Below are 230,686 nucleotides of genomic sequence, written 5' to 3' on the forward strand. Positions count from 1 at the left end.
TCCCGCTGGACACCGCCTCGCCCGAGCTGCCGCGAACCCGGTGAGGCTGTCCCGAAAATTGGGAGGAAGAATCCGAAATGGACACACACGAACTGCGCGCGCTGCTGACCGACGGACCGTTCGTCTCGGTGCACTTCGACGAATCGCACGACACCGAGGACGCGGCGAAGCAATTGCGGTTGCGGCTCAAGGAGATCGAGGCCGCGCTCGAGGACCAGGGCGCCGACCGGCCGAGCGTCGATGCCGTCCTGCGCGCCGTTGAAGAAAGCTCGCCGCCGGTCGGCCGGGCCGGGCGCACGCTCGTCGCCGCGCACGGCAACGTCCTGCTCGACCGGCGGCTCGCGGCTCCGCCGCCGACGCAGGTGGCGCGGTTCTCCGCGCTGCCGTACTTCCTGCCGACCGTGAGCCATCTGGAAGAAGCGCCCGCGCATCTGGTGGTGCTCGTCGACCGGACCGGCGCGGACATCGAGGTGCACCGGCCGGACGGCAGTGTCGAAACCGAGACCGTGCACGGGCAGGAGCACCCGGTGCACAAGGTTCGCGGCGGCGGTCCCGCGCACCGCGACATCCAGTCGCATGCGGAGCAGACCGCGCACAACAACCTTTCGGAGGTCGCCGATCACCTCGCGAAGACCGCCGAACGCGTGCGGCCGCGAGCGATCGTGCTGGCCGGCGAGGTCCAAGCCCGCACCGAACTGCACGAGCGCCTGCCCGAACCGGCCCGTTCGCTCGCCGCGGAGGTCGACGCGGGCAGCCGAGCCTCCGGCGCCGGCCGGGCCGAACTGGACCGGGCCGTGCACGAAGTGCTTACCGGGCAACGATTGCGCGAGCTGGACGATCTTGCCGAACGCTTCCGTGCCGACGCCGCTCGCGAATCGGCCCTGGCGGTCACGGGATTGTCCGCCGTCACCGCGGCGCTGGCGGAGGCGAATGTCGAGACGCTGCTGGTCGGCGACTCCGGCGAGGCCAGTGTGTACACCGGTTCGGAACCGACGCAGGTCGGCGTCGCCCAATCCCGTTTGGACGCACTCGGTGTGGCCGACCCAGCCCGTCGACGCGCGGACGAAGCCCTGCCCTACGCAGCGGTGGCAGTCGGCGCGGACGTCGTGGTGATCGACGAACGGCTCGACCTGGCGGACGGATTCGGGGCGCTGCTGCGACACCCGTGACATACAGCTGGGCCCGGGTGCCTCGACACCCGGGCCCAGCTTCCTCGATCCGCTACCGCAACGCAGGCAACAACTCCCGCTCCGCGAACTTCATGAACTCTGGCTGATGCTCCGGCCCACCAACGCTAGATCCGTGAACCCGGCCTGCACGACGAGCACCTCGACCTGACCGACGGATTCGGGGCGCTGCTGCGACACCCGTGACCCACAGCTGGGCCCGGGCGCCTCGACACCCGGGCCCAGCTCCCTCGATCCGCTACCGCAACGCAGGCAACAACTCCCGCTCCGCAAACTTCATGAACTCCGGCTGATACTCCGGCCCACCAACCTGCACCAACGCCAGATCCGTAAACCCGGCCTGCGCGAACTGCTTCGCCGCGTCCACAATGGGCCCGGCATCCGGACCGCACGGAATCCCCGCCGCCACGTCGTCCTCGCGCACGTACTGGGTCGCCGCGTCGAAGGCCTGCGTTCCCGGCAGTTCCGTGTTCACCGGCCAGCCCGAGCCGAACCACCGGAACTGCTCGTGCGCCCGCCGGATCGCCGCCCCGCGGTCCGGGTCCCAGCAGACCGGCAGCTGCCCGATCTTGCGCGTCGGCGGTCCGAGCCGCTCGTGGTCCCATTCCGTGCACAGCTCGGCTTTCGGCTCGACCGCGACCATCGCGTCGGCCACCGGCGCGAACCGCTTCACCGACTTCGGGCCGGACACCGCGATCGCGATCGGCACCCGGGTCGGCGACAGGTCCCACAGCTTCGCCCCGTCGGCCCGGTAATGCTTTCCGGTGTAGGTGAACGTTCCGCCGTCGAACAGGCCGCCGATGATCTGGACGGCCTCGGCGAGCCGGTCGTGCCGGACCGACACCGACGGCCAGCCCATGCCGACGACGTGCTCGTTCAGGTTCTCCCCCGAGCCGAGCCCGAGGGTGAAGCGGCCGTCGGACAGCAACTGCACCGTCGCGGCCTTCTGCGCGACCACCACCGGGTGGTACCGCATGGTCGGGCAGGTCACGAGCGTCATGAGTTCGAGCTGTTCGGTCGCCTGGGCCACCGCGCCGAGCACGCTCCACGCGTACGGTGCGTGCCCCTGTTCGGCCAGCCACGGCGAATAGTGGTCGCTGCAGGCCGCGAAGTCGAATCCGGCCTGCTCAGCGGCGGTCGCGCAGCCGACCAGCTCGCGCGGCCCGGTCTGTTCAGTCATCAAGGTGTAGCCGATGCGCATGTTCTCCCCCGTTCGACGGGCTTTCTGCTCGCGGCGCCAGCGCTTGCGGCTGCCCCGGAACCTCTCCGCCGCCCGGTTACCCGGTGCGCGGCGAGTTCACCCGTGCTGTCTGTCCGAAGGAGACTTCCCAGGTCAGGACCCGGCCAGCGCCGCGTCGACGGTCGAGTACAGCGGCAGGGTCTGCTCCAGCCCGGTGAGCTGGATGGGCCGCATCGTCGCCCGGCCGGACGCGACGATCCGCAGGCTGGCTCCGGACGCCCGGTGCTGGGTGATGGTCACCAGCGCGGTCAGCCCGGCGGAGGCCAGGAATTCCACCGCGGCGAGGTCCAGCACCAGCATCGGCGGGGCCCCGGCGAGCGCCTCGTCGACCGCGGCGGTCAGCAGCGGCGCGGTGACCATGTCGACCTCGCCGTACACCGCCAGCACCGCGACCGGGGGCCGGTCCGCTCGCTCGACGCGGAAGTCGCGCGCCGGGTCGGCACTGGGGTCGGTCGGCTCGTCCATCGTCACGGTCCCGTCCTCGGTCGTTCCTGCCGGGCAGGCGGCCCGGCCACCACCCCATGATGCCCGTCCGGGCGCGCCGACGCAGGCGAGCGGGGAATCAGCCGCTTCGTCCGGTTTCCCGGCGGCCCCGGCGCCGGCGCGCTCCCTTACGCCATTTGCCTGAATTCCTGCCGTCGAACCGATCAACGCGGTGACAAATTCACGGTGCGTGTCCGGGAATGCCCGCGGACCGCATTCTCCGCCGAAGTCATGTTTCACTCGAGCGAGTGAGGGTATCCGGGAGTGAGCACGCCACATTCCCCACCGAGAGAAGAAAGACGAGGTTCTCCCCGTGATTGTTCTCGGCGTCATTCTGCTCGTGATCGGGTTCATCACCTCGATCCAGATTTTGTGGAGCATCGGGATCGCCCTCGTAGTGATCGGCGCGATCCTGGCGGTGCTCGGCGGGACCGGACGCCGTATCGGCGGCCGCGCGCATTGGTACTGACCTCACGGAAAAGGAAATGCACGCCAAGGCTCCCAGAGCCTTGGCGTGCTCTTCGTTCAGGCGAGCGCCGCCAGTTCCCGGGCGGCCCGCACTGTCGTCCACTCCCGTTCCCGGGCAAGCGCCAGTACTGAATTCGTCGTGTCGCCGATAGCGTCGATCTTCGCGTTCACCGCCGCCTCGTCCATTCCGAGTTCTTCGCGGCCGACGGCGTGAATGATCCCGCCCGCACTCGCGACGACATCCGGAATCCATGTGACTCCCCGGTCGCGCAGCACCGTCGCTACCTCCTCGGCGGCGATCTGGTTGTTCGCCGGTCCCACGATCAGCGACGCACCGCACGCGGCCGCCGACTCGACCGTCAGCAAGCCGCCCGTCGCCGCAGGCACGAGCACGTCCAACTGCTCCCGTACCAGGTCAGCCGTGGTCCAAGCGGCACCGTGCCGTTCCGCGACCGGCCGCAGCCCCTCGTCGACGTCGGTGACCACCACCTTCGCGCCGCGCTCGATCAGCGCTTCGCAGATCAACCGCCCGACACTGCCGAATCCGAGCACGCCGATCCGCAACCCGTCGACTGAGCCCGGCGCGACCCCGGCTTCAAGCGCCGCCAAGACTCCCCTCGCCGTCGCCACGCTCGACGTCCCGCTGCCGCCCTGGCTCTCCGGACGGCAGAACGCCCAGCCGTGCGCGAGCCGGTGGATCTCCGCCATGTCCTCGGACGTCGACCCGATGTCCGGCCCCGTGCGGTACCGCCCGCCCAGCGCGGCGATCGCCTCGGCGATGTCGGCGATCAGGTCCGGCCGCCGCGCCGGGTCCATCCCTTCCGCGGGCAGCGCCGCCACGGTTTTGCCACCCCCGTAGGGAAGACCGGCCAGTGCGCACTTCGTGGTCATTGCCGCCGACAGCCGCAGCGCGTCGTCCGCCCCGTCCCGCCACGACGGGTACGCCTTGATCCGGCACCCGCCGATCGCCGGACCGCGCGCCGTCGAATGGATCGCGACGGCGATCGCGACCCCCGACCTAGACCCGCGGACGACCTGCAGTGCTTCCCCGGCGAAACTCTCTGTTCGGTTCACGGACGCAACACTGCCCCTTCCACCGCCTGGTCGGAGCAACGACGGTGATATGTTCGGCAGATGAGCGAATCTCCGAACCTGGATCGGATTGACAGCCTCATCGTCCGCGAACTCCAGCAGGACGCCCGGATCCCGATGCGCGACCTGGCCGAGCGCGTCGGCGTCGCGGCGTCGACCTGTTCCGACCGGATCGGCAGGCTGCAGGCGCGCCAGGTGCTGACCGGATTCCACGCCGAGGTCGACCTGCCCGCGCTGGGCCGGTCGGTGCAGGCCATGGTGTTCGCCCAGATCCGCCCGCTCAGCCAGCCGATCATCGACCGCTTCCGCCGCGACGCGCTCGCCATGCCCGAGGTGATGGCCGTCTTCGTGCTCGCCGGCGGCGACGATTTCCTGCTGCACGTCGCGGTCCCGGACGTCTCCCGGCTGCACACGTTCCTCGTCGAGGATCTCAGCAGCCGCAAGGAAGTCGTGCAGTTCCGCAGTTCGATCGTGTTCGACCACAGCCGGAAGCGGGCGATCGAGAACCTCGCCGGGGAGCAGTGACCCCTCGGCGATCGGCCGGGACGGCTCGCCCTCAGCCCAGGTCGGCCTCCGGACGGATCTCGATCACCGTCCCCGGATGATGCATTTCCAGCACCACCAGGTCGTTCTTCCCCTTCCGCCACAACGACTTCGGCGCGTACAGCGCCTTCTGCGGCCCGATCTTCCAGTACCGGCCGAGGTTGAACCCGTTCAGCCACACCACGCCCTTCTCCCAGCCGGGCAGGGCGACGAACCCGTCCGCGGGCTCGGCGACCGCGACGGTCGCGCGGTGGAAGGCCGGGCCGGTGCCCGGCGGAGCGGACGAGAACCGCAGCCGGGACAGGTCGTCCAGGGGCAGCGGGCGGATCTCCCAGCCGAACAGCTTCTGCTGCGTGTTCATCGCGACCCAGCCGTCGATGCCCTTGCGATCGGCCAGGTACGGGCCGTAGTTCACCCGGCCCATCGGGTCGACCAGGATGTCCAGGCGGGTCCGCGGTTTCTCCAGCTTCAGGTCCAGCGTCGCGTCCGGACGGTTGCGGTCCAGGATCCCCAGCTGCACCCCGTCGGCGAACACCAGCGCGCGGTCCGCCAGGCCGTGGATGCTCAGCGGGCCGGAATGCGGGCCTTGCACGGTCGTGCGGTAGTGGATCAGGCCGGTCGACTGTCCCAGTCGTTCCATGGAGACCGGCTGGGCCGAGCGGACCACTGTGGACAGAGCGGGCAGCGAGTCCAGAAGGGACACTGAGCCGGACGGAGTGACCGACTGCGCGGGCTGGCGCGGCGAGCGAGCGGGCGGCGGGACGACTGGTTGCTTGGTGTACTTGGTGATCACCGACTGCAACGCGGTGAACTTCGCGCCGACGTCGCCTGCCTCGCCGACCGGGGAATCGTAGTCGTAGCTGGTCACGGTGGGCTGATATTGCAGCCCGGAGGTGTTGGCGCCAGCAGTGAAACTGTAGTTGGTGCCGCCGCAGGCCATGTACAGGTTTACCGACGCACCCGTCGCCAGCAGCTGATCGATGTGAGCAGCGGTTTGCTGCGCATCGGTGGTGTGGTGCGCCTCGCCCCAGTGGTCGAACCAGCCGTCCCAGTACTCGGCCATCATGACCGGTGCTCCGGGACGGAAGGCTTTCAGCGCAGCAATGCTCGGCGCTGGGTCGCCGTCGCCGGTGCCGACCTCCAGCGTTCCCGGCAGCTCGCCGAAGCGCATGAAGAATTCGGAAGCACCGTCAGCGACGAACAGGAGGCTGGTCATTCCGCGTGCGCGCAGGCTGTCCCGCAGGTGTGCGAGATAGCTCGTGTCGTTGCCGTAGCTGCCGTATTCGTTCTCGATCTGCACGGCCACGACCGGGCCGCCGTGTTGCGCTTCCAGCGGGGCCAGCTGCGGGATCAGCTGGTCGTACCACGCGTCGACGGCCTTGAGGTAAGCCGGATCGGCGCAGCGCAGCTCCATGTCGCGGTCGGCGAGCAGCCAGGCGGGCAGGCCGCCGAATTCCCATTCCGCGCAGATGTACGGGCTCGGGCGGACGATGACTTGGAAACCGAGGTCGCCGGCGATCCGGATGAATCCCGCGAGATCGCGGTCGCCGCGGAAATTCGCTCGGCCGGGCGCCGGCTGATGGAAATTCCACGCCACATAGGTTTCGACGGTGTTGAGGCCCAGCGCTTTGAGCCGCGACAGCCGGTCGTGCCACTGGTCCGGGCGCAGCCGGAAGTAATGGATCGCGCCGGAAACGATCTGGAACGGCTTGCCGTCCAGCAAGAACCGGTCGCCGGACACGCTCAGCCCGCGCCGGCCGGCCGCACCCGCCGGGCCGGCGAACACGGTGCTCGCGGCGACCGCGGCCGCGCCGCCGAGGAAGCTCCTCCTGCTCACGTCCATCCCTCCCCCGCTCATCCGGCCGTCACCGCGCGGACCTGGACGAGGAACGCGTCGAGCACCCCGTCGCCCACGAGGGCCTGCCGCACGCCCCACCGGTTGCTGTTGCCGGTCTTCACCGCTTCCGCCCGCTTGACCAGCGTGTCCGCGGCCGCGGTCAGGCGCTGGGCCGTGGCGTCGTCGCCTCGGGTCGCCGCAGCGAGGGCGTCGAGCCGGGTCACCATCGCGTCGCCCCAGAGCGCGGTCGCGTCCAGCCACGGGCCCGCCTCGCTGACGAACGCGCTCTGCACCTGCCCGCCCCGGATCACGGCGGGAGCGTTGCGGATCTGTTCGGCGTACGAGCGCAGTTTGTCCAGCGCGCGGTGGTCGCCGGCATTCCAGTGCTGCCAGAACTCGGCGACCCGGGCAGCGAGAACCGGCGCTTGCGGCTGCCACGGCGTCGGCCCGAAGACGGGTGCCAGGTGTTCGAGGTCCGCGAACACCTTCAGCGCCGCGGTCGCGCGTTGGTCGCCGCCCGCGAGCCGGGCCAGCGCCTGCGGCCATGAGCGCTCCGGCGAGTAGCCCGCGTCGTTCCAGGAGAAGTCGGCGACCCCGAACTCGGCGACCTCGCTGGCCGCCTCCTGGTTCATCGGGTTCGAGACGATCCCGTTGAGATATTTCGACAGCCCCGCTTCGCGATGCGCGTACGGCGCGAGCAGCAACCGTCCGGCAGACTGCTCGTAATCGTTGACCGGGTAGTTGTCCCAGAGGAACACTTTTCGCCCGTACACAGTGGACACCTGCTGCGCTTCGTCGTTCGTCACGCTCGGCGGCACCACTGCGGTGCCGGTCCACTGCACGACTACGGACGGGTCGAGGTTCTCCCGCAGTTGCGTCTTGTACGGCGAGTCCTTGAGGTCGCTGTACTCCGTCGGCACAGTCTGCAAAGGACGGGCGCCGTCGTGCGTCTTCACGAAGTTCTTGGTGATCTCGTTGAGCAACGAAACCTGCGCCTTGCCCGCGGCGGCCTGACCGGGCGCGCCGAACGCCGCCTGGTCGCCAGCGCAATTCCACTTGGTGTACGAGATGTCGTCGAACGGCAAGGAGAACGAGCGCACGCCGAGGTCGTACACCGCCTGGAATTTCGCCTTCACCGCGGCGACGTCCTGCGGCGACGAGAAGCAGATCGAGACCCCGGGCGACAACGCGTAGGTGAAGTCGACGTGGTTCGCGTTCGCTGTGCGGACAAGCTGGCCGAGCGCGGCCAACTCCTGCTGCGGATACGGATCCCGCCACTGTGCCCGCAGATACGCGTCGTCCTTCGCGCTGTAGATGTAGGTGTTCGCCTTGGTTTCGCCGAGGAACTTGATCTGCCGCACCCGGTCGTCGTTCGTCCACGGTGGACCGTAGAAGCCTTCGATCGACCCGCGCAGCGCCATGTTCGGCCAGTCTCGTACCGCGACACCGCTCAATGCCCAGCTGTGTCCACTTCGGACGAACAGCTGCCGCAACGTCTGCACGCCGTAGTATTGCCCGGCACCATCCCTGCCCTTGATCGTCACGCCGTCGCGGCGCACAGCAAGCGAATAGCCCTCCGCCTGCGTTGGCGCGTCTCCGCCATTGCTGAGCCGGATGACGAACCCGCGCTGCGATCCCGTGCTGATCTTCTTGACTCCGTGCTGTTTCAACAGGTCGAGCAAGAGATCTTTGGCCGGGCCGTCAGTCGTGCTGTCGGTGACCAGTCCCACCGAGGACGGCAGCGACACGTCGCCAGCCTCGCGGTCGATCTGTTGCGGCGTCGGGGAAACCACCGGTACCGGACCCGGCTTGGCCGAGGCCGGTTGGACGATGGTCAGAGCACTCGTCGCGACGGCAGCGGCGAGCCAAACTCTGCGGCGTAGAGTCATGACTTCCTCTCAGGCGGCGGGGACAGTGCGGTACAACGCGAAGGTAGCCAGGTACGGTGTCGCCCGCGACTGCGTGACGACCACGCGCAGGTGGCGGGCGGTGACCGGCGACGGAAGAGTGACGAGACGGTTGGCACCGATCGTGGTGACAGTCGCGATCGTGCGCCAGGAACCGTCCACTTCGGCCTGTACGGTCGCGCCTTCGACGTGCTGACCGCGGGTGATGTCTTCCCCCAGTCGGACCTGGTCGAAGGTGGCCGCCTTCGGCAACACCACGTCCATCGTCCCGGCGAGCGCACCGCGCGGCGGCGACCACGACGTGGTCAGCGAGGAATCCGTGACCGCGTCCAACCCTCGCGCGCCAGCGGCGAGGTTCACGGACTGTGTCCTGGCGATGGTTTGCCCGAAGGATGCCAACGCGGCGGCATCGGCCGGAGCGACGCGACCGTCCGGGCCAGGCGGAACGTTCAGCAGCAACGAGGCATTGCGTCCCACCGAGGCGCGGTAAAGATCGACGAGTTGCGCGGGCGTTTTCGGTTGTTCGTCCGGGTGGTAGAACCAGCCCGGCCGGATTGATACGTCAGCTTCGGCCGGTGCCCATTCCAGGTACCGCACGGACGGGTCGGCGAGCACCTGCCGCGACCCGAGATCGGCGCCCTCCGCGCCGCCGACGAACAACTCCTCGTTGTGCGCGGTGTTCGGATCGCCCGTGGTCGGCAACGCGCTCCACTCGGTCTCCCGAGCTTGGCCCCGCTCGTTGCCGACCCAGCGCACGCCCGCCGGTCCGGCGAACGTGACGGTGTCCGGCGACAGCGCGTGAATCATCCGGAACCAGGTCGTGAAATCGTAGGTTTCGCTGATTCCGTTGCCGCGCCAGGGATTCGCCCCGTCCAGCCACAGCTCGTCAATGGGCCCGTACTGCGTGAACAGTTCGTAGATCTGGTTCAGGTAATAGGTGTTGTAATCGTCCTCGGTCACGGTGAATTTCGGCAGTTTCCCGGCGGCGAGGGCCGCGGCGCGGTCGTCGTTCGGGACCAGCGACGGAATGGTGCGGACCTTCGCCGCGCTGCCCGTGCCGTACCGCCCCTGACCAGCAGGCGTGTTCGCGCGGTCGTCGTAAGTCGCCTGCTCCTCGATGCTCAACGGCTGCCCCGCGGCGACCTTCGCCTCGACCCGTTTCACCTGGTCCGCGAAGAACTCCTTGGGCAACTCGGCGCCGTCCGCCGGCGACAGGTACACGCCGACCTTCAGCCCGGCTTTCCGCGCGGAATCGACGTAATCGCGCAGGATGTCGCCCCGCGGATTGGTGCACCCGGCTGCGCGGACCTGCCAGTACGCGGACGGATCCTGCGCCCGCCCGTTCTGCGCCGCCGCACGGGCCTTCGTCACCGCGTCGTCGGCACATCCAGGCGTGACCCACCACGGACTCGCGACGACGGAGTGATTCGTGTAGCGCGTCGGATAGAGGACGAACCCGTCGTGGTGCTTCGCGGTCAGCATCACCTGCGTCACGCCGGCCGCCTTCATCGACCGCATCCACTGGTCGGTGTCGACCGCGGCGGGCGCGAACGTCGACTCCTTTTCCGCGCCGGAACCCCATTCCCGGTCGGTGAAGGTGTTCATGCCGAAGTGCGTGAACGCGGTGACCGGCCGCTGCTGCCAGGCAATCTGCCCGGATCGCGGCACGGTCGCGGCGGCCTTGGCGAGAATCCGGTCCATGCCGTCGCACGACTGCACTGCCTGAATCGCGGCCGGCCGGATCGGCCCATGGCAGGCGGTTGTTTCCGCGGCGGCGGGAACGGCGGTCCCCCCGGCCGCCAGTACCGCGGCAAGCGCCAGGCTCGCGGGTATCGACACGGCGGTCCTCCTGTCGGATCCGTGACCGAACGGTGACGGCGGGGAGCGTAAGTCGGGTATCCATCGGATGTCTAGACCTAATCGGCGGAGGAAGTCCCGCTTTCACCCAGCCGCCGAGGCTTGGATCAGCGCTGTTCCAAGCCTTCTGCTCGCGGCTCCGCGGCGGACCTGGCGGAGGCCCAGTGATCTGATGGATCACGCCGATCGTGCGCACGACGTCGAGATCGCCCGGTGACCGCGTGTTCTGCCGTTCGGAGGTATCGCCACCGGAAGCCCCGCTGGATACTGCGATACGGGGAGTCGCTAGTCAGCGACCAGGAGTGATACCTCATGAACAGGAATTGTCTCCGCACGGTTCTCGCGATCGCAGTCGTCGCCCTCGGCGCCGGCCCGCCGGCGCCGGCATCGGCGACCGCCGGTCATGCCCGGCAGCAGCTCGCCGCGGGCGATTGGCCGACCTATCACCACGACAACGCCCGCACCGGCGAAGCCGCGGATCTCGCTCCGCTGGGCACTCTCGGCACCGCCTGGCAGGCCACTTTGGACGGTGCGGTGTACGGACAGCCGCTCGTGGTCGGCGGTCAAATCCTTGCTGCCACGGAGAATGACACCGTTTACGCGCTCGACCCGGCCACCGGCGCGGTCCGCTGGTCGGCGCACATCGGCGAACCGGCGAGAAGAGCCGAGCTGCCGTGCGGGAACATCGACCCGCTCGGCATCACCGGCACCATGGCCTACGACCAGGCCACGTCCCGGGTTTTCGCGCTGGCCGAGCTCACCGGCGGGCAGCACGTGCTGGTCGGCGTGAACGTCACCACCGGCGCGGTGGAGGTGCGCACCGAACTGGAACCGCCTAAGGGCGACCGGCCGGCGCACCAGCAGCGAGCGGCGCTGACCGTGCTCGGCGACCGCGTGTACGTGGCGTACGGCGGGCTGGCCGGGGACTGCGCGAACTACATCGGTTCCGTGGTGTCGGCGACCACCAGCGGGGCCGACCCGATCAGTTACAGCGTGCCGACCACCAGGGAAGCCGGGATCTGGGCGCCAGGCGGCGGCGTGGTCGACGGGCAACGGCTGCTCTACGCAGTGGGCAACGGCGAATCCACCACGGGCTACGACGACAGCGATTCCGTGCTGGCGTTGTCGCCCACGCTGCAGCGGGTGGACCTGTTCGCCCCGGACACCTGGGCCGACGACAACGCGCAAGACCTCGATCTCGGGTCGTCCAGCCCGACCCTACTCGGCGATCACGTCATCGCGGTCGGCAAACGCGGCACCGGATACGTGCTGCACCACGACAATCTCGGCGGAATCGGCGGGCAGCAGGCCAAGGCGGAGATCTGCCGGTCCTTCGGCGGCAGCTCGACCAAGGGCGACACCGCGTACCTGCCGTGCAACGACGGCCCCCGCGCGGTCCGCATCGCAGCGGACGGCACCCCCACCGTGGCGTGGCACGCCGACGGGACCGCGAACGGCTCGCCGACCGTGGGCGGCGGCGCGGTATGGGTGACGGACTGGAACGACGGTGTGCTGTACGCGCTGTCACCGGCTGACGGAACCGTACTGGCTCAGCTGGATGTCGGCGCTCTTCCGCACTTCGCCTCGCCCACTTTGTCCGGCGACCACGCCTACGTGGGCACGATGACCGGTGTGGTGGCGGTGTCCGGCGCCTGACTGAACCGCTCCGGACGAGCTCGCCCCGATCCCCGGACTGCCGCGTCCGGGGATCGGGGCTGGTTCCGCGAGCGTCAGCCGTTCAGGAAGCGCTCCAACTGCCCCGCGACGAACTGCGGATTCTCTTCGACCAGCCAATGCCCGGCATGCGGCACGTCCGCCGCCTGGACGATGTCAGTCAGCCGCGGAGCCACCGTGGCCCGGATCGCGTCGAGCTGGCCCTGAGCCGTCAGCAGCAACGTCGGCACCTTCACCGGCGCTGCCGCCACGGTGTCGCGGACATCCTTGTCCAGCGCCCGATAAAGCTCGAACCCGCCGGACAAAACGGTGGGACGGCTGTAGGTCCGGGCATACTCGTTGACCTCCGCCTCACTGAACGGCGACCGCTCCGAATTCCCGCCGAAAGCCGTCCCGCCAAAGGAAACCTGCGGATAGAACAGCGCGAGGTATTCCCGCACATCGTCGCCGACCACCGCTTCGGGAACGCGACGTTGGGAGTGGAAAGCGATGTGCCAGCTCAACGTCCGGTATACGGTGGCATTGATCGCGGGCCCGGGAAGCGGCAAATCGAAATAGCCGAGACGCGCGGTGTCGCCGGGGAATTGGCTCGCGTACTGGAATGCCACCGCAGCACCGAAATCATGTCCGATGACCGCGGCGTTCCGGATCTTGAGCCGCGAAGCCACCAGGGTGTGCACGTAACGCGCCAGTGTGGCTTTGTCGTATCCGCTCGGCGAACCGGTGCTGTCGCCCAAACCGGGAAGGTCGATCGCGTAGACGGTGTGGTGTTTCGCGAGCTCCGGCATCACCGGCCACCAGCCGTACCAGGTTTGCGGCCACCCGTGAATCAGGACGACCGGGCTGCCGCTGCCGCCAGTGACGTAGTGCATGCGGACACCGTCGACGTCGGCGAATTCGTGCCGGAAGGTGCTTTGGAACGCGGGATCGTTCTGGGTGGCGGCGGCGTAAGGCTCGGCAGGCGGCGCGGAACAGGCCACGCTGCCGACCGTGAGCAGAAGGGACAGCGCCAGCGCCGCGACGGAGCGGGGCACCAGCCGGGATGCGGTGATCATGCGGTCAGTTTCGCCAGCCCGGACCGGCAATGGCACGGAAACTTGCCGTTCCGGCAAGGGGTTGCGTCCGGTGCCCGTTCGATCAATTCCGTTGAGCCGAACAGGCAAGAACTGCTTCGCCACGCCCAGACGAGGGTAGCGATGGTGAAGAGGCGGTCGGCGCGACCGCCGGAACGGGAGGGATTCGCCTATGCGGAAATTCGTGGTCACAGCTGCCGTTTGCCTCGCTACGACCGGCGCTGCGCTGGTGCTGAGCGGCACCGCGTTCGCCAGCCATCTCGAGTACAAAGGACCTTACGAAACCCCGGACGCCTGTGTCCGCGCACTGCGCGCCCTGCCGCCGGACCCCACGGCCGACGGTGCCGTGTGCATTCCCATGAACGGCAAGCATTACCTCGAAATCTCGCATCCGAACTGAGGGGCCGCCCCGCCGATGTCGTGCATCGCCACAGCAACGCCGCACCCGCGCCGCTGAGAAACCCCCATCGCATCCGGAGGGTTTCCCTTTGCCCGTCAGCCGCGCTCGCGCCCCAGCCCGCGCAGATGCCGCCCGCTCTCCATGTGCTCCATCAGCAACGCTTCCACGGCATCCACATCCCGCCGCGCGATCGCGTCGTGCAGCTCCCGGTGCTCCCCCGCCACCCGCTCCAGATCCTCGTGCTGGCCGAGCAGCCACCGCATGCGGCTGCGCAGCGTCAGTTCCAGCTCGTTGAGCAGCTCGTTCCCCGCCATCGCCGTCACGGCCTCGTGGAAATCCGCCGCCGCGCGGTGAGCGGTTACCGCGTCACCGGCAGCGGCGGCGGCCGTTTCCTCGTCCAACGCAGCCCGCAGCTGGTCCAGCCCGGCGCGGGAATGGCGGGTCGCCGCGAGCTTGAACGTCAGAACTTCCAGCGCCGCGCGCACTTCCTGCAGGTCGGCGATGTCGCTCGCGGTGAACTCGCGCACCACCGCCCACGTCCGGGGGCGCGGCGTGACCAGGCCTTCGGCGACCAGCGCTTTCAGTGCGTCCCGCACCGGGACCCGGCTCACTCCGAGATCCGCGGCGAGGTCCCGTTCGACGAGCTTGCTGCCCGGTGTGCGCACCCCGTCCAGGATCTCGTCCCGGAGCTGCCGGACGACCCGTTCGGTCTCGGATTCGCCGCCCTGTTCCGCTGCCATCCGGCCATTCTCGCACCACCGCCCGGACCGTCCACTGTGGCCGATGTCAGCGCGGGTTCGTCTTCCGCCACGCCGCGTAATCCGCCACCGCCGCCCGCACGTCGAACTCCGGCGCGAAGCCCGTTTCCTCCTTGAGCCGCGAAATATCCAGATACGGTCCGGTCGCCCCGCCAGGCTGCAGCTGATCCGGCACACCCGGCGCGATCTGCGCGAGCGCCTCGGCGAACTCCCGGTTCGTGACCGGCTGCCCGCTCGACACGTTGTACGTGTCGTGCTTCAACGACGGTGCCGTGGTCAGCAACGCGATCGCGCGGCCGGCGTCCGGTGCGTAACAGCAGTCGAACCCCTCGTCCGCGACGAGCGGAGGCGGCGTGTCACCGCGCAGCCCGGCGTTGAGGTAGGACGGGATCGGGAAGAACGGCGATTCCGGGTCGACCAGCGGACCCCACACCGTCCCGATCCGCAGCACTACCGGTTCGACACCGCTCCCCCGCAGGCTGTGCGTCGTCAGCGGTTCGACGGCTTTCTTGAACGCCACGATCAGATGCGGCAGATCCGCGGTCGGCAGCGGCAGCTCCTCGTGCCAGCTCGGCTCGTCGCGGCCGACGTACACGCCGAGGCTGCTCGCGACCGCGAACCGCCGCACCCGCCACGTCCGGGCCGCGTCGAGGGCGTTGGCCAGGCCGGTCAGGTCCGTCCGGAAGAACGCGACCGGGTCGTCGCCGGGGATGCTGCCCGCCAGGTGGACGATCGCGCTGATGTCGTACCGGTCGCCGAGCGCGAGGAACGCGTCCCGGTCGGTGACGTCGAGCGTTTCCACTGAGACCCGGCGCGCCAGGAACGACGGGACGTCCGTCCGCCGGTGCCCGGTGACCAGGACGTCCTGCCCCAGATCCGCCAGCGCCCGGGCCGTGTGCGCGCCGATCATGCCGAGGCCGCCGGTCACGAGGATCATCGCCGCACCCCGCATCGGGTGGTCGAAAACTTTGTCATGCGGCGACGCTACGACCCCGCTCGCGGCTAGTTCTTGAACAAATCGCGCATCAGAAGTGCGTGCCGCCGTCGATGCGGACCTCGGTGCCGGTGACGAACGCGGCGTCCTCGCTGGCGAGCATCGCGACGACCGACGCGACCGTCTCCGGACCGGCGAAGCCCTGGCCCAGCGCCGGAAGCAGCTTGCCGAGCAGGGTGAAGTCGGCGTCCTCGGGGAAGCCGGGGCCGACGCTCTGCTTGCTCTTGCCGCTGCCGTCGGTCATGCCCGAGGAGATCGAACCGGGCTGCACGGCGGTGAACCGGATACCGTCCTTCGCGTATTCGGACGCCAGCGCGTGCGTCATCGACTGGATGCCGCCCTTGCTCGCCGCGTACGCCGCCATGTACGGGTGCGCGAACATCGCCGACGTCGAGCTGAAGTTCACCACCGCCGGGCCGCTGCCCTCGCGCAGCGCCGGGATCGACTCGCGGATCACCAGGAACGTGCCGACCAGGTTGACGCGCAGCACCTGCTCGAACGCCTCGAGCGGCATCTCGTGGGTGTGCGCCGACCGCAGGATGCCCGCGGCGTTGACGAGCGCGTCCAGCCCGCCGAGCTGCTCGACCGCTTCCGCGACCCCAGCCTTCACCGACGCCTCGTCAGCGACATTCACGACCACAGTGCTCAGCCGGTCCGCCGCGTCGCCCGCCTTCTCGACGGTGTCCGCCAGGCCCGCTTCACTCACGTCCGCGGCGACGACGCGCCCGCCCTCGGCCAGCATCCGCAGCACCGTCGCCTGCCCGATGCCCGAGCCCGCTCCGGTGACCAGCACCCGGCGTCCTTCGTAACGGTTCATGGTCCGCTCCTTTCATCTTCCGCCACCTTACGCCTACCTGGCACACTGTGCCACTTTGACGAGATCTGCATGCTTGACAGTGATCGGGTAGCGTGGTCGCGGTGAGCGGAAAGACCCCGACCCTGACCGAACGGCGCAAAGCGGCGACACAACTCGACATCGCCCGCGCCGCCGCACGCCTGTTCACCGAGCATGGCGCACAGGGAACGACCGCGGAAGCGATCGCCGCCGCGGCGGGCGTCGCGCCGCGCACCTTCTACCGCTACTTCCGCACGAAAGAGGACGCGGTCGCCCCGCTGCTGGTCGTGGGCGCCGATTCGTGGCGGGACCACCTCGCATCGACGCCCGAAGGAACGCCGCTGCTGAAGGCGGTCGAGGACGCGATCCACAAGACGATCTCCGCCGCGGACGCGACCCAGGAATTCAGCTGGACGCGCGGCTTGCTGCGCGCCGCCAGCGGGGACGACTCGGCGCTGGCGGCCGTGTGGCACCGGGTGAACGGCGAGTCCGAGACCCGGCTGCGACCGGTACTGGCGCGGCTGGCTCCGGAGACGGACGAGGTGACGGTGCATTTGGTGGCGGCCGCGGCGACGGATGCCATTCGGATCTCGCTGGAGCTGTGGGCAGGGACTGAGGAGAAGGCCGCGCCGGTGGAGTTGGCGGTGCGGTGTTTCCGCGGGTTGTCGAGCGGGCTCGACGTCTCGCGAGACCACTGACCTTTCCGCGCCGAGGACAGCTGCCTATGCGTCTGATCGGCGCGCCCCGCGATCGGACACCCTCCGCCTGCCTGCACCGCTCGCCCTGGCGGCCCCCGTCGTCGACTGGCCAGGGATGTTGCGCGGCAACGGATCCTCGGTCACCCGATACCAGGCCCTGAGGTTCGCCGGTTCGGTCCATCCCCGCACCGCCTCGGCGACCTGCCGATGGACAAAGCTCGCGTGGCCGCACGTCTCGTGCCAGGAACTCCGGCGCTGCTCCGCGGTGAGCGGCCGCCGGAACAACTCGTCCCGCAGCGCCAGCTGACGGTCGAGGTCGTGCCGGACCGCCGAAGACCGGTCGAGACCGACGGGGGTCCGGTCCTCGCAGACCGGGCACGGGCAAGTCCACAGCTGCTCGATCTCCGGAGTCCGGCCGAATACCTTCGCGCAGGTCTCGATCCGGTGGTAGCTGAGCAAGCGAGGCACGAACACCGAAGGCCCGCCCGGGCGGCCGCCGGAGGCCGGATACAGGTGCCGCAACGAGCTTCTCGTGCCCACCGCCGCAGCGTGCGCACCGTGACAGAGAAGGCCTGCGGCCGAAATGTCGCAGCGCAACACCAGCACCGGAACCGCGCAGTCGGCCAGGAACCGCAGAAATGCGCGCAGCAGCTTCTGAACCCCGAACGGATCAGTCCGGTGCTCGAGAACGACCGCGACCGGTACCCCGTACCGGTTGACCTCCCTCGCCAGCGCGGCGGCGATCGATCCGTGGTCGAACCACCAAGGAGCGAGAGGCAGCGTCGCAACGGCCGCGGGCTTCCTCGCGGCGGCCAGCAGGATGCCGCGCAAACCCGTCCAGTCGCGCGCCGCGAGATAGCCGGAATCCGTCAGCGGCAGCAACCCGAGTTCCCGCTGCTTCCGGCACCACGCCGGATGCGTTCCGGCTCCGGCGAGTACCCGCCGCTTGCCTGCGTAACGCTCGGCGTCGCACAGGAGCGGCCCGTCGAACCCCTTCTCGCGCAGGCTCTTGACGGCATCCGGCGCCGACCTCCCGGTCAGGACGAGCCCGGTGTCGTGCGCCGTACAGACGCCGAGCAGTTCCTCGGACTGCGCGGGCCGGCACTGGATCAGGAGCCGCCCGGAAAGCCCTGCCAGTGCCGCATCCATCTGTCCACGGTGACGCAGGCCAGCCCGTGCGGTCACTCACCGTCGCCTAGGTGCCGACGTCAACCACCCCGGAGGCGGATCGCCGCCCTCACCCAGCGCAGACCCGTGCGGCCCTGTGAGTGACCCGCTTCAGGCACTGCTCAGCGGAACTCGTGCACGACCTCGATCTCCCCAACCAAGTGCGCGTTGAACTCGTCCAGTTCCTCAGCAGGAACCCACAACTCCAGAATCGTCTCGCCACCCGCCTGCCGCACCGGATAGCGGTCGAGGAACGCCGTTTCCACCCGGAACCGGGTCACGTAACCGGCGCCGTCGAACCGGACGTTCCAGTCTCGGGCGATCTTCACCGCGTAGTCCTCGTTCAGCACCGGGTAGAAGATCGGCTGGTCCGGCAGCCGCGGCGGCCACGCGCGCCAGCCGGACCGGCGCACCAGCTCCAGCTCGGCCGGGCCCGTCGGGCGCCACAGCTCCGTCGTCGGCTTGTCCATCTCGTCCCCCTTCTCGAGGGCACAAGCTAGCTGCCGAAAGGATCCGCCAGCGACCGGTTTTACCTCGGCTCAGCACCCATGATCCGGTCTACCAAAGCACAGCCGGGCGGCCCGGCGTCCAAAGCGGACAAATCGCGGCACCCGGCCGGACACCCGGGTCGCGAGCCCGCATCGTTCCCGTCCGCGCCCTTGACAACCCGCCACCGGCCGCGCTTATGGTATACCAAACAACGAAGGGTGTGCGCGATGAAGCGTTCCGCAGTGGTGGCCGCGGTGGCCTTCACCCCTTACGTGGCGATGATCGCCGGCCTGCCCTGGTTCAGCGGCGACGGCCGGATCTGGTTCCTGCCCGAGATCGGGTTCTGGATCCTCCTCTGGGTGGCCCTCACGCCCGTGTTCCTCGGCGTCGCCGACCGCATCCGGCGCCCCGGCGCCGCCGAAACCGAGCAGGAGCAGCGATGAACGCGGGCGCAGTCGTCGCGCTGGCCGTGGTGGCGCTGGCGGTGGTCATCGGCCTCGCCGCGCGCGGCCGGAAGCAGATGAACCTCGAACAGTGGACGGTCGCCGGCCGGTCCTACGGGACACTGCTGTTCTGGGTCCTCGCCGCGGGCGAGACCTACTCGACCTTCACCTACCTCGGCGCCTCGGGATTCGCCTACGCCAACGGCGGCGCGGCGTTCTACATCGCCGGCTACGGCACGTGCGCGTTCGTCCTGTCCTACTTCTTCCTCCCTCCATTGTGGAGGTACGCGAAGAAGCACAACCTCGTCACCCAGGCGGATTTCTTCACCCACCGCTTCCGCAGCCCGTGGTTCGGCGCGCTGACCGCGATCGTCGGCGTGGCGTTCATGATCCCCTACATCGAGGCGCAGCTGCTCGGCCTCGGCCAGATCGTCGAGACGACGACCGGCATCAACCGGGTCACCAGCATGGTGCTCGCGGTCGTGCTGATCGCGGTGTTCGTCTACGCGTCCGGCATGAAGGCCGCCGCGTGGGTGTCGGTGCTCAAGGACATCCTGCTGATCGGCACCGTGCTGGTCGTCGGCATCGCGATCCCGGTGCACTACTTCGGCGGGTTCGGGCATCTCATCGACACCGTCCAGGCCCAGCACCCCGGCTTCCTCGGCGTCCCGGCACCGGGCAGCCCGCTCGGCGTGCCGTGGATGATGTCGACCCTGCTCGTCACGAGCGCGGCGTTCTTCATGTTCCCGCACGCGCTCGCCGCGATGTACACCGCGAAGTCCGAGCAGACGATCCGGCGCAACGCGATTTACCTTCCGCTGTACCAGATCCTGATCGCGCTGACGCTGTTCGTCGGCTTCGCCGCGGTGCTCGTCGTGCCCGGGCTGAAGGGCAGCGGCACCAACGGCGCGCTGCTTTCGCTGACGCTGAAGACCATGCCGTCGTGGGTGGTCGGCCTCGTCGGCGGGGCAGGCGCGCTGGCCGCGATCGTGCCGATCAGCCTGCTGCTCCTGCAATCCGCGACGCTGCTGGCCCGCAACGTCTACCAGGGCGTCCTGCGGCCGAAGACCAGCGAACTGGGCGTCTTCCGGCTGTCGCGCGCCCTCGTCGTCGTGGTGACCGCGGTGGCGCTGGTGTTCGCGATCTTCCAGCCCGCACTGCTGGTGAACCTGCTGCTCACCGGACAGAACGGCGTCTCCCAGTTCTTCCCGGCGATCGTGCTGGGGCTCGTGTGGCGGCGGCTGACCAAGGCGGGCGCGGCGACCGGGCTCGTGGTCGGCGTGACGATCGTCGCGTGGACGGTCCTGGCTTCGAAGAACACGTTGTGGGGCCTCAATCCCGGGCTTCTCGCGATCGCCGTCAACGTCGTGCTCACCGTCGGCGTCAGCCTCGCCACCTCCGAGCGGCGCGAGCCGACCGTCCGGGCCGAGGCCGTGGAGGGAGTCGCGTGAACCTGTTGCTGCGCAACGTCCGGCCCGGCGGCGGCGATCCGACGGACGTGCTGGTGCGCGACGGCCGGATCGCCGGGTTCGGGCCCACCGAAGCGGACGTTCCGGTCGAGGACGGCGGCGGCGCGCTGCTGCTGCCCGGCCTCGTCGACGCGCACTGCCACCTCGACAAAACCCTGTGGGGCCTCCCCTGGGTGCCGAACACCTCGGGTTCGGTGCTCGCCGACCGGATCTCCAACGAACAGCGCCGCCGCAAGGAATTCGGGCTCCCCTCGCCCGAACCCGCGGCCGCGCTGCTAGACACGATGATCGCGAACGGCACCTCCTTCGTCCGCGCGCACACCGATGTCGACCCCGAACTGGGGCTGTCCGGCATCGAGGCGGTGCGGGAGGCGGCGGCGCGGCATCGCGGCCGGGTCACCGTCGAGCAGGTCGCCTTCCCCCAGGGCGGCCTGCTCACCCGGCCCGGCACGCTGGAACTGCTGGAGCGGGCCGTGGCGTCCGGCGTGGAGAACGTCGGCGGCATCGACCCGGCGGGCTACGACCGCGATCCGCGCGGGCACCTCGACGCGATCTTCGACATCGCCGCCCGGCACGGCTGCGGCGTCGATCTGCACCTGCACGACGAAGGCCCGCTCGGCGCCTGGGAAATCGAGCTCGTCATCGAGCGGACGAAGGCGCTCGGGCTCGCCGGGAAGGTCGCGATCGGCCACGCCTTCGGCATCTGCGGCATCCCGGACGCGCAGCAGGACCGGCTGCTCGAAGGCCTCGCGGAGCAGCAGATCACGCTGACCACCGCGGCGGTGTACGACCGGCCGGTGCCGCCGCTGGCCAAGATGCGGGCAGCGGGCGCGAACGCCGCGTGCGGCAACGACGGCATCCGCGATCTGTGGGGCCCTTACGGCGACGGGGACATGCTGACGCGCACCATGCACCTGGCGTACCGCAGCTCGTTCCGGACCGACCCGGAGATCGAACTCGCGCTGCACGCGGCGACATACGGCGGCGCGAAAGCGTTGCGGCTCAAGGACTACGGCCTGCGGATCGGCGACCGCGCTGATTTCTTCCTCGTAGCCGCGGAGTACCCGGCCGAAGCCGTCGTGTCCCATCCTCCGCGGCAGCTCGTGGTGAAGGGCGGGGCTGTCGTCTCGCGGCGATAGCCCCGCCGCGCCGCTACGCCTGGAACGCCGGGAAGGTCGGAGGGAACAACTCCCCCGCCTCCCGGCGTTCGACGTCCCGCTCCGCATACGCGGCGCGCATCTTCTCGAACAACGCCTGCGCGCGGCGGCGAAGGTCCGCTTCGTCGATCCCGGGAAGGCGCCCGTCCACCAGCACCGGCTGGCCCGCGACGACGGAATGCGTTGCCTGGCGAGCGGTTCCGGAGAGCAAGAAGGTGCGGATCGGATCGTCCTGCACACCGTCGCGCAGGTCGCCGACGTGGAACGCGACGAGGTCCGCCTGCGCGCCCGGGGCCAGCTTGCCGAGGTCGTCGCGGCGGAGTGCACGGGCGCCGCCGAGCGTCGCCGCTTCGACGTACCACTCCGCCGGGGCCGCGTCGGCGCGGTCGCCCATCACCTTCGCCAGATGCACGCCGACGTCCATGCCGCGGATCAGGTCCGGCGGGAAGGAATCCGTTCCCAGGCACAGGTTCAGGCCCGCTTCGCGGTAGTCGCGGAACGAGCGCAGGGCGTGGCCGTAGCGGAAGGACGTGAGCGGGCAGTGGATCACCGACGCGCCCGCCGCGGCCAAGGTCGCGACGTCGCCTCGGTCTTCGCCGTGGACGGCGGGATGGCGGTCGAGGACCTGGGCGTGCGGGATCAGCAACCGGTCGCCGAGCAGGCCGGTGCGTTTCAGCATTTCCAGCGGTGTCACGCCGTAACGGTCGAGGATCAGTTCACGCTCGAGCACGCCTTGCAGGCAGTGCAGCCGTACCAGGACGTCGCGCTCGCGCGATGCGACGGCGGTGGCGCGCATGAGGTCTTCGGTGAGAGTCTCGATGCGGCACGGCAGCAGGACGCCGTTGACGAGTGGGTCGTCGAGTTCCTTTGCGTGGTCGAGGAACCGCAGTGCGTCGGCCAGCCCCTCCTCGCCGCGGGGCTCGTCAAAGGCGACCGTGCGGGTACCGTCCACAGTGGCCACGTTGACGCCGGATCGGTATGCCGGGCCCAGATATCCGCGCAGGCCGAGGTTCCGTGAGAAGTCCGCCATCGCGACGAGTTCCACGTACGGCTCGGCCCACGACGAGTGGACTTCCGACGCGATCGGCATGAACGTCGTGATTCCGTGCAGCGCCAGCTGGACGAGCGCGTACTCGCGAATGGTCTGCCGTTCTTCCGGGGTGAAGACGTCACGGCGACGGTGCGCGAAGTAGTCCTCGGACCACTGCAATCCGGCCGCGCGGTCTGCTGTGGCCCAAGAATCGAGGCCGAGATGGTCCACGTCGGTCAGCGCGTCGAGGTCGATCAGGCCCGGCAGGACGAGCGATTCGCCGAGGTCGACGTCCAGGTCGGTCGTTCCGGCATACCGCGGGCCGACGTAGGCGACGACGTCGTCCTCCCAGACGACCTCGCCGTTTTCCAGCAGGGCGTGCCGCCCGTTCTGATGGGCCAGCACATGGCGGGCACGCCAGCGAGTGCGCATCGGGTTCCTTCCGTTCGGGACATTTAGGTATACCAAACGGCGGAATCTGGGGGCCAGACCTTGCCGGGGGCGGGTTTTTCCGGGAACCTGGGAGAAGGTTCGCCGATACTGTCGGTGACGGCGGCGGGAGGGGATCGGATGGAGCCGGGTTTCGCGTCGGAGTCCGAGCGCGTCACGGAACGGCTGCGCAACGAGATCCTCGACGGCACCCGGGCTCCGGGCAGCAAGCTGGTCGAACGGGATCTGGCCGCGGAGATGGGCGTGAGCCGGGTGCCGGTGCGGGACGCGTTGCGCGCGCTGGGAAACGAGGGACTGGTGACGCCGCGGCCGCGGTCGTGGTCGGTGGTGCGGGAGTTCACCGCGTCGGATGTCGCGGACCTCAACGAGGTGCGCACGGCGTTCGAGGGCCTCACTTTCCGGCTCGCCGCGCAGCGCCGCACCCGCGAGGGCCTGGCGCGGCTGCGGGAGGTGCTGGACACGGAACTGCGCGCCGCCCGCGCCGGCGACGCGGTGTCCGCGCGCCGGGCAGCCGCGGATTTCCACGAGGTCGTCACGTCCCTGTCGGCGAACGAACTGCTCGGCGAACTGGAGCGGACGCTGCGCAGCCGGATGCGATGGCTGCTCGGCCAGCACGACGACCTGGAAGCCATGGCGGCGGAACACGAACTCCTGTACGAGGCGATCGTGGACCGGGACGTCGAACGGGTGGAACGGCTGGTGCTGGCCCATCTCGCGACCGGAGCCAGCGAGGCGGTGCGGCGGCATCCTGCGGAGGCGGGCTGACCTTGGTTCGGCCGTTGCCGCGAGATTCCGGCCGCGGCAATGCTCGCTGCGCTGGACTGACGCCGATCGGCCTTCGCGAGGTCCTGGCAATGCCGAGATCGCCGCGTCGGGCTGCGCCCTCGACCTTCGCGAAACCTCAACTCTGGCAACGCTGAGCTCGCCGCGGCACTGGCTTCTCAACTTTCGGATCACCTGGCACCGCCCCTCTTCGCGAGACCCCGCCGATGCTGAAACAGCCGTACGCACCTCAGGCCCAGCGCCCCTCAGCCCCGTCAGAGGTCGACGACCGCGAGCCCGTCCGCCACCACGACGCCGTCGTGCAGCACCGTCCGGTCCTTGCCGCGGTCCATCACCGCGCTGGTCGGCGTCTCGCCGTCCACCAGCACCAGATCCGCGCGGTCGCCGACCGCCACGCCGGGCCGGTCGGCGATCCCCGCCAGCCGGGGCACGTCGTGGCTCATGATCGACGCGCCGCCCATCGTCGCGACCGCCAGCGCCATTTCGATCAGCTCGTCGCGCCGGAACCCGTGCGTGAAGGCCAGCTGCCACGTGCGGTCGAGGAGATCGCAGTTGCCGTACGGGCTCCAGTAGTCCCGCTGCCCGTCCTCCCCCAGCCCGACGCGCACGCCCGCGGTCGTCAGGTCCGCCAGCGACAACTGCCGGTCGACGGACGGCGCGACGGTCGCCATCGCGATGTCCAGCTCCGCGAACGTGTCGATCAGCCGGCGGCTCACGGCTTCCGAAACCGAGCCCAGCTCGTACGCGTGCGACATGGTCACCTTGCCGCGCATGTCCAGCGCGCGGACGCGTTCGATCACCAGGTCCGTCGAAAAGACCCCGAGATGCCCCGGCTCGTGCAGATGGATGTCGACCTCGACGCCGTACTTCTCGGCCAGCCCGAACACGACGTCCAAGTGCCCCTTGGGATCCTTGTCGAGCGAACACGGATCGATCCCGCCGACCACCGACGCACCCGAACGCAGCGCGGCCTCCAGCACGTCGACGGTTCCGGGCTCGCGCAGGATCCCTGCCTGCGGAAACGCCATCACCTCGACGTCCGCGTGCGCGGCGAAGCGCTCCTTGGCGGCGAGCACCGCGTCGAGCTTCTCGAGCTGGCAGTCGACGTCGACCTGCGCGTAGGTGCGCACGCGAGTGGTCCCGTTCGCGATCATCCGCTCCAACGTGCCCGCGACGCGTTCCGGCAGCGGCACCTCGGCGTTCCGCCAGTTCTCGCGGTCGTTCAGCATCATCGCCCAGACGCCCGGCGCCCCCGTGTGCGGCCGGAACGGCAGTCCGATGCGCGTCGAGTCGAGGTGCACATGGACGTCGCTGAAGGACGGGAACAACAGCCGCCCGCGCCCCTCGACCACGTCGACCACCTCGCCGCCGGACCCCGCCGGGTCATGCGGACGAACCGCGGCGATCCGGCCGCCGGCCACCTCGACGTCGCTGCGCTGACCGCCCCAGGGACGGACGTCACGGATCAACACGGAGAGCACCTTTCTCGACGGGACGCTTTGGTATACCAAGAGTACCCGGTCCCGCCGAGCCGTCCGCACCTGTGCGACGAAGAGATGCCGCTGCGGGTCTTCAGCCAGCCAGCAAACGCAGAAGCCGAGCAGTCTCCGAAGCCACCGCGCTCCTCCCCAGCCGCACGTACTTTCGGGGATCCACCGCTTCCGGCTGTTCCTCCAGGAACTGCCGGACCGACCGCGTGAACAGACCATTCAGGTGCGTTGAGATATTAACCTTCGCCATCCCGCTCACCACGGCCCCGCGCAGTTCCTCGTCCGACAGGCCTGACGAGCCGTGCAATACCAGCGGGACCGGTACCGCATCTCGCAATCGGGCGACCAGTGCGCGGTCTACCTGGGCCGTTCGTTCCACCATCGCGTGGGACGTTCCTACGGCCACCGCGAGTGCGTCCACGCCGGTTGCGGTCACGAAGTCCGCCGCTTCGGCTGGGTCGGTGCGGGCGCCGGGCGCGTGGACCCCGTCCTTGCCGCCGACTTCGCCCAGTTCCGCTTCCACCGCCACACCCGCGTCGTGACAGCGCGAGGCGATTTCCCGGGTCATGCGCAGGTTTTCCTCGTATGGCAGATGCGATCCGTCGTACATCACGCTGTCCACGCCCAGTGCGATGCCCTCGCGGATCAGCTCCGGGTCTTCGATGTGGTCTAGATGCACCAGCACGTCGACCGACGCGCGGCGGGCGATTTCCCGGGACGCCACGGTGATCGGGGCCAGTCCGCCGTGGTAGCGGACGCAGTTTTCGCTGATCTGCAGCACCACCGGCAATCCGGCCTGTTCCGCGCCTTCGGCGATGGCCTCGGCGTGTTCCAGCAGGATCACGTTGAACGCGCCCACGGCGGAACCGCGCTCGCGGGCGGCGGTCAGCAGCGTTGGCAGGTCGGGGCGGGTGATCATGCGGGGGCTCCGTTCAGGAATCGGCGGTACGCGGCGAGATCGACTTCTCCGGCAACCGGGCGGAGGACGGCCGCGGCACCCAGGGCGGCGGCGTTGTGCAGGGCTTCGATCAGGGGGCAGCCGGCGGCGAGGGCGACGGCCAGCCCGGCCGTCGCGGCGTCCCCGGCGCCGGTGGGGTTGCCCTGCACATCAGGGATGGCGGGGACGGCGAAGACGCCACCGGAGGTGTAGGCGGCGATGCCGTCTGCCCCGCGTGAGACGACGACCAGTTGTGCGCCCAGCCGGAGCAGGGCCGCGGCACCGGCAGCCTCGTCCGCGGCAGAGGTCGCGGCGAGGAGTTCGGCCTGGTTCGGCTTCACTGCCGCACCGGCTCGGGCGGCGGCCAGCAGTGCCGGGCCGGAGGCGTCGACCAGCGTCCGAACCCCGGCTTCCCGGGCGATGCGGACCCAATCTGCGACCAGGTCCGGCGAGGTGCCCCGGGGCAGAGATCCGGAGACAACCAGCAGGTCAGCCGCAGACAGGCAGTTCGACAGGTGCGAACCGAAAGCTGTCCATTCCTCTTCGGACACTTCCGGGCCAGGTTCCGTGTAGACCGTCGGATGGCCGTCGCCGGTCACCGTCACGGTGGTCCGGGTTTCGCCGGAGATCGGGACGGCCTCGAACGGAACCTCCAGCGCTCCCCCGAGCCACCGGCCCGCGTCGCCGCCCAGCGGGAGAAGCGTCCGGACCGGGACGTCCACCGCGGCGAGCACCCGGGCCACGTTCACGCCCTTGCCGCCCGGCCGTCGCTGCACCTCCAGCACCCGGTTCGTGTCGCCGGGCGTGTGGGTGCCGACCCGGTAGGTGACGTCGATGGCCGGGTTCGGCGTCAGCGTGAGGATCATCAGACGAGGATCACCGAGCGCGTCAGCGAGCGCGGACGGTCGGGATCCAGGCCGCGCCGGGCCGCCAGTGCGACGGCGAAGCGTTGCGCCACCACGAGTGCGGCGAGCGGGTCCAGGTCGTGGTGGACGAAACGCGCGCCGGTGCGGGCGACGTCGTCCGCGAGTCCCGCGGGGGCCTCGCCCAGCGACCACACGAGACGGCCCGGCTGAGCGATCGCGATCGGGCCGTGGCGGTAGTCCATGGCGGGGTACGACTCGGCCCAGAACTGTGCGGCTTCACGGGTTTTCAGTGCGGCTTCGCAAGCCAGGCCCACGGCAGCGCCACGGCCGATGAAGGTGACCTGTTCGGCGTCGAGGAGGTCGTCGATCGGTTCGGTCAGCGCGTCCGCACAGGACGTGGCGAGCTGGTCGATGTCGTCGCCCAGACCGGCGCGCAACAGGGCGAGCGTGGTGGTGGCGAAGCGGGTCTGCACCACGGATTGTTCGTCGGCGAAGGAGAGTTCGACGACCTCGTCCGCGACCGCGGCAGCGGGACTGTCGCCGACCGCGGTGATCAGCACGGTGCGCTGCGCGGGCATCGCGGTGAGCAGGTCGATGATCTCGGTCGTGGTGCCGGAGCGGGAAATCGCCACGACGCGGTCGTACTCGCGCGAGGCCGGGTATTCGGAGCCGGCGAAGGCGTCGGTGACCCCGTGGCCGCGTTGTTCGCGGGCGACGGCGTAGCTCATCGCGATGAACCAGCTGGTGCCGCAGCCGACGACGGCCACTCGTTCGCCCGGCTGAGGCAGCGCGGCGGACGGGGCCAGCGCGGCCGCCGCGCGCCACATTTCGGGCTGGGAAGCCAGTTCGGCGGCCACGAAGGAGCCGGGAGCATCCGGAAGGGAGGACACGGGATGGAGGCCTTTCGATCCAGGGCGGGAGACGTGACCGACTCCGGCACTCTGCTTGAGTGTTTTTGCTTGCTACTTGCGTTATAGCGCAGATTCAATCACAAAGTCGAGTCCGTGCGGCCTCTAGGATGAGCACCGGACCGCCTCCGACCAGGAACGAGAGACCCGGCATGACGCCCCGGCAACACCCGAACGTCCTGCTCGAATGAGCGAGCCAACGGGGCAGCGGCGCGTTCGCGGAGATCAGCGACGCGCTCGGGACCGCGCGGCGGGATCCTCGACCCTCGCCGACCAGCGGCCGATCACCCGCCTGCGCCGCACGGCACCGCCGGGGACGAACTGCCACTGCAATACAAGACCGCCATCCGCGCCGTGGAGGACGCCGGGGACGACCTGCCGCCGCAGCACAAGACCGCCATCCGCGCCGCACCGGGCGCCGCGTACGACCTGCCGCCGCAGCACAAAGCTGCCGCCCGCGCCGCAGACCTGCCGCCGCAGCACAAGACTGCCGCCCGCGCCGCAGACCTGCCGCCGCAGCACAAGACTGCCGTCCATGCCGCAGACCTGCCGCGACCAGGCGAAACGGCGGAGCCCAACGGGGTCGCCCGCGCGCTGGACAACAGCGTGCAGGTCCGGCAAGCCCAGTCCGACCGTCCTCGCCAACGCCTGCGAGCCGTCGGTCCATGCGCAGGTCAAGATCGTCGCGACCTGCGAACCGGCCGACTCGGCATCCGCGGGCGGCACCGCACCACCGTCCATAAGGGAGAGCCCGCCGACCTCGCCGCGACCTCCCCGGAGCGGTCATCGCCCCATGAGCGGACCCGCACCATTGCGCATTTATGATTGTTTTGCCATCATGCAGATCAATATCACGCAGAGGTGAGGTGGCAGGGTGGTGAACCCCGGGGTGCTGCGGGTCGGTGTGGTCGGCGTCGGCCTGCGGGCCGGGATCGCCCGGCACGTGGCGGAATCCGGCGTCGCGGCGGAACTGGCGGCGGCTTCGGATCCCGACGAGCGCGGCCGGGCGCGAGCGCGCGAAATGTTCGGCGGCATCGAGATCGTGCCGGGACACCGGGAACTCGCGAATCTGGTCGACGCCGCGATCGTGACCTCGCCGGACTGGACGCACGCCGAGATCGCCGTCGACCTGCTCCGCGCCGGAGTGGCGGTGTACCTCGAAAAGCCGCTGGCCACAACGCTTCCCGACGCGGACGCGGTCCTCGCCGCCGCACAGGAGACCGGCACTCCGCTCTACATTGGACACAACTTCCGGCACTCCGCCGTCGTCCGCACGCTCCGCGACGTCGTGACGCGCGGCGAGATCGGCGAAGTGAAAGCCGTCTGGTGTCGTCACTTCGTCGGCAACGGCGGCGACTATTACTTCAAGGACTGGCACGCCGACCGCAGCCGCGTAAACTCCTTGCTGCTGCAGAAAGCCAGCCACGACCTCGACGTCATCCACTACCTCGCCGGAGGCTTCACCCGCCGCGTCACCGCGATGGGCGACCTGACCGTCTACGGTGGCATCACCGACCGCAGCGGCCAGGGCGACCACCTCGCCGACGACTGGTTTTCCTTCGACAACTGGCCTCCCGCCGCACAAACCGGCCTCAACCCGGTCGTCGACGTCGAAGACCTCTCGATGGTCCACATGCGACTCGACAACGGTGTCCTCGCCAGCTACGAACAATGCCATTTCACGCCCGACTACTGGCGCAACTACACCGTAATCGGCACCGAAGGCCGCGCGGAGAACTTCGGCGACACCGGCGGCGGCGTGGTGAAGGTGTGGAACCGCCGTCGCGGATGGGCGCTGGACGGAGACCGCGAGTACCCGATCGACGGTGTCGCATCAGGACACCAGGACGCGGATCTCCTGACCATGACCGAATTCCTGCGTTACGTAGTGCACGGCGACCCGCCGGCACTGTCCCCGATCGCCGCCCGCGAAGCCGTGGCGGCGGGCGCGCTCGCCACGCAGTCCCTGCGTTCCGGCTCCGTGCCGGTCGACGTCCCTCCCCTGCCCGAACAACTGGCCGCCCATTTCTCCCCGCCGGAAGGAAATCGCAGATGACCCCGCCCTCCCGCCGTCCCCTCCGCTAGCGCAAGGGAAGGAAAACACTCCCATGCGCGTGCGAACCCTGACCCGGCGCGGTTTTCTCCGCGGCGCGGCGGCGATGGCGCTGGTGCCCGCCGCCGCGGCGTGCGCCGAGGCCCCCGCCGCCACCTCCGGACCGGTCACCGTCGAAATGTGGCACGGCCAGAGCGACACCGGTCTCAAAGTCCTCAAGCAGCTCGTCGCCGCGTTCCAGCGCGAGCACCCCGACATCCGGATCGACCTCGGCGGCGGCGTGCTGGCCGACGCCATGCTGCAAAAGGTGACCGCGGCGCTCGCGTCCGGTTCCTACCCGGACATCGCGTACATCTTCGGCTCCGACCTCGCCAGCATCGCCCGCAGCCCGCGCGTGGCCGACATGGGCGACGTCGTCAACGACGGCACTCAGTTCTGGAAACCCGCGCTCGAAGCGGTCACCGTGAATGAGCGCGTCCGCGCGGTGCCCGCGATGCTCGACTCGCTGGCCGTCGCCTGCAACAAGAAGCTGTTCCAGCAGCACGGCGTCCCGCTGCCGGACGAATCCTGGCGCTGGCCGGATTTCGTGGCCACCGCGAAGAAACTGACCAACCGCGACCAGGGCCAGTTCGGCACCGCCTGGCCCGGCGCGGGCGACGAGGACACCGTCTGGCGGCTGTGGCCGATGATCTGGGACCTCGGCGGCACCATCGTCGGCCAGGACGGCCGCAGCATCGGCTTCGCCGACAGCGGCGTGCGGGCGCTCGAGGTGATCCGGAACCTGGCTGTCGACCGCAGTGTCTACATCGACCCGAAACCCGGCTCCGAGCAGATGTACCAGGCCTTCGCCTCGGGCCGGATCGCGATGGTGCCGACCGGTCCGTGGCAGCTGCCCGACATCGCCGACGCGGGAATCGACTACCAGATCGTCCCGCTGCCGACGTTCACCGGAAAGCCGATCACCATCTCCGGCCCCGACACCTGGACGGTCTTCGACAACGGCGACCGGCGGCTCACCGCAGCCAAGACGTTCCTGCGGTGGCTGACCGCGCCCAAGCAGGACGTCGTCTGGGACGTCGGCGCCGGCAGCCTCCCGCTGAGCGCCGGATCGCAGCGGCTTCCGGAGTGGCAGCAGAAAACCCAGGACACCGCCGGGCTTTCCGTGTTCGTCAAGTCGCTCGACAACTCGCACGTCCGCGCGAACCACCCCGCCTACCCGCAGGTTTCGCAGGCCGTCGCCGCGGCGATCGTCTCGGTGCTGCTCGGGCGCGCGACCCCCGCCGATGCCATGCGCGACTGCGCTTCCGCGGCCAACGCCGCCCTCATCATCCCCCGATAGGACCCCGCCCATGTCCGTACATCCCGGCCCGATCACAGTCGCTCCGGCCGCCAAGACCCGCCGCCGCCGCGAAACCGCCGCCGCCTGGGCCTACCTGAGCCCCTCGGTCGTCGTCATCATCGGCCTCGGCCTGGTGCCCGTGGTGTGGTCGCTGATCCTGTCGTTCCAGGCCGACGACCTCGTCACCCCGTCCCGCTTCGTCGGCGTCGACAACTACGCGGCGCTCGCGCAGGACCCGCACTTCGGCCAAGCGGTCGGCAACACGCTGCTGTACACGGCGTTATACGTTCCGCTGAGCATCGTGCTCGGCCTCGCGCTGGCGCTCGCGCTGAACCGGCGCGTGCGCTTCATCGGCGCGTACCGGACGTTGATGTTCGTTCCGTTCGTGCTGTCGGCCACCGCGCAGGGCGTGCTGTTCTCGTTCATCCTCGACCCGGAGTTCGGTGTCGCCAACTCGCTGCTGCACCGGATCGGCCTGAGCCCGCAAGGGTTTCTGACCGACCCGTCGCAGGCGTTGCTGGTCCTCGTGGCCATCACGCTGTGGAGCGGCACCGGGTTCTGCATGGTGGTCTTCCTGGCCGCGCTCCAGGACGTCCCGCCGTCGCTGATCGAAGCCGCGCGGCTGGACGGCGCCGGTCCGTTCCGGATCCTCCGGCACGTCACCCTGCCCGCCGTGCTGCCGGTGACCACGTTCCTGACGCTGTGGCAGCTGATCCAATCGCTCCAGGTGTTCGACCTGACGTACGTCACCACCAAGGGCGGACCGCTCGGCTCGACCACGGTGATCGTCTACTTCATCTGGCAGCAGGCCTTCCAGAACTTCACCGCCGGATACGGCGCCGCCGCGGCCTACGTGCTCGCCGTCGTGCTGCTGGCGCTCGGGCTGGGCGTCCGGTTGCTGCGCCGCGACAAGGAGATCCGATGACCACGCGCGCCCATGTTGCCCCGGTTTCGGCATCTCAACTGCCCGGCGTGATCCGTCAGCCCAGGCGCTGGCGGCTGCCATTCAGCCCGTGGCACCTCTTGCTGGCCCCGCTGGCGCTGGTGTTCGCCGCCCCGCTGGTGTGGCTGCTGCTCAGCTCGGTGATGAGCAACGCGGAGATCAACCGGTTCCCGCCGTCGCTGTGGCCGTCCGGGATCGACTTCTCCGGCTACCGCTACGTGCTGGAGAACGCGCTGTTCCTGCGCTGGTTCACCAACTCGCTCATCGTGTCGGTGGTGACCGTGGCGGCCAACCTCGTCTTCGGCTCGCTCGGCGGCTACGCGTTCGCCCGCATGCGGTTCCGCGGTTCGAAGGTGATGCTCGGGCTGATGATGGCGACCATGGCGGTGCCGTTCCAGCTGACCATGATCCCGACGTTCCTGGTGATGAAGAAGCTCGGCCTCATCGACTCGCTCGGCGCGCTGATCGTCCCGTCGCTGGTCACGCCGTTCGCGGTGTTCCTGCTGCGGCAGTTCTTCCTGTCGCTGCCGCGCGAACTGGAGGAGGCGGCCTGGATCGACGGCTGCTCGCGGCTGCGGGTGCTGATCCGGATCGTGCTCCCGCTGTCCCGGCCCGCGCTGAGCACCGTCGCCGTGCTGACCTTCCTCAGCACCTGGAACGACCTGACCTGGCCGTTGATCGCGATCAACCACGACACCCAGTACACGCTCCAGCTCGGCCTGACCACCTTCCAGGGACAGCACCACACCAACTGGGCGGCGGTGATGGCCGGGAACGTCATCACCGTGCTGCCGGTGCTGCTGGCCTTCCTCGGCGCGCAGAAAACCTTCATCCAGTCCATCACCTCCAGCGGCCTCAAAGGCTGAACCGCACTCCTCCAGAGGAACCACGCATGCCGCACCGCTTCGACCTGCTCGTGTTCGGCGACGTCAACCCCGACGTCGTCCTCGGGCCGCTGACCGGGGACCTCGACTTCCGGCAACGGGAGAACCTCGTCGGCCACGGCTCGCTCACGCTCGGCGGGTCCGCCGCGATCACCGCCGCCGGGGCCGCCCGGCTGGGGCTGAAAACCGCCTTCGCCGGGCGGATCGGCGACGACGCCGCCGGTCGCTTCGTCCGGGACATCCTCGACGAGCGCGGCGTCGACACCCAGGCCCTCACCGTGGATCCGGCGTTGCCGACCCCGCTCACCGCGATCCTGACCCGCGACGACAGCCGGGCGATCGTCACCAGCTCCGGGGTGCTGGACGCGGTGTCGGCGGCGGACGTCCCCGCTGAGCTGCTCGCGAGCGCGCAGCACGTCCACGCCTCATCGTACTTCCTGATGCCCAAGCTGGCCGCCGGGCTGCCGGAGCTGTTCCGCACCGCGCGGGCGCACGGCGCGACCACGTCGCTGGACACCAACGACGACCCGGCGCGGCAGTGGGATCCCAGCGGCATCGCGCTGGTACTTCAGGAGACCGACTTCCTCCTGCCCAACGCCGCCGAAGCACTCGAGCTGTCCGGAAAATCCAGCCTGCTCGACGCCGTGGCGCACCTCGCCGCACAAGGGCCGACGGTCGTCGTCAAGAACGGCGCCGACGGCGCGATCGCCCGCCACCGCGGCGAAACCGTCACGGTTCCCGCGTCCCCGATCAGCCCGCTCGACACCGTCGGGGCCGGCGACAGCTTCAACGCCGCGTTCCTCGCCGCGATGCTGCGCGGGCTGCCGCTGTCCGACGCGCTCCGGGTCGGGGTGACCGGCGGCGGCCGTTCGACGCTCGCGCGCGGCGGGATCGACGGCCAACCGACTTGGAACGAGCTCCACCTCACCGAAAACACTGAAACGGAAAGTGCATGACCACCAAGATCACGTTCATCGGCGCCGGCAGCGTCGTGTTCACCCAGGGCCTGCTCGCGGACCTGTTCGCCTATCCCGAACTGGCCGAGGTGCACGTCGCGCTGCACGACATCGACCCGGAACGCCTGCGCGTCGCGCACGCGGCCGCCGGTCACATCGCCGAAGCCCGCGGCGCCAAGCCCGTCCTCACCGCGCACCTCGACCGTCGCGAAGCCCTGGAGGGCGCGGACTTCGTCGTCAACATGGTCCAAATCGGAATGGGCGAAGCCACCCGCGTCGACTTCGACATTCCGGCGCGCTTCGGCGTGAAGCAGACCATCGGCGATACGCTCGGCGTCGGCGGGATCTTCCGGGCCCTGCGCACTTTCCCGTTCCTGCGCGAACTCGGCGAGGACATCGCGCAGGTGTGCCCGCGGGCGTGGCTGCTGAACTACACGAACCCGATGGCGATGAACGTGCAGTACCTCTCCGAAACGCTCGGCCCGGACCGCGTGGTCGGCCTGTGCCATTCGGTGTACTGGACCGTGCACGACCTGGCCAAGCTGCTGGAGGTGCCGCTTTCCGAGGTCACTTACCACGCCGCGGGCATCAACCACCAGGCCTGGATCCTGCGTCTGGAGCATCAGGGCAACGATCTGTACCCGCGGCTCGCCGAACTCGCCGAAGACCCGCAGCTGCGGCGGCGCGTGCGGTTCGACATGTTCCGGCGGCTCGGCTACTACCCCACCGAAACCAGCGAGCACTCGTCCGAATACGTGCCCTGGTATCTGGGCCACGCCAGCGAAATCGAACGGCTGCGGCTGCCGATCGGCGCGTATCTGGACGTCGTGGCGGAGAACGAAGCCGAATACGAACACACTCGTCAAGCCATCGAACGCGACGAACCGCTCACCGTCGAGGGCACCAACGAATACGCGCCGCAAATCATCCACAGTGTCGTCACCGGGACGCCGCGGACCGTTTACGGCAATGTGCTCAACCGCGGGCTGATCCCGAATCTCCCCGCGACCGGAGCCGTCGAAGTGCCGTGTCTCGCCGACGCGACCGGCATCCGCCCCACCCGCGTGGACGCGCTTCCGCCGCAGCTGGCGGCGCTCAACCGCACCTATCTGAGCACGACCGAACTCGTGGTGCGCGCCGCGGTCGAGGACGATCCCCGGCACATCCGCCACGCCGCGATGGCCGATCCCGCGACGGCGGCCGCGCTTCCGGTCGAACGGATCTGGGAACTGTGCGACGAAATGGTGCTCGCGCACGGCGAGGCGCTCCAGCCCGGATTGCGGAAAACCCTGGGCAGCTAACGAGTCTTGACGGCGCGGCGCGGTGATCCGCTAAACTTCTGGTGCCTGCCGGACGGGCAGGCGCCAGAAGTACGCCCAGCCGGTAATGCGGAATGCCCCGCGAGCCCGGACCCAGTCGCCAGGATGTCTTCGAACCCTCCGAGGCGGGGCCGTACTCACCATCGCTGGAGTCACCAGATGCATTCGCTTCCTGGTCGGATTTCTCGGGGAACCGCGGCGGCCGCGCTGCTCGTCGGCAGTTCGGCGTGCGCGCTCGGGGCCGCCGGCCCGGCGGAAAGCGCGCCGCTGCCCGCCCCGCACAGCGTCACGCTGCCCGCTCCGCATGCCGGGTTCGACTATCAGATCGGCGGTCCTTACCAGCCGCCGTCCGGCGTCCAGGCGGTCAGCCGCGACCACAGCGCCCCGGCCGCCGCCGGGGTGTACAACATCTGCTACGTCAACGCTTTCCAGGCCCAGCCCGGCGCCGAGGGCGAATGGGGCGACCTGGTCCTGCGCGACGGCAACGGCGACGTCGTCATGGATCCCGACTGGAACGAGGCGCTGCTCGACCTGCGCACCGCGGACAAGCGGAGCCGGATCGCGGACAAGGTCGGCGGGTGGATCGACGAGTGCGCCGGCAAGGGCTACCAGGCGATCGAGCCGGACAACTACGACAGCTTCACCCGGTCCCAGGGCCTGCTCAGCGCGCGGAACGCGCAAGACCTCGTCAAGCTGCTTTCCTCGCGTGCGCACGGGAAAGGCCTGGCGATCGCCCAGAAGAACACCTCGGAACTGTCCTCGTCGCGGGCGGACAACGGGCTGGACTTCGCCGTCGCCGAGGAATGCGGCGAGCAGGACAATTGCGCGGAATACACCCAGTATTTCGGCGACCACGTGATCGTCATCGAATACACCGAGGACGGTTTGCGCAACGCGTGCGCCACATGGGGCAGCAGCCTGAGCGTCGTCCGGCGCGACCGGGACGTCTCGCCGAAGGGCGAATCCGGCTACGTCCGCGAAACCTGCTGAGACTTCCGTCATCCTGCCAGCGCCGCCGCGCGGATGCTGGCAGGGTGGCGGAATGGCCGACGAGTACCCGTTCGACAACGCGAGCGCCCCGGCGAGCGACCGGATGTCCGCACTGGAAGCCAGCTACGACCGGACGACGTTCGAGCACCTGGGGAAACTCGGCGTCGGCGCGGGATGGTCCTGCTGGGAAATCGGCGCGGGCGGCGGGTCGGTCGCCCGGTGGCTGGCCGGGCAGGCCGGTCCGGACGGGCACGTGCTGGCCACCGACCTCGACACCCGGCTGCTCGCCGACCTTCCCGCGAACGCTTCGGCGGTGCGCCACGACGTCCGCGCGGAGCCGCTCCCGGACCGGAAATTCGACCTGATCCACGCGCGCCTGGTGCTGATCCACTTCCCGGAGCGGGACGAACTGGTCGCGAAACTCGCCGGCGCACTCGCCCCCGGCGGCTGGCTGGTCCTCGAAGAAATCGAACCGCGTGGGCAAACCGTGCTCGCGACGCCGGACGAGGCGAGCGCGACGGTTTTCCGTTCCGTACAAGGCCGGATCCTGGACCTGCTCGAACGAGCGGGCAGCGACGTCGAATGGGCCGGGCGGCTGCCGGAGGTGCTCGCCGGGGCCGGGCTGCGCGAGGTCGGCAGCGCGCGGGTCACGACCCGGTGGCCGGGCGGCGGGCCAGAAATCCGGTTGCTGGCGGCGAATTCGGTGGAGCTGGCCGAAAAGCTGGCCGCGGACGGCGTGCCGCCGGCGGACATCGAGCAGTTCCGCCGGGTGCTCGCCGATCCGCGGTTCACCGTGTCGTCCTATCCCCTCGTATCGGGGTGGGGACGCCGTTAACGACGGCGGGAGATCGCCACGCCGGCCAGGCAGAGCACGCCGCCGACGAGTCCGTACGCGGTCGGGGTTTCGGCGAGCAGCAGCCAGGACAGCAGTACGGCCACCGCGGGCACGGCGTAGGTCACCATCGTCAGCCGACCCGCGTCCGTGCGACGCAGCGCGTACGCCCACGCGGTGAAGCCGACCGCGGTCGGGAAGACTCCCAAGTAGGCGCTGCCGAGCACCGCGCCGGCCGATGCCACCTGCAGTTCGCTGACCAACTGCGGTGCCCACGGCAGCAGAACCACGGTGCCGACGACGCAGCCGAGCCAGATCGCGGTCAGCCCGTCGACGTGGCGCAACGTGATCTTCTGGACCATGACTCCGGCGGCGTAGAGCACGGCGGCCAGCAAGCACAGCAGCACGCCGGCCCAGTCGTTGCTGCCGGTGGCTCCGGTCGCGATCAGCGCGGCCCCGCCCAGCGCGACCAGCGAGCCGATGACGAGCGAGCGCGAGAAGCCTTCGCCGAGGAACTTCCCCGCCGCGACGGCGACCATCAGCGGTGCCAGGTTCACCAGCAGCGCCGCGGTCCCGGCGTCGACGTGCAGCTCCCCCGCGTTGAGGACGACGGTGTACGCGGCCAGCCACAGCACGGCGTAGGCCGCGACCAGCAGGAACGCCTTGCGCGACAGCCGGACGCGAACCGCGCCCTTGGCCACGGCGAACCCGGTCAGGGTGACGGCTGCGACGGCGAGCCGCAGCAACGCCAGCGGGGCCGGGGACAGCGCGTGCCCAACGCTGCGGATAGCGACGAACGACGAAGCCCACAGCACGACGGCGAGCCCGGCGGCGGCCGCGATCTTGCCGAGGTCGGTCTTGCCGGCGGGCGGGACGGTTTCCACGAGATCGGTCACCTGGCCATCGTCGCCTCGGTCGGCTGTACAGCACAAGCGATGAGTTCTGTACCTCCGTTAAGGAGTGCTGTACATTCGCCGCATGCTGGACATTCCCCGGCTCCGCGTGCTGCGCGCAGTCGTCGCGTCAGGATCGATCCGCGCGAGCGCCGCCGCGCTCGGCTACACGCCGTCCGCGGTGAGCCAGCAAATCACCACGCTGCAACGGGAGACCGGGCTGCAGCTGTTCGAACGGTCCGGCCGCGGCATCGAGCCCACCGAGGCCGGGCGCACCCTCGCCGCGGAGGCCGAGACGCTGTTCGAGGCGTTCAGCCGGGTCGAGCAGGTGGTGAGCGAACTGCGCGCCGGACGCGTCGGCCGCCTGTCGATCGGCTACTTCGGCTCGGCAGGCTCGACCTGGCTGGCCCCGACCGTCGCCGCGCTGCGCACCGAATTCCCCGGCCTGCGGCTGGACCTGATGCTGACCGAGTTCACCCCGGGCGACCCGGACATCGACATCTTCGTGGAGGAAACCGGGGCCGAACATCCCGGGTCGGTCGTCGTGCACCGGCTGGCCGAGGACCCGTACCTGGCGGTCGTCCGCAGGGACGACCCGCTCGCCGGACTGCCGGAGGTACCGCTGGCCGCGCTCGCCGAACGGCATTGGGTCGACAACGACCTGCGCGAAGGCCCGTGCCGGCAGGTGCTGCTCAACGCCTGCACGCAAGCCGGGTTCTCGCCGAGTTTCGTCGTCGAGACGCACGACTACCGCACCGCGATGTCTTTCGTGGCAACGGGAATCGGGCTGACGGTGGTGCCGGAGCTCGGCATCGGCGAACTGCCGGACGGGCTCACCACCGTGGCGCTGGCTTCTCCCGCGCCGGTGCGGCATCTCAGCCTGGCGGTGAAGAAGCCGATCGCGGAGCACCCGGCTGCGCGGCGGGCGGTGGAGTTGCTGGAAAGCCTGGTGTGTTCGGGGAAGGCGCTGGCCGGGTAGGGAGCTTGGGCGAGGCGCGGCCGGGAAAGCCATGAGGGTTCCCCTCACGGACGGCCGATCCGCGAGCCCGGGATTGCCGAGGTTCCGCCCGCGCGGCCAGGAACGCGGGCCGGAAACGCCGTGAAGGACTCCTTGAGGGAATCTGATTCCCTCAAGGAGTCCTTCACCGCGCGCTGGGCGGGGCGAGAATCGCGCGGATCCCCCTTCTCCGGTAACGAATGCGGCACATTCCCGACGCGAATGCGCCGCCGCCACCCCGAATGGCCCAATCCGCACCGGGTTCGCGCCGGACGACGGGCGGAAGCCGGGTCACCGGAACGGGTTGATGACCTTCCGCCAATTTCTCCCGCTCTTTCCGCGCCGACCTGGGCGAGTCGCCGGGAAACGTCTTCGTTACACCCCGATCGGGTAGGGATGACTCACGCGCAGTCCCGGTTTTCGCGGCGCGAACCCGCGTCCGTCACCCTGACGAGGAGCCTCGAACCCCCGGGTTGGCGGATTGGCCGGGGCACCCCCCTCGTGCGGGAATGGTGTCACCGTCCGACATCGAAGTCGCCCGGTTTTCCTCAGGAAAAGGGAAGGGCTCGTTTTCATGGACGTCCGGTACGAGGCTTTCTGCTTCGCCGATCCGCTGTTCTTCGACGAACCGCGGGAATCCCCGGGCGCGGCAGGCGACCTGGCCGCGGGACTGCCGTTGCCGGGGCCCGGGTGGACGGACGAGACGCACGGGATCTGGCGGTCGCTGCGCCCGGCCGGGCGGAAACTTCCCGCCCAGGGCTGGAAAATCCACGTCTCCGCCGGTCTGGACAACGCGGCCGGCGTACTGTCCCGGGTGCACCGGTACTGTGTGGAGCATCAGGTCGCGTACAAGCATCTGGGCTCCCGGGCGACCCTGCTCAGCCGCAATTCGAAATACGCGCCCCGCGAAGGAAGCGGCAAGCTGATCACGATTTACCCGCACTCCGAAGACGCGCTCGCGACGATACTATCCGACCTTTCCGCCGATCTGGAAGGCGAGCACGGTGCGTATATTCTGAGCGATCTGCGCTACCGCGAAGGCCCGCTTTACGTCCGATACGGCGGATTCGCCGAACAGTGGAGCGAACACGCCGGAACGAGGGTGCTGGCAATCCGCCGTCCGGATGGCACGCTCGTGCCCGACCGGCGGGAACCGTCCTTTTCCGTGCCGGAATGGGCGCCGATTCCGTCCTGTTTGTCCGACAGCCTGGCCGCGCGCAAGAGCGGAGCCGAATTCCCGTACCGGGTGACCGGTTCCCTGCACTTTTCCAACGGCGGCGGCGTTTATCTGGCCGAACGAGGGGTCGACCGGAAGACCGTCGTGCTGAAGGAGGCCCGGCCGCACGCCGGGCTGGACCGCGACGGCGCCGACGCGGTCGCCCGGCTGAACCACGAGCGCGAGGTGCTCGAAAGGCTGGCGGACGTCCCGGGCGTCCCGCGCGTGTACGAGCAGTTCACCGTGTGGGAGCACCATTACCTGGCGATGGAGCACCTGCCCGGCAGCACGCTGAGCAGCTGGCTCGCCCGGCATTACCCGCTCACCAGCGGCACCCGGGCCGAAGACGGTCTCGAGTCCTTCCGCGATCGCGCGCTGGCGGTGCTCGCCCAGGTCGAACGGATCGTCGCGGACATCCACCGGCACGGGATCGTGTTCGGCGACCTGCACGGCAAGAACATCCTGGTGGACGAGCAGGACCGGGTGTCGCTGATCGACTTCGAACTGGCCGTCGACGCCGATTCCGGCGACCGGCCGGGGCTGGGCGCGCCCGGATTCCGCGCGCCCGCCGACCGGCACGGTTTCGAGATCGACGAGCACGCACTGGCCGCGCTGCGGCTGTGGCTCTTCCTTCCGCTGGTGATGCTGCTGGAACTCGCGCCGGGCAAGCTGCGCGGGCTCGCCGACTTCGCCCAGCAGCGGTTCGACCTGCCGGACGGGTACGCCGACCGCGTGGTTTCCGTGCTCGCCCCGCGCACCGACCGGCCCGCGACCCACACCGCGCTGGACGAGCCGCGGCCGGACTGGGCGCTGGTCCGCAAGCAGATCGCGGAAGCCATCCTCGCGAGTGCCACGCCAGACCGGACCGACCGGCTGTTCCCCGGCGACATCGAGCAGTTCCGCTCCGGCGGCGCGGGGTTCGGCGTCGGCGCCGCGGGCGTGCTGCACTCGCTGCACGTCGCCGGAGCAGGCCGTTTTCCGGAGTACGAACAGTGGCTGCTGGCGGCCGCCCGGCGGCAACCGCCTTCGCGACCCGGATTCTTCGACGGCAGCCACGGCATCGCGTACGTCCTCGAGGAATTCGGCTACTCGGCAGAAGCCGACGAACTGCTCGCCGCGTCGCAGTCGCTGGTCAACCAGACCACCGACCACGGCCTGGAAAGCGGGCTCGCCGGGATCGGCCTCACCCGCCTGCACTTCGCGACGACCCGCGGCGACAACGAATTCGGCCGCCAGGCGCTGGACATCGCCCTCAAGCTCGCGACCGCGTTCGAGACCGCCGACCCGCCCGGCCGCTTCGCCAGGGCCGGACTGCTCAGCGGCTGGTCCGGGCCCGCGCTGCTGTTCCTGCGCCTGTACGAGCACACCGGCGAACCGTCGTGGCTCACGCTTGCCGACCGCGTGCTGGCCCGCGACCTGGAGGAATGCACTGCCGCGTCCGACGGATCGCTGCAGGTCCGCGACGGCACCCTGCGCCTGCTCCCCTACGCCGCGATCGGCAGCGCCGGAATCCTGCTGGTCGCCGAACAGGTCGCCCGGAGCCTGCCGGACTCGGCCGCCGCCCAGAGCCTGCCCGGGCTGCGGGCCGCGTGCCGCGGGGAGTTCGTGATCCACCCGGGCCTGCTCTACGGCCGGTGCGGGCTCGCCGCCGCGCTGTCCTTCGCCGACGAGCCGGACCGCGAAGCCATCGACCTGCACCTGGCGCGGCTGTCGTGGCACGGCGTCCCGTACCACGGCGGGCTGGCCTTCCCCGGCAACCAGCTGCTTCGCCTGTCGACCGACGTCAGCACCGGCAGCGCGGGGGTCCTCCGCACGCTCGCCGCACTAATGGACGGCGCGGAACTGCTGCCCTTCCTGGGCTCCGCACCGTCCCCGCACACCTCCGGCCGATGAGCGCCGGCGGACCCCGAGAGAAGGGAACACCCATGGAACACGTCCTGGAGCTGCAGGCGTTGGAGGCCCCCGAAGCCCTCGAAGGCCAGGGACTGGACCACCACGGCCACAGCCACTACAGCGCATGGTGCGGCGAGAGCACACTCAGCCTGCTTCTCTGCTACTGACCGCGCGGGCAGGGCGGGAACGGCGCAGGACAAGTGCGCCGTTCCCGCCCCGTTCATTCTGCACTGACTGCTTGTCGCGGTCGCGGCGAGGCAGCTGCCGGGGGTCGACGGGCGCGGCGAGGCAGCCTCGGGGAATCGACCAGGTAGCTGCCGGGATCGGCGAGCGCGGCGAGGCAACTGCCGGGAACCGACGGGCGCGGCAAGGGGACCGCCGGGAACCGACGGGCGCGGCGATGCAGCCGCCGGGAAACGGCGGACGCAGCGAGGCAACTGCCCGGAGTCGGCCGGCGCAGCGAGGCTTCCGGTGCGTTCGGTTGTCGTCCAGTCCTCGCCTTCCGCCGACGCCACGCTTGCTGCCGGCACCGACGCCGCCCGCCGATCTCAACTCGCCGACCACCACGCGAAGGGAGCGACATGGCCGGAGCCGCCGATCGCCTCCTGACCTCGGTCGCCCGCCTGGACCGTCCCCGGCTCGCCGCGCTGATCGTCGCGTCGCTGATCTCCGCCGGCGCCGGACTGCTGCTGCCCGGCGCACTCGCCGCCGCCACCGACGCGGTGCTCAGCGGCCGAAGCAGCACCGGCGCGGTGGTGTGGCTGCTCGCCGTAGGCGCCGCGGAGATCGCCGCCGACGCCGTCATCGTGGTCCTTCCCGCCCGCCTGACCAGCAACGCAAGCGCCTGGCTGCGCCGCCGGGTAACCGACCGCGTGCTCGCCTTAGGCACCGGTTCACCGTTCGCCCCGGGCGACGCAGTCAGCCGGGTAAGCGGCGATTGCGCAGCCGCCGGAGGCATCGCCGCAGTCGTGGTGCAGCTGGCCGCGACCGGGCTCATGTCCTCCGGCGCGATAGTCCTGCTCGCCCTTTTGGACTGGCGGCTCGCGCTGGTCTTCCTGGGCAGCCTGCCCTTCGCCTTGCTGCTGGCGCGATCGCACCTGCGCGGAACGGCGAAGGATGTGCTTGCCTACCAACGGGTTTCCGGGGAACTGTCCGCCCGGCTGCTCGACGCCGTCGCCGGCCTGCGGACGATCGCCGCGTCCGGCACCGCCGACGCCGAAGCCGCCCGGGTGCTGCGTCCCCTGCCGCGGCTGAACCTCGCCGGCCAGGGCATGTGGCGCACCCAAGCGCGGATGGTGTGGCGAGCCGGTCTCCTGCTCCCCACGGTGGAAATCGTCACCCTCGCCGCCGCCGGTTTCGGTGTCCTGAACGGACGCTTGAGCGCCGGGGACGTCCTCGCTGCCCTCGGCTACGTCGCGCTCGGACTCGGCCTGGTCACGCAAATCCCTTTGCTCACCACCCTTTCCCGGATCCGCTCGGCCGCGCTCCGGATCACCGAAGTCCTCGACACCGAGCCCCCTGCTCGCGGCTCTCTCGGACTGCTGCCCGGAAACGGCACCCTGGAACTCCGCAGCGCCACCGTGCACGGCGCACTAGCCGACGTAGACCTCACCATCCCGGGTGGCTGTTTCGCCGCGATAGTAGGAAGTTCCGGCTCAGGAAAGTCCACTGTGGTCTCCCTGCTGGCCGGTCTTCGCCGCCCCGACGCCGGACAGGTGCTGCTAGACGGCCGCGACCTCGCCGTACTGCGTCCAGAGGAGCTTCGTGCCGTCGTCGGGTACGCCGCCGCCGAACCCGCGCTGCTCGGCGCCACTGTCGCCGATGCTGTCGCTTATGGCTCGTGGGCGAGCGTCCCGGCGGTCGATGCGGCTTGCCGGACTGCCCGTATCCACGACATCCTCGTGCGCTTGCCGCAAGGTTATGAGACTCCGCTAGCCGAAACTCCACTGTCCGGCGGGGAAAGCGCCCGAGTGGGCCTCGCGCGGGCGCTCGCACGGAACCCGCGGGTGCTCCTGCTCGACGACGCCACCGCCAGCCTGGACACGATCACCGAACGCGCTGTGACGGCGGAGTTGGGCCGCCGGACGAGGGTAGTCGTGACACACCGGGCCGCGATGGCCGCACGGGCAGATGTGGTGGTGTGGCTGGCGGCAGGGCAGGTCCGGGCGGTCGGGCCGCACGCGCGGTTGTGGCAGATGCCGGGGTACCGCGCGGTGTTCACGGAGGAGACGTGAGCGGGATGCGGTGGCGGAAAGCTCTCGCCGGACCGCGCGCCGGGGCGGGTTCGTGCCGTCGCCTCGGGGCGCAGCCGACACAACATGCGCACGGCGCGACCGCGAACGGCGGGCCGCAGCACACCGCTCCCCCAGGATCATCCGCGCCCGCAACGCTGACCGCGTCCACGCCGCTGCATGGCTCTTCAGAAATGAACCCCGCGCAGCCAAGCCACGTTCGCAACCACACCGCGCCGCCGCAGCACACACTCAAAACGAACCCCGCCCGACGGCGCACCGACCTCACTGCGCAACCCACTCACGCACGCCACCACACCACGCCCACGCTGCCGCACCACACACCACAACCAAACCCCGCGCGACCACGCACCGACCTCACCGCCCAGCCACCCCACACACGCCACCGCGCCACACCCACTCCGCCGCACCACACCCCACAACCAACCCCCGCACCACCGCGCACCAACCCCACCTCGCAACCAACCCTCGTGCGCAACCACACCGTCCACATGGAGCGGCCATGAGTGTCGGCCGCCTCTACTGGAGCGCCCTTGCCGGGCAATGGCGCGGCGGGCTGGTTCTCCTGGCCTGCTCTGTCCTCGAAGGACTGCCCGCGTTCTTCTCCGGGCGGCTCGTCGAACTGGCCGTCAACAGCGGGTTCGCGGCGGGCAAGCCCGGGGTCGGCCTCGGGTGGCTCGGGGTGTTCGGGCTCGCCGCGCTCGGGGGCGCGTTCGGGTCGCGGCTGGTGTGGCGGCAGCTGGGCAAGGTTGTCGAGCCGTTGCGGGACGCGCTGGTGACTGCCGTCGTGCGTGGGGTGCTGCATGATCCCGCGCCGCCGCGGAGTGGGCCGGACGCGCGCGGCGTCGCGCGGATCACCCAGCATGTCGAGGTCGTGCGCGACGCTACTGGCGGGCTCCTCGTCCAGGCCCGCGGCATGCTCGTCACCACGGCGGCGGCGGTGGCCGGGCTGGTGACCGTCGCGGGGTCGCTGGCGTTGCCGGTCGTGGTGCCGGTGGTGCTCGCGCTGGCCGGGTTCGCCGCGCTGCTGCCCTCGCTCGCCCGGCGGCAACGCGCGCTCACTCTGGCGGACGAAGGAACGGCAGCCGCCACGGGCTCGATCTTCGCCGGGATGCGCGACGTCGTCGCGTGCGGAGCCGAACCGGTCGCCGCGCTGACGGCCGACGACGCGGTGGACCGGCAAGCCGCGGCTGCGGTACGGGTCGCCAGGTCGGCGGCGCTGCGGTCGGTGATCGTGGCGCTCGGCGGGTTCGTCCCGCTGGTGCTCGCGCTCGCCCTCGCACCGGCGATGGTCGCCCGCGGCGAGCTGACCGCGGGGGCCGCGCTCGGGGCGCTCGTCTACCTCGCCACGACCTTGCAACCCGCGCTGCGCGGGCTCGCCGCCACCGCGTCGACGGTCGTCCTCCGGTTGCTCGTCGCACTGCGCCGGCTCGCCGAAACCACCGCCCCGCCCGAAAGCCGTCCGGCGACCGAAAGCCCCGCCGGGCTCGGACTCGCCGTGCGCGACCTGACGTTCCGCTGGGGCGCGGCGCCGGAACCGGTCGTCCGCGGCCTGAACCTCGACCTGCGCCCCGGCGAACACCTGGCGGTCGTCGGCCCGAGCGGCATCGGGAAATCGACCCTCGCCGCGCTGCTCACCGGCCTGCTGACCCCGCAGCACGGCGAAGTCCGGCTGGGCGGCGTGCGCGCCAGCGAACTCGCCGACCGCCCTCGGCATCTCGTGCTGGTCCCGCAGCAGGCCTACCTTTTCGCCGGAACCCTGCGCGAAAACCTGTCCCTGTTCCACCCCGAAGCCTCCGACCGCCGCCTGATCGCAGCCGCGGAAGCCGTCGGCGCCGCCCCGCTGCTGGCCCGCCTAGGCGGCCTGGACGCCGAACTCGGCCCCGGTGCGGAGGGCATTTCCGCCGGGGAGGCCCAGCTCCTCGGACTGGCGAGGGCCTATGCCGCGCCAGCCGGAGTCGTCGTGCTGGACGAGGCAACGTCCACTTTGGACCCAGCAGCGGAGGTCCACGCGGAACGCGCCTTCGCCGCCCGGGGAGGCACCCTGATCGTGATCGCGCACCGGCTGTCGTCGGCAGTCCGGGCGCATCGAGTGCTGCTGATGGACGGACAGGAAACGGTGCTGGGCCGACACGACGAGCTACTGGCCGCATCGCCGCGGTATGCCGAGATGATGCGGGCTTGGCTGCCGGAGCGATCGCGCCTTGAAGCCAGCTGACCGGCAAGGCCGTGTCGTGCGCAGCCGCCGGACGGGAACGGCTGGAGCAGATTCCCCGGCGATCGGAGCACTCCCGTCACGTCGCCTGCCTGCCCCGGATCCGCGCTGTGGCACCCTGATCTGCCGTCCGCCCGGATCCGAGGCAGCCTTCCGGCGGTGCGGCTCAGACCTTGCGCGGCACCGAGGCGATGAGGATCCTGCTGGTGCCGTGGCCGAGGTAGATGTCCACCTTGCTGAACCCGCCGGACGGCCCGGGTTCGGTCCAGCCGAACTTCCGGTAGTCGTTCAGCGCGGACCGCGTCTGGACGTCCAGCAGCGTGCCCGCCTGACGGAACTCGAAGGTCACCGTGGTGCTCGCGGACCCGGCGTCGTCGCGGACGTAGCCGCTGACGCCGACCGAGCGGTTGTACCAGGTCAGCGTTCCCCCAGCGGCCCCGCCGCTGATGTGGTCGCCGAAGTCGGACGTCGGGTAGTCGGCCGCGCTCGCGGCTCCCGCTCCCCCGAGCACGGCGACCGCGGACACGGCGAGGCTGACGGCGATGCGTTTCATGTTGTTCCCCCGGAGATGGTCGATGCTGGGCGGAATCGTACTGGGCCGCGGCCTGCGAGGCGGGATTATGCGTGAAATCGCGGGCCTAGCCGGGAAGGCGTCGCGGGCGCTCGTTGACAACCGGAGACAGTCTCCATATCTTGGCAAAGTGGAGATTGTCTCCAGTTTCAGGGTTCCCGTGAGGTGCGGCTGTGAAGATCTTGATGTTCGGACGCGGCGTGATCGCGACGATGTACGGCTGGGCCTTGGAACAGGCGGGGCACGACGTCGAGTTCTATGTCCGTCCGGGTCGCGCGGCGGAGTACGGGGAGTCGGTCAGCTTCGATGTTCGGGACTTGCGGGCGCGGAGGCGGCGGGGTGTCCGGACATGGCCGGTGCGGTATCGCGAGGAGCTGGAGCCGGGTCATGAGTTCGATCTGATTGTGGTGAGCGTCCAGCACTATCGGCTCGCGGAGGCGGCGGCCTTTCTGGCGCCGCGGGTCGGGAAGGCGACGGTGCTGGTTTTCGGGAACATCTGGTCCGAGCCGCTGGCCGCGATCGGCGATCTTCCCGTCGAGCAGGTCGCGTGGGGGTTTCCGCAGGGCGGCGGCGGTTTCGGCGAGGACGGGGTGCTGCGCGGGATGCTGTTGCCGCTCGCCGTGTTCGGGACGCTCGGCGAGCCTCCGACCGAACGCGAGCGGGTGGTGCGGCAGGTGTTTCGCGACGCTGGGTTCCGGGTCCGCGAGCGACCTGACTTTCGCGGCTGGCTCTGGGTGCACTTCGTCTCGGACGCGGGTCTGCACTCGCAGGGCGTGCGGGTCGGCTCGTTGAGTTCGCTGGCCGGGTCCCGGGGCGATCTGCGCGAGGCGTTGCTGGCCGGGCGCGAGCTTGTGCCGCTCCTCGAAGCCCGCGGCATCGACGTGCGGCGGCATCGGGGCGCGCTGCTGCTGTTCCGGGCACCGACCTGGCTGACGGTCCCCGTGCTCGGGTGGATGCTGGCCCACTTTCCCCCGGCGCGGCTGAATTTCGAGGCGCACTCCGATCCCGACGCCCGCGAGCCGCGCGAGATCTGCCGCGACGTACTGGCCGACGCCCGACGGCTGGGAGTCACGGTGCCGCGGCTGGAGGCGGCGGAGCCGTACTTCGGTCTGGAAAGGACAGAGTGAGCGCCAGCTTTCTCGAAGCGGTGCCAGAAACCGTTTCGGCGGGATCGGACTCTGGACGCCAGCGGGTGCATCGGCTGATCGCCTCGCCGGGTGTTGACGGTTCGCGCGAGCCCGGGGGTTTGTTGCCTCGGAGCCCCGCCATTCGCGCGAGCATCTCGCCGCAACCACACCGCACGCTCGCGCTGACCCGGTTGTTGCCGGGCCGCGCGGCGAGCGCGCTGCCGAATGCGCACGACGCCTGGCGTTCGGCCGCCGAAACCGCGGGTCGGCCGCCCATTCCGGATGCCCGAGCGCCTCGGGCATCCGGGTGAACAACGCGTCGTTGGCGCAGCTGACGATCAACGAGCCGCCCGAGGCCGCGAACGCGCGGCGCGCCAAGATCCCGACGAACGCGCTGCCACGCAAAGGATTCTCGACCATTCCGGATACCCGAGCACCTCGCACAGCCGGACGAACAACGCGTCGTCGGCACAGCTAACGATCAACGAGCCGCCCGAGGCCGCGAACGCGCGGCGCGCCAAGATCCCGACGAACGCGCTGCCACGCAAAGGATTCTCAACCGCTCCGGATGCCCGAGCGCCTCGGACAGCCGGACGAACAACGCGTCGATGGCGCAGCTGGCGACCAACAAGCCGCCCGAGGCCGCGAACCCGCGGCACGACAGGATCCGACGAACGCGTTACCAGGCGAACGATTCTCGGCCGTTCCGGCATGCGCAAGCGCGAGCCGTCGCCACGATCCGGCGACCTCTCCCCGCCGGTTTTCCCAGGCGGCGGTCGTCCGTTCGGGGAAACAGCGGGCTCAGACCACTCCGGCCGCGATCAGCTGTTCCCAGATCACCCCCTGGTCCACGACCTCGACGCCCAGTTTCTCGGCCTTCGTCAGCTTGCTCGCGCCGACGTCGGCACCGGTGATCAGCAGGTCGGTGCTCGCCGACACTGACGACGCGGTGGTCGCGCCTGCCGTCTCGCACAGGCGTTGGAAGGTGGGGCGGGGCACTTTCTCCCCGGATCGCGGGTCGCTGATCGCGCCGGTGACCACCACGGTCTTGCCTTCCAGCGGCGCGCCCGCGACGACGGCGGGCGGGAGGTCTTCTTCCAGGACGTCCAGGGACACTCCGCGTTCTCGCAGACGCTCCAGCTCGGGGCGCAGCCGGGTGAGGTGTTCCACCAGGGAGGCGGCGACCTTCGGTCCGATGTCCTCTACCTCCACGAGACCGTCGACGCCCGCCTCGAGCACCGCTTCCAGGGAGGCGAATCCGGCGCGGCACAGCCGGGCGGCGGTGCCTTCCGACGCCATCGGGATCGCGAGCCCGATCAGCGCCCGGCGCAGCCCGACCCGGCGGCTGGCGTCGATCGACTCGATCATCCGCGTCGCCGAGACCTCGCCGATGCGGTCGAATTCCAGCAGGCGTTCCTTGGTGAGCCGGTAGAAGTCCGACGGGTGTTCCAGGATCCCGGCCTCGGCCAGCCGTTCGATCCACACGCCGCCGATCGCGTCGATGTCGGCGGCCGCGCGGGACGCCCAGTGGATCAGCCGCCGCACGGTCTGCGCGGGGCAGGAAACGTTGGTGCAGAACAGTTCCCGGCTGTTGCCCTGTTCGGTGAGCGGCTGTTCGCACGACGGGCACGTCGACGGGGGCACGATCTCCCGCTCGGCTCCGGTGCGCTTCGACTCGTCGAGCACGCCGGCGACGAACGGGATCACGTCGCCCGCCCGGCGCACCAGCACGGTGTCGCCGATCTTGATGCCGCGGGCGCGGATGACCTCCTGGTTGGCCAGCGTCGCGCGGGTGACCGTGGTCCCGCCCACGAAGACCGGCTCCAGCCACGCGACCGGGGCGATCTTGCCGGTTTTGCCGACGTCCCAGACCACATCGGACAGCACGGTGGTCTTCTCCTCGGCGGCGAACTTGTACGCCAGCGCCCCGCGCGGCGAACTCGACCGGGTGCCCGCGGCGGCGTACGCGGCCCGGTCGGCGAGCCGCAGGACGGCGCCGTCGATGTCGTAGTCCAGGTCGTTGCGCTGCTGCTCGATCGTGGTGATCACGGCCTGTGCGGAGGCCGCGTCGGCGCAGCGGCGCATGTCCGCCGCGGTGAACCCGAGCGCCAGCAGGCCGCTGCCCAGGTCGGTTTCCGAGCTGCCGGGTTCGGTGTCCAGGTCGAAGGCGAAGAAGCGCAGCCGGCGCTCGGCGACCGCGGCCGGGTCCTTCGCGCGCAGCGTGCCCGCCGCGGCGTTGCGCGGGTTGATCAGCGGTTTGTCCGGGTGCGCGGTGTTGTAGGCGGCGAACGTCGAGCGCAGCATCACCGCCTCGCCGCGCACCTCGACCCGACCCGGGGCGCTGACCTGGTGCGGAACGCCGTCGGTCAGCGCGCGCACCAGCATGGTGACGTCGTCGCCGGTGGTCCCGTCGCCGCGGGTGACCGCTCGGGCCAGCCGGCCGTCCTCGTACACCAGGGCCAGCGACAGGCCGTCCAGCTTGGGCATCACGACCACCGGCTGGCCGGGGAACCGGTCGAAGAACGCCTCGACCTGCTCCGGCTTCGTCGCCTTCTCCAGCGACAGCATCGGCCGCGAATGCCGGATCGGCGCGTGCAGCACCGCGGGCCCGCCCACCTGGTCCAGCGGATTCGGGTCCGGGGCCAGGTCGGGGCTCGCCTCGATCAACCCGCGCAGCTCGTCCTCGATCGCGTCGTACTCCGCGTCCGCCACCACCGGCGAGCCCCGGTAGTACGCGTCGCGCAGCACTACGACCTGATCGGCCAGCTCCTGAATACGTTCCCGAACGTCCACGAACCGGAACGCTACCCGGCCCCACCGACAAAACCGGACAGCGACGCAACCAGAGCAACCACGGCACGAATCTCCGGCAACCGGACGAAGGCCGGAACTCCTTGTACGGCAAGGGTCTGATGCCACGGCAAGCACTCCCCCGGTCGGCTCGGCTGACGCCGCCCGCGAAGACAAGACTGTTCTTTCCCCCAATCGCCGCGCACCCTCGATGCCATCGATCACCCGACAGCGGGGAGTTCTGGGGTGCCGGAGGAAAACCGTGTCGAGCGGGAGCTTGTCCTCGAACAGGAGTACGTGACCAGCCTCTACGGCAGGCTCGACGCGTTGCGCGAGGACGCGGTGAAGGGGCTCGACAGCGCGGATCCGGAGGCGGCGGCGCGCTGGCGGGCGGAGTCGGCTCGGCTGGCGGCGGTCGAGGACGGGCTTTGCTTCGGGCGGCTGGAGACGGACGACGGAATCCGTAGGTACATCGGCCGTTTGGGGCTGTTCGAGGACGGCGCGGACGAGCCGTTGCTGCTCGACTGGCGGGCTCCGGCGGCGCAGCCGTTCTATACCGCGACCATGGCGGAGGCGCACGGGGTCCGGAGGCGGCGGCGGATCACGACCCGGAAGCGGGTGGTCACCGCACTGGACGACGAGTTGCTCGATCCCGCCGCGGCGGACACCGGGGGCCTCGTCGGGGAGGCGGCGTTGATGGCGGCGCTCACAGCGGACCGAACCGGGCGGATGGGCGACATCGTCACGACGTTGCAGGCCGAGCAGGACCGGATCGTCCGCGACGGGTACGCGGGTGTGCTGGTGGTGCAGGGCGGGCCGGGGACCGGGAAGACCGCGGTGGCGCTGCATCGGCTGGCCTACCTGATGTACACGCGGCCCCAGTTGCGTACCCGCGGGGTGCTGGTGATCGGGCCCAGTGACGTCTTTCTCGACTACATCGGGCAGGTGCTGCCCGGGTTGGGCGAGCAGGCGGTGGTGACGGTGACGATTGCCGGGCTGCGGCCGGACGTCGAGGTCAGCCGGGTGGATCCGGTCGGGGTCGCGGAGAGCAAGGGGCGAGCGGAGGCGGCGGGGCGGATCGCGACGGCAGTCTGGAAACGGGTGGGGGCAGTCCGGAATCAGGACAGCGAAGCCGTCGAGGTGACGTTCGAGCAGCAGGTCGTGCGGTTGGAGCCAGCCGAGTGGCGGGGTGCGGTCGAGTTCGCCCTCGGCAAGGGACTGCCATATCAGCAGGCTCGGTTGGTGTTTCAGCAGCGGATGACGGAACTTCTCGCGCAGCGGTTGGCCGATCAGCTGGAGAATGTCGTCTTCACCGAGAGCGGCCAGGCCATCGACGGCGGCAGTGCGGACGGGCGGCTCAGCCCGGCGGATCTGCGGGCGTTGGCGGCGGCGGGAGTGGTGATCGGACCGGAGCAGGACGAGGGGCCCCGGCGGTTGCTGGACGAGGCTGACGTCGCTGACCTGCGTAAAGCGCTGCTGGCCGACGTCGCAGTGTGCGGGGTGCTGGACGAGCTGTGGCCACCGCTGACTGCCGAGGTGGTGGTGGGTGAGGTGTTCGGCGGCGAGGGATGGAGCGCGGCAGACATTCCGTTGCTGGACGAGGCGGCCGCGTTGCTCGGCGAGTCCGTCCCGGCGTTCGGGCATGTGGTGGTCGACGAGGCGCAGGAGTTGTCTGCGATGGCGTGGCGGATGGTGATGCGGCGCTGCCCCGGCACGTCGATGACGGTGGTCGGAGACCTTGCCCAGACGGGCGATCCGGCGGGAGCGGAGTCGTGGGAGCAGGTGCTGCGGCCGCACGTGGCGGACCGGTGGCGGGTGGCGGAGTTGAGTGTCAACTACCGGACGCCGACGGAGATCATGGCGGCTGCGAACGAGTTGCTGGCCGCGGGGCAGCTGCGGCCCCGGTCAGTGCGGGCAGCGGGAGAATCGCCGTGGCGGGTACGGAGCACGCTTGCCGACTTGGCGCGGGTCGTCGACGGGATTGCCGAGGAGCACCTTCGCGGGCAGTTCGCGGTGATCGCTCCGCCGGGGCGGCTGGCATCGTTGCGGGAAAGCGGCACGACGACGCTGCTGACACCCGCGGAAGCGAAAGGGCTGGAGTTCGATTCGGTGCTGATCGTCGACCCGGCCCGGATCCTCGAAGCTCCGCGCGGGCGCAACGACCTCTACGTGGCGATGACCCGCGCGACCCGGCGGCTGGGGATCGTCCATCTTGGACCATTGCCGGACGAGCTGACCCGGCTCGAAGAACGATGAACGGTCAGGATTCGAGTTCCTGCAGCGCGCGGGCCAGTCGTTTGATCATGGACCGTCCCGCGTCGACCTGGAGCCGGGCGAATTCGTAGCCGAGGACGCCTTCGCCCGCGACGCCGATCCGGCCCCGGAGCGCTTGTGCCACGCCGGAGTGCAGTTCGGGTTCCGAGACCCAGGCGAGCTGGTCGAGCGTCCACGACCGCAGCGGCTTGCCCGGGGCGGCCCGGACGATGCCGCCGACGGTGAACAGTGCGACGCGGTGCGAGGTGAGCGAGAAGACGAACCGGCCCGGGGTCGAGATCGGCACTTGAGGGGCTTCGGTCTGCCCGCGACGCGCGGCGAGCGCCATCCCGGCCGCGCCGGCGAGACCCGCGATGCCCGCCGCGCCGGCGACCATCGTCTTGCGCACGCCGCCGGTGCGGAACGCGACCAGCGCGTCCAGCACGCGCTCCCCCGGCGCGAGTTCTCCGGCGAGCCGGCTCTCGACCTTTTCCCGCAGCGTCACGATCCGCAGCCTTTCCCGATTAGCCAACCACGGTCCTCGACCGGGCAGTTCTCGGAGGCTATGCGTGCCGGAAGCCTGCGGGTGACGGGATTTTCTCCGACAGACCTCCGGAAGAAACTCAGCTCTGCCGTGCGGCCTGGGCGCGTTCGCGGGCTTCGAGGATTTCGGGGACGTGGCTTTCGGCCCATACGCGGACCGCGCGCAGCGGCACCAGCAGGGACTGGCCGAGGTCGGTGAGCCCGTACTCCACGCGCGGCGGCTGTTCCGCGTACTCGACGCGGGAGAGCAGGCCGTCTTCCTCCATCGCGCGCAGCGTTTCGGTCAGCACCTTCGGGGTGACACCCTGGATCCGGTCGACCAGCGCGGTGAAGCGCATCGGCCCGTGCTCCAGCGCGTTGACCACGAAGACCGTCCACCGCGCCCCGATCCGGTGCAGCACCACCCGGGACGGGCAGCGGGCGGACATGACGTTGTAGCGCACGGCGATTCCTCCGGTTCCGGTTACGTTGAAGTACCTGGTTACTTTTCCATAGCCTACTTCGGCCACGGCGAACCGACGGAACGGAGAAGGACCATGAACAACCGGCTGGCCGGACAGACAGTGCTGGTGCTGGGCGGACGGCACCTGGGCACGGCGATCGCCGACGCCGCGAGCGCCGAGGGTGCGAAGGTGCACGTCGCGTCCCACCGGCCCGGCGGACTGCACATCGACCTGCGCGACGAGGCGACCATCGCGGCCGCGGCGGACGAACTCGGGCCGGTCGATCATGTCGTCAACACCGCGGCGGCGCCCCACGCGGTGCCGGTCCGCGAACTCGATCGGGACAAGACCGTCGACGCCTTCGCGACCAAGGTCATCGGCCCGTTGCTGCTCGCGAAACACTTCACGATCCAACGGTCGCTGCTCCTGTTCTCCGGGCAGGTCGGCTGGCGTCCGGCGCGCGGAAGCGTCGTGACCGGTGTGACCAACGGGGCGGCCGCCTTCGCCGCGCGGCACCTTGCTGCCGAACTCGCGCCGGTCCGGGTCAACGCGTTGTCGCCGGGGATCATCGACTCCGGCGTCTGGGACGGAAAACCGGATGTCCTCGCCAACGCCGCGAAACGAACCCTCGTCGGGCGCACCGGCACCGTCGCCGACGTGACCGACACGGTCTTGTGGATGCTGCAGGCGGAATTCCTCACCGGCGAAACCATCCACCTCGAAGGCGGACGGCCCTGAAACCGGTGCCGGCAGAAGACAACCCTGCCGGCACCGGCGGTCTCACCGATGCTGCGCGAACGGAGCCAACGGGTTCCACAGGCCGTCGCACCGGTGCTGGCGCGGGATCTCAGTGGTGAGCTGGCTGTCCCCCGCCGCGTTGAGGGACATGACGACCGGGTTGCGTTCGGTGAAGGGGTCCCACTGCGGAGTGCCGTCCACGGTGGGGTTTCCGGTGCGCGCGAAGCCGGTCCACTGCGCCACCAGCTGGTCGGAGAGCACCTTCTGGTTGGGGTTGAGCTGAACTCCGGGCGGCGGCGTCAGCAGCATCCCCTCGGAGACGTGGTACGCGCCGTTCGGTTTGGTGGGATCGAGGAAGAACGCGGGCGGCACGTCGGTGTCGTCCATTTCGTAGGCATACACCGGAATATGCCGCGACAGCCGCTCGTCGTTCAGCAGCGCGGGGCAGACCGAATTGGAGTCGGCCACGATGGTCCGGAAGGCGAGGAACGGCGCGGGATTGGGGAATCGCTTCAGCGGATAGCTTTCGCTGACTTCCTTCGCGTGCTCGCCGTACTGCTGCGCCACCATTTTCCGGTAGTCCTCCGGAGTGGAGGCGGACGGCAGCTGGACCTCGTCGCGGGCCACGCCGTGCATCAGTGCGACCTTGTTGACCCGTCCCTTGGCGAACGCCTCGCCCGGCGACATCGGCAGCGTGGTCCCGTTCACGATCGGCGCGATCGTGCCGCTGTCCGGTTTCATCCCGTTGCCCGCCTGCTTCAGCAAGGTCGCCACGGGCACCTTGCGCAAGCATTCCCCGGCATTCGACTCGCACCCCAGCGCTTTGGCGAACCGCGCGCCTGCCTGCCGGGCCTCCTCCTCGTCGGGAAGATCGGCCTTGCAGTCCTGCGCCTGCCATTGGATATCCGTACCCAGCAACGAGTTGTACTCGCCGTTCTGGGCGATGCCGCGCTGGAACAATCCCGCCGCGGTGGGCGAAACGGTGTGGTCGCAGACGCTCGAACCGCCTGCGGACGCCCCGTAGATCGTGACGTTGTGCGGGTCTCCGCCGAACTTCGCGATGTTGCGCTGCACTCAGCGCAGCGCGGCCTGCTGGTCCTGCAGCCCGTAATCGCCCGCGTGCTCGCCGTACGCCGCGTGCGCCAGGAACCCGAAAATCCCGAGCCGGTAGTTGACCTCGACGCTGATCACGCGGCCCTCGGTCACGAGCCGGCTCGCGTCCTGTGCCTGCAGGATCAGGAATCCGCCGCCGTGGAATTGCACCATGACCGGCAGCTTCTCGTGCCCCGGGTTCGCGGGCACGCGGACATTCAGGTTCAGGCAGTCCTCGGTCTCCGATCCGGGGCCGAGCCCGGCAAGCTGCGGGCACGCGTTGCCGGGCGCGGTCGCGGGGAACGGCTCGGTCCACTTCGCCGGACGCTGCGGCGGTGCCCAGCGCAGATCGCCGACCGGCGGCGCGCCGAACCGGATCCCTTCCCACGACCGGACATCCGGGCCGGCGATCCCGCACACCGGGCCGTCGTCGGTGGTCACCGTCGTGTCCGGCGAGCACGCCGGCGGGGGTGTCGCCGCGGCCCGCTCGCCGGCGATGGACGCCGAACCGGCCAGCGACGCCGCCGCCAGTGCGACGGCCGCCAGCGCAACGCCTGCCTTCCCGTCAAGTCTCATCCGTCCTCCTTCGCTCCCGCCTCGCCGGGAGAGCCGGACGGAAAGGTGCGGGACACGACGAGCGGCATCCACGCACCGATCAGGCGGCCTGCCGGCATGGGCTCGACATCACCGGCGGCCTTTTCCCGGCCGCCGCCGCGAGAACGGCACGGACCGCTCGTTCCCGCCTGACTCCAGTCTGGGCGCGGCGGGAAACGGCACAACCTCCGTTCGGTCGCGGCGGAACTGTCAAATTCCCGGGCAGAATGGTCTTTGTCAGGGATCGGATTCGCTCCGCCGGACCGGCCGCGACGGGTTGGTCGGCGAATGCGGTTCATTCTTCGGCGCAGTGGAACGGAATCCGCGGGAAAACGCGACGGAACACAGCCTTCTCCGGGGAGCAGCGGGGTCAGCAGGATTGCCCGCCTGGCAAGGACGGCAGCGGGTGCCGCGTCGAACTGCCTGGCGGACGAACTCGGGCAGCAATCGGCAGGATCGCCGCGCGAGGATTCGGGAACGAGCGCTTCCCGGCCGCGGCGGGTGACGTTCAGCGCGCGTCGCCGAGAATCCGCTCCGGCCGCAGTTCGCCGCGCACGACCGCCCCGGCCGACGCGCTGAGCCGTTCGTTGCGCGCGCGGCTGTAGGCGCGCAGCCGGTCGAACGCCGTGTCCATTTCCAGCCCGCCGGCATGCGCCAGCACGCCCTTCGCCTGTTCGATGACGACCCGGCTGTTGAGCGCGTGCTGCAACTGCTCGGCGAGCAGTTCCCCGCGCCGGATCGCGCGTTCCTGCAGAATCCCGATGGTCGCGACGTCCGCCAGCGCGCGGGCCACGTTCAGCGCGGGCCCGCTCACCGGGTCCGGGCCGTGTCCGAACAGGTTCAGCGTGCCGATCACCTGCTTGCGCAATCGCAACGGAAGCGCTTGTACGGACCGGAATCCCGCCGCAGTCGCCTGCTCCGCGAAGCGCGGCCATTTCGCGGTCTCCGCGGCGATGTCCTCGACGCGCACCGGTTCGCCGCTGCGGTAGGCGTCCCGGCACGGCCCCGGCTCGGTCCGCAGCAGCTCGCGGATCGGGGCACTCTCGTCCGGCGCGATCGTCTCCAGTCCGCCGCGCTGATCGGCGAGCAGCAGCCCGGCGGCCGAGGCTCCGAGCAGCGTGACGCTGTAGTTCGCGAGCCGGTGCAGCATGTCCGCCGTGTCGTAGTCGTCGGCCAGTGTGTCGGCCATGTCCACGAACGCGCGCAGCAACTCGTGGTCGCCGGAGGACGCGGCCGTGTCGGTCATGTTTTCTCCTTTCTGGGCCGCAGCGGAAACGCGAGCACGCCAACGGCACTGCGCCTTTTCGGACGGCTTCGCCACCCTACTCCCGGCTCGGCCCGCCGTCGCAGCAGCTTCAACCAGTTTCCCCGCCGCACCAAGCGGAGTCCACAATGGACAATCAGGAAATCGGCCCCGCGCTGGAGATTCGCGGGTCCACAGTGGACTATCGAACGTCCAGGGCGCCGGATTTCTCACCAACCTGCCGAGTCGCGCGACGGACGACCAGGTCAGCGCAGCGGAGCCGACCAGTCCAGCCGCACCCCGCCGCCCGAGCTCGTCCCGAGCGTGAACTCCCCGCCCGCCGACTCCGCGCGTTCCCGCAGGTTTCCCAGCCCGCTCGGCGAAACCCCCTCCGGCAGCCCGGTTCCGTCGTCGGTCACCGAAATCCGCACCCTTTCGTCCCGCACCGCGACGGAAACCGACAGCGCCGAAGCCCCCGCGTGCCGGACCGCGTTGCTGACCGCCTCCCGCACCACCGCTTCCACGTGCTCGGCCAGCTGGGCGGGCACCGCGTCGAGCGGGCCTGCCATGCTCACCGCCGGGTGGAGCGGCGCGTCGTCGGTCAGTTCCGCGATCGCGTCGTGCAACCGGTTCCGCAGCCGCGTCTCCCCCGCCGCACCGCCGTGCAGGTCGAAAATCGCCGTCCGGATCTCGCGCACGATCTCGTGCATCTGGTCGATGCTCTCCTGCAATCGCCGCTGCAGCTCCGGCGCTTTCGTCCGCCGCTGCGTGCTCTGCATCGCCAGCCCCACCGCGAACAACCGCTGAATCACATGATCGTGCAGATCCCGGGCGATCCGGTCCCGATCCGACAGCACGTCCCGCTCCCGCGCCGCCCGCTGCTGCGCCGCCAGCTGCAACGCCAGCGCCGCCTGATCCGCGAACGAGGCCAGCACCGGCAGCTGCGCCGTCTCGAACAACGCCGAACCCGGATCCCGCAACGCGATCAACACCCCCGACGTGTGATCGCCCGCCCGCAACGGCACCACCAGCGCGGGACCGCGGCCGCGGTCGGGCAGCAGCGCCAGCTCCGCCATCCGGCGCGGAGTACGGTCCCGGAACACCGCGCCCGGCACCGTCCCGTCGACCGACATCCGCAGCCCCATCAGGTCGGTGGCGTCACCGCCCGCGCACACGGTCACGGTCAGCTCCGCGGGATCGGTGTCCCGTTCCTCGTCGACATCGAGCCGGCCCGTGCCTGGCAACGCGAGCATCGTGACGTCCGAACCGGTCAGCTCCAGCGCACGGCCCGCGATCAGCTCCAGCGCGTCCACCGGATCCGTCCCGCCCAGCAGTTCCGTGGTCACCTCGCTGGTCGCGCCGAGCCACCGCTGCCGCAACCGCGTCTGCTCGTACAGGTGCGCGTTCTCGATCGCGATCCCCGCCGCCGCGGCCAGCGCCTGCACGATCACCTCGTCGTCGTCGGTGAACTCCGCCCCGTCTTTCTTCTCGGTGAGGTAGAGATTCCCGAAGACTTCCTCGCGGACCCGCACCGGAACCCCGAGGAACGAGTGCATCGGCGGATGGTTCGCCGGGAACCCCACCGACGCCGGATGCGCCGAAATCTCCGTCAGCCGCAACGGCTTCGCGTCGTCGATCACCAGCCCCAGCAGGCCGTGCCCCTCCGGAAGATGCCCGATCCGCTGCCGGGTCTCCGCGTCGATGCCCAGGTACACGAACTCGGCCAGCGTGCCGTCGTCGCCCAGCACGCCCAGCGCGCCGTAATGGGCCTCGCCGAGTTCCACCGCGGCCTGCACGATCCGGCGCAGCGTCGCGTCCAGCTCCAGTCCCGACGCGACCGCCAGCACCGCCTCGAGCAGGCCGTCCATTTTGTCCCGGGTGCCGATCAACAGCTCGATCCGCTCCTGCAGATCGCGCAGCGTCTCCCGCAGCCGCAGCTGCGACAGGGTTCCCGACAGCTTCCGGGGCGTTTCCGGCATCAGACCTGCTTTCGGCGCTCGGCGTCCTCAGACAGATGACTTTCGCCCCTGTGCGCCCCCGTCCGGCGGACGCATGCTGAAGCGACTACGCACGACACAGTGTCCCGCGTTTCGCGGTTCCGGGGAGAAGGATGACCCTTCAGGTGGCGCCGTCCGGCCTGCTCAGCGCCGAACAGGTGGCGTCGGTGCTGCTCAGCGCCACCCTCGCGCCGTCGACGCACAACACCCAGCCCTGGCTGTTCAGCGTCCGCCCGACCGGCATCGAGGTGCACGCGGACCCCGACCGCACCCTGCCCGTCGCCGACCCGGACCGGCGCGAGCTGCTGCTCTCCTGCGGAGCCGCGCTGTTCAACCTGCGCGCCGCGATCCACGCGACCGGCGTCCAGCCCGCCACCAGCTACTTCCCCCGGCGCGGCAATCCCGACCTGCTCGCCCTCGTGCGCCCGAGGGCCGTCGCCGCGACCGACCGGAAGCTCGATTCCCTGGCCGAAGCCATCCCGCTCCGGCACACGAACCGCACGCCGTTCACCGCCAAACCCGTTCCGGCCGGAGCGCTGGGCGTCCTGCGGCACGCGGCCGAGGTCGAGCACGCCTGGCTGCCTCGGCTCGACGAGGACCAGCTCGCCGGGCTCAAGGAGCTGATCCGCGAAAGCCACCGGCTCCAGACCGAGGACCCGGCGTTCCGGTCCGAATGGCAGCGCTGGACCGGACGCGGGCGCGACCGGCGCGACGGCGTGCCGTTCGCCGCCGGAGGGGCCGTCACCGCGGACGACACCTGGGTCCTGCGCGATTACGGCGGCGGTTCGCGCGCACCGGGCGCCGCGCCGCTGGTCGTCGTGGTCGGGACGTTCGCCGACCAGGCGATCGACCGGCTCCGCGCCGGGCAAGCCATGCAACGCGTCCTGCTCACCGCCACCGCGCTCGGGATCGACGCCTCGTTCATCTCCCAGCCGGTCGAAGTGCCCGCGATCCGCGCCCGCCTCCGCGACCTGCTCGGCGGCGGGCTCTGGCCGCAGATCGTGCTCCGCCTCGGTTACGGCGCACCCGTCCCGCGAACCCCGCGCCGGGCGCTGGAAGACGTCCTCGTCACTCCCTCGCGGCTCAACGTCTAACCACCCGGCCGATGCGGACGGCCCCGCAACTCCGTCGCCAGCACCGCCGCCTGCGTGCGCCGCTCCATCCCGAGCTTCGTCAGCAACCGCGACACGTAGTTTTTCACCGTTTTCTCCGCCAGGAACATCCGTTCGGAGATCTGCCGGTTCGTCAGCCCCTCCCCGATGAGCGCGAGCAGTGTGCGTTCCTGTTCGGACAGTCGCGACAGCGGCCCCCGCTGTTTTTCCGCGCTGTCGCGCAGTTTCGCCATCAGCGCGGCCGCCGCGTGCGCGTCCAGCAGCGACTTGCCCGCTCCGACGTCCCGGACCGCCGAGATCAGGTCGAGGCCCTTGATGTCCTTGATGACGTACCCGGCGGCACCGGCCAGCACGGCGTCGAGCATCGCCTGCTCGTCGGTGTAGGACGTGAGCATCAGGCATTTGAGGTCCGGCGAGGTCGACCGCAGCTCGCGGGCCAGTTCGATGCCGTTGCCGTCGGGCAGCCGCACGTCGAGCACCGCGACGTCCGGCCGCAGCGCCGGGATCCGGGCCAGGGCCTGCGCGACGTCGCCCGCCTGGCCGACCACGGCGATTTCGGGGTCCTCCTCCAGCAGGTCGGCGACCCCGCGCCGGACCACCTCGTGATCGTCCACCAGGAAAACCCGCAGCATCGGTCCTTCTCCCACATCGGGTCCGTTCGTACGTCGAGAGTACGGTGTGCCGGCGCTACCGAAAGTCCTCAATCACCGGCAGGCGACCGCGTTTTCACCGGCACGGACCAGCTCAGCCGCGAGCCGCCCGCCACGGTCAGGGTCCCGCCGCGACGGCTCGCCCGCTCCGCCAGCGCGGCCAGGCCAGGCGCGGCGGACACCGCGACGTCGCCCGCGCCCTCGTACCGGACGGTCACCGTCGTCCGCGCCGGCTCCGCCTGGATCTCGACCTCCACCGCTTCGGCCGAGGTGTGCTGGGCGATCAGCCGCAGCGCGTCGGACAGCAGCGGCACCACGACGTCCGCGTGCACCGCGTCGAGCTTCCCGGTCAGCTGCGTGGACACCGCCAGCCCCCATTCCTCGCGGGCCCGCGCCAGCACCCGCAGCACCTGGTCGCGGACCGGTTCCGGTGCGGGCGGCAGGACGTCGTCGAGGCGGAACACGGTCTGCTGCACGTGGTTGATCACGTCGTCCAGGTCGGCGATCGTCTCGCGCAGCCGGGTCGCGACCACCGCCGATTTGGCGAGCCCGGCCGTGGTCTGCAGCGACAGCGCGGTGGCGTAGAGCCGGTTCAGGATCTCGCTGTGCAGCCGCGCGGCGATCCGGTCGCGTTCGTCGTGCAGCGCGGCGTCCTCGCGTTCGGCCCGCGCCCGCGCCAGTTCGAGAGCCACCGCCGCCTGGTCAGCGAACCAAGCCGCGATCTCCAGGTCGTCGGAGGTGAACGCCGGGCGGCCGGCCAGCCGGGAGACGGTCAGCACCCCGGCCACCGTCCCGTTCCCGGCGAGCGGCACCAGCATCACCGAATCGAGATTCAAGCTCAGCACGGACGGCGCCGAGAGCTGGGACAGCTCGTCCGGCCACGACGCGATCCTCGGCTCGCCGCGGGCGAACACCGTGCCGGCCACAGTGGACTCGGTGAGCAGCTCCCGTCCGGCCAGCTGCTCCGCTCCCGCCCCGACCGCGCGTTCGACGAAGAGGTAGCCCTCCCGTTCCGCCGGACGGGTCACCGAAACCAGGTCCGCGGACGCGAGCGCCCGCGCGTAATCCACGACGCGGCCCAGCGGATCGCCGAGATCCGCCGACAGCAACTCCCTGGTCACGGCGGCGGACGCGCGCAGCCATTCCTGCTGGTTGCGCGCGGTCTCGTACAGCCGCGCGTTCTCGATCGCACTGCCCGCCGCCGCGGCGAGCGCGAGCGCCAGCTGCTCGTCCTCCTCGGTGAACCGGCCCTGTTCGGAGTCGGCGAGGTAGAGGTCGCCGAAAACCTCGCCGCGCACCCGGACCGGGACGCCGAGGAAGCTCGTCATCGGCGGATGCCCCTCGGGGAACCCGGTCGACCGGGGATCGTCCTGCAGCCGGTCCAGCCGCACCGGGCGCGAGTCCTCGACCACCACGCCGAGCAGGCCCTTGCCCTCGGGCAGCCGGCCGATCCGCGCGACCGACTCGGGATCCATCCCGGTGTGCACGAACTCGGTCAGCCGCCCGTCCGGCCCGATCACGCCCAGCGCCGCGTACCGCGCCCCGACCAGTTCGCACGCGGACTCCACGAGGCGGCGCAGCAGCGCGGGCAGCGCGAGGCTGCCGGTGATGGACTGGGTCGCGCGCAGCAGCCCGCGCAGCCTGCCCTGCGTGCTGATGACCTCCTGGGCGCGTTCCACCAGCTCGCCGAGAAGCTGGTCCAGCTCCATCCTCGGCTGATCGGGGAACGTCAGCCGCTCGTGTTCGGGTGTGTCCCGCTGGTTCACCGCGGCTCCTGCCCGTCCGGCTCCCGCGTCCCGTCCGCGGCGCCACTGGGAATTCAGTCTCGCGGCTCGTGCGACGGGCCGTCAAGCACGCGAAAAGGGCGCCGCCGCGATTTTCGGCGTTGCCCGGGAAAACGGGCGTTCCGGACGGTCTCGCTGCGAGGGAATCGCAACGGAAAAGCGATACTCGCAGGCTTGGTCCGCTTGCCGCCTTCCCTTGGCTGCTCGGCGGAATCGGGTTCCGCGCCGCTAGGCCGAGCGGCACGGGCGGGCGGGCGCGAAGATCAGCGGAATGGTTCTTCCGGCGGAATTCCTGATCATCGGACACGGGATTTCCGGCTGCTCCGGACGGGCGTTTCCGGTCTGTTGTCCTTTCGCCAGATATTCGCGGGAACGGTCAGCGCCGTGCTTCCGGGCACGAGGAGTGGCGGATCAGCGCCCGGCTGGTCGACCCGAGCAGCATCCCGGGCCGCGGGTGCCCACGACCATCGGCTGCGCCCGCTCCGACTCGTCGAGCAGCAGCTGCCGCGGCCGGTCGCGGACCAGCTTCCGGCCGTGCTTCTCCTTCCATCCGTCGAGCAGCCGTTCCCCGACCGGCTGGCGGCGGGCTCCCCATTCCGGCGCCGGGCGCGCAGTGCGTTCGATCGCGTCGCCCCCGACGTCGGCCCAGGCGTGCACCGCGGCCAGCGGAACCTGCCCGGCGCTGTTCCGGCGGCCGGGCCTACCCCGCGGATGCTCTGGCCGGGATGGGCATCGGCCGGACCGGGGTACAACCGTCCATAGAGGACTCGTCAGCGGGCGACCGCGACCGGGCAGGCGGCGTGGGCGAGCAGCCAGTACCCCGTCGAACCGAGCAGACCGCCCGCCAGTGGGCCGCTCGCTCGGGCTCCGGCGACGATCAGCTGTGCCCCGGCGGAAATCCCGGGCAGCGCCCGCGCCGCTGAGCGCACCCGGACGACGTGCATGCGCACCGGCACTACCGGATGTTTGCGAGACCACGCGGCCACCTGTTCCCGCAGCCCGCCTTCCCGGCCGTCGTGCCACGCGTGGACCGCTTCGATTCCGGTGCCGCGCGAAACCGCGGCGTCGAAGGCGAAAGCGAGTGCGCGCTCACCGCCGTCGGAGTCGTCGAGGCCGACCACCACCGGTCCGTCCGCCGCCGCGCTGCCCCGGATGACCACCACCGGACAGCGCGCGGACGCAGCTGCCCGCAGGGCCACCGACCCGATCGCTCCTCCGCGCGCCCCGCCGAGCCCGTGCGCGCCCAGCGCGAGCAGTCCGGCTTCGTCGGACAGCGCGGCCAGCAATCCGGCGGCCGTTCCCAGCCGGACGCACATGCGCACCGGGACCGCGGGCGCGGCCTGGCGAGCGGTTTCCGCCGCCTGCCGCAACAACCGGCGCGCGGGTTCCATCAGCAGTTCGGCGTCGCCGGGCGGTTTGCCGTGCGGCAGCAGGTCCGGGTCGTCGCACAACTCGGCGTGGAACACCACAAGCCCGGTGCCGCGCCGCCCGGCCTCGACCGCCGCCCAGCGGACCGCCGCGAGCGCCGCTGACGACCCGTCGACACCGACGACCACCGGTCGCCTCACCGTCCTGACTCCCAGTTCTCTGTCTCCCGTGTTCGCGGGCAGATCGCGGCACTGTGCTTGCCGCGTCCGGTGGGCGACCGGCGGGCAGCCCCTGGCAACGGGGCCCTCCGCTCCTCCATCACATGCCTCCTCCGTCCGGTTCCTCGCCGCCGACGCTAGGCCGCCGCGCCCCGGCGCCACTGCGGGCGGACGTCCGCGACGCAGGAGACTTTGGTCCCGGCGCGAAAGGCGCTGCGGCCCTCCGCGCGGGTTCGGCACGCTGGCCGCGACTGCGCCGATCAGGCGACCTCGCAGCGAAAGTGCCTGCCTCGAACGGGAACTCTCCGCGCGAGACCCGATCAGCAAAGGCCGGAACGGAAGTGCGCGCGGCACAGCGGGATTGCCGGACTGTTCCGCCTTCTCCGGCAGCAGGCAAGGCAGAGCGGCACCGGAGCGAAATTGCGCCGTTCCCCGCGAAACGTTCCGCCTTCCGGACGTCTCCGACAGCCGGGCTATTCCACCGGACGGCCGGATTTCGCGCTCCGCCAATCAGCCGCCACCGTTTCGCGAAGGATGCGCTGCGCGGTCATCCGGGTCGCCTGCAGCGACGAATGCGCTTCCCGAGAATTGAACACCCGGCGCGGCGCCGCCACGCTCAGCGCGGCGACCGCCGTCCCGGTCACGTTGAACACCGGGACCGCGGCGGCGAGCAGCGCGCCGGGGACGCGCGGGTTGAACGACACCTCGCGCTGCCTGATCTCGCGCAGTTCCGCGCTCAGCCACGCCGGGAGACCGCCGCCGTTCTCGTCCTCGCCGCGGTAGCCCGCGAAGACCGCGAACCGCGCCGCGAGACCCGGGTCGAACGCCATCAGCACGCGTCCCGCCGCGCTTCCGGCGAGCTGCGAATCGTTTTCGATGCGCTCGGCCAGCGAGCAATAGCCGCTGCTGTAGATCAAATGCACGAAATCGACGACATTTCCGCTGGCCACGCCGAGTCCGACCAGGTAGCCGGTGCGCCAGTGGATGTCGATCAGGGACGGGAGAATGCCTCGGCGCAGCCGTTGCAGTTCCTGCGTCGAACCGGGTCTGGCGAGGCGGCACACCGCTTCCCCGTGCCGGTAATGGTATCCCGCCCGCACGACCATTCCGTATCCCTGCATCTCGGCGAGAAGCCGGTGCACCGTGCTTTTCGGCAGCCGCGTCGACCGCGAAATCTCGCTCAGCGTTTCGATCCCTCCCGAATCCCGGATAGCGCCCAGGATCGAAAGCGCCCGGGGAATCGGCCTGCGCGGCACCACGCTCGGGCAAGCCCACCGCCCGTTGTCGTCGCTCATAGTCACGACCGAAACCTCCACCGAATCCGCGAAAATCCCTCTCGTGCCCGCGCGGAGTTTCCTTCCCGCGCGCGCCGGGCGAGGCCGCGCGACCGCCGCCCCGCGCGGTCCTCGCGCCTCCGCCGTTCCCGGGCGGCGCCGCGCCTCGCCGCCGCCCGATTCGTTCGCCACCCACGTCTTTCCCGAGACAGTCCTGCTCTCGCGCCTTCATGCTTGCCCAGTGCCGCGTCCGGCACAACCGGACGCACCCGTTCACTGAAAGAGATCGCCCCAGTGGCGCAGCGCGCTGGCCCGCCCGCCTCGTCGTGCGACAAGTCCGTCCCCGGAACCGGTCGCGGCCGGTCACGCTGCGTCGCCGTCCCGGGTTCCCGCGCCGTCGTGGTCGCACGCCGTGACAATTGCTTCCCACCGCTTTTCGTCCGTCGGAGAACCAGGGCGAAAGATCGCGCGGAAATCCCGGCGAACAATCGGCCAGGGCCGAGAATATTCCCGGCAGTCCCGCGTTTCCGCCGGAGCGCGTCGGCGGACTCCGGGCAGCGCCGCCGTCGCCCGCGACCCGGGAGCCCCCGCGGTCGGCGGGCGGCGCCAGTTCCGGAGCGACGATCGACCGGACCGGCCACGACGGCGAGGGTGGCGCCGTCCGTGCCGGCCGCGGGAGAACCGGCCGATCCCGTTTCCGGCGACCGCCGCTCCTCCGCCGGACGACAATACCAGCACTCAGTAGCCAGTGAGCGACTAAACGTGGACGCAGAGCAATGTTCCAGACCACGGAACAGGGTCTTGACGCACCATCGGGTTTCCGTTCCGGACCGGGAAGTGCGTTCCCCTCACGCAGCCGTCGCCCGGGCGGTCAGCCGCGCGCACACCCGCAGGATCGTCCGCCGGTCAACAACATGCCACGGCCGCCCCGCAGCAAGCCGCCGAAGCTCAGCGTCCGGTTCAAAAGCCAGCGCCTTGCCCACGCACGAAAAGACCTCCGCGTCCGAGGCCGAATTCCCGATCGCCAGGGAGTTCTCCGCGTCAAATCCGGTCGCGTCGGCGAGACAGCGCACGAAGGTGAGTTTGCCGCCAGCCGCACCGGGAGCGGACAGCAGGCGTCCGGTGAACCGGCCGTCGGCTACCTCCACGACGGCACCGTGTCCGCCGGACAAGCCTAGGTCGAAAGCCGCCTCCTGGACCGGGAAATCGTGGTTGCCCGACAACAAATGGATCCGGCAGCCGCTCGCCCGCAGCAGGGAAAGCAGTTCCGGGACAAAGGAAAACAGCATGCCCCGGCGCGCCCGCCAAGTCTTCTCCGCCGCGAACCGGGCCTGTGCGACCGACGCGCCTTTCAACGCGAGCGCGTACAGCCGGTAGATCTCGTCCAGGAGCCCCGGCGGCGCTTTCTCCGCGGCCGCGTACTGCGCGATGGCTTCCAGGCAGGACAAGCCCGCTTGCCGGTCGCAGGCGCCGTCGTCGAGGAGGACCCGCAGGTAATGCCGCGAAGTGTGCCCGGGCAGCAGGGTCCCGTCCAAGTCCAGAATCGCGTATTTCGCCGCGGGGTTCCTGCCGCACCGATTCTTCGCAGCCACGAAAACAGTCCTTCCGTGCGCGCGTTCACCGATTGTCCGGGCTGACGGTACAACGGCGCGCGTCCGGGCAGCGCAGCTTGTTCCACGGCCCGGGACACCCCGGCCCGCGACGAGCGTCAGCTGATCAATCGGCGGGCGATCCCGGCGCGGGTGGTCAGGTCGAGTTTGTTCAGCACCCGCGCCACATGCGCGTCCACGGTGCGCGGGCTCAAGAACAGCTCGGCCGCGATTTCCTTCGTCGTCAACCCGCGCACCACCATTTCCGCCACTTGCCGTTCCCGCCGCGAAAGCGCCCGCCCGCCCGGCGGCGACTCCAGTTTTCGCCGCCCGGCCAATCGTCGCTGCACCTTCGTCGTCTCGCGCAGCAACGCGCTCGCCCCCGCGCTCTGGAACACCTCCCGCGCCTCGCCGATCCGCTGCGTCGCGGCGTCGAAGTTTCCCTGTCGTCCCAGCACTTCCGCGACCAACAGCACTGCCCGACCGCGATGCAGCACCATCGCCGCCCGGCCGAACGCGACGGCCGCTGCGGAAGCGTCCGTCAACGCGGCAGCGAGGTCGTTCTCGGCCGCTGCCACCGTCGCGCGCACCAGCAACGCGAGGCCGAGGTCGCTCTTCAATCCAGTGGCCGCGGCCCGTTCCATTGCCTCAGCTGCTCGTCGGCGCGCCTCCGCAACCGCTCCCTCCGCGAGGGCGACCTGGCAGTCCTGCGCCAATCTGGCTACCAGCAACGGATTCGCTGTCCGCTCCGCCGGCTGCTCGACCGCGCCGGGGAACATGCCGAGTTCGAGACCCGCTTCGGCGAGGATGTGCTCCACCGTCCGCCGCCACCACGCGACCGTCGGCCGCGGCATTTTCTCCACCGTGCGCCATTGTTGCTCGGCCGCCGACCGGTCTCCGGTCGCGAGCAGCACCCGCAGCTGGATCGCGGCGGCTATCGGCACGACGTCGTCATGGCCGAAGCGGGTCGCCGCGGTTTCCGCTTCGGCAGCGGCTTCCGCCGCCTCGGCGAGCCGCCCCAGTTTCCACAGCACGTAACCGCGCACCGAGTACAGGAACGGCAAGCCCTGCCTCAGCCCCGGCGTGCTCAGCTGCAACGCCCGATCTAGCAGAGCGAGCGCGCGCCGGTCGTCGTCGAGGAAGCACGAGGCCCAGCACAGCGCGGGCACGGTGTAGAGGACCGAACGCAGTTCGCTGTCGTCGAGCAGGTCGAACCCGTCGGCGGCGGTCTGCTGGGCATGCCTGGCCTCGGCGGTCCGCCCGGCGCAGGCCAGCCCGATCGCAGCGAGCGCCGCGATCGCGGCCTGCACCGCGGGCCCCGCGCTCGGATCCGCCGCCGTCCGACGGAGCCGCTGCTGCGCGCCGACAGCGTCGCCGTCCAGCAATTCCAGGTGTGCCAGTTCAAGGTGGGCTCGCGCGTCAGCCTGGCCCGACGCGGCGATCGCGGCCTCGGCGATCGACCGCGCGCGACGAGTGCGGCCGAGGGCGTGCTCGCACCGAGAAAGCAGCGCCAGCACCGGGGCCGACTCCGGCAACGCCACCAGCAACGCACGGGCGGCGGCCGGTTGCCCGGACGCCAGCAGCGCTTCGGCCCGCAGGACGGACAGACGGCAGTGCTCGTGCCCGCCGCGCATCCGTTCCGGCAGGTTCGCCACCGCCGCGCCGAGCCAGCGGGCGCACGCCGCCGGATCGGTGCCGAGCACCTCCTCCCCCGCCGACGCCAGCTCGCCGACCGCCACCAGATCGTGGCGGTACAAGGACTTCTCGAGGTGATACGCGCGCAAGGTGAGCGGCGCGTCGAGTTCGCGCAGGTAGGCCGCCGCCCGGTGGTGCGCGCCCGCCGCCCAGCCGCGTCCGGCGAGCCGCGCAGCGGCGGCTCGGACCAACGGGTGCCGGAACCGCAGCCCCGCGGCTCCGCCCGCCAGCACGCCCCGGCACAGCAGCCGTTCGATCGCGTGGCCGACCTCGGCCCGGGGCAGCACAGTCATCGCCTGGACCAGATCCGCGTCTAGGGTCGCACCGCCGCACGCCGCGGCTTGGACGACCAGCCGCTCAGCCTCCGGCAGCGCCGACACCTCGGCGAACAGCACCCGTTCCGCCGGCAGCATCGGCCGGTCTTCGGCCGCCGGGCTGTCGTCGTGGCCCGGCCACTCGTGCGGCGGCAAATCGGCCAGCAGCAACAGGTACAGCGGAATGCGCTCGGCCGCCGCGGCGATCCGCGCCCGTTCGACGTCGTCGTGCCCCGGCAAGAGGCGGGCGACCTCGGCGTCGGTGAACGCGGGCAGCGTCACGTACCTGGCCGGGACGCGCTCGGAATGCAGCAGCCGGGTCAGCGCGGGCTGCCGCTGCCCGTCGCGGACCGACAGCACGAGCCGCCGGTCGTTCCCCGGTCTCGCGACCAGCGACATCAACAGCCGCAGCGACGCTTCGTCGGCCCATTGTGCGTCGTCCACCACCACCAGCGATTCCGGGCCGAGCGCGTGCGCCAGGCGGCGGGAGAACTCCGGCGCTCCCCCGGGCACCGCGCACACCGGATCCGGCGCCCGCCGGGCGACTTCGGCCAGCAGCCGGGTTTTCCCGATCCCCGGCCGTCCTTCCACCACGGTCACCGCGGCCGCGCCGTCCAGGCACGCGGCCAGTTCCGCCGCCCGGCCGACAAACTCCTTCTCGACCATGCTTCTCCCCCTTCGCCCGACCAGCGAATTGCGGTAATTCTACGGATGCTGGCACCCGATATCTTGCGGTTTATTTGAGCCCGGGACAAACCCCGGTAAATCTGCCGGGCAAGCGGGAACAGGTTAGTGCCCGCACCCCGGCCCGGGCTATCGGCCAACAGGGAGAACCTCGGCCGCGCGCCCGGCCGGCGACGAATCTCGCAGGAGGATCGGTGAGCAGCAGCGGACCTGGGCGTTTACCGCGACCGGGACGAAGGCCGGGCGGTCGATCGGACCGCCCCGGCGAAACGTTACCGAAATGGTCCGAACACTTTCCGCAGCCGACCGGACACGCGTTGCCCGCGATTACTCCGGAGTTCTTCCGGATCACCACTGGTGAGCACTCCCGGGGAAGTGCGGGCAATGCTGCTCCGATCGGCCGAATTGCGCGTCCGGTCGCGAATAACCGCTCAACGGAAAAGCGCTCCGAACGGCGACGGCACAATTGCCCTCACGCGGATCGGCGGCGGCCGGAATGAACGCCAAACGGGTTCTGGTGGCCGGGGCCGGGCTGGCCGGTTCGCTCGCCGCGATCCACTTCGCGCAGCTCGGGCACCAGGTGGAGATCCACGAGCGCAGGCCGGATCCGCGCGCGGCGGGCGCGGGCGCGGGCCGGTCGATCAACCTCGGCCTTTCCCAGCGCGGAATCCGGGCGCTGGACCAGGTCGGGCTGCTCGGCCCGGTGCTGGCCGCGGCCGCCCCGATGCGCGGGCGGGTGATCCACCAGCGCGACGGCGAGCTGGATTTCCAGCCTTACGGCAGCCACGAGGACCAGATCCTGCGCTCGGTGCTGCGCGACGACCTCAACCGGATCCTGCTCGCGAAAGCCTTGGAGTACCCGAACGTCCGCGCGCGCTTCGGAGTCACCCTCACCGATCTCGACCGCGGATCGGCGACCGCGGAACCCGTCTGCACTTTCGCCGGCGACAGTGGTCCATACCACGCCGCCGCGGACCTCGTCGTCGGCGCGGACGGCGCGTTCTCCGCCGTGCGCACCCGGCTGCTGCGCGGCCTGCCCGCCGACTTCCGGCAGCGCGTCCTGCCCTGGGGCTACAAGGAGTTCGCGATCGCCGCGGGCCCGTCCGGCGCGGTGCGCAGCAGTCCGGACGCGCTGCACGTCTGGCCGGGCGACGACGGGCTGATCGTCGCCCACCCCAATGTCAACGGTTCACTCACCGCGACCGTGTTCCTCCCGCTGTCCGGCGAGCGGAGCTTCGCCACGCTCACCACCGAGAAATCGGTGCGGGCGCTGTTCGACACCCGCTTCCCCGACGTGCGACGGCTGGTGCCCGACATCGTCGAGCAGTTCCTCTCGCATCCGACCGGACATCTGGTGACCGTCCGGAGTTCGCCGTGGCAGCACGAGGGCCGCGTGGTGCTGATCGGCGACGCCGCCCACGCCGTGTACCCCTTCTACGGCCAGGGCATGAACTCGGCGCTGGAGGACTGCGCGGTGCTGCGCGAATGCCTCGCCGACGACGACTGGGCCGAGGCGCTGCGCACCTTCGAACGCCGCCGCAAACCGCACACCGACGTCCTCGCGGACCTTTCCGAGGAGAACTTCGACGAGCTGCGCTCCCGGGTCGCCTCGCCGCTGTTCCTGGCCCGCAAGAAGGCGGATCTGGTGCTCAGCCGCGTCTTCCCGAAGCGCTGGATGCCGCTCTACACCATGGTTTCGCACACCACGATCCCGTACGCCGACGCCTTGCGCCGCGCCCGGCGCCAGCACGCCGCGCTGGCCTGGGGCACCGGTGCCGCGGCGCTCGCCCTCGCCTTGACCGGCGGCGCCCTCGCCCGCGGGCGGGGCGCCGGACCGCACTCGCCTGGAGACCGAAGCTGATGCTCATCCATCCGACCGATCCCGGCCGCGTCCTGGTGGAGCGGCACGACCTCGACCCGCTCGCGCTGCCCGAACGCCTGCTGCGGTACGAGATCCACCTGCGGGCGATCTTCGACTGGGGCCGCGGCTACCTGTCCGGCCCGCATCCCGACCTCGGCCGCGCCGGCAACGTCTGCCCGTTCGCGCAGCCGTCGCTCGAGCGCGGCCGGTTCTACCTCGCCGTCGAACCGGGCATCCCGGCCGCAGGCCCGCGGCTCACCGAAACCCTGCACCGCTACCGGGACTGGTTCCTCGAACTCGCGCCGCGCGGGCACCCGAGCGCGCAGCTGACCACGATCCTGCTGCTGTTCCCGGACGCGCCGCCGGACGACCGCTCCGGCGTGGTCGACACCGTGCAGCACGCGCTGAAGTCGGAGTACGTCGCCGAGGGCCTGATGATCGGCGAGTTCCACAACGGCCCGCCGGACAAGGGCGGGCTGTGGAATCCCGCGTTCCGCCCGCTGCGCAGCCCGGTGCCGATGCTGGTGGTGCGGCACATGGTGCCGACCGACTACCCGTTCCTGCGCGCCGATCCGGACCAGGCGCGCGCGTACCTGCGGCTGTTCGGCGACCAGGTGCCGGTCCAGCTGCGCGAGCTGGTGGAGCACGACCGGCTGTCCCGCGAACTGGGCGAGACCGAGGCCGACCAGGCCGGAATCGGGGCGCCGTGAACGTCTTCCCGTGCTCGCCCGGCCAGGAGCGGCTGTGGTTCCTCGACCGGCTCGACCCCGGCTCGCCGGTCTACCACGTGCCCACCGTGCTGCGGCTTTCCGGACCGCTCGACGTCGAGGCCCTGCGCCGCGCTTTCGCCGCGATCGCGGAGCGGCACGCCGCGCTGCGGACGGTTTTCCGGGAGAACGACGGTGTTCCGGAGCAGGTCGTCACTGAGAACGGCTTCTCGTTCGAGGTTCGCGCGGTCGGCGAAGACTCGGTCGAACAGGCGGCCTCGGCGGAGATCCGCACCCCGTTCGACCTGACCGCCGGGCCGCTCGCCCGGGTCCTGCTCCTGCGCCAGGCCGAGGACCAGCACGTTCTGGTCATCACCCTGCACCACGCGATCGCCGACGGCTGGTCGGTCTCCCTGCTGCTCGACGAACTGGCGGAGAGCTACCGCGCCGAGCTGACCGGCGCGGAGCCGAACCTGCCGCCGCTGCCGATGCAGTACGCGGATTTCGTGCGATGGCAACGAGAACACCTCGACGGCCCGGAAGGCGTCGAGCTGCTGCAGGAGTGGGCGGACCGGCTCCGCGGCACGCCGGAGCTGATCACCCTGCCGACCGACCGTCCCCGGCCCGCCACCGCCACCTACGAAGGCGGCATCCACGAGTTCCAGTTCCCGCCCGCGCTCACCGAGGCCGTCCGCACGCTCGCGGATAACGCTGGCGCAACCGTTTTCATGACCGTGCTGGCCGCTTACCACGCGCTTCTCGCCCGGTACAGCGGCCAGGACGACGTCGTGGTCGGCACCGTCGTCGGGCAACGCTCGCAGGTCGACACCGAACGGCTGATCGGCTTCTTCGTCAACACCGTCCCGGTCCGGATCTCGACCGCCGACGACCCGACTTTCGCCGAGCTGCTCCTCGACGTTTGCGACGCGTTGGTCGACGCGCTCAGCGGTGCCGAAATCCCGTTCGAGCGCGTGGTCGAGGCCGTCCGTCCGGAACGCAGCCTCGGGCATTCGCCGATCTACCAGGTCGGCTTCAACGGGCACGGCGACGGCGCGCTTCCGCAGCTGACCGGGCTGACCGTCACCGACTTCGCCGGTCCGCACACCGGCACCGCGAAGCTCGACCTGATGCTCGGCGTCCGCGACGAAGGCGACTGCCTGCACGGATACCTCGAATACCGCACCGACCTGTTCGACAAAGCCACCATCGCCCGCTTCGCCGAGCACCTGTGCACCTTCCTCACCTCCGTCACCGCCGACCCCGCGCAGCAGATCGGCGCGGTCTCCCTGCTGGACAACGCACAACGCCGCGCGGCCCTCGACAGCGGCATCACGCGTCCGCTGCCCGCAGCGACCGCGCTGGACCTGATCGCGCCGCACGTCCGGGATCGCGGTTCAGCGGTGGCGATCTCCGGTTCGCTGACCTACCGCGAACTGGACGTCCGGGCGAACCGGCTCGCGCACGCCCTGCGCCGCCGCGGCGTCGGCCCGGACGTCCCGGTGGGGCTCTGCGTCCGCCGTTCCGCCGAGATGGTGGTCGCACTGCTGGCGGTCTGGAAGGCCGGCGGCGCGTACGTCCCGCTCGATCCGGAATGGCCGCTGGAACGGCACGCTTACGTCGTCGAGGAGGCCGGCGTCCGGATCGCCGTCGTGGACAGCGAAAACGCCGGACGGCTGCCCCGCTTCGAGACCGTGTTGGACGTCGACCTGAACTACGCCGAACCGGACACCGCGCCGGACGTGGCGCACGACCCGGCCGACCTGGCGTACCTCATCTACACCTCCGGCTCGACCGGACGGCCCAAGGGCGTCGCCGTGCCGCACCGCGGCGTGGTCAACCTGCTCACCGGCTTCGCCGACCGGCTCGGCGTGACCGAGGACGACGTCTGGGCGTCGGTCACCACGCTGGCGTTCGACATGTCGGTGCGCGAACTGCTGATCCCGCTGATCCGCGGCGGCACAGTCGCGGTGATCAGCACCGAAGACTCCGCCGAACCGGTCGCGCTGGCGCGGCGGCTGGCGGACTGCGGCGCGACGATCCTCCAGGCCACGCCGACGCGCTGGCGGATGCTGCTCGCGTCCGGCGGCGTGCCCGCGAACGTGCGCGAACGGCTGTGCGGCGGGGAGGCGCTCGACCGGGAACTCGTCGACGCGCTGTCCGACGGCCGGGTCTGGAACCTCTACGGCCCCACGGAAGTCACGATGATCGTCGCGGCGGGCACGGTGACCAGCGCCAGCCCGGTCGTGCCGTTGGGCCCGCCGCTGCCGAACACCCGGCTGCACGTGCTGGACGGCGGGCTGAACCCGGTCCCGCCCGGCGTCGCGGGTGAGATTTTCGTCGGCGGCGCGGGGATCAGCCGCGGCTACCGCAGCCGTCCCGGCCTGACCGCGGAACGGTTCGTGCCAGACCCGTTCGCCGCCGACGGAAGCCGCCTCTACGCGACCGGCGACCTCGCGCGGCGGCGCGCCGACGGAACGCTCGAGTTCCTCGGCCGCACCGACCACCAGGTGAAAATCCGCGGCCTGCGCATCGAACTCGGCGAGATCGAAGCCCGGCTGCGGGCCGATCCGCAGGTCTCCGACGCCGTCGTGCTGGCCCGTCCGGCAGGCCCGGACGACGTGCGGCTGGTCGCCTACGTCGTGTCCGACGACGCTGAATGGGCACCGCTGCGCGAACGGCTCTCCGGGCAACTGCCCGCGTACCTGGTGCCGCAGACCGCCGTGTTCCTCCCCGCGCTGCCGCTGACCAAGAACGGCAAGACCGACCGCACCGCGCTGCCGGAACCGGTCTGGGAATCCCGCGAAACGGACCGGGTCGCGCCGCGCGACGCCGTCGAACGGGAATTGGCCGGGCTGTGGCGGGAGGTGCTCGCCGTCGAGGACCTGGGCGTGCACGACGACTTCTTCCACCTCGGCGGCCATTCGCTGCTCGCCGCGCGGCTGCTGGCGAAGGTGCGCGAGCACTTCCAGTCCAGCGTCGGCCTGCGGACGCTGTTCGCCGCGCGCACGATCGCCGCCTTCGCCGCGGCGCTGCGGGCGGCCGAGTCCGGACCCGGGGTCACCGACGAGATCGCGCTCCTGCGGGAACGGATCGCCGCGCTGCCCGACGACGAGGTTCTCGCCCTCCTCCACGCCGATTCCCCTCCAGGAGCGCATCGATGACGCACGACGAGCGAGAGCGGCTGTTCCGGCTGCTGGCCGCGCGCGACGGCCTCGGCGCCGCGACCGGCTCGATCCCCCGCCGGACCGGCGACGCCCCGGTTCCGCTGCTGCCCGCGCAACGGCAGCTGTGGTTCCTCGACCGGCTCGGCGCGAGCGACGGCGTGTACACGATCTCGCAGTCCTGGCGGCTCACCGGCGTGCTCGACATCGAGGCGCTGCGCCGAGCGCTGGCCGCGGTCGTCGACCGGCACGAGGCGCTGCGAGCCGGGTTCGCCGAAGCCGACGGCGAGCCGGTACAGATCCCGGCGCTGCCCGGAACCGCACCGGAACTGTCCTATGTGGACCTCCGCGGGGCGCCGGACGACGCGGATCAGGTGCTCGCCGCCGAACGAGCCCGGCCGTTCGACCTGACCAGCCCACCGCTGGTGCGCGGCCTGCTGGTCGCACTCGCCGACGACGTGCACCTGTTCGTGCTGACGCTGCACCACATCGTCGCCGATGCCGCGTCCGTCGGGATCCTGCTGCGCGAACTGTCCGCGCTCTACCCGGCGAACGCTCCGGCCCTGCCTGCGCCGCCGGTGCGGTACGGCGACTACGCGGCCTGGCAGGCGACCAAACCGCTGGACGCGGGCGAGCAGTACTGGCGCGAACAACTCCACGACGCCCCGGCGCTGCTGGAACTGCCGACCGACCGTCCGCGTCCACCCGCCGAATCCTTCCGCGGCAACGGTCATTCCTTCCGCCTGTCCACCGACCTCACGGCCTTCTGCCACCGGCACGGCGTCACCGTCAACACCGTTCTGCTGACCGCGTACGTGCTGCTGCTCGCCCGGCACGCCGGTCAGGACGACGTGGTGGTCGGCATGCCGATGCGCGACGAGACGGTGCCGGGGATCGAACAGTGCGTCGGGATGTTCGCCAACACCGTCGCCGTCCGGACCCGGCTGACCGGCGATCCGACCGTCGCCGAGGTGCTCGCGCAGGTGCAGGACGCCTGCGTCGGCGCGCTGGAGCACCAGAGCTATCCGTGGGAACGGGTGGCGCAAGACCTGCGGCCGGCCCGCGATCTCAGCCACAACCCGGTGTTCCAGGTGATGTTCGTGCTCAACTCGGCCGGGGCCGGGCTCGAACTGCCCGGCATCCGCGCGGACTGGCTCGACCTCCCGGTGACCACCGCGCGCTTCGACCTGACCCTCGCGCTCGCGACCACTCCCGACGGCATCGAAGGACGGCTCGACTACGCGACCGACCTGTTCGACGCTGCCACCATCGCCCGGTTCGCCGACCAGTACGAACACCTGCTGCGGGCCATGCTCGCCGCCCCGGACGCGCCAGTGTCCACAGTGGACGCCCTGCCCGCCGCGGACCGGACCCGGCTGCGCAACGGCGGTCATCCGGCCCCGCCGGTGGTCTCCGACGGAACCCTGGTCACCACGCGCATCACCCGCCAAGCCACGCTGACCCCGGACGCCGTCGCGGTCGAGGACGACGAGTGCCTGACCTACGCCGAACTGGTCTCCCGCGCCCGCCGCATCGCCGCGGCCTTGCAGGCTTCCGGCGTCCGGCGCGGAGACGTCGTCGCGCTCGCCCTGTCCACGGGCGCGATCACCGGCTTGCTCGGCGTCCTTCTGGCCGGTGCCGCGTACCTGCCGCTCGACCCCGGACATCCGCCCGCACGGCTGGCCGAACTCCTGGCCGACGCCGCTCCAGCCGCCCTGATCACCGACCACGACCTCGCGTTCGACGGCCCGATGCTGCACCCCGACCGGCTGCCCGAAGGTGCCGCGCCGGAACTCTCGCTGGGACCGGACGACCTCGCCTACGTCATCTACACCTCCGGCTCGACCGGAGCCGCGAAATCGGTCGCGGTATGCCATGGCGCGCTCGCCGAACTGGCCGAATCCTTCCGGAAGCTGCACGGATTCGGGCCCGGTGAACGGGTGCTGATGATCCCGCCGCTGACCTTCGACGCCGCCGCGGGCGACATCTTCCCCGCGCTGGTCTCCGGCGCGGCCGTCCTCCCCTGGCGCGACCCGGCGTCGCTCACCGGCCCCGGCCTCGTCCGGCTCTGCCGCGACCGCGGGATCACCATGGTCGACACCGCGTCCGCGCTGTGGCAGAAGTGGGTGGCCGAACTGGTCGCGGAAAACACCGTGTTCGACTGTCCACTGCGGACGATGATGGTCGGCGGGGAAGCCGTCCCGACCACTGTGGTGCAGACGTGGGCAGCGCTCACCGACGGCCGCGTCGAACTGCACAATCACTACGGCCCCACCGAAGCAACCGTTTGCGCGACCAGCTACCTCACCTTCGACGCCGGCGAACTCGACGGCCGGGTGCAGCTGCCGATCGGCGATCCGCTCCCCCACGCCCGCGCCTACGTCGTCGACGACCGGCTGCGTCCGGTGCTGCCCGGTGTCCCCGGCGAACTCTGCGTCGGCGGCGACGCTCCCGCCCGCGGCTACCGGGACCGGCCCGGCGCGACCGCGGAGAAGTTCGTTCCGGACCCGTTCTCCCCGGTGCCCGGCGCACGCATGTATCGCACCGGCGACCTCGCGCGTCTCGACGGCGAAGGACGGCTGGAATTCCTCGGGCGCGTGGACCGACAGCTGAAGGTCCGCGGCCACCGCATCGAACCTGCCGAGGTCGAAGCGGCCTGCCGACGCCACCCCGGAGTCCGAGATGTCCTGGTCACCGCCCGCGCGGACCGGCTGGTCGCCTATCTCGTCGGAGACGTCGATCCGCTGGCCGTCCGCTCCACGCTCCGCGCCGCGCTGCCCGGTTACCTGGTCCCGGACGCCTTCGCGGTGCTCCCGGAGTTGCCGCTCAACGCGCACGGCAAGGTCGACCACCGCGCGCTGCCTGAACCCACCGACGCCACGACGTCCGCGTTCACCGAGCCCGAAGGCGAACTGGAGCAACGGCTCGCCGCGATCTGGGCCGCGGTGCTGGACGTCGAGCGCATCGGCCGCGACGACGACTTCTTCCTGCGCGGCGGGCATTCCCTGCTGGCCGGGACGCTGATGGCGAAGGTCCGCGCGGAACTGGACGTCGAGGTCCCGGTGCGGACCCTCTTCGAAGCCAGCACCCTCACCGCCTTCGCCGACGCCGTCCGTGCCCCCGGCTACCGCGAGGACGACCGCCTCGCCGAGGTGCTCGCGGACGCCGTGCTGCCCGCCGACATCGACGCGCGCCGCACTCCCGCGCAGGCCGAGGCCGCGATCCAGCGCGCGATGGCCCCGCGGATCGCCCTGCTGACCGGAGCGTCCGGGTTCCTGGGCCCGCACCTGCTCGCGGATCTGCTCCGGCACAGCGACGTCGTGGTGCGCTGCCTGGTCCGGGCCGCCGACGCCGACGAAGGCGCTGCCCGGATCGAGCAGGTCCTGCGGGACCACCTGCTGTGGGACGAGCGTTTCCGTCCCCGGATCATCGCGGTCCCCGGCGACCTCGGTTCCCCGCAGTTGGGTTTGTCCTCAGCGGACCTGGACGCGGTCGCCGCGGACCTCGACGTCATCTTCCATTGCGGCGGCGAAGCGAATTTCCTGCGCCCGTATGCGCAATTGCGGCCCGGCAACGTGCTCGGCACCATCGAATTGCTGCGGCTCGCTTGCCGCGGCGGCACCCCGGTGCATCTGGTGTCGTCGCTGGGCGTCTACCCGCTGGACCGCGACGCAGTGATCACCGAAGACCTCCCGCCTGACGACCCCGCCGGGCTGGACCGCGGTTACGAACAGAGCAAATGGGCCGCCGACCGGCTGGCCCGGGCCGCGCGTGAACGCGGTCTGCCGGTGAGCGTCCACCGTCCGGCGCGGGTGACCGGGCACAGCCGGACCGGCATCGGCCCGCTCGGCGACCGCTTCGCGAACCTGCTGCGCTGCCTGGTACTGCTCGGCTCGGCGCCGGCGGAGGACTTCGACATCGAGGAGGACATGGCCCCGGTCGACCACGTCGCCGCCGCCATCGGCCACCTTTCGCGGCGGCGCACCGGGTACGGCTGCGATTTCCACTTCCACAACCAGCGCACGATGCGGTTCGGCGAGGTCGTCGCGGGATTGCGCGAATTCGGCTACCCGATCGAGGCGATCCCGTTCGAGGACTGGCACACCGCGCTGGCCTCGGCCGCCGCGGAGACGGCGGACCCGGCGCTGAGCGCGATCACGGCGATGGTCGAACGGACGTCGCCGCCCCGGCGGACGGTCTTCGACTGCTCGCACACCGAGGTCGTGGTCGCGGCGGGCGGGCTGGTGTGCCCGGCCGCGGATCGCGTTCTGCTGCAACGGTATCTGGCGCATTACGTCCGGATCGGGCACCTTCCCGCCGTCACCCGAAAGGAGCACCGTTGACCACGATGGGAACGCGGGGATTCGTCCTCCTCTGGTCGGCCCAGCTGGTCTCGATCGTCGGCTCCGCGCTGACCGGGTTCGTGCTCGGCGTCTGGACCTACGAGCGGTCCGGTTCGGCCACCCAGTTCGCGCTGATCATGCTGTCCGGCGCGATCCCGGCGCTGCTGATCGCGCCGTTCGCGGGCGCGCTGGCCGACCGGTGGCACCGCCGCCGGATCCTCGTCGCCGCGGACTGCGTCGCGCTCGTTTCGGTCGGCGCGCTGGCGTTGCTGATCGACGCGGACCAACTGCAGACCTGGCACGTGTACGTCGTGACCGCGCTGACCGCGATGTGCGGGACCTTGCAGCAGGTCACCTTCAGCGCGATGATCCCGCTGCTGGTGCCGAAACAGCACCTCAGCCGGGCGAACGGGCTGTCCCAGGTGGTGTTCAGCGCGCAGATCGCCGCACCGGTCGTCGCCGGGACGCTGCTGGCGCTCACCGGCTTGCGCGGGGTGGTGCTGATCGACCTCGTGACGTTCGCCGCGTCGCTGCTGGTCGTCGCACTGGTCCCGCTGCCCGGGGCCGCCGTGCGCACCGCCGCCCCTGAGCCGGGCGGACCGTCGATCTGGCGGCAGGTCCCGGCGGGCTGGGAGGAACTGCGCCGCCGTCCCGGGCTGACCGGCCTGCTCGGCGTGCTGGCCGGGTTCTACTTCTGCTTCGGCATCGCCGGGACGCTCGTGCGGCCGCTGGTGCTGTCCTTCGCCAGCCCCGCCGGACTCGGTTTCCAGGTGTTCGCGGGCGGCTGCGGGCTGTTCGCCGGAAGCCTGGTGATGGGCGTCTGGGGCGGCCCGAAGAAGCGGATGCGCGGGATCGCCGCGTTCATGGCGTTCGGCGGGATCGCGCTGGCCGTCCACGCGCTGGCGCCGTCGCTGGCGCTGGTGATCGCGATCGGGCCGTTCTTCCTGTTCACCCTGCCGGTGATCACCGGCACCGCGCAGACCGTGCTGCAGAGCAAGGTCGACCCGGCGAACCTCGGCAAGGTCATGGCGACCTCGCGGGCGGTGTCGCAGGCCGCGAGCCCGGTCGCGTACCTCGTCGCCGGCCCGCTCGCCGACGACGTGTTCGAACCGCTCATGCGCCCGGACGGAGCACTGGCGGGCTCGGTCGGCCACCTGATCGGCACCGGCCCCGGCCGCGGGATGGCGCTGATGTTCCTGCTCGCCGGACTGCTGCTGGTCGTGCTGGGCTGCCTGGCCGCACGCCCCTCGCTGCGGCGGGTCGAGGACCTGCCGGACCTGCTGGAAGAACCCGTCGCGGTGGCGGCGAGCCGAGAGGAAAGCGGAAAATGACCACCCTCGAACGAACCGTCGCGGTGCGCGTGCTCGCCGCCGACCCGTTCCTGCGCGCCGGCTTGGAAAGCGCGCTGTACGGCCGCGGCGAATTCACCGACGCCGACGGCGGGGTCGCGGTGCTGGCGGTCGATGAGGTCGACGACGCGGCCGTCGAGGCGATCCGGACGGCCAAGGAACACAACGCGACCGTCCTGCTGGTGACCGGCAAAGTCGACGCGCCCCGCGCGGCGCGCGCGATCGAGGCGGGCGCTTGCGGGGTCCTGCGGCGGGAACAGGCTTGCGAACAAACGCTGGTCTCCGCGGTACGCGCGGCGGCGACCGGCCACGGGACGATGCCGCCGGATTTGCTGAGCGACCTGTTCGATGCCCGGCAGGCGGTACCTGCCGCGCCGACTTTGGACGCGCGGGAACGCGATGTCCTGCGGATGGTGGCGGATGGGCACGAGACTGCCGAGATCGCTTCCGCGCTGGCCTATTCAGCACGCACGGTGACGACGATCGTGCACGACATCACCCACCGCCTGCGGCTGCGAAACCGGGCGCATGCGGTGGCGTTCGCGTTGCGGGAGGGGCTGATTTAGGGGTTGTGCTGGGGGCGGCGCTGGTGCTTGGTGGTGGCTGGCCGCCTGGTTTTCCGCTGCCCGCCGCCAGTTGCTTGCTCGGCGGCTCAGCGGCTCAGCGGCTCAGCGGCTCAGCGGCTCAGCGGCTCAGCGGCTCAGCGGCTCAGCGGCTCAGCGGCTCAGCGGCTCAGCGGCTCAGCGGCTCAGCGGCTCAGCGGCTCAGCGGCTCAGCGGCTCAGCGGCTCAGCGGCTCAGCGGCTCAGCGGCTCAGCGGCTCAGCGGCTCAGCGGCTCAGCGGCTCAGCGGCTCGGACGAGCCAATCCCCTCGTCCCCTGCCAGGCAAGCCCGCCCCGCCCGCGCCGCGCCGAGTCGTCCCAGCGCGGTCCTAAATCAGCCCGTTCCGCACCGCGTAAGCCGCCGCGTGGGCGCGGTTTCGTACTCCCAGCCGGGCCATCAGGTCGTACAGCGCGTTCTTCACTGTGTGTTCCGACCAGCCGAGCTCGGCCGCGATCTCGCTGTTGCTGTACCCCTCGGCGACGAGCCGCAGCACCCGCAGCTCGCGTTCGCCGAGCTGCGGCCGGTACGCCGCCTCGCCGTCCACCCGTCCAGTGTAGGAGATCCGCTCATCCCGGCAGCTCCGAACCGCGCGTGCCCGGGGCCGCCGCGACTGTGTGCACGACCTGGACGAACCGGTCGGCCATCGTCTTCGCCGCGTCGTCGGTGAACAGCGCCCGGTCGTAATGCAGCGTCCCGGCCAAGCCGTCGGGATGCTCGCGGACCGTCACCAGCACGTCGAACGGATTCCCGCCCTGTCCGGCCCGCCACGGCTCGGCGCGGATGCCGTCGAGCCGGAGCCGGTCCGCGAGCGAGCCGAGCGACTGGAACGCCACCTGCGCCACCGGATTCCGGCTCAGGTCGCGCGGCGGACGCAGCGCTGCCACGACCTGGTCGAACGGCACGTCCTGATGCCGGAACCCGCCGACCACCGCCTCCCGCACCGCGGCGAGCACCTCCGGATACGCCGGATCGCCGGGAACCCGTACCCGCAAGGCAAGCGTGTTCACGAACAGCCCGATCACGTCTTCCGCCTCGACCGACGGCCGGTTGCCCGCGAAGGTGCCGACGACGAGGTCGTCCCGCCCCGTCACCCGGCGCAAGTCGAGGACGAACGCGGCGAGCAACGCCATGAACCCCGTCGCACCTGCCTCCGTGGCCACGGTTTCGAGCGCGCTGATGATGTGCTGTGGCACGGAAAACTCGACGGTGCCTTCCAGCTGCGCTTGCCGAGCCGGTCGCGGGAGGCTGTCCGGAAGTTCGATCGCCGGCGGCGCACCTGCCAACGCCGACTTCCAGTATTCGAGACCCGTCTGGTCCAGCGCGGCATGAACCGGGCCCAGCTCCGGCAGCGCGGACGCCCGCCCTGCGTAGCATTCGGCGAGGTCGCGCCAGAAGATCTCCATCGAAGTGTCGTCGGCGATGATGTGGTGGATCACCGCGAGCAGCGTGAACCGTCCTTCCTCGCCGCGGACCACCGTGCACCGCAGCAACGGCCCGCGCGCCAGGTCGAACGGCTGGCGAAGCTCCGCGTCGACGACCTCCTCCGCCGAACCGTCCACCACCGTCAACGGAATCTCGCCCTCAGCGGACACCACCAACTCCGGTTCGCCGCGACGGCTCCGGAACGTCGTCCGCAAGGTCTCGTGTCGCTGGACCACTTGCGCCAACGCGCGCCGCAATGCCTCGACGTCCAGCTCTCCAGTGCACCGGTAAGCCTCGTACATAGTGTACATCACGGACGGCCCGGACAGTTGATCCAAAAACCACATCCGTTGCTGCGCCGCCGAAATCTCACTCGGTCCACTATGGACTTCCGCAATGGACGGTGCCCCCGCGACCAATTCCGCCAGCTCCGCGACCGTCGGCGCAGTGAACAGATCCGCGACAGACAACCGCCGCCCCGTGCTGCGCGAGACCCGCGCACAGATCCGGGTAGCAGCCAGCGAACGACCGCCAAGCTCGAGAAACGGATCATGGATACCGACCGGACTCACCCCGAGCACGTCCGCCCAAATCTCGGCAATCGCCGCCTCCGTCTCATTCCGGGGCTCGACATAGACGACCGCCAACGCCGGACGAGTGCCGTCCGGCGCAGGCAGCGCGTTGCGGTCGATCTTGCCGCTCGGCGTGAGCGGGAGCGCGGCCAGCGACGTCCACACCGCCGGAAGCATCGACTCCGGCAGAGTACGAGCCAGATGCGCCCGCAACTCAGACGTCGACGGTGCCGTTCCAGCACGGTAAACGCAATAAGCGACAAGCCGATCCTCGTGCACCGCAGCCACTGCAGCAGCAATCATCGGATGCGCATGCAGCGCAGCCTCGACCTCGCCAAGCTCGATCCGGTTGCCGTGAATCTTGACCTGATGGTCGAACCGGCCCAGATACTCGAACGCCCCGTCCGCCCGCCGCCGCGCGCGGTCGCCGGTGCGGTACAGCCGCTCCCCCGGGGTCTCCGCGAACGGATTGGGCACGAACTTCTCCGCCGTCAACGCCGGACGGTTCAGGTAGCCGCGCGCCAGTTGCACCCCCGCGATGGCCAACTCTCCGTCGAGCAGGTGGACGCGAGTGTTCGCGATCGGGTGACCAATGGTGACCGTCTCGCCCGGCAGGCACCGCGTCGCTGTGACGTCCACTGACGCCTCTGTGGGCCCGTAGAGATTATGCAGCTCTGCGCCGACCAGCCGGTGGAACCGCTCCGCCAGCTCGTCCGGGAGCGCCTCGCCGCTGCACAACACTCGCCGCACCGGCAGTTCCGGGACCGATCCGGCCAGGAACGCGCGCAGCATCGACGGCACGAAGTGTGCTGTGGTGATCCGTTCCGCGACGAGAACGTCCGCGAGATACTCCGGATCGCGGTGCCCTCCCGGACGGGCCATGACGAGCGTCGCGCCGACGGAGAGCGTCCAGAAGAACTCCCACACCGACACGTCGAAACCGAATGGCGTCTTCTGCAGCACACGGTCTTGGGGCGTCAGGCCGTATTCGTCCTGCATCCACCGCAGGCGGTTGACGATCCCGCGATGCTCGATCACCACGCCCTTGGGCTTGCCGGTCGACCCCGATGTGTAGATGACGTACGCCGCGTTCTCCGGCCGGACTACGACCTCCACCGGCTCCCGGGATTCGCCGAGCCCGGTGAGATCACCCGGCTCGACGACGATCTCGGCACCCGAATCCTCGATCATGAACCGCAGCCGGTCCTCGGGATAGTCCGGGTCCAGGGGCAGATAGGCTGCTCCTGCCTTGAGAATGCCGATTAGCGCGACCACCATCTCGACGCTGCGCTCCAGCCGAACCCCGACCACCGACTCCGGCCCCACCCCACGCGCCCGCAGCCAATGCGCCGCCTGATTCGACAGCTCATCCAGCTCCACATAGGACACTTCCCGGCCGTCGGCGACCACCGCGACTTCACCGGCAGCGACACCCTCGGCCACCATGTCCAGCAATGTCTCGCTCATACGTCCTCACTCACCGCCGCACGTGGACGGATCGTCGCCCGAGCCGCCGGTTGCTGAGCGAAGCGCCGACAACCAGCCATCCGCCAGAGCCCGCACCGCCCGTTCATACGTCCTCACTCACCGCCGCACGCGGACGGATCGTCACCCGAGCAGCCGGTTGCTGAGCAAGCCGCGGATAACCGGCCACCGCAGCGGCGAGGGATTCGATAGTCGGATGGTCGAAGAGAGCCCGCACCGGGACGTCGGCGTCCAGGGCCGCGCGCAGCCGGACTGAGATCCGGGTTGCGGCCACGGAATGTCCGCCCAGGTCGAAGAAATCGTCCTGCACGCCGATCCCGTCCGTGCCTAGCACCTCCGACCACACACCGGCGACCAGCTCCTCCACCGGTCCGCGCGGAGCGACGTGCGGGCGTTCGCGCACCGCCGGTTCCGGAGCGGGCAATGCGGCTCGGTCCAGTTTCCCGGCCGGAGTGCGCGGTAGTTCCGGCAGCAGTACGAAGCCGCTGGGCACCAGGTAATCCGGCAGCACGCCGGAGAGTCCTTTTCGGACGTCCGCAATGGACAGTGCGACCTCAGCTACGACGTAGGCGGTCAGTTCCCAGCCATCGGCGGAGGGGGTCGGCTGCACGGCGGCATCGCGGATCCGCGGGTCGGCCCGCAGCACGGCCTCGACCTCGCCCGGTTCGACTCGGTGGCCGCGGACCTTTACCTGGTCGTCGGCGCGGCCGAGGATCTCCACCGATCCGTCCGGCCGTCGACGCGCTAGGTCGCCGGTGCGGTAGAGCCGTCCGCCCGGGTGGAGTCCGTGCGGATCCGGTGCGAACCGTTCCGCGGTCAGGCCGGGGCGACCGGCGTAGCCGCGGGCCAGGCCGTCGCCGCCGATCCACACTTCGCCGACCACTCCGAGCGGCACCGGTTCGAGGTCGTCGCCGAGCAGGTAGACGTCCGTGTTCGCGACGGGTTCCCACGAGACGACGCTGTCCCCGTCCAGTTCGGCGACGGTGGACCAGATCGTCGTTTCGGTCGGGCCGTAGAGATCCCACAGCCGCGCCCCGCCCGCGGTGAGCCGTCGTGCCAGGTCGTCCGGCAGCTTCTCGCCGCCGGCGAACACGGTCAGCTCAGCAGGCGGAGTCCAGCCCGCATCGACCAGCAGCCGCAAGCCCGACGGCGTCGCCTGCACGACCGACGGCGCGGTCCGCTCGATCAACGCGGCCTGCCGCTGCGGATCGATGCACTCCTCGGCGGTCGCGACGATCACCTGCCCGCCGACCAGCAGCGGCAGGTACAGCTCCAGCGCCGAGATGTCGAACGAAACCGTGGTCAACGCGAGCACCGACGCACCCGGCGCGAGACCGGGCCGTTCCCGCATCGACAGCAGGAAGTTCGCCAGCGCGCCGTGCCCGATCTGGACGCCCTTGGGCTGCCCGGTGGAGCCGGACGTGTAGATGACGTAGGCGAGTTCGCTGCCCTCGGGCCGTGGCGCGGGAACATCCGCCGGGCACGCCGGGCACGCCGCGATCGCCGCCGCGTCGCGGTCGAGCAGCACTACCGAACAGCCGGTCCCTTCCAGCAACCCCGTCAGCGACTCTTCGCTGAGCACCACCTCCACTCCTGAATCGGCCAGTACGTAACCAACCCGCTTCGCCGGATAGCGCGGATCGACCGGCAGGTACGCGCCTCCCGCCCGGTGCACGGCGAGCAACGCGACGAGCAGGTCCGGACCCCGGTCGAGCAGCACCCCGACCAGCGCTCCGCGCCGAACTCCTTGTTCCTTCAGATACCGCGCAAGCTTAGCGACCCGCACCGACAATTCTTGATAAGTGAGCGTCACGTCGCCGCACCGCAGCGCCAAAGCATCCGGGTGCGCCACCGCGGTGGCCTCGAACAGCTCCGGCAGCATCCGACCAGCGGGCTCGGTCCGCGATGGATTCCGCAGCAGCGCAGCCCGATCCGCCGCAGGCAGCCCAGACCGGCGTGGCTCGGAGGTCGGCGCAGCAACGATCCGTTCCAGCACATGCCGATAAAGCCGAGCGAGAAACTCCAGATGCGCAACGGCGACCCGGAAAGTGAATGCCTCCAGCACAAACGCACCGGGCACGGTCGAGACGGACAGGCCGAACTCGTTGGGCGTGCTGTCGGCGACCTCGGCCAGATCGACCTGCGCTTCCGTGAGGACGTGCATGTCCGTGTGGTTGAAGAAAACGTCGACCAGCGGCACCTGCCCGCCCCACGCGGCCTGCATCGCGGGCAGCGGGAAGTGCCGGTGCGACCACATCGCGGTCTCTTCCGCGAAGACCGCGCGAGCCAGCTCCGGCCAGTCGCGCGCGTCCGCCGGCACCGCGAACGGCACGGTGTTCAGGAACATCCCGCGAACCTGATCGCCGCCCGCGCGCTCGAGCCTGCTGTTGGTCACCACGCCGGTATGAAACGGCCGGTCGTGCCCGGAAATCGTTCGCAGCACAGTGAGATGCGCGGCCAGCAGCAAGCTCTTCAGCGGCACCCCGGCCGACGAAGCCACCGCACGCAACCGAGGCGTCAGGTCGTCGAACGGCACCCGCACCGTGCGGTAAATCCCGTCGTCCTCGCCCGCCCATCCCGACGGCACAGCGAACCGCTCAGCCGCGCGCACCCGGCCCGCCCAGAATTCGCGGTCCACAGTGGACTCCAGCGACGCCCGCTCTCGGGCGACTGTGTCCGCGAACCGGACCGGCGGCGGTGCGACCGGCTCCGCCGCGCCGGTCCGGTAGTCCTCGAGCAGCTCGGCGACCAGCGAATTCTGGCTCCAGCCGTCGAGAATCGCGTGTACGTAGCTGAATGACAGCCGCCATTCGCGCTCGGCGAGCCAGTGGACGTGCAGACGCAGCAGCGAAGGGCTGAGCAGGTCGAACCCGCGCGCCCGGTACTCCCGTATCCGCGTGGCCTGCTCCTCGGCGGGCAACGCGCGCAAATCGTCGCAGGTCACGTCCAGGACAGCAGTCTCATGCACCCGCTGCAGCGGAGGAACCGCGGCGAAGTCGATCGAGGTACGCAGGATCTCGTGCCGCGCGACGAGCCGGTCCGCTGCCTGTTGCAAGGCGTCTAGGCGGAACTCCTCGTGCACCGGGTACCCGAGCTGGTTCAGGTAGAGCCCGCGGTCGGCCCCGGCGAGCATCTCGTGCACCATGCCCGCCTGTGCGAGCGACAGCGGATAGGCGTCGGTCACGTCGGCGGGCAACGCCTCGCGCTGACCGGCGGCAAGCTGCGCGAACGGCTCGACCACCTCGATCGCGGCCGCTGGACCGCCGAGCCCGGCAGCGAAGTCGGCCACTCGCTGTCGCCGGAAGAGGTCCGCGACGCTCGCGTCGATTCCCTCCGCGTTCAGCAGCCCCACAGCGCGGATCGCCCGCAGAGAATCGCCGCCCAGCGCGAAAAAGCTGTCCTCCGCGCCGACGCGGTCGACGCCAGTCGCCGCCGCGAACGCGCGAGCTACCGCTGCCTCCGCCGGGGTACACGGCGCGATGTAACCGTGGCTCGTGCGCGCTCCGTCCGGCGCTGGCAAGGCGTTGCGATCGATTTTGCCGCTGGCGGTCAGCGGCAACGCGTCCAGCGCCAGCCACACCGACGGCAGCATCGGTTCCGGCAGCGCGCGCGCCAGATAAGCACGCAATTCGGCCAGGTCGGGACTGCGTCCGGGCTCGGCGACGAAGTAGCCGACCAGCCGGTCGTCGTGCACCGCGGCCGCCGCCGCGCGCAGGTCGGGATGGGTCAGCAGGGTCGCCTCGACCTCGCCGAGTTCGATCCGGTTGCCGTGGATCTTGACCTGGTGGTCGAGTCGTCCCCGGTACTCGATCCGGCCGTCAGGCAGCCGTCGGGCGAGGTCGCCGGTGCGGTACAGCCGTTCGCCGGGCTGCCGCGCGAACGGGTCCGGGACGAACTTCTCGGCGGTCAGCGACGGCCGGTTCAGATACCCGCGCGCCAGCTGCACCCCGGCGATGACCAGCTCGCCGGGCAGGCCGACCGGCACCTCGCGCAACTCGGCGTCCACCACGTAGACCCGGGTGTTCGCGATCGCGCGGCCGATCGTGACGGGCTCCCCCGGCAGGCATCGCGTCGCTGTCACGTCGACCGAAGCCTCGGTCGGCCCGTAGAGATTATGCAGCTCGGCGTCGATCAGCTGGTGGAATCGTTCCGCCAGGTCGTCCGGGAGCGCTTCGCCGCTGCACAGCACCCGGCGCAGCGACGGCACCGGTCCGGACAGGAACGCCCGCAGCATCGACGGCACGAAGTGGGCGGTCGTGATCCCTTCACCCATGACCTCGGCGAGATAAGCCGGATCACGGTGACCACCCGGCCGAGCCATCACGAGGGTCGCGCCGACGGAGAGCGTCCAGAAGAACTCCCAGACCGACACGTCGAAACCGAACGGAGTCTTCTGCAGCACCCGGTCTTGTGGAGTCAGGCCGTATTCGTCCTGCATCCACCGCAGTCGGTTGACGATCCCGCGATGCTCGATCACCACACCCTTAGGCTTCCCGGTGGACCCCGAGGTATAGATCACGTACGCCGCGTTTTCCGGCCGCACAATGACATTCACCGGGTGCCGGGGTTTGTCGAGAGCAGTGAGGTCGCCCGGCTCAATGACCACCTCCGCGCCGGAATCCTCGATCATGAACCGCAACCGGTCCTCGGGATAATCCGGATCCAGCGGCAAATACGCCGCCCCGGCCTTGAGAATCCCGACCAGCGCGACCACCATCTCCACGCCGCGCTCCAGCCGAACCCCCACCACCGACTCCGGCCCCACCCCATGCGCCCGAAGCCAATGCGCCGCCTGATTCGACAGCTCATCCAGCTCCACATAGGACACTTCGCGACCATCGGCGACCACCGCGACTTCACCGGCAGCAACACCCTCGGCAATGAGCGACAGCAACGTCCCAGCTGCAAAGGGAACGTCCGTTTCGTTCCACCCACCCAATTCGGCCTTCTCGGCAGCGCTCAGCCAAGGCAGTTCCGCCAACGGCGCACCAGGATTCGCGACGATACCGCGCAGCAATTCGGTGAAATGCCCGGCGATCCGCTCCACAGTGGACCGATCGAACAGCGCGACCGGGTACTCCAGCACGGCGTCCAAGGCACCGTCCGGCCGCTCAGTCACTTCCAGCGTCAGGTCGAATTTCGCGCTGTGCCAGGGAGAGTGGACTTGCTCGCCGAGCAGTCCGGCCGCTTCGAATCCGGCGTCGGCGGTGTTCTGCAACACGAGCATGGCTTGGAAGAGCGGATTGCGGGACAGATCGCGGTCCGGCACCAGCTCGTCGGCGAGCCGCTCAAACGGCGCGTCCTGATGGGAATACGCATCGAGCGTGTCTTGACGAACGCCGTCGAGGAAATCCGCGAACGACACCGAACCGTCCACAGTGGCCCGCAGCACCATGGTATTCAGGAACAGTCCGATCAAATCCTGCGCCTCGGCCCGCGTACGCCCGGCGACCGGCGTGCCGACAGTGACATCTGCCTGTCCCGAATACCGGCTCAGCAGAATCTGATACGCGGCCAGCAGCACCATAAAAGTGGTCGCCCGATGCGCCCGGCCGAGCGCGGTGACGGCAGCCCCGAGTTCGGCGTCCACGGTGAATCGCAGGATAGCCCCGCGCGGATCGTGCACCGGCGGGCGCGGGCGATCCGTCGGAAGAGTCAGCGGCGCAATCCCGTCGAGCCGTCGACGCCAGAACTCGACCTGCTCCGTCACTCGCTCACTGGCCGCCTGCTCCCGTTGCCAGGAAGCGAAATCGGCATACTGGACCGGCAGCTGCGGCAAAGTCTCCCCGCGGTACAGCGTCTCGAGTTCCCGCGCGACGACGGACGTCGACCACCCGTCGTACGCGATGTGGTGCACGACGAGCAGCAGAACGTGCTCAGTCGCGGACTGCCGGAGCACCCGAACCCGCAACGGCCGGTCCCGAGCCAGGTCGAACGGCACCGAGGCCGTTTCCCGGGTGACCGCCTCGACGTCCTCCGCCGGGACGTCCTGCACGGTCAGATCGACCCCGGGTTCCCCCACGACTTGTTCCGGCACACCGTCGCGGTCGACGTAGGTGGTGCGCAGGATTTCGTGGCGCTCCACGATCGTCTGCCAGCACGTCCGCAGCCGCTCGACGTCGAGGGGGCCGCGCAGCCGCCACGCCGCGGTCACCACGTACTCGGTGCCGCCGGGACGGAGCCGGTCCAGCACCCAGACCCGCTGCTGTGCCGGGGAAAGCGGCAGTGGCCGGCTGCGATCAGCTCGGACCGCCGGGGCCGAGTCCGGGTCCGGCAATGAGGCCGCGGCCAGGTAGCGCTCCAGCAGCTCGTCGCGCCGGGACTGTTCGGTGGTCATCGCTCCCCCTGCGGGTCGATCGGCGAGGCTGGTCGGCGAACGAAGACGGCTAGGCTTGGGCGTCCGCCCGCATCCGCTCCCGCAGGCTCTTCGGCCGCATGTCCGTCCACACCTGGTCGATGTGGTCGAGGCACTCCTGCTTGGGCCCGCGCTTCCCCTCGTACCGCCAGCCCGCCGGCAGGTCGCGGCCGACCAGCCAGATCGAGTACTGCTCCTCGTCGTTCAGCACGACGCCGTAGGTGCGTTCGTCCTCGCTCATCCGGGTCCTCCTCGTCCTCGCGCCGGGCACACCCGTCCCGTCGCGAGCCGAGCCTTCCCGCGCGGGCGGCGGGGCGACAGAGAAGAACGCGCAGCAACGAGCGCACCGTCCCGCCTCTGGGCCCGCCGGACGGGAACCGCCACCCTGGCGCCATGACCATGCCCGGCGACCTGCCGCTGTCCTTCTCGCAGGAAAGACTGTGGTTCCTCGACGCGTTGCGGCCCGGCGGGACCGAGTACCTCCTCCCGCTGACGCTGCGAGTCCGCGGCAAGCTGGACGTCGCCGCGCTGAGCTGTTCGCTCGACGCGTTCGTCGCCCGCCACGAGGTGCTGCGGACGCGGTACCGCAGCCGCGAAGGAGTGCCGGTCCAGGTGGTCGGGAAGCCGCAGCCGGTGCCGCTGCCGATCGAGGGCGTCACGGAAAGCGAGCTGGACACCGTGGTCGCGGCTGAGCTGGCGGTGCCCTCCGACCTCGCGACCGACCTGCCGCTGCGGGCCCGGCTGCTTCGCCTCGACGCGCGCGAGCACGTTTTGCTGATCGTCGTGCACCACATCGCCTTCGACGGCGCGTCCTGGGATGTCCTCGCCGCTGAACTTGAGGAGCTTTACCGCGCGTTCCACGCCGGCACCCTGCCCGAGCTGCCCGCGTTGCCCGTCCAGTACGCCGATTTCGCGCTCTGGCAACGGGAAGACGCCGAAACCCGGCTCGCGGGCCAGCTCGCCTACTGGCGCGAACGGCTCGCCGGGCTGACCCCGCTGGAGCTCCCGGCGGACCGTCCGCGCGGACCGGTGTGGGACCCGGCGGGCGCGGCGGTCCGGGTCGAGGTCCCCGCCGCGCTCGCGGAGCGGCTCACCGCGCTCGGCCGGTCCCGCCGGGCGACGCCGTTCATGGTCCTGCTGGCCGCCTACCAGGTCTTTCTCGCCCGGCACACCGGCGGGACGGACATCGCCGTCGGCTGTCCGGTCGCCGGGCGCGCCCCGGCCGAGGTCGAGGGGCTGGCCGGATTCTTCGTCAACACCCTCGTGCTGCGGGCCGATCTCGGCGGCGACCCGGCGTTCACGACGTTCCTCGACCAGGTCGCCGGGACCGCGCTGGATGCCTTCGGCAACCAGGACGTCCCCTTCGACTGGCTCGTCGGCGAGTTCGAACCGGACCGCGACCTGTCCCGCAACCCCCTGGTCCAGGCGTTCTTCGGCCTGCACGAGGTGCCGGAGCACCGGTTCCGGCTGCCCGGGCTGGCCGTCGAGGAGTCCGATGTGGACTGGACGGCCGCGTCGTTCGACCTCGGACTGCAATTCGAGCACCGTCCGGACGGCTCGCTGACCGGCACTCTCACCTACCCGACCGCCCTGTTCGAGCCCGCCACCGCGCACCGGATGGCCGCGCGCTTCCAGTGCCTGTTGGAGAGCATCGCCGACCGTCCGGCACAGCGGCTGAGCGAACTGAACCTGACCCCGGCCGCGGAACTCGCCCTGCTCTCCGACTGGGCCTGGACCCCGGGCTACGCGGTGACACCGGGCTGTTTCCCCGACCTGTTCGCCCAGCGAGCAGCCGAAACCCCGGACCGGCTCGCCGTCCACTGCGCCGGCCAGGAACTCACCTACGCCGAGCTCGACGCCGCGGCCAACCGGCTCGCCCGGCACCTGCGTGCGAACGGGCTCGGCCCGGAATCGACCGTCGGCGTCTGCCTCGAACGGAGCGTCGACGCGGTAGTCGCGCTGGTGGGCGTGCTGAAGTCCGGCGCGGCGTATGTCCCGTTCGATCCGGCCAACCCGCCCGACCGGCTCGCCTATCTCGTCGAGGACGCCCGCACCGCCGCCGTCGTCACCGAGGACCGCTACGCCGGGTTGTTCGCCGACACCGGCTGCCCCGTCGTCTCCCTCGATCAAACCGCGGATTCCTCTTCAGACAGTCCTTATTGGACAGTGGAACCGGACCATCTCGCCTACGTCATCTACACTTCCGGCTCGACCGGACGGCCGAAAGGCGTCCAGATCCAGCACGGCTCCTACGCCGAACACGCCCAGGTCATCGCGCGCGAGTACGGGATCACCGCGGCCGATCGGGTGCTCTCGCTCGCGTCGCTGGCCTTCGACGGTTCGCTGGAGCAGATCGGCGGCCCGCTGCTGGCCGGCGCGTCGGTGGTGCTGAGCGATCCGCTGTTCTGGGAACCGGAGGAACTCGCCGACCAGCTCGGCAGGCACCGGATCACCAGCGTCAACCTCACCCCGGCTTACTACCGCGAACTACTCGGCGTGCTCACGCCGCGCGATCCGCGGGTCGCGTGCCTGAAGATGGTGAACGTCGGCGCGGACGTCGTCACCACCGAAGACGCCCGGCGCTGGCGCGAACTGCAGTTGCCCGGGCGTTTCGTGGCCTGTTACGGCCCGACCGAGGCGACGATCTCGAGCACGCTGCAGTGGGCCGACGACGCCGATCTCGACGCGCCGACCCTGCCGATCGGCCGCCCGGTCGCCGCGACCGGTGCGTACGTGCTCGACCCCGCCGGACGCCCGGCTCCGGTCGGCGTCCCCGGCGAACTGCACCTCGGCGGCCTGCGCGTGGCGCGCGGCTACCTGCGCCGTCCCGCGCTGACCGCGGACAAGTTCGTGCCGGACCCGTACTCGACCGGCGCCCGGCTGTACCGCACCGGCGACCTCGCGCGCTTCCGCTCGGACGGGACCATCGAATTCCTCGGCAGGCTCGACCGGCAGGTGAAGATCCGCGGGTTCCGGATCGAACTCGGCGAGATCGAAGCCGTTCTCGACGCCCATCCCGCGGTGCGCGCGGCGGCTGTCGTGGTGAAAGACCTGCCGGAGCGAACCTTGGTCGCGTACGTCGTCGCGGCTTCCGGCGAGCCGGATTTCGCCGCGCTGCGGGCGAGCCTGCGGTCGCAACTGCCGGACTATCTCGTGCCGACGCAGTGGGTCGCGATGGCCGCGCTGCCGCTGACGCCGAGCAAGAAGGTGGACCGCGCTGCGCTGCCAGACCCGTCGGCCGGCGATGCGGTCCGAGCGGAACCGATCGCCGAGCCGTCCTCCGCGGTCGAACACGCGCTCGCCGACATCTGGCGGGAAGTGCTGCGGGTGGAGGAAATCAGCGTCCACGACGATTTCTTCCGCATCGGCGGGCATTCCCTGCTGGCCACCCGGGTGCTCGCGCGGATCCGGAAGAAGCTCGGCGTCCGCGTCTCGCTGCGAGACCTGTTCGCCGCTCGGACGGTCGCCGAACTGGCTGTGGTCATCGAGCAGGCCTGAAATCCGTTGCTCCGCGGCGGGTGCCGGGGGAAGGTGTACCCGTGGAGACGGAATCGAGACAGGCATGCGTGGCTTCGCTGCTCGCGTTGGCGACCAGTCCGGCCTATCAGGACAGGATCGACGCCGGTTGGGGCCTGGCCCGCTTCGCTGAGGTCCCGGAGGCGCAACCGGCACTGGTGAACCTCGTGCGGGACGACAACGACACCGCCGTCACCTACGCAACCACGGAAGCCTTGCTCCGGCGCTTCGACGCTCTCGGCCTCCGGTTGGTGGCCACAGCCCTCGCGACAGCCAATCTGGACCACACAGACTGGATCTACCCGACGATCAGCGAGGTTTTGGGCATCAACTCCCGCGATCGCGACAAGGCCGCCGAAATGTGCGAACCGCTCACGCACAGCAAGGACGAGGAGGTGCGGCGCGGCGCGGCGCACCTCCTCGAGGAAATCAAGAGCATCAGCCCGGTCCTCATCTCCAGGAGCCATGACCGAGCTCACCCCGGCGCACGCTGAACGTCCACCTCGGACAGAGCCCCACGACGCCGTCGGTGCCTCGAAACCCGTGCGCACCGGCAACCGCTCCCCCAACAACGCAACCACCGCATCGCCAGGATCGCCATGGCACCTCACCCCAGCGCGCGCTGGACCTCCACATCGGACAGAGCCGCCACATACTCCGCCACCGCCTGATGCACCTCAGCCGCCAACAGCTCCACCGTCGACGCCTCGAACACCGTGCGCACCGGCAACTCCACCGGAAACCGCTCCCCCAGCAACGCGACCACCCGCGTCGCCAGCAGCGAATGCCCGCCCAGGTCGGCGAAGAAGTCGTCGTGCACGCCGACCCGTTCGAGGTCCAGCAGCTCCCGCCACACCTCGGCGACGGCTTCCTCGACCGGCGTGCGCGGCGCGACGAACTCCGTTGCCGGCGCAGACGGCTCCGGCAGCGCTGCGCGGTCCACCTTGCCGTTGGGCGTGATCGGCAGCTCGTCGAGCCAGGACCACAACGAGGGCACCAAATGCGCGGGCAACCGGGCGAGCAGGAACTCCCGCAGCTCAGCCGCCGCGGGGCGCGAAGCCACTACGTGCGCCGCCAGGACCCGGTCGCCGTCGCGTTCGTGCGGCACCACCACGGCCGACCGCACTAGCGGATGTGCCGTCAGCGCCGCTTCCACCTCGCCCGGTTCCACCCGGAAACCCCGGATCTTGACCTGCTGGTCCAGCCGTCCGAAGAAGGCGAACGTCCCGTCCGGCCGGAGCGCGACCTCGTCGCCCGTGCGGTAAAGCCGCCCGCCGCCGCCAGTCGGATCGGGCACGAACCGTTCCGCCGTCAGCGCGGGGCGACGGAAATAGCCGCGCGCGACCCCGGGGCCGCCAAGCAGCAACTCGCCGCGCGCGCCGGGCTCGACCGGCACGCCGTCAGGATCGGTGACGTACGCGTGCGTGTTCGCGATCGGCTTGCCGATGGGAATCGGCCCGGCGGTGTCGGCGACGGTCATCCCGCGGTGCGCGCATGCGAAAGTGGTGCACTCGGTCGGTCCGTAGCCGTTGCTCATCTCGGCCCCGAGTTCTTCGATCACCCGCCGCGCCTGCACCGGCGGCACGACGTCGCCGCCCGCGATGACGTGCCGCACCCCGGCGAGCGCGGCGACCCGGTCGTCCACCACGTGCCCGAACAGCCCGGAGCTGAGCCACACCGTGGTGACCCCGAACCGGCGCACCGCCTCCTCGATCGACGCCGCGGTCGGCACGCCCGGCGGCAGCACCGCCAGCGTCGCGCCGGTGGCGAGCGCGCCCCACAGCTCGAACGTCGAGACGTCGAAGCACAATGAGGTGAGCAGCAGGAACACTTCTCCCGCACCGAAATCGGCGAACCCGGAGCCGTGCACCAGCCGGACGACCCCGCGGTGGGTCACCTGGACGCCCTTCGGCAGACCGGTGGAGCCGGAGGTGTACATCTGGTAGATCAGGTTGTCCGGCACGACGTTCGCCTCCGGCGGGGTGTCCGGACAGCCGCTCAGGTCCGCTTCGTCAGCGAGGACGACTGTCGGTGCGGCTTGGACCCGGTCCGCGAGCGCCCGTTCGGTCACCGCGACGGTCGCGCCGGAGTCGCCGAGCATGAACGCGAGCCGCTCGGGCGGATAGCCCGGGTCGAGCGGGACGTAATAGCCGCCCGCCTTGAGGATGCCGAGCATCGCGACCAGCAGCGTCGTCCCGCGCTCCAGGCACAGCGCGACCGGCGTCTCCGGCCCGATTCCCCGCGCCCGCAACAGATGCGCGAACCGGTTGGCTCGCCGGTCCAGCTCGCCGTAGGTGAGCCGCTCGTCGCCGTACACCACGGCCGCGGCCTCCGGCGCCGCTGCGGCGTGCCCGGCGAACAGCTCGTGCACGCACAGGTCGGGCAGCGGCACGTCCTCGCCGCGTTCAGGCTGCAGGGTCATGAAGGCGTCCTCCCGCGTCGAACGGTTCCGACTGGAGCATGACCAGCAGCCGGCGCGCGGGCCAGAGACGAACGCGCAGACATCCCCGCAGGGTCAGCGTTTCAGCGGCCGCCGGACCCCGAGCCACGCGCTCCAGCCGAACAATCCGGCCAGCAGCGCCGCCGACGCCGCCAGCAGCACCAGGTCGACCGGCAACGCGTCCGGGTCGAGCACGTCTGCCCGATGCGGCGCGACGATGCCTGCCCGGTCCTCGATGACGTCGACCTTCTCGCCGGTCTTCATCCGCGACTTCACCGACAGGTCATCGACCAGCAGCGTGCCGTCCGGCCGGTCGACCCGCGCGGTGCAGGCGGTGCCGCCCTTGACGCGATGGCATTCGGAGGACACCGCGATCGCGCGGTACCGGTCGCCGGTCGCCGCGACGTAACCGACCGCCGTCACCCCGACGGACACGAGGTAGAAGCCGGTCAGCAGGAAACCGCCGACGAGGAACCAGCCGCGTCCGGAAAACATGAACACCGCCGACGTCGCGAGCGCGGCGAGCAGGACCCCGAAAAGCAAGCCCGCCGCGGCCGCCACCGAGCTCGAGCTGACGAACCCCACCGCAGCGCCCGCGCCGAGCACCACCACCGCGAGCCAGCACCACCCGGCACGCAGAGCGACGACCCGACCGCTCGCCGCAGCTTTTCCCGGGCCGGAATCCCTTGCCGCAGCGGGCTTTCTCGTGGACACGCGGGAATGATGACACGGCGGACCCGCTGCCGTACGCTGATCGCGGATTACCGGCGCGCGTGCTGTCCCTCGGCCGGAGCCCGGAAGAACGACCGCACCGGCAGCAGCAACCCCGCCAGCGACAGCACCACGAAGACCACCTGGTGCACGTGGTCCGTGCCCGGCGGCAGCCGGAACACCAGATGCGCCAGCCAGAACACCGGGTAGAACCACAACGCGAACCACGCCCACCGTTCTCCGGCGCGGAACGGGAACACCGCGATCAGGCCGCCGAACAACCCGAGCCCGGCGGTGGCGAGCGCGTCGGTGCGGTAGAGCAGCGCGTCCCCGGCGGGCGGCGCGATGGCGACCACGATCCCGAACGCGAGAATCCCCGCGCTCACCACGGCGAGGGCGATCCAGCTGATCCGCATCGGCGAGCCACCGTTCATCCGGCGAATTTACTCCGCTTCCGCCGGTTTCGGCCCGCTCAGCCGTCATCTTCCCGGCGGGCACGAACAGCCCGCCAGAGACGTGGCCGCCCAGACCGAAGCGACCCGGCCGATGCGGGGTTCGCGGTCCGTGAAGGACTCCTTGAGGGAATCTGGTTCCCTCAAGGAGTCCTTCACGGACGTCATGACACGGGCCCCTCCGGCAGCGCACAGGCCAGCCGACGCACCGCCTTCTTCACCGCCGCTACCGACATTCCGCGCTCATGCCGTTGATTCTGGTACAGATCGGGCGCCAGCGGAGCCAGCAGCACGTCCGGCAGCGCCTCGTCCTTCAACCCGGCCTCGCGAACCTGTGCCGCCACGAAAACCCGCCAGAACCCGTACGCCCCGGTCTGATACCGCCGCGCGCCGGTCTCCGCGCCCAGCGCCAGCGGCAAATGCCGCTCCAGCAAATCGATCATCGCGTCGTAAAACGCCACCAGCCGCTCCCGCGGCGCGGCGCCCGGCCCGAGCGGCGGCGGTCCGGACAGCATCGCTTCCTGCAGCCGCCGCTCATGCTCGTCCAGCAACGCGACCGCCACCGCGGCGACGCTGTCGTAGCGCCGGTAGAGCGTCCCGCGTCCGACCCCGGCCGCCGCGGCCAGGTCGCCCATCGTGATGTCCGGGCCTCTCGTGGCGAACAGCTCCTCGGCCGCGGCGAGGATCCGCTGCCGGTTCGCCGCGGCGTCCGCTCGTTCCGTGACTGGCTTGCTGTTCACCCCGTCACTGTATCTGGACAGCGTGTCCGGATCGAGTACAGTCAAAAGTGGACACAGTGTCCACATAACTGATTGGGGGCAGCTTCATGCACTCGCTCACGCTCGCCGGCCGCACCGTGCGCCGGATCGGCTACGGGACCATGCAGCTCGCGGGGCCGAAAGCCATGGGCGAACCGGCCGATCCAGAGCGCGCCAAGGCCGCCATCCGCGCTGCCGTCGACGCGGGGATCCGGCTGATCGACACGTCCGGCTACTACGGGCCCGAAGTCGCGAACCGCCTGCTCGCCGAGGCGCTGCGGCCCTATCCGGAGGACCTGCTCATCGCCACCAAGGTCGGTGCGCGGCGCAGCCCGGACGGCGGGTTCGTCGCCGACGCCGCGCCGGAAGCGGTCAAAGCGGCCGTCCGGGACAACCTCGCGCAGTTGGGCGTCGAGCGGCTTCCGTTGGTGCACGCCAGATTCATGCCCGACAGCACCGTCCCGTGGGCGGACACCGTCGGGGCGCTCGCCGAACTGCGCGACGAAGGACTGCTCGAACACGTCGGCGTCTCGAACGTCACCCTCGATCTGCTGGACCAGGCGCGGGCGGTCACGCCGATCGCGTCTGTCGAGAACGAGTTCCACGTCGGACACCCTGGCGGCCGGGACGTCCTGGACGCGACCACAGCCGCCGGGATCCCGTACCTGGCGTTCCGTCCGCTCGGGAACGGAGCATTGGCCGGAGAGGGCTCGCCGGTGGCCAAGACCGCCCGGCAGCTCGGCGTTTCGGCGGCGACGCTCGCCCTCGCCTGGCTCCTGGACCTCGCGCCCAACGTCGCCGTCATCCCTGGCACGAGCGACCCCGCCCACCTCGCCGACCTCGTCGCCGCGCAGGAACTCGCCCTGCCGTCCGCTGTCCGCGCCGCGCTCGACGAGGCATGACGATGGGCTGGATCGCCGTTTTCGCGGCCGGGCTGCTCGAAATCGCCTGGGCGCACAGCATCCGCCTGACCGACGGCTTCACCAAACTCGTCCCGACGCTCGTCTGCGGGGTGCTCACCGTCCTCGTGCTGTACGTGCTGAACGTCGGCATGAAGACGGTCCCGGTCGGGACGGCGTACGCGGTGTTCGTCGGGATCGGCGCGGTCGGCACCGCGGTCGTCGGCATTTTCTGGCTCCGCGAACCGGTCAGCGCGGCGCGGATCCTCGCGCTCGCCCTGATCGTCGGCGGGGTCGTCCTGCTCCAGTTGACCTCCCGGACCGCGTGACAGCCGGGCCGGTCCCGCACACGACCGGCCCGGCCCCGGAGTTCCGCGGCCCGGAACCGCTTAGGCCCATCGGGCGTCACCCGTCTGCCGGCATCGTCCACAGGCTGTCGCCATCCGTCATCCGCCCGTGTCCGCGGCGGCATCGAACGAGGCCCGGCGACCGGCGTGCGAACACCCCGCAGGAGCGGTTTCCTAGGCCAGAAGAGGCACGCCGGACCGCTCCCGCCAGCCCGCGAGTGAATTCCCGCGAATCGTCTTGTCCGGGGAAAAGAATCCTCGCTAGCCTCGGACGCAGAGGGAGAAAAGCCGAGCGCCTCGCGCCGAGACGAAGCGCGCCGGCACAGTTCGCCGCGTGACGGCCGGAAATTGCGGTCCAAAAGGGAGTACATGATGACGTCTGTTGCCCGTCCGGTTGCCCGCACCGCGTATCAGCAGTCGGTCGCCGACTACTGGAACGCCGAAAAGGATCCGGTCAACCTGCGCCTCGGCGACGTCGACGGGCTTTACCACCACCACTACGGCATCGGCGACTACGATCCGTCCGTCCTGGACGGACGCGGGGAAAAACGGGACAAGGCGATCATCGCCGAGATGCACCGGCTGGAGACCGCGCAGTCGCAGTTTTTGTTGCAGCACCTGGGAGACATCGATCCCACCGCCCGGCTGCTCGACGCCGGCTGCGGCCGCGGCGGCACGAGCGTGCAGGCGCACCAGCGGTTCGGCTGCCGGGTGGACGGCATCTCCATTTCCGAGCAGCAGGTCGATTTCGCCAATGAACAGGCCCGGCTGCGGGAAATCGACGATTCGGTGCGATTCCATCTCCGGAACATGCTCGACACCGGATTCGAAAGCGGCGATTTCGCCGGGATCTGGAACAACGAAAGCACGATGTACGTCGATCTGCACGAGCTGTTCGCCGAACACGCGCGCCAGCTCGCGCCCGGCGGGCGATTCGTGACCATCACCGGGTGCTACAACGACCTGACCGGCGGGCGTTCGCGCGCGGTGAGCCAGATCGACCAGCATTACATCTGCAATATCCACGCGCGCGGCGACTATTTCAAAGCGCTCGCCGCTAACGGGTTCGTCCCGATCAACGTCGTGGACCTGACCGAGGCGACCATCCCGTACTGGGAGCTGCGCGAGCAGTCGTCCGTCGCGACCGGCATCGAGGGGCCGTTCCTGACCGCCTACCGCGAGGGCAGCTTCCACTACCTGCTCATCGCCGCCGACCGCGTCTGAGCGGGCCGACATGTCCGGAATCGCAACGGTCCGGCCCAACCCCGCGCTGGCTGGCCCGGCCGGGCTGGGGACCTCGGCGGCGCGGATCGCGGCGCAGTTCGCGCCGCCGCGCGGGACCGATCCGGCCTACGCGGAGCGGGAATGGGGCGACGGCAGCGCGTCGCCGCTGTACTGCCCGGTCGTGCGCCGCGTCGACGAACCGCTCGCCGAGGAGGTGGACCGGCGGCTCGTCGCGTGGGCGCGGGACTGCGGGTTCGAGGGCGAGGGGCTGGACCAGATCGCGCAGGCCACGTTCGGCAGGCTGGTGATGCTCGCCCACCCGGACACCTCCGACCCCGACCGGCTGCTGATCGCCGCGCAGCTCAACGCGGTGTGGTGGGCGGCCGACGACTACTACGCCGACGACAGCTCCCTCGGCGCCTCGCCGACCGAGCTCCCGCCGCGGCTGGCGCTCGTCATGGCCGCGATGGACCCGGTCGCCCCCGCGGGCGAGTTCTCCGAGCCGCTGGAGGAGGCGCTGCGGGCCGATCCGATCCGGGTCGGGTTCCGCTCCGCGGTCGACCATCTCGGCAGGCACGGTTCGCCGGTGCTGGTCCAGCGGGTCTGCTACTCGACCTTCGCGATGTTCGTCAGCTGGGACGCCTACGCCGCGTGGCGCCACACCGGCCGCTATCCGCCGGCCTGGGAGTACCTGGCGGCCCGCCAGCACGACAGCTTCTACACGTCGATGACGCTCGTCGACGCGGTCGGCGGATACGAACTGCCCGCTCCGTTCTACTACGACCCGCGCGTGCGGGAGGCGATGATGCGCGCGGGCACCGCGACGGTCCTGGTCAACGACCTCCATTCGGTGGCCAAGGACGCGGCCGACGAGAACCCGGTCTGCAACATGGTGCTGCAGATCGCCGCCGACCGGGGCTGCCCGGTCTCCGAGGCGGTCGAGACCACGGTCGCGCTGCACAACCGGATGGTGCGCGAGTTCGAGGAGGGGCACCGCGCCCTGCTCTCGGTCCCGTCGCCGGAACTGCAGCGCTTCCTCGCCGGCGTCCGGGACTGGATGGGCGGCGGCTTCGAATGGCACGCCACGAATCCTCGCTACCGATCCTGACCCGCATCCCTGATCCCAGGCTTCGCAACCCAGACAAGGTGGTTTCGCTGTGACTGTCACCGACCCGGTCGACTCCGCGGACGTGGAGGACCAGGAACCCTTGAGCCTAGGCCGCGCGGCGGCGCGGCAGCTGGCCACGACGACGAAGTCCGTGCCGCAGATGCAGGGCATCAGCACGCGGTGGCTGCTGAAGGTGCTGCCGTGGGTCGAGGTGTCCGCGGGCACGTACCGCGTCAACCGGCGGCTGTCCTACACCGTCGGCGACGGCCGGGTCACGTTCGTGACCAGCGGCTCCGAGGTCCGGGTCATCCCGCCGGAGCTCGGGGAGCTCGCGCCGCTGCGCGGATTCGAGGACGAGGAGGCGCTGGCCGAGCTCGCCGGCCGGTTCGAGCAGCGCGAGTACCAGCCGGGCGACGTGCTGGCCGAATTCGGCAGCCGCGCCGACCAGGTGTTCCTCGTCGCGCACGGCAAGATCACGAAGGCGGGCGTCGGCGCTTACGGCGACCAGACCGTGCTGGGCACGCTCGTGGACGGCGACTACTTCGGCGAGAACGTGCTCACCACGTCGGACGGGATCTGGGAGTACACGGCGAAGGCGGTCACCGCCGCGACCGTGCTGACGTTGTCGCGTCAGGAATTCGAAGGCGTGCTAAACCGCTCGGACCCGCTGCGCGCGCACCTGGACGCCTTCGTCGCGGGCGGCGGCACGGCCCGCAACGAACACGGCGAGGCCGAGATCGCCCTCGCCGCCGGCCACGACGGCGAACCGCAGCTGCCGGGGACGTTCGTCGACTACGACACCTCCCCGCGCGAGTACGAGCTGAGCGTGGCGCAGACCGTGCTGCGGGTCCACAGCCGGGTCGCCGACCTCTACAGCGAACCGATGAACCAGACCGAGCAGCAGTTGCGGCTCACCGTCGAGGCGCTGCGGGAGCGGCAAGAGCACGAACTCGTCAACAACCCCGATTTCGGCCTGCTGAACAACGCCGACTTCGACCAGCGCGTGCCCACCCGCACCGGCCCGCCGACGCCGGACGATTTCGACGAACTGCTGTCGCTGGTGTGGAAGGACCCCGGGTTCTTCCTCGCGCACCCGAAGACGATCGCCGCGTTCGGGCGGGAATGCAGCAAGGCGGGGATCTACCCCGGTTCGGTCGACCTCGGCGGCCACCAGGTGCCCGCGTGGCGCGGCGTGCCGATCCTGCCGTGCAACAAGATCCCGGTCACCGAGACCCGCACCAGCTCGGTGCTGCTGATGCGGACCGGCGAACAGTCCCAGGGCGTCGTCGGGCTGCACCAGACCGGGCTGCCCGACGAGTACCAGCCGGGCCTCAACGTGCGGTTCATGGGCATCAACGAGCAGGCCATCCTGTCCTACCTGGTCTCGGCCTACTATTCCGCCGCCGTCCTCGTGCCCGACGCGCTCGCCGTGCTGGAAGCCGCCGAAATCGGCCGGGAGGGCTGAGCGCGGTGCCCGTCACGGAACAAACGGACCGACAGGAGCAGCTCTCCCTCGGCGTCAAGGCGGCCCGCACCCTCGCCACGACCACCAAGTCGCTGCCGCAGATGCGCTCGATCACCACGCGGTGGCTGCTGTCGCAGCTGCCGTGGGTCGAGGTGCCCGGCGGCAGCTACCGGGTCAACCGGCGGCTCACCTACACCGTCGGCGACGGCAAGGTGAGTTTCTTCCAGACCGGCGCGCAGGTGCAGGTCGTCCCGCTCGAGCTCACCGAGATCGAGCTGCTGCGCGGCTTCGCCGACGAAACCGCCCTCGGGGCGCTGGCCGACGCGTTCGAACAGCGCGAGTACGAGGCGGGCAGCACACTCGTCACCGCCGGGCAGCCGCTGGACCAGCTCGTCCTCGTCGTGCACGGCAAGGTCACCCGGCACGGCGAGGGGCAGTACGGCGCGGAAACCCACCTCGGCACCGCGACCGACGGCGACCACTTCGGCGGCGAACTCCTCTCCGGGGACGACGCCACCTGGGGATTCACCGCCCGCGCCGCCACGAGGGTGGTCGCGCTGGCGCTGCCCGCCGGCTCGTACGCCCGGCTCAACGGCAGGCTCGACTCCCTGCGCGCGCACGTCGCGCAGGCCGTGTCCCAGCCGCGGAAACCGCAGAACCGCAAGGGCGAGGCGAACATCGACCTGTCCGCGGGGCACGACGGCGAACCGGTTCTGGCCGGGACGTACGTCGACTACGAGCCCTCGCCGCGCGAGTACGACCTCGCGGTGGCGCAGACGGTCCTGCGAGTGCACAACCGCGTCACCGATCTGTACAACGACCCGATGAACCAGTTCGAGCAGCAATTGCGGCTCACCGTCGAGGCGCTGCGCGAACGGCAGGAACACGAACTGGTCAACAACCCGGATTTCGGCCTGTTGCACAATGCCGACCTCAAATCCCGGATCACCACGCGCACCGGCCCGCCGACGCCGGGCGATCTGGACGAACTGCTCTGCCGCCGCCGTAAAACGCGCTTGTTCCTCGCACATCCGCGCGCGATCGCGGCGATCGGGCGCGAATGCACGAGGGCGGGCATTTACCCGGAGCCGGTCGTGGTGGACGGGAAACGCGTCACCGCTTGGCGCGGGGTCCCGATTCTGCCGTGCGACAAAATCCCGGTCACCGAGGCAGGCACCACGTCGGTGCTCGCGATGCGCACCGGGGAAGACGACGCGGGCGTCATCGGATTGCGGCCGAAAAACCTCGCCGACGAATACCGGCCGGGGTTGAATGTGCGGTTCATGGGCATCAACGACCGCGCGGTGTCGTCCTATTTGGTCAGTGCGTATCACTCCGTCGCGGTTCTGGTGCCGGACGCGCTGGGGATTCTCGACGACGTCGAGGTGGCGCGCGGCTGAGGTGTGCCGATGCTCGCCGGAAGCGGGGTGCTTCCGGCGAGCATCGGTGTTTCAGCGGTAAATGTGCTTATCTGGCAAGCGGACTCGGGTGTGAAGGTGATCCGTGCTCGTCGCCTGAGCCGCCGCAAACGCGCGCCGGGTCAGCGGTAAATGTGCTTGTCCGGCAACCGAACCGTCGCGAAGCCGTTCGCGAAGTTCGCGTCCACCTGGGCCGACTCCTGGGCGTCGGGCATCGCGTTCTTGCACGTGACCCCCGGGCCGTGGCCGGACATCAGTTCCGAGCAGGGGCCCTCGTAGTGGTCGGGCAGGCCGAGGTTGTGGCCGATTTCGTGGGCGATGATCCTGGTCGGGTCGTTGCCCTCGGCGACCTGCTGGGTGTCGATGTAGATGTCGCCGTTGCCGTGCCCGTCGGTCTGGGTGTAGGAACCGCCGCCGGTGGTTTCGTGCATGATGATGGTCGCGGCGCCGCCGCTGTTGAGGTGCACGTTGTGCACGGAGTTGTTCCAGTTCGCCGCGGCCTGGGTGGCCTCGGCCTGATAGTCGGGCAGACCGCTGGCGTCGTAGTACAGTTCGACCGCGTCCAGCGGCGCGGCCGACGCCGTGCCGGCTCCGGTCAGCGGCAGCACCAAGGCGGCGGCCGCGCCGGCGGCCAGCCGGCCAAAGCGGTGCAGGGTCATGGTTTTTCCTCTCCGCACAAGGGTTTCCTGGACAGGGGTCAGCTTCCGATCTGCTGCTGGATCCACGACATGTACTGGGCGATGCCGGTGTAGAGGGTGCTGGTGGCGCATTCGCCGCCGTTGTCGCCGGGGCCGTGGGTTTCGCCTACGAGCGTCCAGTTCCCGGTCGTGCCGACGATCGCCGGGCCGCCCGAATCGCCGTGGCAGGCCGAATGCGAGTAGTCGCCGGAGATGCAGACGTCGCCCGAACCGCCGCCGCCTTCGGCGCAAGCGCTGCTGTCGAGTACCTGAAGGTCGATCTGCTGCAGGGTTTGCGGCGTCTGGCAGTTGGGCCAGCTCGTGCAGCCCCAGCCGAGCAGCCGCGCGCCCGTGCCCGGCGACGGGTTGCTCTGCGCCATCGCGACCGGTGCGGACTGGGCGGGCTGGCTCAGGTGCATCATCGTCAGATCGGTGCCCGGATTGGTGATCACGTTGTCGATCTGGCCGACTTCGCCGGAGTTGATGTCGGTGGAACCGATCCGCGCCTGCGAGGCCTGGCCGCAGTGGTGCGCGGTGATGATCCACTGGGGCGCGACGAGGCTTCCGCCGCAGCCGTTGTCCAGGGACACCATGAACGAGTAGGTTTCGGTGGCGTCGCTGCCTCCGATGATGGCCGGCTGCGCCGCGACCGCCGGTGCGGCCACTCCGAACAAGAGGGCGGCCGCGCCCATCATCGTCAGCAAAATTTTCCGCATCGCTTTCCCTTCCATAGCAGCCAATCCCGCCGATCGCGGGAGTGGAGTTCGGCCGGGATACGGCCGGGGACGACTTCGCGGGCGCCGGGCCCGCGACGGAAACCACAGAGTCCCAGGGCCGCCGGAGTCCGAACACCGTCGAAAGGAGGGATACGACCGGACCTCGAACCGTGCGCGGTGGCACGAACCTCGATTACCGGCATGAACCGAACGCGGAATAAGCTGTTCCGGTTCGGTGTCCGCGCTGTTCAACGAGCCGCTAATGGTTCGGATGCGGCAAGTTCCGTTGAGCGGACGCCGCGACTCACTGACCAGCAAAGCCGAACGGGATTCGCGACTTTCGTGGGTATAAGAGATTGCCAAGCGTCCCTAAACTGCGAATTGCGCACGCATTCGCTGACCGCAGTGCGCCATCGTCCTATTCGCAAGAAACGGAGATGTGCATGATCCCAGCACTCAGTCAAAGACACGGCGGACGCGGCGGTATCGCCTTCGCCGCGGCGGTTCTGGCCGCTGGATCAGTTTTCGCCGCCTCGGGCGTCGCGACCGCCCAGCCCTCGGCGGCCCCGCTGAACGCGAGAGCCGCGACCGCCATGTCCGCCAGCCTCGCGAAGTCGCTCGGCGACCGCACCGTCGGCTCGTTCTACGACCAGGCCGGTTCGCGGCTGACAGTCACCGTCACCGACCAGGCCGCCGCCGACCAGGTCCGCGCGGCGGGCGCGACGCCGAAGTTCGTGAAATACCGTGCGTCCCAACTGAAAGCCGTCACCGCGGAACTGACCCGCACAGCGAGCGTCCCCGGCACCGCGTGGCGCGTCGACCCGCGCACCGGACAGGTGCTCGTCACCGCCGATTCGACGGTCACCGGAGCCAAGCTCTCCCAGGTGACCAACGCCGTCCACCGCTTCGGCGACAAGGCCCGTTTCGCGCAGACGAAGGGCAAACTGCGCCCGCTGATCAGCGGCGGCGACGCGATCTGGGGCCAGGGCCTGCGCTGCTCGCTCGGCTTCAACGTGCACACCTCGAGCGGCCAGGCCGCCATCCTGACCGCCGGACACTGCGGCGTGGCCACCAACGACTGGTGGGCCGACCAGAGCAACTCGCAGCACATCGCCACGACGTCCGCCGCAAACTTCCCGGGCACCGACTACTCGTACGCCACCTACGACGCCGGCGTGGACGCCCCGAGCGCCGTGAACACCGGCCAGCAAATCACCGCAGCGGGCGACGCGACCGTAGGCGAAACCGTCACCCGAAGCGGCTCGACCACCGGCGTACACGACGGCCAGGTCACGGCGCTCGATGCCACGGTGAACTACCAGTAAGGCAGCGTGAGCGGCCTGATCGACACCACAGTCTGCGCAGAACCCGGCGACAGCGGCGGCTCGCTGTTCGACGGAGCCACCGCACTGGGCCTCACCTCAGGCGGCAGCGGAGACTGCAACTCCGGCGGAGAAACCTTCTTCCAGCCAGTCCCCGCAGCACTGAGCGCCTACGGATTGGTTCTTCCGTAAGGCTAACTCCCCTTTTCAGGTACGTGAGGGGAACCCTGAAGGAATCTGATTCCCTCAGGGTTCCCCTCACGTACTCGCACCGATGCACCCACCGAATCAAGGCACCCACAGCCCCGCAACCCCGATACACAGCCAAAAACACGGCGCGGGGGTGCTTGTCAAGGCATCTTTCTCGCCTTGACAAGCACCCCCGCGCCGTAGTCACAATCAGGCTGAGGGGTGGTGGGCCCCACAGAGGGCGCAATGTCGCCGCCAGGCGACGAGCCGCCCGAAATTACTCAGCCGCCAGCCTCTCCCGAAGAGAACGAGGCCGCATATCCGTCCACACCTCGTCCACATGCCGCATGCACTCCTCTCGGCTCCCCTTCATCCCATCCCTCCGCCACCCAGCCGGAACCTCCTTGTCCGCAGGCCACAACGAATACTGCTCCTCGTCATTGACCAAAACCTGAAACACCGTCTCGTCATCCATCACATCGTCCTTTCCCAAAATTCACTGACCAGAAGTCTCTTCAAGCTCACGAACCCGAGGCGCAGCAGGCAACCCCCGCAAAGTCCGACTGAATGTCGTCACCAAAGTGACCACCGCAATAGACCCAGTACAAGTCAACACAGCAGCCACCGCAGGCAACGCCTCCACCAACCACCCGCCCAACGCAGGCCCGGCAGCAGCAGCCAACCCACCAGTCACCCCGAGAACTCCCCCGAGCCGCCCGCGCAACCCGTCCGGAGTGGACAGCAACTGATAAGTAGCAATAGCAGTATTAGCCGCAGGAGGCAAAAACGCAACAGCCGCGAACAACGCCCCCATCACATATCCATTATGGACGAACACGGCAAGCGGCGTCAGCACCGTCAACGCCCAAAACACCCCAATGACCAACCCGTAAGCACTAACCCACCGATGCAGATAAGGCGCGGCCAACGACCCGAGAATCCCCCCAGCCCCCAACATCGCCGCCATCACGCCAATCTCCCCGGACGGCACCCCCCGCTCATTGGCCAGCACAATAATTACCAAATAATAAGCGGAAAAGAACAGATTCAAACTGACCACGCACAACACCGTCGCCCGCAACGGCGGCCGAGTCCACACCCACCGAAGCCCCTCGATTATCTCCCGCCCCAGATGCCTGGCCGGAGCATCCTCAGCCCGCTCGGGCCCCCGAGGCAACCGGACGAACAACAACGACACAAACGCAAAGACATGCGCGACCACGTCGAAGAGAAACGGCACCGCCCGCCCCACCGCGAAGAGAAAGCCACCAAGCGCAGTCCCGGACAACTGCCCAGCACTAGTCCGCGCAGCATTCATCGCCACCGCCGAAGGAACCTGCTCCTCCGCCACCAGCCGCGGCAAACTGGCTTCCTCCGCCGGCTCGAACAAGGCCCGGCTCAACCCCATCACAACGGCCACCGCGACAAGCATCCACACCTCGGCAACGCCCCAGTACAAGGCGAGCACCAACCCACCCGCCGCGACCGCCTGCGCCGCTTCGCACCCGAGCATGATCCGCTTGCGAGGCCACCGGTCCACCAACGCCCCCGCAGGCAACCCGGCAACCAGCTGACTGACCGCGACCGCCCCGAGCACCAGCCCCGACTGCGCCGCCGACCCGGTGAGCGCGAGCACCAGCAGCGGAAACGCGATGGTGGTCGTGCTGAACCCGGCCTCGGAGACGACCTGGCCGGTCCAGAGAAGCCGATAGTCGCGATTGCCCGCGATCCCGCTCATGCTCCGCCTCCCGAAGCTCCCTGTGGACGAACCGCACTCGCGCCCCCGGCAACGGAGGGCTCCCGCCGCGGCCAGCCGTCTTGCCTGGTTATCCGGCTCATCTCTCGGCCCTCCGACAATCAGCGGGCACGGCAGACCGAGCCTCGCAACAGTCCTCGGGGACAAGCCCGCTCGTGCCCCGGCGATCAGCGCGCACCACACCCACGGAACCGGCTCGGCAAGGGCGCCTGCCTGGAGACCCGCTCACGACCCACCACCCCCGGCAATCCGCCGCAATGGCCTGCAAGACACCCACCGAACCGGACGCCGCGCACCATCCCGCGGAATCGGCGCGGCAACGTCCCCTGCCCGGACACCCGCTCACCCCACACCGCCCCGGCGACCTGCCGCGACAGCCAGCAAAACGCCTGCGGAACCGGCCTGGCAGCTGCCCTTCTCCGGAGAGCCGCCCATGCCGCAAGACCCGGCAATCCGCCGCAGCAACCCGCACCGCATCCGCGGAACCGGCGCGGCAACAGCCCTCGCGGACAAGCCCGCCCATGCCCCGCCGATCAGCGCGCACCGCATCCGCGGAACCGGCCCGGCAACAGCCCTCGCGGACAAGCCCGCTCATGCCCCGCCGATCAGCGCGCACCACACCCACGGGACCAGCTCGGCGACAGCCCTCGTGGGCAAGGCCGTTCAGCTCCCGGCAACCAGTGCGCACGGCACCCGCGAAACCGGCCCGGCGAGAGCCCCTGTCCGGACATCCGCTCGTGCCGCACCACCCCGGCAACCCCGCCGCAACAGCCCGCAACACACCCACGGAATCCACGCGGCAACAATCCCTGCCCGGCAACCCACTCATGCCTCCCCACCCCGGCAATCCGCCGCAACAGCCCGCAACACACCTGCGGAATCCACGCGGCAACAGCCCCTGCCCGGCAACCCGCTCATGCCTCATCGCCCCGGCAATCCGCCGCAATAGCCCGCAACGCCTCCGCGAACCCCGCTGCCACCCCGGTCACCGTCTCGCGCGCATGCTGGTCCGGCTGGTAGTACCAGGAAAACTCCAACTGCCCCTCCCGCACCCCGCCGACGACTTCCAGTGCGTGCGGCGACCGGTTCGCCGGGTCCTGGTCTCGGCCGAGCGGCGGGAGTGAGCGCCGGAACAGCCCGTCGCCCGGGGCGGTGTTCTCGCCTTGGCCCAGGTAGTTGAAGGCGACCCGCGGCGCGCTCCGGCCCAGGTCGGGGAAGCGGAAGCACCGTAAGACCCCATGCCCGAAGCCATTTCCTGGCACCGCGCGCAGTTGGCGCCGGACGGACTTGACCTGGGTTCGCCAGGTCGCGGCTGGGTCGACGGTCAGGGCGACCGGGAACAGGGTCGTGAACCAGCCGACCGTCCGGGTCAGGTCGACGTCGTCCAGGATCTCCTCCCGGCCATGGCCTTCCAGGTCGATCGCTACCGCCGGGTCGCCGGTCCAGCGGGTGAGCGTCCAGGCCAGAGCGGTCAGCAGGACATCGTTGATCCGCGTTCGGTAGGCACCGGGCGCGAGGTGCAACAGGGCATCGGTGTCACGTTCGCCGACGCGGATCGACACCGATTCCTGGGGCTCCGGAGTCGCGCCTACCCGGTCGAAGGGGATCTCGCAGCCGGGCAGATCACGCGCCCAGTGCGGGCGTTCGGCGTCCAGCGCACCGGATTCCGCGAACTCCCGCAGGCGGTGTGCCCAGTCCCGGAAGGACGTCGTCTTCGCGCCCAGATCGGGCTTTTCCCCGGCTTCGATCTGCCGGTAAGCCCGTTCCAGATCCTCCAGCAGGATGCCCCACGAGACCGCGTCGACCACCAGGTGGTGGGCGACCAGGAAGAGGCACGGGTTCTCGGCGGAATCCGACAGGAGAGCACACAGGTGCGGAGGCTGGGCGAGGTCGAAGCTCGCCTGCGCGTCGTCGGCGGCCCGCTCCAGGTCCACAGTGGATACTCGGCGCAGGACGGAGCCGGAGTTGAGGGGGTCGTTGTGCTGGAGCCAGCCCTCGGCGGTTCGCTCGAAGCGCAACCGGAGCGCATCGTGGTGAGCTACCAGCGCATCGACAGCCTGGCGCAGCGCTTCCTCGTCGACCGGACCGTTCAGCTCGATCAGCACGGATTGGTTGAAGTGCGCGGGGTTGACCGGCGAGGCATCCAGGAACCAGCGCTGGATCGGGGTCAGCGGAACGGCCCCGACCACGGCCTCGCGATCGTCCTCGGCCGAATCGGCGGGCTGGACCACTCGTGCCAACTCGGCGACCGTTTGATGCGTGAACAGGTCCTTCGAGCGCATCGCCAGCCCAGCCTGCCGGGCGCGGTGCACGACCTGGATGCTCAGCAGGGAGTCCCCGCCGAGTTCGAAGAAGTTGTCCGCGGTGCCGACCTGCGGAATCCCCAGCACCTCGGCCCACACGTTCGCCAGCAGTTCTTCCGAATCGGTGCTCGGGGCGACGTACTCGGCGGTCTGCAAGGCCGACAGGTCCGGCGCGGGCAGGGCAGCGCGGTCGATTTTCCCGTTGGGGCTCACTGGGACCGAGTCGAGCGGCACGAACATCGAGGGGATCAGGTAGTCCGGCAGCGTCTCGCCCAGGAAGGAGCGCAGTTCAGCGATTTCGCCCACCACATAGGCGACCAAGCGCTTGTGCCCGTGAGCTTCCCGAGCCACGACGACGGCCTCGTGCACCGCCGGGTGCCGGCGCAAGGCGGACTCGATTTCGCCGAGTTCCACCCGGAATCCGCGGATCTTGACCTGGTCGTCCACCCGCCCGGCGAACTCCAGGTCGCCCGACGCGGTCAGCCGGACCACGTCGCCGGTGCGGTACATCCGCGAGCCGGGCGGGCCGTACGGGTCGGCGACGAACCGGTCGGCGGTCAGGCCGGGGCGGGACAGGTAGCCGCGCGCCAGGCCGATGCTGCGGACGTACAGCTCGCCTGCCGACCCAATAGGGACCTCGCGCAAGCCAGCGTCGAGCACATGCACTTCGGTGTTCCGGATCGGTTTGCCGATCGGCAACGTCCCGCCCGGAGACAGCGGTTCGCTCCACGAGGTCACGACGGTGGTCTCGGTCGGCCCGTAGGCGTTGATCATCCGCCGCCCGGGTGCCCAGCGGGAGACCAGCTCGGCGGGGCAGACATCCCCGCCGACGACGATGGTCCGCAGGTCCGGCAGCGCCGCCTCGGGCACGGTCGCCAGCGCGACGGGCGGGAACTGCGCATGCGTGATCCGGTACTCCGCCAGCACCTCGGCCAGTTGCGTGCCGAGCAGCGGGCCCTCCGGCGGTACGACGAGCGCGGCGCCGGCGGGCAGGGTCATGCAGAGTTCCGAGACCGACGCGTCGAAGCTGGGCGAGTTAAACGCCAGCACCCGGTCGCCCGGCCGGATCCGGAAATGCTCGATCTCGGCGGCGGCGAAGGACGCCAGGCCCTTGTTCGGGACAACGACGCCCTTGGGCCGCCCGGTCGATCCCGACGTGTAGATGACATACGCCGGTTGGTCGGGGTCGACGGGGACATCGAGGTTCGTGTCCGCGTACTGCCCGGCGTCGAGTTCGCTGTCCACGACGAAGACCGGGTCGGCGTCGCGCAGCATGAACTCGATGCGTTCGGCGGGATAGCCCGGGTCGACCGGCAGGAACGCGGCCCCGGTCTTCGCCACCGCCAGTTCCGCGAGGATGAGCGCGGTCGAGCGCGGCAGCCGGACGGCGACGATCCGTTCGGGCGCGGCGCCCCGGTCGACTAGCAGCCTCGCCAGCTGGTTCGCCCGCGCGTTCAGCTCGGCGAAGGTGATTTCTCCGGCAGCCGACAGCAAAGCCGGCGCATTGGGCGTCCGCGCGACTTGGGCTTCGAACAGTTGCGCCACCGACGCCGGCGGGACGGCCACGGCGGTGTCGTTCCAGGCCCGCAGCTGGTCCAGCTCGGCTCGCGGCAGCAGCGGCAGGCCGGACATCGGCTGGTCCGGCAGCGCGGCGAGAACGGTCAGCGCGGTCAGCAACCGGTCGGCGAGCCGCTCGATCGTCGTGGCGTCGAACAGGCCGGTGGCGTAGTTGATCGCGGCGTGCAGCGACCCGCCGTCCTCCTCGAATTGCACGAGCAGGTCGAAGGTCGCGGTCGTCGCGGGCAGGGCGACCTCTTCGGCCACCAGCGCGCCGCCGCCCGGCCGGTCGCCGGTGTTCTGCAGCACGACCATCGCCTGGAACAGCGGGGTCCGGCTCGGGTCGCGGACCGGCTGGGCCGCGTCCACCACTCGTTCGAACGGCACGTCCTGGTGGGCGAACGCGTCGAGGACCGTGTCGCGGACGCTGCCGAGGAACTCCCGGAACGACCCGCGCGAGTCCACTGTGGACCGCAGGACCAGCGTGTTGACGAAGAACCCGATCAGCCGTTCGAGTTCGGCCCGCTCGCGTCCGGCGGTCACCGTGCCGACCGCGACGTCCTCCTGTCCGCACCACCGCGCCAGCACGACCTGGAAAGCCGCGACCAGCGTCATGAACAGGGTGCCGTCCTGTGCGCCAGCGAGCTCGCGCAGGTTCGCGGCGACCTCGGCGGGGATGTCGAAGCCGAACCACTCCCCTTCGTTGCTGCGGACCGCGGGGCGCGGCCGGTCGGTGGGCAGTTCGAGCGGGGCGAGCCCGGCGAGGCGGTCGCGCCAGTGGTCCAACTGCTCGTCCAGATCGGGGCTGTCGAGGAAATCTCTTTGCCAGGAAGCGAAATCCGCGTACTGTACCGGCAGCTCGGGCAGCCGCGGCTTCTCACCACGAAGGTAGGCGGAGTAGCAGGTCTCCAGTTCGGCGGCCAGGATTCCGGCAGACCAGCCGTCGGTGACGATGTGGTGCAGCACCAGCAGCAAGACATGGTCGCCGGTCTCCTCGCGGAACAACCGGGTGCGCAGCAGCGGTCCGGTGCGCAGGTCGAACGGCCGGAGTGCTTCGCGCACCAAGGTTTCCTCGGAGAAGTCCGACACCGGGAGGTCGATCGGTGCGGGCTCGTGGACAATCTGCACGGCGTGGCCGTCGATAGCGTCGAAGGTGGTGCGGAGAGATTCGTGCCGGGCGACAACCGTGTTCAGCGCCTTCCGCAAGGCTGCGATGTCGAGTTCGCCGCGCAAGCGCAAAGCGGTGGGAGAAATGTATTCCAGACCGCCGGGTTCGAATTCGTCCAGGAACCACAAGCGTTGCTGAGCGAACGACAACGGCAGCGCACCGTCCCGCGCCACCACCGGGATCGCCTCCGCGGCAGCCTGCTCAACCGGGAGTTCGGCGGCGAACTGGCTGAGCGTCGGCGCGGAGAACAGCATCCGCGGCGACACCTCGACCCCGAACTCCGCACGCACCCGCGACGTGATCCGCATGCTGAGGATCGAATCGCCGCCCAGTTCGAAGAAACTGTCGTCGGCGCCCACGCGGTCGATTCCCAAGACGTCGGCCCAGATCGCGGCGAGCCGCTGCTCCGCGGCAGTGCGCGGCGCGACGTACTCGGCGGTTCCGGTACGGCCGGGGGCGGGCAGCGCACGCCGGTCGAGCTTCCCGTTCCGGTTGAGCGGGAGCGCGTCCAGCGGCACGAACGCCGACGGGACCAGGTGCTCCGGCAGCCGTTCGCGTGTCCATTCGCGCAAGCCCTGCGCTTCGCCCACCACGTACGCGACGAGGCGGCCTTCGCGGGCGATGACGGTGACGTCGGCGATCGCCGGATGCCGTCGCAGGACGGTCTCGATCTCGCCCGGTTCGACGCGGAACCCGCGGATCTTGACCTGGTCGTCGACGCGGCCGAGGTAGTCGAGCGAGCCGTCGGCGGTCCAGCGGACTTGGTCGCCGGTGCGGTACATCCGCTCCCCCGGCGGGCCGAACGGATCCGCGACGAACCGGTCCGCGGTCAGGCCCGGCCGGCCGAGGTAGCCGCGCGCGAGCTGCGGTCCGGCGAGGAACAGCTCGCCGGGCAGGCCGGGCGGCACGGGTTCGCCGGTGTCGCCGAGGACGTACGCGCGGAAGTTGACTAGCGGACGGCCGATCAGCGGCTGGTCGCCGGTCACCGGCGCGTGGATCGAGTCGACGGTCGTTTCCGTGGGCCCGTAGTAGTTGTGCCCGGTGACGTCCGCGGCGGCCAGCTGCCGCCACAGCGTTTCGGTGGCTGCCTCGCCGCCGGTGATCACCGTGCGGGGACGGACCTCGCCGGTCGCCAGCCCGGCGTCCAGCAGCTGCTGGAGGTAGGCCGGGGTGAGGTCGAGCAGGTTGAGCCCGTGCGCGCGGACGGCCCGCACCAGGGCGCGCGGATCGAGCCGGGTGTCGTCGTCCAGCACGTGCAGCTCATGGCCGTCGAACATCGCCAGCAGCGGTTCCCACGACGCGTCGAAGGCCAGCGACGCCGTGAGCGCCACCCGCTCCCGCCCGCGGTCGAGGAAGACTGCGCGGTGCGCGACCAGCAGGTTCACCAGCGCGCGGTGCTCAACGACGACGCCCTTCGGCTTGCCGGTCGAGCCCGAGGTGTAGATGACGTACGCGGCGGTGTCCGCGTCCGGCCGCTTCGAGCGGGGCGCTGGCGGCGCGTAGCTCTCGTCGGGCCGGCCCAGGACGACCACTGGGCGCGCGTCGTCGAGCAGGAAGCGGACGCGTTCCTCCGGCAGGTCCGCGTCGATCGGCAAATACACCGCGCCTGCCTTGAAAATCGCCAGGACCGCGATGACGGCTTCGGCCGACCGCGGCAGCATGACAGCCACCACGCGCTCCGGTCCGGCACCCCGTTCGATCAATTCCTCCGACAGCCGCGTGGCGCGGGCATCGACCTCCGCGTAATCCAGGACGGTGTCGTGGAAGACCAGCGCGGTTTCATGCGGCATCCGGGCGACGGTCGCGTCGAACACGTCCAGGACCGTCTCCGCAGGAAGGTCGGCGATGTCGCCGTGTCCCAGAGCCAGCACCTGGTCGCGCTCGTCGGCGGTGAGCGGTGAGAGCGAGCCGACGCGCCGCTCCGGGTCGGCGGCGATCGCACGCACCAGCTGGGCGAGGTGTCCGGCCAGCCGGTGCGCCGTCGAAGCGTCGAACAGCTTCGGGTCGTAGGAAAGTTCGAGCCCGAGCCGGTCGTGGAGGTAGGCGGTGAGGTTCAGCGGATAGCTCGTGGTGTCCAGCGATTCGACGTCCAGCACGCGGACGCCGTCCTGACCGCTGTCTTCGATCGGGTAGTTCTCGAAGACCACCACACTGTCGAACAACGCCGCGCCCGCCGGCACCCCGGTGAAGGTCTGCAACTGGGAGAGCGCCAGGAAGTCGTACCGGCGCGCGTCCGCCTGCTCGGCCTGGATCGCGCGCAGCCATTCGGCGGCCGACTGTCCATTCCGGACTTCCACCCGCGTCGGGACGGTGTTGATGAACATTCCGATCATCGCTTCGACCCCGGGGAGCTCGGGCGGTCGCCCGGAAACCGTGGTGCCGAACAAGACGTCCGGCTCGCCGCTGTAGAACACGAGCAGCAGCGCCCACGCCCCCTGCACAACCGAGTTGACTGTCAGGGCGGCGGTCTTCGCCATGTCGCGCAACGCTGCCGATTCCGCCGCGGACAGTTCGACCAGCACCGTCGCACCGGATTCCGCTCGGTGCGCCTCGGCGGGACGACGGTCGTACGGAAGCGGCGTCGGCGCGGCGAAACCGTCGAGCACGTCGCGCCAGTGCTCCTCCGCCGCGGCCCGGTCCTGTCCGGCGAGCCAGGCGAGGTAGTCACGGAACGGCCGCCGCGGCGTCAGTTTCGCTGGCGTGCCTTGGACAATTGCCGTGTACTGTTCGCACACCTCGCCGAAGACCTGGGCGGTGCTCCAGCCGTCCAGCAGGACGTGGTGCGAGGTCCAGAGCAACTGCACCTCCTCGTCCGCGACCCGGGCGATCTCCAGGCGCATCAACGGCGGGGTGGTCAGATCCATCCCGGCGGCCAGATCGGCTTCGAGCAGTTTCGCCAGCTCAGCCTGCTGGTCTTCGGCAGCGAGGCCGCGCCAGTCGTGCTGGCCGACCGGCACCCGGACCCCGCGATGGACGCGCTGCACCGGCTCGTCGACGCCGTCCCACACCGTGCTGCTGCGCAGGATCGGCGTCCGATCCACCACGCGCTGCCACGCTTCAGCCAGCGCACGCGGGTCGCGGACACCGTGCAGCCGCAGCCGAAACTGGTCGAAGTACGCGCTCGACCCGGTGTCGACCAGGCTGTGGAAGACCATGCCCGCCTGCAGCGCGGTCAGCGGGTAGATGTCCTCGACCTCGCGGCCGTCCCCGGCCAGCCGGTCCACCGTCGCCTGGTCGAGCCCGGCGAGCGGGAAGTCCGACGGCGTGCGGCCGCCCGCCGCGGCGCAGTGCGCGATGATTTCCCGCAGCGCTTCGACGGTCGCTTCGGCCAGACCGCGGACGGTCGCCTCCTCGTGCATTTCGGCGGAGTATTCCCAGGTCAGGTGCAGTTCGCCGGATTCGACTACGCCGACGACGTCCAGCAGGTACGGGCGGATGCTGTCCGGAGCGGAGTCGTGGCCGAGGCTTTCCCCGCGGCCTCGATAGAGCCCGTCCTCGGCGGTTCCGACGTCCCAGCGGCCGTGGTAGTTGAAGGAGATCTGCGGGGTCGGGTCGTTCCGCAGCGGCGACTCGGTCAGGTAGCGCAGTGCCTCGTAGCCGACGCCCTTGTTCGGTATAGCGCGCAGTTGTTCCTTGACCGACTTGAGGATCGCGTCCCAGCCCTCGCCCGGCACGGTCAGCGCTACCGGGTACTGCGCGGTGAACCAGCCGATCGTCCGGGACAGATCGAGCGGCGCGGCGAGGTCTTCCCTGCCGTGGCCTTCCATCTCGAGCACTACCTGCGACCGGCCGGTCCAGCGCGCCAGCACGCGGGCGAGGGCGCTGAGCAGGACGTCGTTGACCTCGGTCCGGTACGCGCCGGGCACGTCTTGCAGCAGCGCGGAAGTCTCGTCCCGGCCCAGGGAAACGGACACCGAGCGCGCCGACTCCGCGATGTTGCGGCCGGAGCGGTCGACCGGCAGTCCGGTCTCGACGCCGCGCAGCACGCTCCCCCAGTACTCCGCCTCGCCGTCGAGCCCGCCGGTGCGGACGTGGTCGGCGAGCGTCCTCGCCCAGTGGGTGAACGAGCTGCCCGCCGGTTCCAGCGGTTCGCCTTGGTAGGCGTGTTCGAGGTCGCCCAGCAGGACGCGCCAGGACACGCCGTCCATGACGAGATGGTGCGCGGTAAGGAACAGTTGCGGCGAGCGGTCGCGGAAGGTGAACAGGACCGCGCGCCATACCGGGCCGTGGACAAGGTCCAAAGAGGTCTGTGCACGCTCTGCCTCCGCATGCATCGCGGCCTCGACGTCGTCTACTTCGGACAGATCGGCGTGTCGCAGGATGTCTGCTTGTTCTGCGGTAGCTGGCTCTTGCTGCCAGCTTCCGTCCACTTCGGAGAACCGCATCCGCAGTGCGGCATGACGAGCGGTGACTTCAGCGATCGCGGCGGTCAGCCGCGGAACGTCTACTGAGGACAGTACAAGGTGGACGGACATGGTCAGCCGCCATGGCTCGTCCAGATGCGCGAAGAGCCACGACTGGATCGGGCCGAGCGGTGCGGGTCCGGTCTGCTCCGGCGCAGGAGCGACCGGTCCGCCGGTAGTGACGACGCGGCCCAGTTCGGCGATTGTCTGGTGCTGGAAAAGATCCTTCGACGACATCGTCAGCCCGGCCTGGCGAGCGCGCGACACGACCTGGATGCTGAGGATCGAGTCGCCGCCGAGACCGAAGAAGTTGTCCTCGACGCCGACCTGGTCCACCCCGAGCACCGCCGACCAGACCTCGGCGAGCACGGTCTCGATCTCGGTACGCGGGGCCACGTAACGGTTTTCGACCCGCGCCCCAGGAGCGGGCAGCGCGCGGTGGTCGAGCTTCCCGTTCGCGTTGAGCGGCAGTTCGTCCAGCGCGACGAACACCGCCGGGATCATGTGCGCGGGGAGCGACCGGGCGAGGAATTCCCGCAGCACCGTGGTTCCCGGCACGGTCCCGGTCAGGTACGCGACCAGCCGCCGCGCGTCACCGGTCCCGTGCGCGACGGCCACCGCGCCGGTCACGTCCGGATGTGCCGACAGCGCCGCCTCGACCTCGCCCAGTTCGATCCGGAACCCGCGGATCTTGACCTGGTGATCGGCCCGGCCCCGGTAGGCGAGTTCGCCGTCCGGGGTCCAGCACAGCAGGTCGCCGGTGCGGTACATCCGGGTGCCCGGCTCGCCGAACGGGTCGGCGACGAAGCGGGAGGCGGTGAGGCTCGGCCGGTTCAGGTAGCCGCGCGCCAGGCCCGCGCCCGCGACGTACAGCTCGCCGGTGACGCCGGGCGGAACCGGTTCGAGGCAGGCGTCCAAGACGTAAGCGCGCAGGTCCGGAATCGGCACGCCCACGGTCGCGCGGTCGTCGAGCACCCGGTACGTGACGTGCACGGTGGTCTCGGTGATGCCGTACATGTTGACCAGCTGCGGCCCGTCCGGATGCCGCCGTCGCCATTCCTCCAGCCGCACCGGATCCAGGGCCTCGCCGCCGAAAATCACGTACCGCAGGCTCAACGGCGCGGACGGCAGCGAGCCGAGCCGGTAGAACGCCGACGGCGTCTGGTTGAGCACGGTCACCTGCTGTTCGGCCAGCAGCGCCAGGAATTCCTCCGGCGACCGGACCGTCTCGGACGGGACCACCACGAGGCGCCCGCCGTGCAGCAGCGCTCCCCAGAGTTCCCAGACCGAGAAGTCGAAGGCGTAGGAGTGGAAGAGCGTCCAGACGTCCTGGTCGCCGAAGCCGAACCAGTGGTCGGTCGAGGAGAACAGCCGGGTCACGTTCGCGTGCGGGACGAGCACGCCCTTGGGCACGCCGGTAGATCCGGAGGTGTAGATGACGTACGCCGTGTTCTCCGGGCGGACCCGCACGCCGGGATCGGTGTCCGGCTGGTCGTCCGCGGCGACCGTGTCGACGACGCACACCGGCTGCGCGTCGGCGAGCATCGCCTCGATCCGCGCGGACGGGTAGTCCGGGTCGATCGGCAGGTATCCCGCGCCGGACTTCAGCACGGCGAGGACCGCGACGACCAGGTCCGCCGACCGCGGCAGCCGAAGCGCCACCAGGCGTTCCGGTCCGGCTCCCTCGCCGATGAGCCGGTGTGCCAGGCGGTTCGCTCGCCGGTCCAGTTCGCGGTAGGTCAGCTCCACGCCTTCGCAGGTCACCGCCACGGCGTGCGGCGTGCGGGCGGCTTGCGCGGCGAACAGCCGGTGCAGCGTCGGCTCCGGGGGCGCGACAGCGACCGGGTTCCAGTCGCGCAGGACGCGGTCGCGCTCGGCGGCGGTGATCCACGGCAGGCGCCCGAGCGGTTGCGCGGGGGTCGCCTCGATTCCGGCCAGCAGGATCCGCAGCCAGTCGCTCAGCCGCTGGACGGTCGCCGCGTCGAACAGGTCGGTGTTGTAGTTGACGACGGCGTCGAGCCGCCCGGCGGTTTGCTGGAAGTGGATCGCGAGGTCGAAGCCGGCGGTCACGATCGGCGGCGCGACCTCCTCGACGGCGAGCCCGGGCAGCGCGGGCCGGGCGTCCGGGGTGTTGTGCAGCACGACCATGACCTGGCACAACGGGGTGCGGCTGGGGTCGCGTTCGGGCTGGACGTCGTCCACGACGCGGTCGAACGGGACGTCCTGGTGCGCGAAGGCGTCGAGCACGGTGTCGCGGACTTCGCCGAGGAACTCGGCGAAACCGCGGTTCAAGTCCACTGTGGACCGCAGGACGAGGGTGTTGGCGAAGAAGCCGATCAGGCCTTCCAGCTCGGCGCGTTCCCGGCCGGAGACGACGGTGCCGACCGCGATGTCGTCCTGTCCGGACCAGCGCGCGAACAGCAGCTGGCAGGCGGCGAGCAGAGTCATGAAGAGCGTGCTGCCCTGCTGCCGGGACAGCTCGGTGAGCCGCGCGGTGGTGCCGACCGGGACGCTGAACTCGTGCAGCGCGCCGTTCTTCGTGCGGACCGCCGGGCGGGGCCGGTCGGTCGGCAGGTCCAGCGGCTCCAGACCGGCGAGGCGGTGCCGCCAGTAGCTCAGCTGGCCGTCGAAGTCGGTGCGGTTTCGCTGCCAGACCGCGTAATCGGCGTACTGCACGGGCAGCGGTGGCAGCTCGGGCTCGTCGCCGCGGGTGAACGCGGAGTAGAAGGCGGCGAGTTCGCTCAGGAGCACGCCGGAGGACCAGCCGTCGGTGACGATGTGGTGCAGCACCAGGGTCAGGACGTGGTCGTCGGGGCCGAGCCGGGTGAGCGCGGCGCGCAGCAGCGGGCCGGTGTGCAGGTCGACCGGGCCGGTCGCGGCCGCCAGTGCGGTGTCGAGATCGCCGTCGACCGCCTGGAGATCGACCGCGTACGGCGGGTGGACGATCTGCTTGCCCTGGCCGTCGACTGTCGCGAAGGTCGTGCGCAGGGATTCGTGCCGGGCCACCAGCGCGGTGAGCGACTGGTTCAGCGCGGGCACGTCCAGGTCGCCGCGCAGCCGTAGCGCGGTCGGCGAGACGTACTCGGTGCTGCCGGGGTCGAATTCGTCCAGGAACCAGAGTCGTTGCTGGGCAAAGGAAAGCGGGGCTTCGAACGGGCCGTCGCCGCGCGGGATCAGCGGGATCGCTTCCTGCGGCGCGGACGCGGCGGGCAGGTGCGCGGCCAACAGCGCCGGGGTCGGAGCGGTGAAGACCAGCCGGGCGGGCACGTCCGCACCCAGTTCAGCGCGCAGTCGCGCGACCACGCGGATGCCGAGCAACGAGTCGCCGCCGAGGGCGAAGAAGTCGTCTTCGACGCCTACTCGTTCCACGCCGAGCACTTCGGCCCAGACGTCGGTCACCAGCCGCTCACGGTCGTCTCGCGGCGCGATGTACTGCGCGGACGCGGAAATCTCCGGCTCCGGGAGCGCCCGGCGGTCCAGTTTGCCGTGCCGGGTCAGCGGAAGCAGGTCGAGGTGAACGAACGCCGACGGCACCAGGTGCGCGGGCAACGTCTGAGTCAGTGCGGCGCGAAGCTCGGCGGGCTCGGCATCGCCGACGAGGTACGCGACGAGCCTGCCGTCCCGCGCGTCGACGGCGGCATCGAGCACTTTCGGCTGAGCGCGCAGTGCGGTCTCGACTTCGCCGGGCTCGATCCGGAAGCCGCGGACTTTGACCTGGTCGTCGGTCCGGCCGAGGTGCTCGAGCCGACCATCGGCGGTCCAGCGCGCCCGGTCGCCGGTCCGGTAAAGGCGGGTTCCGGGCGCGCCGAAGGGATTCGGCACGAACCGGTCGGCGGTCAGGCCCGGCCGGCCGAGGTAGCCGCGCGCGAGCTGGACGCCGGCGAGGCAGAGTTCGCCCGGAACCCCGGCCGGGACGAGCCGGAGCTGTTCGTCCAGCACGTACGCGCCGACGTTCCCCAGCGGACGGCCGATCGACGGCCGGTCCCCGGTCACCGGCGCCCACGTCGCGTCCACAGTGGACTCGGTCGGGCCGTAGTAGTTCCCGGCGGCCACCCCGGATCCGGCGAGTTCGTGCCACAGGCTCTCGCCGATGGCCTCGCCGCCGACCATCAGGAACCGCGGCCGCTGGTCGCCGTCGAGCAGTCCGGCGGGCAGCAACTGCCGCAGGTATGAGGGGGTCACGTCGAGGAAGCCGATGCGTTCCTCGCGGACGTAGCGGACGAGCGCGGCCGGGTCGAGGCGGGTTTCGTCGCTGATCAGGTGCAGTTCGTGGCCGTCGGCCAGCAGCAGCGGTCCTTCCCACGACGTGTCGAACGACAGCGACGCGGTGAGTGCCACGCGCAATCGTTCGCGGCCGAACGCGGCCCGGTGGTTGGCCAGCAGGTTCGCCAAAGCCGCGTGCTCGACCACGACGCCCTTCGGCGTGCCGGTCGAACCGGACGTGTGGATCACGTAGGCGGCGTCGGCCGGTTTCGGCGCGGCCGGACGCGGGCCGTCGGTGAAGCCGCCGATGCGGTCCAGCACCACCACCGGCCGGGTGTCGGCCAGCAGGGTCTCGATCCGCTCGGCGGGCAGCCCGGGATCGATCGACTGGTGCACCGCCCCGCCTTTGAGCACGGCGAACAGCGCGATGATCGCGTCGGCCGAGCGCGGGAGCAGCACGGCGACCACCTGGTCCGGCCCCGCGCCCCGACCGGCGAGCTCGGCGGCGAGGACGTCGCTGCGGGCGGCAAGTTCGGCGAAGCTCAGCCGGACGTCGCCGCAGACCAGCGCGGTCGCTGTCGGCTGCGTCTTCGCCTGGTGGTCGAGGAGGTCGACGATCGTGCCGTCCGGGACGTCGAGCACCGGGCCGCGCCAGCCGAGCAGCTGAGCCTCTTCGGTCTCGGTGGTCAGCGGCAGGTCGGCGATGCGGCGGCCCGGGTCGGCGGCGATCCCGGCCAGCAGCCGGAGCAGGTGCGCGATCAGCCGGTCGACCGTCCCGACCTCGAACAGTTCGGTGCTGTACTCCACGAGCCCGGCGAGGCGGCCGCCCGACTCCTCGAACTCGACGGTGAGGTCGAAGTTGGCCGAATCCCGCCCGACCCCGGCCGGTTCGGCGGCCAGGTCCGGGAACACCGGCCCGGACCCGTTCGCGGGGTGGAGCAGCACCATCACGTCGAACAACGGGTTGCGGCCGGGGTCCCGTCCCGCGTGCACGGCGTCGACCACTTCCTCGAACGGGACGTCGTCGTGGGCGAAGGCGTCGAGGACGGTCTGCCGTGCCGCGGCCAGGTGGTCGGCAAAGGAAGCCGACCGGTCCACTTCGGACCGCAGCACGACGGTGTTGACGAAGAACCCGACCACCCGCTCCAGCTCCGGGCGGTCCCGGCCGGAAACGACGGTGCCGAGCGCGATGTCCTCCTGGCCGGTGTAGCGCGCGAACAGCGCCTGGCAGGCCGCGAGCAGCACGGTGAACAGCGTGGTTTCCGAGGTACGCGCCAGTTCCGCGAGCCCGCGCGCCACGTCGGCGGGGACGGCGAACTCACGAACCGCACCCGCGGTGCTGCGGGCCGCCGGACGCGGCCGGTCCGTCGGCAGGTCGAGCGGTGTCACGCCGGTCAACCGGCGGGCCCAGTGCTCCAGCCCGGCCGCGCGGGTCGGGCGATTGTGTTGCCACAGCGCGAAATCCGCGTACTGCAACGGCTGCGGCGGCAGGTCCGCGCGCTCGCCGTCGCGGTAGAGGAGACCGAGTTCTTCGGTCAGCACGCCCATCGACGCGCCGTCGGTGGCGATGTGGTGCACGCACACCAGCAGCACGTGCTCCGCCAGCCCAAGCCGCACGAGCACCGCGCGCAGCAACGGCCCGTGCGAGAGATCGAAGGGCCGCGAGTACTCCGCTTTCAGGACAGCGCCGAGGTCTTCCGGCGCGGCATCCACCACGGGCAGCGCCACCTCGTACGGCGGCTGAATGAGCTGCCGGGGTTCGCCTTCGACCTCCTCGAAAGTCGTGCGCAGCGGTTCGTGCCGGGCGACCAGCAGCCGCACCGCCGTCGCCAACGCCTCGACGTCCAGCTCACCGGTCAGACGCAAGGCGAACGCGCTGTTGTACTCGGGATCGTCCGGGCGGAGCTGGCTGAAGAACCACAGCCTGCGTTGCGCGGACGACAGGGGCACCGGGCCGGAACGGTCGGCGGCCGCCGGGATCTCCGGTGCGCGGCCGACCGTTCCGGCCATCCGGCGGCGCAGCGCTTCCTGCAGGTGGGCGGGCAGCGCCGCGATGCGGTCCTCACGGGACGAGGTCATGGGGAGTCCTCACGATTCCAGTTCTGCGGCAAGCCGTTCCAGCTCGCTCAGCACGAGGTCTTCGACGGTTTCGGCCAGCGCCGCGACGGTGCGCGCGGCCATCACGTCGGCCGGGGTGAGCCGGACGTCGAAGAGCGCGCTGGCTTGGGCGGAAATCTGCAGGCTGCGCAGCGAATCCCCGCCGAGGGAGAAGAAATTGTCCTGCGTGCCGACGCGGTCCGCGCCGAGCACCTCGGCCCAGATCCCGGCGAGCGCGCGCTCGGTCTCGGTCGCCGGTTCGACGTGCCCGGCCTCCGCCGCCCGCGGGACGGGCAGCGCACGCCGGTCGAGTTTTCCGTTGGCGCTCACCGGAAGCCGGTCGAGCGCGACGAACACCGACGGCACCAGGTAGTCCGGCAGCGACCGGGCAAGGAACTCCCGGAGCGCTTCTTCTCCGGCCGCCGACACGACGTACGCGACCAGCCGCTTCGCGCCCGGCTGGTCCTCCCGGACGAGCACCGCGGCCTGCGCGACGTCCGGATGCCGGGCCAGCGCGGCCTCGACCTCGCCCGGTTCGGCCCGGAACCCGCGCAGTTTGACCTGGTCGTCGCGGCGGCCGAGGAATTCCAGGGCGCCGTCGGGCCGCCAGCGGACGACGTCGCCGGTGCGGTACATCCGCTCCCCCGGCGGGCCTTCCGGGTCGGCGACGAACCGGTCCGCGGTCAGCCCCGGCCGGTCCCGGTAGCCCCGGGCCAGGCCCGCGCCGGCCAGGCACAGTTCGCCGGGCACGCCGGGCGGCACCGGGCGCAGGTCCGCGTCGAGCACCCGGACGCGGGCGCCGTCGAGCGGACGGCCGATCGGGATCCGGTCCGGCGGCGGCGCGTCCATCGGATAGGCGGTGGCGAACACGGTCGTCTCGGTCGGGCCGTAGCCGTCGACGACCCGCAGCCCGGGACACGCTGCCAGCACCCGCCGCACCGCTTCGGCCGGGACGACGTCGCCGCCGGTCCAGACCTCGCGCAGGCCGGCGAAGCACTCCGGCGTTTCCTGGGCGAGGATCCGGAACAGCCCCGCGGTGACCCAGACCGAGGTCAGGCCGTGCTCGCGGACGAGCCCGCGCAGCAGCGGCGCGTCGAGGGCGGTGTCCGGGCTGGTGACGACCCAGCCGCCGGTGAGCAGCGGCACCCACAGCTCGTAGGTCGAGGCGTCGAACGCGAGCGGCGAATGCAGCAGGACCCGTTCGTGCGCGCCGCCGCGGAACCGGTGGTCGGCGGCCAGCGCCGCGATGTCGCGGTGGCGCACCACCACGCCCTTCGGCACCCCGGAGGAGCCGGACGTGTACATCACGCAGGCCGCCTGATCCGGGTCTGTGCCAAGCTCCGGGTCGCTGTCCGGCTCATCGTCCACAGAGGACAGCAGCACGGTCTGACCGAGCGGATGTTCTTCCGCAGCAACGATGAACCGGACGCCGTCGAGCAGCATCCGTTGCCGCTCGAGCGGAGCGCGCGCGTCGATCGGCAGATAAGCGCCGCCCGCCTTGACCACGGCCAGTTCGGCGATCACCGCGGCCGCGTGGTCCACGGCGAGCCCGACCGGTTCCTCCGGCCGCAGCCCGAGCCCGGCCAGCCGGTTCGCCAGGCGGTTGGCCCGCCGGTTCAGCTCGGCGTACGTGACCGGTTCGCCGTCGAGGACGGCCGCGAGCGCGTTCGGCCGGAGACGGACCTGCTCGGCGAACAAATCCGGCAGCGACCGGGGTTCGGGCGGGCCGCAGGTCGCCGCTCGTTCGGCGAGGAGGTGGGTTTCGGCCGCGGTCATGACCGGGACAGCGCCGAGCGTCCGGGTGCCGTCCACGGTCAGGCCGCTGAGGATTTCCAGCAGCCGCGCCGCCAGGCTGGTCACCGTCGCGGAGTCGAAGAGCGCCGGGTCGTAGCCAACATCCACCGTCAGCTCCGAACCGGGCGAGGCGACGACGGTGATCGGGAAGTTCGTCGTCTCCCGCGCGGAGAGGTCGCGCACGGTCAGGCCGTGGCCCGCCGCCGCACCAGTGATCGGGTAGTTCTCGAACACCACGAGGCTGTCGCACAGGTTCACCCCGCCGGGCAGGCCCGCCCAGCCCTGGACGCGCGCCAGCGGGACGTGCCCGTGCCCGCGTGCTTCCGCCTGCGCTGCCTGCAACTGGGCGAGCCACTCCGCGACGGGACGGCCGCGGTCCACCGCGACCCGCACCGGCAGGGTGTTGATGAAGATGCCCGGAATGTCGTCCACCCCGGACACTTCGGCCGGGCGGCTGGACGCGGTCGCCCCGAACACGACGTCGTTCTGTCCACTGTAGACCGACAGCAGCAGCGCCCACGCTCCCTGCAGCACGACGTTGTGCGTGAGGCCGTGGCGTTTGACGAACGCGTCCAGCCGGGCGGTGGCGGCGCGGTCCAGGTGCACGGGCAGCCACTCGGCCGAGCACGGGGCGTGGCCGGACGGCGGGGTCCGGTCGGTCGGCAGCTGCGTCGGGCCTTCGATCCCGGCGAGCGCGGTGCGCCAGAACTCTTCGGCCGCGGCCTGGTCGTGCTCGCCCAGCCAGGCGAGGTAGTCGCGGAACGGCGGACGGGACGGCAGCGGCTGTCCGGCGTAGGCGGTGCAGACGTCCGAGAGCACTTGGAAGACGCTCCAGCCGTCGAGGAGGACGTGGTGGAACGTCCACAGCACCAGGACTTCTGTGTCGGACAGCCGGGCGAGCGTGATGCGGGCCAGCGGCGCGACGGCCAGGTCCAGGCCCTCCGCGCGGTCTTCGGCGAGCAGCCGTGCCAGCTCCGCGTCGTGGGTGTCCAGCTCGGTCCAGTCGAGGTGCCGGACCGGCAGTTCGGCTTCGCGGTGCACGACCTGGACCGGCTCGTCCACGCCGGTCCAAACGAACGACGTGCGCAGGACCGGCGTGCGGTCGACGACCTGCTGCCACGCCTCGCCGAGCCGCTGCGGATCGGTGACTCCTTCGAGCACGAAGGTCGCCTGCTCGAAGTACATGCCTTGCGCGGTCTGGGACAGTCCGTGGAAGACCATTCCGCCCTGCATCGGCGTCAGCGGATAGATGTCCTCGACCGCCCGTCCCGCGACGAGCCGGTCCACTCCTGCCTGGTCGAGCGCGGCGAGCGGGAAGTCGGACGGGGTGCGTCCGCCCGCGTCCGGCTCGGCGCAGTGCGCGATGATTTCCCGCAGCGCCGACAGCATCTGCTCGGCCAGGGTTTCGACGGTGTCCCCGGCGGTGGCGTGCGACCAGGTCAGTTCCAGCTCGCCTGCTTCGACCCGGCCGACGACGTCGAGCACGTGGGTGCGAGGTGCTTCCGGGTCGACGTCGGCGTCCAGGCTGCCGACGCGGAACAGCCCGCCTTCGGTCGCGCTGAACTGGCCGAGGTAGTTGAAGCTCACCTGCGGGTCGATCGCCGGGGCCGTGCCGGTCAGGTAGCGCAGTGCGCCGTAACCGATGCCTCGCCGCGGGATCGCGCGCAGCTGTTCCTTGACCGACTTCAGCGCGGGGCCCCATTCGTCCGGGACGTCCAGCGCGACCGGGAACATGCTGGTGAACCAGCCGACCGTCCGGGACAGGTCGACCCCCTCGAACAGGTCCTCGCGGCCGTGGCCCTCCAGGTCGATCACCGCGATTTCGCCGGTCCAGTCCCTGAGGACGCGGCCCAGCGCGGTCAGCAGCACGTCGTTGACCTGCGTCCGGTAGACCTCGGGGACGTCCTGCAGCAGCGCCCTGGTTTCCTCGGCGGTGAGGCGCACGGTGACCTCGCGGGTGTCGGCGATGAGGCCCGGGGCACCCGGCGCGACCGGCGGGAGAGACTGCCAGTGGGCGAGTTCGTCGTCGAAACCGCCTGCCTCGGCGTGTTCGGCGAGCCGCCGGGCCCAGGCGAGGAACGACGTCGTCTTCGGTTCCAGCTCTTCGCCTCGATAGGCGGTTTCCAGGTCCTCCAGGAGAATCCGCCACGAGACGCCGTCGATGACCAGGTGGTGCACGGCCAGCAGCAGCCGTCGTCCGTCGAGGACCGCGTTCACCAGCGGGCCGTGTCGGACATCGAAGACGGGCTCGCCGACGAGCAGGTCCGCCGGGCCGGGCGGGTCGCTGTGCTGAGTTTGGCCGAACCGCAGGCGCAGGGCGTCGTGGTGGGCCCAGACCGTGGCGAGCGCCCGGCGCAGCGCGGGCTCGTCGACGTCCTCGGCGAATTCCAGGACGACCCGCTGGTCGAACCGCTCCGGCTGGGTCTCGAAGTACCAGCGCTGGATCGGCGTGAGCGGCGCTTCGCCCACGACCGGTCCTTGCTCGGCCTTCGGCCTGCGGTCCCCGCCGGCGTGCGCGGCGAGCGCGGCCAGCGTCGGATGCCGGAACACCTCGTGCGGCAACAGGATCAGCCCGGCGCGACGGGCCCGGGAGACGACCTGGATGCTGAGAATCGAATCGCCGCCGAGTTCGAAGAAGTTCGTCTCGGCCCCGACGTCCTCGACGCCGAGCACCTCCGACCAGATCCCGGCCAGGACCCGTTCGGCTTCCGTCGCCGGGGCGGTGCGGGTGCCGGTCGCGGCGAAGTCGGGGGCGGGCAGAGCGTTCCGGTCGAGTTTTCCGTTGCGATTCAAGGGCAATCGGTCCAGTCGGACGAACGCAGCCGGGACCATATAGTCCGGCAAGGTCCGGCCGAGGAACGCGGGCAGTTCGTCCGCTTCGCCGAGGTAGTAGGCGACGAGCCGCTTGACGCCGTGATCCTCGCGGGCCAGCACGGCGGCCTGCGAGATGCCGGGGTGCGCGGCGAGCGCGGCCTCGACCTCGCCGGGTTCGATGCGGAAGCCGCGGATCTTGACCTGCTCGTCCACCCGGCCGGCGAAGTCCAGTTCGCCCCGCGCGGTCCAGCGGACGAGGTCGCCGGTGCGGTACATCCGCTCCCCCGGCGGCCCGAACGGGTCGGGCAGGAACCGTTCGGCGGTCAGGCCGGGAGCGCCGTAGTAGCCGCGCGCCAAGCCCGCGCCGGCGAGGTGGAGTTCGCCGAGCGCGCCCGGCGGCACCGGCCGCAGATCCGGGCCGAGGACGTAGGCGCGGGTGTTGTCCAGCGGCTTCCCGATCGGCACCACGTCCGGGACCGGGCCGAGGACCGGATGCGCCAGAGCGAACGTCGTGGTCTCGGTCGGGCCGTAGACGTCCAGGACGGTCGTGTCCGGGCAGGTTTCCCGCACGCGCCGCACGGCAGCCGACGGGACCGCGTCGCCACCGGCCCAGACCTCCTTCAGGCCGCGGAAGATCTCCGGGGCTTCCCGGGCCACGAGCCGGAACAGGCCGGTGGTGAGGAAGGCGGCGTCGACCCGGTGCTCGGCGAACAAGCGGCCGATGGTGTCCAGATCGAGGTCTCCGGGCGGGGCGACGACGACCGTGCCGCCGTTGAGCAGCGGCACCCAGAGTTCGTACGTCGAAGCGTCGAAAGCCTGCGACGCGTGCAGCAACACCCGGCGGTGCCCGGCGAAACGCCGGTCGGCCGTGAGCGCCACGATGTCGCGGCGGGTGGGTGCGACGCCCTTCGGCTTTCCGGTCGACCCCGAGGTGTACATGACGTACGCCAGGTTCGCCGGGTCTGCCTTCGGGAGCTTTACCGCCGCGGTGCGCTCGCCGGGCACGACTGTGGGTCCACTGTGGACCTTAGCTGCGGTATCACGCCATTTGTCGTCGGTGACCAGGATCTTCACGCCGGACAGGAGGGTTTTGAGCCGGGGTTCGGGCGCGCGGGTGTCGAGCGGCAGGTAGGCCGCACCGGCTTTGACGATCGCCAGCTCGGCGACGATCAGCCCGGGCGAACGGTCCATCAGCACGCCGACGAGCGTTTCCGGCCCCGCGCCCAGCGAAACCAGGTAGCGGGCGAGGCGGTCGGATTGCCGGTCCAGCTCCGCGTAGGTCAGGCGGATCCCGTCGCCCGCCACCGCGACCGCTTCCGGTGCTTGCCGGACCTGCTCGGCGAACAATTCGGTCAGGTCGTCGTCCGGGAACGGCTGGGCAGTGTCGTTCCACTCGACCAGCACCCGGTGGCGCTCCGTCGGGGTGAGGAGGTCGATGTCTTCCAGCGGTCCCGGGCCCGCGCTGAAGGCGTCGAGAACGGCGAGGAGCTGACGGGTGATCCGCTCGGCGGTCTCGGGGTCGAACAGGTCGGGGTCGTAGCCGATGTCGAGGGTCAGCTGCTCCCCCGGCGACGCGACGATGCTGATCGGATAGTTCGTCGTCTCGGCCGCGTCGACGTCCCGCAGCCGCAGCCCGGGCGTCGACGCCTGGTCGATGGGGTAGTTCTCGAACACCACGATGCTGTCGAAAAGGCTTCCGCCGCAACCACTCCACGCCTGCAGCTTCGTCAGCGGAAGGTGGCCGTAACGACGGGATTCGACTTGTCCGGCCTGCAACTCAGCCAGCCACTCGGATACGTCGGCCCCGGTCACGGTGGTCCGCACGGGCAGGGTGTTGATGAAGATGCCGGTGATGTCGTCCGCGCCGGGAAGGTCGACCGGACGCCCGGAAACCGTGGTGCCGAAGCAGACGTCGCGCTCGCCGCTGAGCCTCGCCAGCACCAGCGCCCACGCGCCCTGCAGAACGGTATTGAGCGTGAGACCGGCCCGGCGCGCGAAGTCACGCAGCCGTCCCGAGTTTTCGACCGGCACGCGCAGCCATTCCGACGACCGGCTCGTGTGCGCCTGCGCCGGAGCCCGGTCGTACGGCAGCCGGGCGGGAGCGACGAGGCTGCCGAGTTCGCGCCGCCAGTGTTCCTCGGCGGCCGCGTCGTCCTGCCGGTCCAGCCAGGCAACATAGTCGCGGAAGGGCGGGCGCTCGGGCGACTCCGCACCGGAGTACGCGGCGAAGACATCGGACAGCACGCCGAAGACGCTCCAGCCGTCGAGCAGGACGTGATGGAATGTCCACAGCACACGGACCTCGGTGTCCGACAACCGTGCGAAAGCCAGCCGTAGCAACGGCATTTCGGTGAAATCGAGCCCTTGGGCCCGGTCGGCGGCCAGCAGGCCCTGCCACGCCTGGTCGCGTTCGTCCGGGGTGCGGCCCCGCCAGTCGTGCCGGGCGATCGGGACCGGGACCTGCCGCTGGACGACCTGGACCGGTTCGGGCACGCCCTCCCAGGCGATCCGCGTCCGCAGCACCGGCGTCCGGTCGACCACTCGCTGCCACGCCCGTTCCAGCGCGGCCAAGTCCTCGACGCCGTCCAGCACAAACCCGACTTGCTGGAAGTAGACCCGTTCGCCGGGCTGGGACAGCGCGTGGAACACCATCCCGGACTGCATGGGTGTCAGCGGGTAGACGTCCTCGATTTCGCGGCCGTCGCCGACCAGTTCGTCCACAGTGGATTGGTCGAGGGCGGCGAGCGGGAAGTCCGACGGCGTCCGGCCGCCCGCGCCCGGCTCGGCGCAGTGCCGGATGATCTCGCGCAGCGCGCTCGTCATCGCGGCGGCGAGCGTGTCCATAGTGGATTCTTTGTGGATTCCTTCGGCGTAATACCAGGTCAATTCCAGTTGGCCGGATTCGACGCGGCCGACGACATCGAGCAGGTGCGCGCGAGCCGAGCGCGGACTTTCGTCGGATTCGAGACGGCCGGAACCGAACTGGCCGAGATAGTTGAAGCTCACCTGCGGGTCAATTTCCGGCGCGGTCCCGGTCAGGTAGCGCAGTGCGCCGTAACCGATCCCTCGTCGCGGCACTGCGCGCAGTTGTTCCTTGACGGACTTGAGCGCCGTGCCCCAGTCGTCCGGGACGTCCAGCGCCACCGGGAAGACCGTGGTGAACCAGCCGACCGTCCGGGACAAGTCGACGTCGTCGAACAGGTCCTCGCGGCCGTGGCCCTCCAGGTCGACCACCGCGGTCCCGCCGGTCCAGTCGCGCAGGACGCGGCCGAGGGCGGTGAGCAGCACGTCGTTGACCTGCGTGCGATACGCCTTCGGGACGTCTCGCAGCAGCGCCCCGGTCTCCGCCGCCGACAGCCGGACGGTCACGGAGCGCAGGGAAGCGTTGGTCGCGTCGCCTCGGCCGTCGACCGGCACCGTGGTCCGACCGGAAACGCCGCGCCAGTAGCCGAGTTCGTCGTCGAACCCGCCCTCGGCAGCGTGCTCCGAGAGGCGGATCGCCCAGTCGCGGAAGGACGTCGTGCGCGAGCCGAGGTCGATTGGTTTGCCTTCCCGCACCTGGTCGTAGGCGCGCTCGAAGTCCTCGAGGAGCACGCGCCACGAGACGCTGTCGACCACGAGGTGGTGCACGGACAGCCGGTCCTGCTCGAACCGGACCAGCGGTGCCTCGGCGCCGACCGGGCCGTTCTCCTGAAGCCAGTGCGTTTCGCCGCGGGCGAAGCGCATCCGGAGCGCGTCGTGGTGGGTCAGCAGGGCCTCGACGGCCGCGCGCGCCGCGTCCGCATCGAGCGTTCCCAAGTGGACGAACTGATGGAAGTGGTCCGGTTCGGCGGTTTGCGTCGCGAAGAACCAGCGCTGGATCGGCGTGAGCGGCACCGGGCCGTGGACCGGGCCGCGCTCGACCGCCGTCGTCGTGGTGCGGGCCGCCGCGGCGAGCGCGGCCGGGGTCCGGTGGGCGAACAGGTCGCCGGGCTGCAGTTCCAGTCCGGCCCGGCGGGCGCGGGAGACGACCTGCATGCTGAGGATCGAATCGCCGCCGAGCTCGAAGAAATCGTCGGTCGCGCCGACGCGTTCGACGCCGAGCACGTCGGCCCAGATCTCGGCGATGGCGCGTTCGCGCTCGGTCCGCGGCGCGACGTGGTCCCGCGCGCCGAATTCGGGAGTGGGCAGCGCCTGCCGGTCGAGCTTCCCGTTGACGTTCACCGGGAATCGCTCCAGCCGGACGAACGCGGCGGGCACCATATAGTCCGGCAGCGTCCGGCCGAGGAATTCCGCCAGGCCGTCGGTCTCGCCGACGATGTAGGCGACCAGCCGCTTCACGCCGCCGTCCTCGCGGGCCAGCACAGCGGCCTGTTCGACGCCGGGATGCTCGCCGAGCGCGGCCTCGATTTCGCTCGGTTCGACCCGGAACCCGCGGATCTTGACCTGCTCGTCGGCCCGGCCGACGAACTCGAGCGCGCCTTCGTCGTTCCAGCGGACGAGGTCGCCAGTGCGGTACATCCGCTCCCCCGGCGGGCCGAACGGATCCGCGACGAACCGGTCCGCGGTCAGCCCGGACCGCCCGAGGTAACCGCGCGCCAGGCCCGCGCCGGCGATGTGCAGTTCGCCGGGCGCGCCGGGCGGGACGAGCCGGAGGTCGTCGTCGAGGACGTACACGCGGGTGTGGTCGAGCGGACCGCCGATCGGGACGACGTCCGGGACGTCGCCGGGCAGCGGGTGCACGGTCGCGAACGTCGTGGTCTCGGTGGGGCCGTAGACGTCGGCGACCAGGGTGTCCGGGCAGGCCGCCTGGACCCGGCGCAGCGCGGCCGCGGGGACGGCGTCGCCGCCGGTCCAGACTTCGCGCACGCCCGCGAAGACCTCCGGCGATTCCTGCGCGACCAGGCGGAACAGGCCGGTGGTGAGGAACGCGCCGGTCACGCCGTGCGTGGTGAGCGAGCGGCCGAGCGTCTCGACGTCCACGTCTCCCGGCGGGGCCAGCACGACCGTGCCGCCGTTGAGCAGCGGCACCCACAGCTCGTAGGTCGCGGCGTCGAAGGCCTGTTGCGAGTGCAGCAGAATCCGGTCGTGGCGGGCGAAGCGCTGGTCGAGCGTGAGCGCCACGACGTCGCAATGCCGCGCCGAAACGCCCTTCGGACGGCCGGTCGAACCGGACGTGTAGATGACGTAGGCGAGTTGTTCGGGGTCGACCCGGACGTCCGGCGGCGTGTCGGGGGCGCTGCTCTCGCCGGTGAGGATGGTGCCGGTGTGGACGTCTTCGGCGGTCGCCAACCACGCCGCGTCGGCCAGGAGGACGGTTGCCTCGGCCTCGTGCAGGAGCAGGCGCAGCCGGTCGGCCGGGGCGCGCAGGTCCAGCGGCAGGTAAGCCCCACCGGCCTTGACGATCGCGAGTTCCGCGACGACGAGTTCCGGCGAGCGGTTCATCAGGACGGCAACCCGGTCCTCGGCCTGTACTCCGGCGGCGATCAGCCGGTGGGCCAGCCGGTTCGCGCGGACGTCGAGTTCGCGGTAGGTGATCTGCTCGTCGTCCGTCACCAGCGCAACGGCGTCCGGAGTCCGCCGGACCTGGGCCTCGAACAGCTCGGGCACCGCCTTGGCCGGGAGCGGGCGGGCCGTCTCGTTCCGCTCGGCGAGCAGGTGCTTGATCTCGGTCTCGGAGAGCATCGGCACCCGGGACACCGGCTCGTGCGGGGCCGCGACCATGCCCCGGACCAGTGCTTCGAGGTGCGCCGCGAGCCTCGCCGCCGCCGGGCCTCCGATCCGCTCCGGGTCGTGCGTGAGAATGAGCGACAGCTTCCGTCCGGGGTAGGCGACGACGCCCAGCGGGTAACTGGTCCGTTCGGCCGCACGGACGTCGCGCAGTTCGGAGACCTCGTCGATCGGGTAGTTCTCGAAGACGACGATGTTGTCGAACAGGCTCCCGCCGCCGCTCCACGCTTGCAGTTTCGTCAGGCCGACGTGCCCGAAGCGGCGCGATTCCGCTTGCGCCGCTTGGAGATCGCGCAACCAGTCCGTGACCGCGCGGGTGCCGTCGAGCCGGACGCGCACCGGCAGCGTGTTGATGAAGATGCCGGGGATGTCGTCCGCGCCAGGCAATTCCGCTGGACGGCCGGACACCGTCGCGCCGAAGCACACCTCGGTTTCGCCGCTGTAGCGCGCCAGCAACGCGGCCCACGCGCCTTGGACGACGGTGTTGACCGTCAGCCGGTTCCGCCGCGCGAAGGCGTACACGGCGGCGGACGTCTCGTCGTCCAGTTCCACCGGGATCCGGCCGGTCGAACTCGATGTGTGCGTGCGGGCGGCGGGGCGTTCGAGCGGCAACGGAGTCGGTGCGACCCCGGCGAGTTCAGCTCGCCAGTATGCCTCGGCGCGCTCGTCGTCCTGGGCGGCGAGCCAGGCCGCGTAGTCGCGGAAAGGCGGCCGGACGGGCGGTTCTTCGCCGCGCAGCAGGGCGACGACGTCGGAGAGAATGCCGAAGACGCTCCAGCCGTCGAGGAGGACGTGGTGGAAGGTCCAGAGCACCCGCACCCGGGTGGCGGATTCCTTCGCGATCACCAGCCGGGCGAGCGGGGCTCGGGCGAGATCGAATCCCTCCGCAAGGTCCTGTGCCAGAAGCCGCTTCAGCGCTTCCTCGGCATCCACAGTGGACCAGTCCAGATAGGACACTGGCAGTTCGACCTTACGGTGCACGATCTGCAGCGGCTGAGGAACGCCGTCCCACACGATCCGGCTGCGCAGGATCGGGGTCCGCTCGACAATCCGTCGCCAAGCCTCGCCGAGCCGTTGCGGATCGGGCACATCGTCCACAGTGAACGAAACCTGTTCAAAGTAGACGCGGTCGCCGGGCTGGGCGAGGTCGTGGAACACCATCCCCGCCTGCATCGGCGTCAGCGGGTAAATGTCCTCGACGTCCCGGCCGTCGCCGACCAGTGCGTCCACTGTGGATTGCTCGATTGCCACCAGCGGGAAGTCTGACGGCGTCCGCCCGCCCGCTTCCGGCTCCGCGCAATGCCGGATAATCTCGCGCAGCGCTTCGGCCATCGCCGCCGCCAGCCGGTCCACAGTGGATTCCTCGTGGACGCCTTCGGCGTAATGCCAAGCCAGCTCCAGCTCACCGCCCTCGACGCGACCGACCACCTCCAGCAGGTGCGGACGGACCGTCTCCGGCGAGACGTCCAGCGCGAGTTCCCGGTGCAGGGTCAGGCCGCGGGGCAGGTCGAACTGGCCGAGATAGTTGAAGCTCACCTGCGGTTCGATCACCGGCGCGGACCCGGCGAGATACCGCAGCGCGCCGTAGCCGATCCCCCGGCGCGGCACCGCGCGCAGCTGCTCCTTGACCGCTTTGAGCGCCGCGCCCCAGCCGCCCGGAACGTCCAGCGCTACCGGGAAGATGCTGGTGAACCAGCCGACCGTCCGCGACAGGTCGACCCCGTCGAACAGCTCCTCGCGGCCGTGGCCTTCGAGGTCGATCACCGGCCGGTGCCCGGTCCAGTCCCCCAGCACCCGGCCCAGCGCGGCCAGCAGCACGTCGTTGACCTGTGTCCGGTACGCCTGCGGCACCTCGCGCAGCAACGCGCGCGTCTCGTCGGCGGTGAGCCGGGCGGTGACGACGCGGGCGCGGCCGAAGGTGTTCTCCGCCGGGCCGTCGACCGGGAGCGGGGTCGGCGTGGGCAGCTCCCACCAGTGCGCGAGTTCGTCGTCGAAGCCGCCCGCTGCCGCGTGCTCGGCCAGCCTGTTCGCCCACTCGCGGTAGGACGTCGTCCGCGGGCCGAGGTCGATCGGTTCCTCGCGCACGGCCTGCTGGTAAGCGCGGTCGAGGTCTTCGAGCAGCAACCGCCACGACACGCCGTCGACCACCAGGTGGTGCGCGGCCAGGTGCAGCGTCCGCGGCTCGCCAGTCAGCGACCAGCGCAGCAGCGTGTGCCCTCCGCCGGCCGGGGCGTTGTACTGGTGCCAGGCCTCGCGGTCGTGGCTGAACCGCATCCGCAGCGCGTCGTGCCGTTCGGACAACGCGGCCAGCGCGCGGATCAGCGCGGTCAAGTCGACGTCGGCGGGCAGTTCGACGGCGATCGTCTGGTCGAAGCGGTCCGCGTCCAGGCCGAAGAACCAGTGCTGGATCGGGGTGAGGACGACGTCGCCGCTTTCCGGGCCGCGTTCCGGGATCGCCGCGGCTTCGCTGACGGCCGGGGCGAGCGCGGCGATGGTCTGGTGGCGGAAGAGGTCGGCGGTGGTCACGCTGAGTCCCGCTTGCCGGGCCCGGGAACTCACCTGGATGCTCAGGATCGAATCGCCGCCGAGGGCGAAGAAGTTGTCGTCCACGCCGACGCGGTCGAGGCCGAGCACGTCCGCCCAGATCCCGGCGAGAACGGCTTCCCGTGCGGTGCGCGGGGCCACCTTCTGCTCGCTGGCGACCTGCGGCTCCGGCAGCGCGCGGCGGTCGACCTTGCCATTGGCGGTGAGCGGCAGCTCGGCCAGCGGGACGAGTACTGACGGCACCATGTAGTCCGGCAGCGTGCGCGCGACGGCCCGGCGGAGTGCTTCGGTGTCGATGTTCGCCGGGACCACGTAGCCGACCAGTTGCTTGCGTCCGCCGGTCGCCCGGATCGTCACGAACGCCTGCGCCACCCCTTCTTCGGCGGCCAGGGCGCGTTCGACCTCGGCCGGTTCGACCCGGAAGCCGCGGATCTTGACCTGCTCGTCCACGCGGCCGAGGAACTCGAGCGTCCCGTCAGTGCGCGATCGGCCCAGGTCGCCGGTCCGGTACATCCTGGAGCCGGGCTCGCCGAACGGGTCGGCGACGAACCGCTCCGCAGTCAGACCCGCCTGCCCGAAGTACCCGCGTGCGAGCCCGGCACCAGCGATGCAGACCTCGCCGGCCGCGCCGCGCGGCAGCAGGCGGAACCGGTCGTCGACGACGTGGATCCGGACGTCCCGCAGCGGCGTTCCGATCGGGATCACGTCCGGGACCTCGGCCGACATCCGGAACGAGGTGGCGAAGGTGGTGGTTTCGGTCGGGCCGTAGCCGTCCACGACCGCGATCCCCGGGCAGCGGTCGAGGACCCTTCGCACGGCGGGCGGGGGCACGACGTCGCCGCCGGTCCAGACCTCGCGGAGTCCGGCGAAGCACTCGGGCGTCTCCTCGGCGAAGAGCCGGAACAGGCCCGCGGTCAGCCAGAGTGCGGTGATGTCATGCTTCGTGACTAGCTGCTGGATCGCGTCGGCGTCCAGGTCGCCGGGCGGCGCGACGATCACGGTGCCGCCGTTGAGCAGCGGCACCCACAGCTCGTAGGTCGAGGCGTCGAAGGCGAGCGGGGAATGCAGCAGGACGCGCTCGTGGCCGGCGAAGCGCGGATCGGTCGCGAGTGCCGTGACGTCCGCATGGCGTACTGCTACGCCCTTGGGGACGCCGGTGGAGCCTGAGGTGTACTCGACGTAGGCCAGATTCTGGGGGCTCAGCGTGATTTCCGGGGCTGGTCCGTCCACATCCGCCACGACCAAGGACGTTCCTTTGTGGACGGTTGCCGCAGTGTCGTGCCAGGTGCGATCGGTGAGCACCAGCGACACTCCGTCAAGTACGCGGCGCAGGCGATCGGCCGGGGCGCGCAGGTCCAGCGGAAGGTAGACCGCGCCTGCCTTGAGGATCGCGAGCACGGCCACGACGAGGTCGGCCGAGCGGTCCATCAGCACGCCGACCCGCTCCTCCGGTCGGACGCCTTGCCGGATCAGGTGCTGGGCAAGGCCGTTTGCCCGGTTCTGCAGTTCTGCATAGGTCAGTCGGATGTCGCCGCTCACGACCGCGGTCTGGTCGAGTTGGCGTGCCGCGCATCGATCGAACCGCTCCGGCACCGTTTCGGCGCGGGTGCTTTCGGCGGGTGCCGGGAGCAGGAACCGACGGTCGTCGGCGGTGAGCAGCGGGAGGTCGCCTATCGGCCGTGCCGGGTCGGTGGCGATGCCGGTGAGCAGGACTTCCAGGCTCTGCGTGAGCCGTTCGACGGTGGCGGCGTCGAAGAGCGCGGTGGCGTATTCGACGGTGACGCGCAGGCCGTCGGGTTGCGGCCAGAACTCGACCACGAGATCGAAACGCGCCGAGGGACGTGGCAGGGCGTACTCGCTGACCTGCAGCCCGGCGATCGTACGCTCTTCCACCAACGGGCGTTGCAGCACTACGACGGCCTGCACCAACGGCGTCCGCGACGGATCGCGTTCGGGTTGGACTTCCTCCACGATGCGGTCGAACGGGACGTCACCATGCGCGAAAGCGGCCAGCACGGTTTCGCGGAACTCGGTCAGGAAGCGATCGAACGGCTGCGCACTGTCCACTGAGGACCACAGCACGAGGGTGTTGACGAAGAACCCGGTCAGCTGCTCCAGTTCCGCCCGGTCGCGCCCGGACACTGCGGTGCCGACCGCGATGTCCCGCTGCCCGCTGTACGCAGCCAGGACGACCTGGACGGCCGCGGTCAGGGTCATGAACAGCGTGGCACCCTGTGCGCGGCCCGCTTCCGCGATGCTGCGGACCAACTCTGCAGGCAGGTCGTGCCGGTGCACCGCGCCTTCGGTGGTGCGCTGCGGGGGCCGGGGACGGTCGGTCGGCAGTGCGAGGGGTTCGAGGCCGTCGAGTGCTTCGCGCCAGTAGCCGAGCTGGTCGAGACGTTCGGACGCCAGCCGCCAGTGGGTGTAATCCTGGTAGCCGAGCGGGAGCGGGGGCAGGGACGCGCCGCCGTACAGGTCGAGGAGTTCGCCGGTGAGCACGGCGATCGACCGGCCGTCGGTGACGATGTGGTGCTGGCACAGGAGAAGCAGGTGCTCGTCCGGGGCGAGCGGGAACAGGACGGCTCGGGTCAGCGGACCCGTCCGGAGGTCGAACGGTGCGCGTAGTTCAGCCTTCAGTGTGTCTTCGTCCGGGGCGGCATCCGCTATGCTCAAGGGTACTTCCCCGGTTGGCGCTATCCGCTGTTTTCCTTGTCCCTCAATGGAATCGAAGGTCGTTCGCAGCGATTCGTGCCGCGCGCACAGCGAGGCCAGCGCCCCGTGCAGCTTGTCGAGGTCGAGCGGGCCGGACAGGCGGATCCCGACGCCGGTGTTGTACTCGGTGCTGCCGCCGGTCATCTCGTCGAGGAGCCACAACCGCCGCTGCGCCGGAGACAGCGGAAGCAGTTCCCTCGGCGACGCCACCGGAATCGCCTGCTCGGCTCGCGGACCACTTTCCAGCAGTCGGGCGAGCTGTGCCACGGTGGGCGCGTCGAAGAGCGCCCGCGCCGACAGATCCGCACCGAACCTCCGGCGCAAGCGGGACAACGCCTGTACAGCCAGAATGGAGTCGCCGCCCCTGGCGAAGAAATCGTCCTCGACACCGATCCGGTCCAAGCCCAACACTTCCGTGACGACCTCGGCAACGGCGCGTTCAGTATCCGTCCCTGGCTCGGCACCTTCCGGCTCCGCCGACGGCGCAGGCAGCGCTCTCCGATCGACCTTTCCATTGGCACTCAACGGAAGCTCGTCCAACACGACAATCGCCGACGGCACCTGATAACTCGGCAACACCGCCGCGACAACGGCTTTCAAGTCCTTCCGCAGCGCGCCCGGCACCAACACGACGTAGCCGACCAGCCGCTTCGTGCCCGGCCCGTCCTGCCGCGCGACGACCACGGCCTCCGCGACCGTGTCGTCCGCGGCCAGCACAGATTCGATCTCGCCGAGTTCCACCCGGAACCCGCGGATCTTGACCTGGTCGTCGGTGCGGCCGAGAAATTCCAGCTCGCCCTGGTCGTTCCAGCGGACCACGTCGCCGGTGCGGTACATCCGCTCGCCCGGCACGACGGGATCGGCGACGAACTTCTCCGCCGTCGCCCCGGGACGTGCCCAGTAGCCGCGCGCCAGCCCCGCGCCGGCCAGGTACAGTTCGCCGGTCGGGACCGGATTCAACGCATCGTCCAGGACATACGCGCGCACGCCGTCCAGCGGGCGGCCGATCGGAATCGCCGTGACGTCCGCCGACTCGACCGCGTGGGCCGTCATGAAGGTGGTGGTCTCGGTCGGACCGTACCCGTCAACGACCGTGATGCCGGGGCAGGCCCGCAACACCCGCCGCACCGCTGCGGGCGGGACGACGTCGCCGCCGGTCCAGACCTCTCGCACACGCTGGAAACAGTCCGGCGCTTCCTGCGCGACGACCCGGAAGAGACCCGCAGTCAGCCAGATCACACCGACCTCGAACCGGGACAGAACTTCGCGGAGACTCTCAACGTCGAGGTCACCGGGCGGCGCAACCACCACGGTCCCGCCGTTCAAGAGCGGGACCCACATCTCGTACGTGGAGGCGTCGAAGGCCGCAGGCGAGTGCAGCAACACCCGCCGATGCGCGTCCCCAGCGAATCTCCGGTCCGCCGCGAGCGCCACAACATCCCGATGCCGGACCGCGACCCCCTTGGGCGTTCCAGTCGAGCCGGAAGTATGCATCAGATACGCCAGATTGTCCGGATGCAGTGCCACGGAGGGGAATTCCGCCTCCGGCAACGCCCGCCCGAGCACGACGATCTGTCCACTGTGGACCTCCGCCGCCCGGATCGGGTCGTCAGTCAGCAGCACCGTGACCCCGGCCTCGCCCAGCAGCGTCCGCAACCGCCCGTCCGGCGCCCGCCGATCGAGCGGCACATACGCCCCACCCGCGATGACCACCGCCAACGCCGCGACGACCACCCCGGCCGACCGCTCCGCCAGCACCCCGACCCGGTCCTCCGTACGCAACCCGAGCCGCAGCAGGTAGGCGGCGAGCTTGCCTGCCTCGCCAGCCAGCTCGGCGTAGGTCAGGCGGGTCTCCGCACTCTCGACGGCGAGTGCGTCCGGATCCTGCCGCACCTTCGCAGCGAACAACGCGGGCAGGGTGGCGGCCGGATCCGCTTCAGCGTCAGCCAGCCGCGCCTCCCCGGCGACCGCGTCCGGATCCTGCCACTCCTGAGCGGCGAACAACCCGGGCACCGTGGCAACCGAGTCCGGTTCGGCGTCAGCCAACCGAGCCTCTGTACCCTCCACAGCTAGCGCATCCGGAGCCTCCCGCACCTGAGCAGTGAACGGCCCAGGCACCGTGGCGGCCGGATCCGGCTCGGCATCTGCCAACCGAGCCTCCACAGCAACCCCGTCCGGAGCCCGCCGCACCTGAGCAGCGAACGGCCCAGGCAGGGCGGCAGCCGAGTCCGGTTCGGCGTCAGCGAACCGGGTCTCGCCACCCTCCACAGCAAGCGCATCCGGAGCCTCCCGCACCTGAGCGGCGAACGGCGCGGGCAGAGCGGCTCGCTTGGCTGCCTGTTCGTCGTCAGTCGACCTGGCCTCCGCACCCTCGACGGCGACCACGTCCGGAGCCCGCCCCACCTGACCGGCGAACAGCCCGGGCACCGTGGCAGCCGGGTCCGGTTCGGCATCTGCCAACCGAGCCTCCACCGCAACCCCGTCCGGATCCCGCCGGACCTGAGGAGCGAACAGCCCAGGCACGGTGGTGGTCGAGTCCGGCTCGACATCAGCCAACCGAGCCTCCGCACCCTCCACAGCAACCCCGTCCGAAACCCGCCGCGCCTCAGCGGCGAACGATCCCGGCACGGTGGCGCCCGAATCCGCTTCGGCGTCCGGCCGCCGAGCCTCCCCACCCCCCACAGCAACCCCATCCGAAACCCGCCGCCCCTCAGCGGCGAACAATCCCGGCACGGTGGCGCCCGAATCCGCTTCGGCGTCCGGCCGCCGAGCCTCCCCACCCCCCGCAGCAACCCCATCCGGAGCCCGCCGCACCTGTTCGACGAACAACGCGGGCAGAGCAGCAGCCGGATCCGGTTCGGCCGATTTGTCTTGGGCGGTCATCGTCGTTCGCTACCTTCCGGGCACACCAACGGATCCCGCCTGGCGCGGGTGGGGACGAGGAGTCAGGAGGGCGGCCTCAGCACCGCCGCGCGAGCCGGCCGCCGATTTCTACGGCGGTTGCCGCGCCGGGGTCGCCGCGGAACCGTCCGCACGGGGTGGCTCGGCCGGTCGCCGGGTCGCGGACGGTGAAGCTGCCGTCGGCGTACCGGGTCAGTTCGGGGAAGACGTCGCCGTCCACGTCGAGGCACGCGCCGCCGTCGGCGGTCGGCCGGATCGTGTATCCGAGGGCTCCGTTGCGATACGTGCCGAAATCGCCGTCCGGCAGCGGAATCGGGCAGGATTCCGCGCTCTGGAGGCGATGCGGCGGAAGGCCGAGGTCCGGCAGTTCCCCGGCCAGGTCGTGCCAGAGGTCGGTGCCGCCCGCGCCGTTGGCAGTCAGCGCGAGCACGCAGGCCCCGGCCTGGTCGATCCGCAGGTGGCACGAGGTGCCGTCGGCCGTGCCGTCGTGGCCGAGCCAGCGGAACTCCTCGTCGCCGAAACACGCCAGCCCCAGTCCCCAGCCGTCGGCGAGGCCGAACGGTTCCGCGACGGGCACCGGCCGGTGCAGGTCGCTCGCGGTGACGACGTCGAGCAAGCCCGGTTTGCCGAGGTGGACCCGCCCGAGCGCGACCAGGTCGCGGGCGCTCAGCGCGAGCGCGCCCGCCGGGTCGAGCATCGGCGGCAGCACCTGTTCGAGCGGACGCTCGCCGTCGCGCGCGTGCCCGGTCGCGACGCCCGGGCTGTCGACGTAGACCGGCTCGATCTCCAACGGCCGCAACAGAATCGACTCGACCGCCTCGCGCCAGCCCATCCCGGTGACCTCTTCGATCAGCAGGCCGACGAGCGCGTAGCCGAGGTTGGAATAGGAGAACGCGGCGCCCGGCTCGCAGACGAACTCCGCGGCCCGCACCTCTTTCCGGCAGGACCCGTCCGCGTCGGCCGGGTCCGAGGGCAGCCCGCTGGTGTGGCTCAGCAGCCTGAGCAAGGTCAGCTCGGCGGACAGCGAGGGGTCGCCGAGGATCTCGCCGACCGGCTGGTCCAGCTCGAGATCGCCGTCGGAGACGAGCATCATCGCCAGCGTCGCGGTCGCCACCTTGGTGATCGAACCGATCGGCACCCGCGAGTCCGCCCGCATCGGCCTGCCGCCGCCCGCCGAACCGGTCTGGACCATGACGGTCTCGCCGCCGGACCACACCGCGACCTGCGCGCCCGGCACCCGATGCCGGGCGGCCAGCCGCGGGAGCACTGCGGCCAGCCGGCCCGCATCGCCGGCGCCAGGCACCGGGCGCGGTCTCGGGACAGCGAATCTTTCTTTCCGGGAGTGCATGACCAAGCCTTTCGAATACTCGTAGGAGCCGCCCGGGGAATTGCCCCCCGCCCGCGCGGCACTAGCCCCAGCAGAGCGCGGCCGTCCTCAAGACCGGACCCGCGCCGGAATCCATACCCTGCCTAGCGCGGTTGCGCTCCAGCAACCGCCAAACGAAGGACTGCGGCATACGCCGGTTCGCACCCAGCGTCACACATTGCCGAGAGCATTCTAAAATATGAACAACGGACTCACACCTCAGGGCGACACACAGATAAGCGGACGGTCCGCCTTCGCATTCGGCCGACCTCCCGGCCGCACCCGGAACCGTTTCCGACTGCTCCGACCAGCGTAAACCCGCAATTCTCCCGGCCACCCCGGCAATGATCGAAACCACCGAAGTAGTGCCAACGGACGCTGCCGTTGCCCCGACCGCAGCAACATCACCGCCGCGAGCGGGAGTTCAGCCGCTTCCCGGAAAACGATCACCTTCCGCCTTCCCTTAAACGCTTCCGAACAGCTAGCGGGACAAGTCGATCAGCAAGAATCGGCGATTCGCTCCGCTAAACCTCACCCGATCACCGGAAAATTCCGCCGACTCCCCTCCGCGCGGAATTCACCGCCCTCCCCGCACGACCACACGAATGGCGCGCGACGGCAGTAGCCCTTACTCCCGGGTAACTCGCCGCACTTCCCGTTTTTCCGGCTCGGGACCGCCACAGTCGATTCCGACACGAGCACCTCCGCCCGCACAGTCGCCCCCGCCGCCGGAAACGTTGCACCTTCTCCGCGACCAATAACCGAACAGCGGAACCCGCTTCCCGCTATCGGCAAGCTGTCAATAAGATGCATATTCCGTAGCGTTTCCGACCGCACAGATCGGTAAAAGGGAACCATCAGGCCGATTGCCCACGAATTGACTATCGCCTACTGTCCACTCAGGACAGACGGGCCTCACTCCGCGGGCTTCCCGCCGCGCATCGCCGAAAGAAGCACCGGCAGCGCCACGACCAGTGCGATCCCCCGCACGGCACCGGCCACCGGATACGCCGCCCGGATGCCGAGCACGTCCGCGACCAGCCCGCCGGCCAGCGATCCCAGCGGCATCAAACCCCAGCCCAGCATCCGGTAGACGCTGTGCACGCGCCCGCGCAGTTCCCGCGGCACCGCCTGCTGGCGCAGGCTGACCGTGACCACGCTCCAGAGCGTCGTCGCAAACCCGTTGAAACCCAGCAAAGCCCCGAGAACGACCGCATTCGGACTGGCGCCGATGAGCACGAAGATCACGATGTTGGCGATCAAGGCGGTCAGCAACGCTTGCAGCGCCCCGATTCTCGCCACGACCCGCGCGTTGACCATCCCGCCGAGCACACTGCCCGCCGCGGCCCCCGCGAGCAGCACGCCGTAACCGCGCTCGCTGACGTGCAAAGTCTGGGTCGCGAGCAGCACGACCGTCACATTGCCAAGCTGGTAGCAGAACGTGTTCACCGCCAGCAGCCCGGCCAACGTCCGCAGCAACCGGTGCCGCCCGAGCCACCGCACCCCCTCCACCACCGCGACCCGGACCGGTGGCTGCACCTCGCGCGGCGCCGGACGGCGAGGCAAAGTCGCCAACAACGCGGCAGACCCCGCGAACGACACCGCGTCCAGGCCGAACGGCAACGCCTCCGCCCCCGCGAACAGCAGACTCCCGATCGGCGGCCCGACGAACAACTGCCCCGCGTTGGCGACCGCGTACTGACTGCCGTTCGCCCGGTGCAACTGCGCCTCGGACACCAGGTCCGGCAGCACTGCGAGCGACGCGTTGGCGAACACGACCTCGCACGCACTGAGCCCGAACCCCATGGCCGCGAGCCCCGCGATGTCGATCCGCCCCAGCCCGATCAGCACGGCGACCACCGCGACGATCACCGCTTGAAGCGCCTGCGACCGCCAGAGGAGACTGACTCGGTCGCGCCGATCCACGAGCGCCCCCGCGGGCAAGGAGAGCAGCAGCCAGGGAAGGTAGGTCGCGGCCGAGACGACCGAGACCTGCACCGGATCGCGCGTGAGCGTGACCGTCAGCAGCGGAACGGCCGCGGAGAAGATCCCGTCGCCCACGTTGTCCACCGCCGAGGCCCACCACAACCGCCAATACGCGGCGGGGAGCTTGGCTTTCGGGTCGCTTGGCTTCATGCCCGCGAGGGTTCCTGAGTCGAACATGTGTTCGCCATCATGTAGGCTGGAGCTACATCGACGATGGCTGGAACCTCTTCGTATTTCGCTTGCCGCAAGATCCGGGGTGCCGCAGACTGGCGCGGCCGATGCCAAGTCCTGCGCGAATCCCGACTCAGCCCGACGCGTCCTTACCTGGACGTGCCTGCCGTCGTGGGGTCGCGATGCCGGGAGGTGCGACGGTCGCGATCGCTGCGGTTGAACGGGCGGTCGAGCGCGCGGTTGTTGGACGCACCGCAGGCAGCCACACACCGGCCGAGCGGACCCCAGCCAGGCACACTCCCATCAGACGCGCCGCTGGCAACCGCGCAAACTGCGGCAAGGCGCGCGCCAGCCAAGGCCCCGCTGAGCGAACTGCGGCTACGCGGCCACGGGCCAAGCGGGCCACGGCCGCGTGCATCCCAGCTCAACGGGCATCAGCAGAGCGCCGTGCAACTGACCGACCGGCGACTGTTCCCATCTCATCGAACCGCACGCCACCTGAACGAACGGATGCTTCATGATCGACGCAATCATCGCCGGCTGCGGTCCCACCGGCGCGACGCTCGCCGCCGAGCTGCGGTTGCACGGCGTGCGGGTTCTCTTGCTGGAGAAGGAAACCGAGCCGGTCCCGCTGGCCCGGATCGTCAGCCTGCACATCCGCAGCCTCGAGCAACTCGCGATGCGCGGGCTGCTGGAGCGGCTCCTGCCGCACGGACGGCGACGTCCGGTCGGAGGCATCTTCGCTGGCATCCCCGCACCCCCGCCCGCGGACCTCGACACCGCGTATCTGCTGGGCATCCCCCAACCGGTCGTCGTCCGGGAGCTCGAGGAACACGCCATCGAACTGGGCGCGGAGGTCCGGCACGGCTGCGCGATCGCCGGGTTCGAGCAGGACGAGGACGGAGTGACCGTCGAACTGGCTGACGGCGAACAGCTGCGAGCGAAGTACCTCGTCGGCTGCGACGGCGCGCGCAGCACCGTGCGCAAACTCCTCGGCGTCGGCTTCCCGGGCGAACCCTCGCGGACCGAAACCCTGATGGGCGAAATGCCCGCGTCCGCGCCGCCGGAGGAAATCGCCGCCAAGGTGGCCGAGATCCGGCAGGCCAACAAGCGGTTCATGCTGGGGCCGGTCGAGGAAGGCGTCTACCGCGTCGTGGTACCTGCCGCCGGGCTCAGCTCCGAACCGCCCGTTCTCGAAGACTTCCAAGAACAACTGCGCGCCCTCGCCGGCACCGATTTCGGCGTGCACTCCCCGCGCTGGCTGTCCCGCTTCGGTGACGCCACCCGGCTAGCCGACCGGTACCGCGTCGGCCGGGTGCTGCTGGCGGGCGACGCCGCGCACATCCACCCGCCCACCGGCGGCCAAGGCCTCAACCTGGGCGTGCAGGACGCGTTCAACCTCGGCTGGAAGCTGGCCGCCCAGATCCGCGGCTCGGCCCCCGACTCCCTGCTCGACACCTACCAGGCCGAACGCCATCCGGTCGCCGCGGACGTCCTCGACAACACCCGCGCCCAGATGGAACTGTCGTCGGCCGAAGCAGGACCGCGGGCTGTGCGCCGACTGCTCGCCGAACTGATGGACATCGACGAGGTCAACCGCCGCCTGATCGGGAAAATCACCGCGATCGACCTCCGCTACGACTTCGGCGAAGGCCCCGACCTGCTCGGCCGCCGTCTCCCCGACCTCGACCTGAAGCAAAGCCGCCTCTACGACCGCCTCCGCCAGGGCCGCGGCCTGGTGCTGGACCGCACCGAACGACTGACCGTCGACGGCTGGGCAGACCGGGTCGACCTCCTCGCCGACCCCGCCGCCGCCCTGGACGCCCCGGCCGTCCTGCTCCGGCCCGACGGTTATATCGCCTGGATCGGCGAGGACCAGCAGGAGCTGAACCGCCAGCTCGCCCGCTGGTTCGGCCGGAGTGCTGCATAACAGAGGAGTAGCCGGAACCAGCGGGAACCGGGCTCCCATCCCGCTGGTTCGGCGAGTTCGCCCCTGGGCAGCTGCACTGCCGCATAAACCGACGAGAAGCAGCAAGATCCTCGACCACCCGGGGCGCTGGAAGGGGGAACCGGGCACCCCACCCCGCCGGTTCGCGAATCCGCTGTTCCCCTTGGCAACCGCACTGCCGCGCCCCGCTCGGACCGGTGAGAAGCCGCACGCCCTCAACCACCGCTGAAAGACCGGCAGCCCAGACCGGCGAAGGCGAGACCTCAACGACCTGGCCGCTGAAAGCCACCCGGACCAGCAAAGGCGAGTCCTTAACCGCCGCACCCGCTGAAACCACCCCTGGCCAGGGAAGGCAAGGCTGCAGCCTCGCACGATGAAAGACCACGCCTGAACCGGCGGAGCCGACACCGAAACCACCTCGCCCGCAGAAAGACCACCCCCGGACCAGAGAAGGCAAGGCCTCAGCCGCCCGCTCTAAAACGCACCCCCTCGCCCAGCGAAGGCACGACCTCAGCCTCACACGACGAAAGACCACGCCTGGACCGGCGAAGACAAGACCACAACCGCCGCGCCCACAGAAAACCACCCCCGATCCAGCGAAGGCACGACCCCAGCCTCACACGACGAAAGACCACGCCTGGACCGGCGAAGACAAGACCTCAGCCGCCCGCCCCCAAGCGCAGCCCCTGGACCAGCGAAGGCCAAACCCCGCCCGCCGGTCCCCCGGACAGCCCGCCCTCTGCCGCATAATCGCGACGTGCCGCTCACCCTCGATCTGAGCACCGGAGACCTCGCGGGCACCAGGCTCGCTGTCTCGCCGCTGTCCGAAACTGTCTCCGGCCTGCAGACCCTCGCCGGGTGCTGGGGCCGGGCGCGGCACGAACACTGGACCCGCTGGGCCGCCGCAGAGCTCGCCGCGCGGCCGCTGGACCTCCGGCTGACCTGGCCGTTGCTGGTCACCGGCCGGGCCAGTTGGCCGCAGTTCCTCCTGCCCGCCCCGGCGCGCGCGGCTAGCACGATCGACGAGGCGCTCGCCGCGATGTGCCGGACCACCCCGGGCGAGGTCCGGCGAAGTCTGCACGGCGTCTTCGGCGATCGCCTGCCAGGCCCGGCCCAGGCGCTCGCCGACGACCCTGCGGCCGGGTTGCGGGCCATCGCTGCCGAACTGCGTCAGGCGCACGACCGCCTGATCGCACCGCACTGGGGCCGGTTGCGCGCGGTCCTCGACGCCGACATCGCCTACCGCGCCAAACAATGGGCCGACGGCGGCGCGGGCCGTCTGTTCACCGACCTGCACGCCAGGCTGAACTGGCACGACGGCCGCCTCGTCCTCGACGGCGACAACCGTCCTTCGCCCGGACGCCCCGTCGGCGGGCTGGTCCTCTCCCCCGTCGTGCTCGGGCCGCCGTGGGTGATGATCAAACTGCACACCACCACCCAGACCACGATCCGCTACCCGGCGCGAGGCAGCGGTGCACTGTGGACAGCCGACGAGCGCCGTCCTGCCGGGCACGCGGTCCGCCTTCTGGGCCGGCGTCGCGCCGAACTGCTGGAGGCCCTGCGCTCCCCCGCCACGACCACCGACCTCGCCGAAGCCTTGCACGTGTCGCCGAGCGCGGTTTCGCAGCACCTCCGGGTCCTGCGCGACAACGGCCTGGTCACCGGGCAGCGGTCCGGTCGCACGGTCCGCTACCGCACCACCGAGCAAGGAATCCACCTCCTGAGCCCCGGTTCGCCGACACATCAGCACCCCGAGGCGCGTCCAGTTTCGGATCCCACGACCGAGGCACAAATGTGACAACTCCACTCCGGATGCCACATCTCCGGAGTACGATCTCGCCGACCGCGACCAGCCTCGCGGAGAGGGGAAGCGGCGGGGATGAGCGACTGGCGGGTGCCCGGGTTCACTGAGGTCGACGTGCTCGGCGTGGGCGGCTTCGGCCGCGTCGTGCTGGCCAAGCACCAGGAATCCGGCCGGATGGTGGCGATCAAATACCTCCTCGCGGAGTATCTCGCCGACCCGGACATCGCGGCCGGGTTCCGGCGCGAGGCGTGGTTGCTGTCCGGCGTCCGCAGCCCGCACGTCGTGCAGTTGTTCGATTTCGTCGAAACACCGCAGGGCGCCGCGCTGGTGATGGAGGCCGTGCCCGGCGTGTCCCTGCGCGCGCTTCTGGCGACGGAGAACGTCCTCGAACCGGAATCCGCGCTGGCCATCCTCAAGGGCTCCCTGCTCGGACTCGCCGACGCGCACGCCGCCGGGGTTGTCCACCGCGACTACAAACCGGGAAACGTGCTGGTGTCGCAAGAAGGCCAGTCGAAACTGGTCGACTTTGGACTGGCTACTTTGGACGGACACAATGGACTGACCGCCGGGTCGCCGTCGTACATGGCACCCGAGCAGTGGGCCGGACAGCCGGGCCAGCCCGCCACCGACGTGTACGCCGCCACTTGCGTGTTCTACCAATGCATCACCGGACACCAGCCGTTCGAGGCGACCACCACGGACGAACTGCGCTCGCTGCACCAGATGGCGCCGGTGCCGCTGGACGCGGTACCCGAGAAACTCCGGCCGCTGATCGCGCGCGGCATGGCCAAGGACCCGGCGTGGCGACCGTCCACAGCGGACGCTTTCGTGTCCGAATTGGAAACCATCGCCCGCAAGGCGTACGGAAAGAACTGGGAGAAGCGCGGCTGGAAGCGCCTGGCCGCCGCGTCCGCCGCCCTGACCGCGCTCACCCCACTGGCCCTCCTGACCGCCGCGGGCACCGCCGCCGCGCCGATCGGAGCGGGCGCCGGCGCGGTCGCGGCCGGGGCCGGGGTGCCGACCGCCACTGGCACCGGAGCCGGGGCGACCGCGGTGATCGTCGGCAAGGTCGTCGCGGTGCTGGTGGTCGTCAGCGCACTGGTCACCGGCGGAATCCTGGTCTTCAACCGCCAGGACGACCCGCCCGCGCCCGCGGCGCTCACCGTCGCGATGCAGACCGATTCCGGCCGCGACCAAGCGCTCCCGATCACCTACGACCTCCAGTATCCGCAGGTGTCCGGCGGACCGGACGCCGCGGTGCGGAAACGCGTCAACGACGCTTTGCGCGCCCCGATCGACAAACGGCTGAAGGCCATCCGCGACGCACGCGCCAATCCGGACTGGCGGCAGCAGTTCACCGACACCGGGGACACGCCCGCGGCGCACACGACCGCGCAGATCCTGCTGCAGACGCCGAGCCTGCTTTCCGTTCGCTACGACCACGGTCTCGATTCGAATGTCCTCTCCCACACGACCTGGCGTTTCCCGGAAACCGTGAACGTCGACCTCGCCACCGGGAACCCGCTCGGCCCCCAGGACATGTTCCGGCCCGAAGCGCTGACCGCGGCCGGGATGAAAACGCTGACCGACCGCATCGACCCGCACACCCAGGCCGGTTTTTGCCGGGAGCCGACCGTCGGCTACGACGAAGGCCGGAAAACCACCGTCGACGCGGCGGACCGGGTTCCCGGCCGCGGGCACGTGCCCGCGCCGCCGATCGGATTCACCAAGACCGGGGTCCAGTTCGAAATGGTGTGGTACGAACTGGGATGCATCATGGCGGCCGGAAAAGAAACGGTCGTCCTCCCCTATTCCGAGATCAGCGACCTGCTGCAACCGAAATTCCTGACAATGCTGGGCGTCGGAGCGACTTCCCCGGCGCCCTCGACGCCGTCTTCGTCCGCCCCGGCGGCCAGCACCACCTACACCAACCCCAGGTTCGGCTTCACCACACGCGTTCCCCGGGGATATACTGCGGCACCGTACAGCCCGGAAAACGGCGACGGAATGACGTTCGCCAACAAGCCACTCCACGCGACCATGACCGTCTGGGGCACCAACTCAGGCGGCCGCACTGTCGCCGCCGCGCTGGCCGACGCGGCCGCCGAGACGGAAGCACAGTCCGGCCGGGTGACCTACCGCAAGGACGAAGGCGACCACTACTCGATTTCCGGCTATCAAAGCGACGGAATGATCTTCTACGAGATAGGTTTCTCCGGCCCCGGGTCGACGGCGACACTGCGCTGGGTCTATCCGCGCGAGCACAAAACCGAACTCGACGCGCCGGTGAGCACTACCGCGGAGGCCTTCCGTCCGGGAGACCTCTCCCAGCCGCACTGACCCTCGGCCGCGAAAGGAATCAGCCGAGACCGAGCAGCGCGTCGGCATTTCCGTGGGCGATCTTTTCCTGATCCTCATGGGAAAGATGCGATTCGGTCAGGAACGACACGGTGCCCTCGTTGCCGAGCATCGGGAAATCGACGGAATGGAGGATCCGGTCGGTGCCGACTGTGTCCGCGCAGTACCGGAGCTGGGCCTGGCTGAACATGCCGCTCGGGGTGATGAACACGTTGTCCCGGAAGTACTCGCGGAAGGTCCGGTCGAGCTTGGTCATCCGCCGGGGCATGCTCTCGTCCAGCCGGTCGAGGTAGAACGGGACGAATTCGCCCCAGTGGCCGAGGATGAACTGCAGCCCCGGATAACGGTCGAGGACCCCGGTCAGCACCAGGTGCAGGAAGTGCGCGGCGGTTTCCTGATGCCACCCCCACGCGGGGAGCCGGAGCGCCGCCGACACCGCGGGCGAGAGCCCTCCGGCGTAGCTGGCCTCGCTGACCGCCACCGGCGGCGGGGCCGGGTGCAGGTAGATCGGCACGGACAGGTCGCTGGCGGCGCGCAGAATGGGATCGAAGCGCGGCTCGTCCAGGAATTCGTCGTCGGTGCGCCCCATGATCATCGTGCCGACGAAGCCCAGTTCACCGACGCACCGGCGCAATTCGTCCGCCGCGGCGGCGGGGACGGCCGTCGGCAGGGTGGCGAACGCGGCGAACCGGCCGGGAAACGCCGCGACCGCTTCGGCCATGGTGTCATTGGCCGCGGCGGTCAATTCCGGTGCGACGTCCGCCGGAAGGAAAGTGTTGACCAGCGAGAGAACCTGCGTGGTGATGCCGTGCCGGTCCATGTCGGCGATCCGGGCGGCGCCCAGATCCGCCAGAAGTTCGGGATGCCGCGGGTACGGCATCCCGGTGTCCGGGTCGAACGCCGCGGCGTAGCCGGGCACGTGGTTCAGCAGATTCGGCATGCCGGCGGCGGTCACCGCCGGGTCGGTCCAGTGTTCTTCGAGCGTGACAATCCGCATCGCTGCCCCTGTTCGTCGGTCTGTCCCTCCACGATGGCCCCGAGCGAGCGATAAGCTCAAACACTTGTTTCTGATTCACTGATCAGTCCGGCTGATAGGAGATGGGATGGAACTGCGGCACCTGCGCTATTTCGTCGCGGTGGCCGAGGAGGGCGGGTTCAGCGCGGCCGCGCGCACCCTGCACGTCGTCCAGCCCACGCTGAGCATGCAGATCCGGGACCTGGAGCACGAACTCGGCGGGCCGTTGTTCGAGCGCACCGGACGGCGGCCCCGGCTCACCCCGGCCGGCCAGGCGTTCCTGATCGAAGCGCGGCAGGTGCTCGCCCAGGCCGGACGCGCACAGGACGCGGCGCGGTCCGCCCTGCGCGGGGAGACCGGGAGCGTCCGGATCGGCGTGGCGGGCGCCGTGGTGTTCGGCGGGCTCCTGGCCGGTCTGATCCGCGAGTTCCACGAGGCACGTCCGCTGGTCCGGATCGAGCTGCGGGAGGCGGGGCCGCAGGTTCAGCGCACCGCGATCCTCGCCGGCGAACTGGACGTCGGGTTCAGCGCGCTCCCGGCTCCGCCCGGCGAACCGCGGCTGGCCTCGACTCCGGCCAGCTCGGTGTCGTTTCTGGTCGCGCTGCCCGCGGGGCACCGCCTCGCCCGGCACCGGACGCTGACCGTCGAGCAGCTCGCCGGGGAGGAACACATCGAGTACATCATCGGCGACGGCGACCTCGCGCCGCCGTGGCCGCGTCGGCGCGAGGCGGACCCGCCGTCCCGTTTTCGCGCCGACAGCACGCTGAGCGTGCTGGCACTGATCGCCGCGAAGGTGGGCATCGCGGTGGTCCCGGCGGGCGTGGAACGGGCCGCGGTTCCGGAAGTCGTGTACCGGCCGCTGGCCGAACCCGGCCGCGCGACCGACTTCCACCTGCTGCACCGCAGCACCGAACCGGCGCCGGCGGTGGCCGCTTTCGTCAACGCCTGCCGTCAGCCGTCGGCGCTCCGGCCGGGGCTTCCGGGCCGGGCGGACCCGTGAGTCAACCGGTTGGCTCGGGCGCGCGATGCGGCTCCGCGTGCGCCGAGGGAAACCCTTGAGGGGCAAGCCTTTCCTGATGTCTCGGGCGCGAAATACAGTGGACGGACACCGGACGGCGTGGTCTGATCGAGGCGAACGTCCCGGGCGTGCGGGGCACCTGACCGAGAGACTTGCCTTTGCCCGCAACGCACTCCGCCGACGAAACCTTGGTCAAGCGCCTCCTGATTGCGCAACTGCCCGAACTGGCCGCCCTCCCGCTGTCGCGGCTCGACCCGGCCGGTTCGGACAACGTCCTCTACCGGCTCGGGGACGAGTTGTCCGTGCGCCTGCCGCGCGGCGAGTGGGCGGCGGGGCAGCCGGAGAAGGAATCCCGGTGGCTCCCCCGGCTCGCGCCGCACCTGCCGCTGGCGATCCCCGAGCCGGTCGCGCTCGGGGCGCCGGGCGAAGGCTATCCGTGGCACTGGTCGGTGTCCCGCTGGCTGCCGGGCTCGCCCCCGGACATCGGCGGGCTCGCCTGCCCGGCCCGGATCGCGACCGAACTGGCGCGGTTCGTCGCGGCGCTCCACCGGATCCCCGCCGATCCCTCGCTCGCCGCCGGACCGCACAACGGGTTCATCGGCGCACCGCTCGCCCGCCGGGACGCCGAGACGCGCGCCGCGATCGCCGGGACCGCCGACGTCTTCGACCGCGCCGCACTGACCGCGGTCTGGGACGCCGCGCTCGCCGCACCGCCGTGGCCGCACCCGCCGGTGTGGGTGCACGGCGACCTGCACCCGGGCAATCTCCTGCTGGCGGACGGACAGATCAGCGCCGTCCTCGACTTCGGCGGACTAGGCGTCGGCGATCCGGCTTGCGACGCGCTGATCGCATGGACACTCCTCCCGCCTTCGGCTCGGGAGATCTTTCGCGCGGAGTCGGGCCTCGACGAGGACAGCTGGACGCGCGGGCGCGGATACGCGTTGAGCACCGGACTCAACGCGTACACCGCTTATGCGGCAACGAATCCCCGCGTGGCCGCGAGCACGAAATACCAGATCACGGCGACGCTGGCGGACTTCCAGCGTGCCTGATTCCGCACCCCAGCTCGCCAATATCCGACAAATCCGGCACCCGCTGTTGCTCCATTCGGATGATCGACAACTTTCTCGCCCGGCATCCGCCCCCTGTCGCACCTAGCCTCGACGGACCCGGCGGCCGCAGACTGTCCCGCGTCAGCGAGGCCCGGCTCCGCGGCCGGTTCCGACATCGTTGTCGGCGGGGCGGCGCCGCGGGACGGCACGGCTGGACGAGAGGAAGATCGATCGATGGCTGATCGGATCACCGAAGAGGGCCAAGGCAGCCCGGAGAGCCCCCGCGAGGCGGCCTCGGGCGAGGCAGCGGCGGGGAATGCGGTCCCGGCGGAGGCTGCCGAGCGCACGGCGACCCCGGCCGAAGCCACCTCACGCACGACGTCCCCGGCCGGATCAGGCGCAGACGCGGCGGCGCCGGGCGAGGCAACCGACCGCACGGCGACCCCAGCCGAAGCCACCCCACGCACGACGTCCCCCGCCGGATCGGGCGCACACGCGGCGACGCCGGACGAGGCCACCAACCGCACAGCGACCCCAGCCGAAGCCACCCCACGCACGACGTCCCCGGCCGGATCAGGCGCAGACCCGGCGGCGCCGGGCGAAGCAACCGACCGCACCGCGACCCCAGCCCAAGCCGCACCGGGCAAGGCGGCCGCAGGCGAGGCGATCTCAAGCGAAGCCGCCGCCCCCGCGCACACAGCCCGCGCAACCTCAGGCACAGCCGAACCGCCCGCGAACACCCCCGAAGCAACCCCGCACCACACCACCCCTGGCACAGCAGCAACCCCCGTCAGCGACCCCAAAAAGCTGCGCTCCCGGCACATCACCATGATCGCCCTCGGCGGAATCATCGGGGCCAGTCTCTTCGTCGGCTCCGGCAACGTGGTCCGCGCCGTCGGGCCCGCCGCCGTCGTCTCCTATCTCATCGGCGGGCTGCTCGTCTTCCTCGCGATGCGGATGCTCGGCGAGATGGCCGCCGCGCGGCCCGCGATCGGGTCGTTCATGGAGTACGCCCGGGTGGGGCTCGGCGAGTGGGCGGGATATCTCGTCGGGTGGCTCTACTGGTACTACTGGATCGGCGTGATCGCGTTCGAGGCGGTCGTCGGCGGGTCGGTGCTCGGCGGGTGGTTCCCGGACGTGCCGCAGTGGGTGTTCTCGGTGGTGCTGCTGCTGTTCTTCACCACCACGAACCTGGTGTCCGCGCGGTCGTTCGGCGAGGTCGAGTACTGGCTGGCGAGCATCAAGGTCGCGGCGATCATCGTGTTCCTCGCGGTCGGCGCGCTGTTCGCGTTCGGGCTCTGGCCGAAGGCGAGCTTCTCGATCCCGAACCTCTGGCAGCACGGCGGGTTCGCGCCGAACGGCTGGTGGCCGGTGCTGAGCGGCGTCGCGATCGTGATTTTCTCCTACTTCGGCACCGAGATCGCGGTGATGGCGGCGGCCGAGTCCGAGGATCCGGCCAAGGGCGTGCGGCAGGCGGTCGTCACGGTGATCTGGCGGATCCTGCTGTTCTTCGTCGGCGGCGTGCTGCTGATCGTCACCATCGTCCCGTGGAACCAGCTGCCGAATCCCAAACAGGAGGGGCCGTTCGCGCACGCCTTCACGCTGTTCGGGCTGCCCGGCGCCGGTCTGGTGATGAACGCGGTCGTGCTCACCGCCGCGTGTTCGGTGCTCAATTCCGGGCTCTATTCCGCCGGACGCATGTTCTCCGCGCTCGCCGAGAAACGGCTGGCCCCGCGCGCGGTGGCGAAGAAGAGCAAGTCCGGCGTGCCGGTCGTCGCGGTGGCGGCTTGCACGATCGGCGGGTACATCGCGGTCTTCGTCAACTTCGTCGCGCCCGACTCGGGCATCTTCGACTTCATCATGAACTCCGCCGGACTGGTCGCGCTGTTCGTGTACTCGTTCATCGCGTTCACCCAGATGCGGATGCGGCACAACATGACGCCGGAGGAACGCGCCGGGCTGAAGCTCAAGATGTGGCTGCACCCGTGGCTCGGCATCCTGACCGTCGTCGGCGTCGTGGCGATCATCGTGGTCATGCTGCTGACCGACGACTCCGCCCGCACCCAGGTGTGGACCAGCATCGTGTCGCTGGCCGTGATCGCCGCGTTCTGGCCGCTGGTGCGCAGGCAACTGCGCAAGAGCGCCGCGAAGGAGAACTGAGGACTCCGGGCGGCCGGAGGACAACCCGGGAACGCGCGGCTTAGGCTGTCGCGGTGACTGCGCCGCAGGTGATCGCCGGACGCTACCGGCTCGAGGAACGCCTCGGGGCCGGCGGGATGGGTGTCGTCTGGCGGGCGAGCGACCTCGAACTGCGCCGGACGGTCGCGCTCAAGCGTTCCCTCGACGGCGACGAACCGCAGATCCGCCGCGAGGCCCGGCTCGGCGCGGCGCTGCAGCATCCGAACATCGTTGCGGTGTACGACTCCGTTTCCGACGGCACCGACCGCTGGCTCGTCATGGAGTACCTCCCGGCGTGCAGCTTGGCCGAGATCGTGCACACCGACGGCGTCCTCGCTCCCGAACGGGCCGCGGCGATCGGTGTGCAGATCGCGTCCGCGCTCGCCGCGATGCACGCGCGCGGCATGGTGCACCGCGACCTCACGCCGGGCAACGTCCTGGTCGCCGACGACGGCACCGCCAAACTCGCCGACCTCGGCATCTCCCGCGGGCACGAGGTCACGCTCACCGACAGCGCCCGCGTCGGCGGCACCGCCGGGTACCTCGCGCCGGAGGTCGCGAACGGCGAAGCGGCCACCGCCGCGTCGGACGTCTTCTCGCTCGGGGCGACGCTGTTCGCAGCTGTCGAGGGCGATTCTCCTTGGGGCAGCGGCGAAAACGGGCCGTTCGCACAACTGCGCCGGGCCGCGGAAGGAACTCCTGAGCCGCTGCGCAACGCTCGTGTGCTCGGGCCCGCGTTGCAGGCAATGCTCAGCCGTCAGCCGGAAAAACGCCCGACCGCGGTCGAGGTCGAGACCTTCCTGCGCGGTGCGCCAGTGCCGCGAGCGGCGAAGAAATCCCGGCGTCCCGTGATCATCGGCGCGGCGCTTGGCGCGGTTGTCCTTCTGGCGGCCGGGTTTCTGATCTTCACCCGCGACGACGCCCCGCCCGCGAACGCGACCGCCGCGCCGCCGGCGCAAGACCTGTTAGGCGACCCGCACACCGCGGATCCGTGCTCGCTGCTGTCGGTGAATTCGCTGAGCCAGTACGGCAAAGTGTTCCTCGAACCGAACCTCGGCACGTTCGCGCGCTGCGACCTGAACACGAGCCTGCCCGACCGCAGCGGCACGATCGTGACCAGCCTGGAACTGTCCGAACCGGAGCAGTACCCGCAGGTGCCGCCGGTCCGGGGGAAGCTCGGCGAGATCCGGCGGCCGAATCCCGACGCCGGGAAATGCCGTCGCTCCTTCACACTGCCGGACCTCTCGGTCGTCACGGTGAGTTCGGTCCGCTCCGACGGCGCGGCCGCACCGCAACTGTGCGCGATGGCGGACGCCGTCGTCGGGGACGCCTACGCGCGCGTCGCCCGCGGCCCGATCGCCCACCGGGCCCAGCCGTTCCAGCCGGGTTCGCTGGCGCGGACGGACGCCTGCACGTTGGTGGACGACGCCACGCTCCGCCGGACCGTCGGTCCGGACTACCCGGTCGACCGGCATTTCGCGAACTGGGCCTGCTCGTGGGGACACGACGCGAAGTCGGTCGACCTGTACTACGACCGCCAGTGGCCGCTGGCCGAGGATCCGCCGGACGGCCAGACGCGCACGACCGTCGGCGGACACCTCGCGTACGTCGATCCGCATGAGAGCGAAGGCGACACCTGCGACGTCACCCTCGTCCACCGCACCTACTCGCCGACCCTCCCGCCGCTCGAAGGCACTCCCGAACAACGAGACGAAGTCGTACTCGTCGAGATGACCGACGAAGCCAGCAAAGGAAACCTCACCGCCATCTGCGACACAGCGAAATCTGTCGCCGCGGTCGTCGCGACCCGCCTGCCCTAGAACGGACGGCCGCTCAGCGAACGCCGCGAGATCGGGAAGTCGAAGTAGGTGTCCGGGAACGTCTCCGGCTGGAACGTGTAGTGCCACCATTCCTCGGGCAGGTTCTTGAACCCGGCCCGCTCCAGTCCGTGCAGCAGGAGCATCCGGTTGTCCCGTTGTTTCCCGACGATCCGCGGGTCGAGGGTGTGCGCGAGGGTGTCGAAGCAGTCGAAGCCGGTGCCCATGTCGATCGAGTTGTCCGGGAATCGCTCGGCTTTCGGGCCGTAGCACGGGGTCAGCGGCTCGCCGGGGCGGTACGGCCGGGTCGGGAACGCGGGGAGCCGGACGAGCGTCAGGTCGACCGTGCTTCCCCGGCTGTGGCCGGATTTCGCCGCGATGTAGCCGTCCGCGAAGAGCCGGTCCTTCTCCACGCGCGGGTAGAACTCGTCCTTCATCCGCAGGTCGGACAGGTCCTCGGCCCAGCGCACGAAGTTGTCGACCGCGCGCTGCGGGCGGTAGCAGTCGTAGACCTTGAGCGTGTAGCCCTGGCGCAGGAACGACAGCTGCGCCTTGTGCAGGGCGACGGCGGCGTCCCGGGTCAGGATGCACATCGGCTGCCGGTACCCGTCGACCGGAGCGCCGGTGAAGTTGTGCGGCGTGATGTACCGGATCTCCTGCACGATGGTCGGATCGACGTCGCGCAGGGCGACGAATTCGTGCGGTGCCTTGGGCTCCGGTGCGGCCGGCGCCGGCGGTGCGGCGACAAGACAGGTCAGCAGGCTCATCGCGGCGGCTGCCAGGCCGCGCATCATCTTTCCGCGCATAGCGGGATTGCTTACCACAAGATCGCGCCGAAGTCCCCGGATGCGGAGCGAAACCGCACCCGGGGAAGACCGGCTCAGTAGTCCCACACCGCCGGCACGAAACGGAACGCGTTGCCCGCGACCGCCACGTGGCAGACGGACGGGAACGGCAGGTGCGTCGCCACCAGCTGCTCGCCGCTGGCGGCCAGCTCCGTCAAAAGCCGGACCCGGACCCGGGCCGATTCCTCGGGATCGTGCTCGAACCCGTTGTACCAGTCCGGATTGTCGAACCCGGGCTGGAAGACCGCGTCACCGGCGAACGTCAGCCGTTCGCCGCGGGATTCCAGCCGGACGATGCTGTGGCCTGGAGTGTGCCCGCCGGTGCGGCAGATCCGCACTCCCGGCGCCACCTCGTGCTCGGTTTCGAACGGCCGCAGCTGGCCGCGGTACACGTCGAGGAACCGCGTGGCCGTCGTGCGCAGCACCTCCGGGATCGGCTCCGGCATGACCGTCCGCGAGAAATCGGGCGCCTGCCAGAATTCCGCCTCCGCCGACGCGAGATGGACCTGCAGATCCTCGCGCAGCCGGCCGCGCAGGCCCTCGACGAGCAGCCCGCCGATGTGGTCCATGTGCAGGTGGGTGAGCACGACGTCGGTCACCGACGACGGGTCGATCCCGGCCGCGACGAGCCGCATCGCCAGCTGCCCGGCGCGCGGGAAGCCCGGGAATTCGGTGCCGAGGCCGGAATCGATCAGCACCGTCCGGCCGCCGCTGCGCACGACGGCGACGTTCAGCGGCCAGTCGATCATCTCCGGCGGCAGGAACATTTCGCGCAGCCACGCGGCCAGATCGGCCCGGTCGGCGTTGGTGGCCAGCGTTTCGGCGGTGATCGGCAGCACGCCGTCGCTGATCACCAGCACTTCGATGTCGCCGACCTTCAGCGCGTACCGCGAAGGGACCGCCTCGTCGAGACGGGCGGAAGGGGCCAAGCTCATGGGTTCTCCTCGGGAGTCGCACAGCCAGATCGTCGGCTAAGACCGGACGGCCGCCCGGTTTGTGACAACCCGCCGGAAAAAGGTGCTCTCACCCAGGATCCGGTTCCGCGGCGATCAGGCCTGCGGAGCTTTCGACGCCTTCCGCACCACGCGCCGCTGACCGTCCGCGTGCAGCATGGGCTCGAACCGCGACCGGGCTTCCTCCGCCAGTTCGGCGCCGAGGTCCGCCTCGTACCGGCTCCCCGACGCGGCGATCCGCAACCGGTCGTCCCGCGTGCCGAGGCCGGTGATCCGGTTCCGCGCCACCGCCAGCAACTGGACGCCGTGCGTCAGCGGCCGCCGGCCCAGCACATGCCGGACCACGACCAGCTCCTGCCGTGTCAGGACGACGAACGCCGCGGGCCGGGATTGCTGCCACAGCCAGCGTTGCGGGAGTTCCGGTTCCGCGCCGAGGTAGCGCGTATGCCGGGGATGTCCGAGCGCCACCAACGGCGACGCCGGGAGCCGCTCCCAGCCGAGGGCGGGCGGGCCCGCGTGCGCCGGTTCCGGAGCGCCGGGGCGGTGCGCGCGCGACCGGACATGCGTCAGGAGATCGGCCACCGCGGGCCACGCCCACGAGCGGTAGCGGAAAACCAGTGTCGTACGGACACCGGTTAGCACCAGGCACGCGTGCTTCCCCGCCATCGCGTGCTCGACCGCGATCAGCTCCGGGTACGGGATCGCGCCGACGATGCGCGGGTACGGCAGGTCGTCGACCCACAGCGCCACCCCGCGCGCGCCCGCGCCCAGCGCCTGTTCCGGCGTCCACACCACGCCGTCGCCCGACGGCCGCGTCGCCGACGGGGCCAGGACCACCTCGCCCGGACCGACCAGGTCCGCGAGGTCCTCCGCCGCCGCGCCCGGCCGGGACCAGCGGGAAGGCGGTTTGGTGTCGAGCCGGTCGGCGAGGTCGCGGCCGACCTGGATCTCCCACGGCTCGGCCGCGGCACTGAGCGCGGCCCGCGCACCGCCGATGCCGGACATGCGAGCCTCCTGCCGCCGCGGGAGCCGGGCCAGGCGCCCGGTGCTTCCAGCGTATACACCGCCGCGGAGCCGGTTCTCATTCCGGAGTTCGCCCGGGTGGGACCCAGATCACCCGAATGCCGCAACCAGCTTCGACCATGCGCCCTGGCCCGCCGCGCCCCTAGAATCGGCGGTGCGGCACCGGGGCCACACCGTCCTTTGTGGACACGATGCCGCACGGTCAGCCGTCGACCCTGGAGGGAACCTCGTGTCCGCACCGGAATCCGTGCAGATCGTCACCGCCCGGCGCATCGTGACCATGACCGGCGCCGAACCGCCTGCCTTCGCGATGCGCGGCGAACGGATCGTCGCGCACGGCGCCGTCGCCGACCTGCGCGGCGAGTTCCCGGGCGCGCAGCTGCACGATTTCGGCGACGCCACCGTCATCCCCGGCTTCAACGACGCCCACCAGCACCCGACCGTCGTCGCCGCGCAGTCCCTGCAGGTCGACCTCTCGCCGTCCCGGATCAGCTCGACCGCCGACCTCACCGCGGCCCTGCGCGACCAAGCCGCCGCGACGCCGCCCGGCGAATGGGTCATCGGCTGCGGCTACGACTCGTTCCGCAGCAACGGCGGCCGCGAACTCACCCGCGCCGACCTGGACGAAGCCTGCCCGGACCACCCGGTGCTGGTCGTGCACGTGACCCTGCACGCCGGCGTCGTCAACTCCCCCGGCCTCGCCCTCGCCGGCCTCACCGACGCGAGCGAACCCCCGCCCGGCGGTCACCTCGGCCGCGACGCCGCCGGCCGCCTCGACGGCGTCATCCACGACCAAGCCCTCTACGACCTGGCGTTTCCCGCCTTCACCCCGCGCCCGACGATCGTGCAGGACCCGTCCACCGAGGTCCTGGCCGCCGCCTTCACCCGGCACGCCGCCGCGCTGCACGCCGCGGGCATCACCTCGGTCGGCGACGCGCTGGTCGGCCGCACCGAATGGCAGGTCCTGCGCCACCTGGCCGACCAGGACCAGCTCACCCTCCGGGTCAACGCGCTGGCCGCCTACGACCACTTCGACTACTTCCGCGCCCTCCCCGACGCCCCGCTCACCCCGGAAACCCGGCTGCGCCTCGGCGGCGTCAAGACCTTCGCCGACGGCGCCGTCAATGGCGGGACCTGCCTGGTCGAACAGCCCATCGAAGGCACCGACAGCTACGGATTGGAGCGCGTCAGCGCCGCCGAACTGGCCGACACCGTGCGCCACGTGCACGACGCCGGCTGGCGAGTCTGCGTGCACGCCAACGGCGACCGCGCGATCCGCCGGGTCCTCGACGCCGTGGACCAGGCCCAAGCCGCGAACCCGCGCGAGGATCCGCGGCACCGCATCGAACACTGTTCCATCATTGACGACGAGATCCTGAAGCGCATGCGCGACCACGGCATGGTCGCGGTGCCGTTCGCGAACTACGCCGCCGCGCACGGGGACAAGCTGACCAAGTATTACGGGGCGGAACGCGTCGAGCGCATGTTCGCCCACCGCTCGATGCTCGACGCCGGGGTCGCCGTGGCCGGTTCGTCCGACCATCCGTGCGGGCCGTTCCCGCCGCTGTACGCACTGCGCAGCTGTGTCACGCGGCTGGCCCCGAACGGCGAGGTGTTCGGGCCTTCGCAGCGGATCAGCGTGGGGGCCGCGCTCGGGATTTACACGACTGGGTCGGCTTACGCGTCCGGCGAGGAGGCGACCAAGGGGCAGCTCGCGCCCGGGTTCCTGGCCGATTTCGCGGTGCTGGCGGAGGATCCGTTCGCGGCCGCCCCGGAGGCACTGGACCGGGTGCGGGTACGGGAAACGTGGGTCGGCGGGGAGCGGGTCTGGTCGGCCTGATTTATCGCCGGAAATTCGATATTTGCAAGATTAATCGAACCGGTTAGCGTTTTCTTCATGAACGCTGTCGTCGTCCGCGCCACGCCCGAATCCGTGCCGCAGCTCGTCGCCTCGGCAACCGGCCTGTTCGCCGAGGACGGCGGGCGGCGGGATCCGTACCTGGATGTCGCGTGGCCGCGCCGCGAAGGCGCTGCTTACTTCGCGGACCTGGTGCGCCGCAACGATTCCCTGTGCCTGCTGGCGTACTCCGCCGCAGGCTCCGCGATCGGCCACCTGATCGGCCGCATCCGCCGCCCCGACCCGCTCCGGCCGGACGCGGTGGTCGGCGTGCTGGAGAGCCTGCGCGTCGACCCCGCGCATCGCGAAACCGGTGTCGCGACCGCCTTGACGGAAGAATTCTTCGCGTGGGCCAGGAAATCCGGCGCGAATCAAGCCAGTGTCACCGCGTACGCGGCCAACGAATCCGCTATCAGCTTCTACCGCGGGCGCGGTTTCGCCCCGTTCGAACTCACCTTGCACGCACCCATTTAGCCCTACAACGTCAAATACCCCTGCGCGAACCCTGCAGCCACCGCCGCCGCACGATCGTTCACGCCGAGTTTCGCGTAGACGTGCAGCAGGTGCGTCTTCACCGTCGCCTGGCTGATGAACAACTGCTCGGCCGCCCGGCGGTTCGACGCACCCTTCGCGATCAACTGCAGGACCTCGATTTCGCGTTCCGACAACAGATCCGCCGCCGGTTGCCGCAGCTGCCCCATCAGGCGCGTCGCGACCGTCGGAGAGAGCACCGCTTGGCCTTGCGCCGCGGCTTCGACCGCGCGGAAGAGCTCCTCCCGGGGTGCTTCCTTCAGCAGATACCCGGTGGCTCCCGCTTCGATCGCCGGGAGGACGTCGCTGTCGGTGTCGTACGTCGTCAGCACCAGGATTCGTGCGGGGACACCGCGTTTCGCCAGTTCCTTGATCGCGGTGACGCCGTCGGTTCCCGGCATGCGCAGGTCCATGAGGATCACGTCCGGGCGAAGCTGCTCGCCGGCCGTGATCGCGGTGGCTCCGTCCGCGGCCTCGCCGACTACCTCGAACCGCGGGTCGGCGCCGAACATGCCGCGCAGGCCGTCGCGCACCACCGGGTGATCGTCGACGATCAGCAATGAAATCACCGCACACCTCCGGCCGGAATGGCGGGCACGGTCGCCGAGATCGCCGTGCCGCGGCCGGGTTCCGATTCGATGTCCAGGCGTCCCGCGAGGCGTTGCACCCGCTGCCGCATTCCGGACAGTCCGAAGCCGCCGTTCGTGGAACCGTTGGCGCGCTTGGAATTCGGCTCGAAGCCGACGCCGTCGTCGCGGACGTCGAGGGTTACCAGGTCCGGCATGTACGACAAGGTCAGGCCGACCCGCTTCGCTCGCGCGTGTTTCGCGACGTTCGACAGCGCTTCCTGCGCGGTCCGCAGCAAAGCCACTTCGACGTCGGTGTGCATGGGGCGGGCGTCACCGGTGGTGGTGAGCACGGCGTCGACGCTGTTGGCCGCCGACCAGTTCCTGGTCACCTCGCCGATCGCCTCCGGGAGCCGGGCTTCGGCGAGCACCGACGGTTCGACGGAGTGCACCGTCCGGCGCGCCTCGACCAGGCTTTCCCGGGCCAGGTTCCTCGCGTTCGCCACGTGGCGGCCCAGCGCTTCCGGTTCGGCCGCGGTTTGCTCGGCGGCTTGCAGCTGGGTCAGGATTCCGGCCAGGCCCTGGGCGAGGGTGTCGTGGATTTCCCGCGCCATCCGCTGCCGTTCGTCCAGGACTCCGGCCTCGCGAGCCCGGACCAGCAATCGCGCGTGCAGTCCGGCGTTCTCGGCCAAGGCGGCTTCCAATTTCCGATTGACCTCGTGCAGTTCCGCGAGCGCCTGTTTCTGCAATTCGTTCCGCTGGTAGGCCATGTCCACGAAATAAAACACCGCTCCCGCCAGTGCGATCGAAAGCACGCTGACGCCGAGCCACACCCACCAGAGGTTTTCCGCATCGATCTTGGCGATTCCGCCCAGGAAGGCCATTGCCGAGACCACCGCGGTGGCCGCGGCGCCGGCGTATCGCCAGCGTCCGGTCAGGTACTGGAATGCTTGCGGGTAGCCGACAAAGGCGAACAGGCCGTACCACGGCGCGAGAGCTGCCAAGCCCGCCGTGATCGCCAGCAGGCCCGCGTAATATCCCGCTCGCAATGCGGGCGGATGGAGAGTGTGAAACCACAGCAGCCACAGGGCGGCAGCGGCGGAAAGACCCAGTACGACCGGAAGATCCGCGGGCAACTGTAGAAACGTAATGCTCACGCTCACCGCGAGAAGGACGTACGGCAGCACGCTGAAGGTCGCCGTCTGTGCGCGTTCCCAGCGGTCGAACTCTTCGCGCAGCTCCCCCTCGATGCCCACCAGTCACTCCCAGCGGAAATAGCGCGCGGCCAAGCCCCCGGCCACGACAAGCCACCCTAGCATGACACCGAGGTGCAGCAGCTGCGGCAGATTCCCGGAAGCCGTGTCCTGCAACGCTTGTACGCCCGCGCCGAGCGGCGTCAGGTCGCTGATCGTCCGCAGCACGTCGTTCATGTCGGCGCGCGGCAGCCAGAGTCCGGCGAAGAACACGAGCGGGAAGAACACCAGGGAACCGACCGCGCTGGCGCTTTTCGCGGACCGGGCGAGCGCCGCGACCAGCAATCCGATCGCGAACAGCGCCAGTGCCAACAGGGCGAAACTGAGCAGGTACCCGGGCAGTTGCCGAGGGAGGTCGATACCGAAGGCCAGCCATCCGGTTAAGAGGATGACCAGCGTGGACGCCGCCGACAGCACCACAGCCATCAGCAGTTGCGCACCGAGCAGGACAGTCGGTTTCACCGGGGTAAGCCGCATCCGTCGCAGCACGCCTTTCTCGCGATAGGAGGCGAACAGCTGGGACAGGCCGCTGAGCGAGAACAGCGCGACCCCCATCGCGACGACGATCGGCAGGTACCGGCTGATCATCCGGACTCCGTCCGGTCCGGGGTCGCGCAACGCCGGGACCAGGCCGAGAACGCCGAACAGGACCGGCGAGAACGCGAGCGCGAAGAACACGACGATCGGCTCGCGGAAGAACAGTTTCGTTTCGGTGGCGGCGAGCCGGGGCAAGGCGGGCACCGGGATCTCCTCAGGATTCGATGGAACGGCCGGTGAGCGCGACGAACGCGTCGTCCAGCGTGGTCTGGTCCATGCGCAGGCCGGCGATCTGGTGGCGGGCCAGCGCGGACGTCACCGCGAGCAGCAGGTTTCCCCGTCCGGTGACGACGATCTGGCTGCCGGCGCGCTCGACGGCAGTGACTTCCGGCAGTCCCGTCAGCACCGCGTCGTCGAACGGTGCGGCGGCGCGAAACCGGAGCCGCTGCTGGTCGTCGACGCGTGCCACCAGCCCGGCTGGACTGTCGACCGCGACGACCTGACCAGCGTCGATGACCGCCAGCCGGTCGCACAGCCGCTCCGCTTCCTCCATGAAGTGCGTGACCAGCAGGATCGTCACGCCGCGCGCGCGGATGCGTTCGACCAGGCCCCAGACGTCGCGGCGGGCCTGCGGATCGAGGCCGGTGGTGAGTTCGTCCAGCACCGCGACCTTCGGATTGCCGAGCAGCGCGAGCGCGATCGACAGCCGTTGTTTCTGGCCGCCGGACAAGCGGCGGAACTGGGTGCCGAGTTTGCTCTCGAGGGTGAGGATTCCGGCGAGTTCCCGCCAGTCGGCCGGGTCGCGGTAGAACGAACTGTAGAGCTGGAGCGCCTCGCCGACCTTCAGTTTGTCCGGCAGTTCGCTTTCCTGGAGCTGCCCGCCGAGGACCTGGCGCAGTTCGGCGTCGTCGCGCTGCGGGTCGAGGCCGCAGACCCGGATCGTCCCGCCGTCCGGCCTGCGCAGCCCTTCGACGCACTCGACGGTCGTGGTCTTGCCTGCCCCGTTCGGGCCGAGAATGCCGAAAATCTCGCCCGGTTCGACGGCGAAACTGACGCCGTCGACCACGGTCTGCCCGCCGTACCGCTTGACGAGGCTTTCCACCTCGATGATTGCCATGCGTCCACCGTGCCGGGTGGCACCGGTGCGGCGAATCGACTGCGCGGCCAGACTTTCCGGCCGGTCCGGGCGGAGCGGCGGATCAGCCGATCGGTCGATGCGCGATCAACCGAGGTGCACGGACTCCGCCCCGATCGCCGGTTCGACGTGCACCGCCGCGGCGGTCAGGCGGGGCACCGCGGCGATCAGCCGGTGTTCCAGGCTGTGCGCTAGTTCGTGCGCCTGCTCGACGGTGAGGGTGTTGCCGACCTGGACGGCGAGTTCGGCGCGCAGGCTGTGGCCGATCCAGCGCATCCGGACCTCCCGCACGCCCTCCACTCCGGGCACCGCCGCGGCTGTCTCTTCGGCCAGTTCGACGGTCGCCGGGTCGACGGCGTCCATCAGCCGCCGGAAGACCTCCTTGGCCGCGTCGCGCAGGACGAACAGGATCGCGACGGTGATCAGCAACCCGATCACCGGGTCGGCCGCCGGGAAACCGAGGGCGACGCCGACCGCACCCAGCACCACCGCCAGCGAGGTGAAGCCGTCGGTGCGGGCGTGGAGGCCGTCTGCGACCAAGGCGGCGGAGCCGATTTCGCGGCCGACGGTGATGCGGTACCGGGCGACGAGCTCGTTCCCGGCGAAGCCCACCACTCCGGCGGCGGCGAGCACCCAGAGCTGCTGCACGGGATGCGGATGCAGCAGCCGGTCGATCGCTTCGTAGGCGGCCAGCGCGGCGGATCCGGCGATGATCAGCACCACGACGACTCCGGCGAGGTCTTCGGCGCGGCCGAGGCCGTAGGTGTAGCGGCGGGTCGCGGCGCGGCGGCCCAGAGCGAAGGCGATGCCCAGCGGCAGGGCGGTGAGGGCGTCGGCGAAGTTGTGGATGGTGTCGCCGAGGAGGGCTACCGAACCGGTGACCGCGACCAGGGCCAGCTGGATGACGGCGGTGCCGAACAGGGCGGCGAACGACCAGATCAGCGCCCGGATGCCGCGCTGGCTGGTTTCGAGGGCAGTGTCGAGGCGGTCGGCGCTGTCGTGGCTGTGCGGGGTGAGGAGGTGTTTGACGCGGTGCCGCCAGGTCGCGGGCTCGTGATGACCATGCCCGTGGCCGTGGCCGTGCGCAGGCGAGTGGCCGTGCCCGTGGCCGTGCGCGGACTCGTGACCGTGACCGTCGCCATGGCCGTGCGCGGGCTCGTGACCAGGGCAGGAAACGCCATGGCCATGCGCGGGGTCGTGCCCATGCTCGCGACCAGGGCTGTCCTGACGGGATTCCGGCTCGTGCGCGTGGCCGCCGCCCGCCGCGGTCTCGGAACCGTGTCCCAGCTCTGCCATCGCCCGCTCCCGGATGCTCCGCAATGTCCCACGACCGGGCGAACGCCCCGGCCCACTGTCAGCATACCTGCGCAGATGCGCAGATAACCGAGAAGGAACGGTAGCATCGGGGCATGCACTCCTCCCTGCCGGACTTCGACATGCCCTCCGACGAGCAGGTCCACCTGGCCGCGGAAAGCTTCCGCCTGCTCTCCGACCCGACGCGGATCAAGGTGCTGTGGGCGCTGCTGCAGGGGGAATCGTCGGTGGCCTGCCTCGCAGAACTGGCCGGGGCCGCGCCGACCGCGGTCAGCCAGCATCTGGCCAAGCTGCGGCTCGCGGGGCTGGTGAAGGGCCGCCGCGAGGGAACGTTCGTGTACTACTCCGCCGCGGACGAGCACGTGCGAGGGCTGCTGGCGCAGGCGCTGCACCACGCCGACCACGTGGACCGCGACATCCCCGGCGGTGACGCCCAGCCGCACCGGCCTCGGATGCGGAACGCCTGAAGCGCTCAGGCGGCCTGAGCGCCAATGCCGGGCCGTGAGGGCAGATGAGAATGAATCGGGCATTTCGGCGGCGGTGGCGTCTCTTGTGGACGGTGAGCGGGACTGAGGCCGCCTAAGTTCCTGGATTGGGCCTGAGCGCCGACCAGGTGCCGCAACGGTTCGGGCAGCACGTCCCAGACCTCGTCCGCCACCTGCACCGTTTCGCGGCCCAGCACATCCAGCACCACGCCAGCCCGGTGCACGGCCTCCGGATCCGTCAGGTCCGCCCGGCGCGCGATCCGTCCGACGAAGTCCTCCAGTTCGTAGCGTTCCCCGGAGCCGCCGCCCGGGCGCAGGTCGTCGGCCAGTCCGGGCGGCAGTTGCACCGCCAGGCTCGCCGCCGCTTCCGGCGAGATCCGCTCGGACAGCGTCCTCAGCACGGCGTGCGCGGCCCGTTCGGCGTCGCGGGACTCCGCGAGGCAGGCCCGCCTCCGGATCAGTTCGACGATCTCGTTCATCGTTCCCGGATACCCGGGGCAGCCGCCCGCAATCGTCCGGTTAGCGGCGCGACCACCGGGTACCAGCGGTCCATGGACCATTCAGCGACGTCTCCCGCACCGGCCGAGCAGGCGCAGACCGCGCTGCGCCGGCTCCGTCGCGAAGCCGGTGCCGGCGGCTACGAATCCCCCGCGGAGCTCTACCGCACGCTCGGCCTGCTGAGCCTGCTCGCCGACGACCTCTCCGAACTCCTCCCCGACCTGGGCGGCCAGCTCGAGGAATCATTGCTCGCCGGGCGCGTGCGGCACCATTCGGACGACGCGCAGGAAGCCTGCGACGCGGTCGCCTCGGCGGCGCACAGCATCTCGGTCGCCCGCTTCACCGCGCTCCTGGTCGGGCAGGAAATCCAGAAAGCACAGACCGCGATCCGCGATCTCGCCGCCGCCTGACGCCGTTTTGCCCCGTCCCGCGCGGGTACCCGGACGGAAAGCGCCGCAGCGAGGAGGGAGCATGATGCCCGACAGCGATCCGGCCGAGCCCGAAACGCTCGACCAGTCCGAGTCCCTCGACGAGGACGAACTGCGGGTCGACCCGTTGGAGGCCGGGGTCGAACCGCCGGAGCGCTGGAGCCCGGCGACCCGGCAGGCCACGACGCCCGCCGAGGCGCGCGAAGGCGAACCGCTCGGGAACCGGCTCGCCGAGGAACGCCCGGACGTCCAGCCGGTGCCGAACCCGCCCGACGACGAGACGCTCGCCCGTGCGGAAGCGGCCAGGGCCGCGGCCCCGGACGAGGACCTCCCGCAGCGCCGTGCGGATCCGGATCCGGCCGAACAGGCGGACGAGGCAGGCGGTTCCGTCGCGAAGTCGCTCCGCGAGGAGTGACCGGGCGCGACCGGCCGCGGAAAGGAGCCCCCATGCCGACGGTCACCACCCGTTCCTGGGCGCGGCCGGTCGTCGCCGTGCTCGGGCTGGTCTACCTGGTCCTCGGCATCGCCGGGTTCTTCGTGCCGGAAACCGCGCACGCCGGGCACGACACCACGCGTGTCGTCTGGCTGTTCAGTTCCAGCACGGTGCTGAACATCGTCCACACTGTACTCGGTTTGCTCGGGATTTTGGCCGCACGCAAGCTTTCCGGAGCCGTCGCATACTGCTGGGTGCTGTTCGTGGCGTTCACCGGGCTCACCGCGTACGGGATATTGGCGACGGCGTTCAGCACCGCACGCGACGACCCGGTGAATCTCAACTGGGCGGACAACTGGCTGCACGGCCTGACCGCACTCGTCGCCTTGGTCGTCGCGCTCAGCGGCAGCCGCGAACGGGCTTAGGGGCGCCGCCAGCTGTGGTCCGGGAGCGCCGTTCGGGCGTCGCTGGGCTGGTGGCAGCGTGCCAAGGCCCGCAACCAGCTGCTCGTCGACTGGCAACGACGACCGGCCCAGGTCTGCGGAACCCAGCTGCCGTCGAACACCAAGCCCGGCTGGCGGAAGGATGACCATGAACCGCACGTCCGTCGTCGTGATCACCCACAACCGCCGCGAACAACTGCGCGAAACCCTCCAGCACCTGGTCACGCTCCCGGAGCGGCCGCCGATCCTGGTCGTGGACAACGCCTCGACCGACGGCACCACAGACCTCGTCGCCCGCGACTTCCCCGAACTGCGGCTGATCAAGCTCGACCGGAATCTCGGCGCGGTCGGCCGCAACATCGCCGTCCGCGAGGTGACGACGCCGTACGTGGCGTTCTGCGACGACGACACCACCTGGCAGCCCGGCTCGCTCGCCCGCGCCGCCGAGGTGCTGGACGCGCATCCCGGGCTCGGCTCGGTGACCGGGCGCTGCCTGGTCGAACCGGACCTGCGGGAGGACCCGATCACGCCGGAACTGCGGTTTTCGCCGGTGCCCGGCCCGGAGTGGCTGCCCGGTCCGGCGCTGCTCGGGGTGATGGCCGGGCTGACGATGTTCCGGGTGCGCGCCTTCCGCGACGTCGGCGGCTTCTCGCCGCGGATGTGGCTCGGCGGGGAGGAGGAACTGCTCGCGCTCGACCTCGCCGCGCTCGGCTGGCGGATGTGCTGGCGGGAGGACGTCGTGATCCACCACGCCCCGTCGAAGCTGCGCGATCCGCGCCGGCGGCGGGGGCTGGGGATCCGGAACACCTTGTGGACGTTGATGTTGCGCCGCCCGTGGCGTTCGGTGTTCCGCCGGGGAGCCGCGGTGCTGGCTTCCGCGCCCCGGGACCGGACGACGGTCGCCGCGGTGGCGGAGTGCCTGCGCGGCCTCCCCTGGGTGCTCCGCGAGCGCGCCGTGGTCCCGGCCGAAGTCGAGCACGGTTTGCGCTTGCTGGAAGCGCCACAACGCAACTCGGCCGCGCGCCGATACACCGGTTAACCGTCCGTGAAGGGCTCCTTGAGGGAATCTGATTCCCTCAAGGAGCCCTTCACGGACAGTGGTTAACGCACGGCGGCCCAGTCGGACTCGCCGACCGGCATGGCTTTTTCGTACGCGCGCACGGTTTCCGCGGCGATCCGGTCCCACGAATACCGCGCCCGGACCCGCTCCTGTCCCGCGGTGCCCAGCGCCTCCAGTTCCGCGGGCTCGTCCAGCAACGCCCGCAACCGGGCCGCCAGCCGGGCCGGGTCGCGCGGTGGCACCAAGCGTCCGGTGATCCCGTCCACCACCGTGTCCGTCAGACCGCCGACCGCGGCGGCGACGACCGGCACCCCGCACGCCATCGCTTCCAGCGGGACGATCCCGAACGGCTCGTACCAAGGCGTGCACAGCACCGCGTCCGCCGAACGCAGCAGGGCTGGCATCTCAGCGCGGCTCACCTGACCTGCCAGCTGCACCCGGTCAGCCACCCCGAGCCGCTCCGCCAGCCGCCGCAGCCGCCGCGCCTCCGGGTCGCGGGCAAGCGCCCCGGACGCCGGCCCGCCCGCGATCACCAGCTCGGTCTCCGGCACCCGCGGCAACGCAGCGATCGCCAGGTCGAACCCCTTGCGCGGCACCAGCCTCCCGACCGAGACCAGCCGCTTCGGCGCGGTCCGCGGCACCACCGGGCCGCCGACCCCGAACCGGTCCAGGTCGACCCCGCACGGCACCACCGAGATCCGCTGCCGCGGCACCCCTTGCCGCGCCAGCTCGAACACCTCGTCCGAGCAAGTCGCGACGATCCGGTCCACTTGCTTGCCGACCATCCGCTCCAGCCGCATCCGGTCCGGCGGGCTCGTGTCGGCGTCGCCCTGGTGCCGCCGCTTCACCACGCCCAGCGCGTGAAACGTCTGGACCGTCGGCACTTTGGCCTCGCGCGCGGCGAGCACCGTGGCCACGCCGGACATCCAGAAGTGCGCGTGCGCCACGTCCGGCGGCTCCTCTGTCCACCGGTCGCGCAGCCAGCTGCCGAATTCCCCCATGTGCGGCAAAAGTTCGTCTTTCGGCAACCGGCGCGCGGGACCGGCCGGAACGTGCACCACGCGGTAACCGGCCGGGGTCTCCACCGCGGCGGGCGCGTCCGGGTCGTCGCGTCGCGTGTAGACCGTCACCTCGTGACCGCCGCGCACGAGTGCCGCGGAAAGGCCCGCCACGTGGACGTTCTGCCCGCCCGCGTCCGCCTCCCCCAGCGCGGCGAGCGGACTGGCGTGTTCGGACACCATCGAGATCCTCATCAGACTCCTTCCGCAGCGGGGGCGGTTTCGGTGAGCAGGCGGTCCCAGCGCGCCAGGAACGCGTCGAGACCGAAGTGCGCCAGCGCGTGCTCGCGGGCCGCTTTCCCGGCCAGCACGGCAAAATCGGGTTCGTGCACGAGTTCGCGGAACCTCCGCGCGAGCACCTCGATGTCGGCGGAGCACACCCCGGCGTCCGGGGGCACGGCAGAAGGGGCTTCGGTGGAGGCGACCGCGACGATCGGCATGCCCAGATGCATCGCTTCCAGCAGCGACAGGCCGAGCGACGTCCAGCGCGCGGTGTGCAGATACACGCGGTGCCGGGCGAGCTCGTCGTGCAGCCGCGGCGGACGCACGTCGCCCTGTCCGCCGGGCAGCCCGTCGGTGCCCATGCCGAACACGTTCACCGGCGCGATTTCGCGGAACGCGGGCAGCAGATCGGCCCCGGTCACCCGGGCGCGGCGGCGCGGTTCGTTGATCATCGCCGCGCCCGCGGGCAGCTCGCCGGTGTAGCGCTCGCCCGGGTCCGGGATGCCGTGCGGGATGACGACCACCGGCGCGATCCCGTTGTCCCACATGAGCGCGTTGTACGAGGTGACGTGCACGATCGGCACCTCGTCCTGACCCGCCATCGGATGCCGGGACACCGCCGCGCCGTGCCGCGGCGCGTTGTGCTCGACGTACACCATCGGCGTCCGCGAGCCCAGCTGCGGCCGGACGAACGCGGCTTCCTCCGGCCGCTGGAGCACGACCACGTCCGGCCGGGCGTCCGCGAGCCGGTCGACCGGAACCTCGGTCACCCCCGGCCACTCCCGCCCCGCCAGACCCAGCCCCCACGGCGCGCCCTCGGGGCTCGCGGGGACGAAGTACTCGTGCCGCCCGCGGACGAACGCGTCGGTCCACGACCCGTGGACGTGCCAGAGCAAGATCCTCATGCGCCCTGGCTTATCCGCGCGGATTCGACGTTAAACGAGGGGATGCGCGGGGTACCCCGGTCAGCTCTCGCCGCGGAAATTGTCGCCCAGCTGGGGGTGGCCGCGCTTCGAGCGGCCTTCCTCGTCCTCCAGCGGGCTCTCCGGCTCCGGCCGGCGGGGCACCTGCTCCTCGTCGACTTCGGTGCGGCGCGGGTTCGCCGCCTCTTGTTCCGGTTCCCGGTGACGTTCGTCAGTCATGCCGCCTCCAGCACGGTCTTGAACCAGCCGTCCGTCGTTGCTGCGCGAGGCCTGGCTCGGCGCGTCGCCGGGCACCCACAGGTCACCAGTCCGGGCGGCGCACCGCGGGGAGCCGGTCCAGCGTCGCCGTCACCGCCGCGGCCACCCGCGGTTCGGTGAGCGGAGCGCCGGCCGGGCCGCGCGGGAGCACCTCGACCTCGACCCCGGCCTCGCGGGCCGAGGCGACGTGCGTGCCGTGCGCGGCGAACCACTCGCGGGACTCGCGGCCGTCGCCCTCCGGGTCCGGCCCGACGAGCAGGACCGACCGCACCGCCTCCGGGTACCGGTCCGCCAGCCGCAACGCGACCGGCACTAGCTGGCCGCCCGCCAGCACATCGGCCAGCGGTTTGGCGCCAGCGGCCTCTCTGAGCAGCACGGAAGCCCGGCCGGGAGGACAGGGCACGATCCGGTGGTCCGGTGCCGCCTGCCCCCAGCCGGGCGGGACCTCGGCCTTCGCGGCTTCGTCCAGGACTACGAGCATCCGTTCAGTCATCAGCGCCTCCTCCCGGTCGCGTACCCGAGGGGACGCGCGCGAAACCCGGGGGTTTGGCCGCCGCCTTCCGGGGTACCCGCGCGGGTCGGGCGAGAGAGGGAGACAGGGTGCGGGACGGAATCGCCGAACCATGGGGCACGCGCACGCCGTACGGTCCGGGCGAGGACTGGCCGGTGCGGGTCGACTGCCATCTCGCCGACGGGCTCGAGCCGGGGGACGTCGACCGCTGGGTCCGCACCGCCGCGGTCCTGCATTCCAACGGCGACGGTCTCGACATCGCGGTCAAGGACGGCCGGATCGCCGGCGTCCGCGGCCGGGCCGACGATCGCGTCAACCACGGCCGGCTCGACCCCAAGGACCTCTTCGGCTGGCAGGCCAACAACGCACCGGACCGGCTGCTTACTCCGCTGGTGCGCGACAACGGGGTGCTCCGCGAATCCACGTGGGACGAAGCGATGGACCGGATCGTCCAGCGCAGCCGCGCACTGCTCGACACCGAAGGCCCCACCTCGCTCGGCTTCTACACCAGCGGACAGCTTTTCGCCGAGGAGTACTACACGCTGGCCGCGATCGCCCGCGGCGCACTCGGCACGAACCACCTCGACGGCAACACCCGGTTGTGCACCGCGACCGCGGGTGAATCGCTGAAGGAAAGCTTCGGCTGCGATGGCCAGCCGTCCTCCTACACCGACATCGACCACGCCGATGTCATCGCCCTGTTCGGACACAACGTCGCCGCGACGCAACCGGTGCTGTGGTCCCGCATCCTCGACCGGCTCGCCGGTCCGCGACCACCGCGGCTGCTGTGCGTCGACCCGCGGCAGACGCCGGTCGCGGAAGCCGCCGAGCTGCATCTGGCTCCGCTGCCCGGGACGAATGTCGCGCTGATGAACGGAATCCTGCACGAGGTCATCCTGCACGGCTGGTGCGACGAGGCGTGGATCGACAAGCACACCGTCGGTTACGACGATCTCCTCAAGGTCGTCCGCGACTATCCGCCCGAGCGCGCCGCGTCGATCTGCGGGGTGCCTGCTGATGAAATCCGTTCCGCGGCGAGACTGGTCGGGACGACTGACCGGTTGCTGTGCACTGTGCTGCAAGGGTTTTACCAATCGAACCAGGCGACCGCTGCCGCGGTGCAGGTGAACAACCTGGTGCTGCTGCGCGGAATGCTGGGCAAACCAGGCTGCGGCGTCTTGCAGATGAACGGCCAGCCGAGCGCGGAGAACACCCGCGAATGCGGCGCCAACGGCGATCTCACCGGGTTCCGGAACTGGAACAACGACGCGCACGTCGCTCAGCTGGCCGACCTGTGGAACGTGCCGATGGAGCAGATCCCGCACGACGGCCCGCCGACCCACCTGATGAAGATGCTCGACCTCGCCGAGAGCGGCGACCTGCGCTTCTGGTGGATCTCCGCGACCAACCCCGCGGTGTCGCTGCCCGAACTCGCGCGGGTCCGGAAGATCCTCGGCCAGGACAGCCTTTTCCTCGTCGTGCAGGACGCGTTCCGCACGGAAACCACGGAATTCGCCGACGTGGTGCTGCCCGCGGCGATATGGGGCGAGAAAACCGGGACCTTCACGAACGCCGACCGCACCGTGCATCTGTCCGAAAAAGCAGTCAACCCGCCCGGACAAGCACGCCCAGACCTCGACATCTTCCTCGACTACGCCCGCCGGATGAACCTGCGCGACCGCGACGGCGCGGCCTTCCCGCCCTGGCACGACTCGGAATCTGCCTACGCGGCTTGGCAAAAGGCGTCCGCCGGGCGACCCTGTGACTACAGTGGACTGTCCTATGAGAAGCTCCGCGTGGTCAGCGGCGTCCAGTGGCCGGTCGACGAAGCCCATCCGGACGGCACCGAACGCCTTTACGCGGACGGCAAATTCTTCGCAGATCCCGACTACTGCGAGGAATACGGCAAAGACCTGCACACCGGCGAGCCAGTCAGCCCGGAGGAATACCAGGAGTACAACCCGGACGGGAAAGCCATGCTCAAACCCGCCGAGTACCTGGTACCGGAGGAACCGCCGAGCACCGACTACCCGTTCGTGCTGATCACCGGGCGGACGCTGTACCACTTCCACACGCGCACGAAGACCGGCCGCGCACCGCAGCTGGAAACCGCCGCCCCGGAAGTCTGGGCCGAACTGTCGTGCCAGGACGCCGAACGCGCCGGAATCACCGAGGGCGACCTGCTCGAGATCCGAACCCCGCGCGGCCGCGTCCACGCCAAGGCGCGCCCGTGCGGGATCCGCGACGGAGTGCTGTTCCTGCCCTTCCACTACGGCTACTGGGACACCGCCGACCCGACCGGCGCGGACGGCGTCCGCGCGGCCAACGAACTGACCATCACGGCCTGGGATCCGGTGTCGAAGCAGCCGCTGTTCAAGACAGCCGCCGCGGTGCTGCGCAAGATCTCCGACGGGACCCCGAAGGAAACCATCGCGCTCGGCAACCGGGCGGTGTCCGAACAGCTCGTCGACTAGCCGCTCACAGCAGATCCCGCGGCACTCGCCGATGCCAATTCCGCGACACCAAACGCCGATCCCCCTCGTACCCGTCCAGCTGCGCGTCGATCACGAACTCCTCCGGCGTGCAGCTCACCCGCGTATACGTCTCGGTCCGCACCAGCCACTCCCCCCGCTCGAACGTCACCGTCCACGACGTCTCCGCCACCGGAGAACAGAAATCGTCCGCCACCCACGAGTAACACTCATGCACATCACGGGTGATCTCCAGATCGATGTCGTCGTACCGGATCGTGCCGGAGTTCTTCACCACGTCCAGCGCGGAGTGGTAGTCGACCAGGTCCCGCGACACCGTCCATTTCTGCTCCGGACGGCTCACCTGCGTCGTCGGCAGCGGCGGCGTCCCTTCCGGCTCGCCGAACTCGTCCGGGGCGACCTCGTCCGGTTCGCCGGTCGGCCGCACCGGCAGGGTCAGCGCGCTCGCCCCGGTCCGCACGGCGAGCGTCACCGGTTTCGGCGGCGGCCACGCGAGCGGCCAGTACGAAGTGGACAGTGCGAGCCGGATCCGGTGCCCGGCCGGAAACGCTTGCGCCACCCCGTTCAGTTCAAAGTCCACTGTGTACTCTTCGCCCGGCGCAAGCGGTTCCGGTTCCTCGTGGCCGTCCCGGTGCGTGAGGTTCAACAGGCCGTAGGTCACCCGCGTCGCCCGGCCGTCCGGAGCGACGTCCGACAGCCGCGCGGCCACCATCGCCACCGGCTGGTCCGCTGAGACTCGCAGCCGCACCCGAGGCGCACCAAGGATTTCGCACTGCTCGGCGAGCACATCCGTGTCGAACACGAGCGAACCGCCGTCCTCCTCGCGCTGGTCGTACGGCAGGTCCGGCGGCGCGCTGTACGACGCCCATTTCCCGGCGAACTGCCCCACCGACAACGGCGACGCGACACTCAGCGACTCCTCGGCCACCGACTCGCCAGGCCGGGCGAGCCGGTGCGGCGCGAGGGCGTACTCCGTCGGCCGGACGTGCGGCGAAGGCCATTCCGCCTCCCCGACCCAGCGTCCGGGACGGTCCTCATAGGACGTCGACGGCGGCACGCTCTCCTGCATCCACGTGCGCAGGACCGGGCCGTCCATGACCCCGTTGTCGACGTCCTTGAGCCAGTGGTCCCACCAGCGCACGACTTCCTGCAGGTAGCCGATCGCGGGGCCGGGCTCGCCGAGGTGCGGGTACTTGTGCGACCACGGCCCGATCAGCCCGCGGCACGGCACGTCGAGATGCGACAGCAGCCGGGTGACCGCGTTGGAGTAGCCGTCGGCCCAGCCGCTGGACGCGAGCACCGGGCACTGCACCCCGGAGTAGTCCTCGGAAACCGAAGCGTGCCGCCAGTAGCTGTCGCGACGCTGATGCCGCAGCCATTGTTCGGCCCACAGGCTGCAGTTTTCCAGCCGTTCCCGCCACATGTCGCGCCAGCGGTCGCCCACCAGCGCCGGGTCGGGCGGCATCGTCGCCTCGCCGAACATCGTCCCGGACTCGGCGATGTTGTCCGACAGCAGGCAGCCGCCCATGTAGTGCATGTCGTCGGCGAACCGGTCGTCGGTGAACGAGGAGATGACGATCGCGCCGAGGCTCGGCGGTTTCCGCGCCGCGACCTGCAGCGCGGCGAACCCGCCCCAGGAAATGCCCATCATGCCGGTGCGCCCGTCGCACCACGGCCGGTCGGCGAGCCAGGCGAGCACGTCCTCGGCGTCCTGTTGTTCCTGTTCCAGGTACTCGTCCGCGAGCACGCCCTCGGATTCCCCGGAGCCGCGCAGGTCGACGCGCACGCACGCGTAGCCGTGCCCGGCCAGGTAGGGGTGGTGGATCGAGTCGCGGACGGAGGTCAGGTCTCGCTTGCGGTACGGGATGTACTCGACGATCCCCGGCACAGGCAGCGATTCCGATCCGGCGGGCCGCCAGATCCGCGCCGCCAGCCGGGTGCCGTCCGAAACCGGGATCCGGACGTCCTCGTCCTCCATGATCTCGTACGGCAGCGAGGGAAGAGCGCGCGTGATCATGCCTGCCGGGTACCCGGCACGGCGCGCCCGAAACGGGGTTGCCCGCGGCGGGAAAACGGGTACCCGGTGCGCATGATCAGCATGAAAGCCCAGCTGTATCAGGCGTACCTGCGCGCGACGCGGCAGAAAGCCTTTTACGACAACGCCCGCGTGCTGCACCAGCGCCTGCACCGCCACCAGCGGCCGTCGCAAGCCCGGCCGCCGAGGAAGCTGCGCAAGCACTACGACCTCGAACACCGCGAGGTGCACGGCTTCGCGTGCTGGACCGTGCGGCCGCGCGCGAAGGCCGGGCTGCATGTCTTCCACCTGCACGGCGGCGGTTACGTCGAGGAAATCGAATCGCACCACTGGGAATTCGCCGCCGACCTGGTGCGCCGGCTCGGCTGCACGGTCACGCTGCCGATCTACCCGCTCGTCCCGCGGCACAGCAACGCCGAGACGATTCCCATGGTGCAGGCCGCGTTCGAGCAGACACTCGGTGCGGAGCCGGCGGAAAACACCGTCCTGTCCGGGGATTCCGCCGGCGCCGCGCTCGCACTGGCGGTCGCGCAGCGGCTCCGGGAGGAGGGCCGCCCGCAGCCGAAACAGACGATCCTGATCTCGCCGTGGCTGGACGTGACCCTGGAAGACCCGATTTCGGTCGTCCTGGACGAACACGACCCGATGCTCGGCATCACCGGCCTGCGCGAGGCGGGCGAGATGTACGCCGAAGGCACCGACCGGCACGATCCGCGGATCAGCCCGCTGTACGCGGACCTGACCGGACTCGGCCCGTTCAGCCTGTTCATCGGCACCCGCGACGTCCTCCTCCCGGACGCCCGCCGCTTCGCTTCCCGCGCCCGCGACGCCGGGATCGACGTCGACTATGCCGAATACCCCGGCATGTTCCACAACTGGCTCATGCAGCAGATTCCCGAAGGCCGCCAGGCGCGGAACCACATCGAGCGCATCCTCCGTCGGTAGGGTCTCTCCGGCGGCAGCACCGGCCCGCGCGGACCTCGCCGGACTCGACCCGTTCCGCCTGCCCACCGGCGCCCTGCCGCGAGGCTCACTCCGGCGGCAGCGGCACGCCGCGACGACTCGTCCGGTAGTCGTCGCGGCTTGCCACCGTCCCGTCCTCCGCCCGGACAATGTGGACAGACCGCCGAGCCTTCGCCATATGCCGCCCCGTCTTCACCGCTTCCGCGCGGGACTTCGACGTGTTCGCCGCCCGCACGTGCCCCACCACGCGGTTCTTCCACAGCGAGCCCTCATACAGCGTCTCGACGTCCCCGTCCACCCGCTGCCCTCCTGTTCAGTCCTCGAACTCGAAGCGCAGCCGTTCCTCGCACTTCGCGTACTTCGCCTCGAGTTCGTCCTCGGTGTCCGCGCCGATGATCAGTTCCGCCAGCTCGAAGGAGTAGCTGTCCTGCTCCGGCAGTTCCGACAGCCGCTGGCCTTCCTCCGGCGTGATCGAGATCGTCGTGCCGCCGAGTTCCTGACACAGGGCGGCGATCTCGTCCTGCGTCGGGATCCGCGTGACGACCGCGTCGCCGTCGAAGCGGCGCAGGTAGCAGCGCCCGGCGATGTGGTACTGTCCGCGGCCGCGCGGGAACTGCGGGTCCTGGCCGAGTCCCAGCCGGAGCATGATTTCGTGGTTGGCCACGCCGTCGACCAGCTCGAACAGCTCCGCGTGCGACTGCGAGTGCCGCGGGTTGATCTCCAGCAGGCACACCTGGCCGGACTGCCGGTCGCAGAAGAACTCGATGCTGAACGTGCCGTTCTCGAAACCGACCTGGCGCATCACGCGCTCGGCGATGTCGAACATCCGCCGGACGGTCTCGTCCGGCAGCTGCGACGGGTACTGATGTCGCAAAAACGAAGACCGGCCAGGGAAATCGACCGAATCCAGCGCGGCGTAGAGACGCACCTCGCCCTTCCAGACGTACCCCTCGACCGCCGCCTGCACCCCGTGCAGTTCGGATTCGGCCAGGCACGCGGCCCCGCCGACCTCGGCGATTTCCGGCGGGAGATCGACCTGGCGCAACACGTCCTCGAACGGGTCCCCGACCCGTCCGACACCCTCCCGCAGTTCCTCGACGGCTTCCGCGAAGCCCTGCATGTCCCGCACGTGAAACGCCAGTTCCGACGAGAACCCCTTGACCGGCTTCAGCCACATCGGGAAGTCCACCCCGGACGGCGGCCGCGGCTCGTCGTCCAGGTCGACGATGCCGAACGGCGGCAGCTCGTCGATCACCTTCCGCTGTTCGAGCCTGCTCCAGTACTTGTGCTCGCACTTGAGCACCGCGGACAGCGGCACGTGCGGGAGGCCGCGTTCCTCGCACAGCAGCGGCGCCATGGTGGCGGCCGGGAAGTCCCAATAGGTCACGATCGCGGCGGGTTCGCCGTCGAAGTCGTCCAGCTGCTGGCGGGCCTTCTTCATCAGGTCCGGGAAGTCGATCTCGCCGTGCTGCAGCTCGTCCGGGCTGAGCAACGGGCGGAACCGCAACCCGGCCGCGGACGGGAGTCTTTTCAGGATGCGCTCGTTCTCCTCGTCAAGACCGAGCACGAACACGTCGTCAGTCATGGTTCAGCTCTTCCGTCCCGTCAGCGCGTCGCGGATCTTGTCGACGAACGCCGCTCCCGGCGCGAGTACCAGGTTCGCCGGCGGCTTGCTCGGCGCGTGCGGATGCGGCCTGGTCGGCGCGATCTTCTTCGCCGCCAGCACCCGCTCGCCCAGCCGGTCCAGCTCCTCGGCGGAACACGCGTCGCGCAGCCGCGGGAGCAGGTCGTTCTCCTCGTCCTTGATGTGGTGGCGGACGTCGGCGATGAGCTTGCCGAGCAGCTCCTCGTACTCCGGTTCGCCGGGATTCTTGCGCTCGAGCCGCTTCATCACCTTCTCGGCCTCGGCGTGCTCCTCGATCTCGTGGTCGGCGATCTCGTCGCCGTTGTCGAGGTGCTTGCGCGCGGCCGGGTACATGAGCTGCTCTTCGGCGACCGAATGCCGGACCAGCTCGGCGATCACGTGGTCGACCACGTCGTTCCGGTTCCCCGCCTCGGGTTCGCTCTCGAGCTCGGCGAACACCCGCTCGACGTCGCGGTGGTCGTCGGTGATCACGGTGATCAGGTCGGTTCGGGTGGGTGCGGCCATGCTGCCTCCTCGGGTGTCGGGAACCCACCGGTTACCCGTTGCGCCGCACGGCAACCACCCGAAGCCGAACTGCCCCGCCGACCGGGCGGTACGCGAGGGACCCCTGAAGGAATCAAATTCCCTCAGGGGTCCCCGTCGCGGACTGCCGAGCCAGCCGCGCTAAGCGGCCCGCGCCGCCGCCACCTTCCCGCTCAGCAAATGCCCCGCCCCCGGCACCTCCGGCCGCACCCCCAGTTCGCTGAGGATCCGGAACGTCGTGGCCGTGGCCGCCGACAGCACCGGGATCCCCACCGCGTCCTGGACCGGCTGGATCGACGGCAGCGAAGGCATCTGCACGCACGCCGACAGCACCAGCGCGTCCGCCCGGGACAGGTCCAGTTTCCGGTAGTGCGCCAGCAGATCCGCCGGGTCCAGCCGCGCCACCGCCAGGTTGTCCGGCACCTCCAGCGAGAGCGAGTCGACCACCTCGACGCCCGCGTCCTCCAGGTACTCGACAACAGCCTGCGTCAGCGGCTTCAGGTACGGCGTCACGATCGCGACCCGCTTCGCCGCCAACGCGGCGATCCCGGACAACAGCGCGCCCGCCGACGAGACCACCGGCGCGTCCGAACCTTCCGCGCGCAACGCCGAGGCGATCGAATCCTCAGCGGTGCAGTGATAACCCGGCCCCTGCGCCATGATCGCGACCAGGCAGGCAGTCGCGACGACGTCCGGTCGCGCGTCGGCCAGTTCAGTCGCCGCGCGCTCCGCTTGGGCGTTCATCGCGCGCAACTGCTCCGGCGTCACGTGCTGCATCCGCGCGCGGGCGGAGTGGAAGACAAACCGGTCCTCCGGGTACCGCTCCTCGCGGGCGCGCAGCATCCGCGGCAGCTCGGTTTCCATGGTCAGGTTGGAGCTCGGGACGATCATCCCGATGTGGTGGTCGGTCATCGCTTCGCCGCCGGGCGCATGTCCTTCACGGTCAGCTCGCCCGCGTCGACGATCAGCTCGTCGTCGAGGTACAGGCTGTTGCCGCGCATCGGGATGTCGAAGTGGCACGCCGTGTCGTTCGGGCCGCCGAGTTCGTTGTTCGGGCCGATCGAGAACATCACGTTGCCGTAGAAGCTGCGCAGCTCCATGCCCATGCCGCCGGGGAACTGGGTCAGGCCGTGCCAGTGCGCCCGCTCGTCGAGGCCCCAGCCGACGTGCGACATGCCGTAGCCGCGCGGGTCGTGGAAGGACTCGATGTAGCTGCGCAGCAGGTCGGCGTCGAGGCCGGACGAGCCCGCGCCGCCGCGGATGTCCTGGATGAAGCCCTTTTCGATGGTCAGCTCGACCGGCGTCTGCACGTAGGTGTTGAACGGCAGCAGCACGTCGCCGGGCGCGAGCACGATCTTGCCGTCCACGCCGTCGTCGGAACCGCCGGTGAAGACGAACGCCGCGGGCCAGTGGTCCCAGCGGCCGGGCTGGTCGGTGTAGCCGTACTCGCTCATCGTCGGGTACACGCCCAGCTGGTAGGTGACGTCCGTGCCGTGCGGGCTGGTGATCCGCATGGTCTTGGCCTTGGCCAGCAGTTCCGCGCCGATCTCGACGCGCTCGCGCAGTTCCTTCGTCGGCATCAGCCGGGCGAGCAGCTCCGGCGGCTCGACCGCGGTGAGGATCCGGGTCCCGGCGGCCTGGATCGCGAACTGCTCCTCGCTGAACAGCAGGAACGTGCAGTCCACGACCATGTCCGCGGCCTTCAGCGCGTCCACCGCGAGCGGCAGCTGGTCGAGACCGGACTGCCCGACCGCCCACGCGCCGGACGCGTTCGCCGGCGACGGCAGCCGCATGTGATAGGTCGCCGCGCCGAGCTGCTGGGCCGCCCAGAGGAAGGCGTCCGCGTACTCGGCGCGCTCGGCGCCGCGGGTCAGCACGACGACCGTCTCGCCCTCGTGCACGCCGGAAAAAGTCAGCTGGCGCAAGCAGATGTCGTTGAACAGGTTCTGGTCCATGGCGACCTCCTTGATTGTCCGAATACGGATTATCCGAGTACGAAAAACACGCCGGGGTCAGCGGGCGAGCAGGTCTTTCAGCGCCGAGCGCAGCGCCTGCAGGGCGGGCCGCGGTTCGTCCCAGAAGATCATGTGCCCGGCGTTTTCGACGCCGGCGAGCGGATGCTTCGATTTCTCCAGCACCGCGACGTCCGCTGCGGTCACCACCGGGCTGTCCGCGCCGTACAGCAGCACGGCGGGTCCCGGAAGATTTTCCCACAGCGGAAGGAATTCCTCGGATTCGAAACCCGCGTGCGTCGCCGCGATGGCCGCCCGAGAGCACGACGCGAGCCAGCGGGCGCGCAGTTCCTGTTCCCGGCGCGGCCAGCGCGGCCACGAGGCGGCGACCTCGTCCGCGCTGGTCCCCCGCTGCGCTTGGTCCAATTGGGACTCGAAGACCGCCAGCGAGGTCGGGTACGGCCGGCCGGGACCGCTCATCGGCGGGTCGGCGAGGACGGTGCCCGCGATCCCGCCGGACAGCGCGGCTTTGGCCGCGATCCGCGCGCCCATCGAGTGGCCGAACAGCAGCGGCGCGGACAGGTTCAGCTGGTCGACGACCGCTTCGACGTCGGCGGCGTACGCGTCGAGGGCATAGCTCGACCCGTCGTCGGACAGGCCGCGGCCGCGGACGTCGAGCACCAGCGGACGGACGAGGTCGGTCAGCTCGCGCGCGACGAAGTCCATGGTGATCGCCGGGCTGGTGATCCCGGGAAGCACCACGAGCGGGACGCCGTCGGCCGGGCCGTAGTCGAGGACGTGCAGCCGGACGGAACCGGACCGCACCCAGACGCTGGCCGCCGGGACGTCCGCCAGGTCGGCGAGCGCGGGCTGGGTCAGCACCCGGTCGGAAACAGAAGACATGCGGGAACTCCTAGCGGGCCTTGGCGAGCAGCTCGACGCCCTCGCCCAGGCCGATCACGTCGGCGTATTTGGCTTGCAGGTCGAAGAGAGCGGCGTCGTGCGGTCCCCGCGCGCGGTCGCCGCAAGCTTCGCGGACGACGAGGGTGTTGAAGCCGGATTGGACCGCGTCGACCGCGGTGGCCCGGACGCACCCCGAGGTCGTCGCGCCGCAGACGAGCACGGTGTCCGCACCAAGGCCGGTGAGCAGCGCGGCGAGGCTCGTTCCGTGGAACGCGGACGCGCCCTTCTTGACGATCAGGTGGTCGGTGTCGTGCCGTTCCAGCCGGGGATCGAGCGCGACCTCGGCGCTTCCGTCGCGCAGGCTCCGCATGCCGGGAGCCTTGCGCAGCCACGCGATCGCGTCGCCGTCGGCCTCCGCGGGGGTGTAGCTGATCGCGGTGTAGACGACCGGCGCTCCGCTCTGGTGGGCGGCCCGGACCAGTGCGTCAGCGGCTTCGACTTCGACGGAAAGGTCTGCGCCGGAAGGGAATTCCGGTTCGGTGAAGCCGCGAGTCAGGTCGACCACGACCAGCACCGGCGCGGTTCCTCGCGGCACCGCGGCTCCGAACCCCGCGCGGGCGTAGGTCTGGTCGGTCTCGGTGCCGTGCAGTCCGTTCTCAGGCGCGTTCACGCAGCAGCTCCTTGATCAGTTTGTGCTGCGCCCGAACCCGGCCGAGCAGCCAGCCCTGGAACAGCCCGAGCGCGCCCGCCGCGACGATCGGGAGATAGCGCTTCGCGTTGGGCGGCAACAGCATCGCCAGTCCGTCGAGCGAATCCGAGGCCGGCGCGGTGGCGGCCGCTGGTGCCGCCGGAGCCGGTGCGGTGCCGCCGTTCTCCAGCAGCGCACCGAGATTCTGCGCGAACTGCTGCAGGATCCGGTTTGACACCGTGCTGATCGCGCCCTTGCCGAACTGCGCGATCTTGCCCCGCACCACCAGATCCGTATGCAGGTTCAGCGCCGAACCCTTCGGACCGGGCACCAGGGTCAGCGTGACGTCCGCTTCGGCGTCGCCGTTGCCATGGCTGTCCGCGCCCCGGGCCGACAGCCTCAGCCGACGCTCGCCCTCGGCGATCTCGGTGAATCGCACCTTGCCCGCGTACGCGGCGCTGACCGGGCCGACCTTGAACTTGACCTTGCCGAGATACGACTCGCCGTCCCGGCCCTCCAGCACCGCGCCGGGCAGGCAGCCCGCGACCCGCTCGACGTCGTTGAGCAGCGCGAACACCGTGTCCGGATCGCCGGGAAGGTCAAGGGTGTTCTCGAGAATCATCGGACCGCGTCCTCTTTCCTGCCGGATCCGGCGCACCGCCGCGCGGCGGTCGCCTCGATCGCGTCCACAATGGTCTGGTATCCGGTGCAGCGGCACAGGTTCGACGACACAGTCTCCCGGATCTCCTCGCGCGTCGGCGACGGTTCCTGGGCGAGGAATCCTTCGGCGAGCATGAGGAAACCCGGCGTGCAGAAGCCGCACTGCAGACCGTGGTGCTCCGAAAACGCCTGCTGCAGATCGTTCGGCTCCTCCGGGGTGCCGAGGTCCTCGACGGTCCGGATCGCGCAGCCTTCCGCCTGCACGGCGTACATCAGGCAGGCGCGCACCGGTTCGCCGTCGACCAGGATCGTGCACGCCCCGCACACGCCGTGCTCGCAGCCGACGTGCGTGCCGGTGAGGCCCACGTCGTGCCGGAGCACGTCGAGCAGCGTCCACCGCGGTTCGACGAGCAGTTCGTGCTCCTCGCCGTTGACGGTCAGGACGATCAGCTGTTTGTCGGTCATGCGCCGGTACCCGCTTTCTCCCGGTCGGCCGCGGCGAGCGCGGCGAGGACGGCCTCGGGGTGGACCGGGGTCTGCTCCAGCTGGACCCCGGTGTGCCAGAGAAGGTCGTTGACCGCGTTCAGCACGGCGGCTGGCGCGCCGATCGTGCCGCCCTCCCCGGCCCCCTTCGCGCCGCTTTCGGTGAAGGCGCACGGGGTTTCGAGGTGGTCGACGGTGATGTCGGGGATCTCCGCGGCGGTCGGGACGAGGTAGTCGATGAAGCTCGCCGCCGACGGTTCGCCGTTCTCGGCGTAGGTGACCTCCTCGAACAGCGCGCCGGCGATGCCTTGCGCGATCCCGCCGCGCGCCTGGCCGTCGACCACCTTCGGGTTGATCACCACGCCGCAGTCCTCGACACAGGCGTAACGGAGGATTTTCACCTGTCCGGTGCCCGGGTCGGCCTCGACCACCACCGCGTGGGTCGCGTTCGAGAACGTGCCGTCGCCGGGGACGTCGAACGCCGCGGTGGCGGTGAGCGTCGGCTCGGCTTCCTTGGGCAGCAGGTGGCTGCGCAGGTACGCGACGTCGGCGATCTCCTCGAACGAAAGCCGCTGGCCGGGGTCGTCGAGCTGGATGACTCCCCCGTCGCCGTCGAGGCCGACGTTCTCGACACGGGTGTCCATCAGGTGCGCCGCGATGAGGCAGAGCTGCTCGCCCAGCCGGGTCGCCGCCGTCGCCACCGCCGAACCGCCGATCGTCACCGACCGGGACGCGAAAGTGCCCCAGCCGTAGGAAATCCGTTCGGTGTCGCCTTGCCGCAGCTTGACCTTGGCGAGGTCGACGCCGAGCCGTTCCGCGACGATCTGCGCGAACGTCGTTTCGTGGGACTGCCCGTGGTTGATCGTGCCGCTCGTGACGACGACCGAACCAGTGAGGTCCATCCGGATCTCACTCACGTCGAACCCGGGCACGACGGTCATCTTCCGCTTCGCGAACGCCTCGGAGCCGTAGCCGGTGCGCTCGGAAAAGCAGCTGTAGCCGATGCCGATGTGCGGATTCTTCTCGCGCAGGTCGTACCAGCCCTCGTCGCGGAGGATCTTCTCGCCCAGCTCCAGCGATTCGAGGTAGCTGCCGGGGTCGTAGGTCACCTTGTTGATGCCGGTGTACGGGAACTCGGTGATCACGTTGCGGCGGCGGATTTCCACCGGGTCGAGACCGAGCTTGCGCGCGGCCAGGTCCATGATCCGCTCCATCACCATGACGTACTGCGGACGGCTGACCCCGCGGTACGGCGCGGTCGGCGCCTTGTTGCTGGTGATCGCCCTCGCCCGCACCCGGTAAGCCGGGACTCGGTACACCGACGGCATTTCCGCCGCCGCCATCAACGGTTCGATGCCGACGGTGAACGGATAACACGAGTACGCGCCCATGTCGCACACGATGTCGGATTCCAGTGCGGTCAACTCGCCGTCCGGAGTGAACGCCGCACGCGTGCGGTATCGCTGTTCGCGGGCGAGGAACCCGGAAGCGAGCGCTTCGCTGCGGTCCTCGATCCACTTGACTGGACGCCGCAAGCGCTTCGCCGCCGCAGCGACAGCGATTTCCTCACGCCCCACAACGCATTTCTGCCCGAAGCCGCCGCCCATGTCCGGGACCACGACGCGCACCGAACGCTCCGGAATCCGCAGCGAACGCGCCAGCACGGTCCGGACCTGGTGCGGCACCTGACTGCAGGTCTGGACGAGAAGCTGCTCGTCGCGGTCGTCCCAGGACGCCACCGCGCCGCGCGTCTCCAGCGGCAACGCGTTCTGCCGGCCGCTGCGGGTGACAAGCTCGATCACGCACCCGTCCGCGAGCGCTTCGTCGACGCCCGGGGTGTCGAACGCCGTGACGTCGAGCAGCACGTTGCTCGGCGCGTCCTCGTGCACCAGCGGCGCGTCCTCGGCGAGCGCGGTCTCCTCGGAAACGACGGCGTCGAGGACCTCGTAACTCACCTGCGCGGCCTCGATGCCGTCCTCGACCGCGTACGGATCCTTCGCGACGACCAGCGCGATCGGCTCGCCGACGAACCGCACCTTGCCGCGCGCGAGGATCGGCATCGTGGTCGGGGTGAACTCCTCGGGCGGACGATCCAGCAGCGCGACCATGTCGCCGAGCTGGAGGTCTTCCGCCGAGTACGCGGCTACGACACCGTCCACCTCGCGGGTGGCGCCGAGGTCGAGTTCGGTGATCTTGCCGTGCGCGACGGTCGCGCGCACGAATCCGGCGTGCAACATTCCGTGAAGATGAATGTCGTCCACGAACCGCCCCCGGCCGGTGACCAGCCGCGGATCCTCGCGACGGCGCACGGACGCGCCGATCCACTTGCCGCCCCGGCCGTCGAAGCGGGGTTCTTCGGATGCCCTCACCGGTTTCCCCTCTCCCATGCCTGCCCCAAACTCCGCGCCACCAACGTCCTCGTCAGCGCCCGCCGGTAATCCGCACTGCCTTGCGCGTCGCTCCGCGGATCGATCGCCTCCGCCGCCGCCCGGCCGCACTCAGCGAACAACTCCGGCCCAGGTTCGCCGCCAGCCAGCACCGCCTCGGCTTCCGGAACCCGCAACGGCGCGGGCGCGACCCCGCCGAGCACCACCCTTCCGCCTGCCAAGGAACCGTCCTGGCGAGGTTCGAGGGTCACCGCCGCCGCGACCGTCGCGAAATCCCCGGCACGGCGGGAAAACTCGGTCAAAGCGGCCTTCGGAGCCACCCGGGTGAACCGGACCTCGGTGACGACCTCGTCCGCCTCCACCGCGGTCGCGTAGAAGCCGTAGAACATCTCCCCGGCCGGGATTTCGCGGCGGCCGTTCGGTCCTTCGGCGACGATCACCGCGTCCAGCAGCAGCGCGAGCATGCACCACTCCGCGGTGGCGTCGCCGTGCACGAGGCTCCCGCCGACCGTGCCGCGCGACCGGATCGGCAGGTGCCCGACGTACCGCATCGCCTCCGCCAGCACCGCGAACCCCGGGCTGAGCTGGGCCACCTCGACCTGACGGTGCGTCGTCATCGCGCCGATGCGGAGCGTCGAACCCGCGTGGACGATGTCGGTCATCCCCGGCAGGTCCCGCAGCCGCCCGAGGTCGACCAGGTCGCTCGGGCGGGCCAGGCGGAAGCTCATCATCGGCATCAGGCTCTGCCCGCCCGCGATCGCTTTCGGCTCCCGCCCTTGCCCGGCGAGGTCGGAAAGCAGGCCGACGGCGTCGGCGACGTCGTGCGCCCGATGGTAGGCGAACGCGGCGGGCTTCATGCGATTCCCTTTCTGCTGCGGCGGATCAGACTGCGTCCAGTTCGGACTGGTGCGGCTCCGGCGCGGTCTCGTCGTCGATCCGGTCCAGCTCCCGGCCCCGGGTTTCCGGCGCGCAGAAGACCATGAACACCACGGCTCCGACGACGAGCAGGCCGAGCAGCGTGAACGTCAGCGGAAGCCCGAGCACCGGCCACAGCACGCTCCCGAACAGCAGCGGCGCGAACCCGGTGACCGCCCGGCTGGACGACGATGCCCAGCCGAAGCCCGACGCGCGCAGCTCCGTGGGGTACAGCTCGGACACGAAGGCGTACATCACCGGGATGACGATGAGCGAGAACAGCCCGAACGCGCCGATCGCCACCACCGCGGCTCCCGCCGACCCGAGCACCAGCGAGAAAATCACCAGCGTGACCGCAGCGAGCGGCCCGGCCGCGGCGATGACCCGCTTGCGGCCGATGCGGTCCACGAGCAACACCGCCACCACGACGCCGACGATACCGAGCGCGTTCATCAAAGTGGTCGAAGCGAACGCGGCGATCTCCCCGAAGCCCTGCGCCTTGAGGATCGACGGCATCCAGCTCAGCGCGGCGTAGTACACCAGCATCACGGTGATGAACAGCGCCCACGCGACCCCGGTGACCTTCGGGTTGTACGCCCAGACCCGCCGCAGCTGGTCGACGGCCGCGAACACCCCGCCGCCGCGCTTGTCTTCCTGAACCGCCGGCGGAATCCGATACGGCTCCTTCGGCGCGCCCGTGCGCTCGACCAGGTCGTCGATGACCAGCCGGGCTTCCGCCTCGCGCCCCTTGCGCACCAGGTACAGCGGCGATTCCGGCACCCCGCGCCGCGCCCAGAACAACAGCACCGCCGGGAGAATCATCAACACCAGCATCCACCGCCAGTTCCCGGAAACCGGGACCAGCAGCGTCGCGGACGCCCCCGCCAGCGTCGTGCCGACCGGCCACCACCCGTCCATCGCGGACAGCACCCGGCCGCGTTGCTTGCGCGGCGAAAACTCGCTGACAATGGCGTAATCCACCGGAATGCAGCCGCCCAGCCCGACTCCGGCGAGGAACCGCAGCAGCAGGAACACCTCGATGTTCGGCGACAACGCCGCGAACACCGAGAAGAACGCGAACAACAGCAACGTAATGCTGAACGCCCGCTTCCGCCCGATCCGGTCCGCGACCGTCCCCCAGGCGACCGCCCCCACCGCCATGCCGATCAGATTGGCGGTGGCGACGAACCCCCGCTGCGTCGCCGACAGCCCGAATTCCGTGCCCACCAGCGGGGTGAGGAATCCGTTCAGCGCGACGTCCCAGGCGTCGAACATGTAGCCGAGCCCGCCGATGAGGAAGATCTTGCCCTGGACGCGCCAGCGCCACGGCAAGTCTTGGACCACCTGGTCTCCGGTACGCATAGCCTTTGCTCCTTTGCGAAGTCTGCGTGTGCCGTTTTCGTGCTATCGGGCGAACTGGTAGTGAATCGATTCGTTGTCGGGGTCGTTGAGCGGAGTTCCGTTCCACAGCCAGTCGTAGGACACATCGGACTCGCCGTCGAAACTCCGCAGCTTTTCGTCGCGCTCGCGTTGCGCCGGACCGTCCGGCAAGTGGTAAAAACTCATATTCTGCAAAGAGGCATCCTGCACCATCCCGGCGTGCTTGGCCCGCCGGTGCACATACCGGGTCAACGCGGCGTCGATCCCGTCGCGCGTCGCCTGCCCGAGCTCCTCGGCAAGGACTGCCCCGTCCTCCATCGCCTGCGACGCCCCTTGCGCCTGGTACGGAAGCATTGCGTGGCAAGCATCCCCGAGCAACGCGACGCGCCCGTCCACCCACACCGGATCGCGACGCCGCCGGTACATCGCCCAGACCGAGACATCGTCCTTGGCCTTCGACAGCATCATCGGCACCCGGTCGTCCCAATCGGAATACTCGGCAGCAAGCTGCTCCGCACTGGCCGGCGCACTCCAGTTCTTCTCGACTTCCTCCGTGCACGGCACGATCGCCACCACGTTCAGATACTCGCCGCCGCGGATCATGTAATGCACGAGATGCTTGTCGGGCCCATACCAAATAGTAGAATGGTAACGATCGACCAGGAACCGAGTAGCCGGATCCGCCGCGATCGAATCCCCGGGAATCAACGCCCGGTACGCCATCTCGCCGGAAAACGCGAGCGTGTCGTCAAATCCGGCCAGATCCCTTACCGCAGACCGAATCCCGTCCGCCCCGACGACGACGTCCCCTTCAAACCGCCGCCCGTCCTCGGTAATCACCGCAGGCCGCTCCGGATTCCCCCGGTCAAGATCCACGACCTTCGCCGCGGTAGCCACCTTCACCACCGGCCCCGCCCCGTCCGGGTCGATGCACGCCCGCAGCAGAACGGAATGCAGATCCGCCCGATGGTAGTGCCAGTAAGGCGCCCCGTACTTGTCCACGACCCGCTGCCCGAGCGGCAACTGCGCGATAATGCTGCCGTCGGCCCACCTCCGCCGAACCTGATCCTGCGGCTCGCACCGAACCCGCTGCAGTTCGGCCCGCAACCCCAACCCGATCAGGATCCGGCTGGCATTGGGCGCAGTCTGGATTCCAGCCCCGATCTCCCCCAGCTGCGGCGCCGCCTCGACCACCGTGACCCGCAACCCGCGCTGCCGCAACGACAAGGCAGCACACAGCCCGCCCAACCCGCCGCCGGCGACCACTACCTCGAAAGACTGACTCGCCGCCACCTGCCGACCTCCTACCCGCTAGCCGCCTCCGGCTCACCTAGCCCCGGACGCGGTTAATCCGAACACGGATTATCCGAACACGCAATAGTCTGCGGGGAATTTGCTGGCAGGGAGGCGCTTTCAGCCGCGCAGGGTGGCGGCGCAGTCACCGAACGCGGCGATGCTGCGGTTCGCGGGGTGATGCGGCGGGGCAGCGGGGCGATGCAGTGCGGCGGGGCGGGGCGGCGGTACGTGAGGGCCACCCTCACAGCCGCTGATTCCCTCAGGGGTCCCCTCACGACCCGCTGTTGCCTGCGAGGGTCCCTTCGCGGGCCCGGCTTGCCTGAAGGGACCCTTCACGACCCTCCGCCGCCACGAGGGACACCTTCACGACCCTCCGTCACGCACGAGAGACCCCTTCGCAGGCTTGGCTTCCCTCAAAGACCCCTTCACGACCCCGCCGCCGCGCACGAGGGGTCCATTCACAGCGCACCTTCCCCCAAGGGCCCCTTCACGACCCGCCGCCGACCGCGAGAGGTCCATTCGCAGGCTCGCCCGCCGGGCGTCCTCCCCCGACCCGCCGCCACAATGCGCACCCAATGTGGCGTTCGGTGCGTCAGACGCACCCAATGCCACATTGAGGTTTTCTCAGTAGCGTCCGTGGTGTTCGTGGTGGGTGAGGACGAGGGCTGCTTGGGTGATGTGGCCGATGCGTTTCGGGCAGAGGGTGACGTGTCGGAGTGCTCGCCAGCGGGTTTTCAACATTGCGGCGGCGCGTTCGCCGAGGCAGCGCAGCCGGGTGTGGAGCAGGTTGAAGGCGTGCTCGTCGAGGGTGAGCGGCGGTCGGCCGGTGGTTTTCTTGACCGGGGTGAGGATGCCGATGCCGGCTGCGTGGTAGGCCTTGTCGGCCAGGGTTTTCAGGCCGTGGGCCGCGACTGCGGTCAGGGCGCCGGTGATGCCGTGGTGCCTGGCCGAGGCGAGGTCGTTGCGGGAGCCGGGCAGCACGGGCGAGACCCAGAGCGGGAACCCGTCGGCGGTGGCGAGGAACTGGATGTTCCCGCCGAAACAGCGGTGTTTGCCCGAATACCACAGATGGACGGTCGCGCCGCGGTTGCGGCCTTTGGTTTTGACGGTGGTCGCCGCGACCCGGTCGCAGGCGATGAGGGTGCCGTCCAAGATGACGTGCGCGTCCCCGGCGCTGCGGCGTTGTTCCAGGACCTGGTGCAGGTCGGGGGCGTGGGCGGCGAGGGCGGTGATGGCTTCGTGCAGGTACCGGTAGGCGGTCGCGACGCTGACGGCGTGGCCGACGGCGAGGCGGTGCACCGGGACGGCGTCGCGGAACCAGGCCAGCGCCAGCACCGCCTGCCCGAACGGCGTCAACGCGCGCCGGCCGCGGCGGGTGCCGCGGCGACGGCGTTCGGCGTGCAGGACACGCGCGACGAACAGGGCCAGCTCGCGCGCCACGTCGAGCGTGGCACCATAGGCAATCACGTGGGGCCTCTGGAATCTCTCGGACTTGATCTTCAGCAAATCCAGTCCTACCAGCGGCCCCACGCCTCGCCCCTCGGCGACACACCCCCACCAAGCCCTACTGAGAAAACCTCATTGGGGATTCCAGCAGCGGCAAGGACTCTCAACCCACCGACGAAACCCGCCACGCGAGGCCGCGGTCCGTGAAGGGCTCCTTGAGGGAATCTGATTCCCTCAAGGAGCCCTTCACGGACTTCCAGAGGCGCAAAGCCCGCCTCGCCGCCAGCGCCCCACCTGCCCTGACGAGCACCGTTGCAGCACCCCGCCTGCCGCCCTACCGAGAAGACCTCATTGGGCCACAACCCACGCTGCGAGCCCAACGCGACCAACCACCCGGCCACGCGCATCTCCAACCGCAACGCGCACCCACCCACCGCGCTACCGAGAAACCTCATTGGGCGAAGGCACCACCCGCCCACCCAACGCGACCAACCACCCAAGCCACCCGCGCACCCAACCGCGACGCGCGAACCCAACCAGCCACACGCACCCCGCAACCGCAACGCGCGCTCCCGACCGGCCACGCACACCCCTCAAACCGCAGCCCGCGCACCCCACCAGCCACCCACCACCAAACCGCAGCCCGCACACCCAACGATCGAGGCACCCAGCCCTCCCCCAACCCCGATACGAAGCTCCCCTGCGGTTCGGGGGTGCTTGTCAAGGCATCTTTCCCGCCTTGACAAGCACCCCCGAACCGTCAGCACAATCAAGCTTCGGGGTGCCCCACGCGACCCCCAAGCGATGTCGCCGCCAGGCGACGAGCCGCCACGGAAGAACTCAAATCTCCGACCGCTCAGCAACCGCCTCCCAAAGCGCCCCCAGTTCGTTCAACATCCCCGCAATCTCCCCCCGCCGCTCCTCCGGACACCCCGCAAGCAACGCCTGATCCAGCTTCCGAGTCCGCCGAGTCACCTCGCGAAACGCCGCCAACCCGTCATCCGTCAACGTCAAAACCTTCGCCCGCGCATCATGCGGCGCCGGACCCCGGGCAATGAGCCCCCGGTTCTCCAACCGCCGGCACACATCAGCCATCGTCGACGTGTCCAGCGCCACCGCCTTGGCCAACGCGGTCTGATCGAACCCGGGATACGCCCGCACCGCCGACAGCACCGCGAACTGCGGCCCCGTCAGCACCGAGTCGACATGCCGATTCCAAGCCGCCAAATACGCCTGGTACAGCCGTCGAGCCCCGTACCCGGGCGCGGCAGCGAGATCCGTCGGAGCCTCCAGGCTCACCCGCCGCCCCGCCCGCGAGCTGCCTTTCGCTGACCCACCCACTGCTGTCGACATCCCTCGACCTTAACTACGCACCCGCGCCCCAGCAGCCCGTCCGGTCCGCCGGAGCCTGTCCCCGCATCGCCCATAATAGTACGTCCTCGGACTAAGTGCGGTTCAGGCAACGCCGGACGGGTTCCGCGGATTCCGGTCAAACAGGGCAGCCCCACCCATCAGAAAGAGCTGCGCGACCACCCGATCCCACCGTCGCTGCTTCCACGCGGTAGCCAGCAGCCCGCGATGCGCCGCCAGGTGGTCAGCCAGCACGTCGTGACCGAGATTGTGCGCCCGCCCGAAATGCCGGTAGGCCGCACGGAAATCCCGCACCGCCAGCGCGGCCCGCCCCCGGTCCATCTCGCCCTCGTACTCAGCGTCTGCCATCATCTCTCCCCTTACAGCATAGACAAAAACGCGGATTGACGACGGAAAAAGCAATTCGCACAAAGCCGCCACCAGGAACGGAGGAATACCCGACAGTCGAGCGGATCACCGCGGAAACCGCAGGTCACCACTCCGGCCGTGAACTCCCCAACTCAGGCGTAGTCCCCTCCCACCGCGGCGGGGTCTCGCTCATCCGGATCACCGGCCCGAGGCTCTTCAGGTCGCCGTAGATCGTCCCGTCGTCCACCACCGCGTAGCGCTCGAATTCCTCGTGTGAAAGACGACCGGGCGCATCCGCGTAGGAGGTCAGCAATCCCTGCCGCTGCAACAACATCGACGACTGGCACAGCGAAACCCGCACGTGATAAGACCCACCTTCCCGAGCCCGCCGCGCCAAAGCCAGCATCGCGCCGTAACTCCCCAGGAATCCGGTGAGGAAATCGCACAAATAAACAGGCGTCAACTGTGGACGGTCCCCTCCCTGAATCACACAAGCACCAGTCACGGCTTGCGCGACCTGGTCCCATCCAGCACGCATCCCGAAAGGACCACCGGAACCGAAGCAGTCCACGCTCACATAAACGATCCCCGGACGCAGCGCCGCGAGATCCTCCGGACCGAAGCCATGAGCCGACATCCGCCCGGGACGATAGCCCTCCACAAAAACATCCGCGGTACTCGCCAAAGAACGCAACCGCGCGTCATCGTCCACAGTGGAGTAATCAAGATAAGTGCTTCGCTTGCCATGACTGGTATCCCGGACGAACGGAGCCACCTGAGGAAGATTCGGAGCCGTCACCATCAACACATTCGCCCCGTGCTCCGCCAAGCTCAACGCGGCAGTGGGCCCAGCCAGAATGCGAGTCAGGTCCAGGACCCGGACGTCCGACAGCGGCGAAGCACCCCCAGCGGGCAGCGGAGAAGGAGCGCTCTCCCCGATCTTGCTGATCTCGACCACCGGCCGGGAAGCCAGATACGCGCCATGCGGATGCGCGAGCCATTCCTCCGGCGTCCGCACGACTCCCCCACAAGCGGCAGCGGCGGCGATCGCGTCTTCCAGATCTTCGGCCTTCCACTTGGCGACAGCAGCGGCAACCGAGGAAGGCGTCGCCTCGCAATCGAGAACATCCAAAACCCGGCGTTCCAAATGCGGCAGATTGAAATGCGGCAGAAACCACCGTCCATCGGCGGTCGGCCAAGGCTGGGTGAGCGCGACCATGTGCTCAACGGCGGGAGAAAGCGGTGCAGGGCGGTATTCGCCGGAAGCGGAACGGATGAGCGTCATGTCTTCACCGCCGAGAGCGGTGGCCGCGGCAGCGCGGACATCCACCGCGATCTTCTGCCGACGTCCGGTCCGCAGCTCCCACAGATCGTTCGCGGCGACGGCGCGGGCGGCGAGTGCGTCGGCGAGGGTTTCGCCGATCCGGAACGGCGACGCGAAAAGCGGGTCCGAGCCGGTGATCGTGACCTCGTCGGCGGCGGGACGAGGGGCGTCGCGCAAGGTCATCAGTTCGTCGAAGGCATCCATTGTCATTCCTTTCAGGCCGAAGCGACGTCGACCACGATGCGGCCGGTACCGGAACCGGCCAGGAGCGAAGCGGCTGCGTCCTTGGCGGCGGAGAGCGGGACGACCCGCGTCACGGAGTCCAGGAGCACCGGATCGAGCAACTGCGCCAGGCGCTGCCAGGCGGCCTCGCGACGGAGCGGAGGCGTACGGACCGAATCGATCCCGAGCAGGGAGACGCCGCGCAGGATGAACGGCAGGACATTGCCGGGGTACTCGGCGCCTCCGGCGAGTCCGCAGGTCGTCGCGACGCCAGAGTGTTGCAGCCCGGCAAGCGCACCGGCGAGGACCGAGCCGCCGACCGCGTCGAGCACGCCTGCCCAGCGTTGTTTGCCCAACGGCTTGCCCGCAGCAGCGAGTTCGGCGCGGTCGAGGACCTGCGCGGCGCCCAGTGCGGTGAGTTGCGAGGACAGCTCAGCGGGACGGCCAGTGGCGGCGATGACCTCGTACCGAGCCGCCGCGAGCAGCGCTATCGCGATCGAGCCGACGCCGCCGCCCGCGCCGGTGACCAGGATCGGTCCGGTTTCCGGGGCCAGGCCGTGGCGTTCCAGCGCGAGCAGGCTCAGCGCGGCGGTGAATCCGGCGGTGCCGATCGCCGCTGCGCGGAGCGGGCCGAGCTGCGCGGGGACGCGGACGAGGTCGTCGCCGTTGACCGCGGCGAGGCCAGCCAGCCCGCCGTGCAGGTCTTCGCCGAGACCAGCGCCGTTGAGCGTGACCACGTCGCCCGCCTGCCAGCGCGGATGCCGCGACGCGAGCACCTCGCCGGTCAGGTCGATCCCGACGACGAGCGGATGCCGCCGGACGACGCCGGGGCGGCCGTGCAGCGCGAGCGCGTCCTTGTAGTTGATGCTCGAGCAGCGCACGCGAACGGTGGTGTCGAGGTCGTCCAGCATCGCCGGGTCGAGCCGGTCGAGCGTCGCTCCGGCGGAGTCGCGCGCGATCCAGCCGGGGAAGGCCGTCATCTCCTGGTCCATGCTTCCCACGCTAGAAATCCGGAACCTGACAGGGAAATGCCTGTCACAACGGCGCCATGCACGGCGGGCATAGCTGGGTAGGCTGCCCGGCATGGAGGTCGAACTGCGGCATCTGCGCGCGTTCGTGACGGTCGCGACGTGCGGCACGTTCACGGCCGCGAGCCGCGAACTGCTGATCACCCAGCCGGCGCTCACGCGCACGATCCAGCAGCTCGAGGAGTCGGTCGGCACGCGCCTGCTGGAGCGCACGCCGCACGGCGTCGAACCGACCGAGGCCGGCGGCGAGTTGCTCGGGCGGCTGCACGTCGTGCTGCGCGATCTCGACACCGCGCTCGCCGCGGCGGGCGGGAACGCGGGCCTGCGGATCGGGTTCCAGTGGGCGCTGCCGGATCCGTGGGCGAGCGACCTGCTGACCGCCTTCGAAACCGCGACCGGCGCGACCGCCACCCTCCTGCGCCGCGACGACATCGTGGCCGCCCTGCATTCCGGCGACGTCGACGCGGCGCTGGTGCGCGGCGAGATCGACGCGTCCGGGATCAGCGGAACCTTGCTGTTCGAGGAAGACCGGCTCGCCGCGGTCGCCGCGAGTTCGGAACTGGCGGCGCGCACGGAGCTGGACTGGACCGAACTGGCCGCGCATCCGGTGGTCGTGAACACGGTCAGCGGCGCGACCAGCCCGCTCGACTGGCCGCCGGAAAACCGGCCCGCGCAGGTGATCCAGTGCGGCAGCTACGACGAATGGCTCACGATCATCGCCTCCGGCCGGGCTGTCGGATCGACCACCACCTCGGCCGCGGAAGCGCACACCCACGCGCGCGTCGCGCACCTCCCGCTGCGGAACGCGCCCCGCGTGGCCCTGCGCCTGCTGTGGCCGACGCGCCGGTCAAGCGATCCGCTGCTGCGCCGGTTCAGCGAACTGGCACATTCCGTTCAGCGAGCGTCGTAGTCCGCACGGGCCTTTTCGATCTTCGCCAAATGCTCGACGCTCCATTCCAGCAATGGCGCGGTCGCTTCGCGGAGGGTCCGGCCCATGACCGTCAGCTCGTAGGAAACGTGCGGCGGCATGACATTGTGGACAGTCCGGGTGAGAATCCCGTCGCGCTCCAGATCCCGCAGCGTCACGGTGAGCATCCGCTGGCTGATCCCCTCGATTTCCCTTTTGAGTTCGGTGAACCGCTTCGGCCCGTCACGCAGCATGCGGACGATCAGCAGCGCCCACTTGTCGCCCACGATCTCCAGGACCACTCGGGTCCGGCACACCTCGTCGGCCATGGTTACCTCCGGAGAACCGGGGCACTAATTAGTGCCTTATTGCCCGCCGCGCTGCGGACGATCACGATGGTTCTCAAACAGTACCGGGTTACTTCCGGTAACCGCAAAACCGAGGAATCCTGACTATGACTACGTTTGTGCTGGTGCACGGCGCGTGGCACAGCGGCCGCGCCTGGGACCGGGTCGTCCCGCTGCTGGAAGCTGCCGGGCACCGAGTGCTCGCGCCCTCGCTGACCGGCTACGGCGACAAGAAACACCTGCTCAGCCCCGAAATCGGGCTCGACACCCACGTCCAGGACATCGTGGACCTGCTCCGCGGAGAAGAGGACGTGGTCCTGGTCGGGCACAGTTATGCCGGGCTGGTCATCTCGTCGGCCGCGAACGAGGTGCCGGACCGGGTCGCGGAGCTGGTCTACCTCGACGCGATGGTGCCCGAGGACGGCGAAACCGCGGTCGACGTCCAGCCGGTGAGCCGAAGCCTGATCGAACTCGCCCAGCAGCACGGCGACGGCTGGCGCGTCCCGCCGCTGCCGGAGCGGCCCGCGCCGTTCGGGCTGTTCGGCGTCACCGACCCGGACGACGTCGCCTGGGTGCGCGGAATGCTCTCCGACCAGCCGGTCCGCTGCCTGCAGCAACCGGTACGGCTCGACAATCCGGCCGCGCGAGCGATCCCGCGCACGCACATCCACTGCGTCGGCACGACCCCGGAGGGCATCATCCGCCGCCCGGTCCCCGCGATCCAGCCGAACGGGGCGCCCGCGCAGGTGTGGGAGCTGCCGACCGGGCACGACTGCATGGTGACGATGCCGGTCGAGCTGAGCGAACTGCTGCTGAAGCTCGCCTAGTCCGGATGGCCGAGTGCCCACCGGGCAAACTTGCCCAGTGGGCACTTTTATGGCTACCTTGGGAGCACAGCACCCGGGGGGAAGGACGTCCAGCCATGCCGAAAACCGCCGTGCCGGAAGAAACGAGCCCGTTCACCCGGCGCGTCAAGATCGGCATCGCCGGGGCGTTGTCCGGCATGGCGCTGGGCATGCTCGACAGCTACATCGTCGCCACCGCGCTGCCCAGCATCGCCGCGGACCTCGGCGGACCGGGGTCGATGACCTGGATCATCACCGCCTACGCGCTGGCGATCGCCGCGTCGACCCAGGTGTGGGGCAAGCTCAGCGACCAGTTCGACCGCAAGGCGATGTTCCTGCTGTCGGTGGCCGTCTTCCTGGCCGGATCCATGCTCTGCGGGCTGGCTCCGACCATGGGCGCGCTGATCGGTTTCCGTGCGCTGCAAGGGATCGGGGCCGGTGGACTGCTCGTCGGGGCGATGGCGATGGTCCAGGTTCTGGTGCCGCCCAAGGAATCCACGCGGATCTCCAGCTGGACCGGCCTGCTGCTGGGCCTCTCCCTCGTCGGCGGCCCGCTGGCCGGCGGGTTCCTCACCGACGCGCTCAGCTGGCGCTGGATCTTCTACGTCAACGTCCCGTTCGGACTGTTGTGTCTCATCGGGACAGTCGTCGGGGTCCGGCTTCCGGCGAAAAGCGGGAAGACACGCATCGATTACGGCGGAACGGTTTTACTGGTCGCCGCGGTCGTCTGCCTCACCTTGGCGACCAGTTGGGTCGGCACCCGCTACGCCTGGAACTCGCCGACAATCCTCGGCCTGTGCGCGGCCGCGGTCGCCGCGCTGACCGCGTTCGTGTTGGTGGAACGCCGCTGCCTCGAGCCGCTCGTCCCGTTCCGGATGTTCCGTACCCGCAACTTCGCGCTCGCGCAGGTGCTCGGCTTCGCCTTCAACGTCACCATGGTCGCGACAGTCACCTTTCTCCCGCTGTACTTCCAGAACGCGCGCGACGTGCCGCCGTCGCTCAGCGGGCTGCTGCTGATCCCGATGACCGCCGGGATGGTCGTGGTGATGAACGCGAGTTCGAGATACCTCCGCCGCACCGGCCGTTTCCGGATCCTGCCGATCATCGGCAGCGCCTGCGTCGCCGTCGGGATGGCCGGGGTGTGCTTTCTGGGACCGGACACCGATCCGCTGCTCGCGTCGCTGACCGGACTGCCGCTCGGGGCGGGGCTCGGCTGCCTGATCCAGAACACGATCCTGATCATCCGGCTGAGCATCGAACCCCGAGACCTCGGCGCGGCGCTCGGCCTGGGCTCCCTGACCCGGACGCTCGGCAGCGGCATCGGCGCGGCCCTGTTCGGCTTGCTGTACGTCAGCGCGCTGACCCGAGAGACCACACCGGCCGCGGTCGCCGACGGCCTGCACGCGGTCGCCAGTGCGACGCTCGTCGTCGCGCTGCTCTCCCTGACGGCCGCGTGCTTCGTCCGCGAAGTCCCGCTCACCGACCGCCCCGCACCGCGCTGACCTGCGGATTCCAGCGGCGCTCCAGACCCGTTCCATACCTTCCCGGCAGCGTCCTCCACGGTGCGTCGCGTCCGCCGGGAGGGTGGGACCGAGGCCAAGGGGGACGAACCGGCCGGGCCAGACCCTCCCGGCCGGTTCGGGCAAGGGCGGTCGCAACCCCAGGCTCCGCCCTTGCCCGCTCTTCACCGCTCGCGGCGGGTGCGATTTCACTCGCCGCACCGCCTCGATCGCTGCGTTTCACTCGTTGCACCGCCTTGATTCGCCACGATCCCGATCGCAGCGCCGCCCGCAACGCCGCACTTCCGCTCGCGACATTGCCCCGAGTGCCGCACCGCCCCGATCGCCATTCCGATCGCCGTGCCACCCCGGCTGCCTCGATCCCGATCGCCGCATCGCCCGATCGCCGCGGCGCCGCGGCGTGGCGGCGTGGCGGCGTGGCGGCGTGGCGGCGTGGCGGCGTGGCGGCGTGGCGGCGTGGCGGCGTGGCTGGCCGGAGTAGTCGGAGCGACCGAGACGGGGCCGAGCCAGCCACGGCCGCCACGACGTGCTCCCCCGAGCAGTTCCCGTCCGCCGCACCCACCGATCCGCCTCGGCCGCCACCGGTGGTCAGCCGACCGCGCGCTCCAGCAACACCTCCGCAGCCGCACGCGCATGACGGCCGTAGCTCGGATCGCCGAGAACCATCGCTCGGCTCGCGGCTCCGTCGGCCAGCGTCACCAGTTGCTCGGCGAGCGCGGCGGGATCGGCGGCCCCCAGTTCCGAAACCAGGTCGGTGACCAGCCGGAGCATCAGCAGTTTCTGCTCCCGCGCGTACGCGTGCACCGCGCTGGCCGGGTCCGGGTACTCCGCCGCTGCGTCCACGAACAGGCAGCCGCGCACCGGTTCGGCGTCCGGTAGGTCGAACATCGCCAGAAGCCGTTGCCGCGCAGGGAGATCCGCGCGGGTCAGCACGTCGTGCAGGGTGTCGCCGGAGCGGACGAGTTCGCGCAGGTAAGCGACGACCAGATCGTCCTTGACCGGGAAATGCAGGTACAGCGTCCGCTTCGACACCGGGGCCGCGGCGGCGACCTGCTCCATCGTCGTGCCGGTGATGCCCTGGCGGGCGAACAGGTCCGCGGCGGCCGCCAGCACGCGTTCGCGGCCGCCGCGACCGGCCCGGCGGGGCTTCTCCTCGACCATGCGGTCAAGTGTACAGAAACGTTTACTTAAGCCGCCGCAGCCTGCTACCGTGCTTAGGTATACGAGAACGTTTACCTAAGGAGGCACTCCCGATGCCCGAACTCGCCGACGCCGCCGCGACCCTGATCCGCGGGCGGCGGGCGACCCGGTCGTTCCGGCCCGATCCCGTTCCGGACCGCACCCTGCGCGAGATCTTCGACCTCGCCGCCGCGGCACCGTCCAATTCCAATGCGCAGCCGTGGCAGGTCGAGGTCGTCAGCGGAGCCAAGAGGGACGAACTCGCCGACGCACTGGTCGCCGCACACCAGGAAGGCCGCCGGTCGGTCGATTTTCCGTACAGCGAAGCCATTTACGAAGCCGTGCAGCAGAAGCGCCGAGCCGCGGCGGGTGGCGCGTTGTACGGCGCGCTGCGGATCGGTTTCGACGACCACGACGCGCGCGCCGCCTACGACGCCGAAAGCCTGCGCTTCTACGGTGCCCCGCACGTCGCGCTGCTGTTCGCCCCGGACACCGCCGAGGCCCGGCTCGCGGCGGATGTTGGGATGTACGGGCAGACCTTGCTGCTGGCCATGCAGGCGCACGGAGTTTCCAGCTGCCCGCAAGGATTGCTGAGCTTCTACGCGGACACGGTCCGGGAAACGCTCGGCCTCGACCGCGGGAAGCTGCTGTTCGGGATCTCGTTCGGGTACGCCGACCGCACCGCGCCCGTGAACCGGTTCGCCGTCGGTCGCGCCCCGCTCGCCGAGACCACCCGCTTCCACGCCTGATCTCGTCTCGACCGGAATCTCCCGAAAAGGTTGCCGGGCCGCCGCGCGGGTACTCCGGCCCGGGGAGGTGCCGATGGACGTACCGACACTCGGCGTCGAGGAAGAATTCCTGCTCGCCGCGCCGGACGACGGCCGTCCGATGCCCGTCGCGGCCGAGGTTCTCGGGAAAGTCGGGCGGCTCGCGGACGGGGCGGCCGTCCACCGGGAACTGCGCGCGACCCAGGTGGAACACGCCACCGGCGTCTGCACGACCGCGGCGCAGCTTCGCGACCAGCTGTGCCGCGGCCGGCTGGCGTTGTCCCGCGCCGCGACCGACGCCGGCTGCGCGATCCTCGCCACCGGAAGTCCGGTCGGCCCCCTCCGCTCCCCCGCCGAGCCGCTGCCGCCGGACCGGTACGCGCGGATCGACGCGCACTACGGCGATCTGGCCGCCGATTACGAAGCCTGCGGCTGCCACGTGCACGTCGGAGTCCCGGACGCGGACACCGCGGTAGCGGTCGTGAATCACCTCGCGCGATGGCTGCCGACGCTGCTCGCGCTGTCGGCCAACTCACCGTTCGACCGCGGCCGGGACACCGGGCTCCACAGCTGGAGAATGGCGCTGCAGACCCGTTTTCCCGGCTCCGGCCTCTCCCCGCACGCGAGGTCCCACGCCGAGCATTCGCGGCTCGTCGACTCGCTCGTGGAGTGCGGGGCGCTGGTGGATCGCGAGCAGACGTTCTGGCTCGCCTGGCCTTCGCCGCGCTATCCGACAGTGGAGCTGCGGGTCGCCGACGTGCCGCTGACCGTCGACGGCGCGCTCGTTCAGGCAGTCCTCTCGCGGGCACTGGTCGCGACCGCACTCGCTGACCTGGAACGCGGCATCGAAGCAGCCCCGCTCGACCCGCAGATCGGTTCGGCGGCGGTGTGGGCGGCGACGCGGCACGGGCTCACCGGCGCCCTCGTCGACCCGGTCCGCGAGAGACCGCTGCCCGCCGCCGAAGCCGTCGCCGATCTGCTCCGCCATGCCGGACCCGCCCTCCGAGCGGCCGGAGACCACGACCTCGCCCACCGGCTCGTCCAAGCCGTGCTGCGGGACGGCACCGGCTCGGCCGCGCAACGGAAAGCCGGGCCGGACGGAGTCGTCGCGATGCTCACCGCGCGCACCGTCCCACGCGTGACCTCGCTCCAGACGGGTACCCGGGGACAATGACGACCTCCCTCACCGCACTGCCGACCGCGCGCGGACCGGTCTCCGCGGCACTGCTGGAAATCCTGCGGGATCCGGCCGTCCAGACCGCGGTCGACCTCCGCGACGCCGACCCGTTCGGCGACGATCTCCACCTCGCCCTGCACCTCTGCTACGAACTGCACTACCGCGGGCTGCCCGGCGTCGACGCGGACCGCGAGTGGGACACCGCGCTGCTGAAAATCCGGGCAGAGCTGGAGAACACGTTCCGTTCCGCGTTGCGCGACGCGGTTCCCGGCGGCTCCGACGTGGACGCCGAACTCGACGAACTGCTGACCGAACGCGACGCCGACGGAGCGGTCGGTTTCCTGCTGGCCGAGGGCGAATGGTGGCACGTCAAGGAACTGTTCGCGCACCGGTCGATCTACCACCTCAAGGAAGCCGATCCGCACGCGTGGGTCATCCCGCGGCTGTCCGGTCCGGCGAAGGCCGGGCTGGTGGCAGTGGAGTTCGACGAGTTCGGCGGCGGCCGCGCCGACCGGGTGCACGCGAAGCTGTTCGCGGACCTGCTCGCGGCGGCGGACCTGCCCGACGGGTACCTGGCGCTGCTGGAGCACGTTCCGGGGCCGATGCTCGCGCTGGTCAACATGATGTCGATGTTCGGCCTGCACCGGGCGTCGCGCGGGGCGCTGGTCGGGCACTTCGCCGCCGCGGAGATCACCACCGCCCCGGGCGCGCAGCGGATGGACCGGATCCTGCGCCGCCTCGGCGCGCCCGAAGCCTGCCGGTTCTTCTACACCGAACACATCGAGGCCGACGCGGTGCACGAACAGGTCATGCGGCACGACGTCGTGGGCGGATTGCTCGCCGCGGAACCGGAACCGGAACTGGCGGCGGACGTCGTGTTCGGGATCCAGGCCACCGGGTTCCTGGAAGCACAACTCGACCAGCACCTGCTCGGCTGCTGGCAGGACGGACTGTCCTCGCTGCGCCAGCCGCTGCCTTGAGGACAACGGCCTGGTCGCGCACCCGCGACCAGGCCGCCGCAGGGTCAGCCAGTGCCGCGGACCCGCTTCCGATGACTCGCGTCGCACCACGGAAACCTCTTGCTGCGCCGGCAAGCGCACACCGCGACGACGAACCGGTCCGACCGCGCCGTGCCCCCGTCCGGAGTGGACACCTCGACCGGTCCCTCCACCAGGACCGGCCCGCCCGGCACCACCCGGACCCGGCGTTCATCGCGCGGCACGGAGCACCACCAGTTCCTCCGTGCGGTCGCCGGGCCGCACGAAACCGCGTTCGATCAAGAACTCAAGGCGTCCGGAGACCACCGGTCCGAACGGCACTTCCGCCCGCGCCAGCACCTCGCTGCGCAACCCTCCCGCAGCCAGCGCGAACCGGGTTTTGTCCACATCGGACATCGTCGACTGCACCAGGTACAGCGCACCAGTACGGGTCAGCAGCGAAGGAGCGGCGGCGCACAGCGGGTCCAGCATCGCGCGACCATCCGGCCCCGCGTCCCAAGCGCGAGTCGAGCGGACGGTCGGCGTCGGCGAAGGCACATACGGAGGATTGGCGACCACGACGTCGTACGGTCCGGCTTCGACGGTTTCCTCAAGCCCGCCGCGGAGCAGTCCGATCGGGAGCGCGCGCAGCACGGTGTTCATCCACGCGGAAGCCAAGGCCCGCATGGAGATGTCCGCCGCGACGACCGCGGCTCCGGTCCGGGCCAAGGCGATGGCCAGCGCACCGCTGCCGGTTCCCACGTCCGCGCACCGCATTCCGCACCCGATGCGCGTGTCCGCCAACAACACGCTCGAAAGCAAGGCGGTGTCCTCTTGCGGACGGTAGACCCCCGGCAGCCGGAATACTCTGCCCAGCGGCCGGGCCTCCGTTTCAGTGCGCACAGACGTCGTCATGGCGGTCCTCCATCTCGGTCGGGCCGCCGGGATACCCCCGTCCGGTCTGGCCAAACCGCGATTTCCGCCGCACCGCCCCGAAAACGGCCGGTCACCCGGGCGCGTGCCGGTAGCAGCACTGCTCGACGATCTCCCCGTCGCCGTTGGCCTTGGGCTCGCCGTGGACGTAATGGCCGACCCCGCGCGCCCGCGCCATTTCCCGGCCCACCGACACCGCGTCCGCGCGGCGCGCCGCGGTGTTCGCCACCCGCCGGATCCCCTCGATCCGGTTCTTCCACAGCCCGCCCTCGCGACTGGTGTGAATGTCCCCTTCGGCCATCCCGCGCCTCCTTCCGCCTCGCCCGCCGGGTACCCGATGCCCCCGCGGGCAACCGGGTTGCCGGGGCCGCCACCGGGTACCCGAACCGGGAACGGAAGGAGCGAAACCATGACCGAACCGCGCGAATCCGACGACGTCTACGGCGACACCCCGGAAGAAGAACGCGAGACCATCCGCGGCGAACAGGGCACGTCGCGCGACGAACACGACGACTCCGACCCGCAACAGGGACGATGAGCCTCAGCGGGACGATTCGCAGGCTTCCCGCGCCGGCACCCCGCAGCCGAGCCGGGCCCAGACCGTCTTGCCGACGGAATGCTCGTGCACTCCCCAGTCGTCGGCGAGCCGGTCGACGAGCAGCATCCCCCGGCCGCGCGCCCGGTCGAAGTCCGGCGGGCGGACCTTCGGGCGGCCGCGCTCGGGGTCGTCCACTTCGATCACCACTACGCAGGGCCGGGACAGCACGGTCAGCCGCGCATACGACGGGCCCGAGGTGTGCTCGTAGGCGTTCGACGCGAGTTCCTCGATCACCATCAGGACGTCCGCGAGATGGTCCGGGGACAGATGCCCCAGCGACTTGCCCGCCCAGGCGCGCAGGCTCGGCAGCGTCGCGACCCCGGTGCCCCGCAGGTCCAGTGCCCAGGGTGCGTCGCCCTCCCCGGAGCCCGGGCCGGTCACCGCCGGTCCCTCGTTTGGACAGGACAACAGAACCACTCTCCCGCCGACTGCGCGACGGCGCGCGGGCTCGCGCCGGAAAACGCCGCGGCGTTTCGCCGCCCCTCGCCGCAGCCGCTTGACCTCACGTGGGGAAGTCCCTTTCTCGTGCTCGACTTCGCCGGTGCCCAATCGGGCGTACCCGGACGGGGCAGACTTCACACCTGCTGGCGCGCATCTCCGGTTCCCGGGGCCGGTTCGGCTACTGTCGCTGCATGCCGTCTCACGCGCCGGAGCCCGAATCGCGGGCTCGCCTCGCCGAAATCCTCGGCCCCGGGGCGAGCAACGCCGCGCTCGGCGAGGAGCTCACCAAGATCCTCACCCGGGCTTGCGCCGTCCTCGACGTCGACACCGCCACCGTGCTGCGGCACGATGCCCGGTGGCAGCGCCTGGTCGCCGTCGCGGCCGCCGGACTCGAGGAGGAGATCTACCAGGGAGTCCAGGTGCCGGTCGGCGCGGGGTTCGCCGGCGCCGTCGCCGCGCGCCGGGAGCCGGTCGTCATCGACCAGGTCGACCGGACCACGGTGCTGAACGCGCTGCTGGCCGAGCGCGGCCTGCACACCATGCTCGGCGTCCCGATGCTGGCCGGGACCGAACTGGTCGGCGTGCTGCACATCGGAGCCGCCCGGGACCGCCGGTTCACCACCACCGACATCGAAACCCTGCGGCTGCTGGCCGACCGGCTGGCCGCCGTGCTGCAGGCGGAGATCATGCACCAGAACCAGGCCGCGACCATCGCGCTGCAGCGCAGCCTCCTGCCGGGCGTGCTTCCGGTCGTCAAGGGCCTGCGCCTGGCCGCGCGCTACGTGCCGGGCGCGGAGGCCGGGCTCGGCGGCGACTGGTACGACGTGTTCCGGCTTCCCGGGGACCAGACCGGCATCGTGATGGGCGACGTGTCCGGGCACGGCCTCGAAGCCGCGGTCATCATGGGACGGCTCCGCAGCGCGCTGCGGGCCTACGCGCTCGACTGCGACGATCCCGCGACCGTCCTCGCCAAACTCGACCGCAAAGCGAACCACTTCGAACACGGAGTGATGGCGACGGTCGCGTACGGCATCCTCCGGCCCGGCCACGGCAGCATGGCGCTGTCGCTCGCCGGGCACCTGCCGCCGGTCGTCGCGGCGCCGGGCGAACCGGCGCGGCTCGTGCCCGCCCCGCCGGACCCGCCGGTCGGCCTGACCGTCGGGGCCACCGTCGAACGGCGCACCACCACGGTGGAGCTGGTGCCGGGAGCCGTCGCCGCGTTCTACACCGACGGTCTCGTGGAGCGCCGCGACCGGCTCGTCGACACCGGCATGGACCAGCTCGCCGAGCTGGTCCGGCCGGAGGACCCGGAACTGGCCTGCGCCCGGATCATGGCCGCGATGGTGGGATCGCGGCCCCCGCAGGACGACGTCGCACTTGTGGTGCTCCAGCGCACTGCGGGGGCGCACTGATCACTCCGCGGCCAGCGCCTCGTCGAGCGTGCGGTACAGCGGGAGACTCTGCTCCAGCCCGGTGAGCTGGATCGGCCGCAACGTCGCCCGGCCGGACGCCACGATCCGCACCTGCGTCCCCTCCGGCGCCTCCCGGCACGCGGCCAGCAGGACGGTCAGTCCCGCCGAGGCGAGGAAATCGACCCCTGTCAGGTCCAGTACCAGCACCGGGGGCTTCCCGGTGAGGGTCTCGGCGACCGCGGCCGTCAATTTCGGGGCGGTCCCGAGGTCCAGGTCCCCGTTCAGGGCCAGCACCGCCGCGGGCGAGCGGTCGGCCCGTTCGATCGACAGCGAACCCGGCGGGTCGATCACCGGGTCGGTCAGCTCACTCATCGCTCTTTCCCTCCTCAGGAAGCCCGGAACGCCTGCGTCCGGGCAGGAAAAGTACGCGGCTGGCTGCTCAACCGCGAATAGCATGCCTTACGGACGGCGGCTCGCACGAATGCCGCCGCGGGAAATGATCTCGGATCCCGGGAACGTCGGCAGCGCGGGGCCCCCGGGAAGAGACGTTCGGCTCATTGCGCGCGGTTTTCGCCCTTCGCGGACGGGGCTGTTCGGGTGCTGGCTTGCCCGCCCCGGGGACGCGGCAGGCCACGGTCCGGGCGGTTCGCGCCGATCCTCCAGCGGGAGACCTTTCGCGGCTGAATGCGCATGGATGTGCTGTTGGCCGCCGCCCGCGCGGACCGGCCCGCCACCGAACGCCTCGAACACCACGCCCGCTCAACGCACGCCGAGCCACCATCGGCCGCTGCCCATGCGACCTGATCCGCAACCCCGCAGCCTGGACTCCCCACTCGTTCACCGCGCACCGAGACACCATCGGCCGCCGCAGTTCACGGAGCCGGATGCGCAACGTCGCGACCCGGACACCGCTCCCGCTCCCCGCGCGAGGAGACAGCACCCGCCGACCACGCGAACCGGCTCGCAACGAGACCGGAACACCACTCCCCCTCATCGCGCACGACCGCGCCGCTGCCCGGCCGCGTTCTCGCGCAGCCGGTTCGCGTGTTCGCCGATCTCCCCGACGCGGTCGGCCAGCGCCGCGTGCCGCGGTTCGAGATGCGCGCGCACGTCGGCCAGCGGCGGCAGCAGATTCGTGACGTCGTCGTCGCCCAGCGCGACGCTGAGCCGGTCGGCGCTTTCCTGTCCGGCGGGGTCCAAGCCGGGCGCGGCACTCGCCTCCGCGGCCAGCCGGCGCAGCACCGCGGCGTTGCGCCGGGCCCAGTCCGCGACTGCCCGGTCTCCCGCGCGGCGGCCGCGTTCGGCGTCGACGCGGGCTTCGCCGGTGGCCTCTCCGGTCGCCGACGGCCGCAGCCGCAGGTACCGGCGTTCGGCCGCCTGCCTGCTCGCCACGCCCAGCGCCGGGGCCAGCGCCGCCCAGCTCGCGCCCGCCGCGCGCGCGGCCGCGATCAGTTCCGGTTCCCATGCGCCGAGCTGGTCGCGCAGCGCCCGCAGCGCGGAAAGCGCGGCCATCGACCGGTCGGCCGCCGCTCCGCCGTCCCGTGCGGCCAGCACCGCGTCGCGGACGCCCTGGATCAGCAGGCCGGGGTCCACCTCCGCCATCGCGTCATCCTCTCGACGACTTGGCAGTTGTCATCGTTTCGATGACATGCTAGAAGAAAAGAGCGTCCCCTGTCGAGCGGCGGAGGTGAGTCCGATGTCCTGCCGAGCACGCGGGCCGATTCCCCGCGTTCCGCAGGTTTCCCGTGCCCCTTCACCGGGAATCACGTCCGGACCGCCCGCAAGGGCGCGTTCCGGCCGCTAGCCGGAAAACCCCGCCGCGCCGCCGGATGCGGCCCGTGGCGCAGAGCAGGCCACCCCTGGTCCGTGCCAGTCCTTCGCGCGAGAAAGGCGTTGTCCCCGTGTCCCTGCCGCTGCACACCGCCCAGACCGGCCCGTCGCACCCCGCTTCGGTGCGTTTGTGGAACTACCTCGCCGACGTCACCAACGCACTGGGCATCGGCCTCGAGTCCTGCACCGTCGACCACGACACCCCGGTGTCGGCCTACGTCGCGCTCGACGGCCACCTGCCCGCCTACCCCGGCCGCGACGTCGCCCTGCTGTGGGACGAGATCCACGGCTGGGCCGCCGCCGTGGAAACGCATTCCGGCGAGGACCTCATCGTCATCCGCTACCTGGCCGGGCCCACGGTCGCGCCGCCCGCGTCCCGCGTCGCCGAGTTCGCGGCCGCGGTCCGCGACGACGACCACCGGATCGGCTGCCTCGCGCCGCCCGAAATCCGGACGCTGGGCACGCCCGCCGAACTCGACGCCATCCTGCGCGCCGCGGGCTGAACCGGGCAGCGCACCGTCCGTGAGCGTCCACTGTGGACTCCGCAGTTTCGCGCCGCCGCGCGACGGGTAGCCAAGATCATGAGCGAGTTCGAAGCGCAGCGAAGGATGCCCGCGCCCGCGGAACGCGGTGTACGCCGTCGCGTCCGATGCCGCGCACCAGGACGAATGGCTGCCGGAGCCGGTCGCCGCGCCCCCGGCCGGGCGCCGTGACCGGCTGCGGCTCGAATGGGACGGCGGCTGGCTCCTGGTCGAGTCCGGCGCGGCGGGCACGAGCCACGCGACGCTGCACCTGTCGGTCCCGGCCGGCCCCGGCCGCGACGATGTCCCGGCGCGCATCCGCGAGTCCCTCGACCGGCTCGCCGTTTTGTCCGGCTCGCCCGGCTGACACCGTCCACAAGGGACTCGGCCCGGATCGTTTTCCGTCGCACGGAACAGGAACGGCACCGCGCGCTTCGGATCGGCTACTCTGCGGCCAGGAGTTGATGGTCCATGGTGGTGCGGAAGGAAATTCTGCCCGGGCCTCGCCTGCCCCGCACGGAACGGAACCGGTTCGCGGTCGACTGCGTCGTCGACAGCCTGCTGCGCTGCCTTCCGCTGGCCGAGCAAACCCGGCTGGGCGTCGTCGCGGCGAGCCGCGGCCGCACGTGCGACCGCGAGGCCCTCCTGATGGAGATCTCGTTGCGCACCAGGCGTTCCCCGCTCGCGGCGAGGTTCCTGGTGCGCGCGGTCTACTCCGCACTGGGGCAGACGTCGCCGGAGCTCGCGTCCCGGGTGCGCGCGGGCGTGAGCCCGGACGTGCTCGTCCTGCTGGGCGGGACGCGGCAGCCGAGCACGTGGTCGCGGGAAACCCCGCCCCGGTGCCACAGCGGGTAAACCCTGCTCAGGCTCGAGTCTGGCCGCGGGCCGGTCCGCATCGCACCTGCCTCCCCACTCGGGGAGTTGCCGTTCCGGCAAGATCGCGTGCGCTCCGGGCCCGGCTCCGGCGACGCTGGACGCACCCGACCCGAGGAGCCGACCGATGACCACCGACGCGACCCTGTTCTGGGACGAAGTGCACGCCGCCCGGCCGCCCGCGGACCCGAAGCCGAACGCCCGGCTCGTGGAAACCGTCTCCGGCCTTCCCCCTGGTGACGCGCTCGACCTGGGCTGCGGCAACGGCGGCGACGCCCGCTGGCTCGCCGGCCGCGGCTGGACCGTGACCGCCACCGACATCTCCGCCGTCGCCGTCAACCGCCTCTCCGGCCCGCGGATCACCGCGGTGCGGCACGACCTGCGGGTCAGCTTTCCGGCAGGCGAATTCGACCTCGTGACGGCGCACTACCTGCAGACCCCCTTCGAACTGGACCGGTCGGCGGTCCTGCGCACCGCCGCGCACGCACTGCGGCCGGGCGGCCGGTTGCTGGTCGTGGACCACGGCTCGATCGCGCCGTGGTCGTGGAACCAGGACCCGGACGCGCATTTCCCCAGTCCAGCCGAGATCGCCGAAGACCTCGCCCTCGACCCGGCGCGGTGGGCCGTCGAGCGCGCCGACTCCCCTACCCGCCTCGCGACCGGACCGAACGGCCAGACCGCCGAGGTCGTCGACCACGTCCTGCTGATCCGCCTGAACCCTTGAGGAGACCACTGTGGCCCGCCGTCGCGACACCCCGCCGCCCCGCACCGGAAGCAGCGAAACCGAAGTCCTGCGCGGATTTCTCGACTATCTCCGCACCTCAGTCGCCGCCAAGGTCGACGGCGCGCCGGAACCTGAAGCCCACACCGCCATGGTGCCGTCCGGGACGAATCTCGTCGGCCTGCTCAACCATCTGACCTTCGTGGAGCGGTCGCTGTTTCTCGGCGAGACCGTCAAAAGCTGGCCATCGACCTTTCGCACCAAGGACAACGTCGCCGACGTCGTCGCCCGCTATCGCGAAGCGGTCAAGCTCGCCAACGAAGTTCTCGACAGCTGCCCGGATCTCGCCGCCGCGCTGCCGGGTCGCGACGGTCCGAGCGTCCGCTGGGCGCTGACGCACATGATCGAGGAAACCGGACGGCACGCCGGGCACGCCGACATCCTGCGCGAGCTGATCGACGGCACGACCGGACGCTGAAAACCAGTGGCCCCGAAGCGGCGCGCCCGGCCATCATGGAAGGCATGACCACCGCACGCATGGCGAGCCCCGACCTGGGGCCCGTTCTCGTGCGCTGACACGACCAGCCCCGGCCGTCGCCGGGGTCTCTCCGCCGTCGTCCGAGGGCGGAGAGGGTTGTCCATGACCGACTTGATCACCACCGCGATCCCTTATGTCAACGCGGAACCGCATTTGGGGCACGCGCTCGAACTCGTGCAAGCCGACGTCCTTGCCCGGCACCGGCGATTGCGCGGCGCCAAAGTCCACCTGCTCACCGGCACCGACGACAATGCTCTCAAGAACGTCACCGCGGCAAAGGCGGCAGGCGTGCCGGTGCAGGAGTTCGTGAACCAAGGCGCCGCGCGATTCGCCGCGCTACAGGAACCGCTCGGGCTCGCGGTCGACGATTTTCTCCGCACCAGCACCGATCTCCGCCACCTCGACGGCGTCCGGCGCCTGTGGCGAGCCAGTGCCCAACGCGGCGACTTCTACCTCCGCGACTACACCGGCCGCTACTGCGTGGGCTGCGAACAGTTCTACGCGGACGACGAACGCTGCCTGGAACACGAAACCCCGCCGGAAGTCGTCACCGAACAGAACTGGTTCTTCCGGCTTTCCCGCTATTCCGAAAAAATCCGGGACCTGCTGGAATCCGGCCGCCTCCGGATCGAGCCCGCCGCCCGGCTCCGCGAGGTGCTGGGCTTCGTGCGCTCCGGGTTGTCCGACCTCAGCGTGTCCCGGCCCGCCGCGCGCTCGGACGGCTGGGGCATCCCGGTGCCCGGCGACCCGGACCAGGTGATTTACGTCTGGTGGGACGCACTCGCCAACTACCTCACCGCCGATCCGGCGCGCTGGGCCGAAGCGGCCGAACGCGTGCACGTGATCGGCAAAGGCATCCTGCGGTTCCACGCCGTGTACTGGCCCGCGCTGCTGCTCTCCGCGGGCGAACGGCTGCCGGACACCATCTTCGTGCACGACTACCTGACCCTCGACGGCGCGAAGATCTCCAAGAGCACGGGCAACACCGTCCGCCCGACGGACCTGATCGGCCAGTACGGCGCGGACGCCGTCCGCTGGTGGCTGCTGCGCGAGGTCGCCCCGCTCGGCGACACCGACTTCACCGAAGCACGGCTGATCGCGCGCGCCGACGACGAACTCGCCAACGGTCTCGGCAATCTCGTGCACCGCGTGCTCAGCCTGGCCCGCCGCACCGACCGGATCGCCCCGTCGAGTCCACTAAGGACCGTGCACACGCTCGCCGACCGGATCGACTCGGCACTCGCCGACTTCGACTTCCGCGCAGCCACCGGGGCTTTGGCCGAGGTGATCACCGACGCGAACCGGTACGTCGAACAGACCCGGCCCTGGACGTTGCACGGCACCGAACTGGAAGAGGCATTGGGGACCGTCGTAAGCACTTGCCGGGAACTGGCAACGGAACTCAGCCCGTTCCTCCCGGACGGCGCCGCCCGCCTGCGCGCCCAACTGGACCGCGGCGAACCGGCGCGCCTCTATCCCCGGCTACGTCAGCAAACGGGGCACTAGGCGGACGTAACAGACCATGCCGACCACCTCGACCAGCGTCTGCGTCACCACCACGACCGCCGCGACCGCGAACTCGTCCGGCAACGCCAGTGCCAGCGGAAGCACCACCAGCGAATTCCGCGTGGCACCGGTGAAAACGATCGCGCGCCCGCCAGGAACGTCCAACCGGAACAGCCGCGCGACGCCCAGTCCGGCGAACGCCATCACCGCCAGGAAAACCACGTAGAACGGCACCACCGACGCGACCGGGCCGAGTCCGCCGTGGAGCTTCGGGGTTTGCGACGCGACCACCGTCGCCAGCGTCGCGGCCATCAACGGCACCATGGCGGACCCGGCCGCGTCGGCGAACCGGCGACCGGCGGCGTGCCGGGCCGCCCAGGCCTGGGTAAGCCAGGCCAGCGCCAACGGGATCGCGATCAGCACGAGGAACGCTTCGAGAAATGGCCCGGCCCGCACGACTTGCACCAGGTCCGCGCCGAGGAAGGGGAACAGGAATCCGGGCAGCAGGATCATCTGCGCGAGCAGCAGCAACGGCGTCGCCGCGAGCAGGCGGCGGCTGCCGCCTCCGGCAAGACCGCTGAAGACGATCACATAGTCCACGCACGGGGCCAGCAGCACGAGCAGCATGCCCAGCCGAAGCGCTTGTCCAGCCGGGAAGAAGGCGGACATCGCCGCGACGACCAGCGGCACTACGACGAAGTTCACCGCCAGCGCGGCGCCGAGGAACCGGCCGTCACGCAGGGAACGGCCCAATTCGGCGGCGGGCACCTGAAGAAATGTGACGTACAGCAGCGCCGCCAGCACCGGGTTGATCGCCGGTTCCAGCCCCGGCCCGGCGGACGGGGCCAGCCAGCCGGCCAGTGCGCCGGCGGCGAGCGCGCCGAGGTAGATGACGACCTGGTGCCGTTCCATCCGCGACACCAGACCTGACGACTGCGACAACGGGCGCGCTCCTCGGTCCGGCCTCGTGCGTGTCCATCCCGGTCCCATCGCGACAGACACTCACGACAGTCCACTGAGGATAGCGTCGATGCCGAACCCGAACGCCTCGTCCGAATCCCCGCTGTGCGACGGATCCTCCTCGACGATCCCGGCGCGCACCAGCTCGGCGTGGTTCTGTTCCTCCGCGACGAACCCGAGTACATAGTGGACAACGGTGCGCGCCGCCCACTCCGCGCGCCGCTCGTCGTACTTCCCGGTGAACAGGCGGCGCAACGCGTGCGTGGGCACCAGCAGATCCGGCCGGTACGCCTGCACGAACGACACCACCTCGGCCCCGTCGCGGACCTGCAGCAGCGCCGAGCGGAAGTCCCCGGCCGCCTCGCGCGGGTCCTTCGCCACCCCGGGCAGCCCCTTCAGGATCCGCGCGGCGACGACGGCGAGCAGCTCCTGTTTGTTGGCGACGTGGTAGTACAGCGCGCCCGGCTGGACCCCCAGGTCGAGGGCCACCCGGCGCATCGACAAGCTGCTCAGCCCCGCTTCCCGCAAAAGCTCGTACGCCCGGTCGACGATCTGGTCTCGCGTCACCTTCACCCCTCTCATTCTGCCCGCCGCTTGCTTCCGGCCGATCGGCCGCCTAGGATTTGATAGGTGTTCAAAACCTTCGACGACCTGGCCGACCGGCAGCTGGCCGGCGGCGTACTCGACCGAACTGACGCCCGCGCGGTGCTGGAAGCGCCGGACGAGGACGTGCTCGGCCTGGTCGCGGCGGCCGGGCGGCTGCGGCGCGCGCACTTCGGCAACCGGGTCAAGGTCAACTACCTCGTCAACCTGAAATCGGGCCTGTGCCCCGAGGACTGCGGGTACTGCTCGCAGCGGCTCGGGTCGTCCGCGCAGATCCTCAAGTACTCGTGGCTGTCCGCCGAGGAAACGGCGCGCCAGGCCGGCGCGGGCATCCAGGGCGGCGCGTCGCGGGTCTGCCTGGTGGCGAGCGGGCGCGGGCCGAGCGACCGCGACGTCGACCGGGTCGCCCAGGCGGTCGAGGCGGTGAAGTCCGCGCATTCCGACGTGGAGGTGTGCGCCTGCCTCGGACTGCTCAAGGAGGGCCAGGCCGAGAAGCTGCGCGACGCCGGGGTCGACGCGTACAACCACAACCTGAACACGAGCGAGTCGCGGTACTCCGAGATCTGCACGACGCACGGGTACGACGACCGCGTCGACACCGTCGAAAAGGCCAAGTCCGCGGGGCTTTCCGCGTGTTCCGGCCTGATCGTCGGGATGGGCGAGACCGACGACGAACTGATCGACGCGATCTTCGCGCTGCGCGACATCGGCAGCGATTCGATCCCGGTCAACTTCCTGATGCCGTTCGAGGGCACGCCGCTCGCCGGGACGTGGGAACTGAGCCCGCTGCGCGCACTGCGCATCCTCGCGCTGGCCCGGTTCGCTTGCCCGGCAACGGAAGTCCGGATGGCCGGCGGCCGCGAGATGCACCTGCGGTCGCTGCAGCCGCTCGCGCTGCACGTGGTCAACTCGCTGTTCCTCGGCGACTACCTCACCAGCGAAGGCCAGGCCGCGAAGGCCGACCTGGAGATGATCGCCGACGCCGGCTTCGAGGTCCTCGGCGCGGGTGAGCAGCAGCAGGCCGCGCACGCGACCCCGGCACTCCGGGAACGCGGTGCGGGCACCGCCGCCGCACCCAACGCGTGACCGCCATGGTGTCGATGCACGACTGGCTCACCGCCGCCGAACGGGACCGGCACGTCGCCGGTCTCGTCCGGCGGACCGACGATCGGCGGCACCCGCGAAAGTCCACATTGGACCTCGCGTCGAACGATTACCTGAACCTCAGCACCGATCCTCGACTGCGCGCGGCCGCCGTCCAAGCCGTCGAGAAGTACGGCGTCGGCGCTGGCGCGTCCCGAGTCGTCACCGGCACCACACCGTGTCACACGGAACTGGAACGGGAACTGGCCAGCCTCACGGGGCAACCGGCCGCGCTCGGTTTTTCCAGCGGCTACACGGCAAACATCGGCGTGATCACCGCCCTCGGCTCGCCGGACACACTGCTGATCACCGACGCGCACATCCACGCCTCGCTGATCGACGGTGCGCGGCTGTCCCGCTCCCCCGTCGCGATCTGCCCGCACAACGACCTGGACGCCCTCGAGCGCTTGCTGCGGGACCGGTCGCAGGAACGGGCGATCGTGGTGGTCGAGTCGATCTATTCGGTACTCGGCGATGCCACGGACCTCGTGCGCGCCGCGGCATTGTGCGCTGAATACGACGCTTTCCTGGTGGTCGACGAAGCACACGGCATCGGCGTCGCAGGCAACGGCCGGGGTGCAGTGTACGCGGCCGGTCTCGCAGGCGCGCCGCACGTCGCGGTCACTGCCACGCTGTCGAAAGCTCTGGGCGCACAGGGCGGTGCGGTTTTGGGATCACCGCTGCTGCGCGAACATCTGGTCAACACAGCGCGGACATTCATCTTCGACACCGGCCTCGCCCCCGCCGCGGCAGCGAGCGCGGCGGAAGCGTGCCGGATCATCGTTGCGGAGCCTTCGCGGGTCGAGGAGCTGCACCGCGCCGCCGCCACGATCGCCGCCGCCGCAGGGGTTTCGCGCGCGCCGGGTGCGGTGCAGTCGATTCCCGCGGACTCTCCGGAGCAGGCTGTGGCTGCCGCGAATCAGCTGTATGAACGGGATATCGTCGTCGGCTGCTTCCGCCCGCCAAGCGTCCCGGACGGCATCTCCCGACTCCGACTGGTCGCCCGTGCCGGGGTTGATCTTGACCGCGCCGAGGACGCTGCGCGACTGGCTGCCCAATGGTCGCGTGCGGCGAGCATCGTCTGACCGCCTCTAGACCAGACGTCCCGCCGCCGAGCCTCCGTCGATCGCACCACGCAGGGATTGCCGACACCGCAAGGGGTTTCGCGAACTCCCGACGCGATGCAGGCAACCCCCGCGGAGCGCCCCGGACGGCATTTCCCAACTCCGAGTGGTCGCGCGTGCCGGGTTTGATCTGGACCGCGCCAAGGACGCTGCGCGGAGTCTTCATCGATCGACGGCCAGCACCACGCCGCGATCGCCGACACCGCAACGGTTTCGCGAACCCCCGACGCGATGCAGCCAATCCCGTGGAGCGCCCCGGACGTCTTTTCCCGGCCCTGGCTCGCCGCGCAATAGTCACGCGCGGCGAGCCTCGTCTGACCGCCTCTCGACCGGCATTACCCGGTTACTCGCCCCCGCCAGGACTGACCTGCACCGCACTCAGCGCGCCCCGCGACTCGCCACTCACCACACCCCGCGCATCGTCCGGCCGCTTCCGGAACAACGCGTCCACCGCCAGCGCCCCCGGCCCGGTGAAGGCCAGCAACAGGAACGCCCAGCAGAACATCGCCGCGGGCTCCCCGTGGTTCTGCAGCGGCAGCAAACCGTCCGGCTGGTGGACGACGAAGTAGGCGTACGCCATCGAGCCGGACGCGAGCAGTGCCGCGATCCGGGTGCCGAGGCCGAACGCGACCAGGAGGCCGCAACCGAGCTGGATCACGGCCGCGTACCAGGACGGCCACACGCCCGCCGCGACGGTTCCGCCTTTCGGGCCGCCGCCGAAGACGCCGAACAGCGCCGCCGCGCCGTGGGCCGCGAACAGCAGCCCGACGACGATCCGGAACAGGCCGAGCACGAACGGGACGGCCCGGTCGAGCGCACGCTCTGGCATGGGTCCTCCTCGGAGAGTTACTAAGGTTAGGCTTGCCATACCGTACGCACCGAGGCCTCTCCCGTCCAGACGCTGTGACGCTTGATAAATCCGGCTGAACCGTTCTGGAGCCAGCCGCGTGTCGGAGAAAGGGCGACACCCACGCACCGCTGGAGGCTGGGATGACTGGCACAACCCCAAGAACTTTCGGACTGCTGACCGCGTTGGCCGCGGCAGGCCTGTTCGCCGCGGCATGCGGCGGCGGCAACAGCGGCGGGACAACCGCCGCACCACCCGCCGCGCCGACGCATTTGACCGACAGCAAAGGCGACACGATCTACCTGTTCGCCGCGGACCACAACGGCCAGTCCGCCTGCGCCGCGAGCTGCGCGAGCTACTGGCCCCCGGTCGCCGCGGGCACCCCGCTCACCGGGCCGGCCCAGGGCAGCGTCGGCGCCATCACCCGGCCGGACGGGTCCAAGCAGGAAACGCTCAGCGGCCACCCGCTGTACCGATACATCGGCGACAAGTCCGCCGGGCAGACCAACGGCCAGGGCCTGAACCTGAACGGCGGGCTCTGGTGGATGGCCACGTCGGACGGCACCGCGATCACCACGACCAGCTCCGCACCGGCGGGCGGGTACGGCGGCGGCAGCTACTGAACGGCGAAGTAACACCCTTCCGGGTAGGTGCTGTCTCAATTGGGTACCTCTGATCAGGGGAACTTGACCGGGCAGCCGAATAAGACCAAACTTCGCTAGTGATATAAGTACTCCCGTCGTCCCCGCATCGAAGGAGTTCGTCAGTGACCTCGTCGTTCGTCATCATCGGAGCCGGGCTGGCCGGAGCGAAGGCCGCGGAAGCGTTGCGCGACAAGGGATTCGACGGGAAGATCACCATCGTCGGCGACGAGCGGCACCTGCCCTACGAGCGTCCGCCGCTGTCGAAGGACTACCTCGCGGGCAACGCGGAGGCCGAGAGCTTCCAGGTGCACGACGCCGCGTGGTACGCCGAGAAGAAGGTCGACCTGCGCCAGGGCGTCAAGGCGACGGCGATCGACCGGGACCGGAAGCAGGTCGCGCTCGACGACGGCGCCAGCCTCGGCTACGACAAGCTCCTCCTGGCCACCGGCGCGAGCCCGCGCGAGCTGCCGGACACCGCGGGGATCCACTACCTGCGCCGGATCGAGGACGCCGACCGGCTCAAGGAGCTGTTCGGCACCGCCTCGAAGCTGGTGGTCGTCGGCGGCGGCTGGATCGGCCTCGAAGCGACCGCCGCCGCGCGCCAGGCCGGGGTGGAGGTCACCGTGGTCGAGGCGCTCGAACTGCCGCTCATCACCGCGCTCGGCCGCGACGTCGCCCCGGTGTTCGCCGACCTGCACCGCGCGCACGGCGTCGACCTGCGGCTCGGCGTCCAGGTCGAGCACATCACCAACGGCGGCCAGGGCAAGCGGATCCGCCTCGGCGACGGCAGCGTCCTCGACGCGGACGCCGTCCTGGCCGGGATCGGCGCGAAGCCGAACGTCGAACTGGCCGAGGCGGCCGGCCTCGACGTCGACAACGGCGTGGTCACCGACGCGAGCCTGCGCACGAGCGACCCGGACATCTTCGCCGCGGGCGACGTCGCGAACGCCTACCACCCGTTCCTCGGCAAGCACCTGCGCGTCGAGCACTGGGCGAACGCGCTCAACCAGCCCGCCGTCGCCGCGGCCGGGATGCTCGGCAAGGAGGAGTCGTACGATGAGCTGCCGTACTTCTTCACCGATCAGTACGACCTCGGCATGGAGTACCTGGGCACGATCGAGGGCCACGACCGCGTCGTGTTCCGCGGCGACGTGCCCGGGCGCGAGTTCATCGCCTTCTGGCTCAAGGACAACCGCGTCCTGGCCGGGATGAACGTCAACGTCTGGGACGTCACGGACCCGATCAAGGCGCTCATCCGCTCCGGCAAGGCAGTGGACCCGGACCGCCTGGCCGACCCCGAGGTCCCGCTGGAGGACCTCGCCTGATTTCGATGCCGACGGGCCGTTCCGGACTGGTTTCCGGAGCGGCCCGTTAGGCTTTCCCTCCGTGGCGACCGAAGTTCTCTCCGCTGGCTGGGGCTCCGCGTACTACGTCGTGCGCACCTCGGCGTTCGACGCGCATTTCCTCGTCGGCGGCGGCGAGAACCCCGACGAGGTGGACAACGTCGACGTCGAGGTCCGATACCCCGACGGTTCCCGGTGGAGCGCGACGATGTTCACCCTCGACGAGGTGGACCGGATCATGCGCCGCTGGGAAAGCACCGGCGAGTGCGCGGGTGGCAGCTACTTCGCCGTTCCAGACGGGCTGATCGTCCGCGAACCCGGCGTGCGAAATATGACCGCCGTGCTGATCGCGATGCACGACAGCGGCGAACTGAGATCTCATCTGCTGCGCCTGGCCGACTAGCCCCGGGGCAGCAATCCCTCCAGCGCCAGTTCCAGAAACCGCCGCCAGTCCCCGCTTCCCGTGCGGACCACCGACGACAGACAGCCGACGAGCAGATACACGTCGCCCACCGTGCAATCCGCGCGGAGCACCCCCGCCGCCTGGTCCGCCACGATCGCCTGCGCCACCACGATTTCCAGCTCGGCCAAGGCGTCGCCACGCGGTTCGCTCCCCGCCGAACCGCGCGCCGTCTCGATGGCCGACGACAGCGCCCGGTCCCCGGACAGCACCTCGCCGACGTGCCGCAGATAGCGCTTGACGCCGGATTTCCCGTCGAGGCACCGCTTCCGCGCGTACTCCGCGATCTCGGCGAACCGCTGCTCCGCCAACGCTTCCACGAGCGCCCGCCGGTCCGGGAAGTTCCGGTACACCGTCCCGACGCCCACCCCGGCCACCCGCGCGATCTCCGGCAACTGGACGTCGTCCTGCTCGGCGAGCAGCACACGGGCCGCCTCCAGGACCCGTGCCCGGTTGCGTTCCGCGTCCGCCCTCGGCTTGCGCTCCGTTGACAACCGACGCCCTCCTCCGGTTAATCTGGAAACGGACTCCGCTTCCGATACGTCTGCGAGGATACCCCATGACGAAAGACCGTTTCCTGCTCCTGCAGCCCGGCGAGGCACGCCCGGGCCGGGTGCCGCTGCCGCCCGCATTCGCGGTGAAGGCGATGACCGGCGACACCGAGACCCGGTTCTCGCTGCTGGAGGTGACGCTGGCGCGCGACATCCCGCGGCACGTCCACCACGAGGCCGACGAATGCATTTACGTGCTCGAAGGGGAACTGGGCATCGACTTCGCCGACGAGACTCACGTGGCGGCGAAGGGGATGTTCGTGCTGCTGCCGCACGGGGTTCCGCATGCGCTGCGGGCGGTTTCGGATCCCGCGCCGCGGCTGCTGCAGATCTCATCGCCGGGCGGGTGGGAGCACTACCTCGAGGACCTGTTCGAGGCCGGTCCGGCAGTGCTGACGGACGGCGCGGTGGACCCGGTGAAGATCAACCCGGTGGCGGCTCGGTACTCGATCACCTACGAGGAATGACGGTCAGTGCTGCAGCACCGGCCAGACCGCCGCCGGATGGCAGTGTTCCGGGCACGCGAGCAAGTACAGCGCGTTGCCGAGAAACAGCACGTAGGCGTAGGAATAGGAGCTGTCCGGCTGTCCGGGCTGACCGGGGCGGCTCTCGAATTCGACGTCCTCCGGCAAGCCGCACAAGAACAGCATTTCGGCGCCGCACGCGCAGCGGTGGCTTTCCGGATCCTGCTGCCAGCGCGGCAGGCCGCCGACCTTGAACTCGCCGCGGCCGACGCTCAGGCCGGCGTACGGGTCGCCCGGAGTGGTTGTCCGCCATACGGTCTCCGTCTCACACTCCGAACGGAGCACCAGCTCTCGGCCGAGAAGACGCGGCTCCTCCGCTTCGGCCGGGCCGGTCGGGTCCCGGTGCAGCATGATCCGCCAGAACGCGCCGGGATGGCCCCAGATCCGCGGTTTTTCCCAGTAGCGCTCCGGAAGCTGCTCCTCGCCGCTTTTGAGACAGGCCGCATCGTTGTGCACCGGGCACTGGAACACGAGCAGGTGGTCGCCGCCGAACCGCGGGATGTCCGGCGGGACGTCCAGCTGGAAGAACAACGCCATCCGCTCGCCGCAGTAGCACTCCGGCCAGTCCTCACCCTCGGGCAGGATCGGCCTGCCGCCGAAGGTGTTCCGCGAACCGGGACCCGCCGGAGTGGACGGGTTTTCCACCAGATACATCGGAAGGTCGGACCGGCGGACCTCGGGCGACGGTTCGAAGGCAGTCACCGGATCAGCCTAGGGCAGCCGGGAATTCCCGTCCGGCTTTCCGCGGAGAAACCCGGCAAAGAGCGGGCACCGCCGTGAAGTCCGGTGCCCGCTCGTGCCGGTCACGCCGTCCGCAACCGCCGCCACTCCCACGTGGCCAAGCCGGCGAACAGCACCGTCGCCACGCAGGCGACCGCCGTCAGCAGCCACTCGGTTTCCCCGCCTCCGCCGTCCGGGGACGCGCCGGTCGTGCGTTCGATCCAGTCCGGGACCGTGAGCGTCAGCACCAACGCGACCGCGCTGAGCACCGCGAGCGCGGCCTCCGCCGCGATCCGGAACTTCTGTGCAGTGTTCATGACACCCTCCCTGCTCTCAGTACTTCGCCGCGTTGAGACGGGTCCGCCAGGTGTTGCCCGCGCCGGCGTATTCGCCGTAGCTCCACACGGTCCGGGAATCCGACGGGTCCCGGCCGATGCCGAAGTAGTCGCCCCATCTGCCGCCGGTGTAGGCGCTCTGCCCGGCGATCACCGAAGCGCTGCCCTGCAACGTGCCCGGCGGATCGGTGGCGAGGCGGCCGGTCTGGCGGAAGTGGCCGTACTCGTCGGCGGCGGACCGGCCGAACGCCACGTGGGCGTTGCGGGAAATGTCGGTCTGGATCACCGGGAAGAAATAGTGCCTGCCCGGCGCGCCGAAGGCGCCCTGTTGCGTGATCGCGTGGCTGGGCACGTCGATCTCGTACCACTGCACCACTGACCGGGCTTCGGTGTCGCCCCGCCAGCTGTACGCGGACGTGTGCGTCGTCCACAACCGCTGGGTCCGGCCCGCCGCCTGGAAGACCGCGTTGAGCAGCCGGGTGTCGTTCGTGGCGATTCTCGTTGTCCCGCCGTCCTTTTGCACCGCGCCGGGCGGCAGGTTGTAGCTGCGGCACGGTACGGCGGTCGCGGCCAGCGTCGGCGCGCCGCCCGACCACAGGCCCAGCGGGTTCGACAGCGTCCACAGCGTCAGGCTCGACCCCGACGGGAACAGCGAGTTCACCAGGTAAGCGCGCGGATTCCCGCCCACGCCTTGGAAATGGCAGGCCGGCTGGACGGAGAACGCAGCGCTCCCGTCCGGGTTCTTCAGGCCCCAGAAGTCCCACCAACGGATCGTGTGGCCGCCGCCGGACCCGCCGCCGTACAGCTCCGCCTTGTTGAAGATCCGCAGTTTCGCGTAGGCGAACCCGCCGCCGAAGGCGAATTGGTTGGTGGACACGTAAATCGCCTGGCTGTCGAAGCCCAGCATCGGGTAGTCCGACCAGTTGCCGGTGGCGGTGGCCCCGTTCGCGGTCGCGTCGGTGCTCCAGATCCAGTACGCGCCCGCGGGGTCGGCGGTCTGCGAGACGCCGAGCATGATCCACGACCCCTGCGGGTTCG

At 70.3% G+C, this 230,686-nt stretch carries 176 protein-coding genes and 1 pseudogene (2 of these 177 only partly in view); 80 read left to right on the forward strand and 97 right to left on the reverse strand.

Going from position 1 to position 230,686, the window contains the following annotated elements; genetic code table 11:
* Both FKO37_RS31600 and FKO37_RS31605 read left to right on the forward strand, forming a co-directional pair.
* Nucleotides 1–44, forward strand: the final stretch of a protein-coding gene (locus FKO37_RS31600) for an NAD(P)/FAD-dependent oxidoreductase (RefSeq protein ID WP_238606867.1). 1,249 nt of this gene lie to the left of the window's left edge; only the last 44 of its 1,293 coding nucleotides appear in the window; its start codon lies beyond the left edge, outside the window; its stop codon occupies nt 42–44.
* Between the two features lie 33 nt (nt 45–77).
* Nucleotides 78–1,169: a Vms1/Ankzf1 family peptidyl-tRNA hydrolase gene (locus FKO37_RS31605; RefSeq protein ID WP_238606868.1), complete on the forward strand. Its 1,092-nt coding sequence runs from the start codon at nt 78–80 to the stop codon at nt 1,167–1,169.
* Nucleotides 1,170–1,425: 256 nt separating this feature from the next.
* Here the strand turns inward: FKO37_RS31605 and FKO37_RS31610 are convergent, their stop codons facing one another.
* Nucleotides 1,426–2,388 carry a TIGR03557 family F420-dependent LLM class oxidoreductase gene (locus tag FKO37_RS31610; protein WP_238606869.1) on the reverse strand — a complete coding sequence of 321 codons (963 nt, stop codon included), beginning with the start codon at nt 2,386–2,388 and terminating at the stop codon, nt 1,426–1,428.
* 132 nt (nt 2,389–2,520) lie between these two features.
* Nucleotides 2,521–2,892 (reverse strand): STAS domain-containing protein, encoded by a 372-nt coding sequence (locus tag FKO37_RS31615; protein ID WP_238608362.1) that lies wholly within the window; start codon nt 2,890–2,892, stop codon nt 2,521–2,523.
* 331 nt (nt 2,893–3,223) lie between these two features.
* Here FKO37_RS31615 and FKO37_RS31620 point away from each other — a divergent pair, with 331 nt between their 5' ends.
* Nucleotides 3,224–3,379 carry a hypothetical protein gene (locus tag FKO37_RS31620; RefSeq protein ID WP_086024889.1) on the forward strand — a complete coding sequence of 52 codons (156 nt, stop codon included), beginning with the start codon at nt 3,224–3,226 and terminating at the stop codon, nt 3,377–3,379.
* A gap of 56 nt (nt 3,380–3,435) precedes the next feature.
* Here the strand turns inward: FKO37_RS31620 and FKO37_RS31625 are convergent, their stop codons facing one another.
* On the reverse strand, nt 3,436–4,452 hold the full coding sequence (locus FKO37_RS31625; protein ID WP_238606870.1) for a Glu/Leu/Phe/Val dehydrogenase dimerization domain-containing protein: 1,017 nt from the start codon (nt 4,450–4,452) through the stop codon (nt 3,436–3,438).
* A 60-nt stretch (nt 4,453–4,512) separates the two neighbouring features.
* On the opposite strand from FKO37_RS31625, the gene FKO37_RS31630 reads away from it, so the two are divergent.
* Nucleotides 4,513–4,995, forward strand: a complete 483-nt coding sequence (locus FKO37_RS31630; RefSeq protein ID WP_134662247.1) for an Lrp/AsnC family transcriptional regulator — start codon at nt 4,513–4,515, stop codon at nt 4,993–4,995.
* A 31-nt stretch (nt 4,996–5,026) separates the two neighbouring features.
* Here the strand turns inward: FKO37_RS31630 and FKO37_RS31635 are convergent, their stop codons facing one another.
* From FKO37_RS31635 to FKO37_RS31645, 3 genes are read right to left on the reverse strand one after another with little or no spacing between them, the layout of a single operon-like run.
* Nucleotides 5,027–6,856 carry a beta-galactosidase gene (locus tag FKO37_RS31635; RefSeq protein ID WP_238608363.1) on the reverse strand — a complete coding sequence of 610 codons (1,830 nt, stop codon included), beginning with the start codon at nt 6,854–6,856 and terminating at the stop codon, nt 5,027–5,029.
* Nucleotides 6,857–6,867: 11 nt separating this feature from the next.
* Complete coding sequence (locus tag FKO37_RS31640; protein WP_238606872.1) at nt 6,868–8,739, reverse strand: beta-N-acetylglucosaminidase domain-containing protein; 1,872 nt, start codon at nt 8,737–8,739, stop codon at nt 6,868–6,870.
* Between the two features lie 9 nt (nt 8,740–8,748).
* The gene (locus FKO37_RS31645) at nt 8,749–10,596 is read right to left on the reverse strand and encodes an alpha-L-fucosidase (protein WP_238606873.1); all 1,848 of its coding nucleotides are present in this window, start codon (nt 10,594–10,596) and stop codon (nt 8,749–8,751) included.
* A gap of 330 nt (nt 10,597–10,926) precedes the next feature.
* Between FKO37_RS31645 and FKO37_RS31650 the strand changes: the two genes are divergently transcribed.
* The gene (locus FKO37_RS31650; RefSeq protein ID WP_238606875.1) at nt 10,927–12,270 is read left to right on the forward strand and encodes a PQQ-binding-like beta-propeller repeat protein; all 1,344 of its coding nucleotides are present in this window, start codon (nt 10,927–10,929) and stop codon (nt 12,268–12,270) included.
* Between the two features lie 74 nt (nt 12,271–12,344).
* Here the strand turns inward: FKO37_RS31650 and FKO37_RS31655 are convergent, their stop codons facing one another.
* The gene (locus FKO37_RS31655) at nt 12,345–13,343 is read right to left on the reverse strand and encodes an alpha/beta fold hydrolase (RefSeq protein ID WP_238606877.1); all 999 of its coding nucleotides are present in this window, start codon (nt 13,341–13,343) and stop codon (nt 12,345–12,347) included.
* A 190-nt stretch (nt 13,344–13,533) separates the two neighbouring features.
* Between FKO37_RS31655 and FKO37_RS31660 the strand changes: the two genes are divergently transcribed.
* The gene (locus FKO37_RS31660; RefSeq protein WP_238606878.1) at nt 13,534–13,761 is read left to right on the forward strand and encodes a hypothetical protein; all 228 of its coding nucleotides are present in this window, start codon (nt 13,534–13,536) and stop codon (nt 13,759–13,761) included.
* 95 nt (nt 13,762–13,856) lie between these two features.
* On the opposite strand, the gene FKO37_RS31665 is transcribed toward FKO37_RS31660, so the two are convergent.
* The 3 genes from FKO37_RS31665 to FKO37_RS31675 all read right to left on the reverse strand — a co-directional run bounded on the left by FKO37_RS31665 (nt 13,857) and on the right by FKO37_RS31675 (nt 16,330).
* Nucleotides 13,857–14,501 carry a GntR family transcriptional regulator gene (locus FKO37_RS31665; RefSeq protein ID WP_238606879.1) on the reverse strand — a complete coding sequence of 215 codons (645 nt, stop codon included), beginning with the start codon at nt 14,499–14,501 and terminating at the stop codon, nt 13,857–13,859.
* 46 nt (nt 14,502–14,547) lie between these two features.
* A complete protein-coding gene (locus FKO37_RS31670) occupies nt 14,548–15,456 on the reverse strand; it encodes an NAD(P)-dependent oxidoreductase (protein ID WP_037812981.1) in 909 nt (302 codons plus the stop codon).
* A gap of 88 nt (nt 15,457–15,544) precedes the next feature.
* Nucleotides 15,545–16,330 (reverse strand): SDR family NAD(P)-dependent oxidoreductase, encoded by a 786-nt coding sequence (locus FKO37_RS31675; RefSeq protein ID WP_037812983.1) that lies wholly within the window; start codon nt 16,328–16,330, stop codon nt 15,545–15,547.
* 101 nt (nt 16,331–16,431) lie between these two features.
* On the opposite strand from FKO37_RS31675, the gene FKO37_RS31680 reads away from it, so the two are divergent.
* Nucleotides 16,432–17,046, forward strand: coding sequence for a TetR/AcrR family transcriptional regulator (locus tag FKO37_RS31680; RefSeq protein ID WP_037813407.1), 615 nt, complete (start codon nt 16,432–16,434; stop codon nt 17,044–17,046).
* Nucleotides 17,047–17,070: 24 nt separating this feature from the next.
* Here FKO37_RS31680 and FKO37_RS31685 read toward each other — a convergent pair whose 3' ends face one another.
* Complete coding sequence (locus tag FKO37_RS31685) at nt 17,071–18,195, reverse strand: hypothetical protein (protein WP_051728949.1); 1,125 nt, start codon at nt 18,193–18,195, stop codon at nt 17,071–17,073.
* 140 nt (nt 18,196–18,335) lie between these two features.
* Complete coding sequence (locus FKO37_RS31690; protein WP_037812987.1) at nt 18,336–18,683, reverse strand: hypothetical protein; 348 nt, start codon at nt 18,681–18,683, stop codon at nt 18,336–18,338.
* A 246-nt stretch (nt 18,684–18,929) separates the two neighbouring features.
* Between FKO37_RS31690 and FKO37_RS31695 the strand changes: the two genes are divergently transcribed.
* From FKO37_RS31695 to FKO37_RS31705, 3 genes are read left to right on the forward strand one after another with little or no spacing between them, the layout of a single operon-like run.
* Entirely contained in the window at nt 18,930–19,145 is a 216-nt protein-coding gene (locus FKO37_RS31695; RefSeq protein WP_037812989.1) for a hypothetical protein, read from the forward strand.
* Nucleotides 19,142–20,596: a sodium:solute symporter gene (locus tag FKO37_RS31700; RefSeq protein ID WP_238606880.1), complete on the forward strand. Its 1,455-nt coding sequence runs from the start codon at nt 19,142–19,144 to the stop codon at nt 20,594–20,596. Before FKO37_RS31695 ends, FKO37_RS31700 begins: the two co-directional genes overlap by 4 nt.
* Nucleotides 20,593–21,753 carry an amidohydrolase gene (locus tag FKO37_RS31705; protein WP_238606882.1) on the forward strand — a complete coding sequence of 387 codons (1,161 nt, stop codon included), beginning with the start codon at nt 20,593–20,595 and terminating at the stop codon, nt 21,751–21,753. The genes FKO37_RS31700 and FKO37_RS31705 overlap by 4 nt, the downstream gene beginning before the upstream one ends.
* 13 nt (nt 21,754–21,766) lie before the next feature.
* Here FKO37_RS31705 and FKO37_RS31710 read toward each other — a convergent pair whose 3' ends face one another.
* Nucleotides 21,767–23,233, reverse strand: coding sequence for a chlorohydrolase family protein (locus tag FKO37_RS31710; protein ID WP_238606884.1), 1,467 nt, complete (start codon nt 23,231–23,233; stop codon nt 21,767–21,769).
* Between the two features lie 138 nt (nt 23,234–23,371).
* Here FKO37_RS31710 and FKO37_RS31715 point away from each other — a divergent pair, with 138 nt between their 5' ends.
* Nucleotides 23,372–24,016: a GntR family transcriptional regulator gene (locus FKO37_RS31715; RefSeq protein WP_037812994.1), complete on the forward strand. Its 645-nt coding sequence runs from the start codon at nt 23,372–23,374 to the stop codon at nt 24,014–24,016.
* Between the two features lie 272 nt (nt 24,017–24,288).
* On the opposite strand, the gene FKO37_RS31720 is transcribed toward FKO37_RS31715, so the two are convergent.
* The 5 genes from FKO37_RS31720 to FKO37_RS31740 all read right to left on the reverse strand — a co-directional run bounded on the left by FKO37_RS31720 (nt 24,289) and on the right by FKO37_RS31740 (nt 28,961).
* A complete protein-coding gene (locus FKO37_RS31720) occupies nt 24,289–25,506 on the reverse strand; it encodes an amidohydrolase family protein (RefSeq protein WP_238606885.1) in 1,218 nt (405 codons plus the stop codon).
* Between the two features lie 100 nt (nt 25,507–25,606).
* Nucleotides 25,607–26,443, reverse strand: a complete 837-nt coding sequence (locus tag FKO37_RS31725; protein WP_238606886.1) for a class II fructose-bisphosphate aldolase — start codon at nt 26,441–26,443, stop codon at nt 25,607–25,609.
* On the reverse strand, nt 26,440–27,327 hold the full coding sequence (locus tag FKO37_RS31730; RefSeq protein ID WP_037812996.1) for a 1-phosphofructokinase family hexose kinase: 888 nt from the start codon (nt 27,325–27,327) through the stop codon (nt 26,440–26,442). The genes FKO37_RS31725 and FKO37_RS31730 overlap by 4 nt, the downstream gene beginning before the upstream one ends.
* The gene (locus FKO37_RS31735; RefSeq protein WP_051728982.1) at nt 27,327–28,154 is read right to left on the reverse strand and encodes an SIS domain-containing protein; all 828 of its coding nucleotides are present in this window, start codon (nt 28,152–28,154) and stop codon (nt 27,327–27,329) included. Before FKO37_RS31735 ends, FKO37_RS31730 begins: the two co-directional genes overlap by 1 nt.
* A gap of 306 nt (nt 28,155–28,460) precedes the next feature.
* A complete protein-coding gene (locus FKO37_RS31740; protein WP_238606887.1) occupies nt 28,461–28,961 on the reverse strand; it encodes a hypothetical protein in 501 nt (166 codons plus the stop codon).
* Nucleotides 28,962–29,109: 148 nt separating this feature from the next.
* On the opposite strand from FKO37_RS31740, the gene FKO37_RS31745 reads away from it, so the two are divergent.
* The 8 genes from FKO37_RS31745 (at nt 29,110) to FKO37_RS31780 (ending at nt 37,554) form a co-directional block, all read left to right on the forward strand.
* Nucleotides 29,110–30,291 carry a Gfo/Idh/MocA family protein gene (locus FKO37_RS31745; RefSeq protein ID WP_238606889.1) on the forward strand — a complete coding sequence of 394 codons (1,182 nt, stop codon included), beginning with the start codon at nt 29,110–29,112 and terminating at the stop codon, nt 30,289–30,291.
* Between the two features lie 52 nt (nt 30,292–30,343).
* Nucleotides 30,344–31,627, forward strand: a complete 1,284-nt coding sequence (locus tag FKO37_RS31750; RefSeq protein ID WP_107051043.1) for an ABC transporter substrate-binding protein — start codon at nt 30,344–30,346, stop codon at nt 31,625–31,627.
* Nucleotides 31,628–31,637: 10 nt separating this feature from the next.
* A complete protein-coding gene (locus FKO37_RS31755; protein WP_037813002.1) occupies nt 31,638–32,552 on the forward strand; it encodes a carbohydrate ABC transporter permease in 915 nt (304 codons plus the stop codon).
* The gene (locus tag FKO37_RS31760; RefSeq protein ID WP_037813004.1) at nt 32,549–33,436 is read left to right on the forward strand and encodes a carbohydrate ABC transporter permease; all 888 of its coding nucleotides are present in this window, start codon (nt 32,549–32,551) and stop codon (nt 33,434–33,436) included. The genes FKO37_RS31755 and FKO37_RS31760 overlap by 4 nt, the downstream gene beginning before the upstream one ends.
* A 26-nt stretch (nt 33,437–33,462) precedes the next feature.
* Complete coding sequence (locus FKO37_RS31765) at nt 33,463–34,410, forward strand: carbohydrate kinase family protein (protein ID WP_238606891.1); 948 nt, start codon at nt 33,463–33,465, stop codon at nt 34,408–34,410.
* On the forward strand, nt 34,407–35,711 hold the full coding sequence (locus tag FKO37_RS31770) for an alpha-glucosidase/alpha-galactosidase (protein WP_238606893.1): 1,305 nt from the start codon (nt 34,407–34,409) through the stop codon (nt 35,709–35,711). Before FKO37_RS31765 ends, FKO37_RS31770 begins: the two co-directional genes overlap by 4 nt.
* Before the next feature lie 177 nt (nt 35,712–35,888).
* Nucleotides 35,889–36,719: an endo alpha-1,4 polygalactosaminidase gene (locus FKO37_RS31775; protein WP_238606894.1), complete on the forward strand. Its 831-nt coding sequence runs from the start codon at nt 35,889–35,891 to the stop codon at nt 36,717–36,719.
* A gap of 52 nt (nt 36,720–36,771) precedes the next feature.
* Nucleotides 36,772–37,554, forward strand: a complete 783-nt coding sequence (locus FKO37_RS31780; RefSeq protein ID WP_238606895.1) for a class I SAM-dependent methyltransferase — start codon at nt 36,772–36,774, stop codon at nt 37,552–37,554.
* Here FKO37_RS31780 and FKO37_RS31785 read toward each other — a convergent pair.
* Nucleotides 37,551–38,447 (reverse strand): DMT family transporter, encoded by an 897-nt coding sequence (locus FKO37_RS31785; RefSeq protein WP_238606896.1) that lies wholly within the window; start codon nt 38,445–38,447, stop codon nt 37,551–37,553. The two genes, FKO37_RS31780 and FKO37_RS31785, sit on opposite strands and share 4 nt — an antisense overlap.
* Before the next feature lie 82 nt (nt 38,448–38,529).
* Here FKO37_RS31785 and FKO37_RS31790 point away from each other — a divergent pair, with 82 nt between their 5' ends.
* From FKO37_RS31790 to FKO37_RS31810, 5 genes are all read left to right on the forward strand, one after another.
* Nucleotides 38,530–39,423, forward strand: a complete 894-nt coding sequence (locus FKO37_RS31790; protein WP_037813014.1) for a LysR family transcriptional regulator — start codon at nt 38,530–38,532, stop codon at nt 39,421–39,423.
* A 592-nt stretch (nt 39,424–40,015) separates the two neighbouring features.
* A complete protein-coding gene (gene lanKC / locus FKO37_RS31795; protein WP_238606898.1) occupies nt 40,016–42,550 on the forward strand; it encodes a class III lanthionine synthetase LanKC in 2,535 nt (844 codons plus the stop codon).
* A gap of 32 nt (nt 42,551–42,582) precedes the next feature.
* Nucleotides 42,583–42,717: a class III lanthipeptide gene (locus FKO37_RS31800; protein WP_158691391.1), complete on the forward strand. Its 135-nt coding sequence runs from the start codon at nt 42,583–42,585 to the stop codon at nt 42,715–42,717.
* A 414-nt stretch (nt 42,718–43,131) separates the two neighbouring features.
* On the forward strand, nt 43,132–44,784 hold the full coding sequence (locus FKO37_RS31805) for an ABC transporter ATP-binding protein (RefSeq protein ID WP_238606900.1): 1,653 nt from the start codon (nt 43,132–43,134) through the stop codon (nt 44,782–44,784).
* Between the two features lie 520 nt (nt 44,785–45,304).
* Nucleotides 45,305–47,020, forward strand: coding sequence for an ABC transporter ATP-binding protein (locus FKO37_RS31810; protein WP_238606902.1), 1,716 nt, complete (start codon nt 45,305–45,307; stop codon nt 47,018–47,020).
* A gap of 163 nt (nt 47,021–47,183) precedes the next feature.
* On the opposite strand, the gene FKO37_RS31815 is transcribed toward FKO37_RS31810, so the two are convergent.
* Complete coding sequence (locus FKO37_RS31815) at nt 47,184–47,570, reverse strand: hypothetical protein (protein WP_037813020.1); 387 nt, start codon at nt 47,568–47,570, stop codon at nt 47,184–47,186.
* 191 nt (nt 47,571–47,761) lie between these two features.
* Here FKO37_RS31815 and FKO37_RS31820 point away from each other — a divergent pair, with 191 nt between their 5' ends.
* Nucleotides 47,762–48,715 carry a ketopantoate reductase family protein gene (locus tag FKO37_RS31820; RefSeq protein WP_238606903.1) on the forward strand — a complete coding sequence of 318 codons (954 nt, stop codon included), beginning with the start codon at nt 47,762–47,764 and terminating at the stop codon, nt 48,713–48,715.
* 801 nt (nt 48,716–49,516) lie between these two features.
* On the opposite strand, the gene ligA is transcribed toward FKO37_RS31820, so the two are convergent.
* Nucleotides 49,517–51,508, reverse strand: coding sequence for an NAD-dependent DNA ligase LigA (gene ligA / locus FKO37_RS31825; RefSeq protein WP_238606904.1), 1,992 nt, complete (start codon nt 51,506–51,508; stop codon nt 49,517–49,519).
* Between the two features lie 243 nt (nt 51,509–51,751).
* Between ligA and FKO37_RS31830 the strand changes: the two genes are divergently transcribed.
* A complete protein-coding gene (locus tag FKO37_RS31830; RefSeq protein WP_238606905.1) occupies nt 51,752–53,761 on the forward strand; it encodes an ATP-binding domain-containing protein in 2,010 nt (669 codons plus the stop codon).
* A gap of 4 nt (nt 53,762–53,765) precedes the next feature.
* Here FKO37_RS31830 and FKO37_RS31835 read toward each other — a convergent pair whose 3' ends face one another.
* Together FKO37_RS31835 and FKO37_RS31840 are read right to left on the reverse strand one after the other, a co-directional pair.
* Complete coding sequence (locus FKO37_RS31835) at nt 53,766–54,290, reverse strand: hypothetical protein (RefSeq protein ID WP_158714481.1); 525 nt, start codon at nt 54,288–54,290, stop codon at nt 53,766–53,768.
* 91 nt (nt 54,291–54,381) lie between these two features.
* Nucleotides 54,382–54,744 carry a helix-turn-helix domain-containing protein gene (locus FKO37_RS31840; RefSeq protein WP_308196554.1) on the reverse strand — a complete coding sequence of 121 codons (363 nt, stop codon included), beginning with the start codon at nt 54,742–54,744 and terminating at the stop codon, nt 54,382–54,384.
* Between the two features lie 93 nt (nt 54,745–54,837).
* Between FKO37_RS31840 and FKO37_RS31845 the strand changes: the two genes are divergently transcribed.
* The gene (locus tag FKO37_RS31845; RefSeq protein ID WP_134734231.1) at nt 54,838–55,482 is read left to right on the forward strand and encodes an SDR family oxidoreductase; all 645 of its coding nucleotides are present in this window, start codon (nt 54,838–54,840) and stop codon (nt 55,480–55,482) included.
* A gap of 42 nt (nt 55,483–55,524) precedes the next feature.
* Here FKO37_RS31845 and FKO37_RS31850 read toward each other — a convergent pair.
* The 3 genes and pseudogenes from FKO37_RS31850 to FKO37_RS31860 form a co-directional block, all read right to left on the reverse strand.
* A pseudogene (locus FKO37_RS31850) lies at nt 55,525–57,150 on the reverse strand (carboxylesterase/lipase family protein).
* A gap of 526 nt (nt 57,151–57,676) precedes the next feature.
* Nucleotides 57,677–58,414 (reverse strand): GAF and ANTAR domain-containing protein, encoded by a 738-nt coding sequence (locus FKO37_RS31855; protein ID WP_238606907.1) that lies wholly within the window; start codon nt 58,412–58,414, stop codon nt 57,677–57,679.
* A gap of 263 nt (nt 58,415–58,677) precedes the next feature.
* Nucleotides 58,678–60,390 carry a GAF domain-containing sensor histidine kinase gene (locus tag FKO37_RS31860; protein ID WP_238606909.1) on the reverse strand — a complete coding sequence of 571 codons (1,713 nt, stop codon included), beginning with the start codon at nt 60,388–60,390 and terminating at the stop codon, nt 58,678–58,680.
* A 131-nt stretch (nt 60,391–60,521) separates the two neighbouring features.
* Between FKO37_RS31860 and FKO37_RS31865 the strand changes: the two genes are divergently transcribed.
* Nucleotides 60,522–61,502, forward strand: coding sequence for a nitroreductase family protein (locus FKO37_RS31865; protein WP_107051044.1), 981 nt, complete (start codon nt 60,522–60,524; stop codon nt 61,500–61,502).
* On the opposite strand, the gene FKO37_RS31870 is transcribed toward FKO37_RS31865, so the two are convergent.
* From FKO37_RS31870 to FKO37_RS31900, 7 genes are all read right to left on the reverse strand, one after another.
* On the reverse strand, nt 61,499–62,152 hold the full coding sequence (locus FKO37_RS31870) for a response regulator transcription factor (protein ID WP_037813034.1): 654 nt from the start codon (nt 62,150–62,152) through the stop codon (nt 61,499–61,501). The two genes, FKO37_RS31865 and FKO37_RS31870, sit on opposite strands and share 4 nt — an antisense overlap.
* Nucleotides 62,153–62,220: 68 nt before the next feature.
* Entirely contained in the window at nt 62,221–63,936 is a 1,716-nt protein-coding gene (locus FKO37_RS31875; RefSeq protein ID WP_238606910.1) for a GAF domain-containing protein, read from the reverse strand.
* A 429-nt stretch (nt 63,937–64,365) separates the two neighbouring features.
* On the reverse strand, nt 64,366–64,611 hold the full coding sequence (locus FKO37_RS31880) for a hypothetical protein (RefSeq protein ID WP_238606911.1): 246 nt from the start codon (nt 64,609–64,611) through the stop codon (nt 64,366–64,368).
* Nucleotides 64,612–64,724: 113 nt separating this feature from the next.
* Nucleotides 64,725–65,522 carry a universal stress protein gene (locus FKO37_RS31885; protein ID WP_238606912.1) on the reverse strand — a complete coding sequence of 266 codons (798 nt, stop codon included), beginning with the start codon at nt 65,520–65,522 and terminating at the stop codon, nt 64,725–64,727.
* A 491-nt stretch (nt 65,523–66,013) separates the two neighbouring features.
* Nucleotides 66,014–66,835, reverse strand: a complete 822-nt coding sequence (locus tag FKO37_RS31890; RefSeq protein WP_134730982.1) for an IclR family transcriptional regulator — start codon at nt 66,833–66,835, stop codon at nt 66,014–66,016.
* 827 nt (nt 66,836–67,662) lie between these two features.
* Nucleotides 67,663–68,406, reverse strand: a complete 744-nt coding sequence (locus FKO37_RS31895) for an HAD family phosphatase (RefSeq protein ID WP_238606913.1) — start codon at nt 68,404–68,406, stop codon at nt 67,663–67,665.
* Nucleotides 68,407–68,522: 116 nt separating this feature from the next.
* The gene (locus tag FKO37_RS31900; protein WP_238606915.1) at nt 68,523–71,078 is read right to left on the reverse strand and encodes a LuxR C-terminal-related transcriptional regulator; all 2,556 of its coding nucleotides are present in this window, start codon (nt 71,076–71,078) and stop codon (nt 68,523–68,525) included.
* A gap of 514 nt (nt 71,079–71,592) precedes the next feature.
* Here FKO37_RS31900 and FKO37_RS31905 point away from each other — a divergent pair.
* The 6 genes from FKO37_RS31905 to FKO37_RS31930 are packed head-to-tail and all read left to right on the forward strand — an operon-like array spanning nt 71,593 to nt 83,083.
* Complete coding sequence (locus FKO37_RS31905; protein WP_238606917.1) at nt 71,593–72,957, forward strand: NAD(P)/FAD-dependent oxidoreductase; 1,365 nt, start codon at nt 71,593–71,595, stop codon at nt 72,955–72,957.
* The gene (locus FKO37_RS31910) at nt 72,957–73,667 is read left to right on the forward strand and encodes a DUF6875 domain-containing protein (RefSeq protein ID WP_238606919.1); all 711 of its coding nucleotides are present in this window, start codon (nt 72,957–72,959) and stop codon (nt 73,665–73,667) included. The genes FKO37_RS31905 and FKO37_RS31910 overlap by 1 nt, the downstream gene beginning before the upstream one ends.
* Nucleotides 73,664–76,825 (forward strand): amino acid adenylation domain-containing protein, encoded by a 3,162-nt coding sequence (locus FKO37_RS31915; RefSeq protein WP_238606920.1) that lies wholly within the window; start codon nt 73,664–73,666, stop codon nt 76,823–76,825. Before FKO37_RS31910 ends, FKO37_RS31915 begins: the two co-directional genes overlap by 4 nt.
* Nucleotides 76,822–81,168, forward strand: a complete 4,347-nt coding sequence (locus tag FKO37_RS31920; RefSeq protein WP_238606921.1) for an amino acid adenylation domain-containing protein — start codon at nt 76,822–76,824, stop codon at nt 81,166–81,168. The genes FKO37_RS31915 and FKO37_RS31920 overlap by 4 nt, the downstream gene beginning before the upstream one ends.
* 5 nt (nt 81,169–81,173) lie before the next feature.
* The gene (locus FKO37_RS31925; protein WP_238608364.1) at nt 81,174–82,499 is read left to right on the forward strand and encodes an MFS transporter; all 1,326 of its coding nucleotides are present in this window, start codon (nt 81,174–81,176) and stop codon (nt 82,497–82,499) included.
* Nucleotides 82,496–83,083 carry a response regulator transcription factor gene (locus FKO37_RS31930; RefSeq protein ID WP_238606923.1) on the forward strand — a complete coding sequence of 196 codons (588 nt, stop codon included), beginning with the start codon at nt 82,496–82,498 and terminating at the stop codon, nt 83,081–83,083. Before FKO37_RS31925 ends, FKO37_RS31930 begins: the two co-directional genes overlap by 4 nt.
* 364 nt (nt 83,084–83,447) lie before the next feature.
* Here FKO37_RS31930 and FKO37_RS31935 read toward each other — a convergent pair whose 3' ends face one another.
* The 4 genes from FKO37_RS31935 to FKO37_RS31950 all read right to left on the reverse strand — a co-directional run bounded on the left by FKO37_RS31935 (nt 83,448) and on the right by FKO37_RS31950 (nt 93,194).
* Nucleotides 83,448–83,663 carry a response regulator transcription factor gene (locus tag FKO37_RS31935; protein ID WP_009077456.1) on the reverse strand — a complete coding sequence of 72 codons (216 nt, stop codon included), beginning with the start codon at nt 83,661–83,663 and terminating at the stop codon, nt 83,448–83,450.
* Between the two features lie 22 nt (nt 83,664–83,685).
* Nucleotides 83,686–86,580 (reverse strand): amino acid adenylation domain-containing protein, encoded by a 2,895-nt coding sequence (locus tag FKO37_RS31940; RefSeq protein ID WP_238606924.1) that lies wholly within the window; start codon nt 86,578–86,580, stop codon nt 83,686–83,688.
* Nucleotides 86,581–86,683: 103 nt separating this feature from the next.
* Nucleotides 86,684–92,935, reverse strand: coding sequence for a non-ribosomal peptide synthetase (locus FKO37_RS31945; protein WP_238606926.1), 6,252 nt, complete (start codon nt 92,933–92,935; stop codon nt 86,684–86,686).
* Between the two features lie 49 nt (nt 92,936–92,984).
* Nucleotides 92,985–93,194 carry an MbtH family NRPS accessory protein gene (locus tag FKO37_RS31950; protein WP_238606928.1) on the reverse strand — a complete coding sequence of 70 codons (210 nt, stop codon included), beginning with the start codon at nt 93,192–93,194 and terminating at the stop codon, nt 92,985–92,987.
* Nucleotides 93,195–93,346: 152 nt separating this feature from the next.
* On the opposite strand from FKO37_RS31950, the gene FKO37_RS31955 reads away from it, so the two are divergent.
* Together FKO37_RS31955 and FKO37_RS31960 are read left to right on the forward strand one after the other, a co-directional pair.
* Nucleotides 93,347–96,451: an amino acid adenylation domain-containing protein gene (locus FKO37_RS31955; protein WP_238606929.1), complete on the forward strand. Its 3,105-nt coding sequence runs from the start codon at nt 93,347–93,349 to the stop codon at nt 96,449–96,451.
* A gap of 41 nt (nt 96,452–96,492) precedes the next feature.
* Nucleotides 96,493–96,963: a hypothetical protein gene (locus FKO37_RS31960; RefSeq protein ID WP_158714483.1), complete on the forward strand. Its 471-nt coding sequence runs from the start codon at nt 96,493–96,495 to the stop codon at nt 96,961–96,963.
* A gap of 113 nt (nt 96,964–97,076) precedes the next feature.
* Here the strand turns inward: FKO37_RS31960 and FKO37_RS31965 are convergent, their stop codons facing one another.
* From FKO37_RS31965 to FKO37_RS31980, 4 genes are all read right to left on the reverse strand, one after another.
* On the reverse strand, nt 97,077–98,891 hold the full coding sequence (locus FKO37_RS31965) for a non-ribosomal peptide synthetase (protein ID WP_238606931.1): 1,815 nt from the start codon (nt 98,889–98,891) through the stop codon (nt 97,077–97,079).
* 93 nt (nt 98,892–98,984) lie between these two features.
* Nucleotides 98,985–99,623 carry a hypothetical protein gene (locus FKO37_RS31970; protein WP_238606932.1) on the reverse strand — a complete coding sequence of 213 codons (639 nt, stop codon included), beginning with the start codon at nt 99,621–99,623 and terminating at the stop codon, nt 98,985–98,987.
* A gap of 47 nt (nt 99,624–99,670) precedes the next feature.
* Nucleotides 99,671–100,054: a hypothetical protein gene (locus tag FKO37_RS31975; protein ID WP_238606933.1), complete on the reverse strand. Its 384-nt coding sequence runs from the start codon at nt 100,052–100,054 to the stop codon at nt 99,671–99,673.
* Between the two features lie 182 nt (nt 100,055–100,236).
* Nucleotides 100,237–100,857, reverse strand: a complete 621-nt coding sequence (locus FKO37_RS31980) for a TetR/AcrR family transcriptional regulator (RefSeq protein WP_238606935.1) — start codon at nt 100,855–100,857, stop codon at nt 100,237–100,239.
* Between the two features lie 41 nt (nt 100,858–100,898).
* On the opposite strand from FKO37_RS31980, the gene FKO37_RS31985 reads away from it, so the two are divergent.
* The 6 genes from FKO37_RS31985 (at nt 100,899) to FKO37_RS32010 (ending at nt 107,273) form a co-directional block, all read left to right on the forward strand.
* Nucleotides 100,899–101,732: an aldo/keto reductase gene (locus FKO37_RS31985; RefSeq protein ID WP_238606936.1), complete on the forward strand. Its 834-nt coding sequence runs from the start codon at nt 100,899–100,901 to the stop codon at nt 101,730–101,732.
* Entirely contained in the window at nt 101,729–102,058 is a 330-nt protein-coding gene (locus tag FKO37_RS31990) for a multidrug efflux SMR transporter (protein WP_308196555.1), read from the forward strand. Before FKO37_RS31985 ends, FKO37_RS31990 begins: the two co-directional genes overlap by 4 nt.
* Nucleotides 102,059–102,448: 390 nt before the next feature.
* Nucleotides 102,449–103,300 (forward strand): geranyl diphosphate 2-C-methyltransferase, encoded by an 852-nt coding sequence (locus FKO37_RS31995; protein ID WP_037813061.1) that lies wholly within the window; start codon nt 102,449–102,451, stop codon nt 103,298–103,300.
* 10 nt (nt 103,301–103,310) lie between these two features.
* A complete protein-coding gene (locus FKO37_RS32000) occupies nt 103,311–104,408 on the forward strand; it encodes a family 2 encapsulin nanocompartment cargo protein terpene cyclase (protein ID WP_238606937.1) in 1,098 nt (365 codons plus the stop codon).
* A 49-nt stretch (nt 104,409–104,457) separates the two neighbouring features.
* Entirely contained in the window at nt 104,458–105,873 is a 1,416-nt protein-coding gene (locus FKO37_RS32005) for a family 2B encapsulin nanocompartment shell protein (protein ID WP_238606938.1), read from the forward strand.
* Nucleotides 105,874–105,878: 5 nt separating this feature from the next.
* A complete protein-coding gene (locus FKO37_RS32010) occupies nt 105,879–107,273 on the forward strand; it encodes a family 2B encapsulin nanocompartment shell protein (RefSeq protein WP_238606939.1) in 1,395 nt (464 codons plus the stop codon).
* 140 nt (nt 107,274–107,413) lie between these two features.
* Here FKO37_RS32010 and FKO37_RS32015 read toward each other — a convergent pair whose 3' ends face one another.
* Both FKO37_RS32015 and FKO37_RS32020 read right to left on the reverse strand, forming a co-directional pair.
* Nucleotides 107,414–107,950, reverse strand: coding sequence for a snapalysin family zinc-dependent metalloprotease (locus FKO37_RS32015; protein ID WP_238606940.1), 537 nt, complete (start codon nt 107,948–107,950; stop codon nt 107,414–107,416).
* A gap of 38 nt (nt 107,951–107,988) precedes the next feature.
* Nucleotides 107,989–108,684 (reverse strand): trypsin-like serine protease, encoded by a 696-nt coding sequence (locus FKO37_RS32020; RefSeq protein ID WP_238606941.1) that lies wholly within the window; start codon nt 108,682–108,684, stop codon nt 107,989–107,991.
* A 443-nt stretch (nt 108,685–109,127) separates the two neighbouring features.
* On the opposite strand from FKO37_RS32020, the gene FKO37_RS32025 reads away from it, so the two are divergent.
* Both FKO37_RS32025 and FKO37_RS32030 read left to right on the forward strand, forming a co-directional pair.
* On the forward strand, nt 109,128–110,009 hold the full coding sequence (locus FKO37_RS32025) for a S1 family peptidase (RefSeq protein ID WP_238606942.1): 882 nt from the start codon (nt 109,128–109,130) through the stop codon (nt 110,007–110,009).
* Nucleotides 110,010–110,015: 6 nt separating this feature from the next.
* Complete coding sequence (locus FKO37_RS32030) at nt 110,016–110,198, forward strand: trypsin-like serine protease (RefSeq protein WP_238606943.1); 183 nt, start codon at nt 110,016–110,018, stop codon at nt 110,196–110,198.
* Nucleotides 110,199–110,472: 274 nt separating this feature from the next.
* Here the strand turns inward: FKO37_RS32030 and FKO37_RS32035 are convergent, their stop codons facing one another.
* From FKO37_RS32035 to FKO37_RS32060, 6 genes are all read right to left on the reverse strand, one after another.
* The gene (locus FKO37_RS32035; protein ID WP_238606944.1) at nt 110,473–110,670 is read right to left on the reverse strand and encodes an MbtH family NRPS accessory protein; all 198 of its coding nucleotides are present in this window, start codon (nt 110,668–110,670) and stop codon (nt 110,473–110,475) included.
* A 21-nt stretch (nt 110,671–110,691) separates the two neighbouring features.
* The gene (locus FKO37_RS32040; protein ID WP_238606945.1) at nt 110,692–111,933 is read right to left on the reverse strand and encodes an MFS transporter; all 1,242 of its coding nucleotides are present in this window, start codon (nt 111,931–111,933) and stop codon (nt 110,692–110,694) included.
* 932 nt (nt 111,934–112,865) lie between these two features.
* Entirely contained in the window at nt 112,866–127,664 is a 14,799-nt protein-coding gene (locus FKO37_RS32045; RefSeq protein ID WP_238606946.1) for a non-ribosomal peptide synthase/polyketide synthase, read from the reverse strand.
* Nucleotides 127,665–127,673: 9 nt separating this feature from the next.
* On the reverse strand, nt 127,674–146,138 hold the full coding sequence (locus FKO37_RS32050) for a non-ribosomal peptide synthase/polyketide synthase (RefSeq protein ID WP_238606947.1): 18,465 nt from the start codon (nt 146,136–146,138) through the stop codon (nt 127,674–127,676).
* 76 nt (nt 146,139–146,214) lie between these two features.
* The gene (locus tag FKO37_RS32055) at nt 146,215–147,459 is read right to left on the reverse strand and encodes a serine hydrolase (RefSeq protein WP_238606948.1); all 1,245 of its coding nucleotides are present in this window, start codon (nt 147,457–147,459) and stop codon (nt 146,215–146,217) included.
* A 978-nt stretch (nt 147,460–148,437) separates the two neighbouring features.
* A complete protein-coding gene (locus tag FKO37_RS32060) occupies nt 148,438–149,658 on the reverse strand; it encodes an MFS transporter (protein WP_238606949.1) in 1,221 nt (406 codons plus the stop codon).
* Between the two features lie 538 nt (nt 149,659–150,196).
* Between FKO37_RS32060 and FKO37_RS32065 the strand changes: the two genes are divergently transcribed.
* The 3 genes from FKO37_RS32065 (at nt 150,197) to FKO37_RS32075 (ending at nt 155,771) form a co-directional block, all read left to right on the forward strand.
* Entirely contained in the window at nt 150,197–151,609 is a 1,413-nt protein-coding gene (locus FKO37_RS32065) for an FAD-dependent monooxygenase (protein ID WP_238606950.1), read from the forward strand.
* Nucleotides 151,610–152,384: 775 nt separating this feature from the next.
* The gene (locus tag FKO37_RS47430; protein ID WP_308196556.1) at nt 152,385–153,425 is read left to right on the forward strand and encodes a metalloregulator ArsR/SmtB family transcription factor; all 1,041 of its coding nucleotides are present in this window, start codon (nt 152,385–152,387) and stop codon (nt 153,423–153,425) included.
* Nucleotides 153,426–153,506: 81 nt separating this feature from the next.
* On the forward strand, nt 153,507–155,771 hold the full coding sequence (locus FKO37_RS32075; RefSeq protein ID WP_238606951.1) for a protein kinase: 2,265 nt from the start codon (nt 153,507–153,509) through the stop codon (nt 155,769–155,771).
* A 19-nt stretch (nt 155,772–155,790) separates the two neighbouring features.
* On the opposite strand, the gene FKO37_RS32080 is transcribed toward FKO37_RS32075, so the two are convergent.
* A complete protein-coding gene (locus FKO37_RS32080) occupies nt 155,791–156,786 on the reverse strand; it encodes an amidohydrolase family protein (RefSeq protein ID WP_238606952.1) in 996 nt (331 codons plus the stop codon).
* 106 nt (nt 156,787–156,892) lie between these two features.
* On the opposite strand from FKO37_RS32080, the gene FKO37_RS32085 reads away from it, so the two are divergent.
* The 4 genes from FKO37_RS32085 to FKO37_RS32100 all read left to right on the forward strand — a co-directional run bounded on the left by FKO37_RS32085 (nt 156,893) and on the right by FKO37_RS32100 (nt 162,872).
* Nucleotides 156,893–157,804, forward strand: coding sequence for a LysR family transcriptional regulator (locus FKO37_RS32085; protein ID WP_238606953.1), 912 nt, complete (start codon nt 156,893–156,895; stop codon nt 157,802–157,804).
* 170 nt (nt 157,805–157,974) lie between these two features.
* On the forward strand, nt 157,975–158,874 hold the full coding sequence (locus FKO37_RS32090; RefSeq protein ID WP_238606954.1) for an aminoglycoside phosphotransferase family protein: 900 nt from the start codon (nt 157,975–157,977) through the stop codon (nt 158,872–158,874).
* A gap of 807 nt (nt 158,875–159,681) precedes the next feature.
* A complete protein-coding gene (locus FKO37_RS32095; protein WP_051728983.1) occupies nt 159,682–161,034 on the forward strand; it encodes an amino acid permease in 1,353 nt (450 codons plus the stop codon).
* Nucleotides 161,035–161,087: 53 nt separating this feature from the next.
* Entirely contained in the window at nt 161,088–162,872 is a 1,785-nt protein-coding gene (locus tag FKO37_RS32100) for a serine/threonine-protein kinase (protein WP_238606955.1), read from the forward strand.
* On the opposite strand, the gene FKO37_RS32105 is transcribed toward FKO37_RS32100, so the two are convergent.
* The 3 genes from FKO37_RS32105 to FKO37_RS32115 form a co-directional block, all read right to left on the reverse strand.
* The gene (locus FKO37_RS32105) at nt 162,869–163,675 is read right to left on the reverse strand and encodes a M15 family metallopeptidase (protein WP_238606956.1); all 807 of its coding nucleotides are present in this window, start codon (nt 163,673–163,675) and stop codon (nt 162,869–162,871) included. The genes FKO37_RS32100 and FKO37_RS32105 overlap by 4 nt on opposite strands.
* A gap of 74 nt (nt 163,676–163,749) precedes the next feature.
* A complete protein-coding gene (locus FKO37_RS32110) occupies nt 163,750–164,649 on the reverse strand; it encodes an MBL fold metallo-hydrolase (RefSeq protein ID WP_037813090.1) in 900 nt (299 codons plus the stop codon).
* Nucleotides 164,650–164,763: 114 nt separating this feature from the next.
* Nucleotides 164,764–165,672: a hypothetical protein gene (locus FKO37_RS32115; protein WP_238606957.1), complete on the reverse strand. Its 909-nt coding sequence runs from the start codon at nt 165,670–165,672 to the stop codon at nt 164,764–164,766.
* A gap of 247 nt (nt 165,673–165,919) precedes the next feature.
* On the opposite strand from FKO37_RS32115, the gene FKO37_RS32120 reads away from it, so the two are divergent.
* Nucleotides 165,920–167,530, forward strand: coding sequence for an amidohydrolase (locus FKO37_RS32120; protein WP_238606958.1), 1,611 nt, complete (start codon nt 165,920–165,922; stop codon nt 167,528–167,530).
* A gap of 57 nt (nt 167,531–167,587) precedes the next feature.
* On the forward strand, nt 167,588–168,061 hold the full coding sequence (locus FKO37_RS32125; RefSeq protein ID WP_238606959.1) for an N-acetyltransferase: 474 nt from the start codon (nt 167,588–167,590) through the stop codon (nt 168,059–168,061).
* Between the two features lie 2 nt (nt 168,062–168,063).
* On the opposite strand, the gene FKO37_RS32130 is transcribed toward FKO37_RS32125, so the two are convergent.
* The 5 genes from FKO37_RS32130 to FKO37_RS32150 all read right to left on the reverse strand — a co-directional run bounded on the left by FKO37_RS32130 (nt 168,064) and on the right by FKO37_RS32150 (nt 172,905).
* Nucleotides 168,064–168,687, reverse strand: a complete 624-nt coding sequence (locus FKO37_RS32130; protein WP_037813102.1) for a response regulator transcription factor — start codon at nt 168,685–168,687, stop codon at nt 168,064–168,066.
* Nucleotides 168,684–169,940 carry a sensor histidine kinase gene (locus tag FKO37_RS32135; protein ID WP_238606960.1) on the reverse strand — a complete coding sequence of 419 codons (1,257 nt, stop codon included), beginning with the start codon at nt 169,938–169,940 and terminating at the stop codon, nt 168,684–168,686. Before FKO37_RS32135 ends, FKO37_RS32130 begins: the two co-directional genes overlap by 4 nt.
* 3 nt (nt 169,941–169,943) lie before the next feature.
* Complete coding sequence (locus FKO37_RS32140) at nt 169,944–170,678, reverse strand: ABC transporter permease (RefSeq protein ID WP_238606961.1); 735 nt, start codon at nt 170,676–170,678, stop codon at nt 169,944–169,946.
* 10 nt (nt 170,679–170,688) lie between these two features.
* A complete protein-coding gene (locus FKO37_RS32145) occupies nt 170,689–171,591 on the reverse strand; it encodes an ABC transporter ATP-binding protein (RefSeq protein ID WP_238606962.1) in 903 nt (300 codons plus the stop codon).
* Between the two features lie 105 nt (nt 171,592–171,696).
* Nucleotides 171,697–172,905, reverse strand: coding sequence for a cation diffusion facilitator family transporter (locus tag FKO37_RS32150; RefSeq protein ID WP_238606963.1), 1,209 nt, complete (start codon nt 172,903–172,905; stop codon nt 171,697–171,699).
* 113 nt (nt 172,906–173,018) lie between these two features.
* Here FKO37_RS32150 and FKO37_RS32155 point away from each other — a divergent pair, with 113 nt between their 5' ends.
* Nucleotides 173,019–173,390, forward strand: a complete 372-nt coding sequence (locus FKO37_RS32155; RefSeq protein ID WP_067584194.1) for a metalloregulator ArsR/SmtB family transcription factor — start codon at nt 173,019–173,021, stop codon at nt 173,388–173,390.
* Nucleotides 173,391–173,395: 5 nt separating this feature from the next.
* Here FKO37_RS32155 and FKO37_RS32160 read toward each other — a convergent pair whose 3' ends face one another.
* A complete protein-coding gene (locus FKO37_RS32160; protein WP_238606964.1) occupies nt 173,396–173,887 on the reverse strand; it encodes a DUF2267 domain-containing protein in 492 nt (163 codons plus the stop codon).
* A gap of 72 nt (nt 173,888–173,959) precedes the next feature.
* Here FKO37_RS32160 and FKO37_RS32165 point away from each other — a divergent pair, with 72 nt between their 5' ends.
* The 4 genes from FKO37_RS32165 (at nt 173,960) to FKO37_RS32180 (ending at nt 176,249) form a co-directional block, all read left to right on the forward strand.
* Nucleotides 173,960–174,316, forward strand: a complete 357-nt coding sequence (locus FKO37_RS32165; protein WP_037813113.1) for a hypothetical protein — start codon at nt 173,960–173,962, stop codon at nt 174,314–174,316.
* Between the two features lie 64 nt (nt 174,317–174,380).
* Nucleotides 174,381–174,749, forward strand: coding sequence for a hypothetical protein (locus FKO37_RS32170; RefSeq protein ID WP_037813468.1), 369 nt, complete (start codon nt 174,381–174,383; stop codon nt 174,747–174,749).
* A 32-nt stretch (nt 174,750–174,781) separates the two neighbouring features.
* Nucleotides 174,782–175,192: a DUF4383 domain-containing protein gene (locus tag FKO37_RS32175; protein WP_238606965.1), complete on the forward strand. Its 411-nt coding sequence runs from the start codon at nt 174,782–174,784 to the stop codon at nt 175,190–175,192.
* A 166-nt stretch (nt 175,193–175,358) separates the two neighbouring features.
* Complete coding sequence (locus FKO37_RS32180) at nt 175,359–176,249, forward strand: glycosyltransferase family 2 protein (RefSeq protein ID WP_238606966.1); 891 nt, start codon at nt 175,359–175,361, stop codon at nt 176,247–176,249.
* A gap of 62 nt (nt 176,250–176,311) precedes the next feature.
* Here the strand turns inward: FKO37_RS32180 and FKO37_RS32185 are convergent, their stop codons facing one another.
* The 4 genes from FKO37_RS32185 to FKO37_RS32200 form a co-directional block, all read right to left on the reverse strand.
* Entirely contained in the window at nt 176,312–177,523 is a 1,212-nt protein-coding gene (locus tag FKO37_RS32185; protein WP_238606967.1) for a glycosyltransferase, read from the reverse strand.
* Nucleotides 177,523–178,455 carry a glycosyltransferase gene (locus tag FKO37_RS32190; RefSeq protein ID WP_238606968.1) on the reverse strand — a complete coding sequence of 311 codons (933 nt, stop codon included), beginning with the start codon at nt 178,453–178,455 and terminating at the stop codon, nt 177,523–177,525. Before FKO37_RS32190 ends, FKO37_RS32185 begins: the two co-directional genes overlap by 1 nt.
* Nucleotides 178,456–178,515: 60 nt before the next feature.
* A complete protein-coding gene (locus tag FKO37_RS32195) occupies nt 178,516–178,692 on the reverse strand; it encodes a hypothetical protein (RefSeq protein ID WP_158714487.1) in 177 nt (58 codons plus the stop codon).
* 82 nt (nt 178,693–178,774) lie between these two features.
* Nucleotides 178,775–179,224, reverse strand: a complete 450-nt coding sequence (locus FKO37_RS32200) for a hypothetical protein (RefSeq protein ID WP_134662339.1) — start codon at nt 179,222–179,224, stop codon at nt 178,775–178,777.
* Nucleotides 179,225–179,331: 107 nt separating this feature from the next.
* Here FKO37_RS32200 and FKO37_RS32205 point away from each other — a divergent pair, with 107 nt between their 5' ends.
* Nucleotides 179,332–181,716: a molybdopterin oxidoreductase family protein gene (locus tag FKO37_RS32205; RefSeq protein WP_238606969.1), complete on the forward strand. Its 2,385-nt coding sequence runs from the start codon at nt 179,332–179,334 to the stop codon at nt 181,714–181,716.
* A 4-nt stretch (nt 181,717–181,720) separates the two neighbouring features.
* On the opposite strand, the gene FKO37_RS32210 is transcribed toward FKO37_RS32205, so the two are convergent.
* Nucleotides 181,721–183,751: a CocE/NonD family hydrolase gene (locus tag FKO37_RS32210; protein ID WP_238606970.1), complete on the reverse strand. Its 2,031-nt coding sequence runs from the start codon at nt 183,749–183,751 to the stop codon at nt 181,721–181,723.
* A gap of 72 nt (nt 183,752–183,823) precedes the next feature.
* Here FKO37_RS32210 and FKO37_RS32215 point away from each other — a divergent pair, with 72 nt between their 5' ends.
* Nucleotides 183,824–184,714 (forward strand): alpha/beta hydrolase fold domain-containing protein, encoded by an 891-nt coding sequence (locus FKO37_RS32215; protein ID WP_134731091.1) that lies wholly within the window; start codon nt 183,824–183,826, stop codon nt 184,712–184,714.
* Nucleotides 184,715–184,799: 85 nt separating this feature from the next.
* Here the strand turns inward: FKO37_RS32215 and FKO37_RS32220 are convergent, their stop codons facing one another.
* The 18 genes from FKO37_RS32220 to FKO37_RS32305 all read right to left on the reverse strand — a co-directional run bounded on the left by FKO37_RS32220 (nt 184,800) and on the right by FKO37_RS32305 (nt 203,266).
* Nucleotides 184,800–185,030, reverse strand: a complete 231-nt coding sequence (locus FKO37_RS32220) for a DUF2188 domain-containing protein (RefSeq protein ID WP_037813164.1) — start codon at nt 185,028–185,030, stop codon at nt 184,800–184,802.
* 15 nt (nt 185,031–185,045) lie between these two features.
* Nucleotides 185,046–186,317 (reverse strand): acetyl-CoA carboxylase biotin carboxylase subunit family protein, encoded by a 1,272-nt coding sequence (locus FKO37_RS32225; protein ID WP_238606971.1) that lies wholly within the window; start codon nt 186,315–186,317, stop codon nt 185,046–185,048.
* 3 nt (nt 186,318–186,320) lie between these two features.
* The gene (locus FKO37_RS32230) at nt 186,321–186,881 is read right to left on the reverse strand and encodes a hemerythrin domain-containing protein (RefSeq protein WP_238606972.1); all 561 of its coding nucleotides are present in this window, start codon (nt 186,879–186,881) and stop codon (nt 186,321–186,323) included.
* Nucleotides 186,882–187,040: 159 nt separating this feature from the next.
* Entirely contained in the window at nt 187,041–187,811 is a 771-nt protein-coding gene (locus FKO37_RS32235; RefSeq protein ID WP_304512209.1) for an Asp/Glu racemase, read from the reverse strand.
* Nucleotides 187,808–188,854 (reverse strand): leucyl aminopeptidase, encoded by a 1,047-nt coding sequence (locus FKO37_RS32240; RefSeq protein WP_037813170.1) that lies wholly within the window; start codon nt 188,852–188,854, stop codon nt 187,808–187,810. The genes FKO37_RS32235 and FKO37_RS32240 overlap by 4 nt, the downstream gene beginning before the upstream one ends.
* A gap of 57 nt (nt 188,855–188,911) precedes the next feature.
* On the reverse strand, nt 188,912–189,754 hold the full coding sequence (locus tag FKO37_RS32245; RefSeq protein WP_238606973.1) for an alpha/beta fold hydrolase: 843 nt from the start codon (nt 189,752–189,754) through the stop codon (nt 188,912–188,914).
* Nucleotides 189,755–189,764: 10 nt separating this feature from the next.
* On the reverse strand, nt 189,765–190,424 hold the full coding sequence (locus FKO37_RS32250; protein WP_238606974.1) for an isochorismatase family protein: 660 nt from the start codon (nt 190,422–190,424) through the stop codon (nt 189,765–189,767).
* The gene (locus FKO37_RS32255) at nt 190,411–191,064 is read right to left on the reverse strand and encodes an SRPBCC family protein (RefSeq protein WP_238606975.1); all 654 of its coding nucleotides are present in this window, start codon (nt 191,062–191,064) and stop codon (nt 190,411–190,413) included. The genes FKO37_RS32250 and FKO37_RS32255 overlap by 14 nt, the downstream gene beginning before the upstream one ends.
* On the reverse strand, nt 191,061–191,567 hold the full coding sequence (locus FKO37_RS32260; protein WP_037813174.1) for a (2Fe-2S)-binding protein: 507 nt from the start codon (nt 191,565–191,567) through the stop codon (nt 191,061–191,063). Before FKO37_RS32260 ends, FKO37_RS32255 begins: the two co-directional genes overlap by 4 nt.
* Complete coding sequence (locus FKO37_RS32265; RefSeq protein ID WP_238606976.1) at nt 191,564–193,954, reverse strand: xanthine dehydrogenase family protein molybdopterin-binding subunit; 2,391 nt, start codon at nt 193,952–193,954, stop codon at nt 191,564–191,566. Before FKO37_RS32265 ends, FKO37_RS32260 begins: the two co-directional genes overlap by 4 nt.
* The gene (locus FKO37_RS32270; RefSeq protein WP_238606977.1) at nt 193,951–194,829 is read right to left on the reverse strand and encodes a xanthine dehydrogenase family protein subunit M; all 879 of its coding nucleotides are present in this window, start codon (nt 194,827–194,829) and stop codon (nt 193,951–193,953) included. Before FKO37_RS32270 ends, FKO37_RS32265 begins: the two co-directional genes overlap by 4 nt.
* A 25-nt stretch (nt 194,830–194,854) precedes the next feature.
* Nucleotides 194,855–196,249, reverse strand: a complete 1,395-nt coding sequence (locus FKO37_RS32275; RefSeq protein WP_037813179.1) for an MFS transporter — start codon at nt 196,247–196,249, stop codon at nt 194,855–194,857.
* Between the two features lie 42 nt (nt 196,250–196,291).
* The gene (locus FKO37_RS32280) at nt 196,292–197,560 is read right to left on the reverse strand and encodes an FAD-dependent monooxygenase (protein ID WP_238606978.1); all 1,269 of its coding nucleotides are present in this window, start codon (nt 197,558–197,560) and stop codon (nt 196,292–196,294) included.
* Nucleotides 197,561–198,187: 627 nt separating this feature from the next.
* A complete protein-coding gene (locus tag FKO37_RS32285; protein ID WP_238603465.1) occupies nt 198,188–199,030 on the reverse strand; it encodes a transposase family protein in 843 nt (280 codons plus the stop codon).
* 819 nt (nt 199,031–199,849) lie between these two features.
* Nucleotides 199,850–200,362: a MarR family winged helix-turn-helix transcriptional regulator gene (locus FKO37_RS32290; protein ID WP_238606979.1), complete on the reverse strand. Its 513-nt coding sequence runs from the start codon at nt 200,360–200,362 to the stop codon at nt 199,850–199,852.
* Between the two features lie 102 nt (nt 200,363–200,464).
* A complete protein-coding gene (locus tag FKO37_RS32295) occupies nt 200,465–200,728 on the reverse strand; it encodes a DUF3703 domain-containing protein (RefSeq protein WP_167754477.1) in 264 nt (87 codons plus the stop codon).
* Nucleotides 200,729–200,852: 124 nt separating this feature from the next.
* A complete protein-coding gene (locus tag FKO37_RS32300) occupies nt 200,853–202,256 on the reverse strand; it encodes a CoA transferase (protein WP_238606980.1) in 1,404 nt (467 codons plus the stop codon).
* An 11-nt stretch (nt 202,257–202,267) separates the two neighbouring features.
* Nucleotides 202,268–203,266, reverse strand: coding sequence for an acryloyl-CoA reductase (locus tag FKO37_RS32305; RefSeq protein WP_238606981.1), 999 nt, complete (start codon nt 203,264–203,266; stop codon nt 202,268–202,270).
* A gap of 91 nt (nt 203,267–203,357) precedes the next feature.
* Between FKO37_RS32305 and FKO37_RS32310 the strand changes: the two genes are divergently transcribed.
* The gene (locus FKO37_RS32310; RefSeq protein WP_037813187.1) at nt 203,358–204,212 is read left to right on the forward strand and encodes a LysR family transcriptional regulator; all 855 of its coding nucleotides are present in this window, start codon (nt 203,358–203,360) and stop codon (nt 204,210–204,212) included.
* On the opposite strand, the gene FKO37_RS32315 is transcribed toward FKO37_RS32310, so the two are convergent.
* The gene (locus FKO37_RS32315) at nt 204,197–204,538 is read right to left on the reverse strand and encodes a helix-turn-helix domain-containing protein (protein WP_037813190.1); all 342 of its coding nucleotides are present in this window, start codon (nt 204,536–204,538) and stop codon (nt 204,197–204,199) included. The genes FKO37_RS32310 and FKO37_RS32315 overlap by 16 nt on opposite strands.
* 125 nt (nt 204,539–204,663) lie before the next feature.
* Between FKO37_RS32315 and FKO37_RS32320 the strand changes: the two genes are divergently transcribed.
* Together FKO37_RS32320 and FKO37_RS32325 are read left to right on the forward strand one after the other, a co-directional pair.
* Nucleotides 204,664–205,383 carry an alpha/beta fold hydrolase gene (locus FKO37_RS32320; RefSeq protein WP_037813192.1) on the forward strand — a complete coding sequence of 240 codons (720 nt, stop codon included), beginning with the start codon at nt 204,664–204,666 and terminating at the stop codon, nt 205,381–205,383.
* Nucleotides 205,384–205,478: 95 nt separating this feature from the next.
* Nucleotides 205,479–206,903, forward strand: coding sequence for an MFS transporter (locus FKO37_RS32325; RefSeq protein ID WP_238606982.1), 1,425 nt, complete (start codon nt 205,479–205,481; stop codon nt 206,901–206,903).
* A gap of 606 nt (nt 206,904–207,509) precedes the next feature.
* Here the strand turns inward: FKO37_RS32325 and FKO37_RS32330 are convergent.
* Nucleotides 207,510–208,082 carry a TetR/AcrR family transcriptional regulator gene (locus FKO37_RS32330; protein ID WP_238606983.1) on the reverse strand — a complete coding sequence of 191 codons (573 nt, stop codon included), beginning with the start codon at nt 208,080–208,082 and terminating at the stop codon, nt 207,510–207,512.
* Nucleotides 208,083–208,174: 92 nt separating this feature from the next.
* Between FKO37_RS32330 and FKO37_RS32335 the strand changes: the two genes are divergently transcribed.
* From FKO37_RS32335 to FKO37_RS32345, 3 genes are all read left to right on the forward strand, one after another.
* The gene (locus tag FKO37_RS32335) at nt 208,175–208,849 is read left to right on the forward strand and encodes a nitroreductase (protein WP_238606984.1); all 675 of its coding nucleotides are present in this window, start codon (nt 208,175–208,177) and stop codon (nt 208,847–208,849) included.
* 73 nt (nt 208,850–208,922) lie between these two features.
* Entirely contained in the window at nt 208,923–210,041 is a 1,119-nt protein-coding gene (locus FKO37_RS32340; protein ID WP_238606985.1) for a glutamate--cysteine ligase, read from the forward strand.
* Nucleotides 210,038–211,024 (forward strand): iron-containing redox enzyme family protein, encoded by a 987-nt coding sequence (locus FKO37_RS32345; RefSeq protein ID WP_134662358.1) that lies wholly within the window; start codon nt 210,038–210,040, stop codon nt 211,022–211,024. Before FKO37_RS32340 ends, FKO37_RS32345 begins: the two co-directional genes overlap by 4 nt.
* Nucleotides 211,025–211,068: 44 nt before the next feature.
* On the opposite strand, the gene FKO37_RS32350 is transcribed toward FKO37_RS32345, so the two are convergent.
* The 3 genes from FKO37_RS32350 to FKO37_RS32360 form a co-directional block, all read right to left on the reverse strand.
* A complete protein-coding gene (locus FKO37_RS32350; protein ID WP_037813204.1) occupies nt 211,069–211,266 on the reverse strand; it encodes a CDGSH iron-sulfur domain-containing protein in 198 nt (65 codons plus the stop codon).
* Nucleotides 211,253–211,936, reverse strand: coding sequence for a methyltransferase (locus tag FKO37_RS32355; RefSeq protein ID WP_238606986.1), 684 nt, complete (start codon nt 211,934–211,936; stop codon nt 211,253–211,255). The genes FKO37_RS32350 and FKO37_RS32355 overlap by 14 nt, the downstream gene beginning before the upstream one ends.
* Nucleotides 211,937–212,027: 91 nt before the next feature.
* The gene (locus tag FKO37_RS32360; RefSeq protein WP_037813210.1) at nt 212,028–212,255 is read right to left on the reverse strand and encodes a DUF2188 domain-containing protein; all 228 of its coding nucleotides are present in this window, start codon (nt 212,253–212,255) and stop codon (nt 212,028–212,030) included.
* Between the two features lie 108 nt (nt 212,256–212,363).
* Here FKO37_RS32360 and FKO37_RS47295 point away from each other — a divergent pair, with 108 nt between their 5' ends.
* A complete protein-coding gene (locus FKO37_RS47295) occupies nt 212,364–212,492 on the forward strand; it encodes a hypothetical protein (protein ID WP_255443129.1) in 129 nt (42 codons plus the stop codon).
* Between the two features lie 3 nt (nt 212,493–212,495).
* Here the strand turns inward: FKO37_RS47295 and FKO37_RS32365 are convergent, their stop codons facing one another.
* Nucleotides 212,496–212,933 carry an ATP-binding protein gene (locus FKO37_RS32365; protein WP_037813213.1) on the reverse strand — a complete coding sequence of 146 codons (438 nt, stop codon included), beginning with the start codon at nt 212,931–212,933 and terminating at the stop codon, nt 212,496–212,498.
* Between the two features lie 251 nt (nt 212,934–213,184).
* Between FKO37_RS32365 and FKO37_RS32370 the strand changes: the two genes are divergently transcribed.
* Nucleotides 213,185–214,405, forward strand: coding sequence for a PP2C family protein-serine/threonine phosphatase (locus tag FKO37_RS32370; RefSeq protein ID WP_037813216.1), 1,221 nt, complete (start codon nt 213,185–213,187; stop codon nt 214,403–214,405).
* Here the strand turns inward: FKO37_RS32370 and FKO37_RS32375 are convergent, their stop codons facing one another.
* Both FKO37_RS32375 and FKO37_RS32380 read right to left on the reverse strand, forming a co-directional pair.
* Nucleotides 214,406–214,777 (reverse strand): STAS domain-containing protein, encoded by a 372-nt coding sequence (locus FKO37_RS32375; protein ID WP_051728972.1) that lies wholly within the window; start codon nt 214,775–214,777, stop codon nt 214,406–214,408.
* 618 nt (nt 214,778–215,395) lie between these two features.
* Nucleotides 215,396–216,007, reverse strand: a complete 612-nt coding sequence (locus FKO37_RS32380; protein ID WP_037813219.1) for a hypothetical protein — start codon at nt 216,005–216,007, stop codon at nt 215,396–215,398.
* Nucleotides 216,008–216,312: 305 nt separating this feature from the next.
* Here FKO37_RS32380 and FKO37_RS32385 point away from each other — a divergent pair, with 305 nt between their 5' ends.
* From FKO37_RS32385 to FKO37_RS32410, 6 genes are all read left to right on the forward strand, one after another.
* Nucleotides 216,313–216,738: a DUF6292 family protein gene (locus FKO37_RS32385; protein WP_238608367.1), complete on the forward strand. Its 426-nt coding sequence runs from the start codon at nt 216,313–216,315 to the stop codon at nt 216,736–216,738.
* A 127-nt stretch (nt 216,739–216,865) separates the two neighbouring features.
* Nucleotides 216,866–217,123 carry a hypothetical protein gene (locus FKO37_RS32390; RefSeq protein ID WP_238606987.1) on the forward strand — a complete coding sequence of 86 codons (258 nt, stop codon included), beginning with the start codon at nt 216,866–216,868 and terminating at the stop codon, nt 217,121–217,123.
* Nucleotides 217,124–217,227: 104 nt separating this feature from the next.
* Complete coding sequence (locus FKO37_RS32395) at nt 217,228–217,611, forward strand: DUF2267 domain-containing protein (RefSeq protein WP_037813225.1); 384 nt, start codon at nt 217,228–217,230, stop codon at nt 217,609–217,611.
* Nucleotides 217,612–217,756: 145 nt separating this feature from the next.
* The gene (locus FKO37_RS32400; RefSeq protein ID WP_238606988.1) at nt 217,757–218,353 is read left to right on the forward strand and encodes a bifunctional 2-polyprenyl-6-hydroxyphenol methylase/3-demethylubiquinol 3-O-methyltransferase UbiG; all 597 of its coding nucleotides are present in this window, start codon (nt 217,757–217,759) and stop codon (nt 218,351–218,353) included.
* 10 nt (nt 218,354–218,363) lie between these two features.
* Nucleotides 218,364–218,828, forward strand: coding sequence for a DinB family protein (locus FKO37_RS32405; protein WP_134662363.1), 465 nt, complete (start codon nt 218,364–218,366; stop codon nt 218,826–218,828).
* A 162-nt stretch (nt 218,829–218,990) separates the two neighbouring features.
* Entirely contained in the window at nt 218,991–220,394 is a 1,404-nt protein-coding gene (locus tag FKO37_RS32410; protein WP_238606989.1) for a methionine--tRNA ligase, read from the forward strand.
* Here FKO37_RS32410 and FKO37_RS32415 read toward each other — a convergent pair.
* Both FKO37_RS32415 and FKO37_RS32420 read right to left on the reverse strand, forming a co-directional pair.
* Nucleotides 220,371–221,306 (reverse strand): bile acid:sodium symporter, encoded by a 936-nt coding sequence (locus tag FKO37_RS32415; protein WP_238608368.1) that lies wholly within the window; start codon nt 221,304–221,306, stop codon nt 220,371–220,373. The genes FKO37_RS32410 and FKO37_RS32415 overlap by 24 nt on opposite strands.
* Before the next feature lie 90 nt (nt 221,307–221,396).
* Nucleotides 221,397–221,936 (reverse strand): TetR family transcriptional regulator, encoded by a 540-nt coding sequence (locus FKO37_RS32420; RefSeq protein ID WP_078870473.1) that lies wholly within the window; start codon nt 221,934–221,936, stop codon nt 221,397–221,399.
* A 48-nt stretch (nt 221,937–221,984) separates the two neighbouring features.
* Here FKO37_RS32420 and bioB point away from each other — a divergent pair, with 48 nt between their 5' ends.
* A complete protein-coding gene (gene bioB, locus FKO37_RS32425; RefSeq protein ID WP_037813235.1) occupies nt 221,985–223,043 on the forward strand; it encodes a biotin synthase BioB in 1,059 nt (352 codons plus the stop codon).
* A gap of 5 nt (nt 223,044–223,048) precedes the next feature.
* Nucleotides 223,049–224,185: an 8-amino-7-oxononanoate synthase gene (locus tag FKO37_RS32430; protein WP_238608369.1), complete on the forward strand. Its 1,137-nt coding sequence runs from the start codon at nt 223,049–223,051 to the stop codon at nt 224,183–224,185.
* A gap of 382 nt (nt 224,186–224,567) precedes the next feature.
* On the opposite strand, the gene FKO37_RS32435 is transcribed toward FKO37_RS32430, so the two are convergent.
* The gene (locus FKO37_RS32435; RefSeq protein WP_238606990.1) at nt 224,568–225,053 is read right to left on the reverse strand and encodes a DoxX family protein; all 486 of its coding nucleotides are present in this window, start codon (nt 225,051–225,053) and stop codon (nt 224,568–224,570) included.
* A 161-nt stretch (nt 225,054–225,214) separates the two neighbouring features.
* Between FKO37_RS32435 and FKO37_RS32440 the strand changes: the two genes are divergently transcribed.
* The 3 genes from FKO37_RS32440 (at nt 225,215) to FKO37_RS32450 (ending at nt 227,461) form a co-directional block, all read left to right on the forward strand.
* Nucleotides 225,215–225,694 (forward strand): hypothetical protein, encoded by a 480-nt coding sequence (locus FKO37_RS32440; protein ID WP_238606991.1) that lies wholly within the window; start codon nt 225,215–225,217, stop codon nt 225,692–225,694.
* Nucleotides 225,695–225,837: 143 nt separating this feature from the next.
* A complete protein-coding gene (locus FKO37_RS32445; RefSeq protein WP_238606992.1) occupies nt 225,838–227,040 on the forward strand; it encodes an FAD-dependent oxidoreductase in 1,203 nt (400 codons plus the stop codon).
* 61 nt (nt 227,041–227,101) lie between these two features.
* Nucleotides 227,102–227,461: a hypothetical protein gene (locus FKO37_RS32450; protein ID WP_238606993.1), complete on the forward strand. Its 360-nt coding sequence runs from the start codon at nt 227,102–227,104 to the stop codon at nt 227,459–227,461.
* Here the strand turns inward: FKO37_RS32450 and FKO37_RS32455 are convergent.
* Nucleotides 227,458–228,012: a TetR/AcrR family transcriptional regulator gene (locus FKO37_RS32455; protein WP_238606994.1), complete on the reverse strand. Its 555-nt coding sequence runs from the start codon at nt 228,010–228,012 to the stop codon at nt 227,458–227,460. The genes FKO37_RS32450 and FKO37_RS32455 overlap by 4 nt on opposite strands.
* 65 nt (nt 228,013–228,077) lie before the next feature.
* On the opposite strand from FKO37_RS32455, the gene FKO37_RS32460 reads away from it, so the two are divergent.
* Entirely contained in the window at nt 228,078–228,536 is a 459-nt protein-coding gene (locus FKO37_RS32460) for a cupin domain-containing protein (protein ID WP_037813245.1), read from the forward strand.
* Between the two features lie 3 nt (nt 228,537–228,539).
* On the opposite strand, the gene FKO37_RS32465 is transcribed toward FKO37_RS32460, so the two are convergent.
* The 3 genes from FKO37_RS32465 to FKO37_RS32475 all read right to left on the reverse strand — a co-directional run.
* Entirely contained in the window at nt 228,540–229,295 is a 756-nt protein-coding gene (locus FKO37_RS32465; protein ID WP_238606995.1) for a hypothetical protein, read from the reverse strand.
* 101 nt (nt 229,296–229,396) lie between these two features.
* Entirely contained in the window at nt 229,397–229,630 is a 234-nt protein-coding gene (locus FKO37_RS32470; RefSeq protein WP_238606996.1) for a hypothetical protein, read from the reverse strand.
* A gap of 16 nt (nt 229,631–229,646) precedes the next feature.
* Nucleotides 229,647–230,686: the 3' portion of a hypothetical protein gene (locus FKO37_RS32475; RefSeq protein WP_238606997.1), read on the reverse strand. 574 nt of this gene lie beyond the right edge of the window; the window shows 1,040 of its 1,614 coding nt (coding positions 575–1,614); its start codon lies off the right edge, out of view — the gene reads right to left on this strand; its stop codon occupies nt 229,647–229,649.

Origin of the sequence: Amycolatopsis sp. Poz14, assembly GCF_006704225.1 — a bacterium.
Lineage (GTDB): Bacteria > Actinomycetota > Actinomycetes > Mycobacteriales > Pseudonocardiaceae > Amycolatopsis > Amycolatopsis nivea.

Bases quoted from the DNA above. Each gene is read 5' to 3' on its own strand.
- FKO37_RS31605 (WP_238606868.1), top strand. From the start codon at position 78: ATGGACACACACGAACTGCGCGCGCTGCTGACCGACGGACCGTTCGTC.
- FKO37_RS31610 (WP_238606869.1), bottom strand. From the start codon at position 2,388: ATGCGCATCGGCTACACCTTGATGACTGAACAGACCGGGCCGCGCGAG.
- FKO37_RS31615 (WP_238608362.1), bottom strand. From the start codon at position 2,892: ATGGACGAGCCGACCGACCCCAGTGCCGACCCGGCGCGCGACTTCCGC.
- FKO37_RS31630 (WP_134662247.1), top strand. From the start codon at position 4,513: ATGAGCGAATCTCCGAACCTGGATCGGATTGACAGCCTCATCGTCCGC.
- FKO37_RS31635 (WP_238608363.1), bottom strand. From the start codon at position 6,856: ATGGACGTGAGCAGGAGGAGCTTCCTCGGCGGCGCGGCCGCGGTCGCC.
- FKO37_RS31640 (WP_238606872.1), bottom strand. From the start codon at position 8,739: ATGACTCTACGCCGCAGAGTTTGGCTCGCCGCTGCCGTCGCGACGAGT.
- FKO37_RS31650 (WP_238606875.1), top strand. From the start codon at position 10,927: ATGAACAGGAATTGTCTCCGCACGGTTCTCGCGATCGCAGTCGTCGCC.
- FKO37_RS31655 (WP_238606877.1), bottom strand. From the start codon at position 13,343: ATGATCACCGCATCCCGGCTGGTGCCCCGCTCCGTCGCGGCGCTGGCG.
- FKO37_RS31660 (WP_238606878.1), top strand. From the start codon at position 13,534: ATGCGGAAATTCGTGGTCACAGCTGCCGTTTGCCTCGCTACGACCGGC.
- FKO37_RS31665 (WP_238606879.1), bottom strand. From the start codon at position 14,501: ATGGCAGCGGAACAGGGCGGCGAATCCGAGACCGAACGGGTCGTCCGG.
- FKO37_RS31670 (WP_037812981.1), bottom strand. From the start codon at position 15,456: ATGATCCTCGTGACCGGCGGCCTCGGCATGATCGGCGCGCACACGGCC.
- FKO37_RS31675 (WP_037812983.1), bottom strand. From the start codon at position 16,330: ATGAACCGTTACGAAGGACGCCGGGTGCTGGTCACCGGAGCGGGCTCG.
- FKO37_RS31685 (WP_051728949.1), bottom strand. From the start codon at position 18,195: ATGGATGCGGCACTGGCAGGGCTTTCCGGGCGGCTCCTGATCCAGTGC.
- FKO37_RS31690 (WP_037812987.1), bottom strand. From the start codon at position 18,683: ATGGACAAGCCGACGACGGAGCTGTGGCGCCCGACGGGCCCGGCCGAG.
- FKO37_RS31695 (WP_037812989.1), top strand. From the start codon at position 18,930: ATGAAGCGTTCCGCAGTGGTGGCCGCGGTGGCCTTCACCCCTTACGTG.
- FKO37_RS31700 (WP_238606880.1), top strand. From the start codon at position 19,142: ATGAACGCGGGCGCAGTCGTCGCGCTGGCCGTGGTGGCGCTGGCGGTG.
- FKO37_RS31710 (WP_238606884.1), bottom strand. From the start codon at position 23,233: ATGCGCACTCGCTGGCGTGCCCGCCATGTGCTGGCCCATCAGAACGGG.
- FKO37_RS31715 (WP_037812994.1), top strand. From the start codon at position 23,372: ATGGAGCCGGGTTTCGCGTCGGAGTCCGAGCGCGTCACGGAACGGCTG.
- FKO37_RS31725 (WP_238606886.1), bottom strand. From the start codon at position 26,443: ATGATCACCCGCCCCGACCTGCCAACGCTGCTGACCGCCGCCCGCGAG.
- FKO37_RS31730 (WP_037812996.1), bottom strand. From the start codon at position 27,327: ATGATCCTCACGCTGACGCCGAACCCGGCCATCGACGTCACCTACCGG.
- FKO37_RS31735 (WP_051728982.1), bottom strand. From the start codon at position 28,154: ATGTGGCGCGCGGCGGCCGCGCTGGCCCCGTCCGCCGCGCTGCCTCAG.
- FKO37_RS31750 (WP_107051043.1), top strand. From the start codon at position 30,344: ATGCGCGTGCGAACCCTGACCCGGCGCGGTTTTCTCCGCGGCGCGGCG.
- FKO37_RS31755 (WP_037813002.1), top strand. From the start codon at position 31,638: ATGTCCGTACATCCCGGCCCGATCACAGTCGCTCCGGCCGCCAAGACC.
- FKO37_RS31760 (WP_037813004.1), top strand. From the start codon at position 32,549: ATGACCACGCGCGCCCATGTTGCCCCGGTTTCGGCATCTCAACTGCCC.
- FKO37_RS31765 (WP_238606891.1), top strand. From the start codon at position 33,463: ATGCCGCACCGCTTCGACCTGCTCGTGTTCGGCGACGTCAACCCCGAC.
- FKO37_RS31770 (WP_238606893.1), top strand. From the start codon at position 34,407: ATGACCACCAAGATCACGTTCATCGGCGCCGGCAGCGTCGTGTTCACC.
- FKO37_RS31775 (WP_238606894.1), top strand. From the start codon at position 35,889: ATGCATTCGCTTCCTGGTCGGATTTCTCGGGGAACCGCGGCGGCCGCG.
- FKO37_RS31780 (WP_238606895.1), top strand. From the start codon at position 36,772: ATGGCCGACGAGTACCCGTTCGACAACGCGAGCGCCCCGGCGAGCGAC.
- FKO37_RS31790 (WP_037813014.1), top strand. From the start codon at position 38,530: ATGCTGGACATTCCCCGGCTCCGCGTGCTGCGCGCAGTCGTCGCGTCA.
- lanKC (WP_238606898.1), top strand. From the start codon at position 40,016: ATGGACGTCCGGTACGAGGCTTTCTGCTTCGCCGATCCGCTGTTCTTC.
- FKO37_RS31800 (WP_158691391.1), top strand. From the start codon at position 42,583: ATGGAACACGTCCTGGAGCTGCAGGCGTTGGAGGCCCCCGAAGCCCTC.
- FKO37_RS31805 (WP_238606900.1), top strand. From the start codon at position 43,132: ATGGCCGGAGCCGCCGATCGCCTCCTGACCTCGGTCGCCCGCCTGGAC.
- FKO37_RS31810 (WP_238606902.1), top strand. From the start codon at position 45,305: ATGAGTGTCGGCCGCCTCTACTGGAGCGCCCTTGCCGGGCAATGGCGC.
- FKO37_RS31815 (WP_037813020.1), bottom strand. From the start codon at position 47,570: ATGAAACGCATCGCCGTCAGCCTCGCCGTGTCCGCGGTCGCCGTGCTC.
- FKO37_RS31845 (WP_134734231.1), top strand. From the start codon at position 54,838: ATGAACAACCGGCTGGCCGGACAGACAGTGCTGGTGCTGGGCGGACGG.
- FKO37_RS31855 (WP_238606907.1), bottom strand. From the start codon at position 58,414: ATGACCGACACGGCCGCGTCCTCCGGCGACCACGAGTTGCTGCGCGCG.
- FKO37_RS31860 (WP_238606909.1), bottom strand. From the start codon at position 60,390: ATGCCGGAAACGCCCCGGAAGCTGTCGGGAACCCTGTCGCAGCTGCGG.
- FKO37_RS31865 (WP_107051044.1), top strand. From the start codon at position 60,522: ATGACCCTTCAGGTGGCGCCGTCCGGCCTGCTCAGCGCCGAACAGGTG.
- FKO37_RS31870 (WP_037813034.1), bottom strand. From the start codon at position 62,152: ATGCTGCGGGTTTTCCTGGTGGACGATCACGAGGTGGTCCGGCGCGGG.
- FKO37_RS31890 (WP_134730982.1), bottom strand. From the start codon at position 66,835: ATGAGCGACGACAACGGGCGGTGGGCTTGCCCGAGCGTGGTGCCGCGC.
- FKO37_RS31900 (WP_238606915.1), bottom strand. From the start codon at position 71,078: ATGGTCGAGAAGGAGTTTGTCGGCCGGGCGGCGGAACTGGCCGCGTGC.
- FKO37_RS31905 (WP_238606917.1), top strand. From the start codon at position 71,593: ATGAACGCCAAACGGGTTCTGGTGGCCGGGGCCGGGCTGGCCGGTTCG.
- FKO37_RS31910 (WP_238606919.1), top strand. From the start codon at position 72,957: ATGCTCATCCATCCGACCGATCCCGGCCGCGTCCTGGTGGAGCGGCAC.
- FKO37_RS31920 (WP_238606921.1), top strand. From the start codon at position 76,822: ATGACGCACGACGAGCGAGAGCGGCTGTTCCGGCTGCTGGCCGCGCGC.
- FKO37_RS31925 (WP_238608364.1), top strand. From the start codon at position 81,174: ATGGGAACGCGGGGATTCGTCCTCCTCTGGTCGGCCCAGCTGGTCTCG.
- FKO37_RS31930 (WP_238606923.1), top strand. From the start codon at position 82,496: ATGACCACCCTCGAACGAACCGTCGCGGTGCGCGTGCTCGCCGCCGAC.
- FKO37_RS31940 (WP_238606924.1), bottom strand. From the start codon at position 86,580: ATGAGCGAGACATTGCTGGACATGGTGGCCGAGGGTGTCGCTGCCGGT.
- FKO37_RS31945 (WP_238606926.1), bottom strand. From the start codon at position 92,935: ATGACCACCGAACAGTCCCGGCGCGACGAGCTGCTGGAGCGCTACCTG.
- FKO37_RS31950 (WP_238606928.1), bottom strand. From the start codon at position 93,194: ATGAGCGAGGACGAACGCACCTACGGCGTCGTGCTGAACGACGAGGAG.
- FKO37_RS31955 (WP_238606929.1), top strand. From the start codon at position 93,347: ATGACCATGCCCGGCGACCTGCCGCTGTCCTTCTCGCAGGAAAGACTG.
- FKO37_RS31965 (WP_238606931.1), bottom strand. From the start codon at position 98,891: ATGACCCTGCAGCCTGAACGCGGCGAGGACGTGCCGCTGCCCGACCTG.
- FKO37_RS31975 (WP_238606933.1), bottom strand. From the start codon at position 100,054: ATGAACGGTGGCTCGCCGATGCGGATCAGCTGGATCGCCCTCGCCGTG.
- FKO37_RS31985 (WP_238606936.1), top strand. From the start codon at position 100,899: ATGCACTCGCTCACGCTCGCCGGCCGCACCGTGCGCCGGATCGGCTAC.
- FKO37_RS31990 (WP_308196555.1), top strand. From the start codon at position 101,729: ATGACGATGGGCTGGATCGCCGTTTTCGCGGCCGGGCTGCTCGAAATC.
- FKO37_RS31995 (WP_037813061.1), top strand. From the start codon at position 102,449: ATGACGTCTGTTGCCCGTCCGGTTGCCCGCACCGCGTATCAGCAGTCG.
- FKO37_RS32000 (WP_238606937.1), top strand. From the start codon at position 103,311: ATGTCCGGAATCGCAACGGTCCGGCCCAACCCCGCGCTGGCTGGCCCG.
- FKO37_RS32015 (WP_238606940.1), bottom strand. From the start codon at position 107,950: ATGACCCTGCACCGCTTTGGCCGGCTGGCCGCCGGCGCGGCCGCCGCC.
- FKO37_RS32020 (WP_238606941.1), bottom strand. From the start codon at position 108,684: ATGCGGAAAATTTTGCTGACGATGATGGGCGCGGCCGCCCTCTTGTTC.
- FKO37_RS32025 (WP_238606942.1), top strand. From the start codon at position 109,128: ATGATCCCAGCACTCAGTCAAAGACACGGCGGACGCGGCGGTATCGCC.
- FKO37_RS32035 (WP_238606944.1), bottom strand. From the start codon at position 110,670: ATGGATGACGAGACGGTGTTTCAGGTTTTGGTCAATGACGAGGAGCAG.
- FKO37_RS32040 (WP_238606945.1), bottom strand. From the start codon at position 111,933: ATGAGCGGGATCGCGGGCAATCGCGACTATCGGCTTCTCTGGACCGGC.
- FKO37_RS32045 (WP_238606946.1), bottom strand. From the start codon at position 127,664: ATGACCTCGTCCCGTGAGGACCGCATCGCGGCGCTGCCCGCCCACCTG.
- FKO37_RS32050 (WP_238606947.1), bottom strand. From the start codon at position 146,138: ATGACCGCCCAAGACAAATCGGCCGAACCGGATCCGGCTGCTGCTCTG.
- FKO37_RS32060 (WP_238606949.1), bottom strand. From the start codon at position 149,658: ATGAAGCCAAGCGACCCGAAAGCCAAGCTCCCCGCCGCGTATTGGCGG.
- FKO37_RS32065 (WP_238606950.1), top strand. From the start codon at position 150,197: ATGATCGACGCAATCATCGCCGGCTGCGGTCCCACCGGCGCGACGCTC.
- FKO37_RS32075 (WP_238606951.1), top strand. From the start codon at position 153,507: ATGAGCGACTGGCGGGTGCCCGGGTTCACTGAGGTCGACGTGCTCGGC.
- FKO37_RS32080 (WP_238606952.1), bottom strand. From the start codon at position 156,786: ATGCGGATTGTCACGCTCGAAGAACACTGGACCGACCCGGCGGTGACC.
- FKO37_RS32085 (WP_238606953.1), top strand. From the start codon at position 156,893: ATGGAACTGCGGCACCTGCGCTATTTCGTCGCGGTGGCCGAGGAGGGC.
- FKO37_RS32105 (WP_238606956.1), bottom strand. From the start codon at position 163,675: ATGCGCGGAAAGATGATGCGCGGCCTGGCAGCCGCCGCGATGAGCCTG.
- FKO37_RS32110 (WP_037813090.1), bottom strand. From the start codon at position 164,649: ATGAGCTTGGCCCCTTCCGCCCGTCTCGACGAGGCGGTCCCTTCGCGG.
- FKO37_RS32115 (WP_238606957.1), bottom strand. From the start codon at position 165,672: ATGTCCGGCATCGGCGGTGCGCGGGCCGCGCTCAGTGCCGCGGCCGAG.
- FKO37_RS32125 (WP_238606959.1), top strand. From the start codon at position 167,588: ATGAACGCTGTCGTCGTCCGCGCCACGCCCGAATCCGTGCCGCAGCTC.
- FKO37_RS32145 (WP_238606962.1), bottom strand. From the start codon at position 171,591: ATGGCAATCATCGAGGTGGAAAGCCTCGTCAAGCGGTACGGCGGGCAG.
- FKO37_RS32150 (WP_238606963.1), bottom strand. From the start codon at position 172,905: ATGGCAGAGCTGGGACACGGTTCCGAGACCGCGGCGGGCGGCGGCCAC.
- FKO37_RS32155 (WP_067584194.1), top strand. From the start codon at position 173,019: ATGCACTCCTCCCTGCCGGACTTCGACATGCCCTCCGACGAGCAGGTC.
- FKO37_RS32160 (WP_238606964.1), bottom strand. From the start codon at position 173,887: ATGAACGAGATCGTCGAACTGATCCGGAGGCGGGCCTGCCTCGCGGAG.
- FKO37_RS32165 (WP_037813113.1), top strand. From the start codon at position 173,960: ATGGACCATTCAGCGACGTCTCCCGCACCGGCCGAGCAGGCGCAGACC.
- FKO37_RS32170 (WP_037813468.1), top strand. From the start codon at position 174,381: ATGCCCGACAGCGATCCGGCCGAGCCCGAAACGCTCGACCAGTCCGAG.
- FKO37_RS32175 (WP_238606965.1), top strand. From the start codon at position 174,782: ATGCCGACGGTCACCACCCGTTCCTGGGCGCGGCCGGTCGTCGCCGTG.
- FKO37_RS32180 (WP_238606966.1), top strand. From the start codon at position 175,359: ATGAACCGCACGTCCGTCGTCGTGATCACCCACAACCGCCGCGAACAA.
- FKO37_RS32185 (WP_238606967.1), bottom strand. From the start codon at position 177,523: ATGAGGATCTCGATGGTGTCCGAACACGCCAGTCCGCTCGCCGCGCTG.
- FKO37_RS32190 (WP_238606968.1), bottom strand. From the start codon at position 178,455: ATGAGGATCTTGCTCTGGCACGTCCACGGGTCGTGGACCGACGCGTTC.
- FKO37_RS32195 (WP_158714487.1), bottom strand. From the start codon at position 178,692: ATGACTGACGAACGTCACCGGGAACCGGAACAAGAGGCGGCGAACCCG.
- FKO37_RS32200 (WP_134662339.1), bottom strand. From the start codon at position 179,224: ATGACTGAACGGATGCTCGTAGTCCTGGACGAAGCCGCGAAGGCCGAG.
- FKO37_RS32210 (WP_238606970.1), bottom strand. From the start codon at position 183,751: ATGATCACGCGCGCTCTTCCCTCGCTGCCGTACGAGATCATGGAGGAC.
- FKO37_RS32215 (WP_134731091.1), top strand. From the start codon at position 183,824: ATGATCAGCATGAAAGCCCAGCTGTATCAGGCGTACCTGCGCGCGACG.
- FKO37_RS32225 (WP_238606971.1), bottom strand. From the start codon at position 186,317: ATGACTGACGACGTGTTCGTGCTCGGTCTTGACGAGGAGAACGAGCGC.
- FKO37_RS32230 (WP_238606972.1), bottom strand. From the start codon at position 186,881: ATGGCCGCACCCACCCGAACCGACCTGATCACCGTGATCACCGACGAC.
- FKO37_RS32235 (WP_304512209.1), bottom strand. From the start codon at position 187,811: ATGACCGACCACCACATCGGGATGATCGTCCCGAGCTCCAACCTGACC.
- FKO37_RS32240 (WP_037813170.1), bottom strand. From the start codon at position 188,854: ATGGACCAGAACCTGTTCAACGACATCTGCTTGCGCCAGCTGACTTTT.
- FKO37_RS32245 (WP_238606973.1), bottom strand. From the start codon at position 189,754: ATGTCTTCTGTTTCCGACCGGGTGCTGACCCAGCCCGCGCTCGCCGAC.
- FKO37_RS32255 (WP_238606975.1), bottom strand. From the start codon at position 191,064: ATGATTCTCGAGAACACCCTTGACCTTCCCGGCGATCCGGACACGGTG.
- FKO37_RS32260 (WP_037813174.1), bottom strand. From the start codon at position 191,567: ATGACCGACAAACAGCTGATCGTCCTGACCGTCAACGGCGAGGAGCAC.
- FKO37_RS32270 (WP_238606977.1), bottom strand. From the start codon at position 194,829: ATGAAGCCCGCCGCGTTCGCCTACCATCGGGCGCACGACGTCGCCGAC.
- FKO37_RS32275 (WP_037813179.1), bottom strand. From the start codon at position 196,249: ATGCGTACCGGAGACCAGGTGGTCCAAGACTTGCCGTGGCGCTGGCGC.
- FKO37_RS32290 (WP_238606979.1), bottom strand. From the start codon at position 200,362: ATGTCGACAGCAGTGGGTGGGTCAGCGAAAGGCAGCTCGCGGGCGGGG.
- FKO37_RS32295 (WP_167754477.1), bottom strand. From the start codon at position 200,728: ATGGCAGACGCTGAGTACGAGGGCGAGATGGACCGGGGGCGGGCCGCG.
- FKO37_RS32300 (WP_238606980.1), bottom strand. From the start codon at position 202,256: ATGGATGCCTTCGACGAACTGATGACCTTGCGCGACGCCCCTCGTCCC.
- FKO37_RS32305 (WP_238606981.1), bottom strand. From the start codon at position 203,266: ATGGACCAGGAGATGACGGCCTTCCCCGGCTGGATCGCGCGCGACTCC.
- FKO37_RS32310 (WP_037813187.1), top strand. From the start codon at position 203,358: ATGGAGGTCGAACTGCGGCATCTGCGCGCGTTCGTGACGGTCGCGACG.
- FKO37_RS32315 (WP_037813190.1), bottom strand. From the start codon at position 204,538: ATGGCCGACGAGGTGTGCCGGACCCGAGTGGTCCTGGAGATCGTGGGC.
- FKO37_RS32320 (WP_037813192.1), top strand. From the start codon at position 204,664: ATGACTACGTTTGTGCTGGTGCACGGCGCGTGGCACAGCGGCCGCGCC.
- FKO37_RS32325 (WP_238606982.1), top strand. From the start codon at position 205,479: ATGCCGAAAACCGCCGTGCCGGAAGAAACGAGCCCGTTCACCCGGCGC.
- FKO37_RS32330 (WP_238606983.1), bottom strand. From the start codon at position 208,082: ATGGTCGAGGAGAAGCCCCGCCGGGCCGGTCGCGGCGGCCGCGAACGC.
- FKO37_RS32335 (WP_238606984.1), top strand. From the start codon at position 208,175: ATGCCCGAACTCGCCGACGCCGCCGCGACCCTGATCCGCGGGCGGCGG.
- FKO37_RS32340 (WP_238606985.1), top strand. From the start codon at position 208,923: ATGGACGTACCGACACTCGGCGTCGAGGAAGAATTCCTGCTCGCCGCG.
- FKO37_RS32345 (WP_134662358.1), top strand. From the start codon at position 210,038: ATGACGACCTCCCTCACCGCACTGCCGACCGCGCGCGGACCGGTCTCC.
- FKO37_RS32355 (WP_238606986.1), bottom strand. From the start codon at position 211,936: ATGACGACGTCTGTGCGCACTGAAACGGAGGCCCGGCCGCTGGGCAGA.
- FKO37_RS32360 (WP_037813210.1), bottom strand. From the start codon at position 212,255: ATGGCCGAAGGGGACATTCACACCAGTCGCGAGGGCGGGCTGTGGAAG.
- FKO37_RS47295 (WP_255443129.1), top strand. From the start codon at position 212,364: ATGACCGAACCGCGCGAATCCGACGACGTCTACGGCGACACCCCGGAA.
- FKO37_RS32370 (WP_037813216.1), top strand. From the start codon at position 213,185: ATGCCGTCTCACGCGCCGGAGCCCGAATCGCGGGCTCGCCTCGCCGAA.
- FKO37_RS32375 (WP_051728972.1), bottom strand. From the start codon at position 214,777: ATGAGTGAGCTGACCGACCCGGTGATCGACCCGCCGGGTTCGCTGTCG.
- FKO37_RS32380 (WP_037813219.1), bottom strand. From the start codon at position 216,007: ATGGCGGAGGTGGACCCCGGCCTGCTGATCCAGGGCGTCCGCGACGCG.
- FKO37_RS32395 (WP_037813225.1), top strand. From the start codon at position 217,228: ATGGTGGTGCGGAAGGAAATTCTGCCCGGGCCTCGCCTGCCCCGCACG.
- FKO37_RS32400 (WP_238606988.1), top strand. From the start codon at position 217,757: ATGACCACCGACGCGACCCTGTTCTGGGACGAAGTGCACGCCGCCCGG.
- FKO37_RS32410 (WP_238606989.1), top strand. From the start codon at position 218,991: ATGACCGACTTGATCACCACCGCGATCCCTTATGTCAACGCGGAACCG.
- FKO37_RS32415 (WP_238608368.1), bottom strand. From the start codon at position 221,306: ATGGAACGGCACCAGGTCGTCATCTACCTCGGCGCGCTCGCCGCCGGC.
- FKO37_RS32420 (WP_078870473.1), bottom strand. From the start codon at position 221,936: ATGAGAGGGGTGAAGGTGACGCGAGACCAGATCGTCGACCGGGCGTAC.
- FKO37_RS32430 (WP_238608369.1), top strand. From the start codon at position 223,049: ATGGTGTCGATGCACGACTGGCTCACCGCCGCCGAACGGGACCGGCAC.
- FKO37_RS32435 (WP_238606990.1), bottom strand. From the start codon at position 225,053: ATGCCAGAGCGTGCGCTCGACCGGGCCGTCCCGTTCGTGCTCGGCCTG.
- FKO37_RS32440 (WP_238606991.1), top strand. From the start codon at position 225,215: ATGACTGGCACAACCCCAAGAACTTTCGGACTGCTGACCGCGTTGGCC.
- FKO37_RS32460 (WP_037813245.1), top strand. From the start codon at position 228,078: ATGACGAAAGACCGTTTCCTGCTCCTGCAGCCCGGCGAGGCACGCCCG.
- FKO37_RS32470 (WP_238606996.1), bottom strand. From the start codon at position 229,630: ATGAACACTGCACAGAAGTTCCGGATCGCGGCGGAGGCCGCGCTCGCG.